This window comes from uncultured Gimesia sp., assembly GCF_963976445.1.
Classification (GTDB): domain Bacteria; phylum Planctomycetota; class Planctomycetia; order Planctomycetales; family Planctomycetaceae; genus Gimesia.
The window spans coordinates 1-222,437 of the sequence record NZ_CAXBKP010000011.1 but is presented as its reverse complement, the minus strand read 5'-3'; the positions used below and the strand labels follow the sequence as shown (position 1 = coordinate 222,437).

169 protein-coding genes, 2 tRNA genes and 1 pseudogene are annotated in these 222,437 nt (G+C 49.0%); 77 read left to right on the top strand and 95 right to left on the bottom strand.

The genetic code is table 11. The features are described 5' to 3' along the window. Window positions 1-562: 562 nt before the first annotated feature. The 3 genes from AAC022_RS14525 to AAC022_RS14515 all read left to right on the top strand — a co-directional run bounded on the left by AAC022_RS14525 (window position 563) and on the right by AAC022_RS14515 (window position 3,386). Window positions 563-1,102: a tetratricopeptide repeat protein gene (locus AAC022_RS14525; RefSeq protein ID WP_339732011.1), complete on the top strand. Its 540-nt coding sequence runs from the start codon at window positions 563-565 to the stop codon at window positions 1,100-1,102. 384 nt (window positions 1,103-1,486) lie between these two features. Then, window positions 1,487-2,479, top strand: a complete 993-nt coding sequence (locus AAC022_RS14520; RefSeq protein ID WP_339732010.1) for a hypothetical protein — start codon at window positions 1,487-1,489, stop codon at window positions 2,477-2,479. Between the two features lie 55 nt (window positions 2,480-2,534). Further along, window positions 2,535-3,386 carry an HAD family acid phosphatase gene (locus AAC022_RS14515; protein ID WP_339732008.1) on the top strand — a complete coding sequence of 284 codons (852 nt, stop codon included), beginning with the start codon at window positions 2,535-2,537 and terminating at the stop codon, window positions 3,384-3,386. A 60-nt stretch (window positions 3,387-3,446) separates the two neighbouring features. Here AAC022_RS14515 and AAC022_RS14510 read toward each other — a convergent pair whose 3' ends face one another. The 4 genes from AAC022_RS14510 to AAC022_RS14495 form a co-directional block, all read right to left on the bottom strand. Beyond that, window positions 3,447-4,538 (bottom strand): acyltransferase, encoded by a 1,092-nt coding sequence (locus tag AAC022_RS14510; protein ID WP_339732007.1) that lies wholly within the window; start codon window positions 4,536-4,538, stop codon window positions 3,447-3,449. 102 nt (window positions 4,539-4,640) lie between these two features. Then, a complete protein-coding gene (locus AAC022_RS14505) occupies window positions 4,641-5,162 on the bottom strand; it encodes a hypothetical protein (RefSeq protein WP_339732005.1) in 522 nt (173 codons plus the stop codon). A gap of 166 nt (window positions 5,163-5,328) precedes the next feature. Continuing rightward, window positions 5,329-6,870: a sulfatase gene (locus AAC022_RS14500; protein ID WP_339732003.1), complete on the bottom strand. Its 1,542-nt coding sequence runs from the start codon at window positions 6,868-6,870 to the stop codon at window positions 5,329-5,331. Window positions 6,871-6,967: 97 nt separating this feature from the next. Continuing rightward, window positions 6,968-7,354 carry a hypothetical protein gene (locus AAC022_RS14495; RefSeq protein WP_339732001.1) on the bottom strand — a complete coding sequence of 129 codons (387 nt, stop codon included), beginning with the start codon at window positions 7,352-7,354 and terminating at the stop codon, window positions 6,968-6,970. A 320-nt stretch (window positions 7,355-7,674) separates the two neighbouring features. On the opposite strand from AAC022_RS14495, the gene AAC022_RS14490 reads away from it, so the two are divergent. Both AAC022_RS14490 and AAC022_RS14485 read left to right on the top strand, forming a co-directional pair. Beyond that, on the top strand, window positions 7,675-9,291 hold the full coding sequence (locus AAC022_RS14490) for an NAD(P)/FAD-dependent oxidoreductase (RefSeq protein ID WP_339731999.1): 1,617 nt from the start codon (window positions 7,675-7,677) through the stop codon (window positions 9,289-9,291). A gap of 427 nt (window positions 9,292-9,718) precedes the next feature. Continuing rightward, window positions 9,719-10,813, top strand: coding sequence for a choloylglycine hydrolase family protein (locus AAC022_RS14485; protein WP_339731998.1), 1,095 nt, complete (start codon window positions 9,719-9,721; stop codon window positions 10,811-10,813). A gap of 75 nt (window positions 10,814-10,888) precedes the next feature. On the opposite strand, the gene AAC022_RS14480 is transcribed toward AAC022_RS14485, so the two are convergent. Continuing rightward, the gene (locus AAC022_RS14480; RefSeq protein ID WP_339731996.1) at window positions 10,889-11,944 is read right to left on the bottom strand and encodes a GntR family transcriptional regulator; all 1,056 of its coding nucleotides are present in this window, start codon (window positions 11,942-11,944) and stop codon (window positions 10,889-10,891) included. A 131-nt stretch (window positions 11,945-12,075) separates the two neighbouring features. Here AAC022_RS14480 and AAC022_RS14475 point away from each other — a divergent pair, with 131 nt between their 5' ends. Then, window positions 12,076-13,251, top strand: a complete 1,176-nt coding sequence (locus AAC022_RS14475) for a sialidase family protein (RefSeq protein ID WP_339731994.1) — start codon at window positions 12,076-12,078, stop codon at window positions 13,249-13,251. 66 nt (window positions 13,252-13,317) lie between these two features. Beyond that, complete coding sequence (locus tag AAC022_RS14470; RefSeq protein WP_339731992.1) at window positions 13,318-15,468, top strand: FAD-dependent oxidoreductase; 2,151 nt, start codon at window positions 13,318-13,320, stop codon at window positions 15,466-15,468. A gap of 266 nt (window positions 15,469-15,734) precedes the next feature. Here AAC022_RS14470 and AAC022_RS14465 read toward each other — a convergent pair whose 3' ends face one another. Further along, on the bottom strand, window positions 15,735-16,022 hold the full coding sequence (locus AAC022_RS14465; protein ID WP_339731990.1) for a hypothetical protein: 288 nt from the start codon (window positions 16,020-16,022) through the stop codon (window positions 15,735-15,737). A 1,163-nt stretch (window positions 16,023-17,185) separates the two neighbouring features. Between AAC022_RS14465 and AAC022_RS14460 the strand changes: the two genes are divergently transcribed. From AAC022_RS14460 to AAC022_RS14445, 4 genes are all read left to right on the top strand, one after another. Further along, complete coding sequence (locus tag AAC022_RS14460; RefSeq protein WP_339731989.1) at window positions 17,186-19,114, top strand: PAS domain-containing sensor histidine kinase; 1,929 nt, start codon at window positions 17,186-17,188, stop codon at window positions 19,112-19,114. Then, a complete protein-coding gene (locus tag AAC022_RS14455) occupies window positions 19,102-20,589 on the top strand; it encodes an ATP-binding protein (RefSeq protein ID WP_339731988.1) in 1,488 nt (495 codons plus the stop codon). The genes AAC022_RS14460 and AAC022_RS14455 overlap by 13 nt, the downstream gene beginning before the upstream one ends. An 86-nt stretch (window positions 20,590-20,675) precedes the next feature. Continuing rightward, window positions 20,676-21,887 (top strand): response regulator, encoded by a 1,212-nt coding sequence (locus AAC022_RS14450; protein ID WP_339731987.1) that lies wholly within the window; start codon window positions 20,676-20,678, stop codon window positions 21,885-21,887. A gap of 67 nt (window positions 21,888-21,954) precedes the next feature. Then, window positions 21,955-22,368 carry a response regulator gene (locus tag AAC022_RS14445; RefSeq protein ID WP_339731986.1) on the top strand — a complete coding sequence of 138 codons (414 nt, stop codon included), beginning with the start codon at window positions 21,955-21,957 and terminating at the stop codon, window positions 22,366-22,368. A gap of 391 nt (window positions 22,369-22,759) precedes the next feature. Here the strand turns inward: AAC022_RS14445 and AAC022_RS14440 are convergent, their stop codons facing one another. The 8 genes from AAC022_RS14440 to AAC022_RS14405 all read right to left on the bottom strand — a co-directional run bounded on the left by AAC022_RS14440 (window position 22,760) and on the right by AAC022_RS14405 (window position 33,056). Then, window positions 22,760-25,348: a hypothetical protein gene (locus tag AAC022_RS14440; RefSeq protein ID WP_339731985.1), complete on the bottom strand. Its 2,589-nt coding sequence runs from the start codon at window positions 25,346-25,348 to the stop codon at window positions 22,760-22,762. 110 nt (window positions 25,349-25,458) lie between these two features. Then, window positions 25,459-26,547 carry a DUF1559 domain-containing protein gene (locus AAC022_RS14435; protein ID WP_339731983.1) on the bottom strand — a complete coding sequence of 363 codons (1,089 nt, stop codon included), beginning with the start codon at window positions 26,545-26,547 and terminating at the stop codon, window positions 25,459-25,461. Further along, a complete protein-coding gene (locus AAC022_RS14430; RefSeq protein WP_339731980.1) occupies window positions 26,537-27,688 on the bottom strand; it encodes a DUF4339 domain-containing protein in 1,152 nt (383 codons plus the stop codon). Before AAC022_RS14430 ends, AAC022_RS14435 begins: the two co-directional genes overlap by 11 nt. Window positions 27,689-28,797: 1,109 nt before the next feature. Then, the gene (locus AAC022_RS14425; RefSeq protein ID WP_339731978.1) at window positions 28,798-29,067 is read right to left on the bottom strand and encodes a hypothetical protein; all 270 of its coding nucleotides are present in this window, start codon (window positions 29,065-29,067) and stop codon (window positions 28,798-28,800) included. A gap of 3 nt (window positions 29,068-29,070) precedes the next feature. Beyond that, window positions 29,071-29,826 (bottom strand): hypothetical protein, encoded by a 756-nt coding sequence (locus AAC022_RS14420; protein WP_339731976.1) that lies wholly within the window; start codon window positions 29,824-29,826, stop codon window positions 29,071-29,073. Window positions 29,827-29,960: 134 nt separating this feature from the next. Then, window positions 29,961-30,200, bottom strand: a complete 240-nt coding sequence (locus AAC022_RS14415; protein ID WP_339731974.1) for a hypothetical protein — start codon at window positions 30,198-30,200, stop codon at window positions 29,961-29,963. After that, window positions 30,190-31,200, bottom strand: coding sequence for a DUF1559 domain-containing protein (locus AAC022_RS14410; protein ID WP_339731972.1), 1,011 nt, complete (start codon window positions 31,198-31,200; stop codon window positions 30,190-30,192). Before AAC022_RS14410 ends, AAC022_RS14415 begins: the two co-directional genes overlap by 11 nt. Before the next feature lie 779 nt (window positions 31,201-31,979). Next, the gene (locus tag AAC022_RS14405; protein ID WP_339731970.1) at window positions 31,980-33,056 is read right to left on the bottom strand and encodes an alpha/beta hydrolase; all 1,077 of its coding nucleotides are present in this window, start codon (window positions 33,054-33,056) and stop codon (window positions 31,980-31,982) included. A gap of 169 nt (window positions 33,057-33,225) precedes the next feature. Here AAC022_RS14405 and AAC022_RS14400 point away from each other — a divergent pair, with 169 nt between their 5' ends. Then, window positions 33,226-33,672, top strand: a complete 447-nt coding sequence (locus AAC022_RS14400) for a hypothetical protein (protein ID WP_339731968.1) — start codon at window positions 33,226-33,228, stop codon at window positions 33,670-33,672. A gap of 48 nt (window positions 33,673-33,720) precedes the next feature. Here AAC022_RS14400 and AAC022_RS14395 read toward each other — a convergent pair whose 3' ends face one another. Next, complete coding sequence (locus tag AAC022_RS14395) at window positions 33,721-34,443, bottom strand: hypothetical protein (protein WP_339731966.1); 723 nt, start codon at window positions 34,441-34,443, stop codon at window positions 33,721-33,723. 306 nt (window positions 34,444-34,749) lie between these two features. Further along, the gene (tal, locus tag AAC022_RS14390) at window positions 34,750-35,835 is read right to left on the bottom strand and encodes a transaldolase (protein WP_339731964.1); all 1,086 of its coding nucleotides are present in this window, start codon (window positions 35,833-35,835) and stop codon (window positions 34,750-34,752) included. Between the two features lie 437 nt (window positions 35,836-36,272). On the opposite strand from tal, the gene AAC022_RS14385 reads away from it, so the two are divergent. Both AAC022_RS14385 and AAC022_RS14380 read left to right on the top strand, forming a co-directional pair. Continuing rightward, the gene (locus AAC022_RS14385; protein ID WP_339731962.1) at window positions 36,273-37,703 is read left to right on the top strand and encodes a DUF1598 domain-containing protein; all 1,431 of its coding nucleotides are present in this window, start codon (window positions 36,273-36,275) and stop codon (window positions 37,701-37,703) included. A gap of 286 nt (window positions 37,704-37,989) precedes the next feature. Next, window positions 37,990-39,786 carry an arylsulfatase gene (locus AAC022_RS14380; RefSeq protein ID WP_339731960.1) on the top strand — a complete coding sequence of 599 codons (1,797 nt, stop codon included), beginning with the start codon at window positions 37,990-37,992 and terminating at the stop codon, window positions 39,784-39,786. Here AAC022_RS14380 and hemG read toward each other — a convergent pair. From hemG to AAC022_RS14360, 4 genes are all read right to left on the bottom strand, one after another. Beyond that, window positions 39,758-41,245 carry a protoporphyrinogen oxidase gene (gene hemG, locus AAC022_RS14375; RefSeq protein ID WP_339731959.1) on the bottom strand — a complete coding sequence of 496 codons (1,488 nt, stop codon included), beginning with the start codon at window positions 41,243-41,245 and terminating at the stop codon, window positions 39,758-39,760. The two genes, AAC022_RS14380 and hemG, sit on opposite strands and share 29 nt — an antisense overlap. Window positions 41,246-41,400: 155 nt before the next feature. After that, entirely contained in the window at window positions 41,401-42,459 is a 1,059-nt protein-coding gene (hemE, locus tag AAC022_RS14370) for a uroporphyrinogen decarboxylase (RefSeq protein ID WP_339731958.1), read from the bottom strand. Window positions 42,460-42,584: 125 nt separating this feature from the next. Next, the gene (locus tag AAC022_RS14365; RefSeq protein ID WP_339731957.1) at window positions 42,585-43,415 is read right to left on the bottom strand and encodes a uroporphyrinogen-III synthase; all 831 of its coding nucleotides are present in this window, start codon (window positions 43,413-43,415) and stop codon (window positions 42,585-42,587) included. 162 nt (window positions 43,416-43,577) lie between these two features. Continuing rightward, window positions 43,578-44,537, bottom strand: coding sequence for a hypothetical protein (locus AAC022_RS14360; RefSeq protein WP_339731956.1), 960 nt, complete (start codon window positions 44,535-44,537; stop codon window positions 43,578-43,580). 661 nt (window positions 44,538-45,198) lie between these two features. On the opposite strand from AAC022_RS14360, the gene glgB reads away from it, so the two are divergent. The 3 genes from glgB to AAC022_RS14345 all read left to right on the top strand — a co-directional run bounded on the left by glgB (window position 45,199) and on the right by AAC022_RS14345 (window position 49,800). Further along, window positions 45,199-47,052: a 1,4-alpha-glucan branching protein GlgB gene (glgB, locus tag AAC022_RS14355; RefSeq protein ID WP_339731955.1), complete on the top strand. Its 1,854-nt coding sequence runs from the start codon at window positions 45,199-45,201 to the stop codon at window positions 47,050-47,052. A gap of 611 nt (window positions 47,053-47,663) precedes the next feature. Then, entirely contained in the window at window positions 47,664-48,959 is a 1,296-nt protein-coding gene (locus AAC022_RS14350; RefSeq protein ID WP_339731954.1) for a DUF1444 family protein, read from the top strand. A 31-nt stretch (window positions 48,960-48,990) separates the two neighbouring features. Beyond that, window positions 48,991-49,800 (top strand): MBL fold metallo-hydrolase, encoded by an 810-nt coding sequence (locus AAC022_RS14345; protein WP_339731953.1) that lies wholly within the window; start codon window positions 48,991-48,993, stop codon window positions 49,798-49,800. A 46-nt stretch (window positions 49,801-49,846) separates the two neighbouring features. Here AAC022_RS14345 and AAC022_RS14340 read toward each other — a convergent pair whose 3' ends face one another. Both AAC022_RS14340 and AAC022_RS14335 read right to left on the bottom strand, forming a co-directional pair. After that, on the bottom strand, window positions 49,847-51,244 hold the full coding sequence (locus AAC022_RS14340) for a LysM peptidoglycan-binding domain-containing protein (protein WP_339731952.1): 1,398 nt from the start codon (window positions 51,242-51,244) through the stop codon (window positions 49,847-49,849). 326 nt (window positions 51,245-51,570) lie between these two features. Continuing rightward, the gene (locus tag AAC022_RS14335) at window positions 51,571-53,460 is read right to left on the bottom strand and encodes an AAA family ATPase (protein WP_339731951.1); all 1,890 of its coding nucleotides are present in this window, start codon (window positions 53,458-53,460) and stop codon (window positions 51,571-51,573) included. Between the two features lie 624 nt (window positions 53,461-54,084). On the opposite strand from AAC022_RS14335, the gene AAC022_RS14330 reads away from it, so the two are divergent. The 4 genes from AAC022_RS14330 (at window position 54,085) to AAC022_RS14315 (ending at window position 59,376) form a co-directional block, all read left to right on the top strand. After that, complete coding sequence (locus AAC022_RS14330) at window positions 54,085-55,050, top strand: PhoH family protein (protein WP_339731949.1); 966 nt, start codon at window positions 54,085-54,087, stop codon at window positions 55,048-55,050. Between the two features lie 52 nt (window positions 55,051-55,102). Beyond that, the gene (locus AAC022_RS14325) at window positions 55,103-57,424 is read left to right on the top strand and encodes an HDIG domain-containing metalloprotein (protein ID WP_339731948.1); all 2,322 of its coding nucleotides are present in this window, start codon (window positions 55,103-55,105) and stop codon (window positions 57,422-57,424) included. Between the two features lie 19 nt (window positions 57,425-57,443). Further along, the gene (gene ybeY / locus AAC022_RS14320) at window positions 57,444-57,941 is read left to right on the top strand and encodes an rRNA maturation RNase YbeY (protein WP_339731947.1); all 498 of its coding nucleotides are present in this window, start codon (window positions 57,444-57,446) and stop codon (window positions 57,939-57,941) included. A 124-nt stretch (window positions 57,942-58,065) separates the two neighbouring features. Continuing rightward, window positions 58,066-59,376: a hemolysin family protein gene (locus AAC022_RS14315; protein ID WP_339731946.1), complete on the top strand. Its 1,311-nt coding sequence runs from the start codon at window positions 58,066-58,068 to the stop codon at window positions 59,374-59,376. A 14-nt stretch (window positions 59,377-59,390) separates the two neighbouring features. Here the strand turns inward: AAC022_RS14315 and dusB are convergent, their stop codons facing one another. Next, window positions 59,391-60,473 carry a tRNA dihydrouridine synthase DusB gene (dusB, locus tag AAC022_RS14310; protein ID WP_339731945.1) on the bottom strand — a complete coding sequence of 361 codons (1,083 nt, stop codon included), beginning with the start codon at window positions 60,471-60,473 and terminating at the stop codon, window positions 59,391-59,393. 302 nt (window positions 60,474-60,775) lie between these two features. On the opposite strand from dusB, the gene AAC022_RS14305 reads away from it, so the two are divergent. The 3 genes from AAC022_RS14305 (at window position 60,776) to xerC (ending at window position 63,275) form a co-directional block, all read left to right on the top strand. Further along, window positions 60,776-61,927 carry a hypothetical protein gene (locus AAC022_RS14305; protein ID WP_339731944.1) on the top strand — a complete coding sequence of 384 codons (1,152 nt, stop codon included), beginning with the start codon at window positions 60,776-60,778 and terminating at the stop codon, window positions 61,925-61,927. A gap of 106 nt (window positions 61,928-62,033) precedes the next feature. Beyond that, window positions 62,034-62,264 (top strand): hypothetical protein, encoded by a 231-nt coding sequence (locus tag AAC022_RS14300; protein ID WP_339731943.1) that lies wholly within the window; start codon window positions 62,034-62,036, stop codon window positions 62,262-62,264. A 72-nt stretch (window positions 62,265-62,336) separates the two neighbouring features. Then, window positions 62,337-63,275 (top strand): tyrosine recombinase XerC, encoded by a 939-nt coding sequence (xerC, locus tag AAC022_RS14295; RefSeq protein WP_339731941.1) that lies wholly within the window; start codon window positions 62,337-62,339, stop codon window positions 63,273-63,275. Window positions 63,276-63,343: 68 nt separating this feature from the next. Here the strand turns inward: xerC and AAC022_RS14290 are convergent, their stop codons facing one another. Next, window positions 63,344-64,342, bottom strand: a complete 999-nt coding sequence (locus AAC022_RS14290; protein WP_339731940.1) for a Gfo/Idh/MocA family oxidoreductase — start codon at window positions 64,340-64,342, stop codon at window positions 63,344-63,346. A 166-nt stretch (window positions 64,343-64,508) separates the two neighbouring features. Continuing rightward, a complete protein-coding gene (locus AAC022_RS14285) occupies window positions 64,509-65,621 on the bottom strand; it encodes a calcium/sodium antiporter (RefSeq protein ID WP_339731939.1) in 1,113 nt (370 codons plus the stop codon). Between the two features lie 222 nt (window positions 65,622-65,843). Here AAC022_RS14285 and AAC022_RS14280 point away from each other — a divergent pair, with 222 nt between their 5' ends. Beyond that, on the top strand, window positions 65,844-67,118 hold the full coding sequence (locus AAC022_RS14280; RefSeq protein WP_339731937.1) for a TIGR00300 family protein: 1,275 nt from the start codon (window positions 65,844-65,846) through the stop codon (window positions 67,116-67,118). A gap of 119 nt (window positions 67,119-67,237) precedes the next feature. Next, window positions 67,238-67,600, top strand: coding sequence for a cupin domain-containing protein (locus AAC022_RS14275; RefSeq protein WP_339731936.1), 363 nt, complete (start codon window positions 67,238-67,240; stop codon window positions 67,598-67,600). Window positions 67,601-67,607: 7 nt separating this feature from the next. On the opposite strand, the gene AAC022_RS14270 is transcribed toward AAC022_RS14275, so the two are convergent. The 3 genes from AAC022_RS14270 to AAC022_RS14260 form a co-directional block, all read right to left on the bottom strand. Continuing rightward, entirely contained in the window at window positions 67,608-68,336 is a 729-nt protein-coding gene (locus tag AAC022_RS14270) for a Swt1 family HEPN domain-containing protein (RefSeq protein WP_339731934.1), read from the bottom strand. A 226-nt stretch (window positions 68,337-68,562) separates the two neighbouring features. Further along, window positions 68,563-70,026 (bottom strand): DUF1501 domain-containing protein, encoded by a 1,464-nt coding sequence (locus AAC022_RS14265; protein ID WP_339731932.1) that lies wholly within the window; start codon window positions 70,024-70,026, stop codon window positions 68,563-68,565. 43 nt (window positions 70,027-70,069) lie between these two features. Beyond that, window positions 70,070-72,970 (bottom strand): PSD1 and planctomycete cytochrome C domain-containing protein, encoded by a 2,901-nt coding sequence (locus AAC022_RS14260; RefSeq protein ID WP_339731930.1) that lies wholly within the window; start codon window positions 72,968-72,970, stop codon window positions 70,070-70,072. Window positions 72,971-73,303: 333 nt separating this feature from the next. On the opposite strand from AAC022_RS14260, the gene AAC022_RS14255 reads away from it, so the two are divergent. The 5 genes from AAC022_RS14255 (at window position 73,304) to AAC022_RS14235 (ending at window position 78,507) form a co-directional block, all read left to right on the top strand. Next, complete coding sequence (locus AAC022_RS14255) at window positions 73,304-73,648, top strand: 4a-hydroxytetrahydrobiopterin dehydratase (protein WP_339731928.1); 345 nt, start codon at window positions 73,304-73,306, stop codon at window positions 73,646-73,648. A 35-nt stretch (window positions 73,649-73,683) separates the two neighbouring features. Further along, a complete protein-coding gene (locus AAC022_RS14250) occupies window positions 73,684-75,096 on the top strand; it encodes a DUF6513 domain-containing protein (RefSeq protein WP_339731926.1) in 1,413 nt (470 codons plus the stop codon). Window positions 75,097-75,193: 97 nt separating this feature from the next. Further along, a complete protein-coding gene (gene pabB, locus AAC022_RS14245; RefSeq protein ID WP_339731924.1) occupies window positions 75,194-76,693 on the top strand; it encodes an aminodeoxychorismate synthase component I in 1,500 nt (499 codons plus the stop codon). A 24-nt stretch (window positions 76,694-76,717) separates the two neighbouring features. Continuing rightward, window positions 76,718-77,305, top strand: a complete 588-nt coding sequence (locus AAC022_RS14240; RefSeq protein WP_339731923.1) for an aminodeoxychorismate/anthranilate synthase component II — start codon at window positions 76,718-76,720, stop codon at window positions 77,303-77,305. A 260-nt stretch (window positions 77,306-77,565) separates the two neighbouring features. Further along, a complete protein-coding gene (locus tag AAC022_RS14235; RefSeq protein WP_339731921.1) occupies window positions 77,566-78,507 on the top strand; it encodes a thioredoxin family protein in 942 nt (313 codons plus the stop codon). 9 nt (window positions 78,508-78,516) lie between these two features. Here AAC022_RS14235 and AAC022_RS14230 read toward each other — a convergent pair whose 3' ends face one another. After that, on the bottom strand, window positions 78,517-82,962 hold the full coding sequence (locus AAC022_RS14230) for an amidohydrolase family protein (RefSeq protein ID WP_339731919.1): 4,446 nt from the start codon (window positions 82,960-82,962) through the stop codon (window positions 78,517-78,519). 162 nt (window positions 82,963-83,124) lie between these two features. Then, window positions 83,125-84,612 carry a sulfatase gene (locus AAC022_RS14225; RefSeq protein ID WP_339731918.1) on the bottom strand — a complete coding sequence of 496 codons (1,488 nt, stop codon included), beginning with the start codon at window positions 84,610-84,612 and terminating at the stop codon, window positions 83,125-83,127. 318 nt (window positions 84,613-84,930) lie between these two features. Between AAC022_RS14225 and AAC022_RS14220 the strand changes: the two genes are divergently transcribed. The 10 genes from AAC022_RS14220 (at window position 84,931) to AAC022_RS14175 (ending at window position 104,692) form a co-directional block, all read left to right on the top strand. Continuing rightward, a complete protein-coding gene (locus AAC022_RS14220) occupies window positions 84,931-91,572 on the top strand; it encodes a ThuA domain-containing protein (protein ID WP_339731917.1) in 6,642 nt (2,213 codons plus the stop codon). Between the two features lie 109 nt (window positions 91,573-91,681). After that, window positions 91,682-92,530 carry a M48 family metalloprotease gene (locus AAC022_RS14215; RefSeq protein WP_339731915.1) on the top strand — a complete coding sequence of 283 codons (849 nt, stop codon included), beginning with the start codon at window positions 91,682-91,684 and terminating at the stop codon, window positions 92,528-92,530. A gap of 1,179 nt (window positions 92,531-93,709) precedes the next feature. Further along, the gene (gene rho / locus AAC022_RS14210; RefSeq protein ID WP_339731913.1) at window positions 93,710-95,404 is read left to right on the top strand and encodes a transcription termination factor Rho; all 1,695 of its coding nucleotides are present in this window, start codon (window positions 93,710-93,712) and stop codon (window positions 95,402-95,404) included. Between the two features lie 120 nt (window positions 95,405-95,524). Continuing rightward, complete coding sequence (locus AAC022_RS14205) at window positions 95,525-96,310, top strand: TVP38/TMEM64 family protein (RefSeq protein ID WP_339731911.1); 786 nt, start codon at window positions 95,525-95,527, stop codon at window positions 96,308-96,310. 32 nt (window positions 96,311-96,342) lie between these two features. Further along, window positions 96,343-97,866, top strand: a complete 1,524-nt coding sequence (locus AAC022_RS14200) for a mercuric reductase (protein ID WP_339731909.1) — start codon at window positions 96,343-96,345, stop codon at window positions 97,864-97,866. A gap of 152 nt (window positions 97,867-98,018) precedes the next feature. Continuing rightward, entirely contained in the window at window positions 98,019-99,515 is a 1,497-nt protein-coding gene (locus tag AAC022_RS14195) for a DUF3604 domain-containing protein (RefSeq protein WP_339731908.1), read from the top strand. Between the two features lie 217 nt (window positions 99,516-99,732). Further along, entirely contained in the window at window positions 99,733-101,199 is a 1,467-nt protein-coding gene (locus AAC022_RS14190; protein ID WP_339731906.1) for an FAD-linked oxidase C-terminal domain-containing protein, read from the top strand. 69 nt (window positions 101,200-101,268) lie between these two features. Further along, window positions 101,269-102,519 carry an FAD-binding oxidoreductase gene (locus AAC022_RS14185; RefSeq protein ID WP_339731904.1) on the top strand — a complete coding sequence of 417 codons (1,251 nt, stop codon included), beginning with the start codon at window positions 101,269-101,271 and terminating at the stop codon, window positions 102,517-102,519. Between the two features lie 56 nt (window positions 102,520-102,575). Further along, entirely contained in the window at window positions 102,576-103,931 is a 1,356-nt protein-coding gene (locus AAC022_RS14180) for a heterodisulfide reductase-related iron-sulfur binding cluster (protein WP_339731902.1), read from the top strand. 89 nt (window positions 103,932-104,020) lie between these two features. Continuing rightward, window positions 104,021-104,692, top strand: coding sequence for an HAD family phosphatase (locus AAC022_RS14175; protein ID WP_339731900.1), 672 nt, complete (start codon window positions 104,021-104,023; stop codon window positions 104,690-104,692). 79 nt (window positions 104,693-104,771) lie between these two features. Here the strand turns inward: AAC022_RS14175 and sixA are convergent, their stop codons facing one another. After that, window positions 104,772-105,248: a phosphohistidine phosphatase SixA gene (gene sixA, locus AAC022_RS14170; RefSeq protein ID WP_339731899.1), complete on the bottom strand. Its 477-nt coding sequence runs from the start codon at window positions 105,246-105,248 to the stop codon at window positions 104,772-104,774. A 68-nt stretch (window positions 105,249-105,316) separates the two neighbouring features. Then, window positions 105,317-106,429 (bottom strand): alpha/beta fold hydrolase, encoded by a 1,113-nt coding sequence (locus AAC022_RS14165; RefSeq protein WP_339731897.1) that lies wholly within the window; start codon window positions 106,427-106,429, stop codon window positions 105,317-105,319. A 146-nt stretch (window positions 106,430-106,575) separates the two neighbouring features. Here AAC022_RS14165 and AAC022_RS14160 point away from each other — a divergent pair, with 146 nt between their 5' ends. Continuing rightward, window positions 106,576-108,261 (top strand): transglutaminase-like domain-containing protein, encoded by a 1,686-nt coding sequence (locus tag AAC022_RS14160; RefSeq protein ID WP_339731896.1) that lies wholly within the window; start codon window positions 106,576-106,578, stop codon window positions 108,259-108,261. 9 nt (window positions 108,262-108,270) lie between these two features. On the opposite strand, the gene AAC022_RS14155 is transcribed toward AAC022_RS14160, so the two are convergent. Further along, entirely contained in the window at window positions 108,271-109,203 is a 933-nt protein-coding gene (locus tag AAC022_RS14155; protein WP_339731895.1) for a cytochrome c, read from the bottom strand. A gap of 348 nt (window positions 109,204-109,551) precedes the next feature. On the opposite strand from AAC022_RS14155, the gene AAC022_RS14150 reads away from it, so the two are divergent. Beyond that, window positions 109,552-109,884 carry a TfoX/Sxy family protein gene (locus AAC022_RS14150; protein ID WP_339731893.1) on the top strand — a complete coding sequence of 111 codons (333 nt, stop codon included), beginning with the start codon at window positions 109,552-109,554 and terminating at the stop codon, window positions 109,882-109,884. A 74-nt stretch (window positions 109,885-109,958) separates the two neighbouring features. On the opposite strand, the gene AAC022_RS14145 is transcribed toward AAC022_RS14150, so the two are convergent. From AAC022_RS14145 to AAC022_RS14120, 6 genes are all read right to left on the bottom strand, one after another. Further along, window positions 109,959-110,375, bottom strand: a complete 417-nt coding sequence (locus tag AAC022_RS14145) for a hypothetical protein (protein ID WP_339731892.1) — start codon at window positions 110,373-110,375, stop codon at window positions 109,959-109,961. 278 nt (window positions 110,376-110,653) lie between these two features. Beyond that, window positions 110,654-111,733, bottom strand: coding sequence for a lactonase family protein (locus AAC022_RS14140; RefSeq protein ID WP_339731891.1), 1,080 nt, complete (start codon window positions 111,731-111,733; stop codon window positions 110,654-110,656). Between the two features lie 78 nt (window positions 111,734-111,811). After that, window positions 111,812-112,507 carry a hypothetical protein gene (locus AAC022_RS14135; protein ID WP_339731890.1) on the bottom strand — a complete coding sequence of 232 codons (696 nt, stop codon included), beginning with the start codon at window positions 112,505-112,507 and terminating at the stop codon, window positions 111,812-111,814. 115 nt (window positions 112,508-112,622) lie between these two features. Further along, on the bottom strand, window positions 112,623-113,135 hold the full coding sequence (locus tag AAC022_RS14130) for an RNA polymerase sigma factor (RefSeq protein ID WP_339731889.1): 513 nt from the start codon (window positions 113,133-113,135) through the stop codon (window positions 112,623-112,625). A gap of 147 nt (window positions 113,136-113,282) precedes the next feature. Then, window positions 113,283-114,395: an o-succinylbenzoate synthase gene (menC, locus tag AAC022_RS14125; RefSeq protein WP_339731887.1), complete on the bottom strand. Its 1,113-nt coding sequence runs from the start codon at window positions 114,393-114,395 to the stop codon at window positions 113,283-113,285. A 70-nt stretch (window positions 114,396-114,465) separates the two neighbouring features. Continuing rightward, window positions 114,466-116,520, bottom strand: coding sequence for an Hsp70 family protein (locus AAC022_RS14120; RefSeq protein WP_339731886.1), 2,055 nt, complete (start codon window positions 116,518-116,520; stop codon window positions 114,466-114,468). A gap of 247 nt (window positions 116,521-116,767) precedes the next feature. Here AAC022_RS14120 and AAC022_RS14115 point away from each other — a divergent pair, with 247 nt between their 5' ends. From AAC022_RS14115 to AAC022_RS14080, 8 genes are all read left to right on the top strand, one after another. Next, window positions 116,768-117,910: a hypothetical protein gene (locus AAC022_RS14115; protein WP_339731885.1), complete on the top strand. Its 1,143-nt coding sequence runs from the start codon at window positions 116,768-116,770 to the stop codon at window positions 117,908-117,910. A 487-nt stretch (window positions 117,911-118,397) separates the two neighbouring features. Next, window positions 118,398-119,684, top strand: a complete 1,287-nt coding sequence (locus AAC022_RS14110) for a diphosphate--fructose-6-phosphate 1-phosphotransferase (RefSeq protein ID WP_339731883.1) — start codon at window positions 118,398-118,400, stop codon at window positions 119,682-119,684. Between the two features lie 87 nt (window positions 119,685-119,771). Beyond that, complete coding sequence (locus AAC022_RS14105) at window positions 119,772-120,656, top strand: HAD hydrolase-like protein (protein ID WP_339731882.1); 885 nt, start codon at window positions 119,772-119,774, stop codon at window positions 120,654-120,656. An 89-nt stretch (window positions 120,657-120,745) separates the two neighbouring features. Continuing rightward, on the top strand, window positions 120,746-122,182 hold the full coding sequence (gene gnd / locus AAC022_RS14100; RefSeq protein WP_339731881.1) for a decarboxylating NADP(+)-dependent phosphogluconate dehydrogenase: 1,437 nt from the start codon (window positions 120,746-120,748) through the stop codon (window positions 122,180-122,182). A gap of 119 nt (window positions 122,183-122,301) precedes the next feature. Further along, window positions 122,302-123,036, top strand: coding sequence for an MBL fold metallo-hydrolase (locus tag AAC022_RS14095; RefSeq protein WP_339731880.1), 735 nt, complete (start codon window positions 122,302-122,304; stop codon window positions 123,034-123,036). Window positions 123,037-123,092: 56 nt separating this feature from the next. Then, window positions 123,093-124,067, top strand: a complete 975-nt coding sequence (locus AAC022_RS14090; RefSeq protein WP_339731879.1) for a methyltransferase domain-containing protein — start codon at window positions 123,093-123,095, stop codon at window positions 124,065-124,067. A gap of 381 nt (window positions 124,068-124,448) precedes the next feature. Beyond that, complete coding sequence (locus tag AAC022_RS14085) at window positions 124,449-125,408, top strand: ferredoxin--NADP reductase (protein ID WP_339731878.1); 960 nt, start codon at window positions 124,449-124,451, stop codon at window positions 125,406-125,408. Between the two features lie 682 nt (window positions 125,409-126,090). After that, window positions 126,091-127,092: an aldo/keto reductase gene (locus AAC022_RS14080; protein WP_339731877.1), complete on the top strand. Its 1,002-nt coding sequence runs from the start codon at window positions 126,091-126,093 to the stop codon at window positions 127,090-127,092. 6 nt (window positions 127,093-127,098) lie between these two features. Here the strand turns inward: AAC022_RS14080 and AAC022_RS14075 are convergent, their stop codons facing one another. Beyond that, on the bottom strand, window positions 127,099-127,575 hold the full coding sequence (locus tag AAC022_RS14075) for a tRNA (cytidine(34)-2'-O)-methyltransferase (protein WP_339731875.1): 477 nt from the start codon (window positions 127,573-127,575) through the stop codon (window positions 127,099-127,101). 338 nt (window positions 127,576-127,913) lie between these two features. Here AAC022_RS14075 and AAC022_RS14070 point away from each other — a divergent pair, with 338 nt between their 5' ends. Continuing rightward, entirely contained in the window at window positions 127,914-131,462 is a 3,549-nt protein-coding gene (locus tag AAC022_RS14070) for a class I tRNA ligase family protein (protein WP_339731874.1), read from the top strand. Window positions 131,463-131,528: 66 nt separating this feature from the next. Here the strand turns inward: AAC022_RS14070 and AAC022_RS14065 are convergent, their stop codons facing one another. The 3 genes from AAC022_RS14065 to AAC022_RS14055 all read right to left on the bottom strand — a co-directional run bounded on the left by AAC022_RS14065 (window position 131,529) and on the right by AAC022_RS14055 (window position 136,350). Further along, a complete protein-coding gene (locus AAC022_RS14065; protein WP_339731872.1) occupies window positions 131,529-133,436 on the bottom strand; it encodes a sulfatase-like hydrolase/transferase in 1,908 nt (635 codons plus the stop codon). 128 nt (window positions 133,437-133,564) lie between these two features. Beyond that, a complete protein-coding gene (locus tag AAC022_RS14060) occupies window positions 133,565-135,127 on the bottom strand; it encodes a PQQ-binding-like beta-propeller repeat protein (RefSeq protein ID WP_339731870.1) in 1,563 nt (520 codons plus the stop codon). A gap of 188 nt (window positions 135,128-135,315) precedes the next feature. After that, window positions 135,316-136,350 (bottom strand): endonuclease/exonuclease/phosphatase family protein, encoded by a 1,035-nt coding sequence (locus AAC022_RS14055; protein ID WP_339731868.1) that lies wholly within the window; start codon window positions 136,348-136,350, stop codon window positions 135,316-135,318. Window positions 136,351-136,526: 176 nt separating this feature from the next. Here AAC022_RS14055 and AAC022_RS14050 point away from each other — a divergent pair, with 176 nt between their 5' ends. Then, window positions 136,527-136,994: a RidA family protein gene (locus AAC022_RS14050; protein ID WP_339731867.1), complete on the top strand. Its 468-nt coding sequence runs from the start codon at window positions 136,527-136,529 to the stop codon at window positions 136,992-136,994. A gap of 65 nt (window positions 136,995-137,059) precedes the next feature. After that, complete coding sequence (locus AAC022_RS14045; protein ID WP_339731865.1) at window positions 137,060-138,457, top strand: PQQ-binding-like beta-propeller repeat protein; 1,398 nt, start codon at window positions 137,060-137,062, stop codon at window positions 138,455-138,457. A 58-nt stretch (window positions 138,458-138,515) separates the two neighbouring features. Here the strand turns inward: AAC022_RS14045 and AAC022_RS14040 are convergent, their stop codons facing one another. From AAC022_RS14040 to AAC022_RS14020, 5 genes are all read right to left on the bottom strand, one after another. Continuing rightward, entirely contained in the window at window positions 138,516-139,064 is a 549-nt protein-coding gene (locus AAC022_RS14040; RefSeq protein ID WP_339731863.1) for a hypothetical protein, read from the bottom strand. Between the two features lie 200 nt (window positions 139,065-139,264). Beyond that, window positions 139,265-139,453: a hypothetical protein gene (locus tag AAC022_RS14035; RefSeq protein ID WP_145308814.1), complete on the bottom strand. Its 189-nt coding sequence runs from the start codon at window positions 139,451-139,453 to the stop codon at window positions 139,265-139,267. A gap of 336 nt (window positions 139,454-139,789) precedes the next feature. Then, on the bottom strand, window positions 139,790-140,155 hold the full coding sequence (locus AAC022_RS14030) for an STAS domain-containing protein (protein WP_339731859.1): 366 nt from the start codon (window positions 140,153-140,155) through the stop codon (window positions 139,790-139,792). A gap of 238 nt (window positions 140,156-140,393) precedes the next feature. Beyond that, complete coding sequence (locus AAC022_RS14025; protein ID WP_339731858.1) at window positions 140,394-141,569, bottom strand: trypsin-like peptidase domain-containing protein; 1,176 nt, start codon at window positions 141,567-141,569, stop codon at window positions 140,394-140,396. 117 nt (window positions 141,570-141,686) lie between these two features. Then, entirely contained in the window at window positions 141,687-142,508 is an 822-nt protein-coding gene (locus AAC022_RS14020; protein WP_339731857.1) for a hypothetical protein, read from the bottom strand. A gap of 462 nt (window positions 142,509-142,970) precedes the next feature. Here AAC022_RS14020 and AAC022_RS14015 point away from each other — a divergent pair. Beyond that, window positions 142,971-143,044: transfer RNA gene (locus AAC022_RS14015), tRNA-Cys, on the top strand. Between the two features lie 214 nt (window positions 143,045-143,258). Here the strand turns inward: AAC022_RS14015 and AAC022_RS14010 are convergent. Further along, window positions 143,259-144,611 carry a hypothetical protein gene (locus AAC022_RS14010; protein ID WP_339731855.1) on the bottom strand — a complete coding sequence of 451 codons (1,353 nt, stop codon included), beginning with the start codon at window positions 144,609-144,611 and terminating at the stop codon, window positions 143,259-143,261. A 662-nt stretch (window positions 144,612-145,273) separates the two neighbouring features. On the opposite strand from AAC022_RS14010, the gene AAC022_RS14005 reads away from it, so the two are divergent. Beyond that, complete coding sequence (locus AAC022_RS14005) at window positions 145,274-146,710, top strand: sigma-54 dependent transcriptional regulator (RefSeq protein ID WP_339731853.1); 1,437 nt, start codon at window positions 145,274-145,276, stop codon at window positions 146,708-146,710. Window positions 146,711-146,810: 100 nt separating this feature from the next. On the opposite strand, the gene AAC022_RS14000 is transcribed toward AAC022_RS14005, so the two are convergent. The 10 genes from AAC022_RS14000 to AAC022_RS13955 form a co-directional block, all read right to left on the bottom strand. Continuing rightward, a complete protein-coding gene (locus AAC022_RS14000; RefSeq protein ID WP_339731851.1) occupies window positions 146,811-147,818 on the bottom strand; it encodes a type II secretion system F family protein in 1,008 nt (335 codons plus the stop codon). A 56-nt stretch (window positions 147,819-147,874) separates the two neighbouring features. After that, complete coding sequence (locus tag AAC022_RS13995) at window positions 147,875-148,807, bottom strand: type II secretion system F family protein (protein WP_339731849.1); 933 nt, start codon at window positions 148,805-148,807, stop codon at window positions 147,875-147,877. Window positions 148,808-148,879: 72 nt separating this feature from the next. Continuing rightward, window positions 148,880-150,211 carry a CpaF family protein gene (locus AAC022_RS13990; protein ID WP_339731847.1) on the bottom strand — a complete coding sequence of 444 codons (1,332 nt, stop codon included), beginning with the start codon at window positions 150,209-150,211 and terminating at the stop codon, window positions 148,880-148,882. A 211-nt stretch (window positions 150,212-150,422) separates the two neighbouring features. Next, window positions 150,423-151,430, bottom strand: a complete 1,008-nt coding sequence (gene cpaB / locus AAC022_RS13985) for a Flp pilus assembly protein CpaB (protein WP_339731845.1) — start codon at window positions 151,428-151,430, stop codon at window positions 150,423-150,425. Between the two features lie 136 nt (window positions 151,431-151,566). Continuing rightward, window positions 151,567-151,860 (bottom strand): hypothetical protein, encoded by a 294-nt coding sequence (locus AAC022_RS13980; protein WP_339731843.1) that lies wholly within the window; start codon window positions 151,858-151,860, stop codon window positions 151,567-151,569. A 180-nt stretch (window positions 151,861-152,040) separates the two neighbouring features. After that, window positions 152,041-152,367 carry a hypothetical protein gene (locus tag AAC022_RS13975; protein ID WP_339731842.1) on the bottom strand — a complete coding sequence of 109 codons (327 nt, stop codon included), beginning with the start codon at window positions 152,365-152,367 and terminating at the stop codon, window positions 152,041-152,043. An 88-nt stretch (window positions 152,368-152,455) separates the two neighbouring features. After that, window positions 152,456-152,776 (bottom strand): hypothetical protein, encoded by a 321-nt coding sequence (locus AAC022_RS13970; protein WP_339731840.1) that lies wholly within the window; start codon window positions 152,774-152,776, stop codon window positions 152,456-152,458. 490 nt (window positions 152,777-153,266) lie between these two features. Further along, entirely contained in the window at window positions 153,267-154,460 is a 1,194-nt protein-coding gene (locus AAC022_RS13965; protein ID WP_339731838.1) for a hypothetical protein, read from the bottom strand. Further along, window positions 154,457-156,202 carry a hypothetical protein gene (locus tag AAC022_RS13960; RefSeq protein WP_339731837.1) on the bottom strand — a complete coding sequence of 582 codons (1,746 nt, stop codon included), beginning with the start codon at window positions 156,200-156,202 and terminating at the stop codon, window positions 154,457-154,459. The genes AAC022_RS13965 and AAC022_RS13960 overlap by 4 nt, the downstream gene beginning before the upstream one ends. Before the next feature lie 238 nt (window positions 156,203-156,440). Further along, complete coding sequence (locus AAC022_RS13955) at window positions 156,441-157,046, bottom strand: HAD family phosphatase (protein ID WP_339731835.1); 606 nt, start codon at window positions 157,044-157,046, stop codon at window positions 156,441-156,443. 318 nt (window positions 157,047-157,364) lie between these two features. Here AAC022_RS13955 and AAC022_RS13950 point away from each other — a divergent pair, with 318 nt between their 5' ends. After that, complete coding sequence (locus AAC022_RS13950; protein WP_339731833.1) at window positions 157,365-157,862, top strand: acetolactate synthase; 498 nt, start codon at window positions 157,365-157,367, stop codon at window positions 157,860-157,862. A 120-nt stretch (window positions 157,863-157,982) separates the two neighbouring features. On the opposite strand, the gene AAC022_RS13945 is transcribed toward AAC022_RS13950, so the two are convergent. Beyond that, window positions 157,983-159,017, bottom strand: a complete 1,035-nt coding sequence (locus AAC022_RS13945; RefSeq protein WP_339731831.1) for a Gfo/Idh/MocA family oxidoreductase — start codon at window positions 159,015-159,017, stop codon at window positions 157,983-157,985. A 173-nt stretch (window positions 159,018-159,190) separates the two neighbouring features. Here AAC022_RS13945 and AAC022_RS13940 point away from each other — a divergent pair, with 173 nt between their 5' ends. Together AAC022_RS13940 and AAC022_RS13935 are read left to right on the top strand one after the other, a co-directional pair. Then, a complete protein-coding gene (locus AAC022_RS13940; RefSeq protein ID WP_339731830.1) occupies window positions 159,191-160,174 on the top strand; it encodes a zinc-binding dehydrogenase in 984 nt (327 codons plus the stop codon). 94 nt (window positions 160,175-160,268) lie between these two features. Further along, a complete protein-coding gene (locus tag AAC022_RS13935) occupies window positions 160,269-161,624 on the top strand; it encodes an arylsulfatase (RefSeq protein WP_339731829.1) in 1,356 nt (451 codons plus the stop codon). A gap of 15 nt (window positions 161,625-161,639) precedes the next feature. On the opposite strand, the gene AAC022_RS13930 is transcribed toward AAC022_RS13935, so the two are convergent. Together AAC022_RS13930 and AAC022_RS13925 are read right to left on the bottom strand one after the other, a co-directional pair. After that, window positions 161,640-163,139, bottom strand: coding sequence for a DUF1501 domain-containing protein (locus AAC022_RS13930; RefSeq protein ID WP_339731828.1), 1,500 nt, complete (start codon window positions 163,137-163,139; stop codon window positions 161,640-161,642). A 164-nt stretch (window positions 163,140-163,303) separates the two neighbouring features. Beyond that, window positions 163,304-165,790 carry a PSD1 and planctomycete cytochrome C domain-containing protein gene (locus AAC022_RS13925; RefSeq protein ID WP_339731827.1) on the bottom strand — a complete coding sequence of 829 codons (2,487 nt, stop codon included), beginning with the start codon at window positions 165,788-165,790 and terminating at the stop codon, window positions 163,304-163,306. Window positions 165,791-166,089: 299 nt separating this feature from the next. Between AAC022_RS13925 and AAC022_RS13920 the strand changes: the two genes are divergently transcribed. After that, window positions 166,090-170,790, top strand: a complete 4,701-nt coding sequence (locus AAC022_RS13920; protein ID WP_339731825.1) for a PQQ-binding-like beta-propeller repeat protein — start codon at window positions 166,090-166,092, stop codon at window positions 170,788-170,790. Between the two features lie 63 nt (window positions 170,791-170,853). After that, window positions 170,854-170,924 (top strand) — tRNA-Gly (locus AAC022_RS13915). Window positions 170,925-170,963: 39 nt separating this feature from the next. Here the strand turns inward: AAC022_RS13915 and AAC022_RS13910 are convergent. From AAC022_RS13910 to purD, 4 genes are all read right to left on the bottom strand, one after another. Continuing rightward, window positions 170,964-172,502 carry an FAD-dependent oxidoreductase gene (locus AAC022_RS13910; RefSeq protein ID WP_339731824.1) on the bottom strand — a complete coding sequence of 513 codons (1,539 nt, stop codon included), beginning with the start codon at window positions 172,500-172,502 and terminating at the stop codon, window positions 170,964-170,966. A 55-nt stretch (window positions 172,503-172,557) separates the two neighbouring features. Next, window positions 172,558-174,225 carry a glycine--tRNA ligase gene (locus tag AAC022_RS13905; protein WP_339731823.1) on the bottom strand — a complete coding sequence of 556 codons (1,668 nt, stop codon included), beginning with the start codon at window positions 174,223-174,225 and terminating at the stop codon, window positions 172,558-172,560. 90 nt (window positions 174,226-174,315) lie between these two features. After that, window positions 174,316-175,077 (bottom strand): 2-phosphosulfolactate phosphatase, encoded by a 762-nt coding sequence (locus AAC022_RS13900; RefSeq protein WP_339731822.1) that lies wholly within the window; start codon window positions 175,075-175,077, stop codon window positions 174,316-174,318. A 48-nt stretch (window positions 175,078-175,125) separates the two neighbouring features. Further along, a complete protein-coding gene (gene purD / locus AAC022_RS13895) occupies window positions 175,126-176,397 on the bottom strand; it encodes a phosphoribosylamine--glycine ligase (protein ID WP_339731820.1) in 1,272 nt (423 codons plus the stop codon). 487 nt (window positions 176,398-176,884) lie between these two features. Between purD and AAC022_RS13890 the strand changes: the two genes are divergently transcribed. From AAC022_RS13890 to AAC022_RS13880, 3 genes are all read left to right on the top strand, one after another. Continuing rightward, window positions 176,885-177,898 (top strand): aspartate-semialdehyde dehydrogenase, encoded by a 1,014-nt coding sequence (locus AAC022_RS13890; RefSeq protein ID WP_339731818.1) that lies wholly within the window; start codon window positions 176,885-176,887, stop codon window positions 177,896-177,898. Between the two features lie 106 nt (window positions 177,899-178,004). Further along, window positions 178,005-179,276, top strand: coding sequence for a diaminopimelate decarboxylase (gene lysA, locus AAC022_RS13885; RefSeq protein ID WP_339731816.1), 1,272 nt, complete (start codon window positions 178,005-178,007; stop codon window positions 179,274-179,276). 421 nt (window positions 179,277-179,697) lie between these two features. Beyond that, window positions 179,698-181,941, top strand: coding sequence for a HEAT repeat domain-containing protein (locus tag AAC022_RS13880; RefSeq protein ID WP_339731814.1), 2,244 nt, complete (start codon window positions 179,698-179,700; stop codon window positions 181,939-181,941). Between the two features lie 102 nt (window positions 181,942-182,043). On the opposite strand, the gene AAC022_RS13875 is transcribed toward AAC022_RS13880, so the two are convergent. Further along, window positions 182,044-183,411, bottom strand: a complete 1,368-nt coding sequence (locus tag AAC022_RS13875) for a TlpA disulfide reductase family protein (RefSeq protein ID WP_339731812.1) — start codon at window positions 183,409-183,411, stop codon at window positions 182,044-182,046. Between the two features lie 329 nt (window positions 183,412-183,740). Continuing rightward, a complete protein-coding gene (gene nagB, locus AAC022_RS13870) occupies window positions 183,741-185,639 on the bottom strand; it encodes a glucosamine-6-phosphate deaminase (protein ID WP_339731810.1) in 1,899 nt (632 codons plus the stop codon). 223 nt (window positions 185,640-185,862) lie between these two features. Here nagB and AAC022_RS13865 point away from each other — a divergent pair, with 223 nt between their 5' ends. Together AAC022_RS13865 and AAC022_RS13860 are read left to right on the top strand one after the other, a co-directional pair. After that, entirely contained in the window at window positions 185,863-186,627 is a 765-nt protein-coding gene (locus AAC022_RS13865; protein WP_339731808.1) for a PIG-L family deacetylase, read from the top strand. Window positions 186,628-186,667: 40 nt separating this feature from the next. Continuing rightward, window positions 186,668-186,859, top strand: coding sequence for a hypothetical protein (locus tag AAC022_RS13860; protein ID WP_339731806.1), 192 nt, complete (start codon window positions 186,668-186,670; stop codon window positions 186,857-186,859). Window positions 186,860-186,925: 66 nt separating this feature from the next. Here the strand turns inward: AAC022_RS13860 and AAC022_RS13855 are convergent, their stop codons facing one another. The 5 genes from AAC022_RS13855 to AAC022_RS13835 all read right to left on the bottom strand — a co-directional run bounded on the left by AAC022_RS13855 (window position 186,926) and on the right by AAC022_RS13835 (window position 193,378). Continuing rightward, entirely contained in the window at window positions 186,926-188,296 is a 1,371-nt protein-coding gene (locus AAC022_RS13855; RefSeq protein WP_339731804.1) for an MFS transporter, read from the bottom strand. A 35-nt stretch (window positions 188,297-188,331) separates the two neighbouring features. Then, entirely contained in the window at window positions 188,332-189,237 is a 906-nt protein-coding gene (locus AAC022_RS13850) for a dihydrodipicolinate synthase family protein (protein WP_339731803.1), read from the bottom strand. A 72-nt stretch (window positions 189,238-189,309) separates the two neighbouring features. Beyond that, window positions 189,310-190,701 carry an alkaline ceramidase gene (locus AAC022_RS13845; RefSeq protein ID WP_339731801.1) on the bottom strand — a complete coding sequence of 464 codons (1,392 nt, stop codon included), beginning with the start codon at window positions 190,699-190,701 and terminating at the stop codon, window positions 189,310-189,312. A 64-nt stretch (window positions 190,702-190,765) separates the two neighbouring features. Further along, window positions 190,766-191,944, bottom strand: a complete 1,179-nt coding sequence (locus AAC022_RS13840) for an enolase C-terminal domain-like protein (protein ID WP_339731799.1) — start codon at window positions 191,942-191,944, stop codon at window positions 190,766-190,768. A 168-nt stretch (window positions 191,945-192,112) separates the two neighbouring features. Further along, window positions 192,113-193,378 (bottom strand): tetratricopeptide repeat protein, encoded by a 1,266-nt coding sequence (locus tag AAC022_RS13835; protein WP_339731797.1) that lies wholly within the window; start codon window positions 193,376-193,378, stop codon window positions 192,113-192,115. A gap of 238 nt (window positions 193,379-193,616) precedes the next feature. Here AAC022_RS13835 and glyA point away from each other — a divergent pair, with 238 nt between their 5' ends. Further along, on the top strand, window positions 193,617-194,858 hold the full coding sequence (gene glyA, locus AAC022_RS13830; RefSeq protein WP_339731795.1) for a serine hydroxymethyltransferase: 1,242 nt from the start codon (window positions 193,617-193,619) through the stop codon (window positions 194,856-194,858). Between the two features lie 9 nt (window positions 194,859-194,867). Further along, window positions 194,868-196,247: a histidinol dehydrogenase gene (hisD, locus tag AAC022_RS13825; protein ID WP_339731794.1), complete on the top strand. Its 1,380-nt coding sequence runs from the start codon at window positions 194,868-194,870 to the stop codon at window positions 196,245-196,247. A gap of 10 nt (window positions 196,248-196,257) precedes the next feature. On the opposite strand, the gene AAC022_RS13820 is transcribed toward hisD, so the two are convergent. Beyond that, window positions 196,258-196,608, bottom strand: a complete 351-nt coding sequence (locus AAC022_RS13820; protein ID WP_339731793.1) for a hypothetical protein — start codon at window positions 196,606-196,608, stop codon at window positions 196,258-196,260. Window positions 196,609-196,657: 49 nt separating this feature from the next. On the opposite strand from AAC022_RS13820, the gene AAC022_RS13815 reads away from it, so the two are divergent. Next, window positions 196,658-197,116, top strand: a complete 459-nt coding sequence (locus tag AAC022_RS13815) for a hypothetical protein (protein WP_339731791.1) — start codon at window positions 196,658-196,660, stop codon at window positions 197,114-197,116. 233 nt (window positions 197,117-197,349) lie between these two features. On the opposite strand, the gene AAC022_RS13810 is transcribed toward AAC022_RS13815, so the two are convergent. Beyond that, a complete protein-coding gene (locus AAC022_RS13810; RefSeq protein ID WP_339731790.1) occupies window positions 197,350-197,916 on the bottom strand; it encodes a transposase in 567 nt (188 codons plus the stop codon). A 650-nt stretch (window positions 197,917-198,566) separates the two neighbouring features. On the opposite strand from AAC022_RS13810, the gene AAC022_RS13805 reads away from it, so the two are divergent. Both AAC022_RS13805 and AAC022_RS13800 read left to right on the top strand, forming a co-directional pair. Beyond that, complete coding sequence (locus tag AAC022_RS13805; protein WP_339731789.1) at window positions 198,567-198,965, top strand: hypothetical protein; 399 nt, start codon at window positions 198,567-198,569, stop codon at window positions 198,963-198,965. A gap of 73 nt (window positions 198,966-199,038) precedes the next feature. Continuing rightward, a complete protein-coding gene (locus AAC022_RS13800) occupies window positions 199,039-201,603 on the top strand; it encodes a DUF4132 domain-containing protein (RefSeq protein WP_339731787.1) in 2,565 nt (854 codons plus the stop codon). Between the two features lie 132 nt (window positions 201,604-201,735). Here AAC022_RS13800 and AAC022_RS13795 read toward each other — a convergent pair whose 3' ends face one another. Both AAC022_RS13795 and AAC022_RS13790 read right to left on the bottom strand, forming a co-directional pair. Further along, a complete protein-coding gene (locus AAC022_RS13795) occupies window positions 201,736-202,425 on the bottom strand; it encodes a hypothetical protein (protein WP_339731785.1) in 690 nt (229 codons plus the stop codon). A gap of 279 nt (window positions 202,426-202,704) precedes the next feature. Further along, entirely contained in the window at window positions 202,705-203,010 is a 306-nt protein-coding gene (locus AAC022_RS13790; RefSeq protein ID WP_339731783.1) for an FCD domain-containing protein, read from the bottom strand. On the opposite strand from AAC022_RS13790, the pseudogene AAC022_RS13785 reads away from it, so the two are divergent. Continuing rightward, a pseudogene (locus AAC022_RS13785) lies at window positions 203,005-203,106 on the top strand (IS5/IS1182 family transposase); the annotation flags it as partial. The gene AAC022_RS13790 and the pseudogene AAC022_RS13785 sit on opposite strands and share 6 nt — an antisense overlap. Window positions 203,107-203,319: 213 nt before the next feature. Next, window positions 203,320-203,667, top strand: a complete 348-nt coding sequence (locus AAC022_RS13780) for a hypothetical protein (RefSeq protein ID WP_339731781.1) — start codon at window positions 203,320-203,322, stop codon at window positions 203,665-203,667. A 374-nt stretch (window positions 203,668-204,041) separates the two neighbouring features. Here the strand turns inward: AAC022_RS13780 and AAC022_RS13775 are convergent, their stop codons facing one another. After that, window positions 204,042-204,749, bottom strand: a complete 708-nt coding sequence (locus tag AAC022_RS13775) for a GntR family transcriptional regulator (protein ID WP_339731779.1) — start codon at window positions 204,747-204,749, stop codon at window positions 204,042-204,044. A gap of 225 nt (window positions 204,750-204,974) precedes the next feature. Here AAC022_RS13775 and AAC022_RS13770 point away from each other — a divergent pair, with 225 nt between their 5' ends. The 3 genes from AAC022_RS13770 to AAC022_RS13760 all read left to right on the top strand — a co-directional run bounded on the left by AAC022_RS13770 (window position 204,975) and on the right by AAC022_RS13760 (window position 207,578). Continuing rightward, window positions 204,975-205,886 carry a DUF1559 domain-containing protein gene (locus AAC022_RS13770; RefSeq protein ID WP_339731777.1) on the top strand — a complete coding sequence of 304 codons (912 nt, stop codon included), beginning with the start codon at window positions 204,975-204,977 and terminating at the stop codon, window positions 205,884-205,886. Between the two features lie 64 nt (window positions 205,887-205,950). After that, window positions 205,951-206,376, top strand: a complete 426-nt coding sequence (locus AAC022_RS13765; protein ID WP_339731775.1) for a hypothetical protein — start codon at window positions 205,951-205,953, stop codon at window positions 206,374-206,376. Window positions 206,377-206,435: 59 nt separating this feature from the next. Then, window positions 206,436-207,578 (top strand): sialidase family protein, encoded by a 1,143-nt coding sequence (locus AAC022_RS13760; RefSeq protein WP_339731773.1) that lies wholly within the window; start codon window positions 206,436-206,438, stop codon window positions 207,576-207,578. 587 nt (window positions 207,579-208,165) lie between these two features. Here the strand turns inward: AAC022_RS13760 and AAC022_RS13755 are convergent. From AAC022_RS13755 to AAC022_RS13700, 12 genes are all read right to left on the bottom strand, one after another. After that, window positions 208,166-208,474 carry a cyclic-phosphate processing receiver domain-containing protein gene (locus AAC022_RS13755; protein WP_339731771.1) on the bottom strand — a complete coding sequence of 103 codons (309 nt, stop codon included), beginning with the start codon at window positions 208,472-208,474 and terminating at the stop codon, window positions 208,166-208,168. Window positions 208,475-208,787: 313 nt separating this feature from the next. Continuing rightward, complete coding sequence (locus tag AAC022_RS13750; RefSeq protein ID WP_339731769.1) at window positions 208,788-209,327, bottom strand: hypothetical protein; 540 nt, start codon at window positions 209,325-209,327, stop codon at window positions 208,788-208,790. Window positions 209,328-209,448: 121 nt separating this feature from the next. Further along, complete coding sequence (locus AAC022_RS13745) at window positions 209,449-209,829, bottom strand: hypothetical protein (RefSeq protein ID WP_339731767.1); 381 nt, start codon at window positions 209,827-209,829, stop codon at window positions 209,449-209,451. A gap of 178 nt (window positions 209,830-210,007) precedes the next feature. Next, window positions 210,008-210,814, bottom strand: coding sequence for a hypothetical protein (locus AAC022_RS13740; RefSeq protein ID WP_339731765.1), 807 nt, complete (start codon window positions 210,812-210,814; stop codon window positions 210,008-210,010). A 123-nt stretch (window positions 210,815-210,937) separates the two neighbouring features. Next, a complete protein-coding gene (locus AAC022_RS13735; protein WP_339731764.1) occupies window positions 210,938-211,675 on the bottom strand; it encodes a 2-phosphosulfolactate phosphatase in 738 nt (245 codons plus the stop codon). A 219-nt stretch (window positions 211,676-211,894) separates the two neighbouring features. Beyond that, window positions 211,895-212,194: a hypothetical protein gene (locus tag AAC022_RS13730; RefSeq protein ID WP_339731763.1), complete on the bottom strand. Its 300-nt coding sequence runs from the start codon at window positions 212,192-212,194 to the stop codon at window positions 211,895-211,897. An 84-nt stretch (window positions 212,195-212,278) separates the two neighbouring features. After that, the gene (locus AAC022_RS13725) at window positions 212,279-213,271 is read right to left on the bottom strand and encodes a DUF1559 domain-containing protein (RefSeq protein WP_339731762.1); all 993 of its coding nucleotides are present in this window, start codon (window positions 213,269-213,271) and stop codon (window positions 212,279-212,281) included. A gap of 445 nt (window positions 213,272-213,716) precedes the next feature. Beyond that, entirely contained in the window at window positions 213,717-214,385 is a 669-nt protein-coding gene (pcp, locus tag AAC022_RS13720) for a pyroglutamyl-peptidase I (RefSeq protein WP_339731761.1), read from the bottom strand. A 130-nt stretch (window positions 214,386-214,515) separates the two neighbouring features. Next, complete coding sequence (locus AAC022_RS13715; RefSeq protein ID WP_339731759.1) at window positions 214,516-216,021, bottom strand: SDR family oxidoreductase; 1,506 nt, start codon at window positions 216,019-216,021, stop codon at window positions 214,516-214,518. Between the two features lie 131 nt (window positions 216,022-216,152). Further along, on the bottom strand, window positions 216,153-216,491 hold the full coding sequence (locus AAC022_RS13710) for a hypothetical protein (protein ID WP_339731758.1): 339 nt from the start codon (window positions 216,489-216,491) through the stop codon (window positions 216,153-216,155). 68 nt (window positions 216,492-216,559) lie between these two features. Next, window positions 216,560-217,192, bottom strand: coding sequence for a macro domain-containing protein (locus AAC022_RS13705; RefSeq protein ID WP_339731757.1), 633 nt, complete (start codon window positions 217,190-217,192; stop codon window positions 216,560-216,562). Between the two features lie 79 nt (window positions 217,193-217,271). Continuing rightward, on the bottom strand, window positions 217,272-217,787 hold the full coding sequence (locus tag AAC022_RS13700) for an ankyrin repeat domain-containing protein (RefSeq protein ID WP_339731756.1): 516 nt from the start codon (window positions 217,785-217,787) through the stop codon (window positions 217,272-217,274). Between the two features lie 130 nt (window positions 217,788-217,917). On the opposite strand from AAC022_RS13700, the gene AAC022_RS13695 reads away from it, so the two are divergent. Beyond that, window positions 217,918-219,603, top strand: coding sequence for a right-handed parallel beta-helix repeat-containing protein (locus AAC022_RS13695; RefSeq protein WP_339731754.1), 1,686 nt, complete (start codon window positions 217,918-217,920; stop codon window positions 219,601-219,603). Window positions 219,604-219,638: 35 nt separating this feature from the next. Here the strand turns inward: AAC022_RS13695 and AAC022_RS13690 are convergent, their stop codons facing one another. From AAC022_RS13690 to AAC022_RS13670, 5 genes are all read right to left on the bottom strand, one after another. Then, window positions 219,639-220,070: a hypothetical protein gene (locus AAC022_RS13690; protein WP_339731753.1), complete on the bottom strand. Its 432-nt coding sequence runs from the start codon at window positions 220,068-220,070 to the stop codon at window positions 219,639-219,641. A gap of 221 nt (window positions 220,071-220,291) precedes the next feature. Next, complete coding sequence (locus AAC022_RS13685) at window positions 220,292-220,795, bottom strand: hypothetical protein (protein WP_339731751.1); 504 nt, start codon at window positions 220,793-220,795, stop codon at window positions 220,292-220,294. 28 nt (window positions 220,796-220,823) lie between these two features. Next, window positions 220,824-221,066, bottom strand: coding sequence for a DUF6868 family protein (locus AAC022_RS13680; RefSeq protein ID WP_339731749.1), 243 nt, complete (start codon window positions 221,064-221,066; stop codon window positions 220,824-220,826). Between the two features lie 27 nt (window positions 221,067-221,093). Then, window positions 221,094-221,597: a hypothetical protein gene (locus tag AAC022_RS13675; RefSeq protein WP_339731748.1), complete on the bottom strand. Its 504-nt coding sequence runs from the start codon at window positions 221,595-221,597 to the stop codon at window positions 221,094-221,096. 54 nt (window positions 221,598-221,651) lie between these two features. Beyond that, window positions 221,652-222,077, bottom strand: a complete 426-nt coding sequence (locus tag AAC022_RS13670) for a hypothetical protein (RefSeq protein ID WP_339731747.1) — start codon at window positions 222,075-222,077, stop codon at window positions 221,652-221,654. Window positions 222,078-222,437 lie beyond the last annotated feature (360 nt).

Sequence of the window (222,437 nt, the reverse complement as noted above, 5' to 3'; positions counted from 1 at the left end):
TGGTCAAGTTGGGAACAAAGCTGTGTGGAAATGATGGATAGGAGAGCAGGGGGGGAGCAGGAGCTGTTACTTTTTTGTTACTTTTTTGGGCATTAGACTATTTGCCTAGCGTTATTCAATTTTTGATTTAAATAAAAGTAACAAAAAAGTAACAACCATGATCATTATTGGATCACTGTTGGATCATTATCGATTCATGGTCAAAGTCAGTTTAAACCTACTATTACAGAGCATAAAGCAATACATCACGGTAAAACCATTATTAGGCCATTATGTTTTTTTCAGATTTAGGATCTAGTGCCGCAAGGCGTGCAGGTTCAAGTCCTGTCATCCCCATTTAATTAACAGAAAAACGACTTACAGTAATCACTGTGAGTCGTTTTTTTGTTCTAGCCTATGCTGGTTGTGCAAAAAGTAGCAGAAATTAACTTCCTCAAGCGATCAAATTTGACAGCCAGATCAACGGGTTCTACCAACAAAAATAAAATTTGAGCCTTACCTTAGGAGTATGTATATTTGTTTTCCGTAATTTCATCTTAAGACTTTTTCTGGAAAATGAGCTATGACACAGAAACGGAAGTTCAAGGTGAAACAGAGTCAATTTGGTTGTCATTCTCCGTCTGCTAGAATGGCTCAATATATGTGGCAAGGAATAATTGGCACTGTTGCTGTGTGGCTCTCATTTGTTGTTTTATGTTTGATTTTTCTTAGCGGATGTCAGGATGATCAAGGAGACTCTTCACAACCTAAGTCTGTTTCCAGCTCAACTAAGTCTGAAAATGTGAAACAAGAGGAAAGACAGGAGTTTGAACGGTGTCTTAACGCTGCTGAATCAGGGGATGTCAAAGAACAAATAAATATAGCAGCAATGTATTATAGAGGAGAAGGTGTTAAGCAAGACCACAAGCAAGCGCTTGAGCTGTTTCGAAAAGCTGCTGAGCAGGGAATTCCCAATGCACAATTTATGTTAGGAGCCATGTATGCTAGAGGAGACGGTGTTCAGCGAGATCAAAAACAAGGTATAGAACTAATCCGCAAGGCTGCCAGACAGGGGCACAAAGTTGCAAAACAAACTTTAATAGATCTAGGGGAACAGCCATAGGCAGCGTGTAACTTTGAAATATATTGAACCCAGTGCCGCAAGGCGTGCAGGTTCAAGTCCTGTCATCCCCATTATCATAGAAAAGCACTGATGGTAACCCAAGACATCAGTATTTTTTTGTGCTGACTCACTCTGCCTGCTCCTGTGATAATCCTGAAAAGGTTTCTACAGAGCCCCCTTGTTTATCGGCATTAAACACGATCCGCCTGTTCATACGCAACCTGTTAAACGGAATTCAGAAAACATCCTCGAAAACCAGCCTGTCTCAGAGTGGTCTGTACCTCAAAGCGGTTTCCACGTATGGTTCGTCTCAAATCGGCGTTGTTCCATGTAATAACGGCTCTGATCACAGATGGATTGTTCAATCACCAACGGACTGGAAACATGAGATACCTGCTGCTGTTACTCCCATTGCTTTTGTTTGAGGGGGATGCCAGCACTTTTGAATATCGCACTCCGAATTTTGTGGTCTTCTGCCGCGATTCGTATTTTGCCGTAGAGGTCGGAGAAGCAGCCGAACACTATCGGGCGAAACACGCTAAGGAATGGTTGGGCAAGGCGATTCCCAACTGGTATTCGCCTTGCCCGATACGAGTCAATGTGATCAACGAAGCAGGGGCCGGGGCAACCACATTCTCGTTTGAACAAGGCGAAGTTTTTGGCTGGGACATGCAAATTCAGGGCACGCCCCAAGGCCTGATGGACAGCGTGATACCGCACGAAGTGCTGCACACCGTTTTCGCCTCACACTTTCGGCGACCACTCCCACGCTGGGCCGATGAAGGCGCCGCGACCTATGAAGAAGATGAATCCGAAAAGCAGCATCACCGACAATTAGCACATCAGGTCGCAGGCACCGAGCAGCAAATTCCCATCAGACGATTACTGGTGATGAAAGAATATCCGGATAACATGGGTGGGATCGCAGTCCTGTATGCACAGGGATTCTACCTGGCCGAATTTCTGATCGACCGTAAAGGGAGACAGGAGTTCGTCAAGTTTCTGGAAACCGCGCACCGGACAGACTGGGATCGGGCCTTCGAAAAACACTATGGTTTCAAAAACCAGGAAATAGCTTACACAGCCGCCTGGCGGGAACATTCCCAACCAGAACAGCAGGTAGCCAGTCGCTATGAAATCAAAATGTTTACCGGCCCTAACTGCCGACGATGTGAAGAGGACCGCCAAAAAGTATTACCCCTATTGAAAGCCAAAGGGCTCATCGTAGAAATTCTAGACTATGATCGGAACCTCGATCTGGCCAGAAAAGAAAACGTCATCGGCTTGCCAACGTATATTATCTACGAAAATGGAAAGCGGATTGCCAAATTGCGCGAGAGTCACTCGATTTCCTCTCTGTTAAAACGCCGCCACTAAGCCTCTCATCGGGCAGTAAACGGGCAATCAAACTCCAGTCGTACCAGGTGCCTGCATGCCAAAATTTCTTTTCCTCTTGTTCCTGCTGAGTTGGACAACCCTCACCACACACGCACAAGAACCAGAGTCCCCCACAATTGCTCCGTCCCAAACTGATCAGGGGCTCAATGCCACGCTCTGGATGCAAACGTCCGTCGAGCACGATTTTGCCTGCATCCAGTCGTATCGGCTGGCAACGATGCAGGCCACACAGGCATTGCATGATCCTTGTTGGACCGCAACAACAGAGCAACAGGCAGGCTACGCGCAACTGCCCCCCGCTGTGATTCTCGATCTCGATGAAACCGTGTTGAACAATGCTCTCTTCATGGGACAACTGGTAAAACACGATACTAGTTGGAACGAAATTTTGTGGGAACAGTGGGTCCGATCAAAAAGATCAACCGCCGTTCCAGGTGTGAAACCGTTCCTGCAACATCTGGTCGCGCAAGGCATCGCGGTCTATTTCATCACTAACCGTGATGTCAAATTAGAAACGCCGACCGTCGAAAACCTGTCCCGTGTCCTCGATATGCCCATCACCAAATCACAGGTACTCTTCCAGAAGGAAAAACCAGACTGGACCTGGAATAAAACCTCCCGTCGTGCTGCGGTGGCTTGCAGCCACAGAATTCTGCTGCTACTCGGCGATGACTTCAACGACTTCGTCTACCAGGGAAAACTGCCTCCCAAAGAACGAGTCGAGCAGGGGAAGCGTTATCAGGAATACTGGGGCCGACGCTGGATCATTCTGCCGAACCCCGTTTACGGCGACTGGGAAAAATCCCTGTATCTCTACGAGAGTTCTCTGCCAACAGCAAAAAAAATCCAGCTGAAATTCGACGCGCTCAAGATAGACAACGATTAGCAAGACATCCTGCTATCTGACGGACAATTCCAAATTGCATTCGATGTCACCCAAACTTGATTACAGACTGGCAGGCTGCTTGACTGGAGTCTCTGTTTCTAGCTGTGCAGTGGCTCCCACATAATGACTGCTCCGCAGCAGAAATCGTTTTTCCACCAGGTTCCACATCAGGATCGCGCCGATCAATGTAATACTGACCGCGATAAACAGGAAGTACCAAGGACGCTCTCTGAACCAACCCGAAATCAATAAAATCTGGATCACAGGAAAGTGCAGAATATAAACGCCGTAGGAAAAATCCCCATACTTACCAAAGTTTCCCGCATAGAGAAACAGTCCGAAAAACAGAACCAGCGTCGCCAGCGCAAAAGGTTGTAGCAGGGGCAAGGGAAACAGAAAATTTACCGTCAGCACACCCACGGCGAGAGAGACAAGATATCCGATGCGGCGTTCAAAAAACGGCAGATAATAAAACAGAATCGCCCCTGCCATAAAGTAAGATAATTGTCCTGGCAGTTGACGCGCCAATCGTTCATAAAAGGCGACCCCCGTTTGTACCGCTGCGAACGTCATCAACTCGGCATACGCAACCGACAGACAGTAAAAAAAAAGTAGCACAGGAAGTCGGCGAAACCGTCGTATACAATACACCAATAATGGCACCGCCACATAAAACAACACCTCAATCTTGAGCGTCCACAGCGCCCCATTGACGGCTGCCAACCGGTTGGATTCAAATACCCCCGGCAATGTTGGCTGCAGAAAATTCAGGAACGTGAGATTCGCGACTAGATACTTGAGCCACGCCAGAGAAAAATATTCCTGAAGCGGCTGCTGACTCACCAACACCAGTCCCAGCGCGCACAATAGAACGACTGTGAAATATGCAGGATAAATCCGCCGCAAACGTTTGCTGGCATAAGAGGTGAGGGAAGAAGACCGCTCGTAACTCATCACGATCAGAAAACCACTCACCACAAAAAACGCCTGCACTGCCACTTTTGCAGATAAGATCCCACTCAATGAGTTTAATGATGCAAAGTCCGAAAGTTCAGCTGCATGCACCAGACAAACCGTCATCGCCAACAACAACCGTAAAAGATCGAAGTTGTTTTTCTTCAAGCGCGGATGATCGAGAGGCAGTAAATCCATTTTCTGGCCCGGGTTTTGAGCGTTAATCTCATGCAAACAATGCCCAAACTGTCGCGGACAAGCTGGATTCTGTCAAGATGGGTTGTGCGGTTTAGGAACAGATCACTGTTTACGGTGTGAGAAGTGGAATTTCTCTGACAGATCAGACTCCGGTTCAACGAACAGACCTTTCGTGAAAGGTACTTTTCTTCGTGAATGATTCGAGAAGGTCACCGAGATCAACTTCCTGCGCCTGGTTCTTGCTTCCGGATCCATCGGGCCTTTGAGCTCTGCCGGCATCGATTTACCGTGCTCCTTGATAAACCGTGTAAAAAGTTCCCGGTCTTTAACACTGATACTCATTCGGGGCGGATGCCGATACGTCGGTGTTTCTCGTTTCCTTTCCCAAGATGTCAATGCGGTCCCCACCAGGCCGATCATCACATTCAACGCCACCATCGCAAGAAAGCGATTCGATTTGCCTTCCGGTTCATCCAGCGGGACGAACTCTGATTCAGCGACTTCGTCCTCCTGGAAACGATGATCACAAAACAGACATTCCTCAGCATCCTGTTCCAGATCAGCGCGACATCCTGGGCACGTTTTAAAAATCAACCGTTGTTCACGATCATGATAGTCCTTCATTTGTGATCCCCTCTGGTTAATCAAGCGTTCAATTTTAGCCCGATCCAACAGGCCCGCAGGGCTCCTGATCATCATTTTAAAATAATGAGATTCAATTGGCAAACTTTTTTTTAGAAACCAAGCGGGAATTTATTTTTTGAGGATAGCTCAACTCATGTCGTGAGGCTTACTCTTGCGCATTCTTTTCCCGCATTAACTGAGGTGGGAAACCAGCCGGATTGGCGCCATTTTTCAGACGCAGGTTCGCGCCCATACGGCGTTTGTGGCTGAAGGGAACCCGGTTGGCGTCGGATTTTTCCAGGATCGCATGCAGGTCAGCCCGCATTTTTTTGATCCGTACCTGATGCTCTTTCTCGAAGATCAGATTATGTTCTTCGTGTGGATCCTGTTCCATATCATACAACTCGTCGAGATCCCAGATGCCATGATATTGGATGAACTTATACCGTGGCGTACGCAGCGCGAACGTCGTCGGCGTCTGTGGGAAGTTGAATTCCCAATAGTACTCGTACAAACTATTCTTCCGCCAATCAGAGGCGGGCATGTTCCCAGCGGCCAATTGCAGAAAGCTTTGTCCATCCATCTGAGACGGCGTTTTCAATCCCGCAGCCGCCAGAATCGTGGGTGCGATATCAATATTCGCGACTACTTCATTCACAACGGTTCCCGGCTTCCAGAGCCCCGGGCAAACTCCGACCAGTGGTACGCGGATCGATGCTTCATAGGCGGTCCGCTTGTCAATCAATCCATGCTCGCCCCATTGGAAGCCGTTATCTCCCATATACAGAATCATGGTATTCTCGCCATAACCATTCTCATCAAGCCATTTCCGCACGCGGGCAATCGACTCATCGACACTCAACAAGGCTTCACAATACAGTCGGTAATGTTCTTCAATATTCGTATCCTGATGATAGGCGAAATCAACGCCGTGCCAGCTGTTCCGCTGGTTTTTCAGCCACATCGGTTTATTCCAATAATTCTCCGAAGTATTCGCCATCGTTTTTGGAATCGGCATCGCTTTATCTTTATAGCGACCTGCGTGTCGCTCCGCCGGATGGAACATGCCGTGTACCCCTTTGTGCGACAGATACATAAAGAACGGCTTCTCTTCCGGTTTGACACTTTTGTTCAACCAGTTGATCGCATAGTCGGTCAATTCATCTGTAATGTAGCCTTTTTGTGGCACCGATTTGCCGTCGACGTTTAACGACCATTTCTTCAGATGTTTCGGCGGATAGTAATGTCCCTGCCCACGAAACGAGACCCATTTGTCAAAGCCGGGCCGCGGTTCATCCGAGTGGCCTCCCATGTGCCATTTCCCGAAGAACCCAGTCTGATAACCAGCCGCCTGTAGGTACTGCGGGAAGAAGATCGTCCCCGGTTTCGCAGACACATTGTTATCGACCACACCATGATTGTGCATGTACTGACCGGTTAAGATCGAAGCCCGGCTGGGAGAACAGAGCGAGGTTGTCACCATCGCATTTTTGAAATAAACGCCATCTTTCGCCAACGCGTCCATGGCCGGTGTTTCGACCCAGGGATGTCCGACAAAACCCATCACATCGAAGCGATGGTCATCGGCGAGAATGAATACCACATTCTTTGGTTTTGCGCCCTCAATCTTTTCCAGTTTCAAATCGGCAGCAGAAACCGGAGTCAGGATTGCCAAGAATAGTAAGCACATCAGAGAAATCAGTCGCATGAGTTCACCCGTTGTTATGATTTGTTGATCGATAATTTAATACAATAGATATGACTGTCAGATCGCCTGGTTAGGAATCTCACATAATATTTTTCAATTAGGGAGAAGAAGCGGAGTCTGTCTTTTCCTCGTCGGATACAGCCTCTTTCTGATCCACTTCCGCTTGACCTTCTTCTTTGGCATTTTTGAGTATGACTCCACCAAAGGTGGCTTTCAGATGGCCGTCCGGCGATTCGAGAATGACAAATTCACTCGCATTCCCATATTGCTCCTTTATTGCCATCATATTGACTCCCCAAGTCACCTTGTAGTCTAAGGATTTGATTTTCTGAATCGCATCCAGAGCATCTTGCCGCGCGGGTTCTTGCAGCCCGGAAGCATAAGTTTCCAGCGTTTCCCAATTCTCAGGTCCCGCTTCGTTGACACGCGCACTAATCGTATAGATGGCCGTCACTATGTCGAGAGCTGCTTCTTCTGGATTCATTGGCGTCGAGGCCTTGGGAGGAGACGCAGATCGACCACAGCCTATAATACAAAACAGTCCCAACAGCAAAATAACTGCAAACCGAAAACGCGCCATTTCCACCCTTAACTTTTCTGAAATGATTTCATTGATGATTGACTACAAACGAAAATCATAACGGGACTCAGAGTGGCTGTACACACAACCTCAATCAACTAAATCAGATTTTCTGACACGCAGCTCATAGATGGTGTTCCACTCACACTGGCACACCGCCAGAATTTTCCCATAATACAACCTGCTCAGAATACTGTCTCACTTTGCGATCGGAAACAAGTTTGATGTACGACTGTGTGATTATTGGAGCAGGGCATAACGGCCTCGTTTGTGCACATCAACTGGCGCAACAGGGTTGGAAGGTCCTCGTTCTGGAACGCCGCGATCTGGTGGGCGGAGCCTGTGTGACAGAAGAACTCTGGCCCGGCTTCAAAGTCTCTACCGCTTCTTATCTGGTAAGCTTGCTCCTGCCGGAAATCGAACAGGAAATGCAACTGGCCCGTCATGGCTATCGCGTGCTGCCACGCAATCCAAGTTCGTTCACACCCCGCGCAGATGGAAAATCACTGCTCCTGGGACCGGACCTCAAGCAGAACCAGGAACAGATTTCCCAGTTTAGTCAGCGCGATGCCGAGCAGTATCCTCGCTATGAAGCGATGCTCCAGAAAATCGCCGAATGCCTCGAACCGGCGTTAATGCAGACGCCCCCCGATCTGCTGCCACTGCCTGCCAGTTGGCGGAATATTGGACTGGGAAAAAAACTCCGCGATACCAAAACCGCATACCACCTGCATCAATCTCTGAAACAACTGGGCGAAACGATCCCCGAAGCCATCGAACTCCTCACCGGGCCGGCTCTGCCAATTCTCAATCGCTGGTTTGAATCCGACATCCTCAAAGCAACACTGGCAACCGACGCCATCATCGGCACTTTCCAGCCTCCGTCTGCGCCAGGCACCGCGTATGTGCTACTACATCATGTGATGGGCTCTGCTGGTGGAGCTCGTGGCGTCTGGGGTTATGTCGAAGGGGGCATGGGCGCATTGAGTCAGGCAATGGCAGCTTCTGCAAAAGAAGCCGGTGTTGAGATCCGAACAGGCGTCTCCGTCGAAGAAATCCTGATTACGAACCAGAAAACAACGGGCGTCAGACTTTCTACCGGCGAAACGATTCAAACCAACTCTGTCGCATCCAATGCCGACGCGCATGTGACATTCGAAAAACTGATCCCCGCAGGCACACTGCCGGAGTCGTTTCAAAACGCCGTTAGCCGGATCGACTATAGTAGTGCCAGCATGAAGATCAACGTCGCCGTCAGCGAGCTTCCCAACTTTACCTGCCTGCCCGGGAATAGCGAACCCGGCCCACAACATCGAAGCACGATTCACATCGGTGCGACCTGCGAAGAAATCGAACGTGCTTACGACGACGCCAAATATGGTAAGCCGTCACAGAAACCGATCATCGAAATGACCATACCCACGGCCGTCGACGGCACGCTGGCTCCCCCCGGACAACATATCCTGTCCCTGTTCGTGCAATACGCGCCTTACCAATTGGCCAGTGGCAACTGGGATGAGATCAAAGAAGACTTCGCCGACCGCTGCATCGCTCGGATTGCTCAATTTGCACCGAATGTTCCCGCATCCGTTTTACATCGTCAGATACTTTCCCCTTTGGATCTGGAACGCACCTTCAGTCTCACTGGTGGCAATATCTTTCAAGGCGCGATGCCCTCCCATCAGTTATACAACATGCGTCCCGTTCCTGGCTGGAGCGATTACCGCACGCCGATTGGCGGGCTCTATCTGTGTGGTAGCGCCGCTCATCCCGGAGGTGGCGTGATGGGTGCCTGCGGTCGCAACGCCGCTCGTGAAATGCTGCGTGATGGAAAACGGTAAGTAGCAGGATACGCACGGGAACGTTCGGACAAATCATCCTGCATTCGACACGGCCTGTACAGAGCGACCCTCTGAAACCCCTCCCTGACGGGACACAGTATTGAGGGTTTTAATTGTGTCGTGCGCGCTATAGTCGCATGAATCAGACTGACCCATATACCCATATCAATGATACGTTACTCCTGTTTCGATGAATGCGTTCCAGCCGTTCTAAACTGAATTGTCGCTACAGAAATTCTCATTTCGAGAGATAACGCGTCTCGCGATTTCCTGACTTAATTTTTCTCTACCGAGATGCCGAAAAAAAAAGAGCTGACTCCATGACTCAACCTCAACGACGCTCACACATCGACACTTCTATTTTTAATTTAGATCAAGTTCGCGGCACGGAACCAGGTTCGCTGCCTACCTACTTTGGAGAACTACTTTGATACGTTTCATTAAATCGATGCTCCTGATGGGAATTATCGCTTCAACCGCACTATGCCCTTCGGCGACTTCCGCTTGTACCGGAATCACCATCAAACCGAAAGATGGCTCAGTCATTTTCGGTCGGACACTCGAATTCGCCCAAGACCTGCACTCAAATATCATTATCGTGCCCAGAAACAAAGAATTCGTTGGAATAGCGCCAAATCAGAAACAAGGGCTTCGCTGGAATTCTCAATACGGCATCGTAGGCATGAACGCGTTTAACTTGCCAATTATTGCAGATGGCATAAATGAAAAAGGACTCCACGTAGGCATCTTTTATTTCCCCGATTACGCCAAATACCAGAATGTCAGCACTCAGGAGATCGCAAAAACCATCAGTCCGATCCAAGTCCCGCTCTACCTCCTGGGCAGCTGTATGACAGTTGATGATGTAGCGAAACAGATCAAACAGATCAAAGTCGGAAATGTGCTCATGGAACAAATGGGGGGAGTCCCACCGTTTCATTACATCGCCAGTGATGCCAGTGGGAAATCAATCGTGCTGGAATACGTGAATGGCAAATTGAATATCCACCAGAATCCGCTGGGCGTATTTACCAACTCACCTACCTTTGATTGGCATATGACCAATCTCGGCAACTACGTGAATCTGTTAACGAACAACATTGCCAAAATTGAAATTGAAGGACAGACAATCACAGGACTCGGCCAGGGAAGCGGCATGCTAGGGTTGCCCGGAGACTTCACGCCACCATCTCGGTTCGTTCGCGCCGTTGCATTTTCGGCCAGCGTCTTTCCCGTTCAAACGGCCCACGAAGGAGTCTTGCAGGTATTCCACGTCCTCAATCAGTTTGACATTCCCAAAGGAGCCGCTCGGGGAGATCAAAACGGAAAAACCACAGCCGACTACACCATGTGGACCGCCGTCTCTGATCTCAAGAATCAACTCTACTATTTCAGAACCTATGATGACAGCACCATCCGTATGGTCAATCTGAATAGTGTCGACCTGAACGCCACCGAAATCAAAATCATCTCCATTCAGGGAGAAGAGCAGATTCTGGACGTCTCGGGGTGTGCGAGATAAAACTCACACCAATCGTTGTTGCCTCTCCCAGGGGCAGCAACGTTTTTTTTTGAGATTCGGCACCCGCTCTTTGATTTACGGAAACGCCAGTTCGACCTTGACGTTATATACCAGGCCTGCGCCTGCTTCTCCCCGCGTCTGCCTCAGCAGCATCTTGCCGATTTCCTGACCGTAGTCTACCGGTGAAAGACACGCCCGAATATGGGGAAATGGGCAGGGAGCATTGTCCCGTGCAAAACGGTCCGCCACCACCAGAGTAGGGCGTTTACTCTTCGCAAGCGACAGTTCCTCGACGGCAGCGGCAATCGCCCGCGCAGCTGGTTCCGAGCGACAAAGTATACCCAGTTTTCCTGTCGAATGTTTCAGCACGTCCAACGCAGAGACCTGAATCGCCCGGTCATCGGCGGGCAGACAGCGCACCGTCAACTGATCAAGGCCGAAGCCCGCCTGGCTCATCTCCCGTTGCACAGAGTCTAATAATAAATGATCGCCGGACGTCACCTGATCGCGCAACACGACCAGCACTCGCTGACATTTCTGTTGTTGCAGCTGTTGAAACAACAGACTGCCAATCTGACTTTGATCTCGGTCAATATGCGCCAACCCGGTAATCGAAGGTTGCAATACGCCGTTCAACACCGTTGGCAAGCCGCTCTCTTCCAGAATGCGTTGCACGCCAACCTGCGCCCGTTGTAAGACGAACCCTTCCGTCTCGCTGGATTTCAATGCCCGGTTGACGATCTCTTCCACATATGCTTCTTCATCCCGGTGAGGTAGAAAATTGAACTGCAGCTCGGCTTCCGGCATCTCTCTTTGAATACCGATCAGTATCCCGTCCGCCAGTAAGCCTTCCCGTTCTAGAAATTTCTGATGCACGACCAGATGCACGCGTTGCAATGCCTGATCCGATCCCTTTGATTCAGCATTGGCAATGAACGTACCCGCACGCTGCTTCCGTACCAGAACCCGCCGCTGTGTCAATAACTGCAAAGCCCGATTTGCCGTCGTACCGCTCACCTGAAACGAACGCGCGGTTTCACTCGTCGTGAAATACGGATCGCCGGGTTTTAATTTTCGCGTTTGAATGTCCGACTGAATACGGTCGGCCAGATCAATAATAGCTGGTTTCATAGACGAACGTCGTTCTGTTGAAAAAATACGTTTTTTGCTTTCATTCTGCTGCCTGTTTCTATAATATTACACCACAGATAATAATATCGCAACAACAATATTATTAAACCACTCATTAGAAAGAACGGAAAATGAGACGAATCCCCCTGTGTTCGGTGATCTTTTTCATACTCTGCCTGTCGACACTCATCACCCCGCAGCAGGTCAGTCAGGCCGGTGACTTCCAGAAAACCACCCTGTTTTCCGCCCGGGACGGCAAGTACCATCACTACCGCATCCCCGGCATCATCGCCACAAAACAGGGAACACTGCTCGCATATTGTGAAGCGCGCATCACGTCCGGCGACTGGGCGAACATCGATATTCTGATGCGCCGCAGCACCGATGGCGGCAAGACCTGGCTGCCCGTGCAAATGATTCATGACGCGAAAGAAGAAACCGTCAACAACGTCGTCGCCTTCTCGGATGAACAGACAGGCCAGGTGCATCTGCTTTACTGCGAAAACTACGGCCGCTGTTTTTATATCGACAGCAAAGACGACGGGCAGACATTCAGTAAACCCGTAGAAATCACCAGCGTCTTCGAACAATTCCGCAAGGAATACGACTGGAACGTGATCGCAGCCGGTCCCGGACATGGCATTCAAATGCAAAACGGGCGACTGCTGGTACCCGTCTGGCTTTCGACCGGCGGCAAGAAACATCGTCCTTCCTGCGTTGCGACCATCTTCAGCGACGATCACGGTAAAACCTGGCAACGCGGCGATATTATCGTCAAGCAGGGAGACCAAGTCGCCGGTGAAACCATTGTGAATCCCAGCGAAACCGTCGCCGTCCAACTCTTCAATAACAAAGTCCTCGTCAACATGCGAACAGAATCGAAGCCGCATCGCCGCCTGATCGCCGTCAGCGACAATGGTGCCACCAACTGGACCAACAAACATTTTGACGAACAGTTGCTCGAACCGGTCTGCATGGCCAGCATTCTCAGAGTCCACGCGACTAAATCGCAACCGAAAAACGCCATCATCTTCGCTAACCCCGATAACCTCGAAAATAAAACCAAACGCCGAAAGCCAAACCGAGACCGCAAGAACCTGACGCTGCAGGTCAGCTTTGATGACTGTCAATCCTGGGTCAGCAAACAGGTACTGGAACCCGGCATCAGTGGTTACAGCGATCTGGCATCGCTGCCCGACGGTTCGATTTTCTGTTTTTACGAAGATGGCGGCTTTAAAAATAACGGCTACGACACAACCGCCTTGACAATCGCCCGATTTCCATTGAAATGGATCTTGAAAGATTGACTTTTTGATTATCCTGCAAGAGTCCCTCCTTACTGTTTTGCGCCTCGAATTAAATGAGATCCTGCCATGCCTCGTTACCTCTTCATCATTCTCTCCCTCGTCGGTGGTCTTCTCTTTTCGGCGCATCATCTGCACGCAGCCGAACCAGACCACAATGTTGACATCTGCATTTACGGCGGCACCTCGGGAGGCGTCGTTGCAGCCGTCAAAGCGGCGCAGCTGGGGAAACAGGCGATTCTGATCGAACCTGGTCAACATCTGGGCGGCATGAGTTCGGGCGGCCTCAGCTATTCCGACATGGGCAAAGCCGCCACCGTCGCCGGTATGGCCCGCGAGTTTTACGAACGGATCGGTAAAAAATACAACAAGCCCCTCGAAACCCAACTTGAACCGCACGTTGCCGAACAGGTCTTTGAAGAAATGATCAAAGAGGCCGGCGTGACCGTCATCAAAGGAGAACCGCTGCAGAAAGTTCTCAAAAAAGGGCCTACGATTATTAAACTGATCACCGAAAAAGGAACCCGCGTCGCCGCGAAGATGTTTATCGACACCACCTATGAAGGTGATCTGCTCGCCGCTGCCGGCGTCTCTTATTCGCTGACCCGCGAAGCCAATTCCCAATACAACGAAACCTTGAACGGCATTCAGCTCTATGAAATCCCACAAGTCGAGTTCGGAAAAGTCAACAAAATCGGCCGCCGCAAAGACCGCCGCGGCCTGTGGGACCGCGCGATTCCTCTCGACCCGTATCGCATTCCGGGGAACCCCGAAAGCGGCCTGCTGCCACTGATTGATGCAGGAGAACTGGGAACCATCGGAGAAGCCGCACCTGGCGTGCAGGCTTACTGCTTCCGTCTGTGTGTCACTGACCAACCAGAGAACCGGATTCCCATCGCACCACCCGCAAATTACGATCCGGCCCGCTATGAGATTGTTGCCCGTTACATCGCCGCCTGTGAAAAAGCGGGCGACGAGATGGACCTCCGCTGGTTCACCAAACACGATGCACTCCCCAACGGCAAATTCGATTTCAACACGGCCTACTTCGGCCTGAACTTTGCCGGCGGCAATAAAAACTACAGCGAAGCATCTCACGCCGAGCGTCAGAAGATCATTAAAGCACACGAAAACTACGCCCGTGGCCTGTACCATTTTCTGAAGACCGACGACCGCGTACCCCAAAAAGTGCGTGAGCAAGTCAGCAAATACGGACTCTGCAAAGACGAATTCAAAGACAACGGCGGTTGGCCACATCAACTTTATATCCGCGAATCGCGTCGCATGATTTCCGACCTCGTCATGACCGAACATCACTGTCGGCACAAAGAGGTCGCTCCCAAATCGGTCGGTCTGGCATCCTACGGTATCGACATTCACGAAATTCGCCGCATCGCTCATAAAGGAGTGATGGTCCGCGAAGGAAAACTGCTCGGTCACACCGGCACCCGCGGTCCTTATCCCATCGGCTTTGACGCCATCGTTCCTAAAGCGTCCGAATGTGACAACCTGCTGGTCACGTTTGCCATCTCGGCCAGCCACGTCGCGTTCGGCTCCACCCGCATGGAACCAGTGCTGATGATCCTCAGCCAGTCCGCCGCGACCGCCGCCAGTCAGGCCATTGATGCCGGCTGTAATATTCAGAATGTGAACTACCAGCGTCTCCGCACACAACTGCTGGCCGACGGACAACTGCTCGACTGGCCTTCTCCCGTCAAAAAAGGGCAGTCTGGCGTACGTGTCATTACCAACGCCGACCAGTTGCCCGGAATTGTCCTCGACGATTCCGAAGCGAAATTCACCGGCGACTGGAGCGAGAGCAACGGTCAGTCCTCGCCGATCGGCAAGAGCTATTCGCACGACAAAAACAAAGACCGCGGTAAGAAGTCGGCCCATTTTACTCCCAACATCAAGCAGTCCGGCGACTACGAAGTCCGTCTGCTTTACACCTGGCATCCAAACCGTGCCAGCAATGTTCCCGTCACCATTAACAGTGCCGACGGGGAGAAAACCGTGACCGTCAACCAGCGAAAGCCGGCTTTGATCAAACAGGTCCCCGTCTCTCTGGGCATGTTTCGTTTTGAGTCCGGCCAGCCGGCATCCATTTCGATTTCCAATACGGGAGCCAACGGCTATGTCGTCGTCGATGGTCTGCAACTGCTGCCGGTAAACCTGGCGAAGGAAGAACGCGCGGGAAAACGAACATCCGGTTATCCATAACAATAGTGCACTCTGATCACTTCCCGCTGAAAAGATTTCTCTTGACGCCAACCCGCGGTTCGCCATGATCACCTCTCATGTGTGTCGCGCGCGTGAGCATTACAGATTCAGTTGAAGAACGAGAAGTACTGCGAATATCAGCACTATAAAAAGCCCTTGTTTCAGCGAGATTTGCCAAAACACTACTCACGTGCACCTCAGTTATCGACCCACTTCGCCGCACTTCACCCCGGCCTCGACATTCATCACCACCACTTCGAGACATATCAACACTCCTTCGTCGCTTGATAATTTCCATTTCCCCTTGCCTCACCCACGCCCCCGCAGAGAATCAAAATCACAACCAATAGTGAAATGATTCCCGATGCAAAAAAGAGGTCGAGGCAGCCCCATGTGTCCGCCCGCAGAACAGCGTCCCATTCCTGAACGATCCAGAATAAATGCACGCCCCAAAACTGAGCGGCTCGGCGTCCGCCGCCGTTAGCAAACCAACGGCAAACAAATCCTACCAGATAGCCCCGTACCCCACGCAGATGAACACTCCGCAGTAACAAGGAAACGAATTCCTGACCGCAACTGAGCCTGATACTCTACCGGAATATCCAATTGCTTCAGAAAGAATGAACACTGTCATCCGTTTTGTTTTGTGCTGGAAAATATCGTTCCCCCAGCCAAAACGAGTGTTTTACCTCATCCCAGATCTTAATAAACGTAGCAAATCAACCCTCAAATCAACGCGATCCCTTAGGACTGAACCAGCTTGGTTAAGTCTTTAGCACTCAGTTGTTATCGCGATGAATGAAGCATAATAGCCCGCTTTGAAGGGTTGAGGGATTACTCTTAATTCCGATCAACTGAACTAAACCAGACGGCAGTCTCCGCAATTGGCACCTAGAGCTGTTTACGGCTTCGTGCGATCCTGAGTGAGAAGTACAAACCAAATCGATTCACTTTCGAAGAGTCAATCAGTTTATAAGCAGCATGAAAGAATGTTGGGAGTAATCAATTGAGAACCCTCAATCTAATTCGAGATAAAAACTCAAAACTACTTTTAGTTCTTGGTTTCTTGTGGTCCATCGCGCTTCTCGGTGGGTTCACGTTGATCGCCTGGTATTCAAACAATGCTGGAGAAAAGAGTTCTCCGCCTCGTTCTTTATCAAGAATAATGCCGAGTTCCTTCAATAATACCCAGTATCAATTATTCATGTTTATTCATCCCAAGTGTCCTTGTTCTCGGTCAAGCATTCGGGAATTAGAACGTCTCATATCACGTTGTCCAAAATCCATAACGTCTACATTTTTCTGTTACCTTCCATCAGACAAAACAATTCAGTGGTCAAAAACTGACATCATGGGGAGTGCTCAATCAATCCCCCATTCGAAAACGATCTATGACATCGATGGGACATGGGCCAAAAATTTTGATGCGAAAACGTCTGGTCATGTTCTGTTATACGACACGAATCGCACACTGGTTTTTAGTGGTGGTATTACAGCAGGGCGTGGGCATGAGGGCGAGAGTATTGGCAGAACATGGATTACGAAGGTTGTGAGAAACAAGAGCAAAGAAAGCTATGAATGCCCCGTTTTTGGCTGTCCAATTTTTAAGTAATTAAACCTCCCGAAAATTAGACCAGTAACTAATATGAGTGAGACATCAATCACAACGAGCTCTCAAATCGAAGAACGAGGTAAATCGCTCTTTGCCGAGCAATATTTGAACCTCTGTAAAGAGACTGATTATCTCTTTGCAAAGTTCTTAGTGATTCAGTGGCTTGCAGCAATCTTAGTCGCGACCTTTATTTCTCCGCGCACCTGGATCGGAGTCACTCCCTATGTGCATTTTCATGTTTGGCTGGCCACTCTATTTGGAGGAATCGTTATCTCGCTTCCTCTACTGCTTGTTTACCTGCGACCTGGTCAATTCTCAACGAGAATCGCCATTGCCATCTCTCAAATGCTCTATGCTGCGCTGATCATCCACCTGTCGGGGGGGCGAATTGAAACCCACTTTTATATTTTTGGATCCCTGGCTTTTTTAGCGTGCTACAGAGACTGGAAGGTGATCGTCGTGGCAACGGCCGTTGTTGCGATTGATCATTTCGTGCGAGGAGTCTGGTGGCCTCTATCAGCTTTTGGAACCAGTACAGAAAGTCCGCTTCGATGGATCGAGCATGCTGGCTGGGTCATTTTTGAAGACATCTTCCTGATTCGTATTTCGCTTCGAGGAATCCAGGAACATAAAAGTCTTTGTCAAAGACAAGCTGATCTCGAGTTAGTAAATACAAAAATCAATGAAGAGGTTCATCAACAGATCGCACGATACACAGAGGCGAATGCACGTTTGGACATGGAGATTCTTGAAAAAAGTCAAGTTGAGCAGGAATTAAAAGAACGTGAATATACGTTAAGAAAAATCATGTCATCAACAATAGACCCCATGATCACGACGAATTCGAATGGAATTGTTCAGGAGGCGAGTCTATCGACATACGACGTCCTGGGGTGGATGCCAGAAGAATTGATTGGAAATGACATTTCATTAATCATTCCCGATACCTTTCAGAAGCAACATCATGAGGCCATGTCCCGCGCCAAGGGGGGGAGCGCTTTAGAATTATCAAATCAATTGAGAGAAGTAACCGCGCTTCGTAAAGATGGCACAACAATACCGATTGAAATACTCATCTGGAAGACAATGATTCCGGGTAAGAATGACCCGCTCTTTACAGGAATTATCCGTGATATTTCCCTTCGCAAGGAAGCAGAAGAAAAACATGAAGCGATGTATGCTCAGTTACTGGATACCACTCGACAAGCAGGGATGGCGGAAGTCGCGACAGGGGTCCTGCACAATGTGGGAAACGTACTTAATAGCGTGAATGTGTCTGTCAATCTGATTGAAGATAAACTGAAGGCAAGCCAGGTGAAAGGATTAACAAAAGTATCTGAACTGATCCAATCCCATGGAGAAGATCTGGGAGAGTTTATATCCCAAGATGCAAAGGGTAAGCATTTACCAGAATACATCACCAAATTATCTCATTATCTTGTGGATAAAAATGAGTCCATCTCGGTAGAACTTTCAGAGCTCTCCTCGAATATTGGACACATCAAAGAAATTGTCACAATGCAGCAATCTTACGCGAAAGTCTCTGGTTCTGCTGAGATCATCGATGTCTCTGAAATTCTTGGCAATGCTTTAAAAACAAATGACTCTAGTCTCTGTCGACATCGAGTGAATGTAATTTGTGAATACGACGATGTTCCCCAGATCAATTCTGACAGACATAAATTGATGCAAATTCTAGTGAATCTGATCAGTAACGCGAAACAGGCATTATATGACGTTCGTGAGAAAGAACGGAAATTAATTCTTCGACTGAGTTCTGTGGAACAGGAACACGTCAAAATAGAAGTCGAAGATAACGGTATTGGAATTTTAGAAGAAGATTTGCCGAAGATTTTCCAGCATGGGTTTACCACAAAAGATAGTGGGCACGGCTTTGGCTTGCATAGCAGTGCTCTGGCTGCCAAGGAACTGGGTGGATCTCTTACCGTTTTTAGTAAGGGGGAAGGGCAGGGAGCTCGTTTCACAGTAATATTGCCACTCAAAACTGAAGAGGAACCTGTATGTCTACATTAACAGACACATCGAAAGCAGTTGTTACAGATGTGACAAAATATAAAATCCTGGTAATTGATGACAATGCCGCCATCCACAATGATTTCAGAAAGATCTTTTCGAAAAATGAAGAGCTTTCAGAGTTGGATGATCTTGCGTCTGTCTTGTTTGATGACGCCAAACCAAGCCAGAACGATACGATTTTGTATGAATTGGATTCTGCCTATCAGGGTGAAGAAGGATATGAAAAGGTCCTGAAAGCCCAAAAAGAAAAGAACCCCTACACTTTAGCATTTGTCGACATGCGGATGCCTCCAGGTTGGGATGGATTGCAAACGATTGAGAAAATCTGGGAAGCGGACCCAGACTTACACATCATTATTTGTACTGCCTACGCTGACTATTCCTGGAAGGAAATATTTGAACGATTAGGGCAAAGTGACCGATTACTCATTCTGAAAAAGCCGTTTGATAACGCGGAACTCTGTCAAATGGCAGCTGCCATGTGTGAAAAAAGACGTCTGTTTGGGCAAGTCCAATTGCGCATGGAGGAGATGGAAGAGGTTATTTTGGATCGGACCAAAGAACTTCAACTCGTCGTTCAGGAAAAAGACCGTGATGCATGCGAATTAAAACAAACGCTCCAGGAACTTCGGCAAGCTCAGGCAACGTTATTGCATGTCGATAAACTGGCATCTGTGGGTCAACTCGCAGCCGGCATTGCACATGAAATCAATACTCCGGTTCAATTCGTGGGTGATAACATCCGGGCATGCTCTGAAATGTTCGAGGATGCAATGGAAATCCTCGCTGCTTATCAAATATTGATTGCAGACCTCGAAAAAGAAGGACTCTATCTAGAGCAAATTGAGAGCATCCATGACACAGAATCGAAATTCGATCTCGATTACATCAAGGAAGAAGTTCCTCTCGCATCTTCACAAAGTTTAGATGGGGTGGAACGGGTTCGAACCATCGTCAAAGCGATGAAAGATTTTTCTCACGGAGGAGGAGTTTTGGATCAGCCAATTGCCTTTGATCTCAATACTGCAATCGAGAGCACTCTGACAGTCGCTCGTAATGAAATAAAATATGTATCAAATGTCGAAACTGATTTTGGAAATATCCCCACCTTGCGAGGATATCCCAATGAATTGAATCAGGTCTTTCTCAATCTTTTTGTCAATGCGGCACACGCGATTGAAGCAAAACAGGTTCAAGAATTGGGAACCGTTAAGGTTCAGACCGCAGTGGAAGGGAAATATGTGGTCATATCAATCAGTGATACCGGTTGTGGTATGCCTGAAGAGGTGAAAAAGAAAATATTCGACCCGTTTTTTACTACAAAAGAAGTTGGTAAAGGAACCGGGCAAGGTCTAGCCATCACTCACAATATTGTCGTTGAAAAGCATGGGGGACGAATTGAAGTGGATTCGATTGAAGGTGAGGGGACAACTTTTCGGATTTACTTAGCACTCGACGAATCAGAATCATGACTGACATCTAAGCTTGACCGGGGGCAGATGGGAGCCCTTCTTCACACCCTCGATCTTTACTCGGAATTTATATAAGGAAGCTGATTATGTGTCTGCCTCGTATTTTATTTGTAGACGACGAGCCAAATGTACTGGATGGGATTCGCAGAATGCTGCATCGCAAGCGGAAGGAGTGGGAAATCCACTTCGCCCCCAGTGCTGCGGAAGCATTGTTACTCTTTGAACAAGCTCCGTTTGATGTCGTTGTCTCGGATATGCGCATGCCGCAAATGGATGGCGCAGAGCTATTAAATCGAATTGCAGCCAGCTATCCAGACACAGTCCGCATGATTCTTTCCGGGCAATCAGACAAAGAAGCCATCCTGCGTGCGATTCCTGTGACACATCAGTATATTTCAAAACCGTGTGATGCAAACATTTTGCAAAATCAAATTCATCGTTCCATTTGTTTACGAAAACGCGTAGACCATAAACTGGTGCGTCGTGCAGTATCACAGATTACTCGATTGCCAAGTCTACCAGACCTGTATCAGAAAATATGTGATATTGCGAGATCGGAAAACGCAGGAATCAAAGATGCGATTGATGTAATTCAACAAGATGCAGCAATGTCTGCCAAGGTATTGCAACTCGTCAATTCATCGTACTTTGGGATTGCACGCGAGATCTCCAGTATTTCTCAGGCAATTTCCTTATTAGGCATGGAGACTTTAAAATCGCTTGTACTCTCCATCGGGATTTTTGATGACCATCCACCAGTCAATCTTGCTGACTTTTCTCTCAAGAAACTCATGAATCATTCTGTTGCCTGCGGCACCCTGGCCAAGAAAATCGCGTACAGTGAAACGGGGGACTCCGACCTCGCAGAGCATGCTTTTACCGCAGGGCTACTGCATGATTTGGGAAAACTGTTACTAGCCACGGAACTCCCGAAGTTAGTCATAAAAACGATCAAAGTCACCAAAACAGATATGATCACATTTTCCGAAGCAGAACTCTTGTCTGAAGGGTTTTCGCATGCTGACGTTAGTGGTTATCTGATCGGATTATGGAAACTCCCCATGCCTGTCGTCGAAGCGGTCACATTCCACCATTCACCCCAAATGCTGCTGTCGGAAACATTGACACCAGCGCTGGCGGTCTATGCAGCAAACATCATCGTTCAGGAACAAACACCTGGAGAAAGTGGGAATCCTATCGTGCCGACGTTCGACCAGGATCTAATAGAGAAACTGGAGCTCACGACTAAAATCGATCAGTGGCGACAGTTATCTCCCGTTGAAGAAACGGTCAGCTGAGACCTTGATCTTAACAAACGATGTCTTCATTTTATCAACAATCTGAAACAATTAAGGGATATTCAAAATGAAAAGTAGTCAATCAGAAAAAATTCTATTTGTCGATGATGACAGATTAATTCTGGAGGCAGTCCGTCGTCAATTCCGTAAAATTTTTGATGTCACCTTAGCTGAGGGTCCTGACAAAGGATTAGAGAAGATAAATAGTGAGGGACCATTTGCAGTCATTGTTTCTGATCGTTGCATGCCCGGAATGGATGGAATTGAGTTCTTTTCAAAGGTCTGCAAAATCAGTCCTGATTCTTCTAGAATTATGATGACAGGCGACGACGAGTGTGAGGCCGCCGTAAATGCAGTCAATGAAGGACAAATCTTCCGGTTTCTCACAAAACCATGTACACGAGAACTGATCCAATCAACCATCGAAGCGGGGCTGGAGAAATATCGCCTGGTAACGTCTCAGAAAACACTGCAGACATAGACATTACAAGACAGCATTCGCGTACTATCCGAAATGCTCTCGTTAGTCACCGCAGATACATTCGGGCATTCAGAACGCATTCTAAAATCACTCAACAAAAACCAGGCATGATCATTAATCAGGATGTCAAAACACTCGACGGTTCAGTACTCCTCGTCAAGAAAGGACAGGAACCGGAAAAATCCAGTCTGGTAGTTGTCCCATCACGCCCACATAGTGCATTCCAATCTTGGCTTGCTGAATAAATCCGACTTGACGCCTGCCCGCCGTTAGCGAACCAACGGCAAACAAATCCTACCAGATAGCACCAGCCCCACGCAGATGAACACTCCGCAGTAAAACCGGAAGGGACTGATGTGTGCAAATTGACATTGCCTAAAAAAGTGTCAGTTCATTTTTTCAGTTTGACTCTGATGAAATAGAAGGCCACGCATCCAACCAGCATGATATTCAGAACCATGACAATCAGGATCGTGTAATTGGATTCTGCAGCGGGAACTGTTTTTCTGAGATCGTTGGCTAATCTTGGGTTGTAGGTAAAAGGAGGGAGTATCACCACTGCCAGGTCTTTTTGAAACTCGTCCAGACTGAGCTGGTTGTCATGGTCCAGATCTAACTGTTTAAATTCATTTTCTGTATTCAACAAAACGGTTTCGTACGGAATGCCCTCGCCGGGTTTGATAACATTTTTGGTCGCGATGAAAATCTCATCAAAGGACAGACCTTGATCCTGGTTACGATCTAACTCTTTAAACACAATTTCCCGGGGTGCTTTGACCAGATCTATCTGCAGGAAAAACTCCTGTTTATCGAGCCGTTGGTTGTGATCCCGATCAAGCAGAGTGAAGTAGTCAAAGATGAGGGAGCGGCCCGTCAGTCCCGTGCCTCTGTAGAACTCACTCACCGAGAGGGCGCCGTCATGGTCTCTATCTTTTCGCTCTACATGCCATTTTATTACAGGATTGGTGATCGGAGTATTCAGGTATTCATATAATGTGAGCACGCCGTCTCCGTCCCGGTCAAAGGCCGGGATCAGATAGGGAGCCAGGTCCCGGTGGAAGCCGGCATCATTCGCCAGTTCACCAGAGTCGAGTCGGGCGTCGAAATTTTTGTCAATCCGTTTGAAATAGTAGACCGGGTCGATCCAGCAGTGCTTTGTCGTCTTCCATTCTTCGAGACTTAACTGCTGATCCTTGTTCTGGTCAGCCTGCTTTAAAATCTGCTGTCCGTCTTTGTACTTGGACTTGAGTTCGCTCGCACTCAGCCGTCTGTTGCGGTTTAGATCCAGATGGCAGAACAACATCCAGTTCACAACGCGGCCTCCAGGTTCCCGCAGCAGCTGCCTATCCGGGGTCCGTACACCGTAAGCGATTTCCAGCATCAGCCGCATTTCATTCTGGGTAATCTGACCATTCCGGTCCCGGTCCCAATTGATTTTAGATGCGAATGCCAGTTCGGGAATGGTCACTATGGACTGAGCGTCCCTAAACTCATCCACACTGCACTGGCCGTCGGCGTTATGGTCCCATTTTTTGAAATGCTGCGTCAAAACGCTCAGAAGCACCTGCACATGATCGGTAACCGGATCTGGGACCAGACGCTGAGCCAGGGGGACGGCGGGCACACTGAGGTAGTCGCCATACTCCAGCAGTTGGTTTTGATTCTGGTCGTAGAGCAGAAAGTCCCGCCGGCCAATCTGTTGATGTTCAGGCTTGAGCGTCGCCAGATATTCCGTCTGATCCAGTACGCCATCATTGTTTTTATCTGCCCGATCAAACTGCTTGCGTGGTGTTTTGGCATTGGTGTTGAAGAAAAACTCCCGCTGATCAAGCCGCTGGTTGTGATTCCGATCAAGCAAAGTGAAGTAGTCAAAGATAAGAGCGCGAGCCGATAGTCCAATACCCCAGTCTAACTCGTCCACCGAGAGGGTGCCGTCATTGTTTTTATCTTTTCGCTCTACATGCCATTTCACAACAGGGTTGGTGATCGGCGTATTCAGGTATTCATATAATGTGAGCACGCCGTCTCCGTCCCGGTCAAAGGCCGGGATCAGATAGGGAGCCAGGTCCCGGTGGAAGCCGGCATCATTCGCCAGTTCACCAGAGTCGAGTCGGGCGTCGAAATTTTTGTCAATCCGTTTGAAATAGTAGACCGGGTCGATCCAGCAGTGCTTTGTCGTCTTCCATTCTTCGAGACTTAACTGCTGATCCTTGTTCTGGTCGGCCTGCTTCAAGAGTTCCTGAAGCAGCTGCGCATCTTTGATTCGGGGCTTGAGTTCCGCCGCACTCAACTGGCTGTTGTGGTCAAGATCCAGGTGACGGAATAGCATCCAGTTCACAACGCGGCCCCCAGGTTCCCGCAGCAGCTGGCCATCCAAGGTCCGCACACCGTACGCAATTTCCAACAGAAGCTGCATCTCCTGCTGGGAAATCTGTTCATTCTGATCTCGGTCCCAGTCGGTAAAGGATATGAGTGCCAGTCCAGGGATGGTTGCTGTGAACCGGGCCTCCTGAAACTCCTGCGCGCTGAACTGGTCGTCGGCGTTGCGGTCCGAAACCTTGACACGTTGTTGTAGAGCGTTCAGAAGCTGCTGCACCCGATCCGTAACCGGGTCTGGGACCAGACGCTCGTCCAGGGGGACGGCGGGAGCACTGAGGTATTCGCCATACTCCAGCAGCTGGTTTTGATTCTGGTCGAAGAGTAGAAAGTCTCGTCCGCCAATTTTTTGGTGTTCGGGCTTGAGCGTCTTGAGATACTCAGCCTCGTCCAGCACACCATCTTTATTTGTATCTACCCGATCAAACTGCTTGCGGGCTTTGGAACGGATTGCTTTCTGGATCTCCGGTTTTTGGGGTTTTTCCTTATCCGGTTCATTTTGCGCGAAAAGGGAATCGGTGAAAAATGACGCAATCAGCATCAGCAAAACAATAACACGGAATAAACGGGAGGAGATCATCGCTGGCGGAAAGGTGAGTGGCATAAGCTTCGTTTCTCATATCAAATGTTGTGTTCTATTTTTACACCAACAAGCAAGAGCATCAAAATTCAAATGGTATGGTCCGTCGTCGAGTCCTCGCATCCCTGAAATATTTATTGCGCTAACGGCGAACCATCCAAAACTTGCCCCTGAGGGCTCATGAGCGCTGCATAAACTTTTCCATCAATATTTTCAGAGAGAAACTGGAAGTGACCGTCACAGTATCCTGCATTAACGCCACCGCTGTGGAATGAGTTGGGAAAGGGAGCGCTCCCTTCAGGCTGCGTCAGGCCTCCGTTGATCGCACTCGTACCGGAATTTGCGAGATTATAATCGACATTTCCATCAGAGCAGCTCCCATTTCGACAGGGGTATCCGATATAAAAACTGGTCAGATAAGGATTGGGAGAGGCCCAGTTGGATTGCGATCGGGTGGGATTATAACCTGTGCGAATATTTTCAGAAATCAGAATCGTATTGGAAGAACCATCGGTGAGACCAGCCATGGTATGATGGCGTTTCGCACGAATTTCTCCTTTCCAGGTTTCGTTAAAAAAGAGTCCCATTTGAAAAAACAGTTCGCGATCAGACGGCGTTCCATCCCCACTCGTCGAGGAGTTACAGGTAATCCCGTTTCCGTTCAGGTCCAGCTTTCCACTCTTGGGACCAATCGGGCAATCGTGAATGCCGCCGATGAGAGCAGAAAAGCCGACACCACTGTTGACGACGTAAGATAGATTCCCCTGTCCGGGGACGACGCTGATATCGCTGGTACACGTTAAGACGGGAATATGTGTTTCTGCTAAAGGGGCATTTAGAGGGTCCAGATAATGTTTATCGAAATCCCATTGATTATAGAGATTCGATTGATCGATGTAGGGGAGGATCTCTACAACCCAATTGCGAAAGGAACCAACGGTACCCGGCGTTCCATCACCATAATACCCACAGGCAGGAAACCGATTGGCACTGTCGGTCGCTTGTATAATTCCAAGGCCCACATTGCGCATGTTGTTTAAGCATTGCAGTTGGCGGGCAGAGTTACGTGCTGACTGAACAGCCGGCAACGCCAGTGCAATCAAAATACTGATCACCGCAGTGACGACCAGCAGTTCGATAATCGTATAACCATTCCTCTGGCGAAATGTTTTTTTAAGCGGAGCAATCGTAACGATATCAGCTAAACGACATTTATACTTCATCTGCTTGAGACTCCAGCCACCAGGCGGCAAAATAGGTCAGAACCGCGATAAAAATCACAACATCCACAAAATACATCCAGTAGGAAAACGCAGAGCATTCTCCCATGAGCGGGAAGACCAGTTTTACTTCAGTCGGTTTTTGCGAAGGAAAAATCATGTTCTGTTGCTCCGACCAGTTTAACAGAAAAAACACGGTGATACTCGCGGTTACCATGGCGGCACCGAGTTTGTATCCAAGACGCAAATAAGGTGAAGCGATATAGGCGAGTAACGGTCCCAGGATGGCGATTAACAGAAAAGAGCAGGCGGAATAGACAAGAAACAGCAGTGGTGAGGTTTCGCCGATCAGCGGAAAGTAGAGTTTTCCCTGTCCCATCCAACTGACAAACCCATAGATGCCGGCACTGGCACACAGAACCAAAGCACAGGCAAACATCAGCTTACGAACGACAGGAGATTCCAGAAATGAAAGGCTCACGGCGGGTACCAACTGCCGGGGAGGAGGAATCTCTTCCTGCTTGGGGGTGCGTGCGTCAACACGCTTAACAGCTGCATTTACCGTCGACGCCCAAGTCTCTTCTGAAAACGCACCAGTCGGAACATCACCGTTCGCATCAGCGGCCGTCTCTTCAATCGAAATCTCATCAAGAGGGGGCGCTTCCAGCAGAGAGTCAGTTTGTAAATCAGAGTCAACAGCAGAACGATCTGCCATGGGGCGACTGAGATTGACATCGATCTCGCGATGGGGATCGACCGGAACCGGGGGAATCTTGCTATTCCTTAATGAAAGCAGACGCCTGAGCCATCCCGGTTTATCTGCATCCTGATTCGGAAGACTCGTCTCGGCTTCTGGATCAGTTTCATTAGTATCAGCCAGAAAAGAATCCAGGTCGACTTCATCAGCTAACTCAGCATCTGACTCAGAAACCGAACTCTCAACAGGAGGCAGAGTCGCCGGATCCCGCCGCGCCATGTGAAACAAACCAACGATGGCATCAGCGCGCTGCCATTCGTTTAGATAATGCGGACGAACAGGCGTCTCGGGTGATAACTTGTCCTCGCGTACCATTTCAACCAGATCACGAAATGCATAAGGCCCTCGTTCCTGATCATCCTGTTTGTAGTACCAGTCACTCGCCATCTTCTGTATCTATCCACTTGAACTAAAAAGTGATCGTATCGTAAGCTTCTGATCTAAATTGATCCTTCTTCCTTTGAACACAGACAAGACCATGTCATTGTACACAAACAGTGAACACAATATCCAGATAGAAATACAAAAGTCGAGAACCGTGGTGAGTTTCTGCTGCGGTCCTGGAATCGAATCCAAAATTAATTCAAGAGAGTGCATCCTGCTCACTTCCTGACGCCTTTTTAACTCATCCTACTGAAATATTCCGACTTGACGCCTGCCCGCCGTTCGCCATGATTCTCCCTCATGTGTGTCGCGCGCGAGAACACTACTGGTTCAGCTGAAGAACAGGAAGCACTGCAAATACCAGCACTACAAAAGTCCCTCGTTTCAGCAAGATTCAATAAAAGTTGAGTCAAAAACCTGATCCGTATCGACACACAACCGCACACAACGCCCCAATCCCAACACACATCTGCACAACATCCACACATCTCAGCACTCCTTTGCCACACAAAATTTTTCATTTCCCCTTGCCTCACCCACGCCCCCGCAGAGAATAAGAATTACCAACAGGGAGTAATAAATTAAGCCCCATGGATTCCCTTCAACGGCAGGGGCAGCCCCATATAAAAAGAGCTGAACGCTCATAGAAACTGAGCGGCTCGGCGCAAGCCGCCGTTAGCGAACCAACGGCAAACAAATCCTACCAGATAGCACCGAACCCCACGCAGATGAACACTCCGCAGTAACAAGGGAACAGAATTGTTGATCGCAACCGTTTGTACTTCGAAGAACCAGGCAAGCTCGATCTGGAAAATCTTTCCGTACAGATTCAGATCGCGGAAGAATCATTACACCACCAGAGAATAAGAACTGATCTGCTTTTCAGTGGCTGGCGTGACTCCTGATCTGACGAGGTCGTTTTATTACCAGAGTCTGTTGCACCTTCTGAACCATCTTAGAACAGCGAAGCCGCTCTCGAATCCACTGAACGATCCGGTTCAGTAATAGTAACGCAGCCAAAAGCAATCCGATGGTGAAGAAGAGAACCACATGGAGCACAATCAGTTCGACTAGATTCATGGTTGAGACCTGCCTTCCATCGGTTTATTTGATCAGGTTGTAGTTTGGTCTGCCAATGTATTTGATTTCATTTCCCTCTCCCTGGGAGGCACACATTCTTCCATGAGATAAGCATCCAGAAACACGCAACACTCACCACCAGAGCAGGAAAAGTCGACTTCCAGAAATCCATCAGAGCGCACAGAACGGACTAGCCCTGTTTTTCCCTGGATTTGTTCATAGTCTGCAATACCTTTCTGCATTCTGACATAACAGGTCCCCCGAACAGGTTCTGTCAGAATGGTACTTTTACAATTCTTCATTGGTTACACACTTCCTTTTCTCTGTTCACGTTTTACTTCCTCTACTCGATCCATGCAGGCAAGCAGACGGCAGTGATCGCCGCCTGCATGAAACACCTTGACCAGCCGTTCCAGGCAGCATTCACACTGCAACTGAGAAATTTCAAACAACGATAGCTTGGCCACATATTGATATCCTTCTTCAGCACGATGCACCTGGCTGAGAAATCCTGCCAGGCCGATACGGTACTCCAGACAATCGGGCGCCAGTTCAATCGCACGGAGAATTTCCTGTTCAACACATTCAGGGGGATAACCCAGATGCCCCATCGAATGCGCCAGATTGTAATGATGTTCGGCTGTCAGTTTCGGTCCGTGGTATGCTGATTGATCTCCGTCATCTTTTGGGTCAACAGCGGCAGATAGCTTCTGAAGTCGTTCTTCGACCTCTGACTGCAATGTCGAGGATATACCTGCATTCTCCGACAGAAACTGCAGCATTTCACCAGCTAGTTCTCTCTGTCCGACGTGCAGATAACAATCGGCCAACGCCAACTGTGCCTGGTCTGACAGGGGAATCAGAGTGTTGGCTGTCTCCAGCGCGCCTTGAGCCAGTTTATAACTCGTCAGTTCCCGGAAAATCAGACCACTCAATTCCCACACGCGGCCATCGTGAGGAAACTGTTTCAACAGTGATTGAGTCAGACAAACTCCCTCATCCCAACGTTTTTTTTCATAAGACTGCGTCAGTTTGTCTAAATCTTTTTCTGCGGCATACATTAGATAGATTTCCTGTACTTAATTTACCGGTTTCAGAGAAGTCTTCAGTCGCTGTCTCAGCAGACAGTTACCAGTCCTGGTTTCCCTATTGAGAAAGCAACGATTCTTTTTGGGATGGTGTAACCAGCACTCTTTCACCTTTCTTTAACCTTTCCGGGTGGTGTTTTTCCCACTTCACGCCACATTTTTTCCCAGGAAGCACGGTCTTTGGCTTCATGTTCTTCCATGACTTGTCTCATTTCTTGCCCCGTCATGGGACGTGGCTGTTTTTGTCCCATCAGCGTTTTTCCAATTTGCCAGACACCGATCAGTCCGCCGAGAAAGAGCAGGGCCAGCAGGATCGGTGATCGTTTTGAGTTATCGCTAAAATTCACCGATCAGCTCTCCTTCCGCACGTGTAGCAAGGGCACGAAAGATGCGACCTGCCGGATGAGGATTTTGAGGCCCCCGTGAAGGAGCAGCAGTCCCTTCTGGGTATTGAAAACGGGGTTCTGCATCGGCATCGATGGCTTCGCTCAGAAATCTAACGGAACCGTCTGCAAAGGCAAACATGGCGCCGCCGGTATGGTCGGAGCGAAACGAACTCCAGTAACAGAAATTGATTGAGATCGAACTTCCATAAGCCAGGTTGTTATTTAGTTTGTTGAAGGCAGTCGCGATCATGGGTGTTGCGTACGAGTTAATCCAGTCGCTTGCTTGAATTCCTGAAGTAACACGCTCACCCGTATCCGGATTGTAGATCTGCCCCCATTTTTCACCGAACATCAGGGTATTGGAGAGACCATCTGTGATATCCCGGAAGCGAATTACTCTACCACCGTTGCGTTTTGCCGAACTAGAGGTTATGTCAAACAGTCCATTAAAATACATTTTATTTTCGGGAAAATAGGCGCAGTAATAGAAGGTAAGAGGATCGGTGGGATCGCAAAGATACGCCCAGGGATAGTTGTTATCCCCGACATTGATGGCATAAGAACAATAACTGGAATGAGCACCATCCAGTTTCGGGTCTGAGGGGCAGAGATAAGTGGCAATCGATTTTGTTCGAATATCAGGGTTCTTGTCGAAATCTGCCTGTTCGAGAAAAGGCAGCAACATCGTGAAAGGATGTCGTTTAGTTCCTGCGGGACCTGATTTCCATAAGTGGGGAAGCATTCCACGTGTATCATGGAAATTGTGGGCCGCGAGTGCCATCTGTTTTAGATTGTTTTTACATTGCGTTTTCCGGGCAGCCTCACGTGCCTGTTGCACTGCCGGCAGGAGTAACGCCATCAGAATTGCGATAATGGAGATCACAACCAGTAATTCGATAATGGTGAACCCTGCACGGTTTTTCACCAACGGAGGAGCAGAACGGGGAAAGCGGCATGCCATGAAAAGACCTCTTCATTTGAAGGAGTGGTGAGGTGCTTGCTGGCATTAACGCTGGCTGGCGTGATTACTTAGATGAGACTGAGACTCAGTATCTATAATGTCGGCCAGTATTGCAAATGAAAATGAAGGGAAAATACTTTTTTCATACTTTTTAAAATGGAATAATGTCTGTCTAAGAAGATCTTTAAGTCTCTTTACAGGAAAAGAAACGCTCGCGCATTTTCACTACTGAAGCGGGAATGTAAGAGACTTAAAGAGATACCAGAAAACGTTCTTTATTCGGCTTCGCCAGCGACGGGGCGCAGGCCTTCGCGAATCTGTCGACCACGATGAAAACAGTCTTTGGGTAAGATATTGAATCAAATCACAACCAGGGACTGGCTGGCTGACTGAATCAGGACTTTTTCATCAAATCAAACGCCTACTGAAACTGATTCTAATAACGCCTGACCACGAGCATTAATTGTAATTGATGGCAAACACAAAACCATAATTGCATATGCCAAAGATCACCAGAAGGCCTACGAATTTTAAATACCTGTGAATGTTCTCCTCACACAGCCAAATCCAAAATATGCCATCCAGGAAATAGATCAAAATCCACAATGTTAAATTAAAATCGTTGGCAGTGAATCTCCAGGGACCATTCAGGTCTCGAGAAGTGCCACCAAAATAATCATAAACCCATGCATGATTAAAAGGTCTGTATACCTGGTAAAACATGACCGGAAGGACGAATGGCAATATTGGAGCCAGTTTAACAATAACTGATTTCATCCTTATTCCACCTTCGCGAACTGTTTCTGAAAGAACTCCAGCATTTCGCGTTGAGTGTTGCGACCTTTGCTTTCCGGGGTGTAGACGAAAACGTTTTCGATCTTGAGTTCGTTCATTGTCTTGACCAGATCGCGGCCGAAGTTGGGGTGATGAATGCCTTGGCCGGGGCGGGCGTTCTCGGGCAGGGGGCCGTCGGCTTCGCTATAGGTCATGTAAAGCGGCGGATCGTCTTTGGTCAGATGCATGATCGCGGAAGACTCATCGTACCGTTTCTGACGTTCCGGCGTCGGGTGTAATGCCTCTTCTGCGGTCTCGAGACCGTAGGCTTTGAAGATCGAGCCATGCTCCCATGCGCGACCGCCAACCAGCGCTTTGATTTTGATTGGATCATAGGTGCTTTGACCGCCCATGGTGCCGATCGCCTGGATGCGGGTGGACTGACGTTTGACCGGATCATCACTGTTCGGGTCAGCCAGGTCATCGTGAAAACCGATCCACATTGAAATCCCAGCGCCGGCAGAACCTCCAAAACAAGCGACCCGTTTGGGGTCGATGTTCCATGCCTTCGCTTTGCTGCGCAGAAACTGGACCGCCCGCGCCCCGTCGCGCTGCGGTTCAGGAAGCAGGACATTTTTACCATCAATAAAACGGTAGTGAATCGCTGCGAGACTGATGCCGGCACTATGAAAGAGATTTACAAGCCCCGCGCTGACTCGCTTGCTGCCCCCCACAAATCCGCCGCCATGAATGTAGATTACCAGCGGAGTCGGCTTGTCAGACTTGGCCTGATAGAAGTCGAGCACGTTCCGACTGTGGTCGCCGTATTTCACATCGGCATAGGTCGGCTTGATCGTGTTTTCCCGGGCGCCTCTGAGCTTCTCGCGATACTCCTTCGCTTCGACGCGAGTCAGAATGCCATCCTTATTTTTGTCGGCAGCCGGAAATCGTTTCAATAATTGTTGCAGACGTTCGTCGGGCTGCGGTTTTTCATCGGCGGCTCCCACATTGCTGGACAATATCACAATGCAACACAAAACAAGGATTCGCAAGCCAAATGGGACAATGGGGTTTTGTGTCATTCTATGTCTCGTTTTCTGTTTTGGGATTTATGAACGCATTGATCCGGTGTACATTGCACTAGATAATTCTATTTCAGAAGCATACGATAGTTCAAGGATTAAATATTCTCTGGTGACCTCCCGATATCTGTGACAACAGTTCGAGTGGGATCAAACTCAGGATCGACTGATGAAATCATCTCTCAAAATATATCTGATCGTGTTCGTCTCGGTATCCTGCTATCTACTGCTCATGAAAACAGCGATCGTTAATAAGCACAGCCCACACCGGGATATTTCCCCACTTGAGTCGACCGTGTCTCAGATTCCTCTGGGAATTTCTGTGGACGAAACGGACACACTGATGGGGTCTCCCCCTGATACCACTTCGAATTCGAAAGGGGTGATCATGAATTCGACAACGATACTCCATCCAGCGAATGACCAGGCATCAAAGTATGGCCCCCCGCAAAAATACACACTGTGCATCTGGAAGCGGGACGATGTGGGTGCGACGGTCGTCTTTGATCAAGCAGGAAAAGTCGTCTGTCGTTGGGCTTGGTCTACTACAAAAAACAGAGGGAGATATCATCCCTTTAGCCCCTATGGACTTTTCGATCGCCTGGGTCTGTTCTGAATTCATTTTCTACCACGAAAGTCACGAACAGTTTTCTCTTTACAAGAATCAAAAGAGGGGTAGTCCTGCTACCAGTTTTTCTCGAATGGGTTCGAACTTTGGATGTCCGAGTAAACCCGGGAACCCGCCACATTCCAGAATTGACGTCCGCAGATATCCCAGAAAATCGAGAGACAGGGACTTGGCACTCTCCGGGGTCTTAAAACCGGTCCACCGAAAATCCACGACGGCAGGCAACCAGTTATCACCCTGCAGTCCATAGGGAGGGCCGCCGGAGATGTCGTCTTTGTGGTATCCATCAGGAGCAAAAGTATAAACGAATTCAGACTCGGCATGGTCTGCTTTACAGGCCTCGAAATCATCAATCGTATATGCCAGCCATTCCTGACTGCACGACTCCACATAGACACCATCGCAGACCCCTTTGGCACCTTTGATTCCCTGTCCTTCCCAGAAATCGAAATGAGAGTAATCTTCCAGATCAACGAACGAGATGCCGCCGATTAAATGCCACAATCGATTCAATATTGCAGGAACACGGCGATCTGTGAGCGCTTCGATTCGCGAAATTCTTTGATCTTGATCCCCGTCAGAATCGATAATCAGTGACTGAACGGGATAACCAATGGTAGTCAATCGGCCTTCCAACTCAGCAAGTGCCAGTTGGCAGTGCTGAAGGGCGGAATCAACGAACTGCGAAAGCAGCTTCTCATCATGTTGCGCCGCTGAAAATTTCTGGTGACAGCGGGTGATTTCAGCAATCGTCGCCATAGAATTTCTTATCTCCAGACCGAATACGAAATAGAAACTGTGACTGATCATATCACAATGGCATCGCGTTCAGCAGAATAGAAATCATCAGTCACTCAGACAAGTAATCATTCCACTTATTCAGTGCCCGCCTGCAGCAAACAATACTGATCCAGAACGGTCTTCTCTCCTGAATCTATTTCTACCACAAAATCACAAAAGACACGATATTTTCTGGTGGTGAATTTGGAATAAAAAAGGCATGTCTCACCCTGATAAACCTGGTGAGACATGCCTTTGATTCTTAATCATTCTTGATTCGTCTTATTAGTCAACTTTAGCCAGTGATTCGCTTTTGGTGGTGATGACGTCCATCAGCTCGTTCCAGGATTGGACGAAGGATTCGGCGCCGTCTTTCTGGAGTTTGGCGGCTAAGGCTTGCACGTCGACACCCGCTGTTTCGAATTCAGAGAGCAGAGACTCGCTATCGCCGCCACAGGCTGGCAGGGCAACACCGACTTCACCGTGATCGGCGAAGGCGAGCAACGTTTTTTCGGGAATCGTGTTCACCGTAAATGGTGAAGCGAGTGACTTGATATAGTGCGTGTCGGGTGCATTGGGGTCTTTCATTCCCGTACTGGCCCAGAGTAAACGCTGCGGGCGGGCACCGAAGTTCAAGGCACGCTGCCAGCGGGGTGAATTCAAGAGATCCACATAAGCTTTGTAAGCCCGTTGACCAACGGCGACCCCCAGCTTATTGTGCAGCGATTCAGGTGCTTGATCCACAATCGCACGGTCCCAGCGGCTAATGAATAGAGAGGCAACAGAGCCAACAGCAGGATTCAAGTCGGCTTCGATGCGTCGTTCAACACCACGCAAAAAGGCTTCGGCGGCGTCGACATAGTGCTCGCTGGAGAACAGCAGCGTGACGTTCACGGGAATGCCGGCGAATGTGGCTTCTTCAATCGCGGGCAAGCCTTCTTTGGTGCCGGGAATTTTGATCAACACGTTGGGACGACCGGCGCGGGCATGTAGATCTTTCGCAGCCGCCAGCGTGCTTTCGGTGTCGTAAGCGAGCAGGGGAGAGACTTCCAGCGAAACCCAGCCATCCACACCATCAGTTTTGTCCCAGACGGGACGGAACTTGTCGGCGGCCTGCGTGATGTCTTCGAGGGCAACTTCAAAAAAGAGCTGCTCTCCTGCCTGACCGTTTTTGAACTTCTGCTGAATCACACTGTCGTATGACTGGCTGTTTTTGATCGCCTGATGGAAGATCGTCGGGTTCGAGGTCAGCCCGGTCACCGAGAGTTCATCGATATAGCGCTGCAGAGTGCCGTTATCAAGCAGGTCGCGGGTGATATTATCAAGCCACAGACTCTGGCCGAGTTCATTGAGTTGCTTCGTCGCCGTCATGGTATTCCTTCCCCATTGGATGGTGAATGATGAGTCGATTAAAAAACAGTGCATCGGTAGCTTATTGTTGTGAATTCCCGTTATGAATGGAAGGCTGATCTTGAGGAGTGCAAAAAGTGCGGGAAATTTGTTTGTTTTTTTGCTACCACGAAAGGCACGAAAAAACACGAAGTTTAGCAGCACACGACAGGTTCATTCTCAATGGATCAACGGTTTCAGATAAGACCAGAACCAGTTCTTATCTCATCAATAGTTCAACGCTCCCTCCCTAATGATGCATTTCTCGCCTGTTATCTGAATATCTGGAAGCGTGAAATAAAATATGATTCCGCTACCTGGAATTCGACAAAACCCCTGACTCTGCTGTTAGCGGGTTGTTAGAATGGAGTGTGTCTTAAACAATGCGGGCAGCATTTTACAGACTGAAAGTTACCTTGATGAATAGATCCTCTCTCAGAAGACTCCTTTCGCACCGAGCCATTCGTTGCCTCTTGTCTCTACTACTTTTATTGTGTCTCTCTGCTACAGGTCGGGCACAGACGAATAATGGTGGAAATAATAACGGCGGCGGCAATCAGAATAATAATCAGCAGAACGCGGGCGGGATCACTATTGATGCCGACGGCGTGATTGCGGCACCGTTTCGGATCACGCAGAACAGCAAACAGCTGAATCAACGTCGTCTGCAGGCGATCGCGGCGCAGTCACTTCCCGGCGACGTGAATCAGAAATCGGAGTTCCGTAAGATCTCGCTGGTGCAACTGGAGAAGGTCTGCCAGGAATTCAAAGAGAAGAATCAGCCGTTACCTGCCGAGATCCAATATCTGGCGGGGTTATGGCGAATCGATTATCTGTTTGTAGATCGCGAGCACAACGATCTGATTATTGCAGGACCGGCGGAAGGTTTCGCCGCCAACGCACAGAATCGGGTGGTCGGCGTGGAAACAGGACGGCCGCCAATCCGGCTGGATGATCTGGTCGTCGCTCTTCAATCACAGGATCGTGGGTTGATCACGGGTTGTTCGTTTGATGCGAAGCCGGACAATCTGGCGCGGATGAACGAGTATATTCGTCGTACGAATTCTGCGTCCTCAACGGCGACAGCGACGACGCGTTTTAAAACTATGGCACAGATTCTAGGCATGCAGGATGTTTCGGTGACGGGGGTGCCAGCCGGTTCGCATTATGCGCGGATTCTGGTGGAAGCCGACTATATGCTGAAGCGAATTTCCATCGGCCTGGAGCCGTCAGGAATACGAGAAATCAAAAGCCATCTGGCCACGCTCCGCGGAGGCGGCAACAGCACGCAGCGCTGGTGGTTTACGCCGCTCTATGATGCCTTCACCACGACGGCAGATCGGGATGCATTTCAATTCTCCGGACAACGGCTGCAGATGATGTCGCAGGAGGAATTCGTAAACCAGGCGGGACAGCGAACAGACGCGGCTCAGACTCGACTTTCAACAACGAAGTATGCCCAGCAGTTCACGAAATATTTTTCCAAGCTGGCTGACCTGCACCCGACGTTCGCCGAACTGCAGTCGATCACTGACTTGACGGTACTGGCGGCTTTGATCCGGAAAGAACGCCTGGATCAGCAGGTGGACTGGCCGCATCGTTTCTTCTCTGCTAATTCGGAATACCTGGTGCCTGTGGGAAACATTCCCAAACAGGTGCCGACGGCGATGAACTATAAGAAAGCGGGGCGATTGATGATCTGTCTCGTTGGGGGCGGCGTAACAGTGAATGCCCGGGCTGTGGTGAACCAGACGGAGTTTGTTACGTCACGGGACAATTCGCTGGATGAGAAAAAAGCGGTGGTGTTGGAACGGGATCAGGAAAAACCAGTACGCTGGTGGTGGGATTGACTGTTGGTTTTGGATTCGGTTTACTAGAATTGTTGTTGTTACATGACTGTTTTTGCTGACTTTTAGGTTTGAGAAACAGTTCCCTACTGGAGCTGGATTCTCACTGTTGGGCAAGCCAACAGTGGCACCCGGATTTGGTTATAAGTGTTTCGCACGTATACTGAGTTCGCACTGTCGGACCAGCCGACAGTGGCACACAACAGTCTAATCAACATGCTTGAACGGCTTTAAAATTCATCATCTCTGTTCTTTTCTTTTCTGATTTTTTAGGAAACTGACTTTCACCATGAGACGCGCGCCCCTGTTGAATCTGGTCTGTTTGTTTTTGCTGGTCTTCGTTTTTTGTTCGGGTCAATTGCTGCAGGCGGCTGCTAAGCCCAATGTGCTGTTGATCATGACGGACGACCAGGGCTGGGGAGATGTGCGTTCGCATGAGAATCCGTTGATTGAAACGCCGAACCAGGACCTGCTGGCGAAGCAGGGGGCACGGTTTGATCGTTTTTTTGTGTCACCAGTTTGTGCGCCGACGCGGGCGGCTTTGCTGACGGGACGCTACAGTTTGCGAACCGGCGTGCATGGGGTGACGCGCGGCTTTGAAAACATGCGGGCCGAAGAAGTCACGATTGCAGAAATTTTGAAATCAGCCGGTTATGCGACGGGGGCGTTTGGAAAATGGCATAACGGGCGACATTATCCGATGCATCCGAACGGACAGGGCTTTGACGAGTTCTTCGGTTTTTGTGGCGGCCACTGGAACAGTTATTTCGATACGAATCTCGAACACAACAAAAAACCGGTCAAGACAAAAGGGTATATCACCGATGTGCTAACCGACAAGGCCATTGATTTCATCAAGCAGAACAAGGATCAGCCGTTCTTCTGTTATGTACCTTATAATGCACCGCATTCTCCCTGGATTGTGCCTGAGAAATATTGGCAGAAATACGCGAACAAAGGGCTGGATGACAAGGCGCGCTGTGCGTATGCGATGGTCGACAGCGTTGATGAGAATCTGGGCCGACTACTGCAGACACTGGACGATCTGAAATTGAGTGACAACACCATCGTATTGTTTCTGACCGACAATGGGCCGAACAGCAAACGTTATAATGGAGACATGCGAGGCCGCAAAGGGTCAATTCATGAAGGAGGCATCCGTGTGCCTTTGTTTGTGCGCTATCCGGGAAAAATCAAATCAGGGACGGTTGTCAAACCGATCGCCGCTCATATTGATCTCTTGCCGACACTGCTCGATTTTTGTGGTGTCGAATCGGTATCTGGAATCCCGGTCGACGGAAAGAGTCTCGTGCCTTTACTGACAGAAGAGTCTACGGAAAACTGGCCAGCGCGGATGCTCTTCGCAGATCGGTTGTTTCGCAATTCGATTCCCGGTACAGAACTGCCCGTAGGTTCGGTACGCACGGATCGCTGGCGGGCCGCTTATGAGCGGAACAAGTGGAGCCTGTATGATATGCTGGCTGATCCGGGACAGAAAAACGATGTTGCGAAAATGAATCCCAAGGTCGTGAAGGAACTGAGCGCTGCCTACGCAGACTGGTACCAGGATGTCTCAGACGCAGGCTTCGAGCCGATTCCGATTCCCGTGGGTCATCCGAAAGAAGTGATGACGGCGGTTCCGGTGAATGAATCGTTTCTGGAGCCGGAAGCCGGGCAGGGGATCAATTACAGTGGCAAAGGGCACAACGGTTATGCGAATAGCTGGTTGGAAGACTGGACCGACCCGAGTGCGGCTGCCGTCTGGCATCTGGACGTGCTGACTCCCGGAAAATATACCGTCACCCTAAAGTATACGTGTGCGAAACAAGACGTTGATTGTGTGGTTGCAGTTTCCACTGGTCTTCAAAGTCTGGCCGCGATGATTTCCAAGCCACATGATCCGCCGAAGATTGGCAACCAGGATCGCGTGGAACAGTCGGACAATTACATGCGCAAAGACTGGGCGAGAATTAAACTGGGAACGCTGGAATTGAAAAAAGGACGCTGTGATCTGAAACTGACCGGCGTTAAGAAAACCGGAGACGAGTTGATCGACGTTAAGGGGATTGAACTGACGCGGGAGTAAGCATCGCCGCGAACAGTCTTTCCGCCGCCTGTTCGGCACTGTGGATACAGTCCGGAATACCGACGCCGCGATAGGCGTTGCCCGCCAGTTCCAGCTGAGAATAACGGGCGGCCTGCTGTTCGATCTCTTCGACTAGTTGCAGATGCCCGAGGTGGTATTGAGGCATGGATTGATTGTGTCGGAGTAGCTTGGAGAACTGTGGTTCGCCGGTGACTCCCAGAATGTCGGCCAGTTCGCTCTGCACAATGGCCGTCAGTTCTTCATCCGAATGGTCGAGCAGTTCCGGCTGCATAGCGCCGCCGACGAAAGTTCGCAGTTGGACATAACCTTCGGGGGCTCTGCCGGGGAACTTACGGCTGGCGAAAGCGATGGCAAAGATCTTGCGTTTTTCTGCAGCCGGGATCACAAGTCCGAACGCATTGAGTGGGTGTTTGATATCAGAGAGCTTGAAGAGGTTCACCAGAATCGCAGTGGACGCGTACTCGATTTGCGACAGAAGGTTAGACAGTTCGGGAGCAAAGTCAGCGGTCATGCCAGCAGCGTGGTGTGTCGCTGTCGTGACGATGACGGCATCGAAGTGCTGCGTTTGTGAGTCGCCGTCGGATTCCGAGGTCACTTCATAACCGGACTCTGCGACGGGTTTAATTTTGGTCACCGGCTGACTAAAAAGAATCGTACCCCGTTCTGAAACCCGTTCGGCGAGTGTGCGAATCAAGGTTTGCATCCCTCCCCGAAACCCAGCGAATAATCCATACCGCGCGCCGGTCGCATCGGCTGATTTTGCGGCGCGTTTCTGTTTGCGGATCGCTTTAATCAGGCTGCGGTGATCGCGTTCCATATCCAGAAAACGGGGCAATGTCGCCCGCAGACTTAGTTTTTCGGGATCGGACGTATAAATGCCGGCAACCAGTGGCTGAATGAGGCGGGTTAATGCTTCTTCACCAAAACGACGTGTGACGAAATGGGCCAGGCTTTCGTCATCCTGATCCAGTCCGGTCGTGCTGTGTCGGCGGGGAAGGAAATACTCGAGTCCCATGCGTAATTTCCCCGCAGGACTAAGGAGCGGAGTCTTCAGCATGGGACCAATGCGGGAAGGCGTCATCAATTCGAAGCCGAGCGGCACGGGAACGGGTTGTCCGTCCTTCAGAATCAAAGCGCCCCGATACTGCTGATTGGTGGAGATGAGCTGATCTTCCAACCCCAGCCGATTGCATAGTTCAATCGCCGCTGGTTTATTGGTGATAAACATGTCTCCGCCGGTATCGATCAGATAATCCTGTTGCTCGATGGTGCCAATCCAGCCGCCCGTTTCCGGCTGCGATTCAAACAGGGTGACTTCGATTGATTGCTGTTGCGCGTCTGCCAGTTCGAGCAAACGGTGTGCGGCAGACAGGCCGGTGACCCCGCCGCCGACGACTGCGATCCGTTTCGTTGCTTTTGAGCTGGTAGAGTGATTCATACTTTGTTAATCAATCAGAAGGTTAAGAAACGCGTGTGGGACCAGTGCTTTGTCAAGCTAGAAATTGAGGGTTGGGAGTGTTGTTTACGTGCTCCGTTGTCGCACTCTCGTAATATCTATCAACCCCAAATTTAAACATGACACTCCACTAGTTATTACCGGCTTCCCAGTTCGTGCACGATTTCAACGAGGGCTTTCACATTATCGGGATTCATATCGGGCATCACGCCATGACCGAGATTGAAAATGTGTCCGTTGCGACCGGCGGCGGCATCAAGAACGGACTTCGCTTTTTGTTTCAGCACAGGAATATCTGCATAGAGGGCAATCGGATCAAGGTTTCCCTGAACGGCGACATCGGGACCTAGAATCTCCCAGGCATCGGCAAGGTTAATCCGCCAGTCGAGGCCAAACACCTGGCCGCCCGTCTGTTTCTGCAGAGGAATCAACGCGGGATTTCCGGTAAGGAAGTTAATCACCGGAGCATGGTCCTGAACTCCTGCGACGAGTCTTGCCGTGTAGGGTTGCACGTACTGCTGATAGTCTTCCGGAGAAAGGCAACCGGCCCAGCTATCAAAGATTTGCACGGCCTGACAGCCGGCTGCAATCTGCCGCTGCAGATAGACAATCAGATTATCAACGAAGCGATTCATCAACACCTTCCAGGCACCGGGGTCGTTATACATCATCTGTTTGGTGCGGCGGTAGTTTTTGGAACTGCCTCCTTCAATGGCGTAGCTGGCCAGCGTAAACGGGCAGCCGGCGAAGCCGAGCAGGGGGATGTCGGCGGGTAAATCAGCACGAATCAGTTTGACGGCATCAAAGACAAACTCCAGACAATTCATATCGGCGATGTCAGTCAGTCGATCGACTTGAGAGGAATCCAGAATCGGATTATGAATGACAGGGCCTTCCCCTTTCAGATATTCGAGATCAAGGCCCATCGGTTCCAGGATCGGCAAAAGATCGGCGAAAAGAATCGCGGCATCAACGCCGAGCACGCTCTGTGCGGTGAGCGTGACTTCCGCAGCCAGAGCAGGGGTTTTACAGAGTTCAATGAACGTCGTCTTGCTTCGGACGGCCATGTATTCGGGAAGATAGCGGCCCGCCTGTCGCATGATCCAGATCGGTGTGGTATCCACGGGTTCGCGGCGGACTGCTTTCATAAAACGACTATTCTGATAGCTGGCGTTTTCAGCCACTTGAGAATTCATTATCAGCTCTTTCAAGTACGATTTTGGTGTTTGTTCGATAGGCAGGTTATTTTAGCAGGTATCCAGGTGGACTGAAATTCTGAGGGAGCCGGTTTCCCGGAAACAACCTGATTCGGGAGAAAGACTTACCGTTTTTTCGCGAGAATTTCCGGTGCGGCCTGGAGGGCATCTTTGACAAGCGGCCCCATTTTGGGAGGACTGGATTCAAAATCGAGGGGAAGCCCGGCCTGCTGTATTGCTTCCGAACAGGCAGGACCGACTGAAGCGATCATGATTTTTGCAGCCGCCTGCAGCCAGTCGTCTTTCACCTTTTCTTCTTCCGCGATCTGCAGGACATGTGCGATCTGCTGAGCGCTGGTAAACATCAGCACGTCGAATTCATTTTGAATGGTAGAGTGAATCGCGTCTCTTAAGCCGCTGGTGTCTTCCGGTAAAGCCCAGCGGTAAACGGTAATCGGGAGCACCTGTGCCCCTCGTTTGCGGAGTTCATCGTAGAACTCCTGGACCGGTTTTCCATATTCCTGAACGGCCACATGCTTGCCTGTGACCGAAAATTTTTTGTCATCCCAGATAGAAATAATTTCATGCCAGGTATTCGGCTCAGGAGCGGTATGGTGAATTGGGACATTCCAGTTTCGCAGGACGACCGTCGGTTTCGGGCCGCGGACGGTGACGATGATTTTTTTAAGGGCTTCCAGAAACGGTTCGCGCGGGAAATAGAGTTCCACTGCATCGAGCAGTGCGGTCGCACCGACCCCCGTCATAAAGACCATCACATCGATTTCATTTTGAAACAGTTTTTCGCAGAACAATTTTACCTGTTCATTGTTTTCCAGCGGAATTTCATCCATGGAATGGACGAGCGTCGGCAGCCCCTGATTTCGTTCAATCAGAGCGCGCATCGCATCGCTTTTACGGCTTTCAAAACTGCAGACACGTAATTGAGAGTTATTCATAGAGAAAAATCACCATGGGCAAAATGAACAGATCGATATCAGTGAGGCAATTATAGGAGGCAGCAGAATCGCAGAGAATGCTTGAAAGCGGCTTTATTTCAGAGAACTCTGTTTTCGTAGTGAAAAGCAGTCGCGAATCATCGACTGATGCATTTACGGATTCTACTTGACGCGAAAGCCAACTAACCACTGTTGGAAATCGGGATCGACTTCGGAGAGGTCCTTCACATTCAGCAACTGCTGCAATGTACGCTGTCCGGTTTCGTCGAATTCGCTGTTCGTGCGCAGTTTCCGATAAAAGGGAGAGAGCAGGCGCTTCTCTTGCAGATACAGGCAGAAGTAGCGTGCATAAGCATAGGTCAATGCTTCCCGGTCGGTTTTGATTCTGATCTGCTGAACCAGTGTCTCTAAGCCAGGCAGCTGATTTCGGTCTAGAGCTGACAGTAAAATTTGAGACCGCCAGTTGGAAATGCCAACCAGTTGATTTCCTGCTTCTGAAAATTCACACTGTTCGTGTAGTGAAGCCAGGCCTTCATCAAACCATTCCGGCATATCAGGATAATCGATCTGCGCCAGAGCGTGAGTCAACTCGTGCCCCAATGTCCCGCCCCCCGTCGCCAGGTTAAGGACGATTCGCATTTCGTCAGACTGAAAATAACCATAATAAGAGCCGGTTTTTCTTCGATCGAGATCATAGGCGACCTGCTGATAGCGTTCCTGACTGGAAAGCACGATGATCGTAATCGGGCGATCTGGCTGTGAATCGAAGTAGGAAACATTTAAGGCATACTCGGTCGGCTGAATTGCTTTTCGATGCAGCGCCTCCAGCGTCTGGGTTTCATAATCCCCAATCAGAATGTAAGGCGCTTTGACCAGTACATTGGTGGGAATCGAAATTCGTTGCTGAATCACTTTTGCCTGCGTCTCACATTCGGCCTGCAATTGGATTTGCGGCTGCAGTGATTTGATCTCTGGCGCTGATTTGAATATTTCCGGTGCGCTGAGACGGACCGCGTTCGATGAGGCGCGTCCTTCCTGAGTCCCCGAGAAGACCAGAAAGTAAAAGCCTGTCATCAGAACGAATGGTCCTGCGATTAACAGCGCATTACGGTGAATAGACAAAACAAGACCTTCATCGAACCAGCCAAATGTTTCAGGCCGGAATCCGAAAGAGAAGAAGTGATATACAATGATCGATGTGCTTCTATTATAGTTTGCAATAGACGATACCACTTGAGCAAAGGTTGCCGGAATTCGGTATTTCAACCATGTTGCGGGCTCACTGAGTGCTTTATCCAGCTTGATCGCCGCCGATTACCCAGTCACGATATTCATCACAACTGGAATAGCTTAACAATTGTCTCTCCAGATCAGCGAAATCGTGACCGGTCTGTATGAACTTTTCGTAGCTGAAAAACCGCATTAAGGAAGAGTAACAATCTGGTCGAATTTAGTTATAATGGGCTTACTGATTATAATGGTTTGCCAGCCTGTAGCTCGAACTCAGGTTGATTGTAGCGTTTCCAGAATGATTCAACTCCGGCAGGACAAGATCAGGCCTGCCAGGCTTCGTTGAATCCAATCTGGAATCAGATAAATTGACGGTGAAATATAAACTTCGATGGGCCAATCCTCTCACTTTGAACCAAACCAAAATCGACAGATGGCCCCCTGGCGCGAAAAACAGCGGCGCGATAAGCAGCGGCGCAAAAAGCCCCAAGCCAGACAACCTTTATTTTCACCCGCAGAACTTCATGCACTAAAGACTGGAATGCACTGTACTATGTATAAATCAATGGGAGCACACCCTGACGAAGTCAACGGTATCAAGGGAACTCGATTTGCTGTCTGGGCCCCCAATGCAGAAGATGTATGTGTCATTTTTGACAAAAACCACTGGAAACACGGTGAAAGTCAACTGGATTCCAGTGATGCGGGTGTCTGGTCCGGCTTTGTTCCGGAAATCTCCGAAGGGGATGCCTACAAATTCAGTCTGCGCGGGCAGAACGGTGAGTTTTTTCAGAAAAGCGATCCGTACGCGTTCTACTCGGAACTGCGTCCCAAGACGGCATCCATCGTTTACAATCTAGAGAATTTTCCCTGGCAGGATTCCGAATGGATAGACAAACGGAAAGAAATCAACTGGCATGATCAGCCAATCGCGATTTATGAAGTGCACCTTGGTTCCTGGAAGCGTCCTAAAGATGGACGCCAGTTCTTTACCTACCGTGAGTTAGCGAAACAGCTGGTCGAGTATGTGAAACAGATGGGATATACCCATATTCAATTGATGCCTGTGACAGAACATCCTTTTGATGGTTCCTGGGGTTATCAGACGACGGGTTATTTTGCACCCACCAGCCGCTTTGGAACTCCCCATGATCTGATGTATTTCATCGACTACTGCCATCAGGCAGAGATCGGCGTCCTATTCGACTGGGTTCCCGGCCATTTTCCCACTGATGGTCACTCCCTGGGCCGCTTTGATGGGACCTGCCTGTACGAGCACGAAGACCCCCGTAAAGGATTTCACCCGGATTGGGGTACCTACATCTTCAATTACGGTCGCAATGAAATTCGTGACTTCCTGCTGTCGAGTGCCCATTTCTGGGTTGATAAATATCACTTCGATGGGCTGAGAGTTGATGCCGTTGCCTCGATGCTCTATCTGGATTATTCACGCGAAGAAGGAGAATGGATACCGAACGCAAGTGGAGGACGGGAAAACCTGGAAGCGATTCAGTTCCTGAAAGACGCGAACACCAGCCTGCATGGAGAATATCCCGGAATCCTGACGATTGCGGAAGAATCGACTTCCTGGGGCGGCGTCTCACACCCAGTCTACAATGGAGGCCTGGGTTTCAATATGAAATGGGATATGGGGTGGATGAATGATACGCTCCGTTATATGCATTTCGATCCGATTTACCGCTCGCATCACCAGGGCGAGCTCTCCTTTAGAATGATCTATGCATTCACAGAAAACTTCGTCTTGCCGTTATCCCATGATGAAGTCGTGCATGGCAAGCGTTCATTGCTTTCTCAAATGCCCGGTGATCTGTGGCAGCAGTTTGCGAATCTGCGGTTACTGTATGGTTATCAATACACCATGCCTGGAAAAAAACTGCTGTTTATGGGAGGCGAATTAGCGCAATGGCACGAATGGGACCACGATAGTGAAATCGACTGGAAATTGATCGGCCATGATAACCATGATGGTATCCGGCGTTTGATTGGTGACCTGAATTATCTGTACCGCTCTGAGAAATCGCTCTACGAAACCGATTTCGATTCGGCCGGTTTTTCATGGATCCAATGCGACGATTCAAAAAACAGTGTGTTTGCCTACCAAAGAATTTCCGCTGATAGCAAAGAACACGTAATAGTGATCGCGAACTTCACTCCCGTCCCGCGGGACGGCTATCGGATTGGCGTTCCGAAAGCCGGGTTCTATAACGAAATCATCAATAGCGACGCCGAGATCTACGGTGGTTCAAATATCGGGAATGCAGGGGGCGTCTACAGCGAAAAGATCAAAAGCCATGGTCTGGACCATAGTATCATGCTGAATTTGCCACCGCTGGGCCTGCTGATCATGAAGCCGGTTCCAACGAAAAAGAAACCAGAACAGAAATAAAGCAGTCACTTCACAGGCGTTGAGAGAGAGAAATAAAGATTTCTCAATAAAGATTTCTCAGTATAAAAGACTGGAAAAAGCCATCGCATCATTTTATGATGGTTTCCAGTCTTGAGCTTTGCTGCTCAAGATATAAAAAAAGGACGCCGCTGAGTGTATAGGCGCTCGCCCAAACAGTCCCAACAAGGGAAAGTTCGGCTATACTCCCCAGCAGCGTATCCTTTGGTGAAGCTTGTTTCAGATTAAGAACATTGTTTTGCGTTCTCATCTGGAAATATATCAAAAGCAAACGTCGTACCAGAAAATGCCCGTTCTTGAGAAGAATACCGTAAGACGCTGCAACAAAAGCACTTACAACATCAATTAAATATCTTCAAGAACCTGGCCGGTCCTGTTTATCCTTTCATTGCCCTCCCGTAGGGCAATTTGCTGCTTAGATAAACAGCAGTCCGGCTCAACAAAGTATCTCATTTTTTCAGATAGAGTTGCTTCTGGAAATCGTCTACTATAAAGACTCGATGAGACGCCGTGCGAATATGGTGAAATGCAAACCTTGATTGGTTTCCCCTTATTCATGAATCAGAATCATTTCTTGTGCTGGTGGTGATTTTTTGTCTGAATTGCATTTTGATCAATGGGCCAACTACACCGGACCTGCAAACTGGTATTCACTCTCGTATCCTTCCAATTGGGTCAAGGACGAAAAAGAGGGAATTCTCCAGCTCAGCCCTCCGGATGGAAATGCGACATTGACCATTAGTTGCCATTGGAAATCGGTACCACCAAACACGAATTCCGAGTCGAACCTGGAAATTGATTTCGACCAGCTGTTTGTCAAACATCGAAATATTCAGAGTCGCGGGCCTCTCGCCATTGAGCATGAATCGATTGGTTATTCTGGTGAAGCAATCATTCAAAAAAACGCATCCTGGTGGAAAGGCCTACTGGCATCTCTACCCGGTTTTCAAAAAAGCTGGCACTCCTGGAATCTGTGGTTGATCAGAGAACGTTCGATCCAGATGGTGGTTACGTTTTTCTATGATCCACATCACTCTGAAGATTTTTTTGAAGCAGTCCAGGTGATTCTGCACTCCATTCAGCTCTCTCTGAATCCAGCAAATCCACCGGAGCTGTTTGCAAACGAAGTGCTGGACCTGGCTCAAAAGAAATTCCCTCTGATCACTTCTCAGATCCTACCCGGATTTCGGTTAAAATTTGGTGAATCTGAGATGAACCTGACAAATTTCTACCGTGCTTATCTGACGACTCCCGAAAGTTTTCAGAAACAGATCACAACGGCGCTGGTCACGATACTGCAGATTAATGAATGGGGTGATGCCCAGACAGAACCGGAATTATCGCAGATTCAAGACCGAATCATGCCGATCCTGTTATCACGGGAATCCTGGGAAAATAATTTTCCGAATTTTGTGGGTGAATCCTGGATTGCCAATTTAGCCATCCTGTATGTGGTCGACGAATCGAACGCATATTGGTATATTCATGAAAAGCTGCTCAGAAAATGGAACATCGATCAAGATCAGCTCCATCAGATAGCACTGAATAATCTGGACCGCTATTTTGATCATAATCAAATTGAGCTGATCTGCATGTCGAAAGAAGAGGGCCCGAACATGATTATACAAAGTAGGCCGGATGCCTATAATGCATCTCAGGTTCTAAGCCCGTCATTCCATCAGCAGGCCCGCCGTTTTTTGGGAAGCGAGTTTTTGGCTGGAGTTCCGAACCGTGATTTTCTGCTTGCGATCAGCTTAAGTGAATCACATGTGATTGAAAAAATCCAGCATAATATTGCCAGTGACTATTTAACTATGGACCACCCGTTAACAAATCAATTGCTGGTTGTAACCGCAGATGGCGTGAGCGAATATTGTGGTGTGAGCTGATCAGTGCCACTTCAAAAGTGATCTCAGAGTAATGCAACAGGATTCAAATCTAATCTCACAACGCCTCGGTGAATTCATCACACTCGGAACGGGAACCAGCGTAGGAATTCCGATTATCGGCTGTGATTGTCACGTCTGTACGTCGACCAATCCCAAAAACCAGCGGGGACGCACTTCGGTCTATGTCGGCGCCCCTGATGGGGGTTTTTTAATTGACACGCCCCCCGAACTCCGACTGCAATTGCTGCGAGAACACATTCCCTGGGTGCATGCCGTGCTTTATACTCATAGTCATGCAGACCATCTCTTTGGCTTGGACGATGTGCGAATCAGTGGGTATCGATTAGAAAAACCGATCACGCTGCACTGCGAGGAAATTGTCGAAGAACAAATCCGCCGCTCGTTTAACTATGCGTTTGAAGACCCCATACATAATCAACACCACATGGCCCGTCCGCGGCTTGATTTTACTCGAGTGAGCCTGGAAGCCTTTGAATTACTCGGTCTCCGAATTCAACCCATTCGGCTGATGCACGGCACACTCCCCATCTTAGGATATCGCATCAACAATATCGCGTTTTGCACGGATGTCAGCGAGATCCCACCGGAAAGCTGGCAGCATCTGGAAGGTCTGGATGTCCTGATCCTTGATGCGCTGCGGATCAAACCGCACCCCACGCATTTCAATCTGGAACAGAGCCTGGCAGTGGTGGATCGCGTCAAGCCGAAGCGTGCTTATTTCACACACATTTCGCATTCGCTGGAACATGAAGAAATTAACGCCAGCTTGCCAGACCATATTGAACTGGCGTTCGATGGGCTCTCTCTGCCTTTGAATTAGCCAGGCGCGCTTCTTATCAGCACACGCATTGAAACCTGAAACCAGCCTAAGGCAACTCGAGTTTCATTCCCGGCCGAATATAATTCGCACTTTTCAACAGATCACTATTCTTCTGATAGATCTGAAATGCTGCCGACCGCTTTCCATAAATACGAACGGCGATGGATTCAAGCGTATCGCCTTTTTTAATCGTATAAGTTTTCACTTTTGCCGTCCCCGTGGACTGCTGTGGTGAATCGGAAAGTTTATCAAAAAGCTCTTCCACAATCTGGTCTACATTCTCTGGCTGAACCTGTGAGAGCGATTTCCCGGATCTGGAGTTTCTGGTTTGAGAGCCTAGCGGCGAACGGGGAACCGGAATAAATTTACGGTAGTTTTTAGGGATGGATTTTGTCCCATTTTCCCCATCAAGCATATTGCCGGATTTCAGCGTGTTCTCAAACTGTTGCATTGTTTTTTTATGATCCAGATCTTTGAGTGAGCTCTGATCTGGAGCATTTGACAACGATTCAATCAAGCCTTCAAACTGAACTGTGGAAGCTCCCGGGGAAGCTCCCGGGGAAGCCCCCGCGGAAGACCTCGATTTCAAAGTCGGCTGAGAGACCATTTGCCCGATCGTCCGTTTTCCGGCTCTGGCAGAAGTTCCTGTGGAAGATTGTCTGTTCGCTGATTGGGGTGTCGCTCCCGATGACTGATTCACGGGAATCCGCAACTTCATTCCCTCTCGAATATCATTGGGACTTCGTAGACGATCACGATTCAGGTCATAAATCTCTTTGTATCTGCGACTGGTTCCCAGATAGCGAATTGAAATTTCAGATAACGTTTCACCTGATTTGACGGTATGAATCCGAATTTGGGGAGCCTGTCTCTGTTCAGGCCGCGTTGGCTGCGTCTTTTGCTGCGCCGGATTGACTTCCCAGGCATTATTGTGTTCTGGCTTGACCGATTCCGTGCGAGGCTGAATAGGACTGAGCGTTGTCCCTTGAGAAGTTGACTCATCTTGAGGTTGTTTCGGGTTAGGCTCAAAGACAGAGTCCGTCAGTTCTGAACTCGTAAATTGTTCCTGAGGAAGGTCAATCTCTTTGAGAAAATCAGGCATCTTCCCCCAACGCTCTGCCTTCGAAGCGTTAGGATCCATTGGAGAAACAGGGGTGGAATGTGAAATCGTAGGCATAGCGACCTTCGAACCAGACGATGGCTGCTCGTCAGTAAGTCCTGTCAGGGTCTGCGCATTGCCCAACTGGGTATTCGCTTTTTCATTGCTTTGAGTGCCAAAATAAGGAGTGCGGTCCTTGTCGGCAATCTGCTCATCTAAATAATGCGGATCATTCAACTCCGGAATCTCGACAGTCGTATTCCGATCCTGCCGGAGACAGAACGCACCCACAAAACCTATAACCAATAACGCTAGAGCTAAACCAACTTTTTTATCTTGATGCATTTGAACCTCGCCTCGAATAGTACGCTGTGTAATAAAGCGTATCGGGCGAAATTCTTTAACAGAAAATCAAAATTTCAATAGATGGGCTTAGTGCGCGGAGATACCACTGCCGGCATCACACTTGAGTCGATCATGCTGAAAATATGGCGAACGGTCAGAACAGACCCACCAGTTGATCGACTGGTAGGAGTTATGATGCTTAGGGAACTAACGCTTGTTGTAGAGTTGTTGGTTCCAATGCGATTTCCTTTGAACCATCGCATCTCTCATTCAATTCTACTCGGTCCAATTGGTCCGGGAGACGTTGCAATAAACCTGTATTCAGGCTAGAGCGAATCCTGTTTTCGACGCAACCGAGTGAACAGATTCTTATATCTCCCGAGAGCAGGTCCTTTGAGATGAGAGGTTGCTGCGTTTTGGGTTCCCTGTTCGGTTTGTGAGTCTAACCGAAACGAAGTCCCTGACGGCGGTTCAAATTCGGGTTCCACCATATCGTAAGCAACGGGTTCCTCTTCGACTGCCTCCGTTTCCTGGGATTCTGAATAATTCCGAATCTCATTCAGTGCGTTTAAGAGCCCTCTGCGCGTCTCCGAGCAAACTTCATAAACCTGAGCGGCCAATAGTTCTTCAAATGAACCATCGTCCTGTGAGATTTCATCCGCCAAAGCCTGGAATACGTTTGGCTCCAATCGTTTCAACTGACTTTCTTCAAAGACGATCGGATTTGATTCCACATCTGAACTCGACTCAAGCTTGTCTGTCTCAGAAGATTGTACCGCTACTGCAGGTTGTACTGGTGGGGCAATACTCTGTTTTGAGCTGAGATCTTGCTGTGGCACCGCAGCACGAAACGGGGGCGGCTGCAATCGCAGTGACGAACTCATCACGTCTGTTTCAGAGAGCGTTTCCTGAGGAAGTGTCGCTGGATCAACGCCCGCATCAATGGCGGCATAGCGATCAACAATCTCGACAAATCCATCTGTGATTTCGAAAGAACTCACTTGTTCAGAGCTGGTTGAGTCGTTGTGTACCACTTCAGTGAAGGTTTCTGCAATAGATAGAGGCGGCATCGCTGGTTCGAGCTCTGGTTCGGACTCTGACGCGATTACTTCTGTTTCACAGACCTCATTTTCTTCAGAACTATCTCCGATTTCGATTGCTTCAATATCGTCTCCGAGCGAGAGTAAATCAGACGAATCCCAGTCGAAATCATCTGTAGCAGACTCAGTTTCACTCGAAGGTGTGCTAGCCAGTTCGTTCAATTGATCTTCCATTGATGTATCGATGTCATAATCTGTAGCCGTCTCTTCTTCATTGAGCATCTGATCAATTTTTTCAACTGGTTCAGATTCACGCATCTCTTCCAGAGGGGAGCGGGCAGGCAGGGGATCATTCCAATGCAGTGGCAGTTGCTGAAGATCTGTAAACGCTTCACGCGTGATGGCCTCATCGACGACGGGTGAATCCTGTAAGTAGGCCAACATCAAACTATGATCGCAGATCTGATTCAGACACCGCGGCAATCCGTCACTCACCTGGGTGATGAATTTGACTGCCTCTTCGGTAAAATACTCGCGTTCCTCAGTCGCCACACGCTGAATTCGGTATGCAATATATTCTTCCGATTCCAGCCGGGTCATCCGGTCTAAATAAGCCTGGCAACCGATCCGTTGGTTTAATGACGAAAGTGCAGACTGAACCAATGTCTCTTCCAGTGCAGTCTGACCGCAGAGCATTAACTGCAGCGCTGGCTTGCCATCGAAAGAAATATCGGAAAGAACCCGTAATTCTTCCAAAAAGGAAACTGGTAAAAGATGTGCCTCATCCACAATCAACAGCAGGGGTTGTCCATGAGCCAGAAATGATGAACGGATTTCCGCAGACAGTGCCAGTCGCAGTTCCTGCTCGCTGACCTTTTCATAACAGTCTGTTAAACTATACAGTAGCGTCTGCAGTAACGCTCTGACAGTTGGGAAGTTACAGTGTTCAACAAATTGAATTTGAAACTGTTCTTCCAGTTGTGAGATTAATTGTCGGCAAATCGCAGTTTTACCGGTTCCCGCTTCTCCCGTGAGTATTGTGATTCCATTCAAACTCGAAATACTGACCAATAGCTCATCGAGCACATTCTGATGCTCGGTCGCTTGATAAAAACAAGCAGGGGAGGGTGAAACGGTGAAGGGTCGATCCTTGAACCCAAAGTTTGTTTCGTACATTTCCAATGGCCTTTTCGCGTTTATTGCATCAGTTCCCGCAGGAAACTGTATGATTTTGATACCTACTGGAATACAGAATCAGCAGCGCAACTCGAAAACCTGTTTGATCCCGCATCCTATGAACAATTCATCGAACAGGTTACGGTCTATTCTTGAGCATTACCAATACAATCGACAGTATCTGAGCAGGGTCCCTCAGGTGCATTACCCAAACGCTAGATCTTGACATTGCCAGCCGGGTCATTTAAAGAATTCCGCTTATAGAGAATGGGTAATTTACCATCTGTCCACCGAGGGCTCTTCAGGACCACAAATCAAGGTTCCAGATACTCCTCGTCAAAAACACGCATAACTCTGTTTTTTAGCATTGAATCTAACTCTTTTAATACAAGCGTTTTACAATAAATATCTGTTTAATGACCAACTCTCTCCTTTCTCTCCCCGATTTGCTGGAGTAGACTTATTAAGATAAAGAGGTAGGCTGGATTCGTTCTTGGATTTCAGTCTCATTAATATTGAAGTTTTCATTGATTTCAGCGTAGCGAAATTCAATTTTACCTGTCATGATTTTCATTTTCATCACTGATTGATTCCTTGTTTCAGGAGGCGCACGTAGAATTTCTGATGTCAGAAGCCACTCTTTCCTTTGCTGATCCCGATCAGATTCCCGTTTTACTGGGGACTCATGATTGTCACATCAGACAAATTCAGGATGCACTAGGCGTGGATGTCGTTCATCGCGGAGATGAACTTCGAATCATCGGCGATGATTCTCAAATCCAGAAATCACTCCGTATCTTCTCTGAACTGAAAGCGATTGTCGAAAGTACAGGCCAACTCAAAAGCGAGCAGGTACAGACTGCCCTTTCGAACGGCAACTCGGTCAGCAAGAAACCGAAACAGAACCCGATCGCCACGCCCTCTTCAATTGATCTCTTCGAGAAAGCCAAAAAAGTTCATCCGCGAACACCGGGGCAGTCCGATTACATAAAATCCATCGGCGAACATGACCTGGTTTTTTGCACAGGACCTGCTGGCTGTGGTAAAACGTTTCTGGCAGTCGCCATGGCAATTCACGCCTTACGAACGGAGCAGGTGCGGAAAATTGTCTTGGTACGACCTGCTGTGGAAGCGGGGGAAAAACTGGGATTTCTGCCCGGTGATATGCTGGCGAAAGTGAATCCGTTTTTAAGACCACTGTTGGACGCTTTAGGCTGCCTGCTCGATTACGATCAAGTCCATCGTTATATGGAAAATGATATCGTGGAAGTCGTCCCTTTAGCTTTTATGCGGGGACGGACGCTGGATAATACATTTATCATTATGGACGAAGCGCAAAATACGACCGTGACTCAGATGAAAATGTTTCTCACCCGAATGGGCATGGGGTCACAAATTGTGGTCACGGGAGACACTTCACAAATCGACTTACCACCCGATGTTTCCTGTGGTATGACTGATGCCATCAATCGTTTACGGAATATCAAAGGCGTGGGAGTGGTCCAATTAAAAACGGAAGACATTGTAAGACACAGACTGGTTGGCGAAATTGTGAAAGCTTACCAAAACGAAGATGGTCTGGGTCTCTGATTCTCAGCTTCATTCCCTCGTTCTAAATCCACTATCAATTCAGGTTGTTTGCATGGCTTTTTTTGGTTCCAAAAAATCCCGAACGGCACTTGCTGCCAGTTTGCGAGATTCTTCCAAATTGAGTTCGAAGCTGCGCGAATTACTGAGCAACCGAGGGACTCTGTCACGTCTGAGTGTTTGTCTGTTAACCATCATCATTTTAATGGTGGCTGTTGAGAGCTGGAAAGCACCTTTTCCATACCGTCTCGGCATGTTCGAGGAACATGGAATTCTGGCAAGCGCGACTTTCAAGGTTGCCAACCCGATCGAGACAGACCGGCAACGCACGCAAAAAGAATCAGATGTTCCTTATTCGTTCAAACAACAGCCAGAGTTGATCGAAAAACTCCCCTTATTACTCAGAGAAGACCTGGTCGCGATAGCGAAGGCCAAGTCTCTGGATGAATTGAATGCAGACTCCCGAGCGGAATTGGGGTTAACCTCATCCCGGCGGCTGGAGCAGTTTATTGATCAGTTTCCCGAAGAATCAGAACAAACATTTGCAGAACTGAAATCACTTGTCAGTAGCCCTGATTCCAATGATACGAAAAAAATTGATGCACTCATTGATGATTTCAAAAAACTGATTTCTCCATTACTGGTTTATGGAATCGTGAATGAGAATGATCTGACCAAAAATCAGATTCGTGCAGATGATGCGATTGCCATCATCAATGAAAATACCGATTCACGACGAATTGTAACTACGTTTGATATCCGCCTGCCCAATCAGTTATCTGAAAATGGAGCTATTGGCAGAGAGTGGAAACAATTCCCGCGACTGGCCCCGATGTCTGCAGTTCTCTCACACTGGATTCATTTCCAGGCACCGACAACTCTGGTTTATGATTCCGCGAGAACACTGCAGGAACGAAAACAGGCCCGAATGCTGGTCGATGAAATTTATGACACCTTCCAACGCGGAACCATTCTGGTTGACCCCGGACAGGCTATTGATGAGACACAGCTCGTATTACTGCGAGCGGAATACGAAGCCAAAGAAGAACGGGTTCCACTCTATGAACGAGTGACCCGCATCACCATTATTTTTCTGATGCTGATTGTTCTTGCCGTATTGAATGGCTATCACTTACTGCGTAACAAAAAAGCGGTGGCCAAAACGGTCAGTAGCTTGAGCATTTATTCCAGTGTGATCATCTTAACCGTCTTCCTCGGGCGTTTACTTTCTTATGACCCCTGGCGTGCCGAAGTGCTCCCGCTGATCGCAACCGTCATGGTATTTGCCATTGTCTACGACCAGATGATGGCCATCCTGACAGCACTTTCGCTGACTCTATTGCTCTGTCTCTCAACAGGAGGCTCACTGGGACACTTCGTGGTTCTGATGAGCGTTTCCTCTGTAGCCGTTACTTCCCTGGGCACGGTTTCATCCAGATCCACTCTGATTAAACTTGGATTTGGGATGGGGCTGACTTACTTCCTGGTTTATTGGGGAATCAACCTGATACACAGCCAGGAGCTCTCGAACGGATTTTTTAATCAACGGGTTTTATGGGAAAGCCTGCAAGGGGCAGGGTGGTGTCTGGCGGCGGGATATCTTGTCGCTGGAAGTCTGCCGTTTATTGAATCTCTGTTTGGAGTCGTGACCGACATTAGTTTGCTGGAAATGAGTAATGTCTCGCATCCTTTGCTGCAGGAATTAGTCCGCCGTGCTCCGGGTACGTATAACCACTCCATCTCGATGGCAACCATCGGAGAAGCGGCTGCAGATAAAATTGGTGCTAACGGTCTCCTGGTGCGAGTGGCCGCCTATTATCACGACATCGGTAAAATGCTCAAGCCACAATACTTCATTGAAAATATGGTTGTCGGAAGCGAAAGTCTGCATGACAATCTGGCACCTGCGATGAGTACGTTGATTATCATCGGACACGTGAAAGATGGTGTCGACCTCGCGCGTCAGCACAATTTACCGCAACCCATTATCGATTTCATCGAACAGCATCATGGCACAACGCTGGTAGAATATTTTTTCCGGGAAGCAGAAAAACAGGCCGATCTCAGCCCCGACCACAAAACCGATGCCGAAGAATCTTCGTTCCGCTATCCGGGACCAAAACCACAAACCAGAGAAGCAGGCGTCATGATGCTGGCCGACGCTGTCGAAAGTGCCAGCCGTACACTGAGTGATCCGACACCAAAACGTATCAAATCTCTGGTACATTCATTAGTCATGAAGCGACTGTTGGACGGGCAGTTTAATGAGTGCTCCTTAACCTTAAGTGAAATCAATATTGTAGAAGAGACCCTGGTGAAATCTCTCATCGGAATCTATCACGGCCGAATCAAATATCCGGAAGAGCGATCTGCATAACCACCGGTAGAACAACTGCATGAACACCATTGACCAGTTCCAAATTAAAATTCAAAACTCGCAGAATCACATCTCGATCGATGAAGCACAGCTAGAGGAAGCGGCTTGCTTCCTTTTACAGTCGGAAAAAGTAAATCAGGCCGACATCAGCCTCGCCATTTTTGATAACCCCACAGTCCGCGAGTTGAATCAACAATATTTAGCGCATGACTACGACACGGATGTTCTGAGTTTTCTGCTGGATTGTCAGACAGATCCAGAGTTACAGATCCCTGACCTCAGGGGCGCAGGCAAGACCCTTGAAGGCGAGGTGATTGTCTCTGCTGAAATGGCAGTCGCTTTAGCAGAAAAATATCAATGGTCTGCTGAGAACGAACTTCTGCTGTATGTCGTACATGGTTTATTGCATTTATGTGGCTATGATGATCTGTCAGAAGACGAGCTACAGCTGATGCGAGCGAGAGAACAACAGGTTTTTGATCATTGGGGGCTGAAAATCCCCAGAAGAGAAGAGTGAGAAATCATTCGAAATAGTATCATTCTCAGATTCATGTATTCGTCTATTCCAGTTAAACTAAAGTAGATTCCGGTGCTCAACCGAATCTTTTTCGTCACTAATAATTTGTCAATTTGTAAGATTTATGGTCCCGCTGATATTTGCTGTTTTAACTGCACTCACCCTGTTCGCAGGCGTATTGGGTTTTTCTTTAAGAGATTTCTCACGAAGTCGCTTAGAAACGCTCTGTAACGATGCAGGCGTACCCGATCGATTCAGTGAGATTCTGAAGTCGCATCCGACGATTCATCTGGCCGCAGATTTCACCTACTTTTCCGGTGTCATTCTGATTTCCGTGATTCTGACCAGACAATACATCCCCAATCCGACTGAGTTCAGTTCCGTTCCCACCGCCATTCAATTCGCGTTTCAAATGCTCCTGGCACTGGTCATAGGAATCATATTCCTGATGACTGTTCCCTGGACCATTTCACGAATCACTGGGGAACGCTTCCTGCAAAAATTCTGGCCCGTCGTGCGCTGGCTGCCTGTATTCCTGACTCCGGTCATCTGGCTCTCCTGGAAAATTGACGGATTTTCACATCGCCTGGCAGGAAAAGAGGAAAACAAGAATGGACGGGAAGCTAATATCAGTGAAGAAATCCTCTCTGTGGTTGAAGAAGGCGCGCGTGGCGGAATTCTGGAATCCGAAGCCGGTAAGATGATTCAGCGTGTGATGGAGCTTCAGGATGAAGATGTCGCCGCCATCATGACCCAGCGCATGGATATGGAATACATCTCAGTCGACGCGACTCTAGACGAAGCACTTTTGAAGTTTATTGACGTTGGCCATTCACGGATTCCTGTGATTGGAGAATCAACCGATGATATCGTAGGAATTCTGTATGCCCGAGAACTGCTCAAACACTATTCGAAGGAAAATCAGAATTCCAATACGTCAGAAAAGCTAACCATTCAAACCCTGATGTTCTCCCCGTTCTATATTCCGGAAACAACGGGCATTGATTCGTTACTGGAAACCATGCAGAAAGAACACGTCCATATGGCAATCGTCATCGATGAATATGGCGGAGTTGCCGGCCTGGTTACGATGGAAGATGTGCTCGAAGAAATTGTTGGCGATATTGTCGATGAATTCGATGCTGAAGAAGAGCAGATGATTTTCGATCAGGGCAACAACATTGTGGAAGTCGATGCACGGGTTCATATCGATGATCTCAATGAACAATACAACTTCGATCTGCCTGAAGGAAAAGACTTTGACACCATCGGTGGATTTGTGATTACCCAAATGGGAAAAGTACCTCAAACGGGTGATTCTCTTAACTGGCAGCAATTACGGATTGATGTTCTTGAATCCGACGAACGAAAAATCAGCAAGCTGCGTATCGAATTAGATCCGACATACGTCGAAGAACTCGACGCCGATACCTGATCCCTCATAAGAGACTACCAGCGTTCGACAGGCCCGCCGGGAACGGGAATATGCATCTCCGGCAAGACGCCACTCCGGGAACCTGAGGTCGGCCCTTCTGCTGCGATCTTCTGAATCGCTGCATCAAACTCTTGCAAATTCTGCGCACATTGAAATACATGGCGTAATGCCGGTTTGACTCGCATCGACTTCAAATACCAGTGCCCCATTTTGCGAAACATGGAAAGTGCACGTTCTTCGGTTGTCATTTCCAGCAGATAACGAAATTGCCGTAACAATAACTCCAACCGTTCATCGAAGTTACCCGGAGGATCATATCGTCCGGTTTGCTCCCACTGGAGCAGTTGACGAAAGATCCAGGGATTCGCCAGAGCACCTCGGCCGATGGAAACGCCTGCACAACCAGTCGTTCTCAGCATAAAATCCGCATCAGCAATTGATGTCACATCCCCATTGCCAATCACCGGAATCGATTCGACGGCTTCCACCACCTGCCGAATTCCATCATGATTGACCGAACCACGAAAACCCTGCTCGCGTGTTCTTCCATGAATGGCAACCGCAACCACTCCGACCTGTTCAAACTCTCTGGCAAAAAAGGGCGCAGTCAGGTTCTGTTCATCCCAGCCCAGCCGCATTTTGACCGTGACGGGGATCTTGACCGCTTCCACCACACACTGGACCAACGACACAGTGTCTTCGGGACGGCACATCATGCTGGCGCCAGCTCCCCCTTTGACAATCCGATTCACGGGACAGCCCATGTTGATATCAATCGAATCGACGCCACGTGCTTCCAGCAATTGTGCTGCATCGCTCATCAGCTTCGCATCACTCCCAAAGATCTGGACCGCAAAAGGCGAATCTTCGGGACAGGTTTGAATTAACTGCAGGGTTTTGTGACTGCCTTCCAGCAATCCACGCGCATTGACCAAATCGGTCGTACCTAGTCCCACACCACCGATTTCTCGCACAATCCGCCGAAAGGGTAAATTCGTATACCCGGCAAGGGGAGACAGCAAATATCGAGACTCCAGCTGCAATGAACCATAGCAGAGTGGTGGTCGAGGATCAGGTTGAGGGGGCAGTGAATTCATTAGATTTATAAAGCATAAAAGGCGTAACTTAAGACATTTCGTGCATCTTAGCAGTCAATACAGGGCCTGGAAATAGTCACCTGCAACTATATCCAAGGTGACACAACTCTTAAATAGAAGGGGATTCCCCCAAATGTAAATATGGGGAGACTGCAAAAAGATTTCTCATTGAAGTTACCCTGCTGATTATGCCGATAGGGATGATATTGTTTCATTCTGCTTTATCCAATGGGAACCATTCGGTGCTGACTCGCATTTTTACATTGCTAATTTGTTTATCCAGCCTGTCAGGGTGCGTCATCATGCGTACCTCTGTCACGAATCCCAATCCGAAGCTGAAAACCGTCGCACTGGTCCCTTTTTTCAATCTCAGCCAGGAATCAGACGTTGACGGACGTCGTTTCGCGCTCGCTTATTATGCCGAATTGCAGAAAGTTCCCGGATTTCAGGTTTTACCACTCGGTGTATCTGAAGTCGCTATGGTGGAACATCAGCTGCAAATGAATAACCCGGATGATGTTCTCAAGTTAGCCAAAATTCTAAACGTGGATGCGGTGGTCATCGGCGCGATCACCGATTATTCCCCCTATTATCCCCCCCGCATTGGCATGCAGGTTTCCTGGTATTCTCCACATTCACAGGAATTCACTCCGGGGCTCCCTTTACTGACCGAAGAGCGGCACGCCAAAAAAACCGTTCTGGATCAGTTGTTCAAAAGTGATCGTCTGGCTGCGAAAGAAGTCAGACAGGAAGAACACCAAATGAAACGGGAAGTAAAACAAGCTGCTCACATAGAACGAAAAGCAGAAAAACAGCAACAGAAAATCGAGCGGAAGCTGGGAAAACAAAACTGTCCTGATGGTGACTGTCAGACGGAGATTCAAGCACCTCCCGTACCTGCAGCAACAGTCATTCGCGGACAATCAACAGAAACACTCGATTCATGGCCTTATCCGAAAAACCAGTCCGGAATCATCCAGGCGTACGCGCAAGCCAATCAGGGCGCACAAACAACAAGCCCCGTCATCCAGGCCCCGATGTCAAAACTCCCCAACCTCGGCCCGTATATGAAACAACAACCAGTCGTTGCCCCCAGGCCAACGACACTTCCGCCCCCCCCAAACAATATCGCACAACAAATTCCTTTAGACACGAAGCAATTTGATGCATACTGCCCTCCTTCGGTTCCCACACACACCACTACCATTGACCCACGACAACCGTTCATGACTTACACACGGCTGTTCGATGGCTCTGATGCTGCTCTCGTAGCTCATTTACGCGATTACCTTGAAGTCAGCGGAGACCGCCGCAGTGGGGGCTGGGAAGCCTACCTGCATCGGAGCGAGGACTTTATACGGTTTACATCGCATTTAATGATTCTAGAGATGTTAACGCTCCACGGTGGACAAGCTCAGCACCAGCTCATCTTCAAAGTAAGAAAATACCGATAATCCCACCGCTCAATCGCCGATATTAAATAGAGCGGTTTTATGAGCACCCCCAACTCCATCTCAAGTCTGACTCCAGTGCTCTGACAATAAATAAAGGACTGCCACAGTGAAACAACAAATGAATGTCGTTGCATTAGTTAAAGATTCAGAGCGCTATGTATTTCTCTACGATGATGAAAGTTCCTCCCAGATGCTTCAGACATTGGGGCAATATGCAGCCGATAAGGATCTGAGTTTTACCTGGTATGATGCGGCTGTCATGAGCCAGAAGGTACGAAAATTAAGACGGGAAGCAGAACTGGAAGAACAATCCAAACGATTGCGTAAAACGGCTTGAATTTCGAAGTACCGGATTCCATCGCGAAGATCTTCTCACCATTCAAAGTATTACAGCCATCATTGAAACCTTATGATCTCTTCGCAACCGATCAGACCCGTTGAACTACATGACGCGATAGACAGCTTTCTGCGCTATCTGCAAATCGAACGGAACTCCTCCGACCTGACGCTCAAATCGTATGCCGAAGATCTGGATAGTCTAATTGAATATCTGACCGAGTACGAAGAATCACTCTTACCTCCGGACCAGATCGGCATCAATGAATTGCGTCGTTATGTCGCTTATTTACATGAGTGTCAGTACGAGCGCACCACCATCGCCAGGCGATTAGCCTGCCTGCGAAGCTTCTTCCGTTACTGCTGCAGAGAAGGGTACACCAAAACCAATCCGGCCAAGCCACTCCGCACGCCACGCACCGGACGAAAATTACCGCATTTCTTAACGACAGACCAGATTGGTTCCCTGCTGGAAGCGCCTCCGGCCAACAGCAAAATGGGGCTCAGAGATCGAGCCATCCTTGAAACGTTGTACTCCGCAGGCCTGCGTGTTTCCGAACTGGTCGCCCTCAATCTGAGTGACTGGGATCAGGATGCCAATATTATTCGAGTCCTGGGCAAAGGACGCAAAGAACGGATCGCCCCCATAGGCAGTTACGCCGCCAAAGCATTGAAGTACTGGCTCGAAGAACGCGAAGCCAAACCCAAAGCCCACCCCGATTCGGACGCGATTTTTCTCAATCGGTTAAAAACGCGGATCACATCACGTAGCGTGGGTCGCATGCTGGAGAAATATCTGCTCCAGGCAGGCCTCGACAAAAAAACGAGCCCGCATACGTTGAGGCACAGTTTCGCCACGCACTTGCTGGATGGCGGCGCAGATTTGCGTAGCGTACAAGAACTACTGGGGCACAAAAGCTTAACCACGACGCAAATTTACACACACGTCAGCACCAAACGCTTACGCGAAACTTACGAGAAATCTCACCCTCACGCACAGCGTTCAAAATAGCCATTCCTTTGGTTCTTGAAACCTGCAGCCAGAATACAAAGGGCGAGGAGTAACTCCAGCCTGGAGCTTCAATCCCAGTCTTTGACCGTTGTCACTTCGAGCGACTTGCCTGAACTCAGACTTTCACGCGAAAGCCGGACCAGTTGAATCGCCTGACAAGCATCCCGGATACTCGGAACAGGGATAATCCCTCCCACCGCGCGTCGGCAAAAATGATCCAGCATCACTTCTAACTCCCGGCGATCACTTTTCAATGACTCCGTCATCGAAGCCGATTCATTTTCCCAATGAATCTCGTCAGGTGAATGAAACTCTGCCAGCCCATTTTGACAGTTTATCTGATGCCGGGGAAACAACGTCTCTGTTTCTCTCTGCTGAATTTTGATTTTAATTAATGCAAAGCGTTCCGCAGCGGTAACAGGGTCCGGCAGGAACTCGATTTTAATCTGCCGATGATCTTCCGATCGATCACTCGAATCAGAATGTAACGTCGTTTGCACTTTGACTGGTTTGGTGCGCATTACATAACAACACCAGTCCATTAATCCCACCAGAAAATCAGTTTCGTTCTTTTGCCCGGGAACTTCCACTTGCTGGTCTGCTGCGGGGCAACAAGTCTCTATCTGAATGGAGTTCGGCTTTCCCAGACGTGTGACCACTAATTCAAAAAAGCGACTGGTTGCCTGCGAATAACGGCGGCTGAACTCAGGCATTAGTGTCACCAGCTGATCTGCTGCTCTGGCATGAACCAGTTCCAGCAAATCCAGATCTTCCCCTAAACTGCCGGCGATATAAACAGGACGATGCTGCTGACTGAGCAACTTGAGCGGATAGTGATTCATCCAGTCTGAGTGCAGGAGCAGAAACGCATCGATTGAATAACGTGAAACCAGACAACCAATTCCCGAAACGGCCGCTGCATTCCAGTGAGCGGCAACCTGTTCCGCGCGACTGCGAACCGGATCATAGACTGCTTTGATCTGGATCCGCTGGTCGATCGCCCGCAGTGCAGGTTCATAGCGCTGTTCCCAATATGGTCCAAGCCCTATTATTCCAATTCTGACCATAGCGGGAACATTACTAATTTGGGGAACATAAGAAAAAGTGTGGAATTCAGTGAGTATACAGCCAGATTACAGACGACCTGCCGGATCTCAATGAAACAACTCCAGATTGGATATGATATTCTTAAATTGACTCTTGAATCAAGTCTGTATTTCTGGAGCAACTCTACTATCGACTAAACCAGAACGTGGCGATACCTAAATACCCCACATAAATAGACAACAAAACAAAACCGCTGAAACTGGAGATTTGCTTGCGTTTCCAGGAAAGCCCCAACATGGCCAGCATCAACAAAATCACAACAGGTCCATCGAATAGAACGGTTTGTTTCTGGATGGGTAACGGGTGAATTAACGCGCACGTCGAAATCACCATGGTGATATTCAACACATTGGCTCCGATGATATTTCCAGTTCCCAATGCACCATGGCCTTTTACCACCGAAAGCACGGAGATCGTAAATTCGGGCAGGGAGGTCCCCACTGCTAAAATGGTCAGACCAATCAGCAATTCAGAAACTTCATAATAGCGGGCAACCTGTACCGCATTGGTGACCAGCAGCTTACTTCCTAAAACCACGAGAAACGCACCGCAGAAAAAGGCAAATGCTAACTTGAAACAATGAACCTTTAAATTCTTAACTTCTGGCGGGTGCTCTTGCTCCTCACCAAAGTCATGTCGTGATGACATCGCGACGCGTAAAGAAAACAGGATATAACCGGCTAAGACACAGAGCAAAATCCCTGCCTGCCAGCGCGCGATACCGAACTCAGCAGGCACTCCGGCTTGTGTCACCGCACCACCGGAAGAAAACAGGCTAAACAACCAGACCAGAACACCAGAAAACAGCATAAAGAAACCGGGACCCACGATTGTTAACCGAGAAACGGGAATCCCGCTTTCCGTTTTCCCTCGCCAGGAAAGAAATCCCTTTAGTAGTGCACAGGTTCCAATAATTAAGCCGATGTTACACAAGCAGGAACCCAGCGCATTCCCGACAGCCAGATCTCCTTTACCGGAAATCGTACTGGTCACGGATACCATCAATTCAGGGAACGTGGTCGACATACTGACAATCGTCGCGCCAATAATCACAGGAGGAATGCGAGTTAGTCTCGCGATCTCAACAGAACTATCAGTAAAAAGGTCGCCGCCTTTGGTAATACTGAGCATACCCAGTAAGATGAAAAACAGACTGATCAGGATTGATGAAGGCGCATCCAGCCCGGTCACTAATCGAATAATATCAAGAGGCTCAACGGCCATCATCAAAAAATACAAGCGACTACTCCTGTGTCGTTTCTGGAGTGCTGATTTAAGTCTGTCTGCAAAATATTAAAAAGTAAGCAATTAATATGATAGTCATGATAGCAAACATTATTTTGAGAGTATTCTTTTGGGAAATAAAACGTAATATAGAGTGATGAGATCATCGTTTTCCTTTCTCAAAACACTTTTGTACCCTGTCATTTCAGTTCGATTTCCAGGCAAGGATGGACGCCCATGAATCACTCAGATCAGTCTGCTTCCGAAAACCCGTCATCCAAGACATCCGCTTTCAGTGAAGAAATCGAATTACAGGGGCATATTATCGACAGCCTGCTGTTACCCAAGATTCTGGATGAGATCACCGTCCTGGGTGGGGATTTTTCTATCAATGAGATCTCGATAGGCCAACTGAGATCGGACAGCAGCCATGCCCAGATCACAGTCTCAGCCAGGGACGAAGAAACGCTCGAGAATATTTTGACCCATATCGCCCAGCACGGCGCCGTTCCGGTTCAACAGCATGATTGTGTCTTAGAGCCCGCAGACATGGATGGTGCGTTTCCGGAAGGATTTTACTGCACAACCAACCAGAAGACACAAATTCGAATTGCAGGAAACTGGATTCCCGTTGAGTTACAGGAAATGGACTGTGGTATCGTCGTCAGCCCTGATCGAAAAACGGCACATTGCCTGCCGATGTCTGACGTAACGCAAGGGGAACTGGTTGTGATTGGGAACCAGGGAAGCAGAGTCATTCCGGCAGAACGCAGTGCGCCTGAAGTTTCTGGTTTCTCTTTCATGCACAGTACCGTCTCCAGTGAAAAACCCAAAGGGGTCACCGTCAGAGAAATCGCCTCTGAAATGCGGCGTGCCAAAGCAGGCACTGGCAAAATTCTCATCGTCGCCGGTCCTACGGTCGTCCATACCGGCAGCAGAGATTATTTCAGTGAACTGATTCGAGAAGGCTACGTGAATCTGCTTTTTGCGGGCAACGCGCTGGCCACCCATGACATCGAAGAATCATTCTATGGAACCAGTCTGGGAATCTCGATGGAACATGGCGGCTCAACTGAAGAAGGGCACGAACATCACTTAAGGTCGATCAACCGAATTCGTCGATTGGGCAGTATTAAAAATGCCGTTGATCAAGGCGTATTGAAATCCGGCATCATGTATGAATGCGTGAAAAACCAGGTGCCATATGTGTTGGCAGGCAGCATTCGCGACGATGGTCCTTTGCCAGACGTCATTACGGATTCCATCGCCTCACAACGCAAAATGCGCGAAATGGTGCAGGGGGTCTCGTTTTGTCTGATGATTGCCACGACCCTGCATTCGATCGCAGTCGGAAATTTATTACCGGCCAGTGTGAAAGTGGTGTGCGTCGACATCAATCCCGCCACGGTCACTAAGCTGGCTGACCGCGGGACGTTTCAAACGGTAGGACTGGTGACTGATGTGGAGCCCTTTTTAAGGGTCTTACTGGATGAAATCAATAAATTGGAATGATTGTTTTTCTTTCGTCGTCGCTCCGCTATAATGAGAATACATGAAATCAATTCGCCGATCTTACTTCACTTACAGTAAATAAGTGGCAGTGAATAACTGGTCCGACTGAGGATTATGGAATGCCGGAATCAACGCAGAAAAAATATCATATCGCTGATTTTTCCCAAATCGAGGGGACTTCCTGTCCCTGCGGTACAGCGCGTCGTGCTTTTGCCGACGTACCGGAATTTCCAGGCACATTGCATGTGACTGAAATCTCAGAGGATGCAGAGCTGCATTATCATCGCAAACTGACAGAAACGTATTACTTTCTGGAATGTGGAACCGATGCGAAAATGCAATTAGACGACGAGTTCATTCCCGTGCATGCCGGGATGTCAATTGTCATTCCGCCGGGAGTTCGTCATCGGGCCATTGGTTCCATGAAAATCATCAATATCGTCTTTCCGAAATTCGATCCGGAAGATGAATGGCTTGACTGAGCTTGCCTTATGCCGGGAGATCTTCATTACAGTACGGGCACGAGTCCCCGTAAATAATCTTTCCGCAGTTCGTACATTCGTGCGCACCATACGTAGGACGATCGGGAGTCACCCAGCGTTGATAGGCCAAAAAGGCAAAGACGCCTGCCACAAAAACGGCAAACAGAATCGCAAGACCACCCGTTCCATAAGAAAAGAAAATGACTAAATCGATGGCAAGGCCGCAAACCATAAAGATGATCGCGTCTCGCATTCGCTCTCGTCTCTGATCATCCGAATCGATCACAATCTGTTCTTGATATTGCAGAATCTGATGCAATAGTTGATCGCGTTCTCTCTGAAGCTGTCGGGCTTCCTGGGTTGACCCTGCTGCGGATAAAAGCCGGGCAGCGGTATCAAGAATCCGGAGTGTGTCATCTGTACTAATCTGACTCTGATGCGCCCAGCGATTTCGAAACTCTTTCAATTCCCCCACATAACTTCTCTCAAGTGGAGTCAGTCGATTACGGAAGACGCTGTTCCAATGGTCCCATAATATCAAAAGCGCGGAATGGGCGTCCCAGCGGATGACCTCACCTTCGGGCTGGGAGGTAATGGCAGAATTTCGGAAACTCTCTTTCGCACGCGTAATCCAGTCATCCTGATAAACGGCTTTCATTTCCTGCTCTATGATGGGATACAGACCGGTCCCCAATAACTCGAGAGTCAGTTTAATGCGCTCGTTATCACCAGCCACACGCTTACCCCTTTAACCGTCTTCGATGTGGGAATTCCACCTTGAGAATCACACAACGACTCTTAAGACACAGAAACACATGAACAATAATTCCCTGTTATCGGGAACAGGTCAAGTATCTATATGCCATAAAATAAGTAAAGCGAGGGATTTATTTGTTCAAGGGGAAGCAGAAACGTTTTAATTAGACTAGCACTATGCGACTAACACTGCTCATAACGACACATTATGCGATGAGATCTTCAACCACGCGGCCATGGACGTCAGTCAACCTAAAATCACGGCCTGCGTAACGGTATGTCAATCTCTCATGGTCAAAGCCGAGCAGCTTCAACACGGTGGCCTGCAAATCATGGACGTGGACTTTGTTTTCCACAGCAGCAAATCCAAACTCATCTGTCGCACCATAAGCCTGTCCCCCTTTGACGCCTCCGCCCGCTAACCAGACAGTGAAGCCATGATTATTATGATCACGGCCATTCATCTTGCCGGCATTGGAACCAGGTGTTGGCAGTTCCACAACCGGAGTTCTTCCAAACTCACCGCCACACATCACGATCGTATCCTGCAGCAGGCCACGTTGCTTGAGGTCTTTCAGCAGAGCCGCTATGGGCTGTGCACACTGTCCCGCCAGATGCCGATGTCCCTTTTCAATATCATCATGATTGTCCCAGGGTTGTCCCGCACCGTGCCAGAGTTGTACATATCGCACACCACGTTCGACCAGTCTCCGGGCAATCATACATTGTCGTGCATGGACTCCTTTGCCATACATCTCGTGAATATGCTGGGGCTCCTGATTGATATCAAATACATCCGAAGCCTGCATCTGCATCCGATAAGCCAGTTCAAAGGACTGAATTCGGGATTCCAGAGCTGATTCCTCAGAACGAACAGACTGATGCCGACGATTCAATGCCTGTAACAAATCTAGCTGAAGACGCTGCTCGGGGAGAGCCAGTTTTTTATTCTTAATGTTGGAAATCAGTTTTTCAATGTCAGTATGCTTGGTGTCGATATGAGTTCCCTGGTACGCACCGGGCAAAAATGCCGAGCGCCAGTTGGCTGATTCCGTAATCGGATATCCACCAGGGCACATCACCACAAAGCCGGGAAGATTCTGGTTTTCTGTCCCCAGTCCATACGTAGTCCAGGCGCCCATACTGGGGCGTGGCTGAATCAGGTCGCCACAATTCATCATCATCAAAGAAGGTTCATGATTCGGCACGTTTGTGTACATCGATCGAACAAAGGCGATGTCATCAACACACTCACCCAGTTCAGAAAAGAGTTCACTCACTTCCAGACCACTCTCTCCATACTTCTTAAATTTAAAAGGCGAGGGGAGAGAAGCCCCCGTTTTTCGCTCGGTACGCAGATTTTGGGTCGGCAGCATTTTGCCGGCATATTTTGCCAGAGCGGGCTTCGGATCAAATGTGTCTACCTGCGAAGCACCACCATTCAAAAAGATATGAATCACATGCTTCGCTTTTCCGGGGAAATGAGACTTTTTGGGAGCCATCGGCGATTCGGTGCTTCCCGCGGGAGCAGCCGATGCGTCCTCAAGTAACCCCTCTGAAGCCATTAACGAAGCCAGACCCATTGAACCCAGTCCGGTACCGCAACGCTGCAGCATCTGCCGTCGTGTAAAAATCGGATCACAATTGAAATGTCGATTCGTGTCAGCCATCTGAACAGGCTCCTGCAATATGATATATTTCGAATTCACTTAATTAATCAACGAACATGAATTCGTTGGAAGTGCAAAGCACTTGTGCATATTTTTCCCACCCACTCATTTGAGCGGGTGTCTTGATCTGATCCCGATGATGCGTCAGAAAGTTCTTTCCCAGATCAAGTTCTTCAGTCGTTGGTTTCCGTGCCAGTACCCGCTGATAAAGGGCCGTAATAGCGGTCTCAACGCCTTTTTCTGAAGCCAGTTTTTCCAGATCCAGACTCTTGACGAGTAATCCCGATTGCTCGATCAACGTCGGGCTATTCATCGCAAACAACGCCTGCTGCGGAACCGTCGTATAAGGCCGTTGTGCAGTACTCGATTCCACATTGGCAAAATCGAACGTGCGAAAAACGTTCGGCAAATTATTACGATCAACGAAACTATAAACGGTGCGACGAGGAACAGTGGGAACCTGATCAATCAGAAATCCTCTGCCTTCCTGCTCTTCAGAAAGCTGCCCGGAAACAAATAACAGAGAATCCCGCATCGCTTCAAAGCCGAGACGCTGAGGAGACCGCTTCCAAAGCAAACGATTATCAGAATCAACTAGATACGCTTTCTCGTTTTTCTGAGACGATTGTTGATAAGTCGCAGAAAGCATTATCAGCTTATGTAATGATTTGACAGACCAGCCGTGTTCCATAAATCGCGATGCCAGATAATCCAGCAATTCAGGATGACTCGGTGGATCACTTCTGACACCAAAATCACTGGGAGTCCTCACCAGTCCATGACCGAAATGATGCATCCAGACCCGGTTCACAAAAACGCGAGCCGTGAGTGGGTTGTCCCGTGACGCAATTGCCTGAGACAGTTCCAGACGGCCACTCCCTTTTTCAAATGGCTTTCGCTCTGGTCCTGCCAGAATTTGGAAAAACTGGCGCGGCGTCTTTTCTCCACGCCGTCCGGGATTTCCTCGTAAATGAACATGCGGTGTAACTGGTTTCTCTTTATCATACATCACCATGGCGCGGGGAGGGGCACCAGGCGAAGTCACATCCAGTGTTTCGATCTCTTTCTCAAATTGACGTACTTTATTCCGTTGTGCTCGATTGAACATTTTCTGCACGAGTCCGTCATCCGGAGTTGTAGGAGTGTCCTGGTGATACAAAATTTGACGCAACTCTTCTGCATCAAATTCAGCCAGTTTTTCCGGTACTGCCGTTTTGTTTTTCTGAGCTTCAGCGACTGTCTTCACCCACTCCTGTTCTACTTCTTTAAAAACTTTCCCATAGACCCGACAGACATCATACATCGACTGCGGCGGATTATTTTTTAAAGCATGAATCACCAGACGATTGACTCGTTTCTCCGGCTGAGTTTCTGCTTCTTGCAGCGAAAATTTCTGAATTACTTCAGACGCACGCGCAGGAAATTCGCCTGGAGGGGCTTTGATCGATTTAAGAGCGACCCAGGGAGATAAGACCGGACGATACGCTTCCGCTTTACGAATCAGAAAGTCTTGCCACTGGTCAACATAATGACGGTGAGGGGCGTCTTTCTCATATTCAGGTTTTGCATCCCCCTGAACCAGCTTTTCTTTTTCTGCAACTGCTTGTAAAACGTCTGCGATAGTCAAGCGGGCATCTACTCGAAATTTCTGAGCTTCATCGCGTATATAGTCATCTACTTTTTTCTGACGTTTGGCCCGCTCCGCCTGATAGACTTTGAACTCCGCTTCTGATTTTGACTTCCCGATTAAAGGCAGATCTTTTTCTTCCGGTTCATAACTGCTGACAAAGACACCATACAACGCATAGTAATCTTTGATCGGAACGGGATCAAACTTATGATCGTGACAGCGGGCACACGAAGCAGTCAAACCTAACAGACCACGCGAGACAAGATCGATACGATCATCGGTGATATCGTGGATATTTCCGCGATAGCGACGACCCACGGTTAAAAAACCGAGTGCTGCCAGCGAACGATCATCTCCTTGACGGTCAAGCTGATCTGCCGCCAACTGCTCCTGAATGAAGCGATCATAAGGCAGGTCTTCATTGAACGCGCGGATCACGTAATCGCGATAGGTATAGGAATAGGGGTAGCGTCGTTCCGAAGTAAAAACATATCCCTTCGTATCGGCATACCGGGCCACATCCAGCCAATGCCTGCCCCAGCGTTCTCCATAATGCGGCGAAGCCAGTAACCGATCAATCAACTTTTCATATGCATCAGGAGCAGCGTCGTTTACAAATGCTTCGACTTCTGCATAAGTGGGAGGTAAACCAGTTAAATCAACTGACGCTCTACGAATGAGCTTCCGTCGATCGACGGGTGGAGAAAGCGACAGGCCTTTCTCTTCCAGACGCGAGAGAACAAAGTGATCAACGGGAGATCCCACGCGCTGCTGATTTTTAACTTTGGGTAATTCTGGTTGAACGACTGGTCGGAATGACCAATGGTTCTGGGACAGAGTCTCGAAATCATACGCTCCGTTTGCCGGGGCGCCTTTGGCATCTTTTTCAGAAAAAGGCCAGGGCGTTCCCATTTTGACCCACCGAGTCAACGCAGCAATCTCAACCGGCGGCATTTTTCCTTCAGGAGGCATCTGGCTATCATCGTCATGAAACTGAATGACCTGAATCATGCGGCTCTTAAGCGGATCTCCCGGCACAACAGCCACACCAGTGTCACTACCTTTCATCATCCAGGCATGCGAGTCCAAGCGTAAACTGGCTTCCTGTTTCTTGGGTCCGTGACACGCATAACACCGCTTTACCAGCACCGGCCGAATTTTTTTTTCGAAAAATTCAATCTGCGCGGCAGGGATCTTTTTGTTATTCTCTGCGTTGACGAACTCAGGCATTGAAATCACAAAAAGGACGAGAACCGATAACAGGCACTTACCTGAAACCAAATGCGATTTCATCAGAATCTGAAGCCGCTTCATTTTTCAGTTCTTTCTCAGCAAAAACAGTGGTGGGAAAATTGGGAGGGAGCAGGTTGAGCCTGTCATAAAAAAAGCCCAACCTCAATGCTTCTATTCTACTCTATCCGACCACCAAGGGGTAGTCATTTTTTTGCACTTAATCGTTGTGATTTATAGAGTTAGTGACGTTTGAACCCATACGAATTCTTAAGGTTGTTATGAAATTAGAGAAGTCCCCGCCATTTAATTACTTGCTCAAATTCATTACAGTTGGGCTATAGCTACTATCGACTTTATGCCGCCCTGATTTCAATTTTAAGTCCTGTAAAAGTGATCAATCACAGAGAGGTTACCATGACAGAAGATCAGGTTCTATCAGAAGAACAAATCCAGGAATTTCTGAACACGTATTCGGAATGGGAACTTCGTGACGGTTGGTTGAGAAGAAAATACGCCACTCCCGGCTGGCCTCATACCCTGATGCTGGTCAATACAATTGGCTATCTCGCAGAAGCCGGTTGGCATCACCCCGACTTAAACGTGGCATATGCGGCGGTTACCGTCAAACTTCAGACACACCGCGTTAAAGCGATCACAACCAAAGACACCGCTTTGGCGCAAAAGATTGAAGAGACTGTGACCTGGTTGCCTGAAGAAAACACAGCCCTCGATGGATTTCCTAAAAACTGGGTTCACTAATCAGGACGGGACACAACGTTGAAGAAAGACCATCGATGAAACAGGAACGCATCCTGTTTGTAACCGGCAGGCTGGCTGAATATTCGTTGCGCGAAATTCTGGAAAAAATCGCGCCCCAGGTTGGTTTCGAGTACGAAATCTGCGTTTTGAATGTTCAAGTAGCCGCTTTGTTGCATGTGCCCCTGATCAAACGCAGACTCACTGTCCCTGAGGGAATCGACTGGGTGATGCTGCCCGGTTTATGTAGAGGCGATCTCCAGGTGCTCACGGACCATTTTGAGCTCCCGTTTAAACGAGGGCCCAAAGATCATTTCGATCTCCCGGAATATTTTGGCCAAGAGGGAAAACCACCGAAAGACCTCTCGCAGTTCGATATTGAGATCCTGGCAGAAATCAACCACGCGCCCTTTTTATCTGATGCTGAGATTTTGCAGCAAGCAGAACATTACCGCCAAAACGGCGCCGATCTGATTGACGTTGGCTGTGTTCCCGGCGAAAGCTGGAACCGGGCAGGGGAGATCGTGCGAATGCTCGTCGAGGCAGGACACCGTGTCTCGATTGATAGTTTTGATCGGGCAGAAGTAGAGGCGGCGGTCAAAAACGGAGCCGAACTCGTCCTGAGTTGCAATCACTCCAATCTCGACTGGGTCTCCAAACTGGGTGTCGAAGTCGTCGCGATCCCGGATCTTCCCAGTGATTTTGATTCCCTGAGTGACATCGTGGAGCAACTGGATCGCTCAGATACCCCGTTTCGAATGGACCCCATTCTGGAACCAATCGGCTACGGCTTCACCGCTTCGCTGGAACGTTATTATCGGGCACGCAAAGAGTTTCCCGACGTCGAAATCATGATGGGCATCGGCAATCTGACCGAATTGACAGAAGTCGACACCGCGGGCATGAATGTTGTGCTCGCGGCGGTTTGTCAGGAACTTCGAATCCATAGCGTGCTGGCAACGGAAGTCATTAACTGGGCACAAAGTGCCATCAAGGAATTTGATCACGCACGCAGACTGGTCAAATATGCGATTGATAATAAATCACTGCCAAAGCATATTCATTACCAGCTCGTCATGCTTAGAGACCCCAAACTCAAAGAACTGGGGCAGGATGCATTACAAAACCTGTCTCAACAAATTCGAGACCCGAGTTATCGCATCTTCGCAGAACAGAATGAATTACACGTCATGAATCGGGATGGATACTGGAAAGGCACCGATCCTTATGAATTATTTGATCAGTTCCAGGCAGCCAACCCCAAAGATCTGGACGCATCGCACGCCTTTTACCTGGGATATGAGATGTGTAAAGCGATGACAGCGTTGACGTTGGGCAAGCAATATCAGCAAGACCAGCCATTAAACTGGGGATTCTTGACTCAGGCCGAAGTTAGTGCTCAGGAACGCAGACGCCAACAGGGTGAGGAACCACAATGTGGGCCTCGCTGATGATTCCTTAACCATCTGACTTATGTTATACTCGGCCCGTTCATTGCGATGAAGTCCCGTGTGTTCGCAACACGTTTTAGTGTGAAATCGATCTACCATGTCTGGAAACGTATCTCAGGATCTCTCTCATCTATCCCAGGAGCAGGGGAGGCAAGCTACAAATCCACTCCCGCTTGTAGAAGAGATTCTACCCTGTCCGGATCTGGAACAACTCTTTCTGGAATTCTCAGGTGATGAGCGCCTGTTAGTATTAGACAGTGCCAGACAGAGTTCCACTTTGGGTCGTTTTTCCTACCTGATGTCGACGCCGCTGAAACGATTTCAAATCCAGCATGCGCAGTTTTCGGTCGATCCCTTTGAAGAGATGCGACAAATTCACGCGGCGCATTCAGTCGATTCTGTTCCGGGGCTGCCTCCGTTCCAAGGTGGATTTGCCGGCTTGTTGTCCTACGAATTGGGTCGCAGCTGGGAACATTTCGCCCGTGCCCTCTTTGATGAATTTCAACTTCCTGATTTAGCGGTCGGATTTTATGACTGGGTCATTGCCTGGGATCACAATCAAGATCGCGCGTGGCTCATCGTTCAGGGATTCGATCATAATCTGGAAACACAGAGCCTGGATCGGGCTACCCAACGCTTGAACGACATCAAAGCGCGAATCGATACCGCCGAATTGAACAGACAAGACCGACTGACGGCGATTTCTCGAAGTACATTTGCACAAACAGACCGACTACAACTCGATCAACTCTCTCCCGTGTTTCCAGTTGAAGGGAACGAAGAGATACTGAGTAATTTCAGCAAACCTCAGTTCTTGAATCAGATTGAACGGATCATCGAGTACATCTATGCCGGCGATATTTTTCAGACCAATTTCTCGCAACGCTTGCTGAGCCCCAATACCAGACATCCCGCTGAACTGTATCTGAATTTGCGTTCGAAAAACGCCGCTCCGTTCGCTGGCTATTTTGGCTGGGACGACTGGGCCGTTGTGAGTGCGTCTCCCGAACGTTTCCTGAATGTTTCGGATAACGAAGTCGAAACGCGCCCGATCAAAGGGACTCGCCGCAGGAAGTATGTTCCCGAAGCCGATCTGTTAACACGCGATGAACTGCGTGAAAGTGAAAAAGATCAAGCGGAAAATGTGATGATTGTAGATTTGCTGCGGAATGATCTATCTCGGGTCTGTCAAGCAGGTTCGATTCATGTTCCGCATCTCTGTGAAGTCGAAACTTATGAAACCGTGCAACATCTGGTTTCGGAAGTCAGAGGACAACTCAAGCCGGAAAACACGGTCTGGGACTTACTGGCAGCTTCCTTTCCCGGCGGTTCCATCACGGGTGCTCCAAAAGTGCGTTCGATGGAAATCATCGCGGAACTGGAGCCCACGGTTCGTGGCCCCTATTGTGGCAGCCTGTTTTATGCCGGTTTGAATGGTGAATTTGACAGCAATATTCTGATTCGTACATTCACGATCAAAAATGGGTGGGTGCAATTTCCCGTCGGAGGAGGCATCATTGCACAGAGCCAGCCACGACTGGAATACGAAGAAACGTTGCACAAGGCGGCGGGAATGATTTCTGCACTGCAAACCTAACCTACCGTACTCAGAAACAACATCATGATCCTGATTATTGATAACTATGACAGTTTCGTGTTCAATCTCGCTCGCTATTTTGAAGAGTTGGGACAACAAACGCGCGTCATCCGAAATGATCAACTCACATTGAGTCAAGCAGACGAACTAAACCCGGCTGCATTGGTGCTTTCCCCCGGACCTTGTACTCCCGAGGAAGCAGGCCTCAGTCAGGATCTGATCCGACACTTTGAAAATCGAATCCCCATCCTCGGCGTCTGTCTCGGGCATCAGGCGATCGCTGCCAGCTTGGGGGGTAAAATCATCAAAGCCCCCCGGCCGGTTCACGGCCAAACCTCGCCAATTCATCATCAAAACTCCCGGCTGCTATCTAAACTGCCTAATCCATTTGATGCCACTCGTTATCACTCTTTGATCATTGACGAAACCACTCTTGCTCCAGAACTGCAAATTACAGCCAGAACAGCAGACGGAATTCCCATGGCAATAGAACACAAAACAGCGCCCCTGTTCGGTGTACAATTTCATCCCGAATCGATCTTAACGGAATGCGGCCTCACATTAATTGAAAGCTTCCTCTCCTTTGTTCCTGCCCACTCTCCCCAAAAGTAAGACGCTGATTGCTGAATTCAAACGGTCCGGTTAGTGAATCTGGTTCAAGTTTACTATTTCTGAATCAAACACCTCCGTGATGATGCCCTGTTTTTTTCAAATCCTCACCTCCCATTTCGATTCCTGTGTAATACTTCACAATAACCTACCCCCATCCAACCGATAAACAAAGAAGATATCAGAGCATTCATGAATCTGAAATCAGCCTGCCTGAACGCGACCGCGTTCAGGTATTTAAAACGATTTGCGGGGGCACTTGCATGCATTTAATCAGACAGAATTCAAACAAACAAACTTTATCGATTATGACAATCACGTTCTCTCTGATCGTGATGTCGATCAATCAGTCTCTGGCTGGTGAATGGATGCATGATTTTCGCGCTGCTCAAAAGCAGGCGCAGGATAAAGACCTCCCCCTCTTATTACATTTCCATGCATCCTGGTGTGGCCCCTGTCATCAAATGGACCGGACGGTATTAAACACACAAGCCGTTAAGAATCAGTTTGGGAAACGGATCATCGCCGTCAAAATTGACAGTGATGAAAACCAGCAGCTTGTAAGTCGATTTAATGTACGCTCCCTGCCCAGTGATATCCTGTTAACTCCTACCGGGACAATCATCAAACGTGTTGACGGAATGCAGCCCCAAAACGAGTATTTGAGTTTTTTAGGGCGAGGCGCTTCACGTTACGAAAACGACCGCCGTGTTTATATGGCGCGAAACAGCAAACAGGAATTGATGCCGCGAAAAAACAGCCAGGAGCAATTTGAAACGACTGATGACATCAGGCCTCCCACAGAACAAAAGACATACGTCGCCCGCATGCCTTCAAAAATTGGTCTGGAAGGATATAGTCCTGTTTCTTTGACACGAGACCGTAAATGGAATAAGGGTCAGGAAGAATTGAGCTGGCCTTACCAGGGAATTACGTACCTGCTGTCCAGCCGAACGGAACTGGAACTCTTTAAGAATGACCCCGGACGTTATGCCCCACAACTGTTAGGCTGCGACCCCGTCATCCTCAACAAAAAGGACCGTGCGATTCCGGGAAATACAAAATACGGTGCCTACTACGATCAGAACCTCTTTTTATTCGTCGACATCGAGTCTCGCGAAGAATTCAAAAAGAATCCGGACCGTTTCAGTCGCACCATGCATGTGCTCAAATTCAAGCTGAGCAAAAAGGCTGTCTTACGCTGATGCGAATCGTTATTTTGTGTTAGCTGGTTTCTTCGCAGGCTCTGTTTTCTTTGTTTCCAAAGGCAGTGATCCCGGCGATTTGCCGTTAGATGCTTTTTGAATTTGCTGCAGTCGACCTCGGTAACGCTGATACAAGCGAGTCTGTTTACTTTCTGGTGGTAATAACTTTCCTCCCACGCAAACGGCTTTGATATGAGACGTGTGCTGCAAGGGAGATCCATCAGAAATGATCAGGTTCGCCAGTTTTCCTTCGGTGAGTGAGCCAACCTGTTTTTCGACCCCCAGGATTTCAGCCGCAGAGAGAGTGACCGCTCGCAGTGCTGCCTGTTCAGGCAAGCCATAGGCAACCGCCATTGAAGCTTCGAAAGGAGTATTTCGCGAGTTCCAGGCGCTATTCGAACGAATACAGAATGGGACCCCCGCATCATAAAGATGCCCCGGGTTGGCATAGGGTGCATCAAAGGGATCGTAATTTTCCTGGGGACGTCGCATCACAGGCCCAACGATCACAGGGACTTTCCTGGTCTTCAGTTCCTTCGCCAGCTTCCAGGCATCTGTACCACCCGTAATCGCAATCCGTAGTTTTTCCTCTTCTGCAAAGAGCAGGGCACCAGCGATTTCCTTGCGTGAATTCGCTTCGATAAAAACTGGTTTCTTTCGATTAAGGTAAGGTTCTAATGCTTCAAAGCGAGGATCAGCAACCGGGCTGCTCAATCCATTTTTTTTCGTCTGTTGTTTCAGTTTTTGATACAGGCGTGCCTGCTTCAGGAAGTCTTTCAGTTCCTGCTGACGTTCTTTTTTCGTGCTCCAGTTAATTTGTAAGCCTGCTTCGAGATCCATCACCATCTCGGGAGCGGTCCAGCCTGCTGTCTGAACCAGGGACGATTGCCCTGAAATTAAACCAGCTCGCGGAACGACCAGCACACTCGTAATTCCCCCCGCTCGCGCTACCGGAAACAGTTCGGAATCGGGATTGATGGCGACACCGGTCCGTAAATCGGGTTGCAGATCACCACTTTCTGAATAATCGTGTGTTTCACGGACCTTATCAATTTCCGTCAGTCCGAGAGTCGATCCGGTATCAATCATACCCGGATAAACGTGCAGCCCTTTGGCATCAATGACAGGCATGGTTTTCGCCAGTTGTTTGGCAGGACCAACATAGTGTATCTTTTGCCCCTTGATCACAATCGTGCCCGCGGCAATATCGTCTCCGTCGACCGGGTGCAGTGTTGCCCCGATAATCGCGAACTCTTTCAGATCACCGGCAGGCAGTGGAAACGGCTTGACTGCCCGTTGTGCAATTTCAACAGCGGGCGCAGCAGAACGACGCTCTGAAGCCTCTGACATTGCTGTGGGCTGTTGCTTTCGGTCAAAGTAAACTTCTCCCTCGATGATCGTCATTTCACAACGGGAAAAGGCGTTCAACGGATGGCCGCTGAAAATCGCGAAATCGGCGTCTTTACCAATCTCAATCGATCCCATCTGCTGATCCAGACCCAGCTCACGCGCGGGATTAATCGTAATCGTACGCAACGCATCACCAAACGACATATTCCCATAGCGGACCGTTTTGGCGGCTTCGAGATATAAATGTCGAATCAGTTCCCAGTCGTCACTTTTAATGACGGTATTGATTCCTGCTTCATTTAATAAAGCCGCATTATAAGGCACCGCATCGAAAGCCTCGATTTTGTAAGCCCACCAGTCCGAAAACGTACTGCAACTGGCGCCATGCGCTAAAATCTCCGGGGCAATCTTGTAACCTTCCAGCACGTGCTGCAGCGACCAGACGCGAATCCCCAGATGCGAGGCCACGCGGAGCAGCATCAGAATTTCGTCAGCCCGATAGCAATGCGAATGAATGAACTTTTCATGATTCACAATATCAGCCAGCGCTTCCAGTCGCAGATCGCGTCGTGGAGGCAGTCGCTTTTGATCGGGATTCTTTTTTTGTAACTTCTCATATTCCTGCCACTGACGGCGATAATCAACAGCTTCCATAAACGCCCGCTGCAAAGTGGCTTCAACGCCCATTCTGGTATTCGGGAAACGAGAGGTTCGGTACTTGACATTTTCGCCGAGCGCAAATTTGACCCCCTGAGGGGCATCATGCAGGATATGTTCGCGGGCTGTTGTACCGTGCTTTAATTTGACGACCGCATCCTGGCCGCCAATCACATTCGCAGAACCATGGAACAATCGAGCTGCGGTCACACCGCCGGCGAGTGCCCGGTATTCAGACGAATCGGATGTATTCACCACATCCTTAACTCGCACCTCAGGCACGATCGACTGCGTCGCTTCATTAATCCCTTCCGTAATCATGATATGGCTGTGCGTATCAATGATGCCGGGCATCACATAGAGACCTGCGATATCGATCTCAGTCGTACCTGCAGGGACTTTTAAGTCGTTTCCGATCGCAGCAATTTCCCCCTGTTTCACCAGAATCGATGTCTGCTTTAATGTTTCTCCCGTCACGGTAATCACGGTCCCGTTTTTGAGCAGCAGATTTCCATTTGTTTTCAGAAATCGCCGGACACGGTCTGATTCCAGTTCGGTATTGAATTTGTGATAGTCGATTTTTTCCTTGGGACCTTGTTTCGTATCTGGTTTTTCCGCAACCAAGACACCCGTAGCAGGCTCATCCATTTCCTCATCCCCTTCAAGGGATAGTTGAATTGGATTGGCCGGTGCTGACTGAAGCTGCTCTGCTTTACGAATCGCAGACCAACTGGTTTCCGTGCCAAACGCCGACTTTAATTTCCCCGATATTTTCTCAGGTTTCAGATCTGTCTTTAAGACTGCTCCTTTAAATTGCAGCTCGATCGAATGCTCGCCCGCTCCGATCGCAACCGTGAAGGAAAATTGTTCTTTCTCGATTTTTCCCGAGGAGACTTTGCCGTCCCCTTTTTCACTGGAAAACGTTCCTCGCAATGATTCTTTGTCCTGCGAGAGATGCAGCTGGCCGATGACTTTCCCCTGTGCCGACTGAATTTCGACACCCCATTCGCCGGCTAAATCGATGCCTGCGGGTTGTTTCTTCTGAGGAGAATCTGATTTCTTCGTTTTCTCTTTGTCTGATTTCGTCTTTTCTTTAAAATCAAACTTGGCACCATCTACAAACAGATAACGTACCTTGGACTCACTCTTTTCCCAGGGCGCGGACATCACGACAAGATGTGCCAGTTTTCCTTTTTCAATTGTCCCCAGCCGTTGCTCAATCCCCAAAAGCTTGGCCGCGTCCGCCGTTAACAGGCGAAGTCCCAGATCTGCGGGGACTCCTTCTTTCACAACAATTCGTAATTGTGATAGCAGATCAGCAGCTTGATTCTTTAATGACTCTGAAGCGACAGCGACCGGCAAACCACTGTCAGCCAGCATTTTCACACCCTGAATGCGTGCTTTCCAGAGCTTCAGTTTTTCCTGTTGGACGCGCAGCGGGTCAGGCAATTCATCTGAAAGTTTTTCACTTTCTTTTTTCTCTTCGACCTTAGGCTTTTCAGGAAAATTCAGTTGAAAGATCACGCCACGCGATTCAGTCTTTAATCGATCCAGACAAAGATGCGCTTCCGCGCCTCCCAGGATCACCGGCTTAATTTGAAATTCGTGACACAGATCAAGTGTTCGTAAAATTTCGTCGCGTTTGCTTGCTGTAAACACAGGAATTTTTTTCCCATGCAGGATGTCCAGCAAAGCGGTATAAGTCGGATCTGTCGGCGGACGCTTAATAAAGGCAGACTGATCCTGGTACAAGCCCCAATGCTGCTCGTAGTGCAGTGTGTCCAAAAACGATTGTCTGAGATGTGCCATCGCTCCCATCAAGGTACTTGGATAGACGTTACCTTTAGGTGGATACAATCGGAACGAACCCATTGTCGATTCGACCAACGTCGATTCCCTCACAGGAAATTCGCTGGTCGAGATCAGAGTTCCCTGACCGCTGGCAATTTTTCCCTGAGGGAGCAGATGCACGGAAGTAAAACCGGCTTTCTGATGATTCGCAAAACTGTTTTTCTTTTCTAATACCGCCCGACTCGCATGAAACTCTGGACTGAGATAATTTCGATTATCGGGCCGCGTTGCCGCCAAAGCGTGCCGACCGAAGTCGACCTTTCTCCCATTTACTTTAGGTACTTTCACCTCTTTATTAATCAGACTACCCGAAGCGGCATCAATGAAACCGGCATAAATCAGCAACCCCTGACAATCAATTTTTTCTGCATCAGCAGGAATTTTCAGATCGGGGCCGACCGCTTCAATCAAACCATCTCGAATCAAAACCGTCGCATTCTCCAAAACCGTCCCCGGCCTGGTCACGACCTTAGCACCTGTCAGAGCATACGCGTTGACTGAAAAACCCACGTTTCGTTCGGCTTGCGCCCACGCTTTTTGTGAAAAAGCAGAAATGCAGATCAGAAGCAACAAACTAAAGAGACGGAAATAGTGCATGACTGTTCCATTTATTTTATAAAGACTGCGTCAAATACAAAGGTGGTAACGATTAGCGAAGCTTTACTGTAACAGCCCACTTAGTCGTTGAGAATAGGGAATCAGTCAGATCCTCAGGGAAACAGAGAATGCAATCGCCCTTAAAATGACCTCGCTATCCGGTTATTTCGCCGGCCTTCCAAACAGTCGCTTTTCACGACTCTGCTCGTAGGTTTTCGTATCCCAGACCGGTCCCTCTTTCTGGACAGCCATGTATTTTTGAATCAGCTGCTTTTTCAAACCGTTCAATCGATCCCGCTCCTGCCAGGCCAGATTATGCTGCTCGCTGATATCGTGCTTCAAATCATAAAGCTCAAATTTGGTCAGCTTTGCGTTTTTAATATACTCTTGTGAGATCGAATTGACATTGCTTCCCAACGGGATAACTCCTTCCGGCCCACTCCAGTGTGCGACGACTTTCCAGTCTCCTTCACGCATCGCGACGCGGGGTGTGCTGTTGGCGCGATAATAGTTCCAGAACAGAGGTGTGGTTCTCTGTAAATCTTTCCCGGTAAACAAAGGCAGCAGACTCGTGCCATCCAGGGCGCGATTTTGAGGGGCCGGCACATCTGCCAACTCACAAAATGTAGGCAGCAGATCCACGCTGGAAATGGGAGTCTTGTTTTCCTGTCCTGCCGTAATCCGTCCGGGCCAGCGAATAATTCCGGGAACACGAATGCCCCCTTCATAAATGTGTAATTTCATCCCGCGGAGCACTCCCGGCGATCCCCAAGAACGTCGAGAACCTTTCCCATAACGATTCAACGTCTCGGGGCCGTTGTCGGAAGTGAAAAACACAAACGTGTTCTCTGCCATATTCAAATCATCCAGAGTTTTCATTAACTTCCCGACGGCGGCATCCATATTAGCGACGTTCGCAAAATACTGTGCCTGATCCTCATACAGACTTTTGTCGAGATATTGTTTGACCAGCTCTGGCGGGGAGGCCACACGCTCATGCGGCTCATGAAAGCAGACATGCAGGAAAAACGGTTTTTCTTGATCTCTCCCTTCTTTCAACCAGTGAATGCCTTCATCGGCAACAATCTGACAGGAAAATCCTTCGATCTCGCCCACTGGTTTTCCATTGCGCACGAAATTGTTGGGATTCTCATGAGTGGGCAGGGCGTTGTTCTGTGTACTAAACCAGTGTTGAAAACCATGATCCCCCGGTTGCGGCTGCGTTTTAGAATTGAACATGCCATTACAGTGCCATTTCCCCACATGGGCCGTATCATAACCCGCCTGCTGCAACAGTTGGGCGATCGTGATTTCTTCCCGTTTCAGATGCATCGGATGCCCTTCAGGAATCCAGTCATAGACGCCCAGACGATTGGGAGTCCGCCCCGTCAACAGGCCGGCCCGGGAAGGAGAACAGACAGGCGCACTCGCATAACAGTCAGTGAACCGCATTCCCTCTGATGCCAACTGGTCAAGATGAGGTGTTTTAATCTGCGGATGCCCGTAGCAGGCAAGATCTCCGTACCCCAGGTCATCACAGAGAATTACCAGAATATTTGGTTTGGCTGTCTGTTTTTTCTCAGCAGATTGCAATTCCGACAGTGGTGCCAGCATAAACAGAATCAGTAAACAAGCGCATTTGTTCTTCATTAGAAATCCCGGGAAAGAAGAAATTCGGAATCAGTCAATATTGTGAAACAGTGTTCCTATCATGAACGATCAAAAGACTTCTCGCAATTCCTATTCGGCTGATTGTACTATGGAGTGAATAAACTATTTCTTACTGAGGAATCTGAATCCACTTTCAGCAGAATTCGAAAAAAGCCGATTGCTGAGCAGTTTTTTCTTTTACACATCGCTAATATTGAAACCTTGGTACCAACAGTCCTTCCAATATTAATAGTAAATGTTCCCATGCCAGCATTTCCTACCCTCAAATATTTCCAGTGCGCCAGAGGAAACCTGATTGTGAAATACGTCGCTCATTTTTACACAATGCTCTGCCTTGCTTTTCTGTGTTATGTCCCACTGCAAGCAGCCGATTCCCCCCAGAAGAAGTCCGCTGCAACACAGCGCAAGATCGTCCTGATTGCCGGGCCCAAGAGTCATGGCCCGACAGGCAATGGAATTCACGATTACCCCTGGTCAGTCAAACTGCTGAAAGTCATGCTGGATAATTCCAATGTGAAAGACAACGTGCGCGTGGAATATCATCTGGATGGCTGGCCGGAAGACCCCAGCACACTCAATGATGCCGATACCATCATGGTCATTTCGGATGGACGGGACGGAAACAAGTTTGCCGAAGCACCTCACTTTGGTAATGCAGAACATTTACAGCAGATCCAACGCCAGGTCGATCGCGGCTGTGGTTTTCTCACATTCCATTTTTCCACGTTCGCTCCCGACAAATATGCAACACAGATCCAGGATTGGTCGGGCGGTTACTTTGACTGGGAGGAAAATGGACTCAGACGCTGGTACTCGGCCATTAAAACGATCAAAGCGCCGGTTCACCTCATCCATCCGGAACATCCCACTTGTCGAGGCGTCAAAGATTTCGATCTGCGTGAAGAATTCTATTTTAATCTTCGTTTTCAAGCCGACGATCCCAAATTAACACCGCTGTTTGAAGTCGCGGAATTAAAGGGGCGGAAAGACAACGGTAATGTCGTTGCCTGGGCCAAAGAACGCAAGAATGGAGGTCGCGGCTTCGGTACGACCTGCGGACACTATTACGATAACTGGCAAAATGCTGCCTTTCGAAAATTCATATTGAATGCCATCGCCTGGACCGCGAACGTCGAAGTGCCTGAAACCGGTGTCCAAGCCCGCTATTACACACACGCGGAAATCACGTCAGCGCTCGCTGGTATCAAAGGATCAGAGCCCGCGATTGTGGATGACCGCCCCATTCGAGTGCTGATGTTCGCCGGAAACGAAGCCCACGCCTGGCATAACTGGAAAAAAACGACGCCGGTGATCAAACAGCTCCTGGAAAAAGACCCGCGGATCAAAGTCGATATTTCCCATGAGATCGAAGATCTCTCGAAAAAAACACTGAATGACTATCAAGTCATCGTGCAAAACTACACGAACTGGCACGACGGCACTCCATTAAGCAGTGCTTCGCGCACCGCCTATATGAATTATCTTCAGAACGGTGGTGGTCTGGTTCTGATTCATTTTGCCAATGGCGCATTCAATTTCTCACTCCCCAAAGCAGGGGAATCAGACTGGCCTGAATATCGCAAAATCGTACGCCGCGTCTGGAACCATCATGGAACAGGAGAGGCCAAAAGCGGTCATGATGCTTTCGGAAATTTTGAAGTCCAGGTTACAGATGACACACATCCGTTGACTCACAACTTAAAAACGTTCCCCGTTACCGATGAGCTCTACTTTCGACAAGATGGGACAGAACCTGTGGAACCTTTGATTTCCGCAAAATCGAAAGTGACGAAACGAAACGAGCCGCTGGCCTGGACGTACCATTATGGAACAGGACGCATCTTCCAGACCTTACTGGGGCATAGCGAGAAAACGTATGACACTTATGAAGCCTGTGAAATCTTACGCCGCGCCACCGCCTGGGCGGCCCAGCGACCCATTCACGAATTCGAACGACCTCAACCAGCCCCCGCCAGCACAAAGCAAAGTGCGGTTCTGCTACCGGGAAAATGGGGAAACGCCCTGAACACCAACGCCGGAACCATCTTGATTTCGTCGAAACCGAAATCTCTGTCGCTTCCTCTGAGTGCCGACTGCTGGGTCAAGCTGAGTCAAAAAGATGGTTTTAATGTATTTCTCGCATCGGAAGAAAAATCTTCTGCAGCACATTGGGAAATGTATTCCTATGCCCGTAGTGGCTACTTCAGCGTTTACCTGCCAGGGCAGGGGGGCGAGTATAAAACCAAAATCGATCTCTGCGATCAGAAATGGCATTATGTCGGAATGGTCTTGGAACAGAATCGTCTGCGACTATTCGTCGATGGAAAACAGGAGCTTGATTCCGCACTTCCTTCACGAAAACCAACCGCTTCCCTCTCGGGAAATCTGCGTATTGGAGGCTTAGTTGAAAATCGAATTGGATCCGATGGATTGATCGATGACGTTCGCCTTTCAAAAGGTCTGCGTGACTTTACCCTGGTGCCGACAGCCCCCAATAAAACCGACAGTCAGGCACTCTATCTATTTGCATTTGATGCACTGACAAAAGAGAAGCAAACACAGGACCAGGTTTCCGGCAAACCGGTTCCCATTGTGAGCAAAACCGCGGTCTCGCAGAAAACCTCCGCCAACACTAAAAAAAAAGACCACTGGGGCGCGGAGTCAGTCGGCTTTTCTCAGCCGGTCAGCGCGACCGACGATAATCGCTGGCAGCAAACCGATATCGGCAAGTGGCTGGGCAGTTCTGTACCACTGCCCACCGGGCCAGTAAAAAAAGGGCTCTCGATTCGCGTCGGGGAGCACGAAGAAGGCACCATCTGCTACGACACTCAACATTGCAAAGTGCGCGGCATCTGGACGGACGGTTTCCTGAAACCTTCACCCGAACGGTTTGGCTTGATCAAAGCCCCATCCCCGGTTGGAAACATGCTTTTTTCAACGCAGGAAGGTCCCGGCTGGGATCAGGAACTACCCTGTCAATTCCTGGGCTCCCACGTGCAACAGAATCGTGTCACTCTGGAATACCGTGTGGGAGAAACGACTGTTTTTGAATCCCCCTGGTTCCTCAAATCAGACGACCGCTCCTATTTCACGCGTACGTTTGAAATCGGCCCCGGTACTCAGACGTTGAAACTAAATCTTGCCAATGCCAAACAGGTTCAACCATTGGCAGACCACCCCAATGTGTTTGCTGCGACCGATAAAAACAGTTCCCTGTTTATCGGCTGCACCGGCTGGGACTCGATTCGCGCGACCATCGAGAACAGTAACAAAGAAACGTCAACGGCGACATTTGTCATTCCCCCCAGAACCGTAACACAACACTTTACGATCTATTACCAAACCAGTCCCACACAGAATGCGAAGCCCGCTGCCCCCGAACTACGGGATGCATCCCCCTCACTACAACCCTATCTGATTCCCGGCCCTCCGCATTGGAAAGAAACCCTCGTCACCAAAGGGACACTGGGGAAGGAGCAGTCCGCTTATGTCGTTGACACGATCACCATCCCCCATCAAAACCCTTTTAAAGCCCTGTTTTTTATCAGCGGGCACGACTTTCTCGACAACGGAGACCTAGCCGTCTCCACAGTCCACGGAGACGTCTGGCTGGTATCAGGAATCGACGACGATCTGCAGGAACTGAAATGGAAACGGTTTGCGACAGGACTGTTCCAGCCTTTGGGTCTCAAAGTGGTCGATAATCAGATCTATGTACTGGGCAGAGACCAGGTCACGCGTCTGCATGATCAAAACCGGGATGGAGAAGCCGACTTCTATGAATGCTTCAATAACATGATTCCCACATCGGTCGGCGGACATGATTACGTGACCTGCCTCGAAACGGATTCCTTCGGCAATTTTTATCTCATGCACGCACAAAAAGGGGTTATGCAAATCACCCGAGATGGCCGAAAGCTCAACGTCATCGCTTCTGGATTTCGTAACCCAAACGGAATGGGAATGGGCCCGGGAAATATCATCACCGCTTCCCCTCAGGAGGGAACCTGGACTCCCGCTTCGAATATTGCGGAAGTCAAGCCCGGAGGATATTACGGCTACGGCGGCCCGAAAATCACCGACGATCGCCCCTTGGGTTATGATCCGCCGCTATGCTGGATTCCCCGCTTACAAGACAACTCCAGCGGCGGACAGGTCTGGGCGACCAGCGATGAGTGGGGGCCGCTCAAAGGCCAGTTATTACATCTTTCTTATGGTCAGAGTAAAATCCTGCTCACGCTACGTGAAATAATCAATGGCCAATCACAGGGTGGCACGCTAACACTGCCGCTGGAATTTGAATCGGGAATCATGCGCGGGCGATTCAGTCCCGAAGACGGTCAGCTTTATGTCAGCGGCTTGAAAGGCTGGGTTACCAACGCCGTACAGGATGGTTGCCTGCAGCGCGTTCGCTATACAGGAAAACCGATTGATTTACCCATCGCTGTCAAAACCATGCAAAACGGTATCGCGCTCACATTCACCAATCCACTGGATCGAGACGCAGCAGAAAATCCCAATCAGTACGCGATTGAACAATGGAATTATTTATGGTCAGAAAAATATGGTTCTCCGGAATTCAAAGTTTCAGCTCCCCAAACAGAGGGACGTGACGAAGTCGAAATTTTGTCCGCCACACTCTTACAGGATCAGCGGACTGTGTTTCTGGAACTCGCCAGCGTCAAACCAGTAATGCAGATGGGCATCACTTATCACCTGACTTCCCAATCAGGGACGGAAGTGAAACAAACCTACTATCATACAATCAACTCTGTCTCGTCGCAAAAAATAGATCCCGGCATTTTAGCCCGTCGTCAGACCAACGACTTGCTCACTGCTGAGCAAAAGAAACATTTAAAACCAGGAGTTCTCTGGAGCTTCAGCCAAAACCCTGCTTCAGATTCACCAATGACCGACGCCCGGACTGGCAGAATGATTGCGCTTTCCGTTTCCGACTCTGAACCAGCCACTCCTTTTTTGAAACCAGGCATTTTTTCCGCGACGGCCGAAGGTTATCTTCGCGTTCCCCTGTCGGGACGGTATCAAATGAGCCTGGAAGGATTCGGGGCTGCCCACTTGAAAATCAATCAACAGCCAACTCTGAATATTGAGAGTGATGATTTCTCGAAATTGGCTCCGGTGACCGTCACGCTCAACAAGGGGTTCAACCAAATCCAGCTAAACTATCAGAGCACAGCAGATGGGAATGCCAATCTGCGTCTGCTGTGGAGTGGTGAAACGTTTGCCGCCGAGCCAATTCTCCCCAGCGTCTTGAGCCATATGAGCAATCACCCACAGCTCGTCAGTATGCAGCAACTTCGTCAGGGACGTGAATTAATTGCGCACTATAAATGCCTCGCCTGCCACTCGCTGCCGAACAAAATCGATCCGTTACTCGTTTCTGCTTCTCAAAGAACAACGAACCGATTACAGACGACTGCGATGCCGGATTTGAATCAATCCGCTCCGAACCTGGTAAATATTGGTAATCGTGTCAGCAAACGCTGGCTGTTTCACTGGTTATTGGATCCTCACAGCTTACGCGAACACTCAAACATGCCGGCGATGCTCGGCGACCCCAATTCCAAGCTGGCAAAACAGCAGGCAGCCGACCTGACCGCCTGGTTTGTTTCGCAAGCCCCGAAGCCAGCCTTTTCGGAATCAGTGAATGCCGAAAACAGACTTTCATCAGAGACGGATTCATTGATTGAAGCAGGGGCACAACAGTATGAAGAACTGGGATGCATCAGCTGCCATCACTTATTTGTTTCACCTGAAGACGATGAATATCAAAGACACTCACTCGCACGGATCAAAAGAAAGTTCAGCCTCTCACAATTAACCCGTTTCCTACGAACTCCACATCAGCACAATCAATGGAGCCGGATGCCCGACTTCAAATTAACACATCAAGAAGCTCAGACGCTGTCTGCTTATTTAATCAACGGCTCAAAGGGAAAGATTCAAAACTCCATGCTGCTGCCTGACGGATCAGCCAAACGGGGGCACCAGCTCTATTACGAGACGCTTGGTTGTGTCAACTGCCATGGCACCTTGTCAGGCACATCACAAGTAGCGGCGTCCCCCAAGCGTATTCCTTTATTATCAAATTCACTTTCAAAGGGCTGCCTGTCTGCGCTGCGAGAACCAAATTCTCAAGTTCCTCATTTTCCGCTTTCCCATCAAGAGCAAGCGGCAATCCAGGCCATTCTAAAGAAAGATACCGATTCCCTGACGCGTCATAGTCGCCCGGAGGTTTCTGCACGATGGATGCGGCAATTAAATTGTGCCGCCTGCCACAATCGTGACTCTGCGCAAAGCCCGCGCAGCCTGATCGTGGTCGAAGAAGGGGATTCCGGATTGCTCCCCGAACCGCTGCCCAGTTTGACCTGGGCAGGAGAAAAACTGAAATCGGATTGGTCAGCAGCATTTCTAGCAGGACACCTCTCCTGGAAACCGCGGCCCTGGCTCAAATCAAGAATGCCGCACTTCCCGGCACATGCATCTTTTCTGGCATCAGGTATGGCAGCCGAACATGGAATCGCCGCAACATCAGCGCAAAAAGTCTCCGAAGAAAAACCATCGGTCCCACCACAGACGCTGACCTTGGGAAATCAACTCACCACAAAAACGGCACTCGATTGCCGTCAATGCCATGGAGTCGGCGACGAACTTCCCTTAGGCGATGCTAAAACAAAAATTGCGTTGGGGATCAATTTTGTGCATATCAAAGAACGGCTGCATGACGATTATTACCGCCGTTTTGTACTGGATCCCCCAAGATTTGACATCTCAACCAAAATGCCAAAACTCTCTACAGATGGGAAAACCACAAAAATATCGACCATCCTTGAAGGCGATGCTAACCAGCAATTTCATGCGATCTGGCAGTTTATTCAAAGCCTGAATGAGCAGCCACGCACATTCAGCCGGAACTGAAATTCTCATTTTCACAAATCCTAAAAAAAGATCAGGTGTCTTTGACCAAGAGTTTGCTATTATTTCAGATAAGATACGGTCTATTTAGTTTTCCCAGGATTTGAGAACCATGCCTCGCTATATCCGAACAGTTCACGGATCACGAAATTCCTCATTCAAAATGCGTCTGGTCATTGCGGCTGGAATCGCTCTATTTTCGTTCATTTCCTATCTCATGAAGGCCGACGTCAATGAAATTACCGGCGAGACACAACAGGTCGCACTGACCGAACAGCAGGAAATCGCATTAGGGCTCCAGGCAATGCCGACAATCATTCAACGGCACCATGGAGAGCACCCGGACCAACAAGCCCAGGCTTACGTAGATCGTGTGGGACAACGATTGCTACAAAGCTTAAATAACGCCTTAAAAAAACAAGGGCGTCAGAATCCTTATCGTTTTGATTTTCATTTGCTCAATGACGATCAGGTCATCAATGCGTTTGCATTACCGGGGGGCCAGATTTTCATCACAGCAGCACTCTACCAGCAGCTTGAAACAGAAGGGCAGTTGGCGGGAGTATTGGGGCATGAAATAGGGCATGTGCTTTCCCGTCACGGGGCACAACATATGGCAAAGCAGCAGTTGACCCAGGGATTAGTAGGGGCGGCTGGTGTTGCGGGCGGAGATGCCAACAGCGCGCAACTGGCGCGAATGGTTGGTTCGATGGTGAATATGAAATATGGTAGAAACGATGAATTGGAATCCGACCGCTGGGGAGTCGAAATCATGGTTAAGGCCGGCTATGACCCGTATGCCATGATTGGCGTCATGAAAATCCTCAAACGATCTGCAGGCACAGGCCGGCAGCCGGAAATATTCAGCACCCATCCCGACCCGGGAAACCGAATCGAACGCATCAAAGCTTTAATTCAACGTTCCTATTCTTCAGATACTTTGTCCCATTTAGAACCATAGGATTGAGGACTTTGAAGCCATTTGTGTGAACTCCAGAAAACCGGAAAACTGACCCATTTATTATGATTCTCGACATTTCAATTCAGATAGAATAAACTGACTGAACAAAACATCCGATAGATTTATGATAGTCAATTGACTTTGTTCAGGGATAAGCTATTATGTCGGTAGAACGTGCTTGCAATACAATTAGTATTGACGCTCTGAGATGGTTTTGATAAACACTAAGAACTAAACGATCTCTAGCAAGCCGTTTTTCAAATGAGGATCTCTCCCGCTTTTTGAGATCGTTTTCCTGAGATCAGTAATTTAATTTGACTGGTCACTAACATTGGCTTTAAAGTAAGTTGAGTCGTTTCCAGCGAGGTATTAGTTCCTCAACAGCATGACTCCTGAATTCCTTTGGGCGTCGCTTATTGCTTGAAAGTATTTTTCTCTTTCACGCGTGCACTGAAGGGTATTCAAGTATCTGAACCAGTTGCAAATAACCAAGCCGCATCCTGGTTTTCAACTTCGTTAATCGGCAGATTTCTTGCTTGAAGTTTTTTATTTTTGATGAAAATAAAGTGAGTTTATTTTCGGGCTTTCCCTCTTTTTAGCTTAGGCCAGAAATCGGAATGGAATTCAAAAAATGAAAGCCCCCACGCTCACTAAAACATTTAAAAGTTCCTTAATTAACAACCATTTAGCGGTTGACGGAACTCATGCGATACGATTGAATTTCTAGTATCAGTTTTTGACACATAATTTTTGCCTGAAAGGATCTCGGCAAGACGATCACTCAAGAAGCGGCATTCGTCAACAAGCTTTTTAATTCGCATTGTTCTCGATGCCTGGACTCAATCTCTTTGATATTTCAGAAGCGATAGTCCTAATTACTGGGATAAGCAGGCCATGAGGGTCGAGTCCAAGATCGGGCGAATTATCCCACTGTGTAAATCTTTCTTCATGAGATTAAGACCAGCCCTGATCTATATCATAGGCGCTTGTCGGATTTCCGCTGAATTAAGAATCGGCACGTTCAGTTGTATGCCAGCAGCATTCAAGCATCATTGCAGGCTCCGCGTTGACAATGATCCGAAGCTTGAATCATCTGGTCGGTCACTCCGTGACACGTTCATGCCGTAGTTATATCTCAAACTAATCCGTTACAATATTTAAATCATTTGGTGCTTCTGTATGGCTGCTAAAAGTTCTGACACTTCTGACAAACCCAAACCAACACGTCGAAGAACAACGAAGACACGAAAAAAAGTGGAACCCTCTGCAACAGAGGAACCCTCTACAACAGAAGACACTTTTGAAAAAAACGAATCAGATGCTCTGCAGGACGAATACCATCGCAAAGCAGAAGAAAATCTCGAACTATTCGAAAACTCTCATTCATCCAAGAGTGAAGCAGAACCTGAAAGAGAACACGAAAGTATGTCAGACAATCCTGCTGAATCCGTAAGCGAAGATAACTCAGAACGAAGTGATGGCGACCGATCTGAAAAAACAGGCGGTAATCGACGCAGAAGACGGCGCAGAAGAAAACCCGACGGCACCAACACTACTAATAATGCCAATACCACCAATAATGCCCAGGGACAAAACCAGGCACGCCAGGGAGGTGGAGGAAATCGAGGCCGCGCGAATAATAACAGAGGCGGTGGTGGTGGCGGCGGTGGCGGCGGCCGATCTCGCACTGGAGGTGCTGCTGGAGGACGAACACAACAATCCCGAAGACCACGATCCACATCGTCCGCAGCCAATGAAAATATCTCTGGAACTATTGAAGGGGTTCTGGAACTTCACCCCAAAGCTTACGGCTTTATCCGAGACCCTAAATCCAATTACAAAGCACAGGACTCGGATGCATTTGTTTCCAGTTCCCTGATCGAAAAACACAATCTCCGCGAAGGGATTTTAATTCGAGGAGAAGTTGGCCCCGGCACAAGAGGGCAGGGACCACGACTCAAGAGTATTGAAACAATTGATGGTCGAACAATCGAAGAATATCTGAAAATCAAATGCTTCGAGGAACTGACTCCCATCAACCCCTTCGAACAGATCACACTTGAAACAGGTCCTATGCCAATCACAATGCGCATTATGGACCTGCTCACTCCGATCGGCAAAGGTCAAAGAGCACTTGTGGTTGCGCCCCCTCGAACCGGAAAGACAATGCTCCTGCAGGACATCGCTGATGCGGTCAGTAAAAATCATCCCGAAATTCGCCTAATGGTTTTGTTGATTGATGAACGTCCTGAAGAAGTCACGGAAATGGAACGCTCGATTAAAGGCGAAGTCATCTCCTCATCGATGGACCGGGATGTCGAAAGCCATGTGCGCACAAGCCAGCTCATTTTTGAACGTGGCAAACGTCTGGCTGAAGCAGGAGAAGATGCTTTCATCCTACTGGACAGTATCACGCGAACCGCACGTGCTTTCAATAAATGGGTCGGAAACACCGGACGTACCATGAGTGGTGGTCTGGATGTCAAAGCGATGGATATTCCCAAAAAGATGTTTGGAACCGCACGCCGCTTTGATGAAGGGGGCTCCCTGACTGTGCTGGGAACCGCACTGATTGACACCGGCAGCCGCATGGACGAAGTCATCTTCCAGGAATTCAAAGGAACCGGCAACATGGAAATGGTTCTCAGTCGGGAACTGTCCGACCGCCGTATTTTCCCCTCGATTGACATCACTCAGTCCGGAACCCGGCGTGAAGAAAAAATTCTGGCCCCCGATGTTCTCGAAGGCGTTACGATGCTCCGCAGAAGCCTGATTTCATTAAACCCTGTCGAAGCGATGGAACAGCTCAGCAGCACACTCAAGAAATTCCCGACGAACAGAGAGTTTCTGGAAAAAATCCGGGCGATTCTTTAACACGGTGTAAGCTGTTTCACATAACTGATTCGAAAGAAGAGATATATTCCAAGCTGACGAGGACACTCCGTAAAATAGCGCATTCAATCTATTGCTCCATTTAAGAAAAGGATTTCTTTAGTGACCAGCGCTGATTCAGAGACACATCTTCCTGAGCAAACTGAATCAGAAGACGTGGGACCTGTTTCCGTCACAGAGAGTCGCGTCTCTCAAACAGGAACCTGGCTCCGACTGGCAACGTTTCTGCTACTGGTCGGAATCATTAGTCTGGCTTATTTTAATTTTCGAGACGTTCTGACTCTCAAATATCTGGCGACCCAGGAAACGAACTGGAGACTCTTCTCAGAGCAGCACCCGATAGCAATCTACCTGATTGCGTTCCTGATCTACACCAGCATCACGGGGCTGTCACTTCCGGGTGCCGTACCGCTGACATTAACTTATGGCTGGTTTTTCGGTTTCTGGAAAGGCTTACTACTCGTCAGTTTTTCTTCGACAGCAGGGGCCACACTCGCTTTTTTAATGAGCCGCTATCTGTTTCGGTCTGCGATCCAATCACGCTATGGAGAACGCTTCGCGGTAATCAATCAGCAGTTTGAAAAAGAGGGCGCCTTCTACCTTTTCATCCTGCGACTCGTGCCCGCATTTCCTTTTTTTCTGATCAACGTCTTGATGGGCCTGACCACCATTCGGGCCTGGACCTTTTGGTGGGTCAGCCAGATCGGCATGCTTGCTGGAACCGCTGTCTTCATTTATGCCGGCACCAGTGTCCCGACACTACAGGAACTATCAGAACAGGGTGCCAAAGGAATTTTGACTCCTCAATTGATCATCGCCTTTATCCTTCTCGGTACGTTTCCTCTGCTTATAAAAAAAATCGTCAATCGAATTCAAAGTCGTTCCTGATCGATCAACGACTCCCATCGTGAGAGACTGTCATGCCCGATTCAATCCAGGTGACACCACCCGATCAATTTAACCAGCAACTGGTCGAACACGTCCACCCCCCAGACTGGGTCAATCCCCAACCTGCAGGACGTTATAACCTGGTTGTCATTGGCGCTGGAACAGCGGGCCTTGTCACGGCAGCCGGCGCCGCAGGACTGGGAGCAAAAGTTGCACTGATCGAACGACACCTGATGGGGGGAGACTGTCTGAATACAGGTTGTGTCCCTTCCAAAGCCATGATCCGCTCGGCCAAAGCAGCACATGCCGCCTTAAAATCAAACCAGTTTGGAATCGAAGTCAATCAGGCAGACGTCTCCGTCAATTTCAGCCAGGTGATGGAACGAATGCGAAAGCTCCGTTCCGAAATCAGTGTTCACGATTCCGCACAACGATTCAAAGATCTGGGTGTTGATGTATTTATTGGCGATGGCAAATTCATCAACCAGAATACAATCGAAGTCAACGACCAGAAATTTAATTTTAAACGGGCCGTCATCGCCACTGGTGCCCGGGCTGCTGTCCCCAACATTGAAGGGATAAAGCAGGCTGGTTATCTCACCAATGAAAGTGTCTTCTCACTGACTGAGATTCCCAAACGACTCGCCGTGATCGGAGCGGGCCCCATTGGATGTGAATTAGCACAAACGTTCGCCCGCCTGGGTTCCGAAGTGACTCTGCTGCAATCGCATGCTCAAATCCTGCCACGCGAAGACCGTGACGCAGCCCAGATCATTCACCAGCAACTGGAAACGGATGGTATTAAAATCATCCTGAGCGCCAAAACAACCGGAGCCAACAAGACCGAGCAAGGCAAGCAGCTCACCATTCAATCGGGAAACGAGCACATCCAACTGGATGTCGATGAAATCCTGATCGCTGCAGGACGCGCGCCCAATGTCCAGGGACTCAACCTGGAAAACGCCGGTGTGACATACGATGAACGACACGGCGTCGCCGTAAACGATTATCTGCAGACATCCAATCCCGCGATCTATAGTGCAGGAGATATCTGCTCTCGTTATCAGTTCACGCACAGTGCCGATTTCCAGGCACGAATTGTGATTGGAAATGCGTTATTCAAAGGCTGGAGTAAAACCAGCCAACTCTTAATCCCCTGGTGTACCTATACTGATCCGGAAATTGCACACGTCGGACTGTATGAGCATGAAGCAAATGAAACGAATATCGCCATTCAAACCTTCGTTCAGGAATTCAGCGGCGTTGACAGGGCGATTCTGGATGGAGAAACCAACGGCTTTGTCAAAATCCATACCAAACAGGGCACAGATCGAATTTTAGGCGCGACCATCGTTGCCGCTCATGCAGGTGATCTCATCTCTGAAATTACTGTGGCGATGAAATCCGGGATGGGGCTCAAAAAACTGGCCAGCGTCATTCACCCTTATCCAACTCAGGCGGACGCCATCCGAAAAATTGGAGATCAGTTTAATCGGACTCGCCTCAGCCCGTTGATTAAAAATGTGTTCGCAAAATGGCTGAAGTGGACTCGATAACATCAGCTTACGCCTTTGAAACCCGTGAAGAAACATTCTTCAAACCAGACCAGCTGTATCGCTTGTATTTCTGCAGATAACCGATTCTGATAAACTGATGACAGTTCTTTTGGTTCAAAACCGTCTCACAAATTCAGAATTGCATAAATCTAATGGCAACAGAATTCAAGAATTACTTCGGTGACCTGCACAATCACAATCAGGTAGGCTACGCGCAAGGTTCTCTGGATCGCTCCTTTGAAATTGCACGCAATCATCTCGACTTCTATGCTTTTACTCCTCACTCCTATTGGCCTGACGTAGAAGACTACGACGGGAAAATTACTCATAAATGGAAAAACGGATTCCATATTGCGCGTTCCCGCTGGCCAGAAGTCGTGGAGTTGGCAAAACAGTTTGAGAAGCCGGGAGAGTTCGTCACCATTCTGGGATATGAACGACATGGGACCCAGGAAGGGGACTACCACATTCTCTTCCCGGATCTCAAAGGAGATTATGAACTCATCGAAGATCTGGCCGAACTTCAGGCATTCGCCAGACAAAGAGGTTGCCTGCTGATCCCACACCATCCCGCGAACCGACTCGGACACCGTGGTTTTGATGCCAGCAAGATGGATCCCAATGTTTCACCCGTTCTGGAAATTCACTCGGAATGGGGCTGCGCTGAACATGATCGTGCGCCGTTTCCTTACAAACGGCACACGGAAGGGGGGCGTTGGACCAAACACACGCTGCAATATTATCTGAATCAGGGACATCGGCTGGGAGTGATCGCCAGCACCGACGATCACCTGGGCCATCCCGGCGGCTACCGGGAAGGACTCGCTGCCATCAAAGCCACCGAGCTGACCCGCGAAGCCCTGTTTGATGCGATCCAGAACCGACGGACCTATGCCGTGACCGGAGACCGGATTGAACTCGATTTTTTCCTGAACGACCAGATGATGGGACAAGAACTAGAGTACACCCGAGAACGTCGGCTCAAAGTCCATGTACGCGGCTGGGATGAAATCGATCGCGTCGAAGTCCTGAAAAACGGGCGTGTGATTCACCGGGATTTTCCCGTGGATCGAGAACCGGATCAGAGTGCCTGGGATCAGCCTGTTGTCCTGCGATTCGAATACGGCTGGGGCCCCTGGCCGGCGTTAGGCTGGGGTGGAACGGCTGACTGGAATTTCACCGTCGATATCGAAGGGGGACAGCTTCAGCAGGTTCAACCCTGTTTTACCACAGGTCCACTCGATGAATTTCGCCGCGATCGCATTCTGGAACAAACATCGAATCAGCTCAAGGTTCAATCATTCACGGCTCTCAAACAACAGGTGGATGACTGGTCTCAAAAAGCAATTGTGATGCGGATCCAGGGAGACGCCAACACGAAAGTTTCGATTTCATGCACCCAGCCCAATGAATGTCAGTTAACCCAGACTTTTGCTGAGCTTGCCACCAGTAATGAAATGCTGTTTACGCGACCATTTCCCTGGGAATCAGCCATGTTGCACCGACTTGTATTCCATGACCACTGGGAAACCGAGTTTGAATTTGAAGATGACGGCGACGGAAACAAAGACGACTGGTACTATGTCCGTGTGATTCAAGCCAACGGGGAAATGGCCTGGTCCAGTCCCATCTGGGTCAATAAAAAGTAATTAGAGCCCTTTGTAACCGATAATCCTTCACCTGCCTCGCCATAGTCTCATTTTAAACGATCCGAATTGAATGAAGCTGCAAGCAGAGAATTGATTCCTGGACCGGATTTGCTTTAAAATACAGTTCAAAGTCTAACCTATTTTCTTTCAGTCTCATTGAAAGCATCCCACGACAATGGTTGATTCTACCAACCAGACGATAACACAAGAAACTCCCTTGTTAGATAAATTGACAGCAGGGAGCCCGCCTTTTACTGCGTTAGTTCAACAGTTAACCCAAATTGTTGGTCAAACCAGCATTCTGTATGATGCCGACGAATTACTGGTCTACGAATGCGACGGTTACATCGTCGACAAAGCAGCTCCCGACATTGTGATTTTCCCGATATCGACCGAGCAGGTTTCAGCAATCGTCAAGATATGCAATCAGTTCAATGTCCCGTTTCTGGCCCGGGGAGCGGGGACCAGCCTTTCCGGCGGTTGTCTCCCCATTGGCGGCGGGGTCATGATTGTCCTGACAAAGATGAAAAGCATTCTGGAGATCAACCTCAGAGACCGCTATGCCATCGTGGAACCGGGCATGGTGAATTTGCATCTGACCAACGCACTCAAAGGGACCGGGTACCACTATGCCCCCGATCCTTCCAGCCAGGGCTCCTGTACCATTGGCGGAAATATTGCGACGAACTCCGGTGGGCCACATACCTTAAAATATGGGGTCACCACCAATCATGTCCTCGGACTAGAGGCGGTCTTGCCCGATGGTACGATCATCGAACTCGGCGGCCCCACTGCTGAAACTCCTGGATATGACCTGCATGGTCTGTATGTAGGCAACGAAGGCACATTCGGAATTTGTACCAAAGCGATCGTCAGGCTGACACGCGATCCGGAAGCTCACCGCACCATGCTGGCAGTCTTTCAGACCATCGCTGATGCCACACGCGCTATCTCTACCATTATTGCAGCAGGCATCATCCCGTCCGCACTGGAAATGATGGACCATGGAATTATCCAGGCGGTAGAAGAAGCATTTCACTTTGGCTTTCCCCTGGACGCCGGTGCCGTCTTATTGATCGAAGTGGACGGACTCGAAATTGCCCTCGATGAAGAAGTGCGCCAGATTCTGGAGATTTGTGAAAGTTGCAACGTCCGGGAAATCCAAAGAGCAGATACCCCGGAAGAACGACAACTCATTTGGAAAAGCCGCAAACAGGCTTTTGGCGCCATTGGTCGACTCAGCCCGAGCTACTGTACTCAGGACGGCGTGGTCCCGCGGACGCGACTCCCGGAAATTCTCGATTTTATCCAAGAAACCGAAAAACGGTATGACATAAGGATCGTAAATGTGTTCCACGCCGGCGATGGAAACGTGCATCCGATCCTGCTGTTTGATGAGCGCGATCAAGAGCAAATTCAAAAGGTCCTGGAAGCAAGTGAAGCGATTCTGGAAAAGTGCCTGGAACTGGGCGGAAGTGTTACAGGCGAACATGGAATCGGTGTGGAAAAAATCAACTTCATGAGTCGGATCTTTAATGAAACGGATCTGGCCACGATGGAAACGGTGCGCAATATTTTTAACCCCCGGCAAATCTGCAGCCGAGACAAAGTTCTGCCTCCGCATCAAGCTGATGAGAAATCAGGAGTTGTCCAGTCGCATCCCGCACGCCGTGCACCACATTGATTTTTGAGAATCTCCTCTGGTTAAACTGCTTCACTGTCAATTTTTATTAAGGCTACTGAAAGAAGACCTATGTCGCCTACTCATTCCGGTTCTCTGGAAGAATTCGTTCCCGCATCGCAGACTGAGCTAAGTCGTTTTATGACTGAAAATGCGGCGACATCCCACAATCAGATTTTTCCTGTCGGCGGTCGAACGTCGTTGTCGGTGTGTTGCCCTTCCAGTCAATCCGGGACTCTGGTTTGTACTTCCAAACTTAGCCGGGTGATTGACTATCCCGTCCGTGATATGACGATCACCGTCGAAGCAGGGATGCAACTCGATCAGCTCAATGAAATTGTGTCAGCGGAAGGACAACGTCTGCCGATTGACGTTCCCCAGTCGAATCGTGCCACGCTGGGAGGCGTGATCGCTACCAATGCCTGTGGCCCTAGACGATTTTCCTATGGAACGATTCGGGACTACGTGATTGGAATTTCCGCCATCGATGGAACAGGAAATCTGTTCAAATCCGGGGGAAGAGTCGTCAAAAATGTCGCCGGTTATGATCTGGGCAAAATGCTGGTCGGGTCTCTGGGAACCCTGGCCGTAATCAGCCAGGTTTCACTGAACCTGCGCCCCAAACCGGAAACAATGAGTCTGGTCTGGTTCGCCTTTGACTCCTGTCAAGATGCAGATCGTGCGCTGGAAGCGATTATCACATCCGGTACCAGACCAACCGCCGTTGAATATTGCAACAGCAAAGCGGCCCGGCAAATTGCGGCGGAATCGCGTTCCGAGCTCCCTTCAGAGCATCAGGTCATCTGTGTCTGTTATGAAGGTCCGGCCAATGTCGTCAACTGGCAAACAGACCGGATCAGAGAAGAGTGGAAAGAATTCTCACCTCTGAGTTCACAAATCGTGGAAACCGAAAATGCCACCAGACTTTATCACGCGTTCACCGAATACCAGACATCCTCTGATGATCCTGTCACCCTGAAAGCGGTTGTGCTCCCTTCGCAAATGATGAAATTTGTAGAAGCAGCGACGCGATTCGACATCGCCGTTCAAGCTCATGCCGCTGATGGAATTGTATATGGTCACTTGCCTGACTCAGCCAGCTCTCTGGAAGACGTCAAACAAATCCTGAACCAGTTGCAGAAAGAAATTTCCCCCCAGATAGGACATTTAACAGTCTATCAATGTGAATCAGAGTGGGCTGAATCGCTCCCGCTGTTTTGTACAGCTCCTTCGGGGTGGTCATTAATGCAACAACTCAAAAATGCGTTAGACCCTGGCCATCTACTGAGTTCTCAACGATTTTCAGAACTGGTAGAAGCATAGTCCTGTAGCATTGTCATCTTAATTATTTGAACGAATCACTTCGTACGAGTTAACATATGAAACCCGGTAGTTCCCCTTCCAATTCGGCTGTCTTCTCAAAAGATCCAGAACAGGTTCCCGGTTCGCAGATCCCCTATGAGAACTTTCTGGACTGCATCCACTGTGGTCTCTGTACCGCCGCCTGTCCGACCTATCTGGAAACGGGCAATGAAAATGACAGCCCGCGCGGACGCATCTACCTGATGCGGGCCATCGTCGATCAACGGATTGAGCTCTCAGACGCCGTCCGAGGCCACCTTGATCTCTGCCTGGACTGTCGCAGCTGTGAGACGGCCTGTCCTTCTGGTGTCCAATACGGGCGTTTAATCGAACCTTTCCGTGTTGATGTGCACAAACTGGACTCTGCTGCAGGGTCACAACACGACTGGTTCCACCGCTGGATCCTGTATCGTCTCTTTCCTTACCCGAACCGCATCCGCTGGACACTCTTGCCTGCGCGCGTCATGCAGTTTTTAAAAATCGACAAAGTGGTCAATGCTTTAAGGCTGCCTTATTTATTACCTGCCAAATTAAGACGGATGAACAATCTGCTACCACGTCTCAAGCCTGCTGAGCCTGCATTACCAGAGATTTTACCAGCGAAGGGAGTGCAACGCGCCCGCGTCGCTCTCTTCACCGGCTGTGTCTCGGAGGCAATGTATAGCCATGTGAATCATGCGACGGCCCGAGTATTACAAGCAAATGGCTGTGAAGTCGTTGTCCCTCGTACACAAGGCTGTTGTGGCGCGATTCATTATCACAGTGGCGCCGATCAGGAGGCAATCGAGTTCGCGCTACGGAATCTGGCGGCCTTTGACCTGGATGAAATCGACGCGATTATCGTAAACGTCGCTGGCTGTGGGGCCATGCTTAAAGATTACGGTCACATCGCAGAAGAAACCAAAGGCGTCCCTGCAGAACAGGTCGAAAAACTGAAACAACTGGCATCGAAATTTCGAGATATTTCAGAGTTCCTGTTTGAATTGGGTCCGATTGCTCCAGAAGGCGAAATTCCAATTCGCGCGACCTATCACGATGCCTGCCACCTGGTGCATGCACAAAAAATACAGAACCAGCCCCGAAAGTTACTCGAACTGGTTCCCGGTCTGGAATTGATCCCGCTGAATGAGTCAACGATCTGCTGTGGTGCAGCGGGAAGCTATAATCTGACCCAGCCGGAGATGGCGGATCAATTGGGGCAACGGAAACTGAAAAACATTCTTGATACAGGGGCGGATGTTGTCATCAGTGGTAATGTCGGCTGTACATTACAGATTGATTCACAATTACGTCAGGCGCACAAACCACTCTGGGTTGCGCATCCCATGGAAATCCTGGATCTCAGCTATCGAAAACAAAAACCGGCACTGTAAGCCAGCTAAGTTGATCCGTGCTCTCTGAAAGACTATTCTACTTCTAAAAAGTTTTCGTCTCTCTCAAATTGTTTTTAAAGAGTTACCCCATGTCAGATAATTCCCCGATCCAGGCAGTTGCCTTTGACCTGGACGGTCTCATGTTTAACACCGAGCACGTTTTTTTTCTCTCAGGCGATGCCTTGCTGCAACGTCGTGGAAAAAAAATGACTCCTGAGATTCTGCAAGGCATGATGGGCCGTCGCGCCATGGAAGGGTTTCAACACCTTTCCAGCCATCTCAACGAGCCGGAAGATCCACATGAGCTCTGGGTGGAAAGCCAGGAAATCTTTCACTCGCTCCTTGATCAACATTTAAAACCGATGCAGGGATTGTTCGAACTGTTAGATTATCTGGATGAATTGGACGTTCCCAAAGGAGTCGCCACCTCTTCTCCACGGCCTTATCTGGAAACATTACTTAACCAGTTTGATCTGTCACACCGCTTTCCGATCACTTTAACGGCAGAAGATGTGACGCATGGCAAACCCCATCCGGAAATTTATCTGACAGCCGCCCAAAAGCTGGGAGTCGAGCCTGACCGCATGCTGGTCTTAGAAGACAGTGAAACCGGCACCAAATCCGGAGTCGGGGCAGGGGCTTATGTTGTTTCCATTCCTCATGAATATAGCGACTACGGTGATTTCACTTCCGCCAACTTGATCGCCGACAGTCTGACCGACAAGCGACTGTTGGATTTATTCACAGGTAACAAATCATAAGCACCAGAAAGTGAGCCCGCTTGTCGCCACCTTCACCTTCTCTGCAATTCAGCGTTTAATGGCAGCGCACCTGGCAGCCTTAAAATAAAGGCGCACTGAGGTGCCACTTCAAACTGCCTTGCCCGATCCCAATGATCGAATCGAACTGAATACAAGCCGCATTTCCTGGCTTGAACGTGATCGAACCACCGCCGATCAGATCAGAGGTACAGCGCGCCACATCCGGCATATGCGCGACAATTGCAATGCGTTCACAGGCAGTCGATCGGACATGGGAAATGAGTGCATCCAGATTCAGCCCAAACCCCAGCCAGTTCTGTGGAGAGCATAAATCATCGCTCAATTCAACGACATCCTGTAAAATCTGAGCCGTCTGCGTCGTTCTGACTAGGGGGCTATGCAAGATTAAATCGGGAGCACTGTGATGCTTGCCAATCCATTTCGCCACTTTTCGAAACTGGTGACTGCCGTGCTCGGTCAAAGGACGGGCGGAATCGCCTCCCGGAACCACACCTGCATTTTCTGCTTTTCCATGCCTGATAACGATTAGCTCCATCTAACTCCTCTTTTCGACCGATGTGTCAGGTTAACCAACAAGAAATATTCTGAGAGTGATCTGGGGGATTATGGAATCACGAGTTTTGTCTTTGTCGCTGATTGGGGCTTCAAATGCGTATCCATCCAGCCATACATCAATTCTCGTGACTCATGAGCAACCGAATGCCCTTTGCCATGTACAAAAAAGGCGAAGTTTTGGGGGGCCTGCTCCAACTCATACACGTCCATTACTTTCAGTAACATCAGAATCCGCTGTCGTTGCGTCAGTGGGTCTCCATCATTGAGGCCCGATAAATCGAGATAGGCACGCGGCGCAACCAAAGCCATGATTTCATGAAAATCAATGGGAGGCAACTCTCCTTTCAATAAACCGGGACGAATATGCTTAAAGTAAACATACCAGCTATTGCGCGACCAGCCTTCGACTCTCAAATTCTGCCGGAAAAATGAAGCACTGCAGTTTCCCGCGGCAGCCTGAACTCGTTCATCATAGGCAGCCAAAAACATGGAACCGTGACCTCCCAATGAATGTCCGAGTACTCCAATTCGGTCTTGATTCACCTCTCTCATCGTTTCGAGGACATCAATGGCAATCGAATGCTCATAGGTAAATTTTCCGACCGCAGTCCACTCCGGATGTTTTTTGTAGAACTCCGTTGTATCATAAGCGCGTGGTTCCGGAGTTCGATGACCTGCGACAAAATGGTCGGGCGCAATCACCACATAACCCCGGCGACACAAATGATCCAGATACGCTTTATCCGGATTATCAACTAACCCCGCCACTCGCTCCTTGCCATTGGCATAAGTTCCATGTAAAGCAACGACCGCTGGCGCTGGCCCCTGGAGAGTCAATGGAACTCCCAGAAATGCATGTGCCCGTTCTCCCTCTTCTACCTGATAACTTATCAACTGCCTACGATAGACACCATCGACAATCACCGTATCATGAAATTGGATTTCCATCTCCGGTTTCTTGGGTTTAAACTGATCTCGGATCAGGTCCAGATAGCGTTGTCTGAGATTTTTTTTACGTGCCACCCACTCTTCAGGTGTTTCAACTCCTTCAAGCAGATCATCCCAACAGGAACTGATTTTGGCAGGTTCAGAACGTTTTCTGACAACCGGCTCTTCTGCTTTCATCGCGCCCTGATCAAAGAGAACACAGCACAGACTCATAAGTGAACACAGATATAACATTCGCATAAGCATACCAATCAAATAAATAGAAATACGAATGCATTATCATCCATTCCTGATATCATTCACAACAGCTTAGTTTCATTTTCTGAGGTTTTTCCTGCTGACTCAAACAAGAGTTCATTATGAAGAAAAAACAACTACTATTCTGCCTGTACTTCACAAGTATCTCGTTCGTATCTGTAAACCCGTTACCAATCGTGTTCTCTTATCAATCTCTGCAGACTCAGAACCGTCAGCAAGACCGTCTTCAGCCGGAAATCCGATCAACGATCAAATCGGAGACCACACGCGAGTTGATTACTCCTGACGCCATTTTACACGATCAGGGTTCCTGCTATCGTGCGCGACTGGCAATTCCCCGCAGCGCGGATCGCGAATCGAGTTCAAAGTGTGTTTTATTAGAAGATGGCAAACCATTACCACATCCCCACGCGCGCCACAAACTGATCAGAGAGCAGGGCAGGGGGCACTATAGTCATTGGACCACCGACACACTCTATTTTTCAGCCAGTGATTCCTCTCACCCCAAAACAAACGGCAAAAAATACGAGCTGGTAAACAAGGAATCCTATCTTGAGAAAGAAAGTAGCTTCGTTTTATCAGCAACACAGTCAGCAATCGAATTCCCTTCTTTCCCCGAACGAACTATTCACCCCGTGAAACTGATCTGGCATAATCTTGATCCCCAAATCAAAGTAGAGCCCCACTGGAAACGGAAAGGAGCTCCCGACCTGTCCAGCCAGAACGCAATGCTGGCTAGTATTTTAAAACCGGGTATGCAGGAAGAAGAAAAAGCCCTCGCCATCTGGAAACTTCTGGTTGACTGGCGCTATCACTTTACACCGGCAGAGCAGGGGGATGAACTGCATGACCCTGTAAAATTCCTCAATGTCTATGGCTACGGTTTCTGTGATGACTGCGCCACCAACTTCGCTGTTCTCGCCAGGAAAGCAGGGTTGCGCAGCCGCGTCTGGGGACTATCAGGACACGTCGTTGCAGAAGCATTTTATGACGGGCAATGGCATATGTTTGACGCAGACCACCAGGTATTCTACCGAAATCAAAAAGGCACTATCGCGGGAGTCGAAGAACTTGCCCGACATCCGGAACTGATCACCAAAACGAAACGCGATCCCATTGGCAGTCCCTCACATTTAATTGCGGACTTATACACTTCGACAAACAACAACCGGGCATCAGAACGACATCCGCAAATGAGCGACTCGACTCTCTCCCCCATGCTGGAACCGCTGGACCGCGTAGAATTTCGATTTACTAATCCCGAGTATGTGCACCAAAAAAACAGCTCAGATGCTTCTCGACCTCCCGTCGTTGGTAATGGGACGTTAACTCGGACCGTTCGCCAGATTCAAAATCTGAAACAAACAGCGCCAAATCGACGACAATGGCATTTGAGTTGGCCTTACGTCCTGCTCAAAGGCAAGCTTGAACTCGCGCTAAACCCAGCAACACCGATTCCCATGGTTTATGTGTCGCCGAATACGAAATCATGGCACAAACTGGAGGGAGTTTACACAAATCAGACACTCGCCATCTCACTTGATCAATGGATTCAAAACCAACCAACGGCTGTTTATGAATGCTTTATTCGTATTGAAAATTCAAACGGAACCGACCCCGTGGAGTCGATCAAACAATTGAACTCCGAATTGATTTTCCAGTTTGCACCGCGTGCCCTGGCACATCTGCAACGTACAGATAATCATTTCGAGATGAATTTGACACCGTCCCCCAAAGGGAAAGGCAAAGGAATCAAAGTTCAACTGGTCTGGAAAGAGACGGAATAAAACAACGGCTTAATTTCGATACGCTTTGTGACAGCATTTACATTGTGACTTGAGCTGTTTCAAACTGGCGGTCACCTGTTTCTGATTTCCCTGTTTGAGTGCCGCTTCCACTTGCTTGACTTCCATTTCTGATTCATGCATCCATTTTTTAAAAGTGTCATCGTAGTCATCAGAATGTTTTCGTACCGACTCGTGAAACGCTTCGCGTAAGAGCACTGAGATTCGCATCGCGTGCTTCTCATCCCGAGGGTCACTCTCTGCCTTTTTTTGCAATTCCTCATAATATTGGCTGATATGCGCCATCGCAGTCACCATCGGTTCGACGCGGGCTGACTCAACCAATTCTGGCAATACCACATCAGCTGGAGGGAGTCGAAACTGCCTGACGTCTCTCCAGAGACCTGCATAATCTTTACTGGTCCCGGCTTGATTCAAAAACAATAAGGCCCGTTCTTTATCGAGACTTCCCCGACACATCCCTACCATCGCCGCGGCCGCCGGTCCCCGATGCCGACCATGATGACAATGAATATACACCGGCCCTTTCAACTCTTTTGCCGCCCGCAGAAATGCCAGATTGGCATCTTCGAAAATCCCATCGTAGCCGATGGGGATATGGACATACTTCATCCCGGCTGCTTTCGCCAGTTGAACATCCGGTTTCATTCCATCGACGCTGATGATCGTTTTGATCCCCATTTTTTTCAGGGCGTCAAAACTCTGTTTCCCTTCTGGACCACTTCCTGAATAAATCTGATCATCGATTTGAAACACATTATGCAAACCCGGCCGGCTCAGGGAATGAAATCGTCTGTTTCTGTTGCCCACTTCAGCTGCATTTTCCGCCTCGGGACCAGCATCCTGTCGTTGACTATAGGCAGGCTCAATGGATGTAGCAAAAACACATAATCCAATGAAAATCAGGATTCTTAAATAAGACATAGCTAGTTACGCTCTCACGTTTTCAATTGTCACATAGAGATACTCTCATCATTTAGAATAACAAACAATTATTTTTTGTTCATCTATTTAAGAAAAAAAGTGTCAAACTCAATCCAGATCCTGTTTTCACTATTCGGAACATGGACTTGAACTGTTGCATTATGCCAACTGGCACATTCGAAATCGCCAAAGCCAGGATGAAGATGAAGGGCGGGTTGAAAAAAATAGAAGGTGTCATAGAATTTCACTGGCAGCATTTCACTGGCAGCAGACGAGCTCTTTGAATGGGGAAAAGGTCGCTTTGAGCCGTTCGACTGAAATCGTCCCATTTCTCATTTTGGATTGATCATGGCTTACGACGAACAACTGGCAGAGCGAGTCCATCAGTTATTGAAACGCCGTAGAGGATTTTCGCAGCGAAAAATGTTCGGCGGGATCTGCTATATGCTGCACGGGCACATGTGCTGTGGAGTGACTCAGAATGAGCTCATGCTGCGACTGGGAGAGAAAAACGCACTCAAGGCATTAGAAGAACCGTTTACGCGCGAGATGGATTTCACCGGCAAACCACTCAAAAGCATGATTTATGTTGACCAACCTGGCTTTGATGATGAGGAAACCCTGAAATATTGGGTCAATCAGGCAGTGAAGTTTGTGCAAACACTTCCACCCAAAACTTAAACAAACCAACAAGTTTCAAATGTGGTCATCGTTCAAGCAAGATCTGTTTCTACTCATCTCGATTGGATGTCGTCTTAAGGAACCGAATCATAGATGGGCCCATACCAGAAACCACTACTAATGAAAGGACTCAATGTGAAATAAGACATCTCTTGCATTATTTGTGCATTCGTTGGTATCGCGCTGGGATTGAACGCCACCGTTGGTCGCCCGGGCGTAATTCCCATGGCCTTACGTGCGTTAATCCGATTCACTCGCTGTTTGGCTTGCAGAAACGCCCGTTGCTGGATCAGTCTCTGACTGACCGACATTCGTTGATACGCGGGGCCCGACTGTTTTTTCGAAGTCCCCCTCGTGATATTCACCGCGCTTTTTCCGCTGATGGTTCCCTTGGTATCGGAACTGATCAGTAGAGGTTTTTGTTCCTGACCAAAGGCTGTCGTCAGGAATACTTGAGATACAAACAGCAGAGCAAAAACAGAAGAGCGCATGGAAAGTCTCTCTTCACAGGGGTGATTTTTAAAGTCAACGACAATTCGCAGCGTCAAGACACTGTCTAACGATCATTCCTGAAACCGGTTAGACCGATTTCAGGTTGATAGTCGTGTATCGAGATCGAATTGATCCAATCATATTAAGAACAGAGACTGCTAGAATGTCATCAAAAGCGCTCTGGTTATTGGAGATTCATCGACTTTAAAAAACAATGATCTGAACGATTTTATTCAAAACCGCTGACCAGCCCCGATATTGCTCAAGAAAATGCGGACTAGGGGAACTTTACGATTTCGACCCATGAGGGCGATTTTCCGACTTCATAAGTCGCAAGCCGTTTTAGTTGACCGGTTTTGGGTGAGATCCGGTAAGCGGCTAATTTGCCATTCTTTTGTCCCGCCGCATAGAGATAAGTCCCGGCAGGATCAATATTAAATGAACGCGGGATATCTTCGGTTGGTTCCTGTTCCAGCGCGGTTAATCGTCCTGTTTTCTGATCCACACGATAACAGGCAATACTGTTATGGCCGCGATTCGAGGCATACAAGTTCTTCCCTGAAGGAGAAAGCTCAATGTCTGCACAAGTATTCTTTCCTGAAAAGCCTGCAGGCAATGTCGAGATCGTCTGGAAAGGAGTCAGAGTCCCAGACTTTGGATCCAGCTTGCAGGCTGTGACGGAACTCCCTTTTTCATTATCAAAATAAATGAATCGATTGTCTTTCGAAATCGCCAGATGTCGCGGCTCCATACCGGGTGCCGCTTTAAACATCGGTTTGTCATTTGCTGTCAATTTCCCGTTTTCGGCATCCCACAAAAATTGATAGACCGCGTTGGGTCCTGTATGCGGGACAAACACAAATCGATTCGTTTGATCGGGTAAAATCGCATGCGCATTTTTGTCTGTAGGAATCGTCTGCAAAATCTCATCTGAGATTTCTCCATTTTTCAAAAGACGATGAACGGCGACTTTGCCTTCCCCGTAGTATGCTGAAAACAGATAAGCACCGTTTTTATCCGTGGCGATATAGGCTGCATTCCCACCGGCCGGAACTGCTGAAATCTGCTTCAGCTTTCCATTCTCGGGATCAATGGCAAAGCTCATGAATTGTTTGGCGGAGCGAACTGATGCGAACAGGAATTTCTTTTCGGGATCAACTTCCAGACATCCCGGAGCACCGGCCAGCGGCACATCCTCGACGTGAGTTAACGCACCATCCTGTTCATTGAGTCGATAGATGGCGATTTTCTTTTCTCCCCCCAGGGAGAGATAAACGAAACTCGCAGCACGACAGGGAGTTTCAGCCAAGAAAACCAGCCCCACAACCATCAGACAAAAACGAAGTGAAATCCCCATATCAGCCCCTCTAAAAATGAACCAGACCAAAATCGAAAATGGTAATCTCTATTAGTAGAGCTGGTTCCGGGGCTAATTTCAAGCAGAAGCGGATTGTAAAGCCCGTCCCAGAGCTTCCAGTTCACGGGGGCCACCATAGACAATACAGATATAAACCCGATCATCTTCTACCCATTTGACGGTGGCGTAGTTCCCCTTTTTGAGTTGCGCATATTCCACATTTCCAGTATTAAAACTGGTTTGCGAAGGGAGTGGATCAACCCGACTCGCTGGCACCTGTACCAGTGCCACAAAAACAGGCCGCGCATTCCCCATTTGTAATCTGAAAAAACCGACAGCAGCAGCATGGGCTTCGGCAGCGTCATTGGCCGAAGATTGACTGGTAGACACCCCATAAAACTTATCGCCAATCAAGGCCAAACGGTCTTTGAGATGCCAGCCCCCTTGCGTTGGCAATTGCGCTGCAAAATTGTGATCAAATTCAGGGAGAAGACGGCTATCCAGATTTAATTCCGGACTGAATTTTGACAGAGCAATGATGGGGAACTGAGCGGCCCAGAAATAGGTCAGCAGTGCTGCAAACATCAAACAGGCTGAAAGCCCAGCAATCGTTCCCGGTCTTTTGTGAAAACGTGTTCGGCGCGTGTCTTGTGAATGATCACGCACGACTTCGCCAACATCATGCTGTTGCAGCGATGCAAGTAGCGAATTTTTCATTCCTTCAGGAACTTCTACATCAAACAACACGTTCTTGAGCTGTTGATGAAACACCATCTCATCGGAGAATGATCCTGGATCAGAATTTTCTGACTCAGAAAAACCGGATGATGGGGATGGTTCAGAAGCACACATTTTAAATTCACTTAACCATTTAGAAAGAAGATAAAACCTAGGAATGGATTGTTGTTGAAAGTGCTGAAAACCGCTCTTGCAAAAACGACTTGGCTCTCGCCAGTCGACTCATCACAGTTCCCAGAGGAATTGAGAGTTCGGTCGAAATTTCCTTGTAAGATCGCTCTTCAAAATAAAACATTAACAACGGGACACGAAAATCTTCAGGTAATTCTTTCAGAGCATACTGTAACTCTTGGGAATTCAGTTCAGGCAGGACTGTTTCCTCAGCAGCCACGTCAAACGTTTGACCAAGAGAGACGGGAATGATCTTCTGAGATACTTTTTTCAAGAATAAGTTACGTAATATCGTACAAAGCCACGAACGCGCAAGACGCATGTCGCGTAGTTGAGACAGTTTTTTCTGAGCGATCAAATATGTTTGTTGAGTCAAATCCTCAGCATCTGTCCGGTCGCCTGACAAACGGTAGGCATACCGAAACAACAGCTGATAGTGCTGCTCAACCAACAAGGCAAGATCTTCAGAATTTTGATGGTTCTGTGATGACATAACCTGATTCTCTATAGGAGAAGATGCTGAAACACACCTTGTTATTCCCCATTAAAGCTAATTTATTGAAATTTTCTTAGTTTTCTGCTTCACTGACATCTCACGCAATATACATTCGCTACCATTCTCTTACTACAAAAGCAACTTTCACAAGCGAATGATTTTCTTTTGAATCGTCAAGGACTCCAGACGATTCATGTCTGGATTGGGTAGTTCTTGAAATGCTTTGACGCCTGGAATTCCCCCACCAATGTCGAACAAAGCCAGGGGAACTTCCGCCAGATCCTCATGATAATATTTTTCACTGGGGAAAATATCAGCTGGATAAGTAAAATTATCGAGCATGGCTAACGCGGTACAATGCGAGGCACCGGTTGCACTTTCCAGCATGCCGCCAACCCAGCAGGGAGTTCCTGCCTGTTGACACAGATCATGAATTTTCACTGCGTTCGTAAGTCCTCCAACCCGGCCCGGCTTCACATTCATATAACGGGCACTTTTCAATTCCAGCGCCTGCTGTACGCGATATGGATGAGTAATACTTTCGTCCAGACAAACCGGCGTCTGAATCAATTCCTGCAACTTTGCATGGTCGGTGAGATCATCATGCTGGAGCGGTTGCTCAATCATTGCCAGCTCAAATTCATCAATCGCTTGAAACAGAGGGACATCTTTCAAGCGATACCCACTATTACAATCGATGTGAAATGTCTCGTTTGGAAATGACGCGCGAATTGCCTGGAGCATGGGAATATCCCAACCCGGACGAAACTTGAGTTTGATGCGAGGGAAATTTTCCGCTATAGCTGCCCCCACCGCTTCGATGAGATCATCTACTTGATCCATGACCCCGAAATCGGCTCCGACCGGCACTTCACTTCTCGTGGCACCTAACGCAATATGCAAAGGCACGTTGGTGATTCTGCTGTGCAAACTCCACCAGGCATTATCCAAAGCGGCTTTGGCAAAGGGGTTTCCTTTGTAGACCGACAGACGCTCCTGTAACGCATCACCACTCTCGATATCCTGCCCCAGCAGAGCCGGGGCCAGCCATTCAGACACCGTCTGAAACACACCACCGGCCCACTCCGGACTGTAGCAGGGAGCAGCCAGTGGCGTACTTTCTCCCCAGCCTTCGACAGACCCGCTGATCATCCGGCATAAGACAGAATGAATGGCAGCATCTTCTCCATACGCTGTTCGCCAGGGATAAATCAGGGGCATGGCTACATGAAACAGTTCAATCCGTTCAATTTTCATCCGTCGTCTCAAGTCCTATCTAATTTATTTCGTAAAGGGATCGATTTCTCATCTGGAACAGAAACCGGGGCTAGGCATCCTCTAGCAAATCCCAGAATTCGCTCTCTGCAGCATCCAATTGACTAGCAGGCTTCGCTTGAGGCCTGGCCTTTTTCTTCCCCTGTACTTTTCCCGATGCTTTTCCTTGTGGCTTCCCCTGATTCGAAACAGATCGCTGAGATGTTGACTGCTTTTTGCGGGCTGTCTGTGCGGAATCCGGTTTGCCTTTCTTCTGAACCTGCTTGCGTTTGTTACTCTTTTTTTGAGGGCCCGGTTTTCGCGTCGACAATGCCCCTTTTGTATGTTGTTCCGGAGTGGAACAATCGGAACCAGGGGGTCCCAGTTGAGGCTCACCACATTGATTGCATAAAGCTACCGGACGTTCTGAGCGATCCAAACCACGTGCCACCGGGTTTGGTTGAGCTGAAAAAGACTGTTTTTCAGGGGAGACACTCTTTTTCTCAGGTGGTTTGATGGATTCCGCCTGATCCAGAATTTCTTTCAGCATCACCGGCTCTGAAAGATCTGTTTGATCCTGAGGGACTGCTTTCCCCCGTGACTCTTCCAAAGTTCCCTGAACCAGGTTCTGCTCGCGCGTGATTTCAATCCGCGCTTCTTTGCCACTGGTACAATCCTTGGCAGAAACATGCACCCGAGCTTCCGAATCGTATTCCATTAACACTTCGATTTTTGAATCGACGGGTAAATCAGCAGGCAATCCCTCGATGACACAATTTCCCAGGATCACAAATGGTTCATCCTGAGAAGCACCACTTTCAATCAATTTAAGATGCACGCGGCGCTGATTGGGTGAGACCGTTCCATAGGTGTGTTTGACCGATGCCGGTAACTTGGTATTCGCAGGCAACAGATAATGTGGCATACGCTGCTGCCCCATTTGGTCTCTCACCAGAAACCCAAGTGAACGGGCATTGACACTATGTTGTTTGATTTTTGAAAGACGGCTGGCTGCTTCGGTCGTCAGAAACGACTCGGCATATTTACGATTACTCAACAGCATCCCGGCATAATAAGCGGCGCCATGCGCGATCGACTGATCCGGAGGGAGTGACAGGTTGGGTGTCGTACCACTGGATTGTTTTAACGCATCACGAACCATCGGCATCCGGGAGGAACCACCGGTCGTTAATACCACATCCACATGAGCCCAGCCCATCTTGTTGTCTTTCAACAATGCTTTGGTGATATTGGTTGTCTGTTCAACTAACTCTTTAGTGAGTTGCTCAAACTGCGACTGCGTGATCTGATACGTCTTTCGTGTTGAGCCGACCTGGCAGGCAAGAGTCGTTTTAGGTCTGACAGTCAGACTGCGCTTCGCCTGCTCCACTTCATTTGCCAGATACTGGAGGCTTTCAGGATCGTTACAGGGATTGACTCCAAATTCATTAAAAAACTGCTCGGCGATGGTTGCCTGCAATTTACTGTTCCAGTCAATTCCCCCCAGTTTCAAATCACCACCACTGGCAATCACATCGACCTCATCCTTCTGGTATTTGACCAGAGACAGATCGAACGTACCGCCCCCCAGATCATAGACCAGAATTCGCTGTTCCTCAGCAAGCTCGGCAAACCACATGCCCTCGCTCCCCAATACATAACAGAGGGAGGCAGCCACAGGTTCATTGATCAGATCGACCTGCTTCAATCCGGCCTGTTTTCCAGCAGCGATTGTTTGCTGACGCTGAACATCGCTGAATTGAGCCGGAACCGTAATCACCGCTGATTCAACGGGACCAATGCGTTCCTCGGCTGCAGAAAGCAGCTTCTTCAAGATAAACGCCGAGATATCTTTCGGCGAGAAATAGCGTCCGTCAATCTCCCAGCGAAAGTCCTGTTTGCCCAGGAATCGCTTCGCATGTTGAATGACATTGAGGGGGTTCACAATCGCATGCCGCAATGCTTCTGTTCCCACAATCACCTCTGCACCGTCAAACATGGCGACGGAGGGTGTGGACAGCTCTCCTTCCTGATTGGGAATCGTAACCGGCTCCCCATGCTCGTTCAGATGAGCGATACAGGAATAAGTCGTTCCTAAATCGATTCCAACGGCCTGTATTTTCTGCATAAAGCATTGACTCTCAAAAGATAAGGATTATCACATACTTGATGATGAAGTATGACAGGAAAGGGCACTGTTACTATGTTATCATGGAAACCAGCAACACTCCAGCACTTGATTCCTGTTTTTCCAGTCAAAGACGCCGGATAAATCGCCCTTCGTTTGAAAGAACAGTATTGTGAAAATATTCCGTAACAGCCTAAACGGGTGGATTCTGCTCTTTCTACTCCTTGGTATAGGTGGGAACGAAAGTTTGCAATCACTCTCCGCGAACGAGACATCCGATCGCCAGCTGGCTGTTCTGCATCGAGATCCCCCTAAGTATCTGACTGACCGGAACTTTCGCCGCGCTTTGACTCAACGTTTTTCGGCTTCCTGGTCCAATGTCGGAATTCGTGCGATTCTCCAACGCATTCAAAGTACGCAAAATGTATCGATTATTCTCGATCGGAGAGTTGATCCCTCTCTGAAACTGACCATTGATGTACAAAATCAGCCTCTGGAAGCAGGGCTGAAGAAGATCGCCGCGTCGGCACATGCCACTATGAGCATTGTAGGGAGCAACATTTACATTGGACCCGCCCAGGCTGTCTCCAACCTGATGACCCTGCTGGAATTAAAACAGCAAGAACTACTGGATCTGGCAGACTCCCAGCCCAATTTAAAATCGCGCGTTCTGTTTCTCTCCCGGAAAAAGACATTTTATTACCAGGATCTCGAGACACCAACCGAGATTTTGAAACCAATCACTGATGCCTATCAGATTACGCTCACTGATCCACAGCGAATTCCCCACGATCTCTGGGCAAATGGCAGTCTGTCCGCAGTGAATGCCAATGAAGCACTCTCGCTGGTCCTGATCCAATTGGGATTCACTTATCAATGGGAGCAGCAGGGAACACAAATTCAACTTGAGCCAGTCCCTGATACCGTCACAATCGAAAAAACATATCAGCTACGTCAGAACTCTATCGCGATAGTCATCAATCAGCTGAACAAGGCGTTTCCAGGTGTGACTGTTGTTCCGACGGGAAAAAGAATCAAAGTTCAGGCATCAATGGGGGTCCATGAAAAAATTGACCAACTATTGAATCCAGCGAAGACATCTCGAAATTCGAAGCCAGCCAAAGCTGAGACTGTCCCCCTTCAACGCCGGAAATTTACGCTCCGGGTCAAACAGGTTCCTTTAATTGCCATCATGAACAAACTGGAACAATCGGGGATCGAATTCGACTATAATTCAAGCCAATTAGCGGCTGCAGAAATTGATCTCAACAAACGGATCGACGTCACAGTCAAAGAGGCCAGAGCGAAGGAGTTTTTTGACGCACTTTTCAATAGTCTGGACCTGGACTATCAAATTCAAGGGGCCAAAGTGATTCTAACCCCCAAATAAAATCATTCGTGCCGAGAGACCGTGAAAACCGATTCTCAAACTTTCCCGGAACTTTCTGTTTTGGTCATGCGGCGATACTTTGAATTAGAGCACAAAATCGGGTAATATCCCGACTGTGTGAGTTAAAACAAGTCTTTGTGAGTCTATTAACAACATCACCCACACTGAACAGAGGCTATTTTCCGCCCGCTCAGGCAAAGAATATGTTTTTCGTAAACTATTTATGAATAACACTTTATCAAAGAAGCCTTCTGAGAATCGTCCTAGATCTTGTGGGAAGTGTTCGTATACGCCCTAATTGATTCATGAGGAACCGGTCGTATTTCCGCCGACAGAATTTAGGAATAAATTCGGGAATCGATGACAAAAGCCTGAATGACAGTTTAGATCAAGTCAGTTTCGGGAGCTCAATGTAACAGTCGGAAATGGATTGCCCTAATAACGGCAATCACATCTCAAATATACAACAGTCGAGTGAGGAGAAAACGTGGCAAGTCCAAAGAATATGATTGTGGCCCAATCAGGTGGTCCTTCACCAGTGATTAACAACAGCCTGCGGGGACTCGTAGAAACCGCCAGAGATCTTCCAGAAATTGGAACAATCTATGCTGGTTGGCATGGAATTGAAGGGGTCCTCAAAGAAGAATTACTCAATCTCAGTGGACAATCGCCCGAAGAAATAGCGCTGCTCAGAGTCACACCGGCTGCCGGTTCTGTTGGAACCTGCCGCTATAAACTGAAAGAGCATCAGAACGAAGACTTTGATCGACTGATCGAAGTCTTCAAGGCCCATAATATTGGGTATTTTTGTTACATCGGCGGCAACGACTCGATGGACACCGCCAATAAAGTGGCTCAAATGGCGACAGAACGAGGCGTTGATATTATTGGTATCGGCGTTCCCAAAACCATCGACAATGATGTGGGCGACAGTGAATTCAAACTGATCGACCATACGCCCGGATATGGTAGTACTGCTCGCTACTGGATGAGCATGGTTCAGATGGCAAACGAAGAGAATCGAGGAAGCTGTCCTGCAGACCCGGTTCTGGTTCTGCAAGCGATGGGCCGAAAAATCGGTTTTATTCCCGCTGCAGCACGTCTGGCAGATCCAGAGCGTAAAATCCCGATGCAGATTTATCTTGCAGAGAACCCGATCAGCATTGATCAGATTCATGCGCAGGTCAACGACCAGCTCAAAAAAGATGGACGTCTAATTGTCGTCGTCAGTGAAGGGTTGTCGCTGGGAGATATTGGCGAAACCAAAGACTCATTCGGACACACCCAATTCAGCTCCAGCCAGTTGACTGTTGCCCAGTTACTTGTTAACGAGCTAAATCAAAGAGGCTTGGCAGTGAAGGGGGCCGCTCGTGCCAACATCCCCGGAACGGACCAACGCCATAATATCGCTTATGCTTCGACCGTTGACCTCGACGAAGCTTACGGTGCAGGACAAAAAGCCGCTTTACTGGCAGCCGCTGGTGAGTCCGGATTCATGTCCACCATTCTCCGAGCGGAAGGACCGGGATACAATGTCCGCTACGATAAAGTTCCCTTGTCTGAAGTCGCTAACAGCGAGCGTACATTCCCAAAAAACTGGATCACCGCTAACGGCATGGACGTCACTGATGACTTTATCAAATACTGTAAGCCTTTGATTGGCAATGACTGGCCCAGCATCCCGATGATCAATGGCCGCATGCGATTCGCGCAATTACAACCACTGTTTTCTGATCAAAAACTGCCTAAGTATGTTCCTCAGGCAGACAGATAAAACATCTCACGTCACGTCGGCTTGTCGTGCTGTTAGATCACCAAAACAAATAGAAAAATAATTTTAATAGAAAAACGGGAGAAGATTGTGTCGGATAATCCATTGGATACCAACTTCCAAAAGAAAAACGAGTTTTTGATTGGCATTGATTCAGATGGTTGTGCCTTTGACTCAATGGAAATTAAACACAAAGAATGTTTTATTCCTAATTTCATCAACTATTTCGGCCTGCAACCCATCTCAAAATATGCACGGGAAGCAGCTGAATTTACCAACCTGTATTCGAAATGGCGCGGGGCAAATCGCTTCATCTCTTATACATTGGCTCTCGATCTGCTTGAAGAACGTCCGGAAGTGCAATCGCGTAACGTACAAATTCCTAAGTTGCAAGGCGTCAGAGACTGGCTAAAGCGGGAAACCAAACTGGGCAACCCGACTTTGACAGCTGAAGTCGAAAAAACAAAAGATGCCGATCTGGAACTGGCATTAAAATGGTCACTGGCGGTCAATGAAATGATTGCCGATATGGTCCATGATGTCCCCCCTTATCCGAATGTCAGAGAGAGCCTGCAGAAGCTGGATCCGGTAGCCGACATGATTGTCTGCTCCGCAACACCAAACGAAGCGCTGAATAAAGAATGGGAAGAGCACGACATCGCCAAATATGTCGATGCGATTTGCGGTCAGGAATCAGGCAGTAAAAAAGAAACCCTGGGGCAGGCCAAAAACTGTGGCTATGATGCAGACAAAGTGCTCATGCTCGGCGATGCCCCCGGCGACATGAAGGCGGCTGAAGCAGTCGGCGCACTCTTCTACCCGATCAACCCCGGTGCGGAAGAAGCCAGCTGGGAACGGTTCATTGGCGAAGCCTGTGACAAGTTCCTCAACGGCGAATTCGCTGGAGAATACCAGGCAAAAATCATTGCTGAATTTGACAGTTATCTTCCGGAATTACCTCCCTGGAAACGATAATCCCGTGAACTGAGTTGATCTCATCACGATAAAAATAATTCGGTCTCAACCCTTTTTAAATCACATCAGAATCAAACGAGAAATTATCAATGTCAAAACACGATATCGGCCTGGTTGGCCTGGCAGTCATGGGACAAAATCTGGTACTGAATATGGCCAATCACGGCTATTCTGTCGGTGTTTTCAACCGCACCACCAGCACCACAGATGATTTTGTCAGCAGTAAAACGGACGAGCAGAAGATTACAGGCTATCACAGCCTCAAAGAGCTTGTCGACAACTTGGCTGCGCCCCGTAAAGTGATGCTAATGGTCAAGGCTGGACCAGCCGTCGATGCCATCATTGATGAACTCAAAGGATTGCTCAGCCCCGGCGATATTATTATTGATGGTGGTAATACCCACTTCGACGACACCAATCGTCGTACCAAAGAAGTCGAAGACGCTGGTCTGCTCTTTATTGGAACAGGTGTTTCCGGTGGAGAAGAAGGCGCTCTCAAAGGCCCTAGTATCATGCCCGGTGGATCACCGGCTGGCTGGCCGCATGTGAAATCGATCCTGCAGGACATTTCTGCAAAGGTCGGCGACAATGACGACATTCCCTGTTGTGAATGGGTTGGCGAAGCAGGGGCAGGGCACTATGTCAAAATGGTCCACAACGGCATCGAATATGGCGACATGCAGTTGATCTGTGAATCTTACTACATTCTCAAACATGCCTTGGGACTCACTAACGAGGAACTTTACAAGGTATTTGATGAGTGGAACAAAGGGGAACTGGAAAGTTACCTGATTGAAATTACTCGCGACATTTTCACAGTAATTGATGAAGAATCAGGCGATTATCTGGTTGACAAAATTCTGGATACCGCCAAACAAAAGGGAACCGGAAAATGGATGAGCCAGCATGCTTTGGATCTGGGTGTGCCGACCACTCTGATCACAGAAGCTGTTTACGCCCGCTGTCTCTCGGCTCAGAAAGACGCACGTGTGCGTGCTTCTAAGATTCTCGCCGGTCCTGACAAGAAGTTTGAAGGTGATCGAGATCAGTTTATCGAAGATGTCCGTCAAGCCTTGTATGCATCGAAATTATGCAGCTATGCTCAAGGATACGTTCAGCTGAATTCCGCCGCCGAGCACTTTGGCTGGAAATTGAATAATGGTGATATCGCTCTGCTCTGGCGCGGTGGTTGTATTATTCGCTCAAGCTTTCTGAAAGATATCAAAGCGGCCTTCGACAAGAAACCGGAACTGGAAAACCTGCTGCTGGATGATTTCTTCCGCGATGCAGTTAATAAAGCTCAACCAAGCTGGCGACGCGTTATTGCGACCGCCGTTGAGCTGGGATTACCCGTTCCCAGTTTCACTGCCGCTTTGAGCTACTATGATGGCTATCGCCAGGATCGTTTGCCAGCCAATCTGCTACAGGCACAACGTGACTATTTTGGCGCTCATACCTATCAACGAATTGACAAAGAAGGAACGTTCCACACTGACTGGATTCGTGAACGCCGTCTGGACTCATAAACACAGGTTCGTTTGATGAGCCTGACGGGTTTTGCTGTAGCCAGCCTGTTCATTCGCCCGTTAATAAAGGACAACATCTTTATTAACGGGCAAAATTGTGATTAGCGGGGAGTGGAGCAATGCGAATCGTGTTGTTGGGGACAGGTGGTTATCACCCGAATGAGCGCCGGCATACTGCCTGCTTAATGCTCCCCGAACTGGGAATTATTTTTGATGCGGGAACTAGTTTTTTTCGCGTTCCTGACTTCCTGCAAACGCGCGATTTACAGATTTTCCTGACCCATGCCCATCTGGATCATATCGCAGGGCTCTCTTTTTTCCTCGTCCCCATGCTGACAGATCAAGTGGACTCTGTCAAAGTTTATGGAGAACCAGCAAAGCTGTCTGCAATACAGACACATCTGTTTTGCGAAGAAATCTTTCCTGTCCTGCCTGATTATGAATTCACAGCCTTGCCCGAAACGGTCACCGTCCCCGGCAAGGGAATTCTGCGGCACTTGAAACTGGAGCATCCGGGCGGCTCCGTTGGCTATCGCATCGATTGGCCCGAGCACTCTCTGGCGTATATCACCGATACCGCCAATCCGGAACAACATCGCGACTTTATTCAAAACGTTGACCTGCTGATCCACGAATGCTACTTTCCTGATGACATGGCAGAGTGGGCTAAAAAAACCGGACACAGCCACACGACACCCGTAGCCGAACTGGCCCGAGACGCGCAAGTGGGGAAATTAGTTCTGACTCACATCGACCCACAACGTTCGGGCGATGATCCCATCGGAATCAAAGTTGCTCAAAAGATCTTTCCGAATACAATACTGGGCGAAGATCTAATGGAAATCGATTTTTAAACCCGGAACAGGAACTCCATGTCGTCCACTTTCTTAATACCAGGCAAGCATTCCACATGACGAAAGAAACAGCAGCCAACACACTTCTTTCTCAAGAGCTGCTTGAAAGTTTGAGAAACCCGGAAAATGGAAAACCTCTGGAATGGAATGCAGAACAGAGTCTACTCATTGACCGAGGAACCAGCCGATCTTTCCCCGTCAAAACGAATATCCCCCGCTTTGTCGAATCGGAACATCTTACCAGTTTCGGACTGCAGTGGAATAAATACGAGGTGGCGCACGACGATGAAGACCGCGCGACCTTTGCTGCCAAAACGGGATTAGAACTCGGTGAATTAAACGGGCTCAAAATCTTGGACGCGGGCTGTGGAGGAGGCCGCTACTGTAAAGTCGCCGCGGAAGCAGGAGGCAACGTCTTCGGTGCAGACCATACGACGGCAGTCGAAAAGGCACAAACACTCTGTAGCCACCTGAGCAACGTTCAACTGGTTCAGGCTGACCTGAAACATCTCCCGTTTGCGCCGGAATCGTTCGATTTCGTATTTTCGATCGGGGTTATGCATCACGATAAAGATACCCGTGCTGTCTTTGATGCCGTAGCCCGAATGGTCAAACCGGGGGGCCGTTATTCAGTCTGGCTTTACCGCAAAAACCAGTGGTGGCAGGAAGGAATCAATTCTGGCCTGCGTAAAATCACCACCAAAATGGCTCCTGATAAACTGGAACCCTGGTGCCGCTTGGGAGCATGGCTGGGCGGAGTTCCCGTGATCAACAAAATCCTGAATAAAGTCGTCAATTTCAGCAACCACCCCAATCGGGAAAATCGAGTCTGCGATACCTTTGACTGGTTCGCGCCCGCCTATCAATACCACCATACCACCGCAGAGCTCAAGTCCTGGTTCGAGCAGGCTGGCTTTGAAGATTTGAAAGTCCTCCCACCGGAAAAAACAGGGACCTTCTATCGCTGGTGCTATCACCACAATTTGTTAATTGGCAGTGGAGTGAACATTCAGGGTACGAGATCCACTTAAGATCAATCAGGTTTCCCTATCACAACCATCGATTTAACCGTTAAGTCTTCACTGATTTATCAGAAGAGATCGATTGCTAAATCTTTCAGCGCCAGCCCCTTTCAAATCTGACATCCACACCAAAAGCAGTTCGAAATCAAGCAGACTGTTATTAAACCATCTATCAGACTTGACAATCTGGCTTAAAAAAGTGATAGAGGAAAGTACTCGTTTGAGAGATACACATAAAGTTATCCATTTACCGCACTTGTTTACGGCATTAGCTATCGGAGTGTGAATGGAAAAATGCTTCTTTAAAACCTGAATAACAATCAATTCCACATTCCAATATGAATCTGCCACTTCTTTTTAAGGTGGCGATCAAGCGCGACAGGGAGTGTCATGAATCTATCGAACCCTCCGCCCGGGCAATCGACTCCAGCAATTGAAGAATTAGTCAACAAGCATTACAACGCAACGATTCAAGAATTGCGTATGCCGCACGCTCATTTAATGATTGTACGGGTCAAGCCTGACGGCGATGTTCCCGGTTTCTCAGGTGGTCAATACACGACTCTCGGCTTAGGTTCCTGGGAACCGCGAGTTGATGGAGGTCCGCTGGCTGAGCTGGCGAAGCCGAAATTAATCCGTCGTGCCTATTCCATCTCCTGCCCCATGGTCGACACGCAAGGAAATCTACTTTCCAATGACCAGATCGACTATCTGGAGTTCTATATCACGCTCGTCTTACGCCCCGATTCAGATGATCCCCCACTCACACCCCGCCTGTTTTCTCTGAAAGTGGGTGACCGATTGCACTTGGGCAAGAAACCCGTCGGAACATACACTCTCAAACCAATTCAGCCCGATGACAATGTCATTTTTGCCGGAACAGGAACGGGTGAAGCACCGCATAACTCGATGAGCGTGGAACTACTTGAACGAGGGCATACCGGAAAAATTGTCTCCATGACCTGCGTACGGTATAAAGGAGACCTCGGCTATCTGGACCAGCAGGCGCAGTTACAAAATCAATTCTCTAATTACCGCTATGCTGCGTTTACAACCCGGGAGCCCGAAAATGTAGACCAGAACCACCCCCACTATGTCGGCAAACAATATTTGCAGGACGTCATTCCTCCCGAAAAATTTCAGGAACAGTTTGGCTGGGCTCCCAATCCGGAACAGACGCATGTCTTTCTCTGTGGGAATCCATCCATGATCGGACTTCCGGAAAAAGATGAACAGGGAACGCTGGTTTTTCCCGAATCAAAGGGCATGGTCGAACTGCTTTCGGAGCAGGGATATCGACTCACAACGGCCAAAAGCCCGGGAAACATCCACTTCGAGAAATACTGGTAAAATCACCGTTTCAAGAATGCGTATTTTACCGATGCAAAGCAATCGGGGCTCAATCGAAGCCCCGGTTTGACGCTGGCTTTGTCTGCGTAGAGCGTCTCTGAAAAAAACTCAGAAACGGGTGAGAACACAACGCAGCACAAACAACATTGCGCGAAAAAAAGGTCCTTGAAAATGATTTCAAAGAGATCAGAAGCCGCGTCAATGACGGGCGACCTGTATTAGATCGCGTTCTCAGTAAGAATGTAGTGGCTCAGAATCAAAGCGACTTGGTCTAAGTCGCTTTGAAACCCGTAAGACGGGTTTAGCCTTTACGGTGTCTGATTTTAGCTCTCGCACGTCGTTTTTTACGACCAATTTTCCGACGTCCTTTGCCTGTCTTCTTGGTACCCATTCGAAGAAATGCCTTTCGTTTCTGCTTCTAATTCAAAGTGATTTTCAATGTATTCGGCTCTGTTAACCAATCGACATATTTCGGGTTAACGTCCAATTTCAAGTAAATAATAGCAATTTCAGTTCAAAAACTGTGGTGCAAACCGTTACTTTAACAGGCTTTGGCAGAATCTTCAACCACGTCTGTTCAAGGAATTTGAGGTCCCTTGAGAAATCTGTCTTAAAACCGGAAGATAGAAGCACGGACTTGAAAGCTCAAATGACACTCCACAATTCACCAGGAACAGCGAAAATGGATTACCGAAACTTAGGAAAAGCTGGCGTTCGCGTCTCTCCCGTTTGTCTGGGAACAATGATGTTCGGCGGGCCAACCAATGAATCAGACTCGATCGCCATTATGCATAAAGCCATCGATCTCGGCATCAACTTCTTTGACACCGCAAACATGTACAGTACAGGAGGCTCTGAAACAGTCGTTGGAAAAGCACTGGCGGATCGACGCGACAAAGTAATTCTGGCGACCAAAGGCCGCGCTCCGATGGGAGACGGACCAAACGACGCTGGTGCCAGCCGCGTCCATCTCATGCGAGAATTAGACAACAGCTTGCAGCGAATGGGCACGGATTATGTGGATATCTACTACGTTCACACTCCTGACTACCAGACTCCGATCGAAGAAACACTGCGTACCCTGGATGACATGGTCCGATCCGGAAAAGTGCGTTATATCGCCTGCTCCAACTTCCGTGCCTGGCGGCTGGCCGAAGCCCTCTGGACCAGCGACGTTCGCAACCTTTATTCGTTCAGCTGCGTTCAACCTCTTTATAACATCATGAACCGGGACATTGAGGTCGAACTGATGCCACTCTGTCAGGAAAAGGGGATTGGCGTTGTGAGTTACAGCCCGCTCGCTCGGGGAATCCTGACTGGAAAATACCGCAAAGACCAGCCGTTTCCGGAAGGCAGTCGCGCTTCTCGTAATGACAAACGCATGAGCGAAGCCGAACTCCGCGATGTCAGCATCGAACTGTCTCAGGAAATTGCTGCCTACTGTGATCAAAAAGGCGTTTCCATGACGAATTTTGCTTTAGCCTGGTGTTTAGCCAATCCGATTCTCACCTCGATTATCATCGGGCCACGCACAATGGAGCAATTCGACGACAACCTGGGTTGCCTGGATGTGGAAATCACAGCCGAAGACGAAGCCTTTATTGATTCGCTGGTTCCCCCAGGAGAACACAGCGGCAAAGGATTCCAGGATCCACAATACCCGGTTACCGGACGGGGTAAATAATTCCCGTTAGGGAAGTCCCCCAAACTGGCGAACCGCTTCGTACATCACGGCAGTCGCAGTACTGGCTAAATTCAGGCTGCGTACCTGCTCGCGCATTGGCAGTTTCAGATTGGAATCGGGGGACTCTTCCAGAATTCGGGGAGGCAGGCCGTTGCTTTCACAGCCAAACAGGAAAACATGACCAGGTTCCAGCTCCGCCTCCCAGACAAAGCGGGTTGCGAACTTGGTCAGCTTCCACCATGTCCTGTCAGAGAGCTGTTCCTGAACTTCAGACAGGCTGTCGACGGCTTCCCAGTTCAGATGCTGCCAGTAGTCCATGCCGGCTCGTCGCAAATGCTTTTCATCAAGTTTAAACCCCAGCGGTCTAACCAGCCACAATTTGGCACCGACGGCCACACAGGTTCGACCGATATTGCCGGTATTCTGCGGGATATCCGGCTGGTAAAGTACAACATGCATTGAAGGCTCAGACGATGATGACATTCCGACTCTCAAATTGATAAAATTATCGTAAAACAGGGATAAATACGAATTTATAGCACTCGTAACAAAGCACGATCTATGTAATACTTAACGCGTTCCGGTTATGATACTTCTGCGCAAAATCAGCTCTTGGGCAGGGTACCTTAACAGGTGAGAGAATGGTACGGACAGCTGTTCCCGCTATCGAACAATTTTCTAATTCTAGAGCGCATCACATTTAACTATAGCGTCATTCAATCTAATATACTCGGTCCAAATGGCCTTGGAGACGCTACAGTAAAACTGGACACAGTCTATAAACTCAAAATCAAACTAATACAACTCAATAAGATTTTCCAATGTTTCAAAAAGTCAGCGACGCCAGCTTCATTAAAGGTGAACACGAAATCCTCAAATTCTGGGAAGAGAACCAGACTTTTGACCAGCTTCGCAAAAAAAACCAAGGCAAACCTAAGTGGAGCTTCATTGATGGTCCCATGACTGCCAATAATGCGATGGGCGTTCACCATGCCTGGGGCCGCGCGTACAAAGACGCCTATCAGCGTTATTACGCCATGACGGGACACGAACTCCGATTCCAGAACGGCTTCGACTGCCAGGGGCTTTGGGTCGAAGTCGAAGTGGAAAAAGAATTGGGCTATGGAACCAAGCAGGAAGTCGCTGAGCACGGCATCGACAAATTCGTAAATCAATGCAAAAAACGCGTCCTGCGTTTCGCGGCCCGTCAAACCGAACAATCAGTGCGTCTCGGATACTGGATGGACTGGGACAATCCCGCTGAGCTGCGAAACTTAGCAGAATTTATTGGCAAGGAAACAGAAGTCACACTCACTGCTCCCAGTGGAAAGCAGATCACCGACACAGCTGACATGCTGGTTTCGCGGCTGGGAAATGCAGAATGGGGAGGCAGCTATTTCACCTTCTCTACCGAAAATAATGAAACCATCTGGACCTTTCTCAAAAAGTGTTTTGAACGCGGCAAAGTGTATCGCGGCCATGATGTCATGCCCTGGTCAGGACGGGGAGGCAGCGCTTACAGTCAGATGGAAGTCGCTGACGGACGACAACTTTCCGTGCATCGCTCCGTCTTTGTCCGGTTTCCCCTTAAAGACCGTGAGAATGAAAATCTGCTGATCTGGACGACGACTCCCTGGACGCTCACCAGCAACGTGGCGGCTGCCATCAATCCAGATCTGGATTACGTCAAATTGCAGGCGAAAAAAGATGGCGCCATTTATTACTTCGCCAAAGAGAATCTGAAATACCAGAGACTGAACCGAGAATTTAAAGAAGGATTCGGGAAACCGGAATGGTCCTGGCCGAAAGATGTTCCCAAACTGAAAACATTGGCCCAAATCTTCAAAGAGCAAGGGGGCTATGAAATTCTCGACACAATCAAAGGTGCCGAGATGGTAGGCTGGGAATACACGGGCCCCTTCGATAATCTCCCCGCACAACAATCGCCGGGTGGCCACCCCAGCGATGAAGCGTTATTAGATCAAACCGGAATCTCCTGCCATAAAGTCGTCGATGGCGGTCGTGATTTCAAAGGGAACCCCCACGTGGTTGCTGGCGAAGGAACCGGAATCGTCCACACGGCTCCCGGCTGCGGTGATGTCGACCATCAACTGGGAATTCAATTAGGGCTGGTAGCAATCGCCCCTCTCGGCGAAGACGGTCGCTTTGAAGAGGGATTTGGAGAATTCACCGGCAAAGAAGCCATCGACCCCGCGACTCCCGAACTGGTGTTTGAACGGCTGAAAGAAAAAGAGCTCCTGTTCTCTGTCGAGCAGTATCCGCATATTTATCCCCACTGCTGGCGTACCGGCGACGAACTGATTTTCCGTCTGGTGGATGAATGGTTCATCAACATGGACTGGCGCGAAGAGATCAAAGATGTCACCCGTCAGATCGACTGGGTTCCTTCCAGCATTGATGGTGAGCAACATGAACTGGAATGGCTCACCAACATGCGTGACTGGATGGTTTCCAAAAAACGATTCTGGGGCTTGGCACTGCCAATTTGGGTCGATGAAGAAACGGGCGATTTTGAAGTCATTGGCTCCCTGGCTGAGCTGAAAGAACGCGCCGTCGAAGGCTGGGAAGCTCTGGAAGGACATACGCCTCACCGCCCCTGGATCGATGCAGTCAAACTTCAAAACCCGAAAACAGGGAACCTGATGTCACGTATCCCCGACGTAGGAAACCCCTGGCTGGATGCGGGTATCGTTCCCTTCTCGACGATGCAGTACAACACAAATCAGGAAGAATGGAAAAAGTGGTATCCGGCTGATTTAGTCACGGAGTGTTTCCCCGGCCAGTTCCGTAACTGGTTCTACGCGTTACTCTCGATGGCCACGATGATGGATGGCACACCACCGTTCAAAACCCTGCTCGGATATCGACTGGTTCTGAATGAAGAAGGCAAGCCGATGCATAAATCAGATGGAACCGCCATCTGGTTTGAAGAAGCCGCCGAACAGTTGGGTGTCGATACGATGCGTTGGATGTATCTGGCACACAACCCGGCATCCGACCTGCGATTCGGAATGCGAAACCCAGAAAAGCCTGTCACTCTGAATACACCGGAAGGCCCGATCAGCGAAACGAAAGAAGGCGCTCCCACCTGTCTGGTGGAAAGTAAGCCAGCCGATGAAATTCGCCGGCAGGTACTGATTCCGCTTTGGAATTCCTATGCCTTCTTCGTCAACTATGCACGGCTGGATGAATTTGATCCCGCTCAGGATCGCATCCCTGTTGCAGAACGCCCCGAAATCGATCGCTGGGTTTTATCCAATCTGCAAGCGTTACTCGCTTCCGCCAAAACGGAAATTGAAGCCTATAACTATGCCGGCTTCCTCAAAGATGCCACGGCGTTCATTGATGACCTGTCGAACTGGTACATCAGACGGAATCGACGTCGCTTCTGGCGTTCTCAGGATGCGAATGACACAGATAAACTGGCCGCTTACCAGACTCTGTTTGAAGTGCTGGTCACCTTATCCAAAGCACTCGCTCCCAGCATCCCGTTCCTCAGTGAGAGAATCTACCAGAACCTGGTCACCAGTTGGGATCAATCGGCACCTAACAGTGTGCATCTCTGTGATTATCCCCAGTGTGATGCTTCCCTGCTGGATGAAGAACTCAATTTCCGTGCCTCACAGGCCCAGATCGTGGTTAAACTAGGCCATAAGTTACGGGATGAATCCAACCAGCGCGTTCGTCAGCCTCTGGCGGAACTACGATTCGCCTGTCAGACGACGCAACAAACTGAGGCCATTGAAAATCTGGCAAATACAATTGAGGAAGAGCTGAATATCAAACAAGTCACACGCTGTGAAAACCTGGATGATCTGGTCAGCTACACTTACAAACCCAATTTAAAAACGCTGGGACCGAAATACGGCAAGTTGCTCGGCATGCTCCGAAAGGATCTGCCTGAAGTCGGAGACGCGGTTCTAGGTCCACTCCGACGTGGTGAATCGGTCTCGCTGGAACTCTCCGGCAATCAGATCGACCTGGAGCCAGAAGATGTGCTGGTGGGAACCGAACAAGCCGCCGACTGGGTTTGCTCTGATGATCAGGGAATTCAGATTGCCATTTCAACCAAGCTCACGCCTGAACTGGAACAGGAGGGCATGGCCCGCGATTTTGTGCGGCAGGTTCAACAACTCCGAAAAGAAGCCGATCTGGAAATTGAAGACCGGATCAAAGTCTACTTCAATACCAATGGCGCGACAGAAGTCGAGCAGGCTGTATCGAGCTGGTCCGAGTATATCCTGGGGGAAACACTGGGAGATCAACTCGAAGCATCTGATAGCGCGACCGGGGCCAAAGAAGTCACGATCGGAAGCTCCAAAGTCGGAATTCGAATCGAGAAATCATAAGTCAAATGGAAGAGATAAGTCGTAGTCGCTCAACTGAATCAGCGACTACGACTATCGATTACTCTCTTATTTCTGAGACTGTTTTTCTTCGATTCGTTCCACCAGTCGCGCCACGTATGACTGCAGGCGTCGATCCAGCTTTGGATTCTTGAGCGGCAACTCTGCAATTTTTTCTTTGACTGGTGCCACTTTTTCGTTGCTCAACTTATCGAGCCCATTTAACGCCAGCATGGCAACATAAACACCATCCTGATTCTGGTTCGCAAGTGAAACCAGCGTCTGGACGGCATCTTTGGCATCCTGCGCATCACCATATTTCCCCAGCGCTTCCGCGGCGATGCAGCGCACCGATTTTGAAGAATCCTTTAACGATTTGTGTAATGCACTGTGGGCCTGTTTGACTGCGTCTTCCCCTCTCATTAACAGTCCCATCGCGGCCCAATATCGGATGGCAGAATTCGGGGCATTCAACCCGGCAATGAGTTCAGCCTGACCATCCTGCGTTCCGGACGATGCCACTTCTGCCATCGCCAGAATTTTTTTCAATGGATAAAGCTCATTATTTTCCGCAATCAAGTAAGGAGCGCCGCCATCAGACAGGCGATGAATTTCGGCTTCTGGCATAAAACCGAGATCTCGTATCTCAAGAATTTTCTGCTGCTGTGCCTGGCGCAGTTCTTTCAGAATCTCCTGATGTTCGTCTGAGTTCATAAGATTGTTGACTTCGTCCACGTCTGCCTGCAGATCATATAATTCTTCCGCTGGCTTCGTTTCCCAGAAATAGGTCTGCGGAGGAGTCAGCTCTCCGGCATCATACATTCTCTTCCAGACCTGAGTCGTCGGTGTCTGGAACATGTAATTCAGGTACTGACCATACTCTTTGTGAGGCATAAAGTTTTTGATATACAGATAACGCTTGTTTCTGATCGATCGGACCAAGTCATAACGTTCATCCATCCGGCCGCGAAAACCGTATTGATACTCTTGTGGAGCCGTATCATATTGCCCCATAAATGAATTTCCCTGCATGTGCGCGGGTGGCTTGATACCAGCCAGACTAAGCGCGGTGGGTGCGAAATCCACAAAACCAACCAATCGATCCGTCTTGCCATCCGTCTGATAATCAGTAGGAGCCAATTTGCGGAACTTCGGGGGAACATAAACGACTAAGGGAACCTGCAGGCCGGAATTATAAGGCCAACGCTTGCTACGAGGCATGCCCGAACCATGATCACCATAATAAAAGATGATGGTATCCTCAGTCAGTCCCGCATCGGCGAGTTCCTTGAGATTCTTCCCGACCAACGCATCCATTTCCGTGATGCGATCATAATACTGCGCCCAGTCATGGCGGACTTCGGGAGTATCCGGGTGGTAAGCAGGAACACGCGCTTTCGCAGGATCATGAATCAGCGTATGAGGACGATTGCGAATTTTACTTTCGTGGCTGATCGTATGGTTAAAGACAGAAAAGAAAGGCTGCCCCGGTTTCCGATTATTCCAATGCGCTTTCCTGCTGGTTTGATCCCAGACTTTGCCTGGCTTGGCGACGTTATAATCTTCTTTGCTGTTATTCGTGCAGTAGTACCCGGCTTCTCTGAGATACTGTGGATACATCAAAATGTTATCAGGCAGCTTAACCATGCTCCGCATATGCTCGGCCCCCAGACAGGTCGGGTACATGCCTGTAATCAGCGTCGTTCGTGCGGGCGCACAAACGGGCGCAGTCGACCAGCAGTTCAGATAGATCATTCCCTCTGACGCCAGTTTATCAATGTGAGGCGTGTCTGCGTATTGATCTCCATAGCAACCAAGCTGGGGCCCGTTATCTTCGCTGGTAATCCACAAAATGTTCGGACGGCTACTATCTGATTCCGCAGCAAATAGTTGAATATTAAAGCCACAGACCACCGCTATGGTTAAAGAAAGCAGTATCCATCCGATCCCGTTTTGGAGAGCACTTCTTATCTGCATGTTTTTCTTTCAAATCTAAGCTGAAGGTGAAAGCCATCCCAAAGAAAAGAGGCTTGTCGAGTTTATTTAGTCCGTGATTTTCCAGTAAGCTTCCGGATCATTAATCTGATGTTCGGCGTGACAGCTGATTAATTTGCTTTCACATCATAACACAACAAGAGATCCTGATCTCTTAAGAACAGCTTTCCATCTGCGACAACCGGATGCGGCCAGGCAGGTTTTCCGCTGCGCTCAGGTTGATCGAAGCGTCCTTTCTCGACATATGCCTTGGGATTCACTTCAACCAAGGCCAGCGGTCCAGCTTCACTCCGCATGTAGATGTGACCGTTAGCACAAGTCAGAGCTCCTTTTCCGACAGAGCGATTTTGCCAGACAGTCTCTCCATTGGTGAGATTGATACAGGTCAGCACGCCTGGATCACTGGAACCATACAGGAAGCCGTCAACTTCAACCATTCCACCATGATGATTTTTCATATCCTGTGTAAAGAACCCCAACTGAGCAGACACACGATTCTGAGCGGGCGTTAAACGGAGCAGGGCGCCTCCCGTTCCATAACCTGACGCATAAAAGATAGAATTGTTTCCCGGAAAGAAGATCGGCGCAGAGCAGTTTGCCGTTTTATTCGCAGCCCGATTATTACCCCACAGCGGTGTTCCAGATTGAGCCTCGACGCCCATGATGCCGTCATGGGTAAAATTCACATACTGCTGCACGCCTCCCACCGTCACTTTAATGGGGGATGAGTAAGCCGCTTTGGGGTTTCCAGGCACAGCCGCTTTCCAAATCGTACTTCCATTCTGCTTATTGAGGGCTACCATGGCGGCACCTTGCCCGCCTGGAGAGCAAATCAGTTTATCACCATCGATCAAGGGAGATTCGCTGATGCCCCAGACAATATTACTGGCACCAAAATCCTGTAAGATATTCTTGGTCCATTCCATACTACCATTCCTGGTTGACATACGGGAAAGGTCTCCACTTGCCCCCAAGGCATATAACACATCGCCATCGACAGTGGGAGTAGAACGAGGTCCATTACCTTGACCATCTTTGAATACGGAACCATTGGGCTGAGTCCAGACAATTTCCCCCGTATTGACATCAATCGCGATCACGACTTCTTCATTCGCTTTTGTCCCCATCGTAAACACCAGATTGCCACTCAATGAGACGGAAGAGTATCCCTCACCTAAACCGCGGGCTGTCCAAAGTAATTTCGGCGGGCTTTGGTTCCAGTCTTTTGACAAGCCTGTCTCTGTCGAAATATTGGTACGTCCAGGTCCACGAAATTGCGTCCACTGCTGAGAAACGGGAGACGGTTTCCCCACATTTGCTCTTTTTTTGGCTTTCATTTCTTTTTTCAGCTGACTCACCGTGCCGCTAGACTTGGAAGCGATGACATCACGAACTGAAAGGCGAGTAATCGTACCCGAAGCAGTTGTAAAAACGGTTGCCCTCTGACCAACCTTGAACTGGTCAAATTGAGATTTCTTTCCGTTGTACGTGGTAGAAGCTGAGTCCGGAATCGAAAAACTTTTCTCTTTCCCTTGAGTCGATTTAATCGTGACTTGTTTTTGAGCCGCAGAAAGTGATGTGATGCTGCCACTAAAGATTGCTGCTTCAACCTTCGCAACCCCAAACGTGAATAACAGACAGACAGTCAGACTAAAAAGACGCTTTGATCGCATGGGAAGCCCTCTTATTTTTTAGAAACCAGTCATTTTTCCAGCGTTGCCGCTACCTGGCAGGCAGATATTTCAAGCCCGATTATACCCGGATCAGAACAGCGGATGAAGCAGGAATTACGAATTGCAGAATTTTGAGCATCTTTTCTAATCACTTCAGAATCACATTTCAATCGATTCACACAAGCCCCTCAGTCAATTGAAGGCGCGTCTATCAAGACTTGGGTCACGACGGGCCGATGATCCGATACCCAGGTCCACCTGTTCTCTGCTGAAAGAACCGTTATAAATTGATTGGCCCAAATGCCATCCAGATCCAGTACGGGTAATGGCAAAGGCCAGGTTGCCATGTAACCATTGCCGGCAACTTCATTCGAATTTTGAAGCAACGCGCGAACAGGACGAAAATGCACCGAATCACTGGGGGTATTAAAATCTCCCAGGACCAAAATCGGATGATCGTTATTTGCTGAAACTTGATTCGCCAGTTCTTGCAGGGCCGATTTTCGGGACCGCAAAACATCGCTTCTGATGTCAACCAGATAGACCGACAGCATGCATTGAGGCGATTGGCGAAATGTTACATCGAAACGTTCGTATTTCCCCATTTTGGCGAGTGCCCCGGAAGTCTGACTGGAAATCGGAATGCGAGACAGTAAGACAAGTCCCTCCTTCACAACCTGATACGGGTGTCCCGGAAAGGACTCTTTCCAGAACAATTTCATTTTGTCAGAGTCAGCTCCTGCTTCCACCAAACCAATCAGATCGGCATCAACGGCTCTCAATTCGTCCAGAACGCGCTCCATCCCCCAGATTCGGTCTCCGATGTTCCAGAAAAGAACACGGACCACAGGCTGCTTTTCTTCTATCATGCTTGACCGAGCGACGTGTCTTTGAAATTGATAATTCCAACACCAAGTCCCCGTAAGTAGAGTCAGAATAAACCAGACCAAAGCGATCCGATGCCAGCGGACATACCAGGACAAAATAAAAACGGTAGCTGCTCCCAGGCTCAAAAGAATGAGAGGAGACACATAGAACACCAATGTCGGCACAAGCCCGCCAGCATCACGTACTGTAAACCGAATCATCACAGCTAGAACCCAGCCAGCAGAGAGAATCAGGATCAACAGCTTCAGCAACCAAAATCGCAGTCTGGCTGTCGAAACCGGTGCGTTCTGAGCTGCTGTCTCCGATTGTGTATTTGCCAAACGAGCTGAGTTCATTTTTGATTAATTTCCCTGATACAGCGCTCTCGACGCTGACTTTATTTCATCAGATCTCATTGATCTATTTATACAAGAGTGAATCTGAGTTATAGTATAATTCAGCTGTTTTATGATTCTAACAAGATTTGAAACACTCTGACTTCTTAACTTAGGGCAAGGGAAACAAACTCAAGATGAGCCAGACACCAGAAGAACGCATACAGGAACTGGGACATACTTTACCATCTCCACCAGCGGCTGTGGGATCATACATCCCAGTGACGCAATTTGGGAATACGATTGTTACGAGCGGCCAGCTCCCCTTTATTGGTACCGAGCTGATGTTTAAAGGAAAAATTGGTGAACACCTTCATGAAGATGATGGCTCCAATGCTGCCTGCCTGTGCCTGCTGAATGCGTTGGCCCAGATCAAGTCAATCACCGGTGAGCTCTCCAAGATTAATAAAGTCATCCGCTTAGAAGGCTATGTCCATTCTGCTCCTGGATTTGATCGGCAGCCTTATATCCTGAACGCGGCATCACAGCTATTAACTGACGTTTTGGGAGATAAAGGAAAACATACGCGGGTCGCGCTGGGGATTTCCGAAATGCCTTTAAACGCTGCTGTTCAAATAGCACTCTGGGTTGAAGTCTCTCCGTAAGACTCAGTCTGTAACCTTAATCACGGGAATCAGCCTGGGCACTACCTGATACTGGAATGATCTGAATGAACCGGTGTGAAACACAACTTGATCAAAGTTCTTTTATTTACTCCTGTTCAACACGAATGAAAGTAGCCAGCCTGCTCCTTGGCTTGATGATCAATACCAGTCTCGCCCAAGGCCAGTTACCCCAGATTTCCCCGGGAACTTTGAAACCGGATCCCACATCTTCACAGGAATCGGAGTCCGAAAAAAAGAAAACCGCTAAAAAAGGTGCGTGGACTTCTTTCCTGGGAAATAACCGTAACGGAATTTCAGAAGAAACCGGCCTGAATTTAGACTGGAACGTGCGTCGTCCCGCTGTGCTTTGGCGCGTCCCACTGGGAGGGGGCTATTCTTCCATTGTGGTTGCTGATGGCCGGATCTGGACCATGGCAACCCATCTGACAAAAGATTATGTCGTCTGCTTTGATGCAGACTCGGGAAAGAAACTCTGGTCCACTTTCGCCGCACCAACATATCTGGACAGCCAGAGACAAGCCCGTGGCCCCCGTTCGACTCCCACCTATCATGATGGTAAATTGTATTGTCTCTTACCTGCGGGAGATTTACTCTGCCTCGAAGCAACTTCCGGCAAAATCATCTGGAAAAAGAACATTTTCCGGCTGAGTGGTGCTGCGCAACAAGAACAGAAAACCATTTATTATTGGGGCATGTCAGCGTCCCCCTTGATCGAAGGGGACCTTGTCATCCTTCAACCGGGAGGATCCAATAATAATTCGGTCATTGCTGTGAATAAAGAGACTGGGAAACTGGTCTGGTCTGCTGGTAACGACCCGCCCGGATATGGTTCTCCGATTGTGATCGAAGCTGAAAATCAACGTCAGATCATTGTCCCTACCGGCCAATCGATTCTCTCTCTCAATCCAGAACAGGGCAATCTGCTCTGGCGCGTTGTCTGGGGTAACAAATATAACTGCAACTGCGCCACTCCCGTATGGAATGAGGACTCACTCTTTATCTCTTCTGCTTATGGAACAGGCTGTATGCGATTTGCCTTGATCCAACATAATGAAAACCTTCGTCCTATTTCCCGCTGGAAAAACCTTGCGATGCAGAATCAGTTTGCCACCAGTATCATCAAGGATGGCTTTATCTATGGCCCCCACGGCGATTTAGCAACGGTGACTTACCGGTGCCTGGATATGCAACGCGGACAAGTCCAATGGAAGTCCCGGCGCGTTGGCAAGTGCACTCAAATCGCTGTCGAAGATCACATCATCTGCCTGACAGAGCAGGGGACTTTGATCTTAATCGAAGCGAATCCGACCGAGTACCGTGAAAAAGGCAAGCTAACAGGGTTGTTGGGTTTTAAAGCGTGGGCACACCCAACCCTGGCAAATCAACGTCTCTATCTGCGTGATGAGAAAAGGATGATCTGCCTCGATCTCAAACAAAAATAGCCGCGAAAGAATGCTTGACTCCTTCACAGCTATGCTTGTCTGATTCGGTGATTGCGTTTTATTTTACAGGAGCTGTTACCAGCTCTTTTTTGAGGCGTTCCAGTTTTTGCTGTTGCTGCTTAAGCAGTTGTTCCTGCCTCTCAATCTGTTGCTTTAAAACCTGCTGGTTTTTTGCTCCTGCAGCCTTAGGAGGCTGAACCTGCCCCGGAAAAACGCGGCGAGGAGGATTTCGCAATTTCTCAAGTGCTCTTTTATTATCGGCTTTGGCCTGTGCGAAAATCCCATCCGCCTGAAAAATGGTTCTCCGTGCTTCGTCAAAGACGGTGTGTTTGTTCCCATCTTTGTCAGTGTACTCACCAAAGCCACTGTCGCCTTCATTATCATTGATATCGTTTTTGGCATCCATGAGGACATCGTAAAATGCACGGATAAAACCTGTTTTCAAATCATCGCGATTGTAATCGGAATACTCATCCCGCTCAGACGACTTCTTCTGCGCTGCATCACCCGGCTTGGGCTCTTCCGCTTTTTGATTTGCAGAACTAAAGCCGGACATGGAGACGTAAAACAAGCCCATTACAACAGCCAACGTCAATAATCGTTTCATCAATCTGCCTCATCTATTCATAAAATGCGAAATAACCTTAGGCTATTTATTCATCGAACTCATTATATTCGAACCATTCCGTTTATTTCAATCTTTTTAACATAAAAAGGAAAATACAGTCCAGACAAACACAAAAAAGGCCTGTGCGTTAATCACAGACCTTTTTATATATTCTAACGTTGTATCAATCGATCTTCGACTCAGGAATTGATCGCGTTAATGGCGTTCGCTAAATCCATCAGCTCATTGATCAATGCACTTCGAAGCGTTGTGAGACCAGCAATGGCCCCAATTCCGATGATCGTCAGTAACAACAGGTATTCAACAAATACAGCACCACGGACTTTTTTCTTCCATTGCTGAGTTTTGGTCCGTATTTTATTTAGCACAGAGTCGCCCTTTCATGTAGTCCAGATAGAAAATCCTCTGTGTAACTAACATGCATAACCTGTACCAATCATTCGGATTTTCAGGATTCCATACTCTCAGCGGATATTATTTGTAGAATCACAATAGGTGAAGTGGAAATACCACTTGTCAGCACCACTGTTTACTCAGTGAGAGCCCCGTTGAATGCCTAAAAATCGTAACAAACAAGATCAGTATTCACCCAAAGTGTTAACCATCAGATACACTTTGAATTTGAAAGAATCCAAGAGGATACAAAGATTCTCAAGGAGAGCAGGGGAAGGAAAGTGGCTCGGAAACGCTTTAGGAGAAGTCGCTCAAGAATTGAGTGATCGGATTGCGTCTTCTCGATTCGCATAAGTTTCCCAGAGCTGGTCAAGATGGGTCACTTCCAGAACTTCTGTACAATATTCGCTAAGCCCGCAAATACAGAATTTACCACCTTCTCGATGGTTCAGGCGATTCCACATCCGGAAAATCACTTCAATGAAAGCAGAGCCAAAAAATGAGGTGTGCGAGAGGTCGAGCACAACGACCGGAGGGGAAGCTGTTTCAGCAACCTGCAACAGAACATCCGTCAACGCATCAAGCCTGGGCTCGTCCAGGTTTTCGTACTCTGGCCCTAAGGACACGATGGTGACCTGACCTTCTTTGACTATTTCAGGTGGGTAATCGGCAGGCATAATTGAACTGTCAACAAGATCGTCGTTTGTAAAAACCCTGCAAGTATTAACAAGAGGGATATCAAAGGAACCTACACATAGTAATCCAAATCAGTAAACTGTCAACCAATAAATCGGTTTGAGTATTCAAGATCTATTGGCGCAAGTCTATTAAAACCGAATATTTACCAATACGCTTCGCTCTTCGTATCTCGCCTATCATCCAGTTCAGTTGAGAATAGAGCCCCGCGAAGAAAGCTTATTGTTCGTTTTTCCACTCATGGAGTTTTGCCGTTAATTTTATTTTTTGATTATTGCGCAATACAATCAGGGGCACTTCGTCTCCCACTTTATGGGCTTCCAAAGCATCCAGTAAGCTATTCGCATTTGTTATCGGCATTTTATCCAGCTGCATGATCAGGTCTCCCAGTATCACATTCCCTGACTTATCCAGTCGAATCGCCTGTAAACCAGCTAGATCCGCGGCGCCACCAGGTATGACTTCCTGAACCATGACTCCCTGGGCATCTTGGGGTAACAGCTGATTGGTTTTCAGTTTTCGGGTGACAAAATCATCAACGCCCGTAAAGTTCAAGCTCGGGATCTGAATGACACCATAACGAATTAACTGAGGGACAAATCGGCTGATCAGATCAACGGGAACAGCATAGCCAATTCCAGCATAGACATGGGAAGAGCTATAAATGGCGGTATTCACCCCAATTAAATGCCCCGAGCTGTCGAGCAAAGGGCCTCCCGAATTTCCAGGATTAATGGAAGCATCAGTTTGAATTACATTCCGAATGGACCGGCCAGTTACGGAAATAATTTCTCGCCCCAACCCGCTAATAATTCCTGTCGTCAGAGATTGATCCAGACCAAACGGGTTTCCGATGGCCAAGACAGTCTGCCCCACTTGAAGATCAGTAGAGTTGCCTACTTCAATGGGCTTTAATCGCTCACTGGGCGCATTGATTTTCAGGACAGCCAAGTCTTTAGAGGGAGCAAAACCGACCAATTTTGCTTTCCAGATCGTATTATCAGCTAATGTGACGGTTGCTTCATCCGCTTTCTGAATTACATGAAAATTGGTTACAATATGCCCTTTGCGATCCCAGATAAAACCGCTTCCCGAACCCTGTGGCGTTTTTTGCAGATTCATACTGAATTGATCTGCTTCGAGCGCAAATTCTGCAGTACGAATATGCACGACCGAAGGTGAAGATTCGCGAAATAATTCGATCGTTCTCAGTTCGGTTTGCGTCAGATCCGTACGCAGGGGAACCCGGGACGTCGATTGTCTCAACTTACGGCTGACTAACTCAAATGCCATGAGACCAATCAAGACAATGAGAATGAGAATGAGCCATTTCTGAGTGATCGAAGATTTTCTCTCTGGAGAATCAAACCGATGTGACTGTTGTTCTGGGGCCATATCCTGGTGATTTCTCAGAAAACGAAAAGACGGACACTGATGTCATACAATGTTCATTTTAGGCAGGCCTGCACTCGCATCGCAACACTCTTGAGTAGATTGTTGATCACGGTCTATTTACTGTAACTTCGCCGCCTCAGAATTGAGATCACTGACAGCTTTGATAAATCGCTTTTTCAGTTTGGGTGACAGTTCTGGAAATGCCGATTGAACTTCAGGTGTTAACATTTTGAAGCTGCGTTCGACTGCAGCACAAATCCGTTTGATTGCCTGTTCAGGAGAAATCTCTGGTTTGGCGACAACCGCCGCTTCTGACCCGGAACCTTGTGGGGCAGGTGATGCAGCGCCTGATCGAAACGGGCTATAGTCGCTGCCTGATGCTCCCATATCACGGGCATGCGCGCCAACGGTAGCAGGAGCATCTGCCTGTTCTCGTCCGCCCGATTCAAAACCTTCTCCATCAGACTGTCCGTATTCAGACGGGTCTTTGACAGAAATCGGCTCATCCGAAACAAAAGCGACTTCCGAGTCTACGGGATATTCTTCAAATGGTTCTGAGACAGAAAGGTCTTCACCATTGATGGCACGTCTCCAGGCTTTCAGTTCTGCAACTGTCGCCTCGTTTTCTTCCGCCCACTGCAAACATTCGGGGGCATCATCCCAGGTGAGTGCAATATAATAGTGTGACCACTTCAATTTGGTATATTGCTCCCGGACGTCTCCAAAAGTCTCCCAGACTCTTCTACGCTGATAGACTTGATCGCCGCTTAAACCAAGCATTGCACCAAAATCAGCATCGGTTCGCCCTTTGGCGTATTTTTTTGTCCATTGTGATGCACACTCACCGATCACCCAACTACTCTCACTCAATGCTTGTCGAGCAAGATCGATTAATTGTTCTTCAGTCATTTTTGATGTCGAATCGGTCTGATCAGTCATTTTTTTTGATGTGTCTTTTCTGGAAACGGAAAACACTCCCCTCAATCTTTTTATCCATCTCTAGAAGGAAGGGAGAGAGATTTTGAACCTTCAGAGCCTTAAATGCCTCTAGTGAGAAAGCAGAAAAGGAATACCTTCGATGCTACACGGATTGACTTCAGAATACCACCAAAGCAGAGCGGTTAGTCAAAGAGAAGCTACTTTCAGCCGCTACCTCTTTCCTAAACTTTATCATTGGCCCAACGATTCCATACTTTGCACTACGAGTTAAAATGGGAAGATTGCAAAAACATTTCGGATCACCTGTGGTTTGCTTGACCTAACTTCGATCGGTTATTAGGATTCGGTCAAATTCATACGAAGAAGCGTCGAAGAATGACTCTATCGCTTCTATTGATTAAATAGTTCTAACACTATAAACTCCTCTCTTATAAGAGTTTATTTGTTCCAACAGAACTTCAGGGCGCCGTGGCCAAGCGGTCTAAGGCGACGGATTGCAAATCCGTTATTCCCCGGTTCGAATCCGGGCGGCGCCTCTTTTACATTTTGCCTCTTTCGAGAGGCTTTTTTTATTGATCGTCTGCAGTACCAGCCTCAGATCCTCTTCAACCAAGATCCTTTGGGGACTCAGAAGCGCATGCGGCACTGAGAAACCCAGCCTCTTCAGCTTGCCTGCATTCTTATCAAACCCGTAAAAAAACCTGGCAACATCACTGTTGCCAGGCATCGATTTCAATCCAAGGTCTTTTTTTATCTGGTTTGAGACGCTTTTAATTCGGTTAAAATTTCTGAATTCTTCAGACAGCGGACCAGGGAGACATCGCTGGCCATGCGGCCTCTGTGATCTCTGACCCCTTCTGCAATATTCAGCGTACGATTTAACCCGGCCTGTAGTTCCCGATTAACAGAACCGGAATGACTCGATTGCAATTCGGTATACTCTGTACCGGAAGCGTCCCACATAATCCACGCTGATGCCAGATCATGTAAACTTGCCGTTCCAGCCGGGAAGTAAGTATTGATTCTCTCCTTCCAGGCAGTCTGAGAATATTGCATGCTTTCTCGAAAGAATTGTCGACTCTTATTCTCTCGATCTACTTTCTGATAATATTTTCCCTGAGTATATGCCAGATGCGCTTTGGAAAGGTTCAACAAATCGTTTCTTCCCATTCCTGCATCCCGCTCTGCCATCCACTCTACCTCAGATTGAATTTCTTCCAGTTCACGTACATAGTTAGCCAGTCCCGTCGCATCATTTTTGTCACCATGGTAAAAATACTGGTGTTCTTGATTTGCAACATAGACAGTTCTTGATGCCCTGCGAAACTCTGACAGATCTGTTTCACCGACCTGCAATTCCGCTTTTCGAATCGTAAAGTAATCATTCGACAGTTTTGATATCTGTGCGAGCGAGGATTGCTGAAGATCAACATCCTTGGCCGCATTTGCAATTTCATATTGATTTTGTGCCAGAAGTAATCTGGCGTGCACAAGATCTCCATACCACCCTTGAGCCGCTGGTTGGTCGAAAGCCTGTAATTGCTCAACTGCTCGTTCAAACAATTGTCGTTTTTCATTCAACAGAGTGATTTTTGCTTGTTCAGTCTGCCGAATTTCAGCTGCTTTCAGTTTGTTGTCGAATCCAATATTGAGTGCGAGATGATACTCAGAAAGTGAAAGCAATCCTCGAGAAAACGCATCAGTACTCTGTCCCACCAGCTGAGCGGCATTCGTTTCCGTTTGCTGTAATTGCTTTCGCAGATTTGAAGAAATTTTATGCCGTGTTTTGGTGGGCCGCTTCGCAACAACGGTTTGAACTTTCTGGTTCTGCTGACTTTTTTGTTGTGGTACAACGTTTAAGGGAATGTATTTCTTTTTCTTGCCAGATTCGAGATGAGTCGATTGGGGAAGGCTTACCAGAGAAGTAGCCAAACCTTCTTCGACAGCCAAAAAGCTCTGCAGATCCAAAGGAGGCGCTTCTATGATGGGCGTTTCCGGTGTTGCCAATCTTTCAGAGGGAACTGGATATTTCAACCAGAGAACGAAGCAGATCATTAAACAAGTAATGGTACAACTAATAAAGAAATGAGTTCGATCATTCATTGAGATACAGAATCACCTGATAAGGATAGGCTCCGATCGATAAGATCTGTCAGAGCGTGGTCAGAGCGATCCGTGCTGTTTGCTACTAATTTCTCCTTGTTGTAGGCTATCGGCACAATCTTTCACACAAAATTTTAATTTCAGCAGATGGCATTGCAATACAATCGACATGTATTTCTGTCAGTGGCATACAAACTGGTACGAAACGACTAACTAGACCACTGGCAGCCCAACGCACTTCACTCACCCCACCAAGACCCACCATACCACACATTCACCCTATCTCTTTTCTCAGCATGTATTTGTGAGAATTACATGAGCAATTCGTCGTTTCATTCGGTGGATCTTCAATTCGGGTTACGTTTAAAAAATTGTTGCCATAATCCTTTTTTTTGATTTTCGTACTGGCGTTAGATCAATCAAGAACACTACTATCGATCCTAATTGATACGACCACCCTATTTACCTAAAGCAACATAATTGATTATTGTGATAACATCTGTTATCGTAACGCCACCCTCACATTCGCCATATTCTTCCTAATCTCTTTATATTTTAATTAGTGGAATTTGGTCGCTCCCGACCTTTGTTTGCTGAGCAATTGCCAAAGGGCAGGCTGATCAATGCCATCAATTGATTCAACGAGGACAAAAGGATTCGTGATGCCCCCTCTCGGAATTATATATACGACAGACTCCCAACTGGAAACTGTCCTCAAAACCAATGTTGAAACGATTATCAACCAAAGCTTTCAAACGGCAACCACTCTCGCTGAACTGAACACATGCCTACAGCAGAGTTCGTCACCAGCCGTTGTATATCTGGACTTGAGAACTTCTGACGTTCCCTGTGAACATGATGCCCGAAACGAAGTCCTTTCGTATTTAAAAGAAGTCTGCCCCTACGCTCTAAAACTGGTCTCAGTGATTGACCAATTCCTCCCACTGGATTTGTCGGAGTCTGCCACATTTTTAACTGATGCCTTCCTGGAATATCCACCTGAGCCGGAAGAAGTGAGCATACTTGCCAAAGAGTTAGCGGGGATTAAAGCTGTCAAGAAACCTTCGTCGCTACCTGAATCTCGTCAAATGTATGCCAATAACCGGCATGTAACGACCTACACTCAGTCAATGATCCCGATCATCGATCAGATTTCCAAGATAGCGAAACATAATGTCACATTGCTGCTTGTCGGTGAGACAGGAACAGGGAAAACCACATTAGCCTCGATGATTCATGAACTTTCCCCTCGAAGTTCTGAACCGTTTCAAAATATCGCCTGTGGTGCGCTTCCATCCGATTTAATTGAAAGTGAACTTTTTGGTCACTTACGCGGCTCATTCACAGGAGCAGAGCGAAGTAAAATTGGTCGTTTCGAAGCAGCAGGAAAAGGGACACTCCTGTTAGATGAAATTGATATTCTTTCTCCGAAAGACCAGGCCAAACTTCTCAAAGTGATTGAAACCGGGCAATTCGAACCAGTTGGCTCAACGGAATCGCGCATATCTGAAGCACGGTTGATCGTTGCTGCAAATGTAGAACTCGATGAATTAACGCGAAATAACAAGTTTCGCTCTGATTTATATTATCGTTTGAATGTCCTGCAATTTCGATTGCCGGCTCTAAGAGAACGCCCGAACGATATCATTCCACTCGCGCTGCAGTTTATCAAAGAATGCTGCCAGCAACATTCAGTCGTAATCAACAAAGTACATTTAAAAGTACTTCGGATGCTTAAGCAGTATCAATGGCCTGGAAACTTGAGGGAGTTGAAAAACCAGATTCAACGAGCCGTCTTATTTTCGAGCCATGGCGAGCTGACTACTGATGAATTTTCACCTGATATTTTACAGCACACGATGTCACTTCCTGAAAACAGCCTGCATTCAACACCGAAATGTAATACATTAGCCGATCAGGTAGCGATGAATGAAATGCACCTGCTGCAAAAATCATTATCAGAAAATGGGCACCGCAAAACGGCAACGGCAAAAGCGCTGGGAATCAGCCGGGTAGGGCTTTACAAAAAAATGCGTAAGTACGGGATGCTTGAGCAAAAGAAGCCAGACCCCAAAATCAAACTTCACGCAGAGAGCTAGGCGACACAGTAGTTTAAGCTACTTATTCTGAGAGATGCCCTGCAGCTTCACGGTTCCCGGAAATGCGTTTGCAAACTTGAATCACACACCAGCCAATAGCCTATCGACCGGCATTATCGTTCGCTGAATTACGAACCGTGGGAGAGGTGGTACTGATCGCTTCCCCAAAAGTTGTTGGTTCAAGAATACCACCAGGTTGATGTTCCCGAATCAGGAAGTTCCGCAGCTCTAAAACGGCAGGACCGAAGAACAAAATATAAATGGGGGGTGCCATGCAAAAAATCACCGGGAAGAGCAGTTTGATACTTGTCTTACTTGAATGCTCCTCTGCACGCTGACGATATTTTCGACGAACACCATCTGCAAAGTCGATCAAGGCTGTTGAAACATTTGTCCCCAGTCTTTCCGTCTGAGAAATCATCAGCGAAAGGGCATTCACATCGGGTGCATCAATTCTTTTAGCAAATTGTTTTAGTGCATCAGACATCGAATTTGCATCAGCATGACGACGAATAATCTCAAACTCAACTGCAATGTCTGGATGAGAAAAACGAACTTCTTCAGTAACACGCTGCAATGCAGTCCTTAAAGGAACACCACCGGTCAAACACATCATCACCAGGTCAAGTGCATCGGGTAATCCTCTTTGAATTCGATAAACTCGACGGTCTGCCTGATTATGCAATACCAGACGAGGAAGGCCATACCCAATACCAGCAACTAATAACCCAACCATCAGAATAATCTCTGGAAGACTCGAACCTGGATCTGCTAAAACACAACCAATCCCAGTTATGATGAGTACCAAAACAATCAGCAAATTCCGGGTCGCCAGATATTCAACCAGAGCCGTTGACGAATAATATCCGGCCCGTTTGAGATCGAGTTCTATTTTTTTAATTTCTTCATCAGACTGTGGAACCACACTCGCCATCGATCGACTAAACAACCCCACTTTTGAGGTCGAATAGTTCTTCGAACCCTGGTCGTTCAGATTGTTTCTTTTCTTCCTTGTAGATCGATGACCGGCAGCAATTGCATCTCCGATCAGGAAGATGACAAAGCAGACTAAAAGAAAAGTAGCAATGGATACAAAATCAACAAACATAGAATTCTCTTTTATGTGAAATCTGAATACTCAGTTCTAAAGCATTCATTGAGGAATTAATATTCCGTTCTCAACAAAGCGGAAACCCAAAGGACTCCCATCACTTCCAGAACAATTGCGGTTAGCAACAGGATATTACCAACGGGGTCAGTATATAAATTGGAAACATGGTCGGGAAAAGCAACGATTAACACCACAAAAGCAACAGGGGCAACGATCGTCATCAAAAGTGCCGATGCGCGACCAGCGCCTGTTGAAGCTTTCATTTGACGCCGATAGTTGATTCGATCACGAATCACATCTGCCATCCGGTCGAGATTCGCAGGAAGATTCCCGCCTGTCTTTCGATACAACATTAGAGTCGATGTCAGAATTTTGAGATCCACCAGTTGAATTCGATTCGAAAGCGACTTCATCACTGCCGGCACAGACAAATTCATATCCAACTGCCGGGCACAGCGCCTGAATTCGGAACTCAAAGGCCCCTTCGTTTCTTCACCGACGATGGCAATCGCCTGTTCCAGACTGGCACCGGCATGCGTAGATCGCGCCAGTAGATCAATCATCTCGGGAAGCTCTTCCTGAATTAGCTGCAATCTTCGTTTTCTGCGAAAGTGCAATATGATCAAAACAGCAAACATCCCACCAATCATGCCTGCAATACCCGCTAAAGGCTGATTTGAGTAAACAAAAATGCTTCCCCCAATGGCTAAACCACAGACAACCAATAATAGAAATGCAGAGAACGGCGTGAAATCAGAGCCATTTTCCAGAACAAGCCGATCAAAACTTTGATCGATTCTGCCTAAGATACTGCCTGACGGCTCCTGGTCAAATACATTTCGAATGCGTCTAAGGCGAGGACGTTTTGAAAGCTGCTCCGTCTTCAATTTACCAGCACCAGCTAAATCGCGGAAAAAAAGATAGGCCGCTAAGACCGAAACCGTCACCGCAGCAAAACAAATTAACGCAACCGAGGAACTGTCCACTACAGGTTTTCTCCACTTGGCTTTATAAAACGCGTCATAGTCTGGGATAGCTTACCCACAGGATATGATTGATTATTTCTCAAAAATATGATCACTAAGATGAATCCCGGAAGCTTCCATCCTCTTCAGACAATGAGGACGATAGCCAGTCGCATAAAATGCGCCCTGTGCATTTCCCTGACCATCAACTCCGGTTTGCTCAAACCCAAAGATATCCTCTACTTTGTAGTCTCCCTGACTGTTCAACGAGACAATTTCAGACACTTTGGTGATACATCGTTGCCCCCCCTTAAGGCGGGAAACATGCAAGATGATTCCGATACCATTCGCGATATACTGCCTGATCACAGGCAAGGGGAGCTCAAAGCCACTCATGGCCACCATCATTTCCAGCCGGGCTAATGCATCGCGTGTATCGTTTGCGTGAATTGTGGTTAAAGATCCTTCATGCCCGGTATTCATAGCTTGAAGCATATCGAGGGCTTCAGGGCCTCTTACTTCGCCAATAATAATACGATCCGGACGCATACGCAGACTGTTTTTCACAAGCTGCCTCTGTGAGATCTCACCGACTCCCTCTGTATTGTCAACCTTCGTCTCAAGCCGGACGACATGTTTATGCTGCAGCAATAACTCCGCGGAATCTTCAATCGTAATCAAACGTTCTTCACGTGGAATAAAGTTGGACAGGGCATTTAACAAAGTGGTTTTACCGCTACCAGTCCCCCCGGAAATTAACATACTGATACGGGAATCAACGACCGCTGCCAGAAAATCGACAATTTCAGGAGTCACCGAGTTCTTTTCAATCAGATCATCGATTTGCAGTGGGGTTGCCCCAAACCTTCGAATTGACAATGACGGTCCGTTCAAGGCCAGGGGAGGGATAATGGCATTAATTCGCGATCCATCAGGTAGCCGGGCATCAACCATGGGGTTGACTTCATCAATTCTACGACCGACTCGCGAAACAATTCGCTGTATGATTCGCATCAAGTGCTGGTTATCAGCAAAAATGACATCCGATTCCTCAAGCTGACCATTTCGTTCGATATGAATCTCATAGGCATGGTTCACCAGGATATCGCTCACTGTGGGGTCAGACATCAGGTTATCCAGAGGACCTAACCCAAATACTTCACTCAGTAATTCGTTCAGTAAACGCTCTCGATCAATGCCTTCCAGAACGGCAACATGTTCATCGCAAATTTCTGTAGCCACGGAACGAACTTCAACGGAGAGCTCTTTTTCAGAAATTTGAGCCAGCATTGACAAATCAAGTGAATCAACCAATTCCTGATGAATCATCACTTTTTGTTTCTGAAAACGAAGCTCTGCTTCCCTGCCTTCAGGAAGATTACTTTCAGGTTCCACAAAAAGTTTTTTCGTACCGAGTGATTCCATGTGTAAACCTAAAATTATCAAAATTATAGATGCAAAGGTTGACATGACTTTCACGATTGAAACCATCATTCGCGATGCGCCACGACGTACTTTGAGCGAAGGCGTACCTTGATCGCACCAAAGAAATTCAAATAGCTCAAAAGCTAAAAACCAATAAGGACTCTACTCACCCTAACCATGATGTGAGAGAACTCTTAAATCAGGGTCTCGTTTATAATCCACTGAGGGGAGTAGAAATCTCTGAGGTTTTACGATCAGTTTGTTTCATAGTGGTGGTGGTTGCTTTGCTGGAAGGGAGCACTTCTGAAGCAACGGGAGTTTGAATTGCGTCAATCCAATTCTGGCTCTTATAAGCACGGTTGCCTTTAAAATGCACCGTATTCAGATCCCCCGCTCGATAGATATCCATACTGGAAACGCGCTGATTGGGAAGAAAGCCGAGGATATTAGATAGGGTTAGACGGTCACTGGAACGACCAGCCGAGACAACTTCCGTATTCTCATTGGGATTTCGCAGTGCCAGGCTTAACACACCATGGTCCTCAACCACTTTGAGTACCTTGCCTTGTTCTGGTGAAACTTCAAGAGTGACGGAATAATCTTCAATTACTTTACCGGCATTAGCGTTTCCGACATACTTGTGTCCAGGGACGGAGATTTCTCCAACTGCCAGAACTTTGACTTTTTCAAGTAGAGTAATCGTTGTTTCAGGAATTCCATCGGTTTCGTTGGAGCGGAACAGCACATCGACCACAGCGCCAGGACGTGAGAAGCCAGCAACGTTCCCGATTTTGTGAATGGCGACAGTCACAGCCCGATTACCCGGCTCCAGAACATCCGACAATCCTGGCCCCATACCATTTGCAAACAGATCAACGGTGTGGAATGGTTGCCCGGCTTTGATGTCAGACTTAAGCACACGACCAGCGATATAATTCGTGCTCATGATTCGCTGCTTGCCTTTAGAGTCGTACCGCTTATCTGCCAATTCGGGAGAGATTTGCAAGATGGAAATATCATCCAAGGACAAAGTCTGCCCTGGTATAAGATCTCTCGATGCAATGGGCACCAATAAGAGCCGCGGCTTCGCTGGATCTTCCGCCAAAATTGGTAGGCTCGGCTGTTTGTGCATAAACTGTCGCACAGTATAAGCTGCGCCCAAGCCAAGTAGAATTGCGAAAATTGCTGCCGTCATTGTTCCTGGACTAATTTTTGCCACGCTAACTTCCCTGAAATTTTCGGATACTAAAAAATACGCTTCACACTTGTGTTTGGTTTAACAAAACACGGGTGATTTACATTTAAATGTTTTACAGTGATTAATTTACTGAATCTGTGACTGTCAATTAAAATATCTACTCGTTGGATGCTGAAATCGTAAGATCCAGACCAGCAGGCGCGTCGCCGACAGGATCAGTCAAACTATTTGTATCTACATACTCGCTGGTCACACCATCCACCGTATAGCTATAGGACTGGTCAATACTTTCTAAAGCGACAGCCATATCACCAAATTTCTGAACGATATGATCCCTCAATGTTACGACGCCCGGGAGGATTCCGACAATCAGAATCGTCATCATTAAAACGGTCGCAAAAGGAGAAATACTCCCGCTCTCATCATTCCAAAATTGACGAGCAATTTTCATTCCCACCACATCCTGACCAGTATCAATCGTAAATCCAAAAACGCTCGAACATCCTGACAATATGCATCTCGTGTGCCAAATCATGTCCGACTTAACAAAAAAACAGTATTTAGCGACTGTTCCCGAGTGGGCGTCCTCGGGAACAGACCACTAATATTTCAAGCTTCCAACGAAATCAGATTACTCGCCTGCAATGGCAGTAATCTGTACGTCGATACAAGCAGGTTCGTCAGTTGCAACATCTGTGTTCGAATCGCAGAAGTCCAAGTTGTCATCGAAGATGGAACCAGCAACACTAGATGTGTGTCCGGTTACACCTGAAAAGCTGTAACTTTGGTTAATGTTTGAGATAGCTAAAGCAAGGTCACCCAGTTCTTGAACAACTTGATCACGAACTGTTGCCAAACCAACGACAACACCCAGAACGAGAATTGTGCCGATCAGGACGAGTTCTGACGAGACAACAAAACCGGCCTCATCATTCCAGAATTTAGAAAGCATGTTCATCCTAACTCCTTATTAATTATGTGAGCTGTGCTATACAGCCCGTTGAACATTTAGAAAGAAAATTGAAACAATCGTATTTCTCTGAAACTTATTCAGCAGAAGCAGCGACGATTGTAATACAGGCTGCGAAAAGGTTAGCAGGATCACCAGTTACATCACAGAAGTCTGTGTTGTCGTCAAATAGCGACCCTGAGGTGCTGGACGAGTGACCTGTAATTCCAGAGAATGAATAACTCTGGTTGCTGTCTGACATTGCAGCGGCAACGTCAGCAAGTTCCGCGATGACCTGATCACGAAGTGTGGTTAACCCGACAATCATACCGAGAACCAACACGGTAGCGATCAGCACTAATTCTGTTGAAACGACGAAACCAGCTTCATCATTCCAAAATTGCTGAAACATCTTCATTCGTACTCCTCACATTAATTCAGATGGTTAATGCTTGCCTGAATGCACTACAAGAACATGTAGTTATTAACATCCAAGCAAATTAACATGTCTGCACACGCCCAGCGCAGACGTTTCGATTTAACAGCAGACCATGTGCCATTTTCACCCACAGTGCATATTTTTCGTAATTTCACTCCACAATGTATTTTCAGACTGTCTCTGCTAACGTTTTTTTGTGGCATAGTCCCTAAAATCAATAGCAATCAGCTAATAGGCACATTTCAAGCGAAATTCTGGGGAGGCTCAGTCGTAAAGGAGAATGAAAAGACAGAGCGCTTCCGAAAGTTAACATAATGAAATCACATGTAACCATTGGTGCACAGCTCAATTGAATTGGTCCTTGAAGCATTTACCATCAAGCTGTCGAGAGTCGGCAGCCCCATTCAGAAACAGCGAACTGATACAACTCAATCGAATTGATCTACAGCGACTTCAATCTACAGCCGCTTCAATCTGCCTGCGAGGAAAGGTCGACCTGATAAGGAAATTTACCTCTCCATAACGCGAGTGCTCGTCCTGCATGCGACAGGAACGTATAACTGCTCTTAATCTCGGAGTCTGGCATTTCCTTGATAGTATTCACAAGCCAATGACCTGCTTTCTGGAGAGTCTCTTCTGGGGGGAGCACTTCAGGAGGAGCGAGGGACCACCACTCCATAGCATGACCTGTCGCCAATACACGCCGTGCTCGAGGTGTGAATTTTTTCTCAAAGGATGTTTCCAGTTTTGTTCCATCCCAGTTTTTATCCCAGTATCCCTCTTCCGATTGATTTTTCACCAGCAATTGCGTGATATTTTTCAGATAGCCAATGACGTTCTCCCGGCCCGCTTTTGTCAGGATCGGGGTCTGCTCATCAACCCGTAATAACATGACCAGAGCATGCAATCGGTGATTCCCAAAGCAAACTCCTTTTGTTGGTTTTTGGCGCATAATTCGATCTGCAATGGTATCAAAATTAACACGTTGACCTTCTGTCGTCAGCCAATCCTGAGGCTGATCAATATAGAGAGCGAACACAAGGGCCGACCATTCATACTCGACCTGGTTGAGACTGAATGAGCTCAATGTCTCCTGAATCATTGCCGCGAGGGTCGTTTCTCCTTTTGAAGTCACTACGGGGTAGTCAACCGGCGTTCCCACTTCAGCCAGCGTCGCCAAAGTGTGATCTTCGTGACTCGAAGTCGCTTCACCTTGCTGTACGCGAGGCCGAATTCCAAATTGATTTTGAACGAGCAGGGGCTTCGTTTCCGATCCCCAGACTTGATGAAATCGACGATGGTCCAGCAAAATATCGCGCATTTCCATCCCTGAAGTACATTTCGGATCATCAAACGTCGCTTCGATTCCCCAAAAACGTAAGGCATGATCAACATGATTGATGCGTGGCTCTTTCCCCCTGAACTGAGGACGTAACCGATATAACACCTGCGCCAGATCCTGCTCTGAGACAATATCCGGTTGATCGTAGCGCGGGACCACTTTTAGGGGATTCAATCGCAGTTGCGGCAGCTTCTTTTGTGCCTCCCACTCCTGGAAACGAACCGCCCCCCAGCCAACTACAACGCCGACCAGCAGGATATGTAAGCTGAGAAAACCAGCGACACGCAATTTTTGACGTAACGAAGTTTTTGCCTGTGTCACTGCTGTACCTCATTTTCCGATGCAGAAGTCGTCGCTTCCGATTTTGTTTTTGCCTGCTTTGACGCTGAAATCAACTCTGGTTCGCGAGAAACGACCAGACTCAGATCATCTTCGTAAACAACTTGAAATCCCTTTAATTTGCGTACTTCTTCATCCAGTTTGACCTGTTTTTCTTTATGGACGATAAACGTGGAAACGTCATACTTTTCCGCAACAGATTGCCACCCCCGACTTGCTCTCGCAATCCCCAGATAGTCCTTCCAGACGCGCTGCGGCGAAAGATGAACCGCATTGGTCGTCATAAAAACATTCATGCCAGCAGGCCCATCCCAAACCAGCCAGTCACCCCACCATTGAGGATTCCAAACCTGATTCCGAGGTGGATGAGTTCTTAAAAATTCCGTCAATTTCCTGGGGGTTCCCTCGCTATAAACCTTATCCAAACTGCGAGGTGTTCCACCAAACAGAGGGGTAGCAATATTCGAAAAGGCAAAACCAAACCACAGGAACAATACACAAAACGCTGTAACGAGAGGGGATTTCTTAGCCCAGAACGGTATTTTTTCCGTCGCGCCCTTGGTCAGACTCTGACTTTTCTGTGTTCTGCCTGAAGTGACATTCGCCAGATGCGGGACCATGGCATACACAAATACCACAGAAAACCAGCCAATCATTCGCACGCCAATAATCGTCGCCAGTGAGAGTAAACCGACACGCAGGACATCAGCCGTCCGAATCGTTACACGGCTATGACGATACAAAGCCAGCATTAATACCCAGGCAAAACAGAACAAGATCCCTTCCGCATCACGGAATTCTAATGGTTCCCATTCCAGCACGTCTTTTAAATTCGGATTCCGAGGAAAAGTCAGCGAGTTGAGAAACAAATCGATTTGATAGGGATTGAGCAAAGCGCCACAAACTGACAGTTCAGTGACCACTAACCAGCGTCTGACCCATTTGTCCTTGCAGATTTCTACCAGACTACGGGTTCTCCAGCCGACTTCCAGGACTCTTCCCAGAAATTGAAGGCCCATGATCGCGAGTCCTACCACAAAAGAACCATGCAGATTCGCCCATGCCAGGAAAATCAGGGGGATGCCTAAATACAGGGAAAACAACAGGGCTTTGGGCGTTTTTTGTGCCTGTTTTTCTAAGCTGTCAGGATCATCTCCCGCAATCAGGCCCGTCTTCGTGGAGTCATATTTTTCTGACCAGGCCATGATGACCAGCAGCAGGGCCACACAGAATGTCCCAAATATTTCGGGTCTGATAATCGCAATACGGCTCGACGCAATCACGACGAGTAGCACGGAAGCTAAGGTGCTTAACCCCACGCGACCAGATTTGAGATAGAACGCAAACCAGAACAGAACATGCGTGGCAAACACGGTCAAAGCAAAGAGATTCGATAATCCCCGCACTCCGAACGCTGTGTTGGCCTTGGCCAAGAGTATCTGCGACAGCCAGGCTGCATCGATACAGCGAACTCCCTGTGCCAGGGAAAGAAAAGGGTCATACTCTGGCAACGACTGATTCGAGATGATCCAGTCACCATAGGAAACATGGCCCCAGATGTCCGAATAGAAAATATGAACATTGCCGAAATAGAAGAATAATACGGCAAACCAACAGCACGTGATTAGCTGTGGCCAACCCATCGAAAACGATTCTCGATAAGAACCCATTTTTGTAACAGGAAGCATGGACTCTGTAGTACCAGGGTGAGAATCGACTGACATAGCGCCTTCCACAGATGAAACGAACGTAAGTTCTTATGTTACGCGTAAAATTCCGGTTCTTTTGGATTCACCCCAAAAGATCCTGAAAGAATCCCGCAAACAATGTTCCAAAGACGTTCAGTATGCCCCTGAGAGAAAATCGCTTCATCCAGCCGGGATAAGAGATCTGATCAAACTGTAAAGGCAGGCGCTTTAAACTGGAAACATGCGTTCTGAAAGCAGTTAGCCTTCAAACTCCTCAAAGAGAAATACCACGACAAGCCAATTGCCCAATCAGAGATTCTGTATTTGTAAAGACTTCCCCCTGGATCCCCAGCTTTCTCGCCTCATCGACGTAATCAGCGATATCGTCTGTATAAAACGCCTCTGCGGGCGCACACTCAATTTTTTGCAGAGCACACTCAAAAATGGCAGGCTCCGGTTTAATCGCGCCCGCTGCATAAGACGTCACAAAATCATCAAATCGCTGCAACACTTCATACTGGTTCCAGATAAATTCAAAGTGTGAGACGCAGGTATTGGATAGCAAGACCAGACGATGCCCCCCGGCTTTTAAGGAATCCAAAACAGGAAGAATCGATGTATTCAGCTCAAAAATATCCGAGCCGGCAAGGGCCAAAGCATCAAAATCGACCGATTGACCGACAGCCTGTTCAAACCAATGGTGAAATTCAGCCGGGGTCAGCATGCCCCGTTCATATTCCCACTGTTTTCCGGATTCGATTAGCAAAGTCCTGATTTCAGACTCGGAACGACCACAAAGGTGCCCCATCTGTTCACACATTTTCTCATGTGAAAAAAAAGCAAGGACATTTCCCATATCGAATAGAAAGGTGCGAATCAAAACACGGCTCCTGGAAAAACACTGGTTTTTTGTCATCATGACCAGCTCGAGTTGTATGCGACCATAACCAGTCCTACAAGTAACTGTGCGCTGCCCAGCTTAAGCAAAACCCCTCAATCTGGAATAATTAGCAGACTCGGGAACAAGAGAATACACCTCTTATTGACGATAACGCAATATTTCCTTAAATTGCCTGTAGATAAGAACTTGATAAAAGCGATTTGTCCGCTTGGTTCTTGTCACACTACTCAATCAGGTTTGTATGATGTATCTGTGCCATCGATCAATCCTGATATGATCACTTCGTGGAGAGAAAAGATGGATTTTGAAGATCAATCTTCCTACCCTTCAGGGGAACCAGGCAAAGAGTGGCCATGCCTGCGTCAATTCTGTGTGTTTATGGAAAACCGGGTCGGTTATCTCCATCAACTGTTAAAACTGCTTGAAAAATTCGATCTCAGAATCATCGCCTTGAGCACGGTCGACTCGGTCGACGTTGCGATGAGTCGCATTGTGCTCGACAACTACGAACGGGCACGTGAAATTTTTGAGTTTTCGGGATATACCTTTTTCGAAAAAGACCTGATTGGCGTCGAACTGCCTGATGACACACAGCCTTTTATGCGGATCTGTATCTCATTACTCCAGGCAGAGGTGAATATCGATTACACCTACCCACTGCTTTACCGGAGACATGGCAGAGGGGCGATTGCTCTGTGCGTTGATGATATCGATCTGGGTATCAAAACGCTGACCGAGCAGGGACATCGCATTATTACGGAGAAAGATCTTAAAGACGACGACGAATATATTTAACCAGAGCACTCGTGGAGCGTCATTTTTAAATTTTGGGTTGATAGATATCACGAGAGTGCGACAACGGAGCACGTAAACAACACCTCCAATCCTCAATTCCTAGCTTGACAAAGCACTCGGTTAATCTTGTGATATCGTCTGTGCTTTGCCAGATTTTGCTGCGTCGTAAAATGCATAAATCGTGCGAATGATTCTCAAACTCTCTCGACTGGTCAGCAACGGAGTGCCATGCCCCGCAGCCGCCTGAACGGCTTTGCGCACGGCAGGCGTGTATCCCCGTGGTTCGACCGGTTTTTCAAATCGAAATTTCTTTCCATTATGGTTCAGCGTCCATTCCAGATGACGCTCCTCAAAAGGAACCATTTCCAGCCACCCTTTGCTGCCCCAGATTTTGATCATGGATTGATAGCCCCGGTTCATAAAATATCCAGCCGTCAATGTCCCCAAAAAACCGCCTGCATAGCGAAAGGACAGGGCGGCTGCATCTTCGACGCTCATCGGCTGCCCTCCTACTAAGGCCGTAAATCCTGAAACATCTGTGATCGAAGAACCTGTCAGATACATCGATAGGTCTAGCCAGTGGATGCCTAACCATGACAGGAACCCTCCTCCAGCGCGGTCCTGCTGTGCATACCAGCTTTTATGATAAGCAGGATTCGTCAATCGAGTCTGGTCGGCTAACAGCGTCATTTCGACTCCGTAGATTTTCCCCAGTGTGCCTGCTTCGATTAATGACTTCGCAAACTGGATTTCCGGATTAGTACGATTCGCGAGTGCCAGCGACAAATCCAAATGTTTGCTCTCCGCTTTTTGCACTAAGGGTTCAAATTGCGCAACACTCAAACAAGCGGGCTTTTCTGAAAAAACATGGCTGCCATGTTCTAGTGCCAGATTAATCGTTTGAGGCGCCTGCCGGGCTTCCATCGTAATCAAAGCCAGATCTGGATGCTCGCTCTGAAGCAAATCTTCAGGTTTGTCATAAACCTCATTCAGTTTGGAACCAAGTTCACTTCGGGCCAATTCCACCTGTTTGTGACTGGGATCAGAGAGAAACACGTCTTTAACGGCATCGATCTCTTTGAGTGCAGAGAAGTAGGCACCTAAATGCGCTCCTGTCTCATTCGTCAGAACAGCAACAGAAATTTGCTTCGTCATCGTGAATCTCCTACTGCCATTTCGATCTTTGCTGGACCAGAGTTGTGGCTTTACATTGCATTTCAAGTGCTTTTGTATATTTTATATACTATATCCAATCTATTTCACTCCTGCCAGAATCTTCTTTGCTTCTGGTGAAAAGGAGCACTCTCCTCATAATCAGGACCAGTTCGTTGTTAGCTAGCCATCTTGTCGCGCCAGGAAAAATTGAACTCATCGACGTCCCGGAACCCGAGCTCTCACCAGTTTCAACTTTGGAGTCTGGCCAGGGGCAAATCATCTTCCAGCCGGAAACCACCTGTCTGTGTGGCTCTGACCTGCCGTATTTTAACGGAACCGATGAATGGGAAATTGAGATCGGTCACTCATTACACGAAATGATCGGAACCATCATAGCAACGAATGGACAGCGCTGGAAAGCAGGGGACCGGGTTCTCGCAGTTCCCGTCATGCAACAGGGGCTCAGCGAACGATTCATACTGGACGAATCCCGCACGATTCCCATTGCCACCAATATCCCGGAAGAACATGCCTTGATGGCTCAACCATTGGGGACGGCTCTCTTCGCTCTGAAAAAACTTCCCAACCTGCTGGACAAAACCGTGGCCGTCGTCGGGCAGGGGCCTATGGGACAATTAATGAATGCCGCGTTGAGTAATATGGGCGCCCGTGAGATTATTGGAATCGACCTGCTGGAATCCCGCCTGCAGGTCAGTCCCCGCATGGGGGCGACCGCGACGATCTGTAATCAAAATACAGATCCCCGCGCAGCACTGCGGGAAATCCTGAATGGGGAATTACCCGACATCGTCATCGAATCCGTGGGGCACGCCGACCAGCAGTTCAACCTCTGCATCGACCTCTGTCGTAATGAAGGAAACATCCTCGTGTTCGGCGTACCTCCTGAAACGATCGACCAAGTCCGCTGGCGCGATTTGCTCTTTAAAAACATCACCGTGCACACCAGTATCAATCCCGACTTCAATCTCGATTTCCCGCTGGCGATGCAATGGCTCTCTGAAGGACGCATTGATGTAACCCCCATCATTACACATCGATTTTCATTGGCAGAAATCCAGCAGGCATTTGAACTGTTTCGCGACCGCAGAGAGGGTGTGATTAAAGTCATTGTTGAATTTCCTGCCCTGTATCGTTAACTGTATCGTTAAAAATAGAAAGTACCCCGGTAAAAAATAAACGGGGCTCACGCATTCGTTGATTCTCTCATCCCGATCAAAACAAAGGTCACTGATGAACTTCTTAGATAATACCATTCGCGCTCTGTTTCGCTGCATTGCCTGTCTGTTTCTCAGTGTTGTGTGCTTAATTCAAACTCAAGCAGAAGTACCTCCCAATATTATCTACGTCATGGCAGATGACATGGGCTACGGTGACCTTGGTTGCTTTGGACAGAAAGTCATCAACACTCCCAACATTGATCAATTAGCCAAACAGGGAATGCGTTTCACAAACCACTATGCCGGCCATACGGTTTGTCGTCCTTCAAGGCTGGTCCTGTTAACGGGCCAGCATACCGGACACACACCAATCAGCCAGAATGAACAATATTATTTTCCGGAGGGTGCAACCACCGTCACGTCGCTCTTAAAGGAAGCCGGCTACGCTACGGGGGGAGTCGGCAAATGGGCGTTGGGACCACCAGATACAACGGGAGTTCCCAGCAAGCAGGGATTTGATTTCTGGTTTGGTTATCTGGATCAGGGAAATGCACACAATTTTTATCCGGAATTCCTGTGGAGTAACGAACAGGAAATTTCGCTGCCGGGCAATAAAGTCGGGCCACAGAAACGAGTTTCGATTGAACGCGAAACCTATTCGCACGACCTGCTCACTCAGGAAGCCTTCAATTTCATCAAGCAAAACGCGAAGAATCGATTCTTTCTCCAGGCGCATTACACGATCCCGCATGCCAATAACGAAGGAGGCCGTACGACCGGCGATGGAATGGAAGTCCCTGAGTACGGCGAATACGCAGACCGAGAATGGCCGGCTCCCGAAAAAGGATTTGCCGCCATGATCACCCGCCTCGACCGCGATCTGGGAAAACTGGTCGAGTTGCTGAAAGAATTGAACCTGGAGCATAAGACAATCATCTTTTTCACATCAGACAACGGCCCGCACCAGGAAGGCATGCATCAGGTTGATTTTTTCAATTCCAACGGCCCGCTACGTGGCTACAAGCGAGACCTGTATGAAGGAGGGATTCGTGTCCCGCTGATTGTGAAGTGGCCGGGCAAAGTTCAAGCCGATACCACTTCCGATCACATCAGTGCCTTCTGGGATTTTCTGCCAACGGCCTGTGAACTGGCTGGCATTCAGGCGCCACAAAACATCGATGGAATCTCCTATCTGCCAACGCTGCTGGGACAACCGCAAACGGCTCATGAAACGTTATTCTGGAAATACCGGGGAAAAGTCGCACTGCGGTCAGGGAAATGGAAGGCAGTCCAAACCGGACCCCAAAAACCAATTGAGCTGTATAATCTCAACGCCGACATCGGGGAACAACATAATATCGCCGATCAGCGTCCCGAAATTGTAGCGAGGATGAAACAGAAAATCGCCGACAGTCAGTCAGCCGACTGAACTTGTTCTCGAAGGTTAAATAATTTCACTGATCGGTTCAGTGTGCTCAACCCCCACCAGTTTTTGATCCAGACCGCCATAGAAGTAAGACAAACGGTTTGGATCCAGCCCCATTTGATTCAAAATGGTGGCGTGCAAACGCTTCACATGGAACGGTTTTTCGACCGCCGCTGCGCCCAATTCGTCAGTCGCACCAACAGAAGTCCCGCCTTTAACTCCACCACCGGCGGTCCACATTGTAAACCCATAAGAATTGTGGTCGCGGCCCGTTCCTTTGGCGTATTCTGCCGTGGGCTGTCGTCCGAATTCACCGCCCCAGACAATCATCGTCTCATCAAACAGCCCACGCGCTTTGAGATCCTTGATCAAAGCAGCGATCGGCTGATCGGTATTCCCTGCATGATGACTATGATTTTTAAACAAGTCCCCGTGGGCATCCCAGTTCGCATCATTATGATTACCGCCGGAATACAATTGAATATACCGCACACCACGCTCAACCAGTCGGCGGGCCAACAGACAACGTTTGCCAAAATCAGCCGTGCGAGGATTGTTGAGTCCGTATAACTCCTGAGTCTGCTTGGTCTCTGTAGCCAGGTCAGCTGCCTCGGGTGCATGCTTCTGCATTTTGAAAGCCAGTTCATAGCTGGCAATCCGAGCGGCTAAGTCTGAATTACCGGCACGCGAGGCCTGGTGCTTCTGGTTGGCCGCTTTCAGATCATTCAGTAGTTCACGCTGAACGGCTTTACTCATCCCTTCCGGGCGACGCAAATCAATCAGAGGCGCTCCCTCAGATCGCATGGTGGTTCCCTGATACGTCGCCGGCATAAAACCACTCGACCAGTTCTTGGCCCCGCTGATCGGACCTCCCGTTGGATCAAGCATGACAACATAACCAGGCAGGTTTTCATTCTCAGTCCCCAAGCCATAATTCAGCCATGAGCCCAGACTGGGGAATCCACTTAGAATTTTCCCTGAATTCATCATCAGCATCGCGGAACCATGAATGGGCGAATCTGCGGTCATTGATTTCAAAAATGCGATATCATCCGCACACGTGGCCAGATGAGGGAACAGATCCGATATCCACTGACCCGATTGACCATACTGCTTGAATTTCCATTTCGGGCCGACGACCCGACCTTCATTTTTTGCGCCCCCGCGTCCTTTAGTTTTGACGGTAATCGTCTTACCATCCAAATCATACAGTTTCGGCTTGTAATCAAAGGTATCAACGTGACTCGGCCCACCATACATAAACAGAAAGATGACGCTCTTGGCTTTCGGTTTGAAATGGGGATCTTTCGCAGCCAGGGGATTCTGAAACTGGCTGGCACCATCAGCGGCAACGGCTTGCGAATTGAGAAAACCGTCCTGTGACATCATGCCCGTTAATGCCACGGAAGCAAATCCGCCGCCGGCTTCCCACAGAAATTCGCGACGCGTACGACGGCAGAACTGTGCATGCCCGGCTGACTTGCTTTCTTGATGATTTGGTGTTTGCTCTAAAGCCATAGCTGATCCTCTTATGTTCCTAGTGGAACGTCATTTTTAAATATTGGGTTGATAGATATCACGAGAGTGCGACAACGGAGCACGTAAACAACACCCCCAACCCTCAATTCCTAGCTTGACAAAGCACTAGGCCGAATATTCAGGACGCATTCGTTTCAAAATCGTTAATCCAGATAAACAAATTCATTTCGGTTCAAAATCGTTAAGCAGAAGTAGTTCAATGCCTGTTTTTCGTTAAGCGAATGTTTTTTGATCAAACTATCAATCAATCGAACTCCGTCGGTCACCTCTTCAGCCTGTGGTTCACGTCCATAGGCCAACCGAATGGCCCGCGCAACAAACTCTGAATGCGATGCCCCCGCCTCTTCAACAACCCGATCAGCAAACAATTCTGCCTGCCGATTCACAAAAGCGCCATTCACCATGCCTAATGCTTGCGCAGGCTGTGTTGTCGCAAATCGCACAGCACAAGTACTGTCGGTATCAGCAAAGTCAAAGTTGGAGAGCAGAGGAATAATCAACGAACGCTTCACGAAAATATAAATACTGCGTCTCGCTCGTTCTTCCTCCGAGGAATTCAACCAGCCACTCCCCGGACTGGATTGCCCCTGGAGAACTTCTTTTGAAATCTGAGGGTAAAACCCGGGGCCGTACATATTAAGATTCAAGCGACCATTTACCGCCAGGATTGAATCACGTACTTCTTCCGCACTCAACCGTCGCATATTAAAACGCCAGAACAGATCGTTCGCCGGATCAATCGAGGCTGCCTGATCGGAATGCTGTGAGGACATCTGATACGCGTTCGACATCATGATCAGCTTGTGAAGTGCCTTGAATTTCTGGCCTCCCTTTACAAACTCTAACGCCAGCCAGTCGAGTAATTCCGGATGGGTTGGAGGCACGCCTAACTGACCGAAGTTATTCGGAGATTGAACAATACCGCGGCCAAAATGATGCTGCCAGACCCGGTTCACAATCACACGCGAGGTCATCATGTTGTCGCCGCTGGCAATCCATTCTGCCAGAGCACGTCGCCTGCCTGATGTGGGTTGATCTTTGCGCGGCTCAGGAATCTGCAGTTCAGACTTACCAAATATTTCCGGAAATCGGGGCTCCACTTTTTCACCGGGAGAATTGGGATTACCCCGCAATAACACAAACGTTTCACGCGGCTCTTTCAGACTCCGCCTGACACTCAGTGCCATTTTTCGCGGCGGTAGCGTTTTCCTCTGTTCTTCCAGTTGCTTCAACTCATCTCGTAACCCCTGATAAGATGTAAATTGCTCCGGCTCGAGATACTGCTGCAGTTTTTCTTTGAGTAACTTCCCTCGTTCTCCTGTTTCAGATCGTCTCTGATCTACACCCGGCATTTTTTTGATGCCAGTTTCTTCAATCTGACGCATTTTCTGTTTCAGTTCATTTTTTTGTGCATCGTATTTCGCATATTTGGCGGAAATCTCAGAACCAGTGATATCGGTCTGATTAAAAGAGAGCTGATCGGAACGAGTTCCATAAGAATTCATCCCATGAAAAAATGCCAGAAAGCTGTAATAATCTTCATGGGGAATCGGATCAATTTTATGTTCATGGCAACGGGCACAATTCAATGTGAGCCCTAAAAAGACCTGGCTCGTCGTGGAGACAATATCATCCAGCTCGTTATAGTAACCCAATAATGGATCAGCGGGTTCATCATCCCAGGTGCCCAGACGATAATATCCGGTGGCAATGATCGTTTCATTGGTCACCTGATCCAGTTCATCTCCCGCCAGCTGTTCTTTGATAAACTGGCTGTAGGGCTTATCTTCATTGAAAGAACGGATGACATAATCCCGAAAACGCCAGGCGTTAGGCTTCACGCCGTCCCGTTCAAAACTGTTTGTATCGGCATAACGGACCAGGTCCAGCCAGTGACGTGCCCAGCGTTCCCCATAACGGGGGGACGCTAACAGACGATCAAGCAGTTTCGCATAGGCATCAGGGGCTGGATCATTGACAAACTGGTCTACTTCTTCCGGAGTCGGAGGCAGTCCGGTCAGATCAAAACAGGCCCGACGAATCAGCGATACGCGATCGACCGGCGGAGCAGGGGAGAGCCCTTTCTGTTCCAGTTTGGCCAGAATAAAGGCATCGATCGGGGTTTTGACCCAGTTGCTGTTTTTTGTCTGAGGTGGTGTGGTCTTCTGAGGTGGTTGGAATCCCCAGTGCTTTTTCCATTCTGCCCCCTGCTGAATCCAGTTTTTGAGCAGGTCAATTTGTTCCCGGGAAAGTCGCTCTCCCTCGGGTGGCATCTGTAGATCTTCGTCTTTCGTTGTGATCCGCGCGATCAGCTCACTGGTTTCAGGATGCCGGGGAACAATCGCCGTTGCCTCAGATTCCAACAGTTTAAAGGCCTGCTCGCTCTGATCCAGTCGCAAGCCCCCTTCCTGTACATCAGGACCGTGACATGAATAGCAATGCTTTGCTAACACAGGCTGAATCTGCTGCGTGAAATCAACAACGGGCTCTGAATTTTTCTGGACAGGTACCTTGTTGTTATTTTCGGCGAATCCGAGAGCAGAGACCCCCAAAACAATCGACAGCCCCCAACAAAAACAAAGCCGATTCTGAAACTTGTCATTGATTCTGAAGGAACTGATCCGTGCCATTAGGGGGTAGCCCTTTTAAAATGTACATCTATCAACTTATTAATTAAACGGCATATACTTAATCGCAAATATAATCGACCGAGCCGCTTTTGTCCATTCTCAATTTATGTGCTGAGGAATATCAATCAACATTGTAGCCCCTAAGTGATTCCCTGTCACACTCTTTCTATCTTCTGCTCATTCCCGTTTTAAAGTAATCTGTCTGTTAAATGACCGATTATGCTATAATCAAAGACGTCTCAATTCACAGACGCGCTTGACGACTGGCATCTGTTTCTGATCTGAGGAGAATCCAAAGGATGAATCGATTGTTTCCTCCATTCTCAGTACGATATTACCTGAGTAATGTTTATATCAGAATTCTCTTTTGTGTGGGTATTTTATTAATCTATCCGTGTGCCTTTCTACTGTCTCAAGATGAGCCCGCCAAAAATCAACTGATCGCATTTCTGGATCCGCCAGCAGACAAAGAAGTTCCTGACCAGAGTGAACCAGACGAGGATATTTCAGAAGACCGCGAAGCACTGCTTCACCGCATCTATCGAAATCGAAGTCTGCGAAATCAGTTTGAACGAGCACAGGAAAAATTCCACAATCACGAATTTACTGAAGGCGCCTTGCAATTAGAAAAACTCCTGGATCATCAGGAAGACTATTTCTTCTGGCCTGAGGACCTCGAGCGCCCCTTAAACTTCAGACAACAGACGCGCAAACTGTTTTCGACAGCATCCCCACGAACGCTTGCCGACTATGAACGGATATCCGGTCCCCAGGCCAACTGGCTTCTGGAACAAGCCCGACAAAATAATGACCTCCGTACGTACGAGCTGCTGGCACTGCAGTTTTTCCCACTGCAGGCTGGTTTTGAAGCGTTGAATTACCTCGCCGCCCATCACATGGAGCAGGGCAATTTCGAATTCGCTGCTCGCTACTGGGATCTCATGTTAAACAGTCGCATCCATCAGTCACGGATGCAACCCGTTCATTTTCTCAAGGCAGCCGTCGCCTATCAGCAATCCGGGCAGTACGAAAAACGATCAAGAATTCTGGAAGCCCGTGGGGAAACCGTTGTTTCTTTTCGCGGAACAAAAAGCAGTCTGACACTTGCCATGCAGGCTTTGGATCTTCCTTTAAGGAACGCCACCTCTCTGCAGAAATCAGAGTGGCCTGTCTCGCAGGGAAACGCACAGCGAAATCAGTCAATCCATGCCAGTTTACCCTATCTCAATTCCCGCTGGAGCCATCCCATCGGTCGCACAAAACAAGCGAGTCCACTGAAAACCCTGATCGACTGGGAAGGGAAACGCAATCGAGACAACCTCTCAACGGCGATTGCTAATATGCCCATCGCTATGGGAGACCTCGTGATTTACCGTGACTTTGAGGGAATCCGAGCCGTTGAACTGGAATCCGGCAAGACATCCTGGATCTTTCAAAGTGAAGGCAGCCTCAGTAACTTGATTAATCTCCTGGAAAATCGCACATCAACACACACTTCCTACTCACAAAATTTACCACTGGAGAAATTCTACAATTACAGCTCCATCTATGGCTCGCTCTCAAGTAATGGACAGTTTGTTTTTGCCATTGATTATCTGCCGGATGCTGTCCCCTCAACTCAATTGAACCTGGGACTTCGCCGTTCCAATACTTATTTCCCGCTCGTTTCAAAAAGAGGAAATCGACTGATCGCTCTGCCACTGAAACAGAGCCCAGCTACTTTAGACCAGAATACGACTGCGCAACCAGCTTCTGTTTCACCCGAAAATGCTTCGCTCAAAGTAAAGCCAGCCTGGAGTCTGGAAGGCTACTATTTCCTGGGAGCGCCGCTGCCGATTGGCAGTTATGTCTACGCCATTGCCGAACATAACAGTCAGATTTCTCTGCTGTGCCTCAAGCCGCAAGATGGAACAATTCACTGGAAACAAGGCATCGCGTATGTCAATCAGCCGATTAAAACCGATCGTAACCGAGCGTATCAGCAATGCCCACTCGCCAGCAGCCAGGGAATCATTGTCTGTCCGACTCAGATTGATACGCTGGTCGCCGTTGACGCCACAAATGGAGATTTGCTCTGGAACTATTACTATGGCGAAGGAGATCAATACCGCAGGATTTCACAAAAACGCTATTTCAGACCAGTTTCATTCGGCCACCCCGGACTGACCAGCACACCTGTGATTGATCAGAATCGTATCTTTTACCTGCCCAGCGGGTCACCTTACATTCATTGCATCGACTTAAATACCGGCGCTGCACTGTGGAACGAAGTTACTCGGGAAGATGGTGAGTACATCGCGGCGGTCGTAGACGAGACGGTCCTGGTGATAGGCTCAGATTTCTGTCGGGGCCGACACATTAAAGATGGTCGAGAACTCTGGCATCTGCAGTCGGGACCAGTTTCAGGAAAAGGATTCTTATCACAAGAAAACTATCTGCTGCCGATGAAGTCGGGAAGCGTGCTCAGTATTCACATCCCTTCAGGAAAAGAAGCTGGCTTCACGCTTAATAAAACGACACAAATTTCAGAGATCCTGAACCGGGAATTCAAACAGAAACTGCGACAGGGAGCCAATTATGCATATCAAACCGCTGCTGCCCGCGATCCGAAACTAACAGAACGATACGGTCAACATAACTGGTCCCCCGGAAATCTCATCGCACATCAGGGACGTATTATCTCGCTGGGACTCTGGCAGATCGATTCCTTTGCCCAGGCAGAAGCGATGCGTGCCAGCCTGGCCCAAACGAAAAACCAATCCACCGATTCTGCACAATTTCAGAGCGATCAATTATTAAAAGCAGAGTTGGACCTGTCACTCGGCAACTTGAACAGTGCACAACAGAAACTGGAAGCACTGCTGTCGGCGAACTCAGCGGCCCCCATTCAAAAGCGTTCTGAATCCCTGTTACGCGAACTGCTGTATGCAGAACTGAATCATACCGATGAGAACCATACCGATCAGAATGAATTTGACTTACTTGCCAAACTCGAAACACTTGCGACCACCCCGCTGGAACGAGGCCGATTCTTATCCCGAAAATCTAAATATCTACTGCAACAGCAAGATTATCAGGGACTGATGGAAGTGGCAGAAGAATTTCAAAAGATCGAAGTTAATCAACCTCTGGCGATGGCCGGCGATACAAATCATCTGGTGACAGTCAAAAGTCTCATCTCCGGTCTGATGGAAAAAGTCACCACGAAAGCAAACAGAGAAGAACGTGAAACAGTCGACGCGATTATTTCCGGTGAACAGCAGGCGGCACTCAAAGAAGGATCTGTCGCTGCTTTGGAATCGTTCATGGAAACCTATGGCAGCTGGTCTCAGGCCATCACTGTCCGCAGCGTTCTGGCAGAAAAACTGATTCAACAGGGGCAGAACCAGAAGGCCGAATTCCTGCTGCTGGAAAATCGTTCAGATCCGGATCCCCAAATCGCCGCGACGGCAACACGTCAGCTGCTGGAATTATGGCAGTCTGCCGGTCTGCCTCACGAAGCAGCTGCTTTACTGAGAGAACTCGATGAACAATTCGCAAATGTCACTCTCGATTCCGGAATGACAGGCGCTGAATATGTCAAACAATTCAATCGGGGTTCGGAAGCCTTCGCAATCTTTCAAACAATGCAACCTCTCAACCGTAAGGTCTCCCATGTCAGCATCAAGCAAAAATATTCAGGTATGCCGGCTCCTGAAACCAGAACGCCTTACAAAAGTTATGAACGCAAATTTCTCCCGCCACCTGAGATCTCTCAACTTCTGCTCAAAAAAGGGGACATCCTCAACGTAATCAACAAACACGCGGGAAAAAATATCGGGAAGATCAAAGTCTCAGACCGCATCTCCTATCCCTACCATTCACAGAACACACGCGTCGGGCATTTCATCCCGCTTGGCAGCAGTCGCAAAATTCACGGCGTTTCACTTCTGGAGCTACAGGATGAAATTTCCAAACCACTCTGGACCGCAGATTTCGACGATTTAAATAGCTTGCAATCCCTGTTTTATGTGGGACCATCGGGACCTCGCGTCTGTATCTTTCAGTGGGACAATCGATTATTCGGCTTAAATCCGGCGAACGGTAAAGTGCTCTGGGAACGCAAGAACATCCCGTCCAAATCGGGTTACCTGAGTGATTCGAGCAAGGGACTGATCGGCGATCAGAAAGCGGTCGTCGCCTTCAACATCAATCGCACGAACTATAGTGTCTACAGTTCCATTACCGGTGAATTGATTCGGAAAGGCGAACTGGATTTAAACAGTCGAGCCCGGCATGTATTTGGACGAAAATTGTTCTACGAGACAACATCAACGACTGAAAAACGCGTCCGGTTGTGGGATCCGCTCACTGACCGGTTCCTGCTGGATGAACCCGTCACAAACACCGGCTTGTCAACTCAAATTTCTCCTACAGAACTGGCAATCCTGCTGCCCCCCAATGGACTGCGCGTCTTGAATGTGGAAACGGGAGAAACCCTTATCGAATCGACGATTCCCGATCATTTGCTCAAAAACCTGAATAAGTTCATCGGATTTTCTGATCAGAATGGTTACTACTTTAACTTTTCCTATTCAGCGCCTCGCCGACGGGCCATCAAAAATGACTTTTATGTCAGTGACTCTTTCTTAAATGTCGTTCATGTCGACAATGATTTAATCGGCATTGATAAACAGTCGGGAAAAGTTCTCTGGAATCGTAACCTGCCGAAACGATCCTGGGTCAATACATCACAGTATCAACTTCCCTTCCTGATTTTTATGAGTAAAATCCGCACCGAATCAAAAATCAGAAGTTACTCCTTCCTGATTGAGGTTCTCGACGCCAAAACGGGAAACACGATCGGCTTCAAAGACAACATCATGAAAGACACAATCCTGCAAATGCATATCGATCCCCGATTCAATAAGATCCTTTTCCAGGGAAACAATAGTGCTGTCGAAATCGATTTTAGCGATCGTGCGAAATCGCTGGAGACAATCTTTGAGACACCACTCTAAGTCAGTAGTCAAGTTACTTGACCTGAACCCGCCAGAGGCTTAGCCTGTCTATAACAGCATTCAGCGGCTGTCGTATAATGGTATTACCCCAGCTTCCCAAGCTGGAGACGAGGGTTCGATTCCCTTCAGCCGCTCTTTTAGAATGCAGTAGGCAGTTGTCTGGCTCAGTCTCGCTAACTCTTTACCTGCTGTGTCTTCGCAGATCGAATCTGCTCCAGCTGTTTAGAGACCTCAGAGAAGGGGACCTCGTGAGGCAATTTTCCGGTAGATGCAGCAACCGCTGACGCCACGCCAGCCGCCTCTCCCATCGCCACCGCATTTCCGGTCACCCGATAACTGCTATGCGCGATGAAATCACCACTGATACAACGACCGGCCATCATCAGTCCCGTCACATCCCGGGCAATTAAGGCCCGCAGAGGAATGTCATAAGGCTTCGATTTGAACGGCTTCTTCTCAATCGCCTTCGTCTTACCAGGATTGGTCGAATGCACGTCGATCCCAAACCGGACATGGCAAATCGCGTCCTCAAAACGGGTACCATTCTTTAAATCTTCACCAGTCACATGATAACGCCCCAAAATCCGGCGTCCTTCCCGTGTCCCGATCTGCTCTGCGGTCGCGACGATTTCCAGATTCGTCCACGGATCGCCTAGTGTTTTCAAACTGTTAACCAGTTTGTGAACTTCACGTCGTGCCTGCAACGTTGCATCGGTCACATGTGCTGCATCAATCGCGAGTGTACCATACTCATGATTGGCCATCATGGCATACAGCCCGTCGCGAACGCGGAAGAGAGTAGGGCCGCCGTAAGAAGGATCTACGCCCGCACGTTGAAATTCGGCTAATAGATTCTTTTTCGGGTTCCCTAGTTTACGAGGCTCTGCATCACCGCGGATGAACGGAGCAATCCCATCAGTCGTAACACCTGTGAGCAAGACCATCAGACTCATCGGCTGAGTCAACCCAGTCCCCGGCTGACCGAATTCATAACCACAGCCTGCCTGTGCCGCCAGATCTCCATCTCCGGAACAGTCAATAAAAGATTTCGCACGCCAGGCCTGTCGTCCCGATTTCGATTCAGTCACGATCACCGACAAGCGGTTGTTAATATCCGTCACCGCGCCGACAACCCGCGTATGTAGCTGAATTTTGACTCCCGCTTCCAACAGCAGATCTTCCAGCAGCAGCTTGGTTTTCTCTGTATCATACGCGACAGAACCATTCGACAGCGTATTGCTGGCACCGCGCTCATCCAGCTTTTGCAGAACTTCACGCATGATGCCCGGTTTATTCTGTGCGTCAATGATGAGTGTCAACGCACCTGCCGTCCAGACGCCTCCCACGCAACCATTCACTTCCAGCAGTCTGGTCTTAGCACCACTTCGAGCGGAAGCCAATGCTGCCGCGAATCCCGCAGGGCCACCACCACAGACGATGACTTCATCTTCTTCAACAATCGGAATATTCCGCGCCGCTTCATGAAATATTTTGCCATCCGGCGAAACCCAGCCGCTGGTTCGCACGTGTTGCGCTGTCGAGTTCCAGACCGACTGACCGCCCCCATCCAGAATCATGGTATTGGAAGGCCGCGTGATGCCATCGACGACGGGCTCTTTCCCAGACGCGGCATTCGCACCGGCCACAAACGCAGCCGTACTGCCTGCCAGATATTTCCCGAAAACGCGACGGTCCATTTTATCTTTGGCCATGAGCGGCTCCCCTTCATTCGATTGATCAGCCAGATCAACGGGCGAATCAATTTACTTATCCATGAATACGTTTTTGAATCTCGGCAACGACATCGTCGACAGGAATTCGTATTTGTTCCAGCGTATCTCGATCACGCAACGTGACACAGTTATCCTGTTCGGTCTCCCCATCCACTGTCAAGCAGAAAGGAGTCCCAATCTCGTCCTGACGACGATAACGGCGACCGATGGCCCCTTGTTGATCATACACGGCCTGAATACCTGCTGCACGTAGTTTTCCGTAAATCGAGGAAGCCACTTCCGGCATCCCTGCTTTTTTGATCAACGGGAAGACGGCTGCTTTCACAGGCGCCAGCTTGGGATGAAAACGCATCACGGTCCGCGTCTTCATGTTCCCTTTTTCATCAGGCTGCTCGTCTTCATAATACGCTTCACAGAGAAACGCCAATGTCGCCCGGTCGGCTCCTGCAGCCGGCTCAATCACGTGCGGCACAAATCGTTCGCGTGTCTGATCATCAAAGTAAGTCAGATCTTTCCCGCTCCCTTTGTACTTCGGCTGCCCGTGTTCGTCCTTTTCAACCACAAGCTGATCGCCTTCGCGAATCAGCTTGCCTTCCATATGCGAACGCAAATCGAAATCGCCGCGATGCGAAATCCCTTCAAGCTCCCCGTACTCATTTTCTTCCATAAAGGGAAACGCATACTCTACGTCGGCTGTTCCCACAGAATAGTGAGCCAGTTCTTCCGGTGTATGATCGCGCAGAATCAGATTTCCTGGATCAATTCCATGCTTGATATACCAGGCATACCGACGATCACGCCAATACTGGTACCATTCAAACGATTCATCGGGATGACAGAAAAATTCCATCTCCATTTGCTCGAATTCTCGCGAACGGAAAATGTAATTGCGTGGCGTAATTTCATTACGGAAACTTTTTCCGATCTGGGCAATCCCAAACGGAAATTTCACACGCCCGCTGTCAACGACGTTCTTGAAGTTCACAAACATCCCTTGCGCGGTTTCCGGACGCAGAAACGCCGTCCCTTCTTCGCCCGACAAAGCACCGATGATCGTCTTGAACATCAGGTTGAATTCTCGCGGCTCTGTCAGCTCTCCTCCTGTTTCAGGACAACGGGGTTCGAGCTTTCCAATTGCAGGAATCTCAGCCGCCACGAGCATTTTGCCGTAATCCATTAGATTACTGATACGAATTTCGGGCGTTTCGCTGGGAGTAAGTTCTTGCGTTTTCTCGTATTCTGCCACCGCCTTTTCCAGACGTTTGCGTTTGGTTTTGGAAAGGCCTTCTTCTCCGATATCCGCCATGTACGTCTCACAGGCAACCGGAGTGCTGTCCGAAGCGTACGCGACTGCGACAGAAACATGGTCCACGCGAAAGCGGGCTTTTGATTCTTTGGAATCGACCATAAAATCATGGAACAGATCAAAGTGCCCGGAACTTTTCCAGACTCTGGGATGCATGATGATCGTCGTTTCAACACCTGTCATGGAAAAGGGCTTCGGAGCGCCTTCCAGCGTCACCTGTTCATTGTGCGTCGTGATCATATCAGACCACCAGGCTTCCCGGACATTGCGTTTCAGCTCGACCCCTAATGGACCATAATCCCAGAACCCTTGAAGCCCTCCATAGATTTCTGAAGACTGAAAAACGAACCCACGCCGTTTACACAACGCAACAATTTTCTCCATCTCTTTTTTCATTGAACTGGTCTTTCAATCTTGTCTTTCAAAGACACTCTAAAAACAGAATTTGATTTTATTTTTTGGAGGAGGGATGGAACAGAATCCGTTTCAAACACCTGACGCAAACGTGATTGTCCCCGATTGGTGATCATATTCAGGAACCATGGATATCAGGCCACGCTCGGAACATAATCGAATATCGTCTTCAAAGCCACGTCGAATCAGATTCCGCCCGCCTAGACTGGCCCGAATCGCCAGCAATACTCCCTCTTCGTTCTGAATCTGAGATCGATAATGGTCGACGACAATCCGGGTCGAATCGTCCAGCACCATCTCCTGATCGATCTGATCCTGCAATTCCGCTGCAATCGCACCGGCACACAAACAATCTTCTCCCGTCACACTTCCATCTGTTCCCGCACACACCAGATAGATCACGCCATCCGATTTTTTGAGTTCGTTCACAACCGCGTCCAGACACATAAACGAACCGATTAAAATCCGCCGCGCCTGCAAGGCATGCTTCAGAGCCCGCGTTCCATTACTGGTGGTAAAGACAATCTGCTTACCTGATACCGTTTCTGACGGGTAACAGGCGGGGGAGTTATCCAGATCAAATCCCTCGATCTTGTACCCCATCCGCTCTCCGCCCAGCAGCACCTGGTCCCCATGCACTTGTTTGAGTTTCTCAGCCACCTGCTGTGCTTCCTCAATTTCCTCACAGGGAATCACAGCGGTCGCCCCTGAATGTAAGGCATAGCTGATTGTGGAAGAAGCACGTAAGATATCCAGAATGACAGCGACGCTGCCTGAATAGTCTTCAGGTTCTGACAATAACGGCAGTAAGCAGGTTCGAATCTCTGTAGGCATGGCTCTATTTACGATGGCGTTGATTCAAATATGAAGTAAAAACAGGACTCAACGAGCTTTGTCCGAAATATCTTTTCGACACCAGGCACCATCCCAACGAATGCATTTTACCGCCTGATAGGCTTTGAGTTTTGCATCGCTAATCGTATCACCAATCGCAGTCACTCCCAGCACCCGACCGCCATCGGTAACGACCTGACCGTCCCGCGTGGTGGTTCCCGCGTGAAACACTTTGGTATCAGCCAATTCCGCGGCTTCATCGAAACCACGAATCACTCTGCCTTTTTCATAGTCACCCGGATAACCTTCCGATGCCATCACCACACAGACGGCAGGGCGTTCATCCCACTCCAAAGGTTCAATTCCATCCAGGCGTTCTTCAGCGGCTGCCAATAGCAACTGTCCTAAGTCCGTCTTGAGTCGCATTAAAACAGGCTGCGCTTCGGGATCACCGAATCGAACATTGAATTCCAGTACTTTCGGTCCCTGATTGGTAATCATCAAACCGGCATACAGCACTCCGTTAAACGGACGGTCTTCGATCTTCATCACGTTGACCATCGGAACCAGGATCTTTTCAATGATCTCATCCATCAGTGGTTCAGTGACCAGCGGAGCAGGGCTGTAAGCCCCCATACCACCGGTATTGGGTCCCTTGTCTCCATCAAAAGCTGCTTTATGATCCTGAGAGGTTTCCAGGGGAAGAATTGTGGAGCCACTGACGATCGCCAGAATACTGACTTCCTGACCAATCAGTTTCTCTTCAATAATCACTGTTCTACCGGCATCACCGAACTCTCTGATTTTCATCAAAGACATGATGCCATCAAGGGCTTCCTGTTTCGTATCGCAGATCAAAACCCCTTTTCCCGCCGCCAAACCGTCGGCTTTGATCACCAGAGGCTGTTCTTCACGCTCTTCCAGATAGGCTTCTGCTGCTTCAAAGTTGGAAAACGTTTCTGACTTGGCGGTCGGCACATTGGCTTTCCACATCATCTTTTTCGCAAACGATTTACTGCCTTCCAGTTCTGCTGCCACTTTGGAAGGGCCAAACACGGCAATCCCTGCTGCACGCATTGTATCGGCCATGCCTGCTACGAGAGGAACTTCGGGACCAATCACAGCCAGCCGAATCGACTCTTCTTTCGCAAATGCCACCATCTTCGGAATATCGGAGACACTGATGTCAACATTGGTGGCTTCTGACTGAGTACCTGCATTGCCGGGTGCACAAAAAACCTTGCTGACACTATCCGACTGGGCCAGTTTCCAGACCAGAGCATGCTCGCGCCCCCCCTGACCAATCACTAAAACTTTCATCGTTTCTTTTACCTGTTCGCTTTTCAACTTCTATAAAAATCAGGGGATTCCACTTTATAAGAATGATCCATTCTATCTGCTGTGGAGTATATCAGCACTGTTTTGCCCCTAGTAGCATCGCTTCCCGAATTTTGCATTTTGATACTAAAAAGCTGGATGATTTGACTTTAATCGGAGATCCCTCGGCCCGATTCCAGGCTAAAGGTTCTTCAGTAAGCAACCTGTCCTCCGCGCTTTTACCGACAGATTGGACGAATTCAACTTCAAACCATATAATCAGAGATTCGATCAGCTGAGACACTTTCGACAATGGTTTTCAGAACCACGCGCCTTGAACCCCATACGTCGAATGGCTGTCGTACCAGACGCGATCATGTTATAACGTCTGGTTCTTAAATGAAAGTTATCGTAAGATTTCCTGTCGTAATTGACTTAAAGTTAATCTGTTAAAAGACTTTTATCCTTTTAGTTCTCTGGAGATTTTAAAGTGTTTGATACTGTCGCCATTCTTGGTGCCACGGGTGCCGTCGGGCACATCATGCGGAAACTACTGGAAGAGCGAAACTTCCAGGCAAAACAATTTCGTTTTCTGGCCTCAGCCCGATCCGCTGGTAAAACACTGGAGTTTCAGGGAAAAACGTACACCCTTGAAGAATTGACCAAAGACTCTTTCGCAGGGGTCGAGCTCGTCATCGCCTCCACTCCCGACGATGTCGCCGAAGAATTCCTGCCTTCAGCCGTCGCAGCAGGGGCAATCGTCATCGATGAATCCGGCTACTGGCGAATGAACCCGGAAGTGGCACTCGTCATTCCCGAAATCAATCCGGAAGCGGCTCTCGAAGCAAAAGGCATCATTGCCAGCCCGAACTGTTCAACCACTCAGATGGTCATGGCCCTCAAGCCTCTGCACGATGCGTCTCCTGTGAAACGTGTGATAGTCAGCACTTATCAGGCCACCAGCGGAGCAGGGGTCGCTGGCACCAGCGATCTATTAGAAGGTTCCCGGGCCTACCTGGACGGAAAAGAGCATGATTACCAGGTCTTTCCACACCCAATCGCTTTCAACGCCATCCCACAAATCGGCAGCGAAAAAGAAGACGGCTACACCAGCGAAGAAATGAAAATGGTCTACGAAACCCGGAAAATTCTGGGAGACGAAACCATTCAGATCAATCCAACCTGCGTGCGAATTCCAGTCGCGAACTGTCACAGTGAAACGATTACCGTCGAGACAGAACGCCCCATCTCGCCCGAAGAAGCCCGTGAGTTATTTGAAAACTTCCCGGGAATCACGGTCGTCGATGACCTGAAAAACCTGTCTTATCCGCTTCCCTCAAGTTCAGATGGCAGCGACGAAGTCTACATTGGTCGTATCCGCCGTGATATTTCCCATCCGAATGGACTCAGCTTCTGGTGCGTCAGCGATAACCTCCGCAAAGGCGCCGCCACAAATGCGGTCCAAATCGCAGAACTGCTGGCGAAACATAAAGCCTGCACTTAAAGCATCGGGACGCTCCTGCTTCAAACCGATCAGGAGCGTTCGTTGTTCGGCTTCTCCCCTTTGATCAGCGCAAATTATTGCAAGTTAATACCGTAAAGGCTCCCCAATGAATACGTTTCATTACCAAAATGGCGAACTGTTCTGCGAAGATGTTCCTGTCTCCCAGTTGGCAGAAGAATTTGGCACTCCGCTTTGGATTTACTCAAAATCAGCCTTTCTAAGCCGCCTGAAAGAAATTCAGGATGCGTTTGCCGAAGTCGATCCGGTGATCTGTTATTCCGTCAAAGCCAACGGAAATCTGAGCATTCTCAAGACTATGAACGATGCTGGCAGCAGTTTTGATGTTGTCTCCGGGGGAGAACTCTATCGCGTTCAGCAGGCAGGCGCCGATACATCACGTGTCGTCTTCGCCGGTGTCGGAAAGACCGATGACGAAATCCGCCAGGCCTTAAAAGCAGACATTTTAATGTTCGACGTGGAAAGCGAAGCCGAACTCGACGCGATTGCTACCATCGCCGAAGAAGTCGGCTGTGTGGGCCGTGTCGCTCTGCGTCTGAATCCTGATATCGACGCCAAAACACATCACAAAACGACGACCGGAAAAAAGGGAAACAAGTTCGGCATGGACATCGAGCGCGCCACCGAACTGGCCGACAAAGTCCTGAAAGACGATCGGCTGGAACTTACCGGAATTCATATGCACCTGGGTTCTCCGATTCTGTCCACTGACCCTTATGCCAAAGCGGTCAAGAAGGGGGCTGAAGTCATCACGCAACTGAGAGAAAAAGGGCACAACACCAACTGGCTCAATCTCGGCGGAGGCTTCGGAATCAGCTATAAAACAGACGAAGGCCCTTCCGCACAGACTTATGCTGATGTGATCGTCCCCACGATCAAAGAAATCGGCTGTCGCCTGGCGCTAGAGCCCGGCCGTTTCATCGCAGGAAATTCAGGTGTCCTCATCAGCCAGATCGTCTTTTCCAAACGGGAAGGGGGGAAGCTGTTCTACATTCAGGATGGTGGCATGACAGATCTGGTTCGCCCTGCCATGTACGATTCTTACCATCGCGTCTGGCCCGTCAAGCCAGCTGTGCCCATGCCCTTCGATTGTGAAACAGAAATCGAAGGCTGCGAGCCCGCCGATGTAGTTGGTCCGGTCTGTGAATCCTGTGACTATTTCGCGAAAGACCGCTATTTGCCCCCGATGGAACGAGGCGACTATCTCTGCATGTTTAGCGCCGGCGCTTACGGCTCTGTGATGAGCAGTAATTACAATGCCCGCCCTCGCAGTGCCGAAATTCTCGTCGATGGCAGCGATTATCAAGTCATTCGCCGCCGGGAAACCTACGAAGAGCTAATTGCCTTAGAACAATCCTAACTCAGCGTCTCAGGCAAAGATCTGTCTAAAACCATGTTCAGAAGGCCAGTCGACCACGTTCGGGTTATAACAGTTATCGGGTTCTTGCGAGCCGTAATGTGTTGAGAGCAGGAAAGATACAGACATCCGCTTCCTTCGATTGAACCGTTATCGCCGTTAGAAACGATGTTAATTGATACAGAAACTACCGTGGAGAATATGTCCATTCGGACAGATTAGATCTTATTTCTGAAAAGACTTGAAACGAACAATTGAATTATGTTGTTTTGGGCAAGGTGATAAGAATAGTATATTATAACTGTTTCTATCAACTTCATTGAGAGATCTTCTATCTGCCAGGCAGACCTGAGCTGAGTCGGGTATGTTACCAGATAGTCCTAAATGAATTAGCCGACAACCAAGACGACACGGAGTCGACTGAATGTCTTTAAACTACCGGATCCGGGCAGGTTTTGCTCTGGTATTTTACATTGCCATGAGCATGCCAATTTGCGCCTGGGCACAAGAAAATACGCCGCCGAAGACTCAAGAATCGACTTCTTTAGGCAACCTGTCCGCCGATGACCTGCTACTCTCGAAGCCGGAAACCCCGGAACAACTGATGCAGGCCATTCTCCAGCTCACCGACCTCGGCCAGGCAGTATCTGCCAAGCCTTATCTTGAGCAACTCATCAAAGCCGACATCGATGATGAACTCGTGTTAAAACTGCGGGACAAATACGGTCCAGCCGCGTTTCTCGCATTGGCAAATAACAAGACACTCCAACCCGACTCTGTCACGCTACTGAAAAAAATGGAAGCTGCGTTTCGTACTTACGCCACGGATCCTGTCCGCATTGATGGCTTAATCAATGATCTCTCAGGCAATGCGACAAAACGCACAATTGCCATCATCGAATTGAAATCAGCAGGAGCGATCGTCGCTCCCTCGATCCTGAAACGATTGAGCAAAAGCGAAGACCCCAGCGCGAACGACGAGTTGGCTTTCGCACTCTCTCAGCTAGGCGATCCAGTCGTCCAGCCCTTAATCGCCGCGCTCCGTGCTCCCAGCGAAAATATCCGTAGGGTAGCCGCAGAAGTTCTGGGAGACATTGGTGATCCCGCTGCAACGCTGTACCTCTGGAACCCGGCCTTTTCTCAAAGCCAGCCGCAAAGCGTGCAGTTAGCTGCCCGGCAGGCTCTGGCGAAAATTCTGAAGAAGGATCCGCGAAACCTGTTCGAGCTCAATCGACACGAAGCACAAATGGTCTTGAAGAACGCAGCACTCCGCTTTTACAAAACATACGATGCTGAATCTGACAAACAAAAAATCTGGGCCTGGGATGCAGCTCAACAGACCGTTGTGGAAAAAGAATTACCCGCTCAGGAAATCAATCTGATCAAAGGTCTGCGACTGTCGAAAGAAGCATTTGAAATGTCGCCGGACAAACAAGATGTCCAGACACTCTATTTAGCAATGGCACTGGCACTCGAATCCTATCATGTCGGCTGGAACCATCCTCTGCCGGAAGGTCCAGGCACGACATTTAACCTGGCTTTACTTTCAGGACCATCCGCCGTCAGCCGGGTACTGGCATTGGCCATGAAACAGGGACACACTCCCAGCGCTCTGGCTGCACTCAAAGCCCTCGGACAAATTGGCTCGCGCACTTTACTCTTCGAACGACTCGATAAGCATTCTTCCATGATCGCTGCTTTGAATTACCCGGATCGCCGGGTTCAGTTCGCCGCAGCAACCGCGATCATGCAACTGGATCCTGCAAAACCATTCCCCGGTGCCACACGCGTCATTGCCATTCTGACCCGGGCCCTTCACGGCGAAGGCTCGCAATCGGCAATTGTGGTCGATTCCAATGTCCCTCGTGGACAATCGATGGCGGGGGTCTTTCATGAACTGGGATATGAAACGCAACCCTACCAGACAGGCAAAGCAGGCTTCAAATCGGCTACCGAACGGATGGATGTCGAATTCATCGCACTGGAATACAACATTTCACGCTGGGGACTTTCCCAAACCATCGCCAACCTGCGAGCTGATTCCCGGACGGCAAATATTCCAATCGTTATTTACGGGCCACTTCGACTGAAGAATAAAATCGAATACTCAACCCGGCACTACCCATTGGTCAGCTACATTATTGAATCGAGTGACTCCGATGACATCGGCACTCAGATCAAGCCATTTCTCAGCAGTTTAAAAACTCCCGAGCTCTCAGGGGAACTGCGTTCTGAATATCGCACCGCAGCTTTGTACTGGTTGGCGCATATCGCTTCCAGTCAACGCACCAACATTTACGACCTGACCCCGACAGAAAAACCATTACTACAACTGATACCCGAACGGGCATTGGCATCCGACGCGCTGATCATTCTGGGAGGAATCCCAACCCGCTCAGCACAATCGGATCTGGTCAAAGTCGTCAAAAACAAAACCATGGAAACGGACGTCAAAGAAATCGCCGCGCTACAGCTGGCATTTCATATCCAGAAATTCGGACTATTAGTCGATTCCATGCAGGTCGCTGAAATCCGACAGGCATATCAGGACGCCAAAGATCCCAAGCTAAACACTGCTCTGGCATCTGTCATGGGAACCTTAATGCCTGATAACAAAGTCGTTGGTGAACGGCTCCAGAAATTCCAGCCTGCTACGCCTCTTCCCTGATTGATGATTCATTCAACCAAAGTGACGGCATCAATAAAAAAACTCCGAAGAAGGAATAACCAATCTTCGGAGTCATAAAACGCAATCTCAATCTGGAATCAGCTATTTCGCATTCGTCGCTGTGGTCTTCTTTCGCAGCAATGCCCGCAAAGGTTCTTCCAATTCGCCGGCGTTGGATGTAACCACTTCTGTCACACCCGTATGATCGACCAGCATCAGCATGGGAACACTTCGCACCCCATAATAAACGGCGGCAGGATTATTCCATCCCCGCTTATCCCGTGATGAATAGAAGATCTGTCGCCAGTCAAGCGATGTCTTTTCTTGAAACGCATCAATGGCAGGCTCTTCTTCATCCAGGTTCACACCCACAATTTCAAAACCATACTTGCGATATTTTTGGGACAGTGTCTGAATCTGAGGCAGTTGCTCAATAAAAGGCTTAGCAGTTGTCGCCCAGAACACGACCAGCACCACGCTCCCTTTGTAATCATCAATCGAAACAAATCCGCCTTCGATCGTTTCTCCCGCCAGATGCAGTGGTTGACCTTTTAACCGTAGCCGACGCGTTAAACCGGACACTTTTGCCGTTTCGCTGCTTTTAGGAAATCGGGCTTCCAGATCCAGGCAGCAGTCCAGTGCCCGCTGATTCATACCATATAACTGACAGGTTTCCGCAGCAGCCCTCAGTAATTGAGGAGCACGAATGGTTTCCTTCGGAAATCGTGATGCAAACAGACGAGACTGCTTGACAAATTCTTCAATCCAACGGGGTTCCTGCTGTGCAAATCGCTGTGCACTCGTATTCGCAAACTTAGCAACGGAAAAACCAGCATCCGCTGCAGAAGGAGAATTCGGATCGCGTTTAAACAAAGACTCAGAATGATCATACAAAGCATCAATACTGTCCTGGTCTCCCTCTAATGCAAGCTGCAGATGCGCGTCTAACAGATGACGAACACAAACCGAAAACAGCCGGTGCTTTTCCTTGTTTGCATGCGTCTGCTTGACTGCTTCCATCGCCAGTAGAATGATTTTCTTATTCCGCGCTGCACGTGCTGTTCTTAATTCATCAACGATTTCCGTTTTGGGCAAGGCCTGCACTTTCAAACGTGTGATCTCACGCACATTCCACTCTGCGGAACCTTCTTTCAATGCCTCAATTTTAACCTCTTCATTTGCCAGTGAAGAAGAATCGTTATCGAGATCATCCATGTCGAGCTTGTCACGCGACAGACTGGCTGTCTGAATGACATTCGCATTCGACTTCAATGCCGGCCCCGTTGAGGAGACCTGCTTAATTTCAGCAGAAGGCTGTTGTGTGTTTTGTGAGTCGGCAGGCGCTCCCTCCAACTTGCCATCAATGGGATTGCCCGCGGTTTGTGATGGGCTATCTCCGCCCCCACAACCAAACTGAGTCACTAATAACAAGCACGCTGCAACCGCGATGAGATGGTGTCGATGCCTCATGGCCTATACCTCTCCTTCCTTTGAGAGTCAGTAATATCTGAAGAACCGAGGTAGCGAAATCTTTGAAAACGAATCCTGCCATTCCCTCAGCAAAATTATCGATCAAGCTTACTCAAAGAGACCAGAAGGCACACTTCAAGCAGACTCAGGTCAAATGCTTCAGCAGGCATTCCTGCAAATCTGAATTCGGGCTAAAACACTTGATGGCACGAGTTTTACGACAAATAGCACATTCAAGGCAAGACGAAGCTGGCAAAAATTACAATCTGGCCCCCGATTTCAGAAATCTTTTCTCGATCGAATTCCACACCAGCAGCACCCTGATGAACTCACAACTCGCCATGATAGTGCTTGAAGGCTTCAATCGCGAAGTATTCCGGCAACCCAAGCTGATTGTAAACCGTTGCTGTATTCCGAGTTCGATCTTCTGCTCGAACCCAGAACTCCCGCTTGTCACTGCCAGGATAAAAAGCACTGTCCTTCTGTGACTCATGCTTAAAAATCGCTTCCCGCTTTCTCAAAACGACTTCGGGACTCAGCGGAATCGCACGTTCAATCTCGTGCGGTTCATACTCTTCCCAGGCACCGCGGTACATCCAGAATTCAGGAGCGATCCCTTCCTCGGCAACCACATCGACGGCGTTAATCACCGCCTCGGCACACACCCGGTGAGTTCCATGCGGGTCAGAAAGATCACCGGCCACATAAATCTGATCCGGATTGATCTCACGTAATAAATCGGCGACGATAGCAACATCCTCTTCGCCGATCGGCTTTTTCGAAACCTGCCCCGTCTGATAGAAAGGCAGATTCAGGAACCGTAAACACTCTTCCGGAACCCCGGCGACTTCCGCACCGGCGGTCGCTTCCGTCTTGCGGATCAACCCTTTGATTCCCAGCATCTCGGGTGTGTCCAGATCTCCGGCATTTTTACTGTCGATATCTTCTCTCAGCTTCTGCAAATGTTGCAGCGTCGCTTGATCTTCAGGATGGAACAGCTTATGGAACTCCAGCACAAAGTCAATATGCCGTAACGCATCATGATCAAACACGGCGATATTTCCGCTGGTCATATAAGCGATATAAACATCGTGCCCCTGATCAGCAAGAGTAATCAGCGTGCCTCCCATCGAAATCACGTCATCATCCGGATGAGGGCTGAAAACGATCACTCGCTTCGGATCTATTCCCGCCGGTTTCGTACAGATTCCTTCCAGTAGCTCATCAAAGACGCCCTGTCGAATCTGTCCGACCGACCCGTGCTTATGTATCAGTTGATGTAGATGATTCTGCAGAAAATCCTCTGTTTCCAGCTTCAGCAGAGGTTTGCCGACCTCTTTGGTAAGCCAGATCACCGCTTTTTTCTCCAGTTGAGGCGTCCATTCAATATTTCCCACAATCCAGGGAGTTTTGACAGCAGTCAACTCAGCCGCCGCCGCACGATCAACGGCGAACAGAGAGTTCGTATGGGTCTGCAGAAAGCTCGCGGATACCTCATCAGTCACTTCATCTTCAGCAGCGCGTTTCACCACAGACGCTTTATGTTCGCCCAACGCCATGATGATAATTTTCTTCGCTGCCAGAATGCTGCCAACCCCCATCGTAATCGCATGATGAGGCACATTATCTTCGCCGAAGAATCCACTGGCGGCATCGCGGCGGGTCACAGGGTCCAGGTTCACCAGTCGCGTCAGACTATTGCGAGCACTCCCCGGTTCATTGAAACCGATATGCCCAGAGCGGCCAATCCCCAGCAATTGTAAATCCAGGCCCCCAATTTTCTCGATGCTTCGCTCATATTCCTCACAGAAGCTATCAACATCTTCCGCAGCAATATCACCGCGGGGAATATGAATATTCTCCGGCTTGACATTCACATGATCGAAAAAATTCTCATGCATAAACTTGTGATAGCTGTGAATCGACTCTGGATCCATCGGCCAGTATTCATCCAGATTGAACGTGATCACGTTCGAAAAATCGAGCTGCTCGTCGTTATGCAGGCGAATTAATTCCCGATACACCCCTAAAGGCGTCGATCCGGTCGGCAGCCCCAGAATCGTGGGTACGCCGGCTTTATTTTTGGAACGAATCAAATCGGCGACGACCGAGGCGACATATTTCGCTGATTCAGAAGACGTTTCGAAAATCACCGTCGGGACTTTCGTATGTCTCACAAATTTGGACTTCGGAGTGACATGAACAGAACGGGAAATATCAATGGCCATCAGACGTCGTTTACCTGTTAAGCAAGAATAAAACGGGCATAATCCCGCTGCGGAATCGGATTACGCTACTCCCAATTCCACCGGGTTGAGCCAGTCATTTTAAGTAACCACACGAACAGTACACTCGGTGCGCGTGTTTTTTTTATGAATGTTTATTATAACTAGTCTCACACAAAGCTCACTACCAATTGTTAGACCTAAATGTACAGAGAGAGAAATTTTCATGGTAAATCAGGCAGAATCTCTGCGAATTCTGGCGATTCACGCTCATCCCGATGATATCGAAATCCAATGCGCGGGTACTTTGGCCCGCCTGAAAAATCAGGGCTGTCACATCACCATCGCCACAATGACCGCCGGCGACTGTGGTAGCGCCGAAATGGGCCCTGTGGAAATCGCCAATGTTCGCCGCGCCGAAGCCCAGAAAGCAGCCGATATGCTCGGCGCCGACTACATGTGCCTCGAATTTCGGGACCTGGCCATCATCGTCGACAACGAGTCTCGCCAGCGGGTCACCGAAGCCGTTCGCAAAGCACGCCCGGATATCGTGATCACCGCCCCCCCGGTCGATTACATGAGCGATCACGAAATGACCAGCCGACTGGTGAGAGATGCCTGCTTCGGTGCCTCCGCACCCAATTACACCACACATCAGTTTCAGCCCGCACCACCGACGGAAAAAATCCCGCATCTGTATTATGTCGATCCGATTGAAGGCTGTGACTATTTCGGGAACCCGATCAAACCGCAGTTCATCCTCGATATTTCCGAAACATTCGACCTCAAAATTAAGATGCTCGCCTGCCACGAAAGTCAGCGTGCCTGGCTCAGAAAGCAGCATGGACTCGACGAATACCTCGATGGAACCGAACGCTGGTCTGCAGCCCGCGGAAAAGAAATCGGCGCAGCATACGGCGAAGCCTTTGTTCAACATTGCGGACATCCTTATCCTTCGAGTAACCTATTACTCGAACTCCTGGAAAAATAATCGCGTCCCTGCTTTCAGCACCTTGAATTAAGAGAAACAAATGAACGATCCCACTCCCGCCTCCGATGATGCAGCGACAGCACAGCCGCTGCCGTACACAGAAGCAGAGATTGAAACCATGGCCTCCGAAGACGCCAGTGCCGGTCGCTTTCTCACCAAGATGCTTGTCATCACATTCTGCTATACCATCATAGTCGGCGCTTATGTGATCTACTGGAGTCTGCAGTCATAGGTTCCCAGCAACCACACGCATGAAAAATCAGCAAACTCTGATCGGCACTCACCAGTCAGAGTTTTTTTACGCCTTCACCGAAACGCTCGCTTCATCAAAGACCGTCCCGTTCGGATTCAATAACATCCAGCATAACGCCGCGGTCACATAAATCCCCGTCATCAGAATCAACACAGCGTCATAGATACCCGCATCGAACATCGCACCGACAATCACAGGCAACAGCGCCGCCCCCAGATTGCCCGCCATATTCATCATCCCGAAAATCGGTGCGACATGCTGGCCTCCCTTGTCGATGGTCACCGTATATCCGCATGCGCCCCCCAGGCCGGCAAAAAACATGCTGATGGTAATCAACGTCATCGCCAGATTCATCTCTTCCACAAAATAAGCACACAGCGTACACAGACCGCAACCCAACATGGCCACAATCGCGACTCCCTGACGGCTCCAGCGGCGGCTTCCGGTTCGCTGTAGAACCCAGTCAACGACGACTCCTCCCAGAAAATTCCCCACCACAAACGACATCAGAGGAAAACTGGTCCAGATCCCCGAAGAGGCGATGGTGATGCCCCGTGCTTTCTGCAGATAAACGGGAAACCACGTCATGTAAAAAATCGTACCGGCCGCCCGGAAGAACTGCTGAGCACAAATCATCCACATCGAAAAACTGGTCAAAATTTTCCCCCAGGGTGTCGGCTCGCCATGCGCGTCCCGTCCCTGAACCGTCGCCTGAGCAACCGGTTGGTCTACTTCACCATTACAAATAATTTTCAGTTCTGCGGCATTCACGCCATGATGATTTTCAGGACGATCCCGAAACCAGTAATAAAACCAGATCGCCCACACAAAACTCGGCACCGCACAGAGATACATTATCGTCCGCCAGCTCATTCCTGGAATCTCGACACCACCGAAATGGATGCCTTGCAACAGTAAACCAATGCTGAGCGCACCCAAGGCACTCCCGATCGACATGAAACTTCCCAACAAACCACTGGCCAGACCCCGCCGCGATTTGGGCAGCCACTTGGAAATCGTACTCGCACAACAAGGGAAAATTCCGGCCTGCGAAATACCAAAAATCAGACGCACAACAATCAGCATCCAGAACCCGTTCACCAATCCGGTCAAGGCAGTTGCGATCGACCACAGGATGGCAAAAGCGGTCAGAGAGCGCCGCGTCCCCCAGACGTGTCCGATCCAGCCGCTGGGAATCTGCGACAGGGCATAGCTCCAGAAGAACGCGCTCATCACCCAGCCCATCTGAGTCAGGCTGATGTCGAGCTCTTCCTGAATCAGCTTCGCGGGAACCGAAATGGCATTGCGGCTGATGTACGCCACGGCCGCCACCAGACACAGCAGGGTGATCACCATGAACCGGGCATGCGTTGGCGCTGCCTGTTCGCTCTCTGATCGGTTTTCCGATTCAACCACAACAATGTCTCCCTGAAGCGAGATCCCTGCTTCTACTACAATGCCTGCATCAGCAAATCGAACAGCCGATCCACTTCCGCTTTCGTTTCCTCATCGAGCGACCACGCGTGCGGCGTACAACGTTGCTCTGATTGAAAGATCCCGCGTTTGACCATCAGATACTTCTCAATCGCCAGAAATCCATCCAACCCCGCCTGTAACTGGAGCGCCACAATCGCACAGATCGGAAAATAAATCTGGTAGATCGCCGCTTCATCGCCGGCCCGCAGCGCTTTCCACAAGGCAATAATTCCATCCAGTAAATCAACGCCCGGCATCGTCCCGCTGATTCCCCGCCGATAGGCGTCCACCAGCAGAATCCCCCCCGAACCATCATAAATCAACGCCCGACCTTCCGTCGCATCGCGCAGCGCCGACAGGTTCGGCCCAATCGGCGACGCCTCTGGTTTGAACCGAATTTTCTCCGCTCCGTACTGCTCCAGCAATCTGCGGTAAAAATCAATCGAGATCGCATTCCCGACGTAAGAAGACGCATCCTGTACTATCAAAGGCAGGGAACACTGTTCGGCCAGCGCGGAAAAATAATCCCATAAAGCCGGCTCCGGCAGCGCCGTCGTCACCGGCGGAATCGCCATTACCGCATCGCAGCCTACCTGTTCGGCATGACGGGCAAACACCAAAGCCTGGCGCGTGCTCTCCGCTCCCACACTGGCGATCACAGCCCCGCGACCATCAGAAATCTCAGACATCAACCGCGTCAATTCGAGCCGTTCTTCATACGTCAGACGCAGCACTTCCGAAACCATCGCCCCGCAGATACCATCCGCGCCCAGCTCATAACACCAGTCGATCTCCCGCGCCAGTGATTCCCGATCAATCGTTTCATCTGCCAGCAAAGGCGTATGCAATACCGGCAACACACCCCGAATCAGTCCCGTCATGCTCTTCGCCTTCCTGCTCTGTTTATGATCTCTGTTTCCCAATGATTCCTGTTACTCTCTGCAAAAATCTGATTAGTCGGCAATGATCCGTTGAATCGCATCCGCCATCCCTTCAATCAAAATTTCCAGACCGCCCCGTTCGAACGGCGTCTGCCACACCTGGTACAAATCCAGGTCATATAATTCCGCCGGCGCCAGATACCCAGTCGTCCCATTGATCAGATTCAGACAAACAATCGTCCGCTCTGGAAATCGTTCTCTGAGTTCGCGCTGCAGAATCGAATACGCTTCGGTGGGGCTGCCGACCAGAATTGTATCTCCCATGCGCCAGACCCAGACCGGCAAGTCCAGCGTTGATCCATCGCCAATTCCCCGACGAATATTCCGCCGCCGACGCAAACGTTCTTCCAATGCCCGATCCGGACACTCCTGCCGTAATTGCTCCAATTCCTCCGCAGAAGGCCAATCCTTTATTGGCAGTTCTACTTTCACTTCGAGCGCTTTGAGCAGTGAACTCGGCGTGATAGCAGCATGCTTCCACACCGCCAGTGGCGCCCCCGATTCCATCACGCCCTGATACTCCAGACACGTCGCCGCCGGTTCCATATCTTCCAGCGTCGCGAGCGTCGCATAAGCCAGTTGACGCCCATGCCGATCCGCAACGTCGGTGTCACCCACATACTGATACCGCGGTGACAGTTCCCCCGAAGCCCCTTGCATAAACAGAGCAGGGACCCTCAGTGTTTCCTGAATCGTATCCCGCATCGCTCCCGGAAAATCAGGTGAGATCGCGGTGTTCTCCCAGGCCAGCGTCGTCGGATGGCAAGCGTAATTCACGATCACCGCCTTCAATTTTCCTTCAGCATCACTGATACGACCTACCACCAGCGTATCATCCGCTGGCTCACTCGGATTCCAGCCACACAGAATTCGTTCTGTCCGGGGAGCGGGATCAGGCAAATCTCGCATCGATGCTAACTGACAGTGTCCCGTGTTCCATTCCAGAACCGCCCCCGACACATTGTTGATCGCGGCACGCACTGCATTAACAGAAGCCTGATAAACGGTCTCCAGATACTCCGCCAGCGATTCACTGGCCGGTAAATCCGGATCAGGGTCCGTCAAAGGGGGAGAAGCATGGGTATGACTCAACCCGAAAATCAAAGCCGACTCGTTAATCTCCAACTCTTCCAGTAATCGAGACTGAAACCGGTTGAACGTAATCAACGATCGCCACCAGCCCAGGTCGGCATCCAGAAAAATCAAAGGCTGCTCTGCACCGGCGGCATACAGCACCAGCGCATTCAAAGTCAGCCGACGATGAATCGAATCGGCCACGTCATGTTTCGCCGCGCCCCAGTTACGAGCATAAATCCCCACGGGCGGCGTAATATCGACCGTCGCCACTCCGATCTGCCCCTGAAACGCCAACTCTGTTCCCACCTCGATTGCGCGCTCACTCATAACTAATTCCGTTTCAAATAATCGTGAATCTCAGTCCCTGTCCAAAGCACCCAGCAAAACCGGCTTACCAGTCTCCCACCGCACCATCTCGATAGTACACCCGCTGCACTGTCTCCTGCTCAAACGGATGTTTTTTGACTTCCTCTTCATTGATCGAAATTCCCAACCCCGGCCTCTGGTTTGGCGTGACCGTCCTTGTTTTGGGATCAATCACAAAACCTTCTTCCACGACATCCTCTCTCCAGGGAACATCCGAATGCACCGACTCACAGATAATGTAGCTCGGCTGTGAAAATCCGAATTCCAGCGAAGCCGCCGTGCTTACCGGCCCTTGTGGGTTATGTGGCGCGAGTGAAATCCGATGCGCGTCTGCCAGAGCCGCAATCCGCCGTGCCTCCGTGAAACCACCGCAGTGCGTCAGATCGAGCTGACAAATCTCACAGCCCCGTAATGCAAACAGATCGCGAAACGCCGCCAGATGGGTCAGCCGTTCGCCCGTTGCAATCGGCGTCGTCACCGCCGCATTGATCCGTGCCAGACTCTCCATCGATTCCGGCCAGCAAGGCTCTTCAAAGAAATACAGACCATAAGGATCGAGTGCTTTCGCAAACTGCATCCCCATCGCCGGTGAAGGGCGGGCGTGACAATCCACCATGATATCAATATCGTCTCCGACCGCTTCTCGCATCGCCGCCACACAATCTTCAGCTGCCTGGATCGGTTTCAAACCTTCAATTGGCATCGTCGGTGGCACCGCCATCGACTTGAATGCCGTGAACCCGTCCGCCACCGCTTTCTGTGCCAACTCTGCGAACTGCGCCGCGTTGTCTGTTGATGTCTGGTAGAACGACTCCATATTGCCACCACCCAGATGACAATACAGGCGAATGTAATCCCGCACCGGACCACCCCACAACTGATGGCAGGGCACGCCGTGAATTTTCCCCAGAATATCCCACAACGCCAGATCGATACCTGCAATCGCCGTTGACCGCGTCACACCACTTCCATGCCAGAAATGCTGCCGCCACATCGTCTGCCACAGATGCTCGACGCGCCGGGGATCTTCGCCGATCAACAGAGGAGACAAATCTTCAATCGTCCCCACAATCCCTCGCGTATGCCACTCCAGCGTGGCTTCGCCCCAGCCAATCAGGCCGGGTTGATCGGTGACCACTTTCACAAACACCCAGTTTCTCATCCGGGCATGACACACCAGCGTTTCGATGCGTTCAATTTTCATCAGAGTCGGTTTCCCATCTGCAGTAGTTTTATTTTGGTGCCAAAATAATAAGATACTCCGATTTTAGCAGGGAAGCAAGCCAGATTGAAAAAGAACCGCCCCCAATCATAGGGATCGGCGCAGCCGGAAAAAGGGGAATCTCAACTGTTCAGCAGATAACAACCGTGATTATGAAAACTGTTCTACCTGGTCGTCTTCCAACTCTTCCAGACGTTGCCGCGCCAGATCGGCCCAAGGCCCCATTTCGTCGAATTCGAGGTAAACCTTCCAGTGAGGAATCGCTTCCTCAACTCGATTCAACTGATGCAGCACCTCGGCGATATGCAGATGCGCGTCCGGATAATCGGGGTGAACCTGCAGCGCGATCTCAAATGCATGCAGCGCCGCTTTCGGGTCGCCCAGCTCGTTATGCAGGCAGCCCAGCTGAGTCCAGGCTTCGATGTAATCGTGATCCCATTCCACCGCCGTATAATAACGTTCGAGCGCGCCTTCCGTATTCCCTTTCAGATACAGCGCCTCCGCCAGATGCAAATGCGCCTCGGGCATATCAGGCTGCCCCAGTAGAGCCAGCCGAAATGCTTCGATCGCCGACTGTGCATCGCCTGCATCCAGAAACTGACAGCCTTCCTGAAACCATTCGTCCGAACTCCGCTCCGCTGGTTCTTCCGTTTTCAGATGCTCCGTGAACTCAATCGTCCCTTCGAACGATTCCTCGTCCGCCAGTTCAGGCACCACAGTCTCTTCCGTACCGAAATCAAATACCCGCTGCCCGCGCCGGAGATCGATCAGGCCATGCTCATCTTTCAACAGCAACTGCGCATCCTGAGAGAGTAATGTCAATTGAGAGAGCGGGGCGTCGATCTCGTTAAAGAATTTTCCCAAATGCTGCAGGCTGTTTTCCAAATCCCGCGGATGCACACCCGATTCCAATAGCTGCGACAGCCGCCGCACGCTCGCCACTTCCTGAAACGAAAAGTAGGGCAGTCGGAAAATCTTTCGTACCGGCTTAATCAATCCCTGCCGTTCCCAGCGACGAATCGTAGTCACAGGTACTTCCAGCATCTGCGTTAACATCGCCGGCGTATAAAGCTGATCCACATTCACGCCCGGATCGCGCAGTTCAATCAACGCCAGCCAGTCCGATTCCTTAATGATCTGAATCGGCGTCCCTTCGTTGATCAACTCCTCGGCCTGGCTCAAATTCACGGAAGGCGAACCGTCTGCTTCCAGCGGCCAGCCTTCTTCACCGACAACCAGCAGCGTCGTTTGTCGACTCACATGCTGTGCGGCTTGACCGCCGTGCTGCTCGACGAACTCCCACGCCTTCTGGTGTGTCATTGAGGCAAGCGTCCCCGTAAACACCACGCGTTCGCTTTGAAGTGCAGGGGAGCCCTGTAGCAGTTGATCAGGTTGTTCTTCGTCAGTTTCAGACATAGATTAAGTAATAATACATTAAAACGAAAATTTCGAGTAAAAAGGGGGTTATCAGGGAAGTGAATGAAAAATATCATTCTTCTGAACAGTAAACTTTCTCCGAGGATACTGATACACGAATGCGTTGGGTAGCTTTCAGAGCAATCCTTCATTATAAGGGAGCAAAATAAGTAATTTCCCCTTCATGGTACCGTTTGTACCCCGATTTTTGACTATATATCCATGGGAGTTTATTGGAATGTCCGTGCTCGAGTCGTCTGATTCTGAAATCTGGAACTGTATTCAGTCTGAAGCGCAAAGGCAGAAACATGGTCTGGAACTGATCGCTTCTGAAAATTACACCAGCGCCGCCATCATGGAAGCCGCTGGCTCGATTCTCACAAACAAATACGCCGAAGGGCTCCCCGGTCGCCGCTATTATGGCGGTTGTGAATATGTCGACATCGTCGAAAATATCGCCCGCGACCGAGCCTGCAGTCTCTTCGGAGCCGAATACGCCAACGTTCAGCCACACTCCGGCTCTCAGGCCAACATGTCCGTCTACTTCACCGTCTTGAAACCCGGTGATACCTTCCTGGCGATGGATCTCGCCCACGGCGGTCACCTGACGCACGGCATGAAATTGAACTTCTCGGGCAAGCTTTACAACCCCGTCCCTTACGGCGTTCGCGAAGACAATCACCAGATCGACTATGATCAAGTCGCGAAACTCGCCCGCGAACACAAACCGAAAATGATCATCGCTGGTGCGTCTGCGTATCCCCGCGAAATCGATCACCCCAAATTCGCTGAAATCGCCGCAGAAGTCGGTGCGGTCCTGATGGTCGATATGGCTCACTATGCTGGTCTCGTCGCCGGCGGAGTGCATAACAACCCTGTCGAAGTCGCCGACTTCGTCACTTCGACCACACACAAAACCCTGCGTGGTCCCCGTTCCGGTTTCGTATTGATGAAAAAGAAATACGCCAAAGACCTGAACCGCGAAGTTTTCCCTGGAATTCAAGGCGGCCCCCTGGAACACGTCATCGCCGGCAAAGCGATCTGCTTCAAAGAAGCCAGCGAAGACTCTTTCAAAGTCTACGCCCAACAGATCGTCGCCAACGCAAAGACGCTCGCCGAAACCCTGATGGCAGGCGGCATCAAACTCGCATCCGGCGGTACTGACAACCACCTCATGCTCTGTGACGTCACCGCGATCGACCTCTCCGGTAAAATCGCCGAAGAAGCCCTCGACAAAGCCGGCATCACCGTCAACAAAAACATGATCCCCTACGACCAGCGTAAACCTCTCGACCCCAGTGGTATCCGGATCGGCACCGCCGCTCTGACGACTCGTGGTATGAAAGAGGACGAAATGAAAAAGGTCGGTGCTTGGATTCTTCGCGTCCTCGGTGCTCCCGATGACGATTCCAACATCGAAACTGTCAAAGGCGAAGTCGCAGAATTCACCGAAAACTTTCCCGTTCCCGGCATCGCATAATACGGACTCATGACACAGCACAGCGACCTCAACATCACGACCATCGACTGCACCCGCGACGACGCCACCGCGCTCTTCAGCGAACTCCGCGAAAAGCTCAGCCCGCGCGGCAATGTCGTCTCGGAAGCAGGCAGACAACGTACGATCGAACTCTTCGGCGAACCCCTGTCTCCACAGGAAGTCGTCGAACGGATCTGCAACGATGTGCGTGATCAAGGTCGCGAGGCACTCCTCGACTACACGGCAAAACTGGACCGCAAACAGCTCACCCCCGAAACCATGCGCGTCTCGGCGGAAGAACTCAAAGCGGCTCACGAACAAGCCGATCCCGAGTACCTCACTACGCTGCGTCGTATTCGTGAAAACGTGATCGAATTCCAGTCGGCTCTCTTGCCGGACGACGTCAAAGTCCTTCGCGAGGCAGGGGAGTCCCGCGTCGAGCTGCGTCAACGGTATCTGCCTTTGAAACGGGTCGGCGTCTGCATTCCCGGCGGTGCCGCCGCGTATCCATCGACGCTGCTGATGACCGCGATTCCCGCACAAACCGCGGGTGTCAAAGAAATTGCCGTCGTTGTCCCTCCCACCGATTTCGGAGGCTACAACACCGACATTCTCGCCGCCTGTTATGAGTTGGGCATCACCGAAATCTACCGCGTCGGCGGGGCACAAGCCGTCGCCGCTCTCGCATACGGCGTCGAAGGCATCGAACGTGTCGACAAAATTGTCGGCCCCGGAAATCTGTTCGTCGCCCTCGCGAAACGGCACGTCTTCGGCGAAGTCGACATCGACAGCATCGCCGGCCCGAGTGAAGTCATCGTGCTCGCCGACGAAACCGCGAATGCCAAATTCATCGCCAGCGATCTGATCTCGCAAGCCGAACACAGCCCCGGTTCCGGCGTCCTCATCACCTGGCACGCGCCGCTGATCGAAGCCGTCCGCACCGCGCTCGTCAATCAACTGAACGAACTCCCGCGCGGCGATCTCGCCCGCCAAAGTCTGCTCGACTACGGCGCTCTGATCCTCGCTCGAGACGAAGACGAAGCCGCCCGCTATACCGATCTTCTGGCACCCGAGCACTTGCACATCTCGACCGCCAACCCCGATCAGCAACTGGATAAAATCCAGAACGCCGGCGCGATTTTCATGGGTCACTATACCCCCGTCGCAACCGGCGACTACTACGCCGGCCCGTCGCACGTGCTTCCCACCGGCGGCACCGCCCGCTTCGCAAACGGCCTCTGTGCGATCGACTTCCTCAAACGTTCCTCGGTGATCTACTACAACCAGGAAGGTCTGAAACAAGACGCCCCCGGCATCTGTCTGCTCGCAAACAAAGAAGGCCTCACCGCCCACGCCGCCAGCGTCACCATCCGCCTCAAACAAGACTGAACGACACTATTCACTCATGCTGTTCTTCTAACGTATGCACCTGTGTCAGTACACAATTTTGACTTGACGCTCTCCCGCTGATCCGTACAAAGCCTGTTCGGTGTCGCGCGCGAGTTGAGAGGAATGCCCACTGGAATCTGTCGAACATGTTCCGCAGGTTCACCTGAAACGCCGCCGATTTTTCACGTTTTTCACTGGAACCTGCGGCAGTAGTTCGGGATGTCTCGTCAATGATCGATCCACTTCGGAACACGATCAGAGGGTCTCGATCACGGATCACTCCATGATCACTGCACATCGACGCCAGTTCGGATGTCGTTTTTCCATTGCCCTCCACACGCCGTTCAACATGATGCAACATGTTCGCAGTCCATTTTATGAAACAATCGTTAAAGAAAGGTAACACGTCCATGACCGACTCCAATCGCAAACCCCGTATGAGTCTTACCGAAGAACAAAAAACGCAAGCCCTCAGGCTTGTCAAAAGAATGCTCGCCATGGGAAGTTACCCCTCTGATATCAAAACCGCGATTGCCGGCAAATACCATCTCAGCCGGCGTTCCGTCGAACGTTACATGACCCGCGCCCGCCACGAAATGGATGAGTGCATGGATGAAGACATCCTTCAACACCGTGCCGAATCCCACCAATTTTATCGCGACATCATCGCAAATGAAAAACGTTCTGTAACCGAACGTCTCCACGCCCGCAAACGCCTCGACAAACTCCTCGGCCTCGAAATCCACAGACACGACCACCAAAAGAGCAAGCCAAAGCTCACTGCCCAGCAAGTTCAAAACATGACCGACGAAGAACTCAAAGATGCCTGTAAGAATCAGCCGATCAAGAGCCGAGAAACAGAATCATAGACATCGGCACGAGAGAGAGAAGGGAAGATTTGCATCGTGGTGAAGAAACACCCCACCACAATCGTAGGGGCGACCCTATGTGGTCGCCCGCGCTATCGACGGACCATGTGTAAAACCACTCGAACCATTTAGCCGGTCCCTTTGGAAGCGTGATCCAGCATCGAACCCCACAAGGCGGGCAGGCACATAGACCTGCCCCTACGCCACGATTGGGGAATTCTGATCATCGTGCCCTATTTTTCGTAACGATAATATTTGTCATCGATCCAACGCTGAGGATTTGTCCGAATATAATCTGAAATTTCTTGCCACGCATCTTCATCCTGAATAATGTGCTCATAGTAATTCCGTTGCCATAATCGCTGATGAAAAGGTGGCCAACCTTGCGATTTCACCTGTCGAATATATTCATTCATCGTCATCGACTTAAACCAGCCAATGATTGAAGCCAGGGAAGTAGGAGAGATGTGTAACTGCTCAATTTGATCAGTAATTTTGACAGGTGTGAATTCTTTCGCTCTGTCATTTACTTCACTGGTGTGGTCTATTTGAAGAATACCATGAAAATGATTTGGCATTACGATGCGCTCATGAAGTGTCACCGTCGGAAATTTGCGTGACAATTCTAACCACCATTTTTCAATCATGCATCCTGCTGAATTTGGTTTCATTTCCCCGTTAAGCTGAATTTCACCAAAGAGACATAATTGATTTTGCGTGCAAATAGTAATGAAATAAAAGCCAGCTTGCGAATAATCATCCCCTTTCAGTCGGATCGATTTCCGTCGTGGCTGGTTCATGATTGTTGCTCGTTTGGGTGAAGGTAATACCTTGAGACAATGTGGCCGTAGATCATAGTTCCAGACTAGTGAACACAGATTCTGACTTCAATTAGAAAATACGATAAAGAGAATATTTTCGTAGGGGCGACCCTATGTGGTCGCCCGCAATATCGACGTACCAGGTGTAAAACCACTCGAACACTTTAGCCGGTCCCTTTGGAAGCGTGCCCCAGCATCGAACCCCAACAGGCGGGCAGGCACATAGACCTGTCCCTACGCCACGATTCGAGAAACAATCCCAATCAAAAAATGACCGCTCCCAAATACTACCATCTCAAAAGTAGGGGCGACCCTATGTGGTCGCCCGCAATATCGACGTACCAGGTGTAAAACCACTCGAACACTTTAGCCGGTCCCTTTGGAAGCGTGCCCCAGCATCGAACCCCAACAGGCGGGCAGGCACATAGACCTGTCCCTACGCCACGATTCGAGAAACGATCCCCACCCTATGTAAATAGTTGGAATGGTTCCGCGTATCCTGCCAAGACACACTGGCATCAGAAACCCACAAAAAGTACAATCGAACAGCATCACTAATAAAGTGATCTCGCAGCCAGTTCACTCAGTGCGTACTACGGTTCATCGAGTTCTTTCAGAAGGATACCTTTATGTCAGCGACCACTTTGACGATTCGTGATGAAACCATGGCCGGGAAAATTACCGGGGAACTGACGCTCGAATTTCTGACCGAAACGATTACCGTGCGCGAGTTGATTCGCAGCCGGGTTTATCAGGAAGTGAAAGACTTTAACACAAAACAACTCGAGCATTTTAATGGTCTGGTGCGTCCCACCGATACCGAAGAAACACTCAACGGCTTCAAACAGAAAACACGCCGTGAGATCGACTGGAATCAACAGTACGAAAAGGTCATCGAGGCGTTTGAACGCAATCAGGTGCTGATCCTGGTCAACGAGCGGCAGGCAGAATCTCTGGACGAAGAAATTACGATCACTCCGCAATCAGAAGTGACGTTCCTGAAGCTAACTTTGCTCGTGGGAGGCTAAATCGCGGTCACTTAGTCTACGGGTTTAGCCCGACCACTCCACGAACAATAAAACACAAGACAGATTCACTCCCATGAAATATTCTCCCCGCGCTGACGAACTTTATCGACAGTTAGTGGCTGATGCCAAAGACAAAGACGTTTATGATTTCGACAGTATTGCCAGTCTCCCTGTCGTTCAGGAAACCCTGAAAGAAAAAAAAGACGTTCAGAAAGATTTCATCTTTCTGGCATTCGGATTGAGATACCATGATCGTAACTCTGCAGACTGGCCAGAGTGTCTTAAAATTTTGTATGAGTCTCTGCCGGACCAGCGACCTGCCAATTCAAATACCCCAGCCCATATGGCAGCCCGACTACTACGTCGAAACCTTCCGTTCACGATGCCGGAATATGCCTGGCTGGCAGATTGTTGCGCCCAAACGAGAGGGCACCATCCGCAGATTTATGCCTTTGTCAATCACATTCTAAGTTCTCTGAAAAAGTCAGGAGCAGAGCCCGATGAGCAACTGAACCAGGCTCTGTCTGCACTCTCGGAAAGACTGCTGAAAATGAATACCGGGGCAGCGTTCCAACTTAACAAAAAATTCCAAAATCTCATTACCAATCATGGTAGATTCCCTCTGCAGCCGGGAGAAGCCTGGTCGGACGCGGCACTGGCTGACAGTCAGGAGATGACCGCCCCCCAACGAAATGCATGGGGGGCATTGCTGGCACATTGCCAGACCGCGTCGGCAGGCAAGCCTTCGGAAAAATGGCTGAAAACAGCGGAATCTCTGCTCAACAAACTGGGACAAGAACCATTCATCGAGTCGGTATTAAAATGGTTTCCCCTGATCGATCAACCCCGCACGAAAACTTTAGGAAGAAATCACTGGGGCCCCGACCCCAACCTGATGCTAGTCGATATACACCAGGATACGCTCAAGGGGCTACTCTGGAGCTGTAGCCTGATCGAGGAGTCAAAGCTGGCACGAGCCATCGCGTCCTTAGCCATTTCTACCTATAAAAAAGTTCCCGGCGCTGGTGCCCGCGCGGTCAAAGTGGGCAATGCCTGTGTCTGGTCGCTCGGTCAAATTCCCAGTCAAGTGGCTCTCGGCCAACTGGCATTTCTCAAAGTGAAGATCAAATTCGGAACCGCGCAAATTGGGATTGAGAAAGCATTACATGCGACCGCCGAACGCATGAATGTTCCCCGCGATGAAATCGAAGAAATGGGGGTTCCCGCCTACGGGCTGACGGCAGTTGGCCAATTGAAAGAAACATTGGGGGAATTCACGGCCCAGCTTAATATTACCGGAACCACCACGACACAACTACAGTGGCTGAAACCAGACGGCAAGACTCAGAAGTCAATCCCGGCTGCGGTCAAAAAAGAGTTTCCGGAAGAGCTGAAAGAACTCAAGGCCAGCGCCAAAGACATCCAGAAGATGCTGCCCGCGCAACGAGAACGCATCGACAACCTGTTCCTGGAACAGAAAGAATGGTCCTTCGAAACATGGAAGGAACGGTATCTCTACCATCCCCTGGTGGGAACTCTGGCCCGGCGGATTATCTGGCGTTTCAAAACCGGCGCGGAAGTCGTCGTCGGGATCTGGCTGAAAGGCCAACTTGTCGACCGGGACAGCCAGCCGCTCAGTAATCTGAATCAGAATACCACCGTTGAACTCTGGCATCCCATCGAAGTGCCGACGGAGGAGGTTCTTGCCTGGCGGGAATGGCTGGAAGAACACGAAGTCCAGCAGCCCTTCAAACAGGCCCACCGTGAAGTCTATCTACTGACAGACGCAGAACGTAACACAAACGTTTATTCAAATCGTTACGCAGCTCATATTATAAAGCAGCATCAGTTCAACGCGCTCTGCGCTGCCCGAGGGTGGAAAAACCAATTGCGGCTGATGGTCGATGATGCCTACTTTCCCGCCATGAAATTGCTTCCCAAATGGGACTTGCGCGTCGAATTCTGGGTGGAAGGAGTGGGAGACAATTATGGAGTCGACACGAACGAAACCGGCACGTATCTCTATCTCGCCACCGATCAGGTCCGTTTTTATCCGCTCACTGCAGCAGAACACACTGCACATGCCAGCGGAGGTGCTTACACCGCCTGGGGCGAGGATGCGAGCAATACCCCGATTGAGGTAGCAGAAATTCCCCCGCTGGTGCTCAGCGAGTTGCTGCGCGATGTCGACCTGTTTGTCGGCGTGGCTTCTGTTGCCAACGATCCGACCTGGTCCGATGGAGGGCCGGAAGGCCCTTACGCCACCTACTGGCAAAGTTACTCGTTCGGCGATTTAACTGAGTCTGCCCAGACCCGCAAGGAAATATTGCAGCGTCTGATCCCGCGACTCAAAATCGCCAAACAATGTTCGTTTGAAGATAAATTTCTGGTGGTCCAGGGATCGGTGCGGACGTACAAAATCCACCTGGGAAGCAGCAATATTTTAATGTCTCCCAACGACGAATATCTCTGCATCGTTCGTAAACAATCCGCTGTCGACAAAACATCAGGGAACCTGTTTCTGCCCTTCGAAGGAGACAACATGCTCTCGATCATCCTCAGCAAAGCCTTTCTGCTGGCAGAAGACAAAAAAATCAAAGACCCCACGATCCTCAGTCAGATCAATATAAGCTCGTAAGCAAGCCCAGTCCCGACCAAGTGGCACAGTCGGCTTACCAACAATGTTCGAAAAACCATCCCAACCCAAAAAACGACTACTCCCGAACATCATTTCCCGACTGATAATCGGCTCTGACCTGGAAACAGTTCATTACAAATCATGTTGAAGTGCCAGGATTTGATCTCTGGCTTCATATTCGTGTTGTAGACGTTCTAAGAAGGTCTCAGGTGAAGACATGACTTCTTCGATCCCACCGGAAGCCAGAATCGAAACATATAAGGCTGCTGAATAGGCCTGGCAATTGATCGATTTCTTCGGGTTGAATTCAATATCGGTAAACCCCTGATACTTCATCAGACGCTCCGCCATTCCCGGCTGGTGCTGGAGCGCATTCAGATACAGCCAGTCATAAAAGAAAGTACGTGGCTGCAACGGATAGGTTTTCCCGAAATATTCAAACCGGGCCAGTTTTCCCGAATTCCTCAACCGTTCATCTTTCTTTGCCTGTCTTGAGGTACCCTCCAGCAGATCAACGTAGGGTCCCCCATTTTCGAATACTTTACTCCCCTGAAAAGCAGTCTCCACAGAAAAGACCTGGCAACTTACCTCAGATGTCAGTGTCAGATGAAAAGCACTGAGTTGAACTCCGAACTCCACTTTGGATTTACTGGAGATCTCTAAAACAGGATGGATTCCCAGTTCTTTGGCAGCACCATGCAATGCATCAATCGATCTCTGTTTCTGCGCAGTGGAAAAGCCGGGAAACCATTGAAACGTGACATCCCTGACAATGACTCCAGGGGTGTCAGTCTTTGGTACATAGACGGGACGGACTGCCATTGAATTTCTCTCCGGGGAAGCAGGGCGATCATTTTTGAAAGCCATAATCATAATTCAGGCCGCCCAACAATGCCACCCGCAACACCAGACGGGCGGCATTGTTGGGTCCGTGCCCTACAAAGACCATTTAGGCAATGCGACTCTGGTTTGTCCGTCAGCCCTGTCTAAAGATTTTCGTGTGCTTTCGTGCCTTTCGTGGTAGTAAATACATTTTGTATTGAAGCGTGGCTTCACAATGCGCGTGACAGCAGCGTCAGCGTGTCGCACAGTTGGCTTGTGTTAAGAACGGCGTTCCTGCTGTCGTAAAAAGGCCAATACGTCGCGGCAGCCGCGTTGTATTTGGGCACTCATCACTTCGCGGGCCAGGGGACCATCGCCGGCGTGCAGCGCTGCCAGCAATTGCTCCTTGCTGTCACAGGTTTTTTCGGCTAACTCCAGCGCCAGCAATTTGGAACTGTTTCGCTGAGACTCAAACACGGTCGTTACAGCGCGATGTTCTCGAATCACTTTTGCAATCAACCGGTTGAGAGACGCATCGATCACGATTTCATGAAAGGCCTCTTCACAGTCAAGCCGCCGACGCAAGATGGTCGAAAACTCCCACGCTTCAAACGACGTTGGATTGTGGAGCATAGTATTGCCTGGTTGCACAACTATCGTCGCAGTGTCACACGCTGGGAATATCACGATTACCTCTACGAAAGCTTTGTAATTTTTGGGTGTTTATCTACACTATTAAAAAGGTTTTGAGATACCCTCTACTCATATTAAAATCGAGGTGACGAAAGGCGGAAGAACCTTTATGAAGGTATTTTACGAATGATGCAACAGCCGTATTGACGAGAACTGAGAAAAGCACTCTGAAAGAACTATTGGGACTTTAAGAGGTAGCAAATGGATAAAAAACTAGACGCATTAATCAAACAGCTCGGTGAGGCACTTTTCAAGTTGGGCGAGTCTGAGTTAGCAAACCAGTGGAAAACGCTAACGCTAGATGCTCGCTATGATCATTGTGGAGGGGTCTTGGCAAAGATTCGTGTAGATACAATTAGTGAGGATACAGTATCAGTGAAGTCAAATAATATGATCGATCTGTTACTAATCTCTTTGGGTAGTTGTCGCGATTCTGCCGGACCAGAATGGTATGGCTTGTTCATGACAGTTACATCTTCGATGGACTGCATCGTGGATTTCAATTACGACCCAGAACGTGAACAAGACACAGCTTTTTTTGAAGAATAGCCCCACTGGTGGTCTTTTGGTTTCGCCTCACAGCGGTCAGTTTTAGCTCGGGGCTTCGGTGAGTGAGAAAACGCAGCCCCACAGAAAATGTAGGGGGAGCCCCATGTGTCTCCCCGCTGTTGCGACGTGCTTTGCGAGAAGACGCTCGAACGTTTTAGCCGGTTCCTTCACTAGTGTGATTTAGTATCGAAACCCGCCAGGCGGGCGGACACATGGGTCCGCGCCCTACGAAAACGACTCAGGCAATGCGACTCTGGTTTGTCCGTCAACCATGTCTGAAATTTTTCGTGTGCTTTTGTGTTTTTCGTGGTAGTAAAAACATGTAGTGTTGATGTGCGGCTTCACAATGTTCGTGATAGCACTGTTGGCTTGAGTTAAGACCGGCGTTCCTGCTGTCGTAAAAAGGCCAGTACGTCGCGGCAGCCGCGTTGTATTTGGGCACTCATCACTTCGCGGGCCAGGGGACCATTGCTGGCGTGCAGCGCTGCCAGCAATTGCTCCTTGCTGTCACAGGTTTTTTCCGCCAGATCCAGCGTCAACAGTTTCGAGCTGCTCCGCTGTGACTCGAACACAGTCGACACCGCACGATGTTCCCGAATCACTTTGGCAATCAGACGATTACGCGAAGCATCAATCACGATTTGATGGAAGGCTTCTTCCAGATCCAGCCAGCGATGAAACTGCGCCGGCGTGGCATGTCCGTCGCTCCGGCCGCGGATCAGCTCTCGAATTTCATGGAATTCCTCCAGCAGTGCGTCAAGGTCATCCAGTTGGTGCGGCGTAATGTACCGGGCCGCCTCCGCAGCCGCACAGCTTTCTAACGCATCCCGTAGCACATACAGTTCTTCCAGATCTTCGCGATTCGGATTCCGTACAAAGGCCCCCGCGCCAGGAACATGCTCGACCAGCCCTTCTGATACCAGCCGATGAATGGCCTCCCGCACTGGAATCACACTCACGCCGATTTTCGACGCCAGCTTCCGGTTCACCAGCTGCACGCCGGGAACGAGGGTCCCGTCCTGCATTTCCTGCTTGATAAATCGATAAGCGCGATCCGCCAGATTTTCGGTGACTTCATACATTCTTCATTTTCTTGTTGACAAGCGAATTCAAATTGCTGACAATATGTAACATCATGTTATAACACGTTATCCCAACGGTCAACCTCTTTTAACATAAGTCCGTTCATTTACTCAAAACAGCCTGTTTCAAAGGCGAATTGGATCATTTTTGATAATCAACCTGAACTGATCGAACAGCGATCAAATTCATTTCCCCTCATTCACCTGTCTCTTCCGGAGAGAATCATGAAAATCAAGCGCGGATTTACACTGATTGAACTGCTGGTCGTGATTGCCATTATTGCAATCTTAATCGCCATTCTACTCCCTGCCGTTCAGCAGGCCCGCGAAGCGGCCCGCCGCTCCAGTTGTAAAAACAACTTTAAGCAGGTGGGACTGGCGCTGCACAACTACCATGAGACACACCGCTCATTTCCCCTCTCTGATCATCGCGACTCGGGTCGTGGCTGCTCGGGGGGCGTCTGGTCGCAAAACAATGTCTATCGCTACAGCTGGGGCGCTATGATTCTCCCGTTCCTGGAATCAAATGCCGTGTATAACAACTTCGATTTCAGCACAAACTACAACGTAGCCCCCTCCAACAGTATTCAGGCTGTCGGTGCCACGATCCCGATCTTCATCTGCCCTTCTGATCCTCAATCGGAGGCGCGCTGTAACCGCACGGGTGGCATCAATAACGGCGGCCCAGGGAATAAAGATGACCTTGGACGTTCTAACATGGCCGGCGTCGCTGATTCGCGAGACTGGGAATGTGCTGCGAACTGGGGTCGTTCCGACGGCGACGGTATCTTGTACAACAACTCCAATACGAAAATCCGTGACGTCATCGATGGTACGAGCAACACGCTGATGGTTGGTGAAGTCACCGGCGGCTTGCCTGGATCGTTTGACTGTAATTACTGGAGTGTGGTGAATCATATCGACACGGCTGGCGGCATTAATGGTCCCAATACGACTCCCGGTAACGGAACCTGGAGCCTTCGTGGTCAGCAGGCTTCCAGCTGGCATGTAGGGGGTTGTCATTTTTTACTGGCAGACGGCAGTGTGCACTTTGTTTCTGAAAACATTGATTCCGGCGTTCTGACAAGCGTGACCACACGCATCGGCCGCGAAGCAGTCTCCGCATTCGGACAGTAACAGTTCCTGTGACTCAAGTTTTCTGTGCACAATCCTTCTCAAGAGATCTACTAGAGGCGTACCGATGAAATTTCATTTATTGACAATCACATTCGCACTGAGCCTCTCCCTCGCAGGCTGCGGCGCAGCAGCCACAGGGCCGGACCGGGCGATTGTGACGGGCAAAGTCACCTTCGAAGGAAAACCGGTATCGCAAGGCCAGATCTGGTTTCTTCCCGCCGCTGGCAGGGAAGCGCCCCAGGCCGGCGCAGCCATTATTGACGGACAATATCGCGTCGAAAATAAAGGGGGAGTCCCTATCGGCGCCTGCCAGGTCAAAATCACGGCAGAACGCCCCGAAGCTGACGTCAAAATTGTAGCCGATGGCGGTCCTGAAGAAATTCCAACCAGACAATATTTGCCCGCACGTTATAATGAGAAAACCGAACTGACTGTGGAAATCAAACCGAGTTCGGAACCCTTTGAGAAAAACTTTGACCTGACACCATAAGAGTCTGATTTCCCACCAACAACATAGATTCCCTTTTGCAACTCAAGGAAAACCCACCTATGAAATCCCTGCTTTCACTGCAGACGCTATTGCTGACCCTGTTCGCCATCGGCGGCTCCCAGTTCAACTTACACGCCGCCGATCCACTGCCAATCGTGGATATTTCCAACCAGACAGACCGTCAAACCGTCATCGCAGCCGGAACTCCCAAAGTCTATCAAGGGCATCCCACAACACTGCTGATGCCCGATCAGAAAACCATCTTTGCCGTCTGGTGTGTCAATCATGGCGGCTCGGCCGGACCGATGTCAAAGAGCAATGATGGTGGAAAAACCTGGCAACGGATCGATAAAATATTACCCGCCGGTTACTCCACACATCAGAATTGCCCCAGCATCTACCGCATGGTAGACCCGGCTGGCAAAGCACGGCTCTGGGTATTCTCCGCTGCAAAAGGAAAACGAGGTGGCCCTGGTATGCCCAGCATCATGAGCGAAGATGCTGGCAAGACCTGGAAAGAAATGCCCCCGCTCGGTTTTCCCTGCGTGATGACCTTCAGCAGCATGGTGCAGTTAAAAGACGGCCGCTATCTGGGTCTGTACCACAAAGGCCCCGATGGAAAAGACCGTGCTCCGTTGGTTGTCTTACAGACCATCTCCGATGATGGTGGTTTCAATTGGTCGAAGCCCCGCGTGGTGGCGGAAGTCAAAGGCAAAAACCCATGTGAACCATGTGTATTTCGCAGTCCCGATGGAAAACAGCTTTGCTGCCTGCTACGTGAAAATACACACAAAGGCCGCAGCCTGATGATGTTCAGCAATAATGATGGCAAGACATGGACGAAACCGGTCGACACGCCCTGGGGATTAAGTGGCGATCGACACAAAGAGGTCTTTACCAAAGATGGTCAGTTGGTCGTCTGCTTCCGCGATCAGGCGCCCGGCAGTTCCACTCGTGGTCATTTTGTCGCCTGGGTCGGCACCTACGATGACATCGTCAACGGTCGCGACGGCAAATATCGCATCAAGTTGTTGCACCATCACGGTCGCAAAGGGGACTGCGGATACCCGGGAGTCGAACTCCTGCCGGACGGAACCATCGTCGCAACCACGTATGTGAAATATCGCGATGATGCCGCCAAGAATTCGGTCGTCTCCGTCCGTTTCAAATTAGACGATTTACCACCAAAATCCGATAATTAAACTATCATCCAAGTTCAATAGCCTTCAGTGCCACATCCGATTGCCTGCATCGGTGGCACTGTTGGTTTGATGACAATACTTGAGAAATCCCCTCATCGCACCCATAGGGGCGCCCCTGTGTGGTCGCCCGCGCTATCGATGTACCATGTGTGATACCACGCGAACGCTTTAGCCGGTCCCTTTAGAAGCGTGATCTAACATCGATCCCTACAAGGCGGGCAGGCACATAGACCTGCCCCTACGCCACGATTCGAGAAACGATCCCAATCAAAAAACGGCGACTCCCAAATGCTAACCATCTCAAACGTAGGGCGACCCTATGTGGTCGCCCGCGCTATCGACATACCATGTGTAAAACCACGCGAACGCTTTAGCCGGTCCCTTAGGAAGCGTGATCCAACATCGATCCCTACAAGGCGGGCAGGCACATAGACCTGCCCCTACGCCACGATTCGAGAAACGATCCCAATCAAAAAACGGCGACTCCCAAATGCTAACCATCTCAAACGTAGGGGCGACCCTATGTGGTCGCCAGCGCTATCGATGTACCATGTGTGATACCACTCGAACGACTTTGCCCCTGTCATTCAATCCGCGCCACGACACCGCTCTGCCAGCCGATTGATCGTCGAAACGGCAGTCGTCATGCGATTACGGGCAGGGGGGTTGGCCGTATGAACCTGGATCACGGGGGGATCGAAGTCACTCGTCGCGACGGTCTCTTCAATCCAGAGCAAGACATCAAAACCTGTTCCACGCGCGTCATCTCCCAGATCATGGTCGAGACTGATTTCGCGCACGGCTTCTGTCTTGAGTAATGAAATCGCCTCTTCCGGCCAACGTACCTGCCGCCAGCCCGGCGGCGCCTGTCGTTCATCGTCTAGATAAACCCGCATGTGTCTGCTCTTTCGGTCATAAAATAAGAGAAATTTCGTTGTAAACATCTTATTCTGAACTGACACCCGAGACAAAAAAAAGTTCGGCAGTTCGTTTCAACCAGCGCACCGTGTGCCTCTGACCCTCTTACCCGACAGTGAGAAAACGCTATAAAACAAGGCCAAAATGCCATTCATAGCAAAACAGAGCAGGGAAGCAGCTCAACGCGTTCCCCTGATGTCCACCAGTACCGTCGGACAAGCCGAGCGGTGTCACGGGAAATCAAAAACCGTTCGATAACTTTCCCCAACATCGAAACAGGATGTCACGCTGCTAATATTCTGGCGTATCCGGAAAGCTCTCACCCACTTTTTCCATGAGATACCCCAACCCCACGGCTCCCCCTTCCAGGCAGGCAAACAGAATGATCAGCCAGAGACGATGCTGGAAGTTAAAGGCGATCACCGAAAACACATTCGGAATCTGGCGAAACGCATTCCCGATAAAATCTCCCAATGACTCAAGGGCCGTTTTGATCATGGCTCCTCCCATGCGTCTTCGTCTGCTGAACCGCGTCTCGTCGAGATCCTCTGTCGAATTCTCTTCAGCGAAGCGTTCCGCCTCATTGGCACGCCAACCTTCTTCCGCATGCGCATAAGCGGCCGCGGCACACGCCCAGCCAAACAAGGCAATCGCCACCATCAACATCCCGATTACTTTATGGGTCGATGGTTCATCGTCTGGCTGTTTTTTCCGTTTTTTCTTCGGCTTAGTTTGGGGCTTTGCCGCTCTGCGAGTCCCCTCTTTCCCTTCGGCAGGTCTGCGTCTACGTTTCCGCTTCCGGCTCGGATTTCGTTTTTCTTCTGGAACCATTTACGCATTTCCATCTGGTACTGAAGTTGGTGCGATTGCCCTAAAAAACCTCATCTGATGATAACAGAGGGCAACCAGCTTGGAGCCAGTGTTACAATCGCATTATTATTTTCATTAAACCTTAATCAATTTTGCTCATCGCATAACCCAATCCCAGAGCGCCCGCTTCCAGGCAGGCAAATAGAATCACCAGCCACAAACGATGCTTGAAATTAAAGGCGATCACCGCAAACATATTCGGGATCTGGCTGAATGCGTTCCAGATAAAATCTCTTAAAGAAGACTTTGAGGATCGTCTGAGGCCTTGGCCATCTTCAAACCGCTCGTCTGCACCGACTTCAGTGGGATCCGCAACATTCGAACCAGATGCTTGTCGCCAGCCTTCTTCTGAGTGGGCATAAGCGGCCGCGGCAAAAGCCCAGCCGAAGAAAGCAATCGCTAACATCAGCATCACAATTACTTTTGACGTTGATGCTTCACCGTCATTACTATTTCTACTCATTGTCGCTACTAATCCAATCTATACTCTGTCTATGGTTTAATTCTCGTTTATCTAATCTGCATGTTTGTTTTTTTATCGTAAAGGTGAGGGAGGGGAGTAAACGTGCGGCCGGTCACACGATTGAGCGGACAACCATCAGCCAAATCCGTCTCATCGGCAATTCATCAGAGCTAACGTGTTACAGATACGTACCTTCCACTCCTGATTTCTTGCACGCTTTTTTATACACTTTCTTCATCCCTTTTTCAGACACCAGGTCCGGCCGCAGTTCGTAAATCTTGTCGTAGGTTTCCACAATCTTGGGATAATCGTTTGCGTTTTCATGAATCCCGGCGATCTCAACAATCACATCCAGGTTATCCGGTTCGATCGAGAGACACTTTTCAAACGCCTGCATCGCTTTGCCGCTTTTCCCCATCAAGCGTTCCATTTTTCCGATCCGATAGAGAATAAAAATCGCTTCCGGGCTTAATTCATGCGCTGCCTGATAGTTCTGAACGGCCCGATCCAGATTCCCCTGAATTTCATGCCAGCGGGCAGAGACCACTTCTGCTTCATGATGCATTTCCTGCGACTTGAGTACAGCGAGAATCGAATTCGCATCGTCAATTTCCTGCAGTAGATACAGGTTCTCCAACGCCCCCGAAAATAAAATCCCCACATTTACAGGCTCGGGATCGTCTTCCAGATGAATCTCATTTTTTCCGCTCTGAACCTGTTCAATCCAGTTCTTAAAATTGCTGCGAATATCATTCCGGATCGGCTCCATCTTCTCAAGCGGAATATGAGTGCCCGTCCCGCATTTACCGCACTCGTTCAAAATTTGTGAACGCGGTCCCGCCGGGATTAGTGGGATAAAATAAAGGTGTCCAAACTTCCGCGCCTCGTAACTGGTTTGGCTCGTATAATGACCACAATGCTCACACGTGCCATTCGATTTCACTACGTTTTCTTTGAAGTACATTCGAGAGCCATAAATAATCATCGTTGCACCTTTCGCCAGCCTGCCTCATGAAAAGAAACCTGAAAACCAACTCGGACCCGCACAAAAAAACATTATGGCATATAGTATTCCCATGTCAACAATGTGCGCATTATTAGTGATGCCTCACCAGTCGGTCATTGTGACAAACGCGTCGTCAATCAATGTCGGTACAACTTCACTGACATCAAGTTCTGCAGCGATTTCAACATCATTGACAAAACCGCGTGCTATAAGTTCGCGTCCCGATGAGCAATCGAGTAAACGGTTTTGCAATTGGTCGGCGGCATCCTCAAAAGCAGCGACAGCCACGGACGATTCAGGCGAGCGCGTTCCCGCTAACTGTATAATGATCGCCCCCGCACCAATTAAATCTTCAATCGCGGGGCACAACGAACCATCGGCCCAGCGTTCACCAGCCGGAATAACCGTGATTCGCCGACCGGCTGCTTGTGATTCTCGGGCAATGGCTGACGCATTCCGCAAGCAGCCCGCGAACACGGTAGCACCATGCGAAATCGCCGCGAATGAAAGATGGGAACCATTGGGAGAGGGAAGTACCAGCCGAAGTCCCCGCGGCGCCCTGATCAGCGAAGAGGGCGCCAGCGAATACTTACCCGGCAGGTTGTGGTTGTTGCGCGCACTTGCCAACTCCGCGGAACGCTGTTGCGCATACTCTTCCGCTGAATCGTCTTTCCAGCGGTAGGGAAACACCATCACACCACGGCTCACCGCCACTTCAACACTCGTCGAGAATGACAATACATCAACGATCACAATGACATCGGCCGCCGCAATGTTCTCTACGCCAGGCAAACCCCATTCACAGCGAACGTCATATTGTGCCTGATCAAAGTAAGGCATTGCTGTCTCCAATCAATACGGAAACGAATCAATTTCAGCCATCAGGAAATTGCGGGCAAAAAGCTTTGCGAGATCCATCGCAGAATTCGTCTGCAGAAAGAATATCTGAACGCTGTTACTTTTAGAACTGGTTCAGAAAAGTATTGACGAAAAAAACTGTGGGAACTTCTCGATTCCCACAGTTTCACAGAAGAGTTTTTTACATCATAACAACAGCGATTAGATTGGTTCTTTCTGTGGCTTATTTTTTCTCAACTCGGGACCAACAATCTCTTTTTGAAATTTTTCCCAAGCCTTGTTGCTTTTCAGTGCCGGATCATGGCGTCTCACCCTGTCCAGCTCTGAAGGCTCAAACTTTTCTGGTGTATTCGGCATTGCTTTCCACTCCTCAACTGAGAGAGCAGTTGGGGTCGGTATTTTGGATGGTGTTCCGATAACGATATCGGAATCGGAAGAATTGCCACAGCCAACTAATTGTATTTGAAAAACAATCAAAACGGCACATAATATTCGAATCATTTTAGTTCCTCAAGGTGCATTTGATAACAAAAACACGACCACCTCGTGCTCGAAGTGATCGCGTATATTCAGACGAGAAAACCCCTAAGGTACTTCAACAATTTCTCCGCCAGATCGAGTCGATAACTCCCGATACAGCTCATTGTTTATATTCTCCGAGAAAAAACGCACCGAACCATCTGCCATCGCAAAATGTGCTCCACCAGTATGCTGACTCCGAAAAGCACCGTAATAAAAAAATAAGTCCGAATCAGCAACATTGTGTTTATTGAATGGATGGAATGTGTTTCCATAGGTGTATCCAATATACCCATAGCCCCAAACACTACCATAAGAATCTGAAGGTTTCCCCTGAGGTGTGAAATCTGTTTCCCCAATGAGAAACGTATTGGATGTTCCATCGGTGATGTCTCTCATTTTCGTTGTTCTCATATAACTGGGGCTAGCTGTCTCCTTGGGGCTTCTTTTGAATGGAATAATGGCTCCGTCAAATGCCGTTTCAGGACCATACCCATATGATGCATACTGAAAAGTAACCGGATCTATGGTCCCTGAATTAAAAATGTAACTGGCTGGGGCACGATTGTCTGCCAATGGTTCCGAAGGCAACGTCATCGTAGGACACATAAAAGTAGGTACGATCATCTGAACAAGGTCGGCATTACTATAGCCATCCCCATTATCGTCAGTCGTATCATTGCGTGCTTTGGTTGGATCCCAACGCTGGGCAACTGCATCCTGTTCCAGATATGGCAGAATTTGGATCTGACCTGGTACCCAAGTTGCAGTAGGCAGATCACCAGGATCAGAGAGATCAGCATTCACATCATGATCTTGAACGGCATGGGGAAACTGACGAAACGTGTCATGAAACATATGGGTCGCCAAAGTGACCTGCTTCAGATTATTCTTGCACTGTGAACGACGGGCTGCTTCCCGCGCCTGTTGAACCGCTGGCAGGAGCAAAGCAATTAGGATCGCGATGATCGCAATCACGACGAGCAATTCGATCAACGTAAAAGCGGAACGTTTGTGAGATCTGGAACGAGCCAGACGGGTTGTTGTACGAGACAACATGGTTGGTATCTCCTTCTAATAGAAACCAGATAAGTGATAGAGATCACACCCTACGCGGGAGTGAAAACTCACCGGAGCGATTGGCTGGCTACTGATAGAAGAAGTTGCTTAAGTGACTGCAGTGGACAGGGGAGAAGCATCACTTCTCATCCGTCTCGAAGACGCTCTTGCAACCAAAATACCTTTGCGGGCTATTCCGGAACAATAAATATACAAACACATTGAAACCAGAACCAAACATGACACTGAGTCTCAGTATCAGCAATATAATCAGAATTACCGCTTACCGTCAACCAGCTTTGCACTGATCAAGTTCAAAAAAAAGAAAATCAAGGGGTATACGTTTCAGCAAAAATGAGGAGTCCTCTTGTTCCCTTCACGGGAAGGCCTTCGTTGATATGCTGCCGAACCTCGTTCCGAAGCCGATTCATGCTGCAACTCAGACTCAAATCTGTAGTCGCGAAACACTCGGCTCGTCGATATCTTCAGGATGTTCCAAGGCCGCCTGAATTCCGATTCTCACACCCGTGGTGGAGGTCTCGGCCGACATACTGGGTGCGCCCAGATTTTCTTCCAGCGCCGCCACACAAGGCAGGTGCGGCAGATGAATCCAGCCCGCGCGAATCGGCAATTGCTCCTGTTCGAGGTGATGCAATATGCCGTACATCAGGTGATTACAACCGAACGTTCCCGCGACATCCGAAATATCAGTGGGAATCCCGCCCGCACGCATCGCCTTGACCATCGCACGCAACGGCAGTGTTGAATAATAGGCCGCCGGTCCCTCCGGTGCCGTTAATTGTCCCTGAGGCGCAGCCCCTGCATTATCTGCCAGCTGGTATCGCGTCGCGTCGTTCAAATTCTGCGCCAGTCGTTCCACCGTAATCATCGCACGGCCCCCGTATTCTCCCAGCATCACCACCAGCGACGGCTGAACTTCCTCTATCGCCGCACTCACCACATCGATGCATTCAAAAAACACGTTCGGCACAATCCGCGATACAATTTTTGCCTCACCAATCACGGTGCCATCCAGAGCCCGCGCCACCAGCTCCGCCGGGTTGACGGGAGTATTTCCGAAAGGTCCGAACCCTGTGAGTAAAACGTTCGTCATCTTTGATCCTTCCGGTGAGTGTTTCAAATGAAGCCTGGCAACCGAATCTGCTGTCTGCATAGATTACAGGTTCGCGCGAACTCATTCCAGAGGGAATTAGAAACAGAGCAGGGAGGTCGCTGAATTTGATTCAGTCTTGCGAAATCGCATCCGGTTCGGGCGTCTCACTTTTAAGTGCCGCGGCGGCGATATTCTTCAGCATGCCGGAAAACACAAAATGATGCAGTGGGCAGACCGCATACCAGTAAATCCGGCCCCACAGACCGATGGGATCATAAATCGCCGTCTGAGTAATCGTCGATGATTCCGCGTTCCCCGTCACTTCAAATTCCAGCCAGGCACGTCCGGGCAGTTTCATCTCCGCCGACAGCCGCAGCAAGTGATTCGGCTCATACGCTTCGACCCGCCAGAAATCGACCGTGTCGCCCACCCGCAGGTTCTCCGCATGCGCACGTCCCCGACGCATGCCAACACCGCCGACTAATAAATCCAGCGTCCCGCGCAGATGCCACAACCAGTTGCAGGCATACCAGCCGGTCTCGCCGCCGATATGCTGGATCGGCTGAAAAGCAATCTCAGGCGGCCGATTGACTTCGATGCTTCTCAAATCGACGAGCCGCGAACCAAAGCGGACTCCCACCCAGGCCGGTAATGCGCCCGAAGAAGAAAGCGCATCCGACCACCGTGTTTCCGCGAACTCCCGGTCTTCATGTATCAGAGCACGGCTGATTGCCGCTTCAATGCCCATTGGTTGAATATCAAAGGCCATTAGTGCACTCTCATCGCGCACAACGGTTGAATGCACAATACTTTGAATCAGCTTGCGACCAATCCGCGCATACAAGGGTGTCACTAGCCCCAGCCAGAGACTCGAAAGATAAGGCGTTAGCACGGGCACCGGGATCATTCGCACGCGTGTGCCGCGGCACTTGCCATACACGCGCATGATGTCGGCATACGAAACCTGATCGGCGCCCCCAATTTCAAATACACGGTTCTGCGTAAACAACAGATCGAGTGCCCCAATCAGATAGGCAATCAAATCTTCAATGGCGATCGGCTGCGCGGCTCGCATCACCCATTTGGGGGTAATCATGATCGGCAGCCGTTCTACCAGCGAACGGATCATCTCAAACGACAGACTTCCCGAGCCGATCACAATCGACGCGCGAAATTCCAGCACAGGCACCCCCGTCGAACCTAATATCTGGCCGACTTCCTGACGACTTCGCAAATGCGCCGACAGGTCTTCATCCTCATTTCCCAAGCCACCGAGATAAATAATCCGCTCAACCCCCGCCTCTCGGGCTGCCTCAGCAAAATTACGAGCGGCCAGACGATCATTTTCTTCAAACGAACCTTTCGCCCCCATCGAATGAATCAGATAGTAGGCAACCTTTACACTTTCCAGAGCTGGACCCAGACTGGCACGATCCAGCACATCACCGGCGACCACGTCGGTTGACGCCGCCACTTTATGTTCCAGAATTTCCGGCCGCCGCGCCAGACAACGTAACTTCGCCCCGCGCTGCTCCAGCGCCTGCAACAATCGACCACCGACGTATCCCGTCGCCCCGGTCAGCAAGATCAGCCCGGTCTCAGAAAGGTCCTCATCAGCAGTATGATTCTCCGGCACGTTTCACCCATACAATCGGGATAAAAGTAGCATTATTGTTAGTAAGACGCTCGATTATAGTACCGGGGCTGTAGATGGTGAGTGATGAATTGAAGATTTCAAGATAAACAGTGCTTCGCTGTACTGTTCAATTAATCTTGGACTTCGTCTTCGCCATAGAATTGCTCCCAGGCGGCTGCTTCAATTTCTCCGCAATTTGAAATCAGCCGATCCTGCTCATCGTAGATTTTGTACGTTTCCTGAACACCACCAATACTCGCTTCCCCATCAAGTCCCAGTAACAACGAATAAAAAGTATCCGTGAGAACAGTATCCAGAATCTCATTCATTGTTATCAAATGTTCTTGTGAAAGATTCAGAGATGCAATGGCGCTGGAAACCTTTGATTCCGTAGAAGAATCTTGAAACGCTCTCAGCAAAGTCTCTTTTTCTCGTTTCCAGCAAACAACAAACTCATGAGCATCCATCATTCATTCCTGTATCTTCGAGAAAAATAATCAACATTAATCACAAAGCAGTTGTGCAGAAATGTTGCCATTCAACGAATGACCAACTGCCCCTGATCATAAGCGATGGCCTTCTGCCGCCGAATCACCATATCCCAGTCCATCCGATGCGGCGGATCCAGATAATGCTGATAAGCGACCGCCATCTGCCGCGCGACTTCTTTAAAAGGCACACCGCCGAAACCGGCCCCCATCGCGGGGAACACAACCGTTTCAATTTTCTCGTGCTCATTCTCACGATGACTGATGTTGTGCTGATACACGGCCAACAGCGACGCCCAAGTCGCCGCATACACTTTATCAGTCCCCGAGATCGAACCGGGAACACGCATCGTCGGACTATGTGCGACATACGGATACTCGGGATTGCCCGTCGGCTCGATGAACGAAGTTCCCAGCGGCTGTTCGCCGAGATAGGCGTCCATAATGCGATGTTGAATCCGCCGCATCAGCTCTTCGCCATGAAAATGCACAACGGCGGCATCAATGCCCGCGCTCATAATTCCAAACGCATTCGCAGCCGTCACAAAACAATCGTGTGGGGGCAAGTCTTCAAAACGGCTCTCAATCACCGTCACGCGAGGCAGGTCTTTAAAGCGATCGCGAAACGCGTCGCACATTTCGGTTTCAGGATGAATTAACCAGAGATCAATGGGCAATGCCATAAGTAAGAAGGGGTCCTTTCTGAATGACTTTTCAGAGTTATAACAGCCACGTCTTGTCTGAGTCAACTAATGGTCTCACTTACTTGAAACGCTCCTGAAATGGCACTTCAAGACCATGAGCAATTTCAAGAGCTGTTTTCTCAGGAGTCCCACCATATTGATTTTCATAGTACGGATCTGCACCAGCACTTAACAGCATCCTGATCAATTCGACCCGCTTCTCATTTGGGGCAGATAAGACTGCTGTCCACAAAGGCCCGTTTCCATGCTTATCTATTGAATTGGGATTTGCTCCTTCATTCAATAACTCTTGAACTGCTGACACATGCCCTCCCTGAACAGCAGCATGTAATGGAGTGTAACCAACATCGTCTCCTACAGAAGGATCAACTCCTGATGCGATTTCCTGCGCGATTCCTGCAGAATCACCATTCAATGCAAAATACCAAAGTTCATTTCGACCATATTCATCAACACCAGGGCGCGGCTTTCTTTTAGGCCATCTAGGCATAACCATTGTATCCTTGGAATAATCTATTTTAAAATCGATAATTTCAGGCAATCTTATTCCAGGAAGAGAGTTTTCTGCAATCATGTTTTACGATTTATCTGTTAAAGAATGTTTCCTCGAATCCCCCCTTGATCGACCGCTTGAATCTGGTAGCTTAAGAGATAGAGAGACATCATTGAATTCCATCACCGGTTCCCCAAAAGGAGATGCTGCGATGTGCTCAAGCAACGATCACCAACAGGCAAACGTGCGCCGCTTACGACTGCTGGAAATTAGCATCCTCTGCGTTCCCTTACTGGCAGTTTCCTCTCTCGCCGCCGAGACGCTCCAAGTTCCGGAACACCACAAGACGATTCAAGCAGCCATTGACGCCGCGAAACAGGACGACACCATTCTGGTTGCTCCCGGGACCTATCACGAACGTATCAAATTAAAAGCAGGTCTTACCCTGAAGAGCGCCGGAAATGACAATAAAGGCACGCTCGGTTTAAAACGGGCGGAAGCAACGATCATCGACGGCGGTGGAGAGCAGGGTGCAGGAGCAGGGGTAACAATGGCAGAACGCAGCACACTCGACGGATTCACCGTTACCAACGTCGGCCTGTATGACGACGCGAAATGGAACCAGCACCACGCCACGCACGGCGAACAGCAGTCACACGAACCGATTGGCGCACCGGGCACCGCCGGAATTGGTGTCATCGGCGTGACCTGCACGATTAAAAATAACATCGTACATCATATCGGCTACACGGGCATCGCCATCCAAAGCGCTCCCGGCAAACGCTGCTCACCCCACGTCTATCGCAACGTCTGCTACCGCAATATGGGGGGCGGCATCGGTTCGATGCAGAAATCGACCGCCGTCATTGAAGCAAACATCTGCTTTCAGAACTTCTACGCCGGCATCGGTCACGACGACGCCAGTCCGACCGTCATCAACAATACCTGCTACGAAAACATCCGCGCCGGCATCGGCATCAGCGAAGGTTCCCGCGCGATTGTTCGTGGCAACAAATGTTATCAAAACCGCCGTGCCGGCATCGGCGTTCGCACCGGAGCCAACACACGGCCCCTCATCGAACACAACGAATGCTACGAAAACGAGATGGCAGGCATCGGCACGCGGGAAGAAGCCGCCCCACTCATTCGTAACAATCGCTGTTTTAAAAACAAGCGGGCGGGCATCGGTTCACGCACACACGCCACGCCTACCATTGTCGGCAACGAATGTTTTGAAAACGGACAATCCGGCATCGGACAGCAGAGCGACGCCGTCACGATGCTGATCAATAATTTTTGTCACCACAACAAAACCTCCGGCATCGGTTTCGCCCCCTGTAAAGCGGGCCGCTCGACGGTGATCAATAACCGTATCATCGATAACGCCCAAGTTGCGGTCGGCGTGAATACCGGCTGGACCGTGCGTCTCGTGGGCAATGAACTCTCCCGAACAGGGGGCATGCCCCCGATTGTAATGGTCTTCGACGGCGCCGAGGTCACACTCACCGGTAACATCATTCGCGGCGGCGGTGTTGCCGGCATTCGCGTCGCCGGTAAAATCCGCGCCGAAAACAACGAATTCGCAGGTACGTCGCTCCGCAAGGTCGGCCCTCCCAACTTCGCGATCTGGGCACTCCCCGGTTCCGACATCACTCTGATCGCCAACAAATTCCATCACTGGCGACACGCCCTGCAGGCCAGCGAAGCGACGGTCCTCGCGGCCCAAAACAGAATCAGCAACTTTCACGGCACCGCTCTGGTGATCCAGAACGCAAAAGTCCCCGCCAATGTCTTCGACAACGTCGCGGTCTCCGCTAATCCGAAAGATAAAGTGGTCTCGATCAGCGGAGAAACTGGCGTGGTGCAGGGGAATGAATTACAAAAGCCAACCGATTAGAAAACAGCGGGAGATGATTCTGATTTGACGTGCAGTCAATCAACAATCAGAATCGGCTCTGGCTTGTCCCAGCCATAGTCTTTACCATCAATAATCAGGCGTGAGGGCATCATATCGATTTCATGTCCCTGCCACTCGAAGGTCACGCGACCGGGCCTTAATGTGATATCCTCAAACGTCATCCGGGCGCCGGACATTTGATCTGCCTCATCGGGCAGTTTAAACGTCCCGGGTTGAATCGCGTCTGCTTCGATATTTTCAAAAACAATCTGACGTCGCAACGATTTTTTTTCTCTGCCGATCAGGCGCAACGTCAATGTGGTCTGCGGCCCTTCATTCTCAATCTCTGCTTCCCAATAACCCTGGCGTTCATTAATCGAGCGGAACCAGAGGATAAACAGAATTATGCAGACGAAACCACCAGAAAGCAGATAGATCAAATCTCTGTTTCTTGTCTTCCACATCATTCACCTTCAAGACTTTCGAATTTCAAGAACAGAGAGATGCCATGTAGTGTTGATTGAATGGTAAACTGTGATTTTCAGGAAAGTAATCTCACCGAGATCGGTATTAACCGCGGCTAACGCCGTGCGGCTGATTTTGTTTACAGCAATTAGCCGAAGGGCGTTAGCCCAGGTTCCTCCCATTTGCTAAGACGCATTCTAATTAAGAAACATTAACTGGCAAATTAATCCTCAAACTGCCGCAGGTGTTGTTCGAGCTGGTCCCATTCTTCGCTCACATGATGATTGATTTCCGGATCAGAATAATAGGGATGTCCGCTGGCAACACAGGCGTCGATCGATTCTTTCACCTGAGCAATCAACGGCAACACACGCGGTGTCAATTCCCGGACCTCCGGCAGGCAGTCTTCAGTAAAATGAAACTGGATCGCAGATCCCAGCCCCAGAATCTGGCACCACTCCGATCCATTCTCTTCCGTCCAGACCGGGGTCACCAGCAGATAACGTTCGAGCACCGGAAAATAATAGACAAACGCCTTGCCCCCCATCCACATGAAATCTTCTGAGTACGTACCGGGATTCTCCAGAAATTTCTGGTACGCCTCTGTCAGACTCAACCCGCCAAAGTTCCTCCAGGCAGACTGCGCATCCAGATCGCCTTCATAAGGATCAAAATCTCGTTCACTGGGCAGGGGAGCGGATTGATTATGAAATTGTTTTTGTGTCATACTTCTTAACATTTCCCTAAAACCCAATTCACCCCAACATCAACAGCGCTAGATAAGGTACTAAACTGAACACAATAAACAGCAATTTAAACGCGCCGATAAAGCAATAGATCACCACATCAAACGTCTCCCGCGGCATCGGGAACCAGGTACTTTGCACGCGATATACCAGATTCGGTGCGAACAGGCAGAACAGGCTCCAGAAAATCAACAGCCCCCCATTAAAAATCGTGCACCACATAAAAAACGAGGTCAGTGTCTGCAGATCCATGCGTGTTCTCCTTCACCTCTCGGCGGTTTAAAGACGTTGTTTCAGAATATTCCGTACCCGCGCTTTGACCGACGCCGCTTCATCTTCCAGCGCCTGCTCCAGCAGTTGATCCGCCTCGGCTTGGAATTGCGGATGCTGCAGCGATAGTTCATAAAACCCGTTATAGGCCCAAGCTCGTACAAATTTGTTTTCACTCACCAGACAACGCCGCAAAAACGCTTCGGCCTGTTTGACATCCCGCTTGCCGATCGTCAGATAAGGCAGACTCTGCAGCAGATGCAACTGGGTTTCCCATTCTATCAGATCAGGCAAAGACTGGAAAACCCGTTTCACGTCAGCAGCCGCCAACACGCCCCCCGCTTCCAAATGCTGTTTCAACAACCAACTGGCACCACGCTCCAGCTTCGGTTCCTTCAACAGCGGCACCAGCGCCGTACCGAATTCGGCTTCCAGGCCGTGACAGTCATAAATCGCACACAATGCCTCAACCGACATCCCGTCCCAGTTCGCGATTTCCTGCTGGAGCTGCATTGGTTCTCTTTTCAAGAGTCACAATAGACTTTCTTGGTATAATGATTTGACCATTTAGTCAAAAGCAACATGATTAAGTGTACTTTGCCCCACAGTCTCTGATAACCCAAATTTATAATGTTGATTTTCTAATAAAAGGATAAAACCCATTTTATCTTTTGCCTGTTGCGCAAAAGGGAAGTAAGCCGCTTTTTGTTTATCATAAGTTCCAAACTGTGGCTGTATTTTCAATGCAGTCTGAAAGCGTTTTAAAAGCACGTCTTTTTTTTCGCTAAGGATCTTTTTGTAAGAACCTTTTCTTCTCGCTTCAGGAATTTGATGAACTTCATCTGTAAACATTTTTTGATAAAATTCCTCATAGTCCTCTGCTTTCAATAGTTTGATTCCGAGTTTTAGCGCGTCGTGCGGAGTATTTGGTTTTGTGTCTTCTGCAAGTATAAATGAAGTACAACAAAGAAAAATCAAAAACATTGATTTCATTTTTTCGCTCGTTCCCGTTTATGAATTACCTTGTGTTGTCGAAGTCAAATCATTCAAAAACTTAATCCATAGAAGTCATCTCGCACCATTCACTATACTTAATGAAGTTCGGTAGCACTACCAGCCTTGCAATCAGACCAATCACGCCTGCTTTGAAATTCGCCAGAAAGGACTTTGAGACATGCGTTCCTTCCATTCTAACGATTCTTGCCTGTAAGTGCATCACAAAATTTTCGTACGGCTAAATTAAACACCTACGGGTTCTCCAGAAACATGAAATGGCTGTCGCCTGCGCCTGCGTCTGAGTCTGAGTCTGAGTCTGAGTCTGAGTCTGAGTCTGAGTCTGAGTCTGAGTCTGAG

What these genes read in the sequence shown, in the direction of transcription:
- AAC022_RS14525 (WP_339732011.1), top strand. Translation starts at nt 563, where the DNA reads ATGACACAGAAACGGAAGTTCAAGGTGAAACAGAGTCAATTTGGTTGT.
- AAC022_RS14520 (WP_339732010.1), top strand. Translation starts at nt 1,487, where the DNA reads ATGAGATACCTGCTGCTGTTACTCCCATTGCTTTTGTTTGAGGGGGAT.
- AAC022_RS14515 (WP_339732008.1), top strand. Translation starts at nt 2,535, where the DNA reads ATGCCAAAATTTCTTTTCCTCTTGTTCCTGCTGAGTTGGACAACCCTC.
- AAC022_RS14510 (WP_339732007.1), bottom strand. Translation starts at nt 4,538, where the DNA reads ATGGATTTACTGCCTCTCGATCATCCGCGCTTGAAGAAAAACAACTTC.
- AAC022_RS14505 (WP_339732005.1), bottom strand. Translation starts at nt 5,162, where the DNA reads ATGAAGGACTATCATGATCGTGAACAACGGTTGATTTTTAAAACGTGC.
- AAC022_RS14500 (WP_339732003.1), bottom strand. Translation starts at nt 6,870, where the DNA reads ATGCGACTGATTTCTCTGATGTGCTTACTATTCTTGGCAATCCTGACT.
- AAC022_RS14495 (WP_339732001.1), bottom strand. Translation starts at nt 7,354, where the DNA reads ATGAATCCAGAAGAAGCAGCTCTCGACATAGTGACGGCCATCTATACG.
- AAC022_RS14490 (WP_339731999.1), top strand. Translation starts at nt 7,675, where the DNA reads ATGTACGACTGTGTGATTATTGGAGCAGGGCATAACGGCCTCGTTTGT.
- AAC022_RS14480 (WP_339731996.1), bottom strand. Translation starts at nt 11,944, where the DNA reads ATGAAACCAGCTATTATTGATCTGGCCGACCGTATTCAGTCGGACATT.
- AAC022_RS14475 (WP_339731994.1), top strand. Translation starts at nt 12,076, where the DNA reads ATGAGACGAATCCCCCTGTGTTCGGTGATCTTTTTCATACTCTGCCTG.
- AAC022_RS14470 (WP_339731992.1), top strand. Translation starts at nt 13,318, where the DNA reads ATGCCTCGTTACCTCTTCATCATTCTCTCCCTCGTCGGTGGTCTTCTC.
- AAC022_RS14455 (WP_339731988.1), top strand. Translation starts at nt 19,102, where the DNA reads ATGTCTACATTAACAGACACATCGAAAGCAGTTGTTACAGATGTGACA.
- AAC022_RS14450 (WP_339731987.1), top strand. Translation starts at nt 20,676, where the DNA reads ATGTGTCTGCCTCGTATTTTATTTGTAGACGACGAGCCAAATGTACTG.
- AAC022_RS14445 (WP_339731986.1), top strand. Translation starts at nt 21,955, where the DNA reads ATGAAAAGTAGTCAATCAGAAAAAATTCTATTTGTCGATGATGACAGA.
- AAC022_RS14440 (WP_339731985.1), bottom strand. Translation starts at nt 25,348, where the DNA reads ATGCCACTCACCTTTCCGCCAGCGATGATCTCCTCCCGTTTATTCCGT.
- AAC022_RS14435 (WP_339731983.1), bottom strand. Translation starts at nt 26,547, where the DNA reads ATGAAGTATAAATGTCGTTTAGCTGATATCGTTACGATTGCTCCGCTT.
- AAC022_RS14430 (WP_339731980.1), bottom strand. Translation starts at nt 27,688, where the DNA reads ATGGCGAGTGACTGGTACTACAAACAGGATGATCAGGAACGAGGGCCT.
- AAC022_RS14425 (WP_339731978.1), bottom strand. Translation starts at nt 29,067, where the DNA reads ATGAAGAATTGTAAAAGTACCATTCTGACAGAACCTGTTCGGGGGACC.
- AAC022_RS14420 (WP_339731976.1), bottom strand. Translation starts at nt 29,826, where the DNA reads ATGTATGCCGCAGAAAAAGATTTAGACAAACTGACGCAGTCTTATGAA.
- AAC022_RS14410 (WP_339731972.1), bottom strand. Translation starts at nt 31,200, where the DNA reads ATGGCATGCCGCTTTCCCCGTTCTGCTCCTCCGTTGGTGAAAAACCGT.
- AAC022_RS14405 (WP_339731970.1), bottom strand. Translation starts at nt 33,056, where the DNA reads ATGACACAAAACCCCATTGTCCCATTTGGCTTGCGAATCCTTGTTTTG.
- AAC022_RS14400 (WP_339731968.1), top strand. Translation starts at nt 33,226, where the DNA reads ATGAAATCATCTCTCAAAATATATCTGATCGTGTTCGTCTCGGTATCC.
- AAC022_RS14395 (WP_339731966.1), bottom strand. Translation starts at nt 34,443, where the DNA reads ATGGCGACGATTGCTGAAATCACCCGCTGTCACCAGAAATTTTCAGCG.
- tal (WP_339731964.1), bottom strand. Translation starts at nt 35,835, where the DNA reads ATGACGGCGACGAAGCAACTCAATGAACTCGGCCAGAGTCTGTGGCTT.
- AAC022_RS14385 (WP_339731962.1), top strand. Translation starts at nt 36,273, where the DNA reads ATGAATAGATCCTCTCTCAGAAGACTCCTTTCGCACCGAGCCATTCGT.
- AAC022_RS14380 (WP_339731960.1), top strand. Translation starts at nt 37,990, where the DNA reads ATGAGACGCGCGCCCCTGTTGAATCTGGTCTGTTTGTTTTTGCTGGTC.
- hemG (WP_339731959.1), bottom strand. Translation starts at nt 41,245, where the DNA reads ATGAATCACTCTACCAGCTCAAAAGCAACGAAACGGATCGCAGTCGTC.
- hemE (WP_339731958.1), bottom strand. Translation starts at nt 42,459, where the DNA reads ATGAATTCTCAAGTGGCTGAAAACGCCAGCTATCAGAATAGTCGTTTT.
- AAC022_RS14365 (WP_339731957.1), bottom strand. Translation starts at nt 43,415, where the DNA reads ATGAATAACTCTCAATTACGTGTCTGCAGTTTTGAAAGCCGTAAAAGC.
- glgB (WP_339731955.1), top strand. Translation starts at nt 45,199, where the DNA reads ATGTATAAATCAATGGGAGCACACCCTGACGAAGTCAACGGTATCAAG.
- AAC022_RS14345 (WP_339731953.1), top strand. Translation starts at nt 48,991, where the DNA reads ATGCAACAGGATTCAAATCTAATCTCACAACGCCTCGGTGAATTCATC.
- AAC022_RS14340 (WP_339731952.1), bottom strand. Translation starts at nt 51,244, where the DNA reads ATGCATCAAGATAAAAAAGTTGGTTTAGCTCTAGCGTTATTGGTTATA.
- AAC022_RS14335 (WP_339731951.1), bottom strand. Translation starts at nt 53,460, where the DNA reads ATGTACGAAACAAACTTTGGGTTCAAGGATCGACCCTTCACCGTTTCA.
- AAC022_RS14330 (WP_339731949.1), top strand. Translation starts at nt 54,085, where the DNA reads ATGTCAGAAGCCACTCTTTCCTTTGCTGATCCCGATCAGATTCCCGTT.
- AAC022_RS14325 (WP_339731948.1), top strand. Translation starts at nt 55,103, where the DNA reads ATGGCTTTTTTTGGTTCCAAAAAATCCCGAACGGCACTTGCTGCCAGT.
- ybeY (WP_339731947.1), top strand. Translation starts at nt 57,444, where the DNA reads ATGAACACCATTGACCAGTTCCAAATTAAAATTCAAAACTCGCAGAAT.
- AAC022_RS14315 (WP_339731946.1), top strand. Translation starts at nt 58,066, where the DNA reads ATGGTCCCGCTGATATTTGCTGTTTTAACTGCACTCACCCTGTTCGCA.
- dusB (WP_339731945.1), bottom strand. Translation starts at nt 60,473, where the DNA reads ATGAATTCACTGCCCCCTCAACCTGATCCTCGACCACCACTCTGCTAT.
- AAC022_RS14305 (WP_339731944.1), top strand. Translation starts at nt 60,776, where the DNA reads ATGCGTACCTCTGTCACGAATCCCAATCCGAAGCTGAAAACCGTCGCA.
- xerC (WP_339731941.1), top strand. Translation starts at nt 62,337, where the DNA reads ATGATCTCTTCGCAACCGATCAGACCCGTTGAACTACATGACGCGATA.
- AAC022_RS14290 (WP_339731940.1), bottom strand. Translation starts at nt 64,342, where the DNA reads ATGGTCAGAATTGGAATAATAGGGCTTGGACCATATTGGGAACAGCGC.
- AAC022_RS14280 (WP_339731937.1), top strand. Translation starts at nt 65,844, where the DNA reads ATGAATCACTCAGATCAGTCTGCTTCCGAAAACCCGTCATCCAAGACA.
- AAC022_RS14275 (WP_339731936.1), top strand. Translation starts at nt 67,238, where the DNA reads ATGCCGGAATCAACGCAGAAAAAATATCATATCGCTGATTTTTCCCAA.
- AAC022_RS14265 (WP_339731932.1), bottom strand. Translation starts at nt 70,026, where the DNA reads ATGGCTGACACGAATCGACATTTCAATTGTGATCCGATTTTTACACGA.
- AAC022_RS14260 (WP_339731930.1), bottom strand. Translation starts at nt 72,970, where the DNA reads ATGAAGCGGCTTCAGATTCTGATGAAATCGCATTTGGTTTCAGGTAAG.
- AAC022_RS14255 (WP_339731928.1), top strand. Translation starts at nt 73,304, where the DNA reads ATGACAGAAGATCAGGTTCTATCAGAAGAACAAATCCAGGAATTTCTG.
- AAC022_RS14250 (WP_339731926.1), top strand. Translation starts at nt 73,684, where the DNA reads ATGAAACAGGAACGCATCCTGTTTGTAACCGGCAGGCTGGCTGAATAT.
- pabB (WP_339731924.1), top strand. Translation starts at nt 75,194, where the DNA reads ATGTCTGGAAACGTATCTCAGGATCTCTCTCATCTATCCCAGGAGCAG.
- AAC022_RS14240 (WP_339731923.1), top strand. Translation starts at nt 76,718, where the DNA reads ATGATCCTGATTATTGATAACTATGACAGTTTCGTGTTCAATCTCGCT.
- AAC022_RS14235 (WP_339731921.1), top strand. Translation starts at nt 77,566, where the DNA reads ATGCATTTAATCAGACAGAATTCAAACAAACAAACTTTATCGATTATG.
- AAC022_RS14230 (WP_339731919.1), bottom strand. Translation starts at nt 82,962, where the DNA reads ATGCACTATTTCCGTCTCTTTAGTTTGTTGCTTCTGATCTGCATTTCT.
- AAC022_RS14225 (WP_339731918.1), bottom strand. Translation starts at nt 84,612, where the DNA reads ATGAAGAACAAATGCGCTTGTTTACTGATTCTGTTTATGCTGGCACCA.
- AAC022_RS14215 (WP_339731915.1), top strand. Translation starts at nt 91,682, where the DNA reads ATGCCTCGCTATATCCGAACAGTTCACGGATCACGAAATTCCTCATTC.
- rho (WP_339731913.1), top strand. Translation starts at nt 93,710, where the DNA reads ATGGCTGCTAAAAGTTCTGACACTTCTGACAAACCCAAACCAACACGT.
- AAC022_RS14200 (WP_339731909.1), top strand. Translation starts at nt 96,343, where the DNA reads ATGCCCGATTCAATCCAGGTGACACCACCCGATCAATTTAACCAGCAA.
- AAC022_RS14195 (WP_339731908.1), top strand. Translation starts at nt 98,019, where the DNA reads ATGGCAACAGAATTCAAGAATTACTTCGGTGACCTGCACAATCACAAT.
- AAC022_RS14185 (WP_339731904.1), top strand. Translation starts at nt 101,269, where the DNA reads ATGTCGCCTACTCATTCCGGTTCTCTGGAAGAATTCGTTCCCGCATCG.
- AAC022_RS14180 (WP_339731902.1), top strand. Translation starts at nt 102,576, where the DNA reads ATGAAACCCGGTAGTTCCCCTTCCAATTCGGCTGTCTTCTCAAAAGAT.
- AAC022_RS14175 (WP_339731900.1), top strand. Translation starts at nt 104,021, where the DNA reads ATGTCAGATAATTCCCCGATCCAGGCAGTTGCCTTTGACCTGGACGGT.
- sixA (WP_339731899.1), bottom strand. Translation starts at nt 105,248, where the DNA reads ATGGAGCTAATCGTTATCAGGCATGGAAAAGCAGAAAATGCAGGTGTG.
- AAC022_RS14165 (WP_339731897.1), bottom strand. Translation starts at nt 106,429, where the DNA reads ATGAGTCTGTGCTGTGTTCTCTTTGATCAGGGCGCGATGAAAGCAGAA.
- AAC022_RS14160 (WP_339731896.1), top strand. Translation starts at nt 106,576, where the DNA reads ATGAAGAAAAAACAACTACTATTCTGCCTGTACTTCACAAGTATCTCG.
- AAC022_RS14155 (WP_339731895.1), bottom strand. Translation starts at nt 109,203, where the DNA reads ATGTCTTATTTAAGAATCCTGATTTTCATTGGATTATGTGTTTTTGCT.
- AAC022_RS14150 (WP_339731893.1), top strand. Translation starts at nt 109,552, where the DNA reads ATGGCTTACGACGAACAACTGGCAGAGCGAGTCCATCAGTTATTGAAA.
- AAC022_RS14145 (WP_339731892.1), bottom strand. Translation starts at nt 110,375, where the DNA reads ATGCGCTCTTCTGTTTTTGCTCTGCTGTTTGTATCTCAAGTATTCCTG.
- AAC022_RS14140 (WP_339731891.1), bottom strand. Translation starts at nt 111,733, where the DNA reads ATGGGGATTTCACTTCGTTTTTGTCTGATGGTTGTGGGGCTGGTTTTC.
- AAC022_RS14135 (WP_339731890.1), bottom strand. Translation starts at nt 112,507, where the DNA reads ATGGTGTTTCATCAACAGCTCAAGAACGTGTTGTTTGATGTAGAAGTT.
- AAC022_RS14130 (WP_339731889.1), bottom strand. Translation starts at nt 113,135, where the DNA reads ATGTCATCACAGAACCATCAAAATTCTGAAGATCTTGCCTTGTTGGTT.
- menC (WP_339731887.1), bottom strand. Translation starts at nt 114,395, where the DNA reads ATGAAAATTGAACGGATTGAACTGTTTCATGTAGCCATGCCCCTGATT.
- AAC022_RS14120 (WP_339731886.1), bottom strand. Translation starts at nt 116,520, where the DNA reads ATGCAGAAAATACAGGCCGTTGGAATCGATTTAGGAACGACTTATTCC.
- gnd (WP_339731881.1), top strand. Translation starts at nt 120,746, where the DNA reads ATGTCAAAACACGATATCGGCCTGGTTGGCCTGGCAGTCATGGGACAA.
- AAC022_RS14095 (WP_339731880.1), top strand. Translation starts at nt 122,302, where the DNA reads ATGCGAATCGTGTTGTTGGGGACAGGTGGTTATCACCCGAATGAGCGC.
- AAC022_RS14090 (WP_339731879.1), top strand. Translation starts at nt 123,093, where the DNA reads ATGACGAAAGAAACAGCAGCCAACACACTTCTTTCTCAAGAGCTGCTT.
- AAC022_RS14085 (WP_339731878.1), top strand. Translation starts at nt 124,449, where the DNA reads ATGAATCTATCGAACCCTCCGCCCGGGCAATCGACTCCAGCAATTGAA.
- AAC022_RS14080 (WP_339731877.1), top strand. Translation starts at nt 126,091, where the DNA reads ATGGATTACCGAAACTTAGGAAAAGCTGGCGTTCGCGTCTCTCCCGTT.
- AAC022_RS14075 (WP_339731875.1), bottom strand. Translation starts at nt 127,575, where the DNA reads ATGTCATCATCGTCTGAGCCTTCAATGCATGTTGTACTTTACCAGCCG.
- AAC022_RS14070 (WP_339731874.1), top strand. Translation starts at nt 127,914, where the DNA reads ATGTTTCAAAAAGTCAGCGACGCCAGCTTCATTAAAGGTGAACACGAA.
- AAC022_RS14065 (WP_339731872.1), bottom strand. Translation starts at nt 133,436, where the DNA reads ATGCAGATAAGAAGTGCTCTCCAAAACGGGATCGGATGGATACTGCTT.
- AAC022_RS14060 (WP_339731870.1), bottom strand. Translation starts at nt 135,127, where the DNA reads ATGCGATCAAAGCGTCTTTTTAGTCTGACTGTCTGTCTGTTATTCACG.
- AAC022_RS14055 (WP_339731868.1), bottom strand. Translation starts at nt 136,350, where the DNA reads ATGAACTCAGCTCGTTTGGCAAATACACAATCGGAGACAGCAGCTCAG.
- AAC022_RS14050 (WP_339731867.1), top strand. Translation starts at nt 136,527, where the DNA reads ATGAGCCAGACACCAGAAGAACGCATACAGGAACTGGGACATACTTTA.
- AAC022_RS14045 (WP_339731865.1), top strand. Translation starts at nt 137,060, where the DNA reads ATGAACCGGTGTGAAACACAACTTGATCAAAGTTCTTTTATTTACTCC.
- AAC022_RS14040 (WP_339731863.1), bottom strand. Translation starts at nt 139,064, where the DNA reads ATGAAACGATTATTGACGTTGGCTGTTGTAATGGGCTTGTTTTACGTC.
- AAC022_RS14030 (WP_339731859.1), bottom strand. Translation starts at nt 140,155, where the DNA reads ATGCCTGCCGATTACCCACCTGAAATAGTCAAAGAAGGTCAGGTCACC.
- AAC022_RS14025 (WP_339731858.1), bottom strand. Translation starts at nt 141,569, where the DNA reads ATGGCCCCAGAACAACAGTCACATCGGTTTGATTCTCCAGAGAGAAAA.
- AAC022_RS14020 (WP_339731857.1), bottom strand. Translation starts at nt 142,508, where the DNA reads ATGACTGATCAGACCGATTCGACATCAAAAATGACTGAAGAACAATTA.
- AAC022_RS14010 (WP_339731855.1), bottom strand. Translation starts at nt 144,611, where the DNA reads ATGAATGATCGAACTCATTTCTTTATTAGTTGTACCATTACTTGTTTA.
- AAC022_RS14005 (WP_339731853.1), top strand. Translation starts at nt 145,274, where the DNA reads ATGCCCCCTCTCGGAATTATATATACGACAGACTCCCAACTGGAAACT.
- AAC022_RS14000 (WP_339731851.1), bottom strand. Translation starts at nt 147,818, where the DNA reads ATGTTTGTTGATTTTGTATCCATTGCTACTTTTCTTTTAGTCTGCTTT.
- AAC022_RS13990 (WP_339731847.1), bottom strand. Translation starts at nt 150,211, where the DNA reads ATGGAATCACTCGGTACGAAAAAACTTTTTGTGGAACCTGAAAGTAAT.
- AAC022_RS13980 (WP_339731843.1), bottom strand. Translation starts at nt 151,860, where the DNA reads ATGAAAATTGCTCGTCAATTTTGGAATGATGAGAGCGGGAGTATTTCT.
- AAC022_RS13975 (WP_339731842.1), bottom strand. Translation starts at nt 152,367, where the DNA reads ATGAACATGCTTTCTAAATTCTGGAATGATGAGGCCGGTTTTGTTGTC.
- AAC022_RS13970 (WP_339731840.1), bottom strand. Translation starts at nt 152,776, where the DNA reads ATGAAGATGTTTCAGCAATTTTGGAATGATGAAGCTGGTTTCGTCGTT.
- AAC022_RS13960 (WP_339731837.1), bottom strand. Translation starts at nt 156,202, where the DNA reads ATGTCAGTCGATTCTCACCCTGGTACTACAGAGTCCATGCTTCCTGTT.
- AAC022_RS13950 (WP_339731833.1), top strand. Translation starts at nt 157,365, where the DNA reads ATGGATTTTGAAGATCAATCTTCCTACCCTTCAGGGGAACCAGGCAAA.
- AAC022_RS13945 (WP_339731831.1), bottom strand. Translation starts at nt 159,017, where the DNA reads ATGACGAAGCAAATTTCTGTTGCTGTTCTGACGAATGAGACAGGAGCG.
- AAC022_RS13935 (WP_339731829.1), top strand. Translation starts at nt 160,269, where the DNA reads ATGAACTTCTTAGATAATACCATTCGCGCTCTGTTTCGCTGCATTGCC.
- AAC022_RS13930 (WP_339731828.1), bottom strand. Translation starts at nt 163,139, where the DNA reads ATGGCTTTAGAGCAAACACCAAATCATCAAGAAAGCAAGTCAGCCGGG.
- AAC022_RS13925 (WP_339731827.1), bottom strand. Translation starts at nt 165,790, where the DNA reads ATGGCACGGATCAGTTCCTTCAGAATCAATGACAAGTTTCAGAATCGG.
- AAC022_RS13920 (WP_339731825.1), top strand. Translation starts at nt 166,090, where the DNA reads ATGAATCGATTGTTTCCTCCATTCTCAGTACGATATTACCTGAGTAAT.
- AAC022_RS13910 (WP_339731824.1), bottom strand. Translation starts at nt 172,502, where the DNA reads ATGGCCAAAGATAAAATGGACCGTCGCGTTTTCGGGAAATATCTGGCA.
- AAC022_RS13905 (WP_339731823.1), bottom strand. Translation starts at nt 174,225, where the DNA reads ATGAAAAAAGAGATGGAGAAAATTGTTGCGTTGTGTAAACGGCGTGGG.
- AAC022_RS13900 (WP_339731822.1), bottom strand. Translation starts at nt 175,077, where the DNA reads ATGCCTACAGAGATTCGAACCTGCTTACTGCCGTTATTGTCAGAACCT.
- purD (WP_339731820.1), bottom strand. Translation starts at nt 176,397, where the DNA reads ATGAAAGTTTTAGTGATTGGTCAGGGGGGGCGCGAGCATGCTCTGGTC.
- lysA (WP_339731816.1), top strand. Translation starts at nt 178,005, where the DNA reads ATGAATACGTTTCATTACCAAAATGGCGAACTGTTCTGCGAAGATGTT.
- AAC022_RS13880 (WP_339731814.1), top strand. Translation starts at nt 179,698, where the DNA reads ATGTCTTTAAACTACCGGATCCGGGCAGGTTTTGCTCTGGTATTTTAC.
- AAC022_RS13875 (WP_339731812.1), bottom strand. Translation starts at nt 183,411, where the DNA reads ATGAGGCATCGACACCATCTCATCGCGGTTGCAGCGTGCTTGTTATTA.
- nagB (WP_339731810.1), bottom strand. Translation starts at nt 185,639, where the DNA reads ATGGCCATTGATATTTCCCGTTCTGTTCATGTCACTCCGAAGTCCAAA.
- AAC022_RS13865 (WP_339731808.1), top strand. Translation starts at nt 185,863, where the DNA reads ATGGTAAATCAGGCAGAATCTCTGCGAATTCTGGCGATTCACGCTCAT.
- AAC022_RS13860 (WP_339731806.1), top strand. Translation starts at nt 186,668, where the DNA reads ATGAACGATCCCACTCCCGCCTCCGATGATGCAGCGACAGCACAGCCG.
- AAC022_RS13850 (WP_339731803.1), bottom strand. Translation starts at nt 189,237, where the DNA reads ATGACGGGACTGATTCGGGGTGTGTTGCCGGTATTGCATACGCCTTTG.
- AAC022_RS13845 (WP_339731801.1), bottom strand. Translation starts at nt 190,701, where the DNA reads ATGAGTGAGCGCGCAATCGAGGTGGGAACAGAGTTGGCGTTTCAGGGG.
- AAC022_RS13840 (WP_339731799.1), bottom strand. Translation starts at nt 191,944, where the DNA reads ATGAAAATTGAACGCATCGAAACGCTGGTGTGTCATGCCCGGATGAGA.
- AAC022_RS13835 (WP_339731797.1), bottom strand. Translation starts at nt 193,378, where the DNA reads ATGTCTGAAACTGACGAAGAACAACCTGATCAACTGCTACAGGGCTCC.
- glyA (WP_339731795.1), top strand. Translation starts at nt 193,617, where the DNA reads ATGTCCGTGCTCGAGTCGTCTGATTCTGAAATCTGGAACTGTATTCAG.
- hisD (WP_339731794.1), top strand. Translation starts at nt 194,868, where the DNA reads ATGACACAGCACAGCGACCTCAACATCACGACCATCGACTGCACCCGC.
- AAC022_RS13820 (WP_339731793.1), bottom strand. Translation starts at nt 196,608, where the DNA reads ATGTTGCATCATGTTGAACGGCGTGTGGAGGGCAATGGAAAAACGACA.
- AAC022_RS13815 (WP_339731791.1), top strand. Translation starts at nt 196,658, where the DNA reads ATGACCGACTCCAATCGCAAACCCCGTATGAGTCTTACCGAAGAACAA.
- AAC022_RS13810 (WP_339731790.1), bottom strand. Translation starts at nt 197,916, where the DNA reads ATGAACCAGCCACGACGGAAATCGATCCGACTGAAAGGGGATGATTAT.
- AAC022_RS13805 (WP_339731789.1), top strand. Translation starts at nt 198,567, where the DNA reads ATGTCAGCGACCACTTTGACGATTCGTGATGAAACCATGGCCGGGAAA.
- AAC022_RS13800 (WP_339731787.1), top strand. Translation starts at nt 199,039, where the DNA reads ATGAAATATTCTCCCCGCGCTGACGAACTTTATCGACAGTTAGTGGCT.
- AAC022_RS13795 (WP_339731785.1), bottom strand. Translation starts at nt 202,425, where the DNA reads ATGGCAGTCCGTCCCGTCTATGTACCAAAGACTGACACCCCTGGAGTC.
- AAC022_RS13780 (WP_339731781.1), top strand. Translation starts at nt 203,320, where the DNA reads ATGGATAAAAAACTAGACGCATTAATCAAACAGCTCGGTGAGGCACTT.
- AAC022_RS13775 (WP_339731779.1), bottom strand. Translation starts at nt 204,749, where the DNA reads ATGTATGAAGTCACCGAAAATCTGGCGGATCGCGCTTATCGATTTATC.
- AAC022_RS13770 (WP_339731777.1), top strand. Translation starts at nt 204,975, where the DNA reads ATGAAAATCAAGCGCGGATTTACACTGATTGAACTGCTGGTCGTGATT.
- AAC022_RS13765 (WP_339731775.1), top strand. Translation starts at nt 205,951, where the DNA reads ATGAAATTTCATTTATTGACAATCACATTCGCACTGAGCCTCTCCCTC.
- AAC022_RS13760 (WP_339731773.1), top strand. Translation starts at nt 206,436, where the DNA reads ATGAAATCCCTGCTTTCACTGCAGACGCTATTGCTGACCCTGTTCGCC.
- AAC022_RS13755 (WP_339731771.1), bottom strand. Translation starts at nt 208,474, where the DNA reads ATGCGGGTTTATCTAGACGATGAACGACAGGCGCCGCCGGGCTGGCGG.
- AAC022_RS13750 (WP_339731769.1), bottom strand. Translation starts at nt 209,327, where the DNA reads ATGGTTCCAGAAGAAAAACGAAATCCGAGCCGGAAGCGGAAACGTAGA.
- AAC022_RS13745 (WP_339731767.1), bottom strand. Translation starts at nt 209,829, where the DNA reads ATGAGTAGAAATAGTAATGACGGTGAAGCATCAACGTCAAAAGTAATT.
- AAC022_RS13740 (WP_339731765.1), bottom strand. Translation starts at nt 210,814, where the DNA reads ATGATTATTTATGGCTCTCGAATGTACTTCAAAGAAAACGTAGTGAAA.
- AAC022_RS13735 (WP_339731764.1), bottom strand. Translation starts at nt 211,675, where the DNA reads ATGCCTTACTTTGATCAGGCACAATATGACGTTCGCTGTGAATGGGGT.
- AAC022_RS13730 (WP_339731763.1), bottom strand. Translation starts at nt 212,194, where the DNA reads ATGATTCGAATATTATGTGCCGTTTTGATTGTTTTTCAAATACAATTA.
- AAC022_RS13725 (WP_339731762.1), bottom strand. Translation starts at nt 213,271, where the DNA reads ATGTTGTCTCGTACAACAACCCGTCTGGCTCGTTCCAGATCTCACAAA.
- pcp (WP_339731761.1), bottom strand. Translation starts at nt 214,385, where the DNA reads ATGACGAACGTTTTACTCACAGGGTTCGGACCTTTCGGAAATACTCCC.
- AAC022_RS13710 (WP_339731758.1), bottom strand. Translation starts at nt 216,491, where the DNA reads ATGATGGATGCTCATGAGTTTGTTGTTTGCTGGAAACGAGAAAAAGAG.
- AAC022_RS13705 (WP_339731757.1), bottom strand. Translation starts at nt 217,192, where the DNA reads ATGGCATTGCCCATTGATCTCTGGTTAATTCATCCTGAAACCGAAATG.
- AAC022_RS13700 (WP_339731756.1), bottom strand. Translation starts at nt 217,787, where the DNA reads ATGATTGCAGAAAACTCTCTTCCTGGAATAAGATTGCCTGAAATTATC.
- AAC022_RS13695 (WP_339731754.1), top strand. Translation starts at nt 217,918, where the DNA reads ATGTGCTCAAGCAACGATCACCAACAGGCAAACGTGCGCCGCTTACGA.
- AAC022_RS13690 (WP_339731753.1), bottom strand. Translation starts at nt 220,070, where the DNA reads ATGATGTGGAAGACAAGAAACAGAGATTTGATCTATCTGCTTTCTGGT.
- AAC022_RS13685 (WP_339731751.1), bottom strand. Translation starts at nt 220,795, where the DNA reads ATGACACAAAAACAATTTCATAATCAATCCGCTCCCCTGCCCAGTGAA.
- AAC022_RS13680 (WP_339731749.1), bottom strand. Translation starts at nt 221,066, where the DNA reads ATGGATCTGCAGACACTGACCTCGTTTTTTATGTGGTGCACGATTTTT.
- AAC022_RS13675 (WP_339731748.1), bottom strand. Translation starts at nt 221,597, where the DNA reads ATGCAGCTCCAGCAGGAAATCGCGAACTGGGACGGGATGTCGGTTGAG.
- AAC022_RS13670 (WP_339731747.1), bottom strand. Translation starts at nt 222,077, where the DNA reads ATGAAATCAATGTTTTTGATTTTTCTTTGTTGTACTTCATTTATACTT.